The organism is Altererythrobacter chaiwopuensis, from assembly GCF_054957735.1.
This window is the reverse complement of the sequence record NZ_JBTXJF010000001.1, coordinates 282981-500513: the sequence shown is the minus strand read 5'-3', so window position 1 is coordinate 500513 and position 217533 is coordinate 282981. Positions and strand designations below refer to the sequence as shown.

General features: G+C 61.7%; 234 protein-coding genes, 6 tRNA genes and 1 other RNA gene (2 of these 241 running past the window's edge). 142 read left to right on the top strand and 99 right to left on the bottom strand.

The window, feature by feature from the left end:
- Window positions 1-736 carry the 3' portion of a DUF2332 domain-containing protein gene (locus ACX3VQ_RS02540; protein ID WP_462579375.1) on the top strand. Its footprint begins 362 nt before the window's first position, so 736 of the gene's 1098 nt are visible here — the last part of the coding sequence; the start codon falls outside the window, past its left edge; its stop codon occupies window positions 734-736.
- 10 nt (window positions 737-746) lie between these two features.
- Here ACX3VQ_RS02540 and ACX3VQ_RS02535 read toward each other — a convergent pair whose 3' ends face one another.
- The 4 genes from ACX3VQ_RS02535 to ACX3VQ_RS02520 are packed head-to-tail and all read right to left on the bottom strand — an operon-like array spanning window position 747 to window position 3644.
- A complete protein-coding gene (locus ACX3VQ_RS02535; RefSeq protein ID WP_462579374.1) occupies window positions 747-1643 on the bottom strand; it encodes an alpha/beta fold hydrolase in 897 nt (298 codons plus the stop codon).
- A complete protein-coding gene (locus tag ACX3VQ_RS02530; protein WP_462579373.1) occupies window positions 1643-2455 on the bottom strand; it encodes an SDR family NAD(P)-dependent oxidoreductase in 813 nt (270 codons plus the stop codon). Before ACX3VQ_RS02530 ends, ACX3VQ_RS02535 begins: the two co-directional genes overlap by 1 nt.
- A gap of 36 nt (window positions 2456-2491) precedes the next feature.
- Window positions 2492-3370, bottom strand: coding sequence for a pirin family protein (locus ACX3VQ_RS02525; protein ID WP_462579372.1), 879 nt, complete (start codon window positions 3368-3370; stop codon window positions 2492-2494).
- A 1-nt stretch (window position 3371) separates the two neighbouring features.
- Window positions 3372-3644, bottom strand: coding sequence for a BolA family protein (locus ACX3VQ_RS02520; RefSeq protein WP_462571713.1), 273 nt, complete (start codon window positions 3642-3644; stop codon window positions 3372-3374).
- Window positions 3645-3696: 52 nt separating this feature from the next.
- On the opposite strand from ACX3VQ_RS02520, the gene ACX3VQ_RS02515 reads away from it, so the two are divergent.
- Entirely contained in the window at window positions 3697-4302 is a 606-nt protein-coding gene (locus ACX3VQ_RS02515; protein ID WP_462579371.1) for a DnaJ domain-containing protein, read from the top strand.
- A 107-nt stretch (window positions 4303-4409) separates the two neighbouring features.
- On the opposite strand, the gene ACX3VQ_RS02510 is transcribed toward ACX3VQ_RS02515, so the two are convergent.
- Both ACX3VQ_RS02510 and ACX3VQ_RS02505 read right to left on the bottom strand, forming a co-directional pair.
- The gene (locus tag ACX3VQ_RS02510; protein ID WP_462579370.1) at window positions 4410-5255 is read right to left on the bottom strand and encodes an oxygenase MpaB family protein; all 846 of its coding nucleotides are present in this window, start codon (window positions 5253-5255) and stop codon (window positions 4410-4412) included.
- Window positions 5256-5309: 54 nt separating this feature from the next.
- Window positions 5310-5879, bottom strand: a complete 570-nt coding sequence (locus ACX3VQ_RS02505) for a TetR/AcrR family transcriptional regulator (protein ID WP_462571717.1) — start codon at window positions 5877-5879, stop codon at window positions 5310-5312.
- Window positions 5880-5974: 95 nt separating this feature from the next.
- Between ACX3VQ_RS02505 and ACX3VQ_RS02500 the strand changes: the two genes are divergently transcribed.
- The 4 genes from ACX3VQ_RS02500 to ACX3VQ_RS02485 all read left to right on the top strand — a co-directional run bounded on the left by ACX3VQ_RS02500 (window position 5975) and on the right by ACX3VQ_RS02485 (window position 10617).
- Window positions 5975-6592: a glutathione S-transferase N-terminal domain-containing protein gene (locus ACX3VQ_RS02500; protein WP_462579369.1), complete on the top strand. Its 618-nt coding sequence runs from the start codon at window positions 5975-5977 to the stop codon at window positions 6590-6592.
- Window positions 6593-6596: 4 nt separating this feature from the next.
- Window positions 6597-7274 (top strand): cupin domain-containing protein, encoded by a 678-nt coding sequence (locus tag ACX3VQ_RS02495; RefSeq protein WP_462579368.1) that lies wholly within the window; start codon window positions 6597-6599, stop codon window positions 7272-7274.
- Window positions 7275-7360: 86 nt separating this feature from the next.
- Entirely contained in the window at window positions 7361-8353 is a 993-nt protein-coding gene (cobS, locus tag ACX3VQ_RS02490; RefSeq protein ID WP_462579367.1) for a cobaltochelatase subunit CobS, read from the top strand.
- Window positions 8354-8424: 71 nt separating this feature from the next.
- Window positions 8425-10617 carry a transglycosylase domain-containing protein gene (locus tag ACX3VQ_RS02485; RefSeq protein ID WP_462579366.1) on the top strand — a complete coding sequence of 731 codons (2193 nt, stop codon included), beginning with the start codon at window positions 8425-8427 and terminating at the stop codon, window positions 10615-10617.
- Here ACX3VQ_RS02485 and ACX3VQ_RS02480 read toward each other — a convergent pair.
- From ACX3VQ_RS02480 to pyrE, 9 genes are all read right to left on the bottom strand, one after another.
- Entirely contained in the window at window positions 10614-11012 is a 399-nt protein-coding gene (locus ACX3VQ_RS02480) for a PaaI family thioesterase (RefSeq protein ID WP_462579365.1), read from the bottom strand. The genes ACX3VQ_RS02485 and ACX3VQ_RS02480 overlap by 4 nt on opposite strands.
- Window position 11013: 1 nt before the next feature.
- On the bottom strand, window positions 11014-11472 hold the full coding sequence (locus ACX3VQ_RS02475) for a PaaI family thioesterase (protein WP_462579364.1): 459 nt from the start codon (window positions 11470-11472) through the stop codon (window positions 11014-11016).
- Window positions 11473-11657: 185 nt separating this feature from the next.
- Window positions 11658-12143 (bottom strand): Holliday junction resolvase RuvX, encoded by a 486-nt coding sequence (gene ruvX, locus ACX3VQ_RS02470; RefSeq protein ID WP_462579363.1) that lies wholly within the window; start codon window positions 12141-12143, stop codon window positions 11658-11660.
- Window positions 12125-13261: a DUF3089 domain-containing protein gene (locus tag ACX3VQ_RS02465; protein ID WP_462579361.1), complete on the bottom strand. Its 1137-nt coding sequence runs from the start codon at window positions 13259-13261 to the stop codon at window positions 12125-12127. Before ACX3VQ_RS02465 ends, ruvX begins: the two co-directional genes overlap by 19 nt.
- Before the next feature lie 5 nt (window positions 13262-13266).
- On the bottom strand, window positions 13267-14145 hold the full coding sequence (lepB, locus tag ACX3VQ_RS02460) for a signal peptidase I (RefSeq protein WP_462571727.1): 879 nt from the start codon (window positions 14143-14145) through the stop codon (window positions 13267-13269).
- 23 nt (window positions 14146-14168) lie between these two features.
- Window positions 14169-14570 carry a holo-ACP synthase gene (acpS, locus tag ACX3VQ_RS02455; protein ID WP_462571728.1) on the bottom strand — a complete coding sequence of 134 codons (402 nt, stop codon included), beginning with the start codon at window positions 14568-14570 and terminating at the stop codon, window positions 14169-14171.
- Window positions 14567-14842 (bottom strand): pyridoxal phosphate biosynthetic protein, encoded by a 276-nt coding sequence (locus ACX3VQ_RS02450; RefSeq protein ID WP_462579359.1) that lies wholly within the window; start codon window positions 14840-14842, stop codon window positions 14567-14569. The genes acpS and ACX3VQ_RS02450 overlap by 4 nt, the downstream gene beginning before the upstream one ends.
- Window positions 14839-15594 carry a pyridoxine 5'-phosphate synthase gene (locus ACX3VQ_RS02445; protein ID WP_462579358.1) on the bottom strand — a complete coding sequence of 252 codons (756 nt, stop codon included), beginning with the start codon at window positions 15592-15594 and terminating at the stop codon, window positions 14839-14841. Before ACX3VQ_RS02445 ends, ACX3VQ_RS02450 begins: the two co-directional genes overlap by 4 nt.
- A gap of 2 nt (window positions 15595-15596) precedes the next feature.
- The gene (pyrE, locus tag ACX3VQ_RS02440) at window positions 15597-16175 is read right to left on the bottom strand and encodes an orotate phosphoribosyltransferase (RefSeq protein WP_462571731.1); all 579 of its coding nucleotides are present in this window, start codon (window positions 16173-16175) and stop codon (window positions 15597-15599) included.
- A 252-nt stretch (window positions 16176-16427) separates the two neighbouring features.
- On the opposite strand from pyrE, the gene coxB reads away from it, so the two are divergent.
- The 16 genes from coxB (at window position 16428) to ACX3VQ_RS02360 (ending at window position 28249) form a co-directional block, all read left to right on the top strand.
- Window positions 16428-17345: a cytochrome c oxidase subunit II gene (gene coxB, locus ACX3VQ_RS02435; RefSeq protein ID WP_462579357.1), complete on the top strand. Its 918-nt coding sequence runs from the start codon at window positions 16428-16430 to the stop codon at window positions 17343-17345.
- 32 nt (window positions 17346-17377) lie between these two features.
- Complete coding sequence (gene ctaD / locus ACX3VQ_RS02430; protein WP_462571733.1) at window positions 17378-19078, top strand: cytochrome c oxidase subunit I; 1701 nt, start codon at window positions 17378-17380, stop codon at window positions 19076-19078.
- Between the two features lie 120 nt (window positions 19079-19198).
- Window positions 19199-20116 carry a heme o synthase gene (locus tag ACX3VQ_RS02425; protein WP_462579356.1) on the top strand — a complete coding sequence of 306 codons (918 nt, stop codon included), beginning with the start codon at window positions 19199-19201 and terminating at the stop codon, window positions 20114-20116.
- A complete protein-coding gene (locus ACX3VQ_RS02420) occupies window positions 20113-20238 on the top strand; it encodes a hypothetical protein (protein WP_462571735.1) in 126 nt (41 codons plus the stop codon). Before ACX3VQ_RS02425 ends, ACX3VQ_RS02420 begins: the two co-directional genes overlap by 4 nt.
- 4 nt (window positions 20239-20242) lie before the next feature.
- Window positions 20243-20824, top strand: coding sequence for a cytochrome c oxidase assembly protein (locus ACX3VQ_RS02415; RefSeq protein WP_462579354.1), 582 nt, complete (start codon window positions 20243-20245; stop codon window positions 20822-20824).
- A gap of 78 nt (window positions 20825-20902) precedes the next feature.
- Entirely contained in the window at window positions 20903-21775 is an 873-nt protein-coding gene (locus tag ACX3VQ_RS02410) for a cytochrome c oxidase subunit 3 (protein ID WP_462571737.1), read from the top strand.
- Window positions 21775-22167, top strand: coding sequence for a DUF983 domain-containing protein (locus tag ACX3VQ_RS02405; protein ID WP_462579353.1), 393 nt, complete (start codon window positions 21775-21777; stop codon window positions 22165-22167). Before ACX3VQ_RS02410 ends, ACX3VQ_RS02405 begins: the two co-directional genes overlap by 1 nt.
- Before the next feature lie 38 nt (window positions 22168-22205).
- The gene (locus ACX3VQ_RS02400; protein ID WP_462579352.1) at window positions 22206-22739 is read left to right on the top strand and encodes an SURF1 family cytochrome oxidase biogenesis protein; all 534 of its coding nucleotides are present in this window, start codon (window positions 22206-22208) and stop codon (window positions 22737-22739) included.
- Between the two features lie 61 nt (window positions 22740-22800).
- Window positions 22801-24201 (top strand): threonine synthase, encoded by a 1401-nt coding sequence (thrC, locus tag ACX3VQ_RS02395; protein ID WP_462579351.1) that lies wholly within the window; start codon window positions 22801-22803, stop codon window positions 24199-24201.
- Window positions 24201-25184 carry a class I SAM-dependent methyltransferase gene (locus ACX3VQ_RS02390; protein ID WP_462579350.1) on the top strand — a complete coding sequence of 328 codons (984 nt, stop codon included), beginning with the start codon at window positions 24201-24203 and terminating at the stop codon, window positions 25182-25184. Before thrC ends, ACX3VQ_RS02390 begins: the two co-directional genes overlap by 1 nt.
- A 10-nt stretch (window positions 25185-25194) precedes the next feature.
- Entirely contained in the window at window positions 25195-25566 is a 372-nt protein-coding gene (locus ACX3VQ_RS02385; protein WP_462571743.1) for a dihydroneopterin aldolase, read from the top strand.
- Window positions 25526-25885: a Rossmann fold domain-containing protein gene (locus ACX3VQ_RS02380; RefSeq protein ID WP_462579349.1), complete on the top strand. Its 360-nt coding sequence runs from the start codon at window positions 25526-25528 to the stop codon at window positions 25883-25885. The genes ACX3VQ_RS02385 and ACX3VQ_RS02380 overlap by 41 nt, the downstream gene beginning before the upstream one ends.
- Window positions 25878-26912, top strand: a complete 1035-nt coding sequence (gene moaA, locus ACX3VQ_RS02375; protein WP_462579348.1) for a GTP 3',8-cyclase MoaA — start codon at window positions 25878-25880, stop codon at window positions 26910-26912. Before ACX3VQ_RS02380 ends, moaA begins: the two co-directional genes overlap by 8 nt.
- A gap of 110 nt (window positions 26913-27022) precedes the next feature.
- Window positions 27023-27286 carry a MoaD/ThiS family protein gene (locus ACX3VQ_RS02370; RefSeq protein ID WP_462571746.1) on the top strand — a complete coding sequence of 88 codons (264 nt, stop codon included), beginning with the start codon at window positions 27023-27025 and terminating at the stop codon, window positions 27284-27286.
- A gap of 6 nt (window positions 27287-27292) precedes the next feature.
- A complete protein-coding gene (locus ACX3VQ_RS02365; RefSeq protein ID WP_462579347.1) occupies window positions 27293-27739 on the top strand; it encodes a molybdenum cofactor biosynthesis protein MoaE in 447 nt (148 codons plus the stop codon).
- A gap of 78 nt (window positions 27740-27817) precedes the next feature.
- Window positions 27818-28249 (top strand): hypothetical protein, encoded by a 432-nt coding sequence (locus tag ACX3VQ_RS02360; protein ID WP_462579346.1) that lies wholly within the window; start codon window positions 27818-27820, stop codon window positions 28247-28249.
- A gap of 72 nt (window positions 28250-28321) precedes the next feature.
- On the opposite strand, the gene ACX3VQ_RS02355 is transcribed toward ACX3VQ_RS02360, so the two are convergent.
- A complete protein-coding gene (locus ACX3VQ_RS02355) occupies window positions 28322-28846 on the bottom strand; it encodes a hypothetical protein (RefSeq protein WP_462579345.1) in 525 nt (174 codons plus the stop codon).
- 230 nt (window positions 28847-29076) lie between these two features.
- Between ACX3VQ_RS02355 and rplU the strand changes: the two genes are divergently transcribed.
- From rplU to ACX3VQ_RS02340, 3 genes are all read left to right on the top strand, one after another.
- Complete coding sequence (rplU, locus tag ACX3VQ_RS02350; RefSeq protein ID WP_462571750.1) at window positions 29077-29601, top strand: 50S ribosomal protein L21; 525 nt, start codon at window positions 29077-29079, stop codon at window positions 29599-29601.
- Between the two features lie 12 nt (window positions 29602-29613).
- A complete protein-coding gene (gene rpmA, locus ACX3VQ_RS02345; RefSeq protein WP_462571751.1) occupies window positions 29614-29883 on the top strand; it encodes a bL27 family ribosomal protein in 270 nt (89 codons plus the stop codon).
- Window positions 29884-30099: 216 nt separating this feature from the next.
- Complete coding sequence (locus ACX3VQ_RS02340; RefSeq protein WP_462571752.1) at window positions 30100-30633, top strand: GNAT family N-acetyltransferase; 534 nt, start codon at window positions 30100-30102, stop codon at window positions 30631-30633.
- A 76-nt stretch (window positions 30634-30709) separates the two neighbouring features.
- Here ACX3VQ_RS02340 and ACX3VQ_RS02335 read toward each other — a convergent pair whose 3' ends face one another.
- Both ACX3VQ_RS02335 and ACX3VQ_RS02330 read right to left on the bottom strand, forming a co-directional pair.
- The gene (locus tag ACX3VQ_RS02335; protein ID WP_462579343.1) at window positions 30710-31594 is read right to left on the bottom strand and encodes a metal-dependent hydrolase; all 885 of its coding nucleotides are present in this window, start codon (window positions 31592-31594) and stop codon (window positions 30710-30712) included.
- Between the two features lie 121 nt (window positions 31595-31715).
- On the bottom strand, window positions 31716-32636 hold the full coding sequence (locus tag ACX3VQ_RS02330) for a metal-dependent hydrolase (protein ID WP_462579342.1): 921 nt from the start codon (window positions 32634-32636) through the stop codon (window positions 31716-31718).
- A gap of 30 nt (window positions 32637-32666) precedes the next feature.
- On the opposite strand from ACX3VQ_RS02330, the gene ACX3VQ_RS02325 reads away from it, so the two are divergent.
- Window positions 32667-33266: a TetR/AcrR family transcriptional regulator gene (locus tag ACX3VQ_RS02325; RefSeq protein ID WP_462571754.1), complete on the top strand. Its 600-nt coding sequence runs from the start codon at window positions 32667-32669 to the stop codon at window positions 33264-33266.
- Here the strand turns inward: ACX3VQ_RS02325 and ygfZ are convergent.
- Both ygfZ and ACX3VQ_RS02315 read right to left on the bottom strand, forming a co-directional pair.
- Window positions 33250-33987 carry a CAF17-like 4Fe-4S cluster assembly/insertion protein YgfZ gene (gene ygfZ, locus ACX3VQ_RS02320; RefSeq protein WP_462579341.1) on the bottom strand — a complete coding sequence of 246 codons (738 nt, stop codon included), beginning with the start codon at window positions 33985-33987 and terminating at the stop codon, window positions 33250-33252. The genes ACX3VQ_RS02325 and ygfZ overlap by 17 nt on opposite strands.
- The gene (locus ACX3VQ_RS02315; RefSeq protein ID WP_462579340.1) at window positions 33984-34871 is read right to left on the bottom strand and encodes an ATP-grasp domain-containing protein; all 888 of its coding nucleotides are present in this window, start codon (window positions 34869-34871) and stop codon (window positions 33984-33986) included. Before ACX3VQ_RS02315 ends, ygfZ begins: the two co-directional genes overlap by 4 nt.
- Before the next feature lie 67 nt (window positions 34872-34938).
- Here ACX3VQ_RS02315 and pyrC point away from each other — a divergent pair, with 67 nt between their 5' ends.
- On the top strand, window positions 34939-35976 hold the full coding sequence (gene pyrC / locus ACX3VQ_RS02310) for a dihydroorotase (protein ID WP_462579339.1): 1038 nt from the start codon (window positions 34939-34941) through the stop codon (window positions 35974-35976).
- Here the strand turns inward: pyrC and rarD are convergent.
- Window positions 35973-36878 (bottom strand): EamA family transporter RarD, encoded by a 906-nt coding sequence (gene rarD / locus ACX3VQ_RS02305; RefSeq protein WP_462579338.1) that lies wholly within the window; start codon window positions 36876-36878, stop codon window positions 35973-35975. The two genes, pyrC and rarD, sit on opposite strands and share 4 nt — an antisense overlap.
- Window positions 36879-37070: 192 nt before the next feature.
- Here rarD and ACX3VQ_RS02300 point away from each other — a divergent pair, with 192 nt between their 5' ends.
- Window positions 37071-37550 (top strand): glycine zipper 2TM domain-containing protein, encoded by a 480-nt coding sequence (locus ACX3VQ_RS02300; protein ID WP_462571759.1) that lies wholly within the window; start codon window positions 37071-37073, stop codon window positions 37548-37550.
- Between the two features lie 126 nt (window positions 37551-37676).
- Here the strand turns inward: ACX3VQ_RS02300 and astD are convergent, their stop codons facing one another.
- Both astD and ACX3VQ_RS02290 read right to left on the bottom strand, forming a co-directional pair.
- On the bottom strand, window positions 37677-39092 hold the full coding sequence (gene astD, locus ACX3VQ_RS02295; protein ID WP_462579337.1) for a succinylglutamate-semialdehyde dehydrogenase: 1416 nt from the start codon (window positions 39090-39092) through the stop codon (window positions 37677-37679).
- 107 nt (window positions 39093-39199) lie between these two features.
- Complete coding sequence (locus tag ACX3VQ_RS02290; RefSeq protein ID WP_462579336.1) at window positions 39200-40612, bottom strand: protein adenylyltransferase SelO family protein; 1413 nt, start codon at window positions 40610-40612, stop codon at window positions 39200-39202.
- Between the two features lie 97 nt (window positions 40613-40709).
- On the opposite strand from ACX3VQ_RS02290, the gene ACX3VQ_RS02285 reads away from it, so the two are divergent.
- From ACX3VQ_RS02285 to ACX3VQ_RS02270, 4 genes are all read left to right on the top strand, one after another.
- Complete coding sequence (locus ACX3VQ_RS02285) at window positions 40710-41570, top strand: alpha/beta fold hydrolase (RefSeq protein WP_462579335.1); 861 nt, start codon at window positions 40710-40712, stop codon at window positions 41568-41570.
- On the top strand, window positions 41567-42697 hold the full coding sequence (locus ACX3VQ_RS02280) for a glycosyltransferase (RefSeq protein WP_462579334.1): 1131 nt from the start codon (window positions 41567-41569) through the stop codon (window positions 42695-42697). The genes ACX3VQ_RS02285 and ACX3VQ_RS02280 overlap by 4 nt, the downstream gene beginning before the upstream one ends.
- 134 nt (window positions 42698-42831) lie before the next feature.
- A complete protein-coding gene (locus ACX3VQ_RS02275) occupies window positions 42832-43605 on the top strand; it encodes a tetratricopeptide repeat protein (protein ID WP_462579333.1) in 774 nt (257 codons plus the stop codon).
- 26 nt (window positions 43606-43631) lie between these two features.
- A complete protein-coding gene (locus ACX3VQ_RS02270; RefSeq protein ID WP_462571766.1) occupies window positions 43632-44960 on the top strand; it encodes a PQQ-binding-like beta-propeller repeat protein in 1329 nt (442 codons plus the stop codon).
- A 20-nt stretch (window positions 44961-44980) separates the two neighbouring features.
- Here the strand turns inward: ACX3VQ_RS02270 and ACX3VQ_RS02265 are convergent, their stop codons facing one another.
- Genes ACX3VQ_RS02265 through ACX3VQ_RS02255 form a run of 3 tightly spaced genes read right to left on the bottom strand, consistent with a single transcriptional unit; the run spans window position 44981 to window position 47509 of the window.
- Window positions 44981-45289: a putative quinol monooxygenase gene (locus ACX3VQ_RS02265; protein WP_462579332.1), complete on the bottom strand. Its 309-nt coding sequence runs from the start codon at window positions 45287-45289 to the stop codon at window positions 44981-44983.
- 22 nt (window positions 45290-45311) lie between these two features.
- A complete protein-coding gene (locus ACX3VQ_RS02260) occupies window positions 45312-46682 on the bottom strand; it encodes a glutamate--cysteine ligase (RefSeq protein WP_462579330.1) in 1371 nt (456 codons plus the stop codon).
- A 41-nt stretch (window positions 46683-46723) separates the two neighbouring features.
- The gene (locus ACX3VQ_RS02255; RefSeq protein WP_462579329.1) at window positions 46724-47509 is read right to left on the bottom strand and encodes a 16S rRNA (uracil(1498)-N(3))-methyltransferase; all 786 of its coding nucleotides are present in this window, start codon (window positions 47507-47509) and stop codon (window positions 46724-46726) included.
- Window positions 47510-47555: 46 nt separating this feature from the next.
- On the opposite strand from ACX3VQ_RS02255, the gene ACX3VQ_RS02250 reads away from it, so the two are divergent.
- The 3 genes from ACX3VQ_RS02250 to ACX3VQ_RS02240 are packed head-to-tail and all read left to right on the top strand — an operon-like array spanning window position 47556 to window position 49498.
- On the top strand, window positions 47556-47954 hold the full coding sequence (locus ACX3VQ_RS02250; RefSeq protein ID WP_462571770.1) for a hypothetical protein: 399 nt from the start codon (window positions 47556-47558) through the stop codon (window positions 47952-47954).
- A complete protein-coding gene (ubiA, locus tag ACX3VQ_RS02245; protein ID WP_462579327.1) occupies window positions 47939-48841 on the top strand; it encodes a 4-hydroxybenzoate octaprenyltransferase in 903 nt (300 codons plus the stop codon). The genes ACX3VQ_RS02250 and ubiA overlap by 16 nt, the downstream gene beginning before the upstream one ends.
- Window positions 48842-48853: 12 nt before the next feature.
- Entirely contained in the window at window positions 48854-49498 is a 645-nt protein-coding gene (locus ACX3VQ_RS02240; RefSeq protein ID WP_462579325.1) for an SOS response-associated peptidase, read from the top strand.
- On the opposite strand, the gene ACX3VQ_RS02235 is transcribed toward ACX3VQ_RS02240, so the two are convergent.
- Both ACX3VQ_RS02235 and ACX3VQ_RS02230 read right to left on the bottom strand, forming a co-directional pair.
- Complete coding sequence (locus ACX3VQ_RS02235) at window positions 49464-50741, bottom strand: Xaa-Pro dipeptidase (RefSeq protein ID WP_462579323.1); 1278 nt, start codon at window positions 50739-50741, stop codon at window positions 49464-49466. The genes ACX3VQ_RS02240 and ACX3VQ_RS02235 overlap by 35 nt on opposite strands.
- A 97-nt stretch (window positions 50742-50838) precedes the next feature.
- Complete coding sequence (locus ACX3VQ_RS02230; RefSeq protein WP_462579321.1) at window positions 50839-51225, bottom strand: VOC family protein; 387 nt, start codon at window positions 51223-51225, stop codon at window positions 50839-50841.
- A 147-nt stretch (window positions 51226-51372) separates the two neighbouring features.
- Between ACX3VQ_RS02230 and soxR the strand changes: the two genes are divergently transcribed.
- The gene (soxR, locus tag ACX3VQ_RS02225; RefSeq protein ID WP_462571775.1) at window positions 51373-51825 is read left to right on the top strand and encodes a redox-sensitive transcriptional activator SoxR; all 453 of its coding nucleotides are present in this window, start codon (window positions 51373-51375) and stop codon (window positions 51823-51825) included.
- Here soxR and ACX3VQ_RS02220 read toward each other — a convergent pair.
- From ACX3VQ_RS02220 to ACX3VQ_RS02205, 4 genes are read right to left on the bottom strand one after another with little or no spacing between them, the layout of a single operon-like run.
- Complete coding sequence (locus ACX3VQ_RS02220; RefSeq protein WP_462579319.1) at window positions 51822-52349, bottom strand: SixA phosphatase family protein; 528 nt, start codon at window positions 52347-52349, stop codon at window positions 51822-51824. The two genes, soxR and ACX3VQ_RS02220, sit on opposite strands and share 4 nt — an antisense overlap.
- A 15-nt stretch (window positions 52350-52364) precedes the next feature.
- Window positions 52365-55127 carry an ATP-dependent DNA helicase gene (locus tag ACX3VQ_RS02215; protein ID WP_462579317.1) on the bottom strand — a complete coding sequence of 921 codons (2763 nt, stop codon included), beginning with the start codon at window positions 55125-55127 and terminating at the stop codon, window positions 52365-52367.
- 48 nt (window positions 55128-55175) lie between these two features.
- Window positions 55176-55943 carry a MauE/DoxX family redox-associated membrane protein gene (locus ACX3VQ_RS02210; protein ID WP_462579315.1) on the bottom strand — a complete coding sequence of 256 codons (768 nt, stop codon included), beginning with the start codon at window positions 55941-55943 and terminating at the stop codon, window positions 55176-55178.
- 12 nt (window positions 55944-55955) lie between these two features.
- Window positions 55956-56228 carry a metal-sensitive transcriptional regulator gene (locus ACX3VQ_RS02205; RefSeq protein WP_462579313.1) on the bottom strand — a complete coding sequence of 91 codons (273 nt, stop codon included), beginning with the start codon at window positions 56226-56228 and terminating at the stop codon, window positions 55956-55958.
- A gap of 82 nt (window positions 56229-56310) precedes the next feature.
- Between ACX3VQ_RS02205 and ACX3VQ_RS02200 the strand changes: the two genes are divergently transcribed.
- From ACX3VQ_RS02200 to ACX3VQ_RS02185, 4 genes are all read left to right on the top strand, one after another.
- Window positions 56311-58023 carry a copper resistance system multicopper oxidase gene (locus ACX3VQ_RS02200; protein WP_462579311.1) on the top strand — a complete coding sequence of 571 codons (1713 nt, stop codon included), beginning with the start codon at window positions 56311-56313 and terminating at the stop codon, window positions 58021-58023.
- Window positions 58023-58943, top strand: a complete 921-nt coding sequence (locus ACX3VQ_RS02195; RefSeq protein ID WP_462579310.1) for a copper resistance protein B — start codon at window positions 58023-58025, stop codon at window positions 58941-58943. The genes ACX3VQ_RS02200 and ACX3VQ_RS02195 overlap by 1 nt, the downstream gene beginning before the upstream one ends.
- A 185-nt stretch (window positions 58944-59128) precedes the next feature.
- Complete coding sequence (locus ACX3VQ_RS02190) at window positions 59129-59572, top strand: hypothetical protein (RefSeq protein ID WP_462579308.1); 444 nt, start codon at window positions 59129-59131, stop codon at window positions 59570-59572.
- Between the two features lie 103 nt (window positions 59573-59675).
- A complete protein-coding gene (locus ACX3VQ_RS02185) occupies window positions 59676-61310 on the top strand; it encodes a lysine--tRNA ligase (protein WP_462579307.1) in 1635 nt (544 codons plus the stop codon).
- A gap of 4 nt (window positions 61311-61314) precedes the next feature.
- Here ACX3VQ_RS02185 and ACX3VQ_RS02180 read toward each other — a convergent pair whose 3' ends face one another.
- Complete coding sequence (locus ACX3VQ_RS02180; protein WP_462579306.1) at window positions 61315-61983, bottom strand: prolyl hydroxylase family protein; 669 nt, start codon at window positions 61981-61983, stop codon at window positions 61315-61317.
- 122 nt (window positions 61984-62105) lie between these two features.
- Here ACX3VQ_RS02180 and ACX3VQ_RS02175 point away from each other — a divergent pair, with 122 nt between their 5' ends.
- Window positions 62106-62663: a cytochrome b gene (locus ACX3VQ_RS02175; protein ID WP_462579304.1), complete on the top strand. Its 558-nt coding sequence runs from the start codon at window positions 62106-62108 to the stop codon at window positions 62661-62663.
- 104 nt (window positions 62664-62767) lie between these two features.
- Here ACX3VQ_RS02175 and ACX3VQ_RS02170 read toward each other — a convergent pair whose 3' ends face one another.
- Window positions 62768-63910, bottom strand: a complete 1143-nt coding sequence (locus ACX3VQ_RS02170; RefSeq protein WP_462579303.1) for an RcnB family protein — start codon at window positions 63908-63910, stop codon at window positions 62768-62770.
- A 539-nt stretch (window positions 63911-64449) separates the two neighbouring features.
- Here ACX3VQ_RS02170 and ACX3VQ_RS02165 point away from each other — a divergent pair.
- From ACX3VQ_RS02165 to ACX3VQ_RS02155, 3 genes are read left to right on the top strand one after another with little or no spacing between them, the layout of a single operon-like run.
- Entirely contained in the window at window positions 64450-64884 is a 435-nt protein-coding gene (locus tag ACX3VQ_RS02165; protein ID WP_462579302.1) for a CBS domain-containing protein, read from the top strand.
- Between the two features lie 9 nt (window positions 64885-64893).
- Window positions 64894-65319: a PRC-barrel domain-containing protein gene (locus tag ACX3VQ_RS02160; RefSeq protein ID WP_462571789.1), complete on the top strand. Its 426-nt coding sequence runs from the start codon at window positions 64894-64896 to the stop codon at window positions 65317-65319.
- A gap of 56 nt (window positions 65320-65375) precedes the next feature.
- Window positions 65376-65714, top strand: coding sequence for an antibiotic biosynthesis monooxygenase family protein (locus ACX3VQ_RS02155; protein WP_462579300.1), 339 nt, complete (start codon window positions 65376-65378; stop codon window positions 65712-65714).
- 214 nt (window positions 65715-65928) lie between these two features.
- Here ACX3VQ_RS02155 and ettA read toward each other — a convergent pair whose 3' ends face one another.
- Window positions 65929-67602 (bottom strand): energy-dependent translational throttle protein EttA, encoded by a 1674-nt coding sequence (gene ettA, locus ACX3VQ_RS02150; RefSeq protein ID WP_462579298.1) that lies wholly within the window; start codon window positions 67600-67602, stop codon window positions 65929-65931.
- Between the two features lie 275 nt (window positions 67603-67877).
- On the opposite strand from ettA, the gene ACX3VQ_RS02145 reads away from it, so the two are divergent.
- Entirely contained in the window at window positions 67878-70166 is a 2289-nt protein-coding gene (locus ACX3VQ_RS02145) for a TonB-dependent receptor (protein WP_462579296.1), read from the top strand.
- A gap of 55 nt (window positions 70167-70221) precedes the next feature.
- Here the strand turns inward: ACX3VQ_RS02145 and ACX3VQ_RS02140 are convergent, their stop codons facing one another.
- The 4 genes from ACX3VQ_RS02140 to ACX3VQ_RS02125 all read right to left on the bottom strand — a co-directional run bounded on the left by ACX3VQ_RS02140 (window position 70222) and on the right by ACX3VQ_RS02125 (window position 73731).
- The gene (locus tag ACX3VQ_RS02140) at window positions 70222-71571 is read right to left on the bottom strand and encodes an MATE family efflux transporter (protein ID WP_462579295.1); all 1350 of its coding nucleotides are present in this window, start codon (window positions 71569-71571) and stop codon (window positions 70222-70224) included.
- A gap of 30 nt (window positions 71572-71601) precedes the next feature.
- Window positions 71602-71678, bottom strand: a tRNA-Pro gene (locus ACX3VQ_RS02135).
- 42 nt (window positions 71679-71720) lie between these two features.
- Window positions 71721-71796: transfer RNA gene (locus ACX3VQ_RS02130), tRNA-Ile, on the bottom strand.
- Window positions 71797-71904: 108 nt separating this feature from the next.
- The gene (locus ACX3VQ_RS02125) at window positions 71905-73731 is read right to left on the bottom strand and encodes a histidine kinase dimerization/phospho-acceptor domain-containing protein (protein ID WP_462579293.1); all 1827 of its coding nucleotides are present in this window, start codon (window positions 73729-73731) and stop codon (window positions 71905-71907) included.
- 228 nt (window positions 73732-73959) lie between these two features.
- On the opposite strand from ACX3VQ_RS02125, the gene ACX3VQ_RS02120 reads away from it, so the two are divergent.
- Complete coding sequence (locus ACX3VQ_RS02120) at window positions 73960-74424, top strand: Lrp/AsnC family transcriptional regulator (protein WP_462579291.1); 465 nt, start codon at window positions 73960-73962, stop codon at window positions 74422-74424.
- Window positions 74425-74429: 5 nt separating this feature from the next.
- On the top strand, window positions 74430-74876 hold the full coding sequence (locus tag ACX3VQ_RS02115; RefSeq protein WP_462571798.1) for a GFA family protein: 447 nt from the start codon (window positions 74430-74432) through the stop codon (window positions 74874-74876).
- A 66-nt stretch (window positions 74877-74942) separates the two neighbouring features.
- Here ACX3VQ_RS02115 and ACX3VQ_RS02110 read toward each other — a convergent pair whose 3' ends face one another.
- From ACX3VQ_RS02110 to ACX3VQ_RS02080, 7 genes are all read right to left on the bottom strand, one after another.
- Window positions 74943-76058, bottom strand: coding sequence for a DUF5694 domain-containing protein (locus ACX3VQ_RS02110; RefSeq protein WP_462579289.1), 1116 nt, complete (start codon window positions 76056-76058; stop codon window positions 74943-74945).
- Between the two features lie 171 nt (window positions 76059-76229).
- Complete coding sequence (gene accC, locus ACX3VQ_RS02105) at window positions 76230-77579, bottom strand: acetyl-CoA carboxylase biotin carboxylase subunit (protein WP_462571800.1); 1350 nt, start codon at window positions 77577-77579, stop codon at window positions 76230-76232.
- A 3-nt stretch (window positions 77580-77582) separates the two neighbouring features.
- On the bottom strand, window positions 77583-78065 hold the full coding sequence (gene accB, locus ACX3VQ_RS02100; RefSeq protein WP_462579288.1) for an acetyl-CoA carboxylase biotin carboxyl carrier protein: 483 nt from the start codon (window positions 78063-78065) through the stop codon (window positions 77583-77585).
- 93 nt (window positions 78066-78158) lie between these two features.
- Window positions 78159-78608 carry a type II 3-dehydroquinate dehydratase gene (locus ACX3VQ_RS02095; protein WP_462579286.1) on the bottom strand — a complete coding sequence of 150 codons (450 nt, stop codon included), beginning with the start codon at window positions 78606-78608 and terminating at the stop codon, window positions 78159-78161.
- A gap of 25 nt (window positions 78609-78633) precedes the next feature.
- Window positions 78634-79047, bottom strand: coding sequence for a holin family protein (locus ACX3VQ_RS02090; RefSeq protein ID WP_462579284.1), 414 nt, complete (start codon window positions 79045-79047; stop codon window positions 78634-78636).
- A 61-nt stretch (window positions 79048-79108) separates the two neighbouring features.
- Entirely contained in the window at window positions 79109-79999 is an 891-nt protein-coding gene (locus tag ACX3VQ_RS02085; RefSeq protein ID WP_462579283.1) for an HpcH/HpaI aldolase/citrate lyase family protein, read from the bottom strand.
- 78 nt (window positions 80000-80077) lie between these two features.
- A tRNA-Pro gene (locus ACX3VQ_RS02080) sits at window positions 80078-80154 on the bottom strand.
- A 234-nt stretch (window positions 80155-80388) separates the two neighbouring features.
- Here ACX3VQ_RS02080 and yajC point away from each other — a divergent pair.
- From yajC to secF, 3 genes are read left to right on the top strand one after another with little or no spacing between them, the layout of a single operon-like run.
- Window positions 80389-80709 (top strand): preprotein translocase subunit YajC, encoded by a 321-nt coding sequence (yajC, locus tag ACX3VQ_RS02075; RefSeq protein WP_462571806.1) that lies wholly within the window; start codon window positions 80389-80391, stop codon window positions 80707-80709.
- 29 nt (window positions 80710-80738) lie between these two features.
- The gene (gene secD, locus ACX3VQ_RS02070) at window positions 80739-82343 is read left to right on the top strand and encodes a protein translocase subunit SecD (protein WP_462579281.1); all 1605 of its coding nucleotides are present in this window, start codon (window positions 80739-80741) and stop codon (window positions 82341-82343) included.
- 13 nt (window positions 82344-82356) lie between these two features.
- On the top strand, window positions 82357-83334 hold the full coding sequence (gene secF, locus ACX3VQ_RS02065) for a protein translocase subunit SecF (protein ID WP_462579279.1): 978 nt from the start codon (window positions 82357-82359) through the stop codon (window positions 83332-83334).
- 3 nt (window positions 83335-83337) lie between these two features.
- Here the strand turns inward: secF and ACX3VQ_RS02060 are convergent, their stop codons facing one another.
- A complete protein-coding gene (locus tag ACX3VQ_RS02060) occupies window positions 83338-83910 on the bottom strand; it encodes a helix-turn-helix domain-containing protein (protein WP_462571809.1) in 573 nt (190 codons plus the stop codon).
- Window positions 83911-84013: 103 nt separating this feature from the next.
- On the opposite strand from ACX3VQ_RS02060, the gene ACX3VQ_RS02055 reads away from it, so the two are divergent.
- Window positions 84014-84487, top strand: a complete 474-nt coding sequence (locus tag ACX3VQ_RS02055) for a DUF6456 domain-containing protein (RefSeq protein WP_462579278.1) — start codon at window positions 84014-84016, stop codon at window positions 84485-84487.
- Between the two features lie 48 nt (window positions 84488-84535).
- On the opposite strand, the gene ACX3VQ_RS02050 is transcribed toward ACX3VQ_RS02055, so the two are convergent.
- A complete protein-coding gene (locus ACX3VQ_RS02050; protein ID WP_462579276.1) occupies window positions 84536-86356 on the bottom strand; it encodes an ABC-F family ATP-binding cassette domain-containing protein in 1821 nt (606 codons plus the stop codon).
- 48 nt (window positions 86357-86404) lie between these two features.
- Window positions 86405-87985 (bottom strand): amidohydrolase family protein, encoded by a 1581-nt coding sequence (locus ACX3VQ_RS02045; protein WP_462579274.1) that lies wholly within the window; start codon window positions 87983-87985, stop codon window positions 86405-86407.
- Between the two features lie 380 nt (window positions 87986-88365).
- On the opposite strand from ACX3VQ_RS02045, the gene ACX3VQ_RS02040 reads away from it, so the two are divergent.
- The 4 genes from ACX3VQ_RS02040 (at window position 88366) to ACX3VQ_RS02025 (ending at window position 91703) form a co-directional block, all read left to right on the top strand.
- Entirely contained in the window at window positions 88366-89097 is a 732-nt protein-coding gene (locus ACX3VQ_RS02040) for an SIMPL domain-containing protein (protein ID WP_462579273.1), read from the top strand.
- Between the two features lie 69 nt (window positions 89098-89166).
- On the top strand, window positions 89167-89475 hold the full coding sequence (locus ACX3VQ_RS02035) for a PepSY domain-containing protein (protein WP_462579272.1): 309 nt from the start codon (window positions 89167-89169) through the stop codon (window positions 89473-89475).
- Window positions 89476-89578: 103 nt separating this feature from the next.
- Window positions 89579-90256 (top strand): response regulator transcription factor, encoded by a 678-nt coding sequence (locus ACX3VQ_RS02030; protein ID WP_462571815.1) that lies wholly within the window; start codon window positions 89579-89581, stop codon window positions 90254-90256.
- Window positions 90257-90377: 121 nt separating this feature from the next.
- Complete coding sequence (locus ACX3VQ_RS02025; protein ID WP_462580662.1) at window positions 90378-91703, top strand: sensor histidine kinase; 1326 nt, start codon at window positions 90378-90380, stop codon at window positions 91701-91703.
- A gap of 2 nt (window positions 91704-91705) precedes the next feature.
- Here ACX3VQ_RS02025 and ACX3VQ_RS02020 read toward each other — a convergent pair whose 3' ends face one another.
- Window positions 91706-92092 carry a PilZ domain-containing protein gene (locus tag ACX3VQ_RS02020; protein ID WP_462579270.1) on the bottom strand — a complete coding sequence of 129 codons (387 nt, stop codon included), beginning with the start codon at window positions 92090-92092 and terminating at the stop codon, window positions 91706-91708.
- A gap of 100 nt (window positions 92093-92192) precedes the next feature.
- Window positions 92193-92531, bottom strand: coding sequence for a chorismate mutase (locus ACX3VQ_RS02015; RefSeq protein ID WP_462579269.1), 339 nt, complete (start codon window positions 92529-92531; stop codon window positions 92193-92195).
- A 65-nt stretch (window positions 92532-92596) separates the two neighbouring features.
- On the opposite strand from ACX3VQ_RS02015, the gene ACX3VQ_RS02010 reads away from it, so the two are divergent.
- The 11 genes from ACX3VQ_RS02010 (at window position 92597) to ACX3VQ_RS01960 (ending at window position 104735) form a co-directional block, all read left to right on the top strand.
- A complete protein-coding gene (locus tag ACX3VQ_RS02010) occupies window positions 92597-93607 on the top strand; it encodes a polyprenyl synthetase family protein (RefSeq protein WP_462579268.1) in 1011 nt (336 codons plus the stop codon).
- Window positions 93608-93651: 44 nt separating this feature from the next.
- Complete coding sequence (locus ACX3VQ_RS02005; protein ID WP_462579267.1) at window positions 93652-94653, top strand: aldo/keto reductase; 1002 nt, start codon at window positions 93652-93654, stop codon at window positions 94651-94653.
- Window positions 94654-94672: 19 nt separating this feature from the next.
- On the top strand, window positions 94673-97102 hold the full coding sequence (hrpB, locus tag ACX3VQ_RS02000) for an ATP-dependent helicase HrpB (RefSeq protein ID WP_462579266.1): 2430 nt from the start codon (window positions 94673-94675) through the stop codon (window positions 97100-97102).
- A gap of 118 nt (window positions 97103-97220) precedes the next feature.
- On the top strand, window positions 97221-97499 hold the full coding sequence (locus ACX3VQ_RS01995) for an ETC complex I subunit (protein WP_462579265.1): 279 nt from the start codon (window positions 97221-97223) through the stop codon (window positions 97497-97499).
- A 144-nt stretch (window positions 97500-97643) separates the two neighbouring features.
- An RNA gene (gene ffs / locus ACX3VQ_RS01990) (signal recognition particle sRNA small type) lies at window positions 97644-97738 on the top strand.
- A gap of 106 nt (window positions 97739-97844) precedes the next feature.
- Window positions 97845-99656 (top strand): DNA polymerase III subunit gamma/tau, encoded by a 1812-nt coding sequence (locus ACX3VQ_RS01985; RefSeq protein WP_462579264.1) that lies wholly within the window; start codon window positions 97845-97847, stop codon window positions 99654-99656.
- 6 nt (window positions 99657-99662) lie between these two features.
- A complete protein-coding gene (locus ACX3VQ_RS01980; RefSeq protein WP_462579262.1) occupies window positions 99663-100004 on the top strand; it encodes a YbaB/EbfC family nucleoid-associated protein in 342 nt (113 codons plus the stop codon).
- A gap of 48 nt (window positions 100005-100052) precedes the next feature.
- Window positions 100053-100847, top strand: a complete 795-nt coding sequence (locus tag ACX3VQ_RS01975) for a class II aldolase/adducin family protein (RefSeq protein ID WP_462579261.1) — start codon at window positions 100053-100055, stop codon at window positions 100845-100847.
- Window positions 100848-100850: 3 nt separating this feature from the next.
- Window positions 100851-101663, top strand: coding sequence for a hypothetical protein (locus ACX3VQ_RS01970; RefSeq protein WP_462579260.1), 813 nt, complete (start codon window positions 100851-100853; stop codon window positions 101661-101663).
- Between the two features lie 129 nt (window positions 101664-101792).
- Complete coding sequence (lon, locus tag ACX3VQ_RS01965; protein ID WP_462579259.1) at window positions 101793-104189, top strand: endopeptidase La; 2397 nt, start codon at window positions 101793-101795, stop codon at window positions 104187-104189.
- A gap of 273 nt (window positions 104190-104462) precedes the next feature.
- Window positions 104463-104735 (top strand): HU family DNA-binding protein, encoded by a 273-nt coding sequence (locus tag ACX3VQ_RS01960; RefSeq protein ID WP_462571827.1) that lies wholly within the window; start codon window positions 104463-104465, stop codon window positions 104733-104735.
- Window positions 104736-104838: 103 nt separating this feature from the next.
- Here ACX3VQ_RS01960 and ACX3VQ_RS01955 read toward each other — a convergent pair whose 3' ends face one another.
- A complete protein-coding gene (locus tag ACX3VQ_RS01955; protein WP_462579258.1) occupies window positions 104839-105705 on the bottom strand; it encodes a hypothetical protein in 867 nt (288 codons plus the stop codon).
- 21 nt (window positions 105706-105726) lie between these two features.
- Window positions 105727-106521 (bottom strand): 23S rRNA (guanosine(2251)-2'-O)-methyltransferase RlmB, encoded by a 795-nt coding sequence (gene rlmB / locus ACX3VQ_RS01950; RefSeq protein WP_462579257.1) that lies wholly within the window; start codon window positions 106519-106521, stop codon window positions 105727-105729.
- 138 nt (window positions 106522-106659) lie between these two features.
- Between rlmB and ACX3VQ_RS01945 the strand changes: the two genes are divergently transcribed.
- The 4 genes from ACX3VQ_RS01945 (at window position 106660) to pssA (ending at window position 109606) form a co-directional block, all read left to right on the top strand.
- A tRNA-Tyr gene (locus ACX3VQ_RS01945) sits at window positions 106660-106745 on the top strand.
- A 95-nt stretch (window positions 106746-106840) separates the two neighbouring features.
- Complete coding sequence (locus ACX3VQ_RS01940; protein WP_462579256.1) at window positions 106841-107971, top strand: beta-ketoacyl-ACP synthase III; 1131 nt, start codon at window positions 106841-106843, stop codon at window positions 107969-107971.
- Between the two features lie 55 nt (window positions 107972-108026).
- Window positions 108027-108779, top strand: coding sequence for a phosphatidylserine decarboxylase (locus ACX3VQ_RS01935; protein WP_462579255.1), 753 nt, complete (start codon window positions 108027-108029; stop codon window positions 108777-108779).
- Window positions 108776-109606, top strand: coding sequence for a CDP-diacylglycerol--serine O-phosphatidyltransferase (gene pssA, locus ACX3VQ_RS01930; protein WP_462579254.1), 831 nt, complete (start codon window positions 108776-108778; stop codon window positions 109604-109606). Before ACX3VQ_RS01935 ends, pssA begins: the two co-directional genes overlap by 4 nt.
- On the opposite strand, the gene ACX3VQ_RS01925 is transcribed toward pssA, so the two are convergent.
- Complete coding sequence (locus ACX3VQ_RS01925; protein WP_462579253.1) at window positions 109581-109814, bottom strand: hypothetical protein; 234 nt, start codon at window positions 109812-109814, stop codon at window positions 109581-109583. The genes pssA and ACX3VQ_RS01925 overlap by 26 nt on opposite strands.
- Window positions 109815-110144: 330 nt before the next feature.
- On the opposite strand from ACX3VQ_RS01925, the gene rpsB reads away from it, so the two are divergent.
- Both rpsB and tsf read left to right on the top strand, forming a co-directional pair.
- Window positions 110145-110894: a small ribosomal subunit protein uS2 gene (rpsB, locus tag ACX3VQ_RS01920; protein ID WP_462571833.1), complete on the top strand. Its 750-nt coding sequence runs from the start codon at window positions 110145-110147 to the stop codon at window positions 110892-110894.
- 101 nt (window positions 110895-110995) lie between these two features.
- The gene (gene tsf, locus ACX3VQ_RS01915; RefSeq protein ID WP_462579252.1) at window positions 110996-111922 is read left to right on the top strand and encodes a translation elongation factor Ts; all 927 of its coding nucleotides are present in this window, start codon (window positions 110996-110998) and stop codon (window positions 111920-111922) included.
- A 126-nt stretch (window positions 111923-112048) separates the two neighbouring features.
- Here tsf and ACX3VQ_RS01910 read toward each other — a convergent pair whose 3' ends face one another.
- Window positions 112049-112696 (bottom strand): glutathione S-transferase family protein, encoded by a 648-nt coding sequence (locus ACX3VQ_RS01910; RefSeq protein WP_462579251.1) that lies wholly within the window; start codon window positions 112694-112696, stop codon window positions 112049-112051.
- Window positions 112697-112782: 86 nt separating this feature from the next.
- On the opposite strand from ACX3VQ_RS01910, the gene ACX3VQ_RS01905 reads away from it, so the two are divergent.
- The 12 genes from ACX3VQ_RS01905 (at window position 112783) to rpmE (ending at window position 123629) form a co-directional block, all read left to right on the top strand.
- Entirely contained in the window at window positions 112783-113211 is a 429-nt protein-coding gene (locus tag ACX3VQ_RS01905) for a MarR family winged helix-turn-helix transcriptional regulator (protein WP_462579250.1), read from the top strand.
- A 79-nt stretch (window positions 113212-113290) separates the two neighbouring features.
- Window positions 113291-114232, top strand: coding sequence for an alpha/beta hydrolase (locus ACX3VQ_RS01900; RefSeq protein ID WP_462579249.1), 942 nt, complete (start codon window positions 113291-113293; stop codon window positions 114230-114232).
- An 89-nt stretch (window positions 114233-114321) separates the two neighbouring features.
- A complete protein-coding gene (pyrH, locus tag ACX3VQ_RS01895; protein ID WP_462579248.1) occupies window positions 114322-115044 on the top strand; it encodes a uridine monophosphate kinase in 723 nt (240 codons plus the stop codon).
- A 3-nt stretch (window positions 115045-115047) separates the two neighbouring features.
- A complete protein-coding gene (frr, locus tag ACX3VQ_RS01890) occupies window positions 115048-115605 on the top strand; it encodes a ribosome recycling factor (RefSeq protein WP_462579247.1) in 558 nt (185 codons plus the stop codon).
- A 25-nt stretch (window positions 115606-115630) separates the two neighbouring features.
- Window positions 115631-116326 carry a polyprenyl diphosphate synthase gene (gene uppS / locus ACX3VQ_RS01885; protein ID WP_462579246.1) on the top strand — a complete coding sequence of 232 codons (696 nt, stop codon included), beginning with the start codon at window positions 115631-115633 and terminating at the stop codon, window positions 116324-116326.
- A 52-nt stretch (window positions 116327-116378) separates the two neighbouring features.
- Complete coding sequence (locus ACX3VQ_RS01880) at window positions 116379-116993, top strand: phosphatidate cytidylyltransferase (protein WP_462579245.1); 615 nt, start codon at window positions 116379-116381, stop codon at window positions 116991-116993.
- On the top strand, window positions 116990-118144 hold the full coding sequence (gene dxr, locus ACX3VQ_RS01875) for a 1-deoxy-D-xylulose-5-phosphate reductoisomerase (RefSeq protein WP_462579244.1): 1155 nt from the start codon (window positions 116990-116992) through the stop codon (window positions 118142-118144). The genes ACX3VQ_RS01880 and dxr overlap by 4 nt, the downstream gene beginning before the upstream one ends.
- A gap of 24 nt (window positions 118145-118168) precedes the next feature.
- Window positions 118169-119245 (top strand): RIP metalloprotease RseP, encoded by a 1077-nt coding sequence (rseP, locus tag ACX3VQ_RS01870; protein ID WP_462579243.1) that lies wholly within the window; start codon window positions 118169-118171, stop codon window positions 119243-119245.
- A 155-nt stretch (window positions 119246-119400) separates the two neighbouring features.
- Window positions 119401-122103: an outer membrane protein assembly factor BamA gene (gene bamA / locus ACX3VQ_RS01865; protein ID WP_462571844.1), complete on the top strand. Its 2703-nt coding sequence runs from the start codon at window positions 119401-119403 to the stop codon at window positions 122101-122103.
- Complete coding sequence (locus tag ACX3VQ_RS01860) at window positions 122103-122804, top strand: OmpH family outer membrane protein (protein WP_462571845.1); 702 nt, start codon at window positions 122103-122105, stop codon at window positions 122802-122804. Before bamA ends, ACX3VQ_RS01860 begins: the two co-directional genes overlap by 1 nt.
- A 30-nt stretch (window positions 122805-122834) precedes the next feature.
- Window positions 122835-123299: a 3-hydroxyacyl-ACP dehydratase FabZ gene (gene fabZ / locus ACX3VQ_RS01855; RefSeq protein ID WP_462579242.1), complete on the top strand. Its 465-nt coding sequence runs from the start codon at window positions 122835-122837 to the stop codon at window positions 123297-123299.
- A gap of 105 nt (window positions 123300-123404) precedes the next feature.
- On the top strand, window positions 123405-123629 hold the full coding sequence (gene rpmE / locus ACX3VQ_RS01850; protein WP_462571847.1) for a 50S ribosomal protein L31: 225 nt from the start codon (window positions 123405-123407) through the stop codon (window positions 123627-123629).
- A gap of 72 nt (window positions 123630-123701) precedes the next feature.
- Here the strand turns inward: rpmE and ACX3VQ_RS01845 are convergent, their stop codons facing one another.
- Both ACX3VQ_RS01845 and ACX3VQ_RS01840 read right to left on the bottom strand, forming a co-directional pair.
- Entirely contained in the window at window positions 123702-124016 is a 315-nt protein-coding gene (locus tag ACX3VQ_RS01845) for a TraR/DksA family transcriptional regulator (protein ID WP_462571848.1), read from the bottom strand.
- A gap of 2 nt (window positions 124017-124018) precedes the next feature.
- Window positions 124019-124651, bottom strand: coding sequence for a prolyl hydroxylase family protein (locus ACX3VQ_RS01840; RefSeq protein ID WP_462579241.1), 633 nt, complete (start codon window positions 124649-124651; stop codon window positions 124019-124021).
- Window positions 124652-124855: 204 nt separating this feature from the next.
- Between ACX3VQ_RS01840 and ACX3VQ_RS01835 the strand changes: the two genes are divergently transcribed.
- From ACX3VQ_RS01835 to ACX3VQ_RS01790, 10 genes are all read left to right on the top strand, one after another.
- A tRNA-His gene (locus ACX3VQ_RS01835) sits at window positions 124856-124932 on the top strand.
- A gap of 61 nt (window positions 124933-124993) precedes the next feature.
- Window positions 124994-126025, top strand: coding sequence for a Leu/Phe/Val dehydrogenase (locus tag ACX3VQ_RS01830; protein WP_462579240.1), 1032 nt, complete (start codon window positions 124994-124996; stop codon window positions 126023-126025).
- 96 nt (window positions 126026-126121) lie between these two features.
- Window positions 126122-126844, top strand: coding sequence for a heme ABC transporter permease CcmC (gene ccmC / locus ACX3VQ_RS01825; protein WP_462571852.1), 723 nt, complete (start codon window positions 126122-126124; stop codon window positions 126842-126844).
- Window positions 126844-126984: a heme exporter protein CcmD gene (gene ccmD, locus ACX3VQ_RS01820; protein WP_462571853.1), complete on the top strand. Its 141-nt coding sequence runs from the start codon at window positions 126844-126846 to the stop codon at window positions 126982-126984. Before ccmC ends, ccmD begins: the two co-directional genes overlap by 1 nt.
- The gene (gene ccmE, locus ACX3VQ_RS01815; protein WP_462579239.1) at window positions 126981-127451 is read left to right on the top strand and encodes a cytochrome c maturation protein CcmE; all 471 of its coding nucleotides are present in this window, start codon (window positions 126981-126983) and stop codon (window positions 127449-127451) included. The genes ccmD and ccmE overlap by 4 nt, the downstream gene beginning before the upstream one ends.
- Window positions 127448-129436: a heme lyase CcmF/NrfE family subunit gene (locus ACX3VQ_RS01810; RefSeq protein ID WP_462579238.1), complete on the top strand. Its 1989-nt coding sequence runs from the start codon at window positions 127448-127450 to the stop codon at window positions 129434-129436. Before ccmE ends, ACX3VQ_RS01810 begins: the two co-directional genes overlap by 4 nt.
- Window positions 129436-129963, top strand: coding sequence for a DsbE family thiol:disulfide interchange protein (locus ACX3VQ_RS01805; protein ID WP_462571856.1), 528 nt, complete (start codon window positions 129436-129438; stop codon window positions 129961-129963). The genes ACX3VQ_RS01810 and ACX3VQ_RS01805 overlap by 1 nt, the downstream gene beginning before the upstream one ends.
- 26 nt (window positions 129964-129989) lie before the next feature.
- Entirely contained in the window at window positions 129990-130403 is a 414-nt protein-coding gene (locus ACX3VQ_RS01800; protein WP_462580660.1) for a cytochrome c-type biogenesis protein, read from the top strand.
- Entirely contained in the window at window positions 130403-131095 is a 693-nt protein-coding gene (locus ACX3VQ_RS01795) for a tetratricopeptide repeat protein (protein WP_462579237.1), read from the top strand. Before ACX3VQ_RS01800 ends, ACX3VQ_RS01795 begins: the two co-directional genes overlap by 1 nt.
- 136 nt (window positions 131096-131231) lie before the next feature.
- On the top strand, window positions 131232-133157 hold the full coding sequence (locus ACX3VQ_RS01790) for a potassium transporter Kup (protein WP_462579236.1): 1926 nt from the start codon (window positions 131232-131234) through the stop codon (window positions 133155-133157).
- An 87-nt stretch (window positions 133158-133244) separates the two neighbouring features.
- Here ACX3VQ_RS01790 and ACX3VQ_RS01785 read toward each other — a convergent pair whose 3' ends face one another.
- Both ACX3VQ_RS01785 and ACX3VQ_RS01780 read right to left on the bottom strand, forming a co-directional pair.
- Window positions 133245-133877, bottom strand: coding sequence for a glutathione S-transferase family protein (locus ACX3VQ_RS01785; RefSeq protein WP_462579235.1), 633 nt, complete (start codon window positions 133875-133877; stop codon window positions 133245-133247).
- A gap of 52 nt (window positions 133878-133929) precedes the next feature.
- Window positions 133930-136095, bottom strand: coding sequence for a primosomal protein N' (locus tag ACX3VQ_RS01780; protein WP_462579234.1), 2166 nt, complete (start codon window positions 136093-136095; stop codon window positions 133930-133932).
- Between the two features lie 59 nt (window positions 136096-136154).
- Here ACX3VQ_RS01780 and ACX3VQ_RS01775 point away from each other — a divergent pair, with 59 nt between their 5' ends.
- The 6 genes from ACX3VQ_RS01775 to ACX3VQ_RS01750 all read left to right on the top strand — a co-directional run bounded on the left by ACX3VQ_RS01775 (window position 136155) and on the right by ACX3VQ_RS01750 (window position 142884).
- Window positions 136155-136850, top strand: a complete 696-nt coding sequence (locus tag ACX3VQ_RS01775) for a DUF4197 domain-containing protein (protein WP_462571861.1) — start codon at window positions 136155-136157, stop codon at window positions 136848-136850.
- 84 nt (window positions 136851-136934) lie between these two features.
- On the top strand, window positions 136935-137588 hold the full coding sequence (gene fsa, locus ACX3VQ_RS01770; protein WP_462571862.1) for a transaldolase family protein: 654 nt from the start codon (window positions 136935-136937) through the stop codon (window positions 137586-137588).
- Between the two features lie 103 nt (window positions 137589-137691).
- Complete coding sequence (gene cobT / locus ACX3VQ_RS01765) at window positions 137692-139521, top strand: cobaltochelatase subunit CobT (protein WP_462579233.1); 1830 nt, start codon at window positions 137692-137694, stop codon at window positions 139519-139521.
- Complete coding sequence (locus ACX3VQ_RS01760; RefSeq protein WP_462579232.1) at window positions 139518-140192, top strand: nitroreductase; 675 nt, start codon at window positions 139518-139520, stop codon at window positions 140190-140192. Before cobT ends, ACX3VQ_RS01760 begins: the two co-directional genes overlap by 4 nt.
- 155 nt (window positions 140193-140347) lie before the next feature.
- The gene (gene cysS, locus ACX3VQ_RS01755; protein WP_462579231.1) at window positions 140348-141802 is read left to right on the top strand and encodes a cysteine--tRNA ligase; all 1455 of its coding nucleotides are present in this window, start codon (window positions 140348-140350) and stop codon (window positions 141800-141802) included.
- Between the two features lie 143 nt (window positions 141803-141945).
- Window positions 141946-142884: a D-2-hydroxyacid dehydrogenase gene (locus ACX3VQ_RS01750; RefSeq protein ID WP_462579229.1), complete on the top strand. Its 939-nt coding sequence runs from the start codon at window positions 141946-141948 to the stop codon at window positions 142882-142884.
- Between the two features lie 4 nt (window positions 142885-142888).
- On the opposite strand, the gene ACX3VQ_RS01745 is transcribed toward ACX3VQ_RS01750, so the two are convergent.
- Both ACX3VQ_RS01745 and ACX3VQ_RS01740 read right to left on the bottom strand, forming a co-directional pair.
- Complete coding sequence (locus ACX3VQ_RS01745) at window positions 142889-143263, bottom strand: hypothetical protein (protein ID WP_462579227.1); 375 nt, start codon at window positions 143261-143263, stop codon at window positions 142889-142891.
- On the bottom strand, window positions 143253-143447 hold the full coding sequence (locus ACX3VQ_RS01740; protein WP_462579226.1) for a hypothetical protein: 195 nt from the start codon (window positions 143445-143447) through the stop codon (window positions 143253-143255). The genes ACX3VQ_RS01745 and ACX3VQ_RS01740 overlap by 11 nt, the downstream gene beginning before the upstream one ends.
- Window positions 143448-143603: 156 nt before the next feature.
- On the opposite strand from ACX3VQ_RS01740, the gene ACX3VQ_RS01735 reads away from it, so the two are divergent.
- Window positions 143604-144743, top strand: a complete 1140-nt coding sequence (locus tag ACX3VQ_RS01735) for a RelA/SpoT domain-containing protein (protein WP_462579225.1) — start codon at window positions 143604-143606, stop codon at window positions 144741-144743.
- A gap of 20 nt (window positions 144744-144763) precedes the next feature.
- On the opposite strand, the gene ACX3VQ_RS01730 is transcribed toward ACX3VQ_RS01735, so the two are convergent.
- From ACX3VQ_RS01730 to ACX3VQ_RS01720, 3 genes are all read right to left on the bottom strand, one after another.
- Entirely contained in the window at window positions 144764-144988 is a 225-nt protein-coding gene (locus ACX3VQ_RS01730) for a hypothetical protein (RefSeq protein ID WP_462579224.1), read from the bottom strand.
- Between the two features lie 235 nt (window positions 144989-145223).
- Entirely contained in the window at window positions 145224-145610 is a 387-nt protein-coding gene (locus ACX3VQ_RS01725; protein WP_462579223.1) for a hypothetical protein, read from the bottom strand.
- A gap of 114 nt (window positions 145611-145724) precedes the next feature.
- Window positions 145725-146642 (bottom strand): IS1595 family transposase, encoded by a 918-nt coding sequence (locus tag ACX3VQ_RS01720; RefSeq protein WP_462579222.1) that lies wholly within the window; start codon window positions 146640-146642, stop codon window positions 145725-145727.
- A gap of 128 nt (window positions 146643-146770) precedes the next feature.
- On the opposite strand from ACX3VQ_RS01720, the gene ACX3VQ_RS01715 reads away from it, so the two are divergent.
- Window positions 146771-147439: a S24 family peptidase gene (locus ACX3VQ_RS01715; RefSeq protein ID WP_462579221.1), complete on the top strand. Its 669-nt coding sequence runs from the start codon at window positions 146771-146773 to the stop codon at window positions 147437-147439.
- On the opposite strand, the gene ACX3VQ_RS01710 is transcribed toward ACX3VQ_RS01715, so the two are convergent.
- Window positions 147436-147939: an ester cyclase gene (locus ACX3VQ_RS01710; RefSeq protein ID WP_462579220.1), complete on the bottom strand. Its 504-nt coding sequence runs from the start codon at window positions 147937-147939 to the stop codon at window positions 147436-147438. The genes ACX3VQ_RS01715 and ACX3VQ_RS01710 overlap by 4 nt on opposite strands.
- Before the next feature lie 7 nt (window positions 147940-147946).
- Between ACX3VQ_RS01710 and ACX3VQ_RS01705 the strand changes: the two genes are divergently transcribed.
- Window positions 147947-148588, top strand: a complete 642-nt coding sequence (locus tag ACX3VQ_RS01705; protein ID WP_462580659.1) for an MBL fold metallo-hydrolase — start codon at window positions 147947-147949, stop codon at window positions 148586-148588.
- A 28-nt stretch (window positions 148589-148616) separates the two neighbouring features.
- On the opposite strand, the gene ACX3VQ_RS01700 is transcribed toward ACX3VQ_RS01705, so the two are convergent.
- The gene (locus ACX3VQ_RS01700) at window positions 148617-150614 is read right to left on the bottom strand and encodes a hypothetical protein (protein WP_462579219.1); all 1998 of its coding nucleotides are present in this window, start codon (window positions 150612-150614) and stop codon (window positions 148617-148619) included.
- A gap of 23 nt (window positions 150615-150637) precedes the next feature.
- The gene (locus ACX3VQ_RS01695) at window positions 150638-151036 is read right to left on the bottom strand and encodes an MAPEG family protein (protein WP_462579218.1); all 399 of its coding nucleotides are present in this window, start codon (window positions 151034-151036) and stop codon (window positions 150638-150640) included.
- Window positions 151037-151230: 194 nt separating this feature from the next.
- Between ACX3VQ_RS01695 and rpmF the strand changes: the two genes are divergently transcribed.
- From rpmF to ACX3VQ_RS01670, 5 genes are all read left to right on the top strand, one after another.
- Window positions 151231-151410, top strand: a complete 180-nt coding sequence (gene rpmF, locus ACX3VQ_RS01690; RefSeq protein ID WP_165197281.1) for a 50S ribosomal protein L32 — start codon at window positions 151231-151233, stop codon at window positions 151408-151410.
- 25 nt (window positions 151411-151435) lie between these two features.
- The gene (plsX, locus tag ACX3VQ_RS01685; RefSeq protein ID WP_462579217.1) at window positions 151436-152512 is read left to right on the top strand and encodes a phosphate acyltransferase PlsX; all 1077 of its coding nucleotides are present in this window, start codon (window positions 151436-151438) and stop codon (window positions 152510-152512) included.
- The gene (locus tag ACX3VQ_RS01680) at window positions 152509-153477 is read left to right on the top strand and encodes a beta-ketoacyl-ACP synthase III (RefSeq protein WP_462579215.1); all 969 of its coding nucleotides are present in this window, start codon (window positions 152509-152511) and stop codon (window positions 153475-153477) included. The genes plsX and ACX3VQ_RS01680 overlap by 4 nt, the downstream gene beginning before the upstream one ends.
- 98 nt (window positions 153478-153575) lie before the next feature.
- On the top strand, window positions 153576-153878 hold the full coding sequence (locus ACX3VQ_RS01675; RefSeq protein ID WP_462571875.1) for an integration host factor subunit alpha: 303 nt from the start codon (window positions 153576-153578) through the stop codon (window positions 153876-153878).
- Between the two features lie 4 nt (window positions 153879-153882).
- Window positions 153883-154260 carry a MerR family transcriptional regulator gene (locus ACX3VQ_RS01670; protein WP_462579213.1) on the top strand — a complete coding sequence of 126 codons (378 nt, stop codon included), beginning with the start codon at window positions 153883-153885 and terminating at the stop codon, window positions 154258-154260.
- Between the two features lie 15 nt (window positions 154261-154275).
- Here ACX3VQ_RS01670 and ACX3VQ_RS01665 read toward each other — a convergent pair whose 3' ends face one another.
- The 4 genes from ACX3VQ_RS01665 to ACX3VQ_RS01650 all read right to left on the bottom strand — a co-directional run bounded on the left by ACX3VQ_RS01665 (window position 154276) and on the right by ACX3VQ_RS01650 (window position 159811).
- Window positions 154276-157698 (bottom strand): chromosome segregation SMC family protein, encoded by a 3423-nt coding sequence (locus ACX3VQ_RS01665; protein WP_462579212.1) that lies wholly within the window; start codon window positions 157696-157698, stop codon window positions 154276-154278.
- A 30-nt stretch (window positions 157699-157728) separates the two neighbouring features.
- Window positions 157729-158484, bottom strand: a complete 756-nt coding sequence (locus ACX3VQ_RS01660; RefSeq protein ID WP_462579211.1) for a DsbA family protein — start codon at window positions 158482-158484, stop codon at window positions 157729-157731.
- An 86-nt stretch (window positions 158485-158570) separates the two neighbouring features.
- Entirely contained in the window at window positions 158571-159263 is a 693-nt protein-coding gene (locus ACX3VQ_RS01655) for a DsbA family protein (protein WP_462579210.1), read from the bottom strand.
- Window positions 159260-159811, bottom strand: coding sequence for a DUF721 domain-containing protein (locus ACX3VQ_RS01650; RefSeq protein WP_462571882.1), 552 nt, complete (start codon window positions 159809-159811; stop codon window positions 159260-159262). Before ACX3VQ_RS01650 ends, ACX3VQ_RS01655 begins: the two co-directional genes overlap by 4 nt.
- A gap of 44 nt (window positions 159812-159855) precedes the next feature.
- Between ACX3VQ_RS01650 and ACX3VQ_RS01645 the strand changes: the two genes are divergently transcribed.
- Window positions 159856-160881, top strand: coding sequence for an A/G-specific adenine glycosylase (locus ACX3VQ_RS01645; protein WP_462580658.1), 1026 nt, complete (start codon window positions 159856-159858; stop codon window positions 160879-160881).
- 12 nt (window positions 160882-160893) lie between these two features.
- Here the strand turns inward: ACX3VQ_RS01645 and ACX3VQ_RS01640 are convergent, their stop codons facing one another.
- Complete coding sequence (locus ACX3VQ_RS01640; protein WP_462579208.1) at window positions 160894-161115, bottom strand: hypothetical protein; 222 nt, start codon at window positions 161113-161115, stop codon at window positions 160894-160896.
- Window positions 161116-161219: 104 nt separating this feature from the next.
- Between ACX3VQ_RS01640 and ACX3VQ_RS01635 the strand changes: the two genes are divergently transcribed.
- The 4 genes from ACX3VQ_RS01635 (at window position 161220) to ACX3VQ_RS01620 (ending at window position 165040) form a co-directional block, all read left to right on the top strand.
- On the top strand, window positions 161220-162533 hold the full coding sequence (locus ACX3VQ_RS01635; RefSeq protein WP_462579207.1) for a serine hydrolase domain-containing protein: 1314 nt from the start codon (window positions 161220-161222) through the stop codon (window positions 162531-162533).
- A complete protein-coding gene (gene nudC / locus ACX3VQ_RS01630) occupies window positions 162533-163429 on the top strand; it encodes an NAD(+) diphosphatase (RefSeq protein ID WP_462579206.1) in 897 nt (298 codons plus the stop codon). The genes ACX3VQ_RS01635 and nudC overlap by 1 nt, the downstream gene beginning before the upstream one ends.
- Entirely contained in the window at window positions 163426-164133 is a 708-nt protein-coding gene (locus ACX3VQ_RS01625; protein ID WP_462579205.1) for a DsbA family oxidoreductase, read from the top strand. Before nudC ends, ACX3VQ_RS01625 begins: the two co-directional genes overlap by 4 nt.
- A 94-nt stretch (window positions 164134-164227) precedes the next feature.
- The gene (locus ACX3VQ_RS01620; RefSeq protein ID WP_462579204.1) at window positions 164228-165040 is read left to right on the top strand and encodes an SDR family NAD(P)-dependent oxidoreductase; all 813 of its coding nucleotides are present in this window, start codon (window positions 164228-164230) and stop codon (window positions 165038-165040) included.
- A 10-nt stretch (window positions 165041-165050) separates the two neighbouring features.
- Here ACX3VQ_RS01620 and ACX3VQ_RS01615 read toward each other — a convergent pair whose 3' ends face one another.
- The 3 genes from ACX3VQ_RS01615 to mgtE all read right to left on the bottom strand — a co-directional run bounded on the left by ACX3VQ_RS01615 (window position 165051) and on the right by mgtE (window position 167868).
- Window positions 165051-165860 (bottom strand): FkbM family methyltransferase, encoded by an 810-nt coding sequence (locus ACX3VQ_RS01615; protein ID WP_462579203.1) that lies wholly within the window; start codon window positions 165858-165860, stop codon window positions 165051-165053.
- A 6-nt stretch (window positions 165861-165866) separates the two neighbouring features.
- Window positions 165867-166259: a DUF1489 family protein gene (locus ACX3VQ_RS01610; RefSeq protein WP_462579202.1), complete on the bottom strand. Its 393-nt coding sequence runs from the start codon at window positions 166257-166259 to the stop codon at window positions 165867-165869.
- A 157-nt stretch (window positions 166260-166416) separates the two neighbouring features.
- Complete coding sequence (gene mgtE, locus ACX3VQ_RS01605; protein ID WP_462579201.1) at window positions 166417-167868, bottom strand: magnesium transporter; 1452 nt, start codon at window positions 167866-167868, stop codon at window positions 166417-166419.
- Window positions 167869-167980: 112 nt separating this feature from the next.
- Here mgtE and ACX3VQ_RS01600 point away from each other — a divergent pair, with 112 nt between their 5' ends.
- The 6 genes from ACX3VQ_RS01600 (at window position 167981) to ACX3VQ_RS01575 (ending at window position 174174) form a co-directional block, all read left to right on the top strand.
- Window positions 167981-168442: a peptidylprolyl isomerase gene (locus ACX3VQ_RS01600; RefSeq protein WP_462571892.1), complete on the top strand. Its 462-nt coding sequence runs from the start codon at window positions 167981-167983 to the stop codon at window positions 168440-168442.
- A 46-nt stretch (window positions 168443-168488) separates the two neighbouring features.
- Window positions 168489-169388: a hypothetical protein gene (locus ACX3VQ_RS01595; protein WP_462579200.1), complete on the top strand. Its 900-nt coding sequence runs from the start codon at window positions 168489-168491 to the stop codon at window positions 169386-169388.
- Entirely contained in the window at window positions 169372-169830 is a 459-nt protein-coding gene (locus tag ACX3VQ_RS01590; protein ID WP_462579199.1) for a hypothetical protein, read from the top strand. The genes ACX3VQ_RS01595 and ACX3VQ_RS01590 overlap by 17 nt, the downstream gene beginning before the upstream one ends.
- A gap of 111 nt (window positions 169831-169941) precedes the next feature.
- Window positions 169942-171288, top strand: coding sequence for a tRNA (N6-isopentenyl adenosine(37)-C2)-methylthiotransferase MiaB (gene miaB, locus ACX3VQ_RS01585; RefSeq protein ID WP_462579198.1), 1347 nt, complete (start codon window positions 169942-169944; stop codon window positions 171286-171288).
- Between the two features lie 121 nt (window positions 171289-171409).
- Window positions 171410-172447 carry a PhoH family protein gene (locus ACX3VQ_RS01580; protein ID WP_462571897.1) on the top strand — a complete coding sequence of 346 codons (1038 nt, stop codon included), beginning with the start codon at window positions 171410-171412 and terminating at the stop codon, window positions 172445-172447.
- Between the two features lie 122 nt (window positions 172448-172569).
- The gene (locus ACX3VQ_RS01575) at window positions 172570-174174 is read left to right on the top strand and encodes a class I adenylate-forming enzyme family protein (protein ID WP_462579197.1); all 1605 of its coding nucleotides are present in this window, start codon (window positions 172570-172572) and stop codon (window positions 174172-174174) included.
- Between the two features lie 163 nt (window positions 174175-174337).
- On the opposite strand, the gene ACX3VQ_RS01570 is transcribed toward ACX3VQ_RS01575, so the two are convergent.
- Window positions 174338-175951, bottom strand: coding sequence for a winged helix-turn-helix domain-containing tetratricopeptide repeat protein (locus ACX3VQ_RS01570; protein WP_462579195.1), 1614 nt, complete (start codon window positions 175949-175951; stop codon window positions 174338-174340).
- A gap of 137 nt (window positions 175952-176088) precedes the next feature.
- Between ACX3VQ_RS01570 and ACX3VQ_RS01565 the strand changes: the two genes are divergently transcribed.
- The 4 genes from ACX3VQ_RS01565 to ACX3VQ_RS01550 all read left to right on the top strand — a co-directional run bounded on the left by ACX3VQ_RS01565 (window position 176089) and on the right by ACX3VQ_RS01550 (window position 179155).
- Window positions 176089-176313 (top strand): tautomerase family protein, encoded by a 225-nt coding sequence (locus tag ACX3VQ_RS01565; RefSeq protein WP_462579194.1) that lies wholly within the window; start codon window positions 176089-176091, stop codon window positions 176311-176313.
- 451 nt (window positions 176314-176764) lie between these two features.
- Window positions 176765-177250: an rRNA maturation RNase YbeY gene (gene ybeY / locus ACX3VQ_RS01560; RefSeq protein ID WP_462579193.1), complete on the top strand. Its 486-nt coding sequence runs from the start codon at window positions 176765-176767 to the stop codon at window positions 177248-177250.
- A 74-nt stretch (window positions 177251-177324) separates the two neighbouring features.
- Window positions 177325-178197, top strand: coding sequence for a hemolysin family protein (locus ACX3VQ_RS01555; protein ID WP_462579192.1), 873 nt, complete (start codon window positions 177325-177327; stop codon window positions 178195-178197).
- 73 nt (window positions 178198-178270) lie between these two features.
- Entirely contained in the window at window positions 178271-179155 is an 885-nt protein-coding gene (locus tag ACX3VQ_RS01550) for a LysR substrate-binding domain-containing protein (protein ID WP_462579191.1), read from the top strand.
- Window positions 179156-179157: 2 nt separating this feature from the next.
- On the opposite strand, the gene ACX3VQ_RS01545 is transcribed toward ACX3VQ_RS01550, so the two are convergent.
- The 7 genes from ACX3VQ_RS01545 to ACX3VQ_RS01515 all read right to left on the bottom strand — a co-directional run bounded on the left by ACX3VQ_RS01545 (window position 179158) and on the right by ACX3VQ_RS01515 (window position 183472).
- Window positions 179158-180045, bottom strand: a complete 888-nt coding sequence (locus ACX3VQ_RS01545; protein WP_462571906.1) for a lysophospholipid acyltransferase family protein — start codon at window positions 180043-180045, stop codon at window positions 179158-179160.
- Window positions 180017-180439 (bottom strand): Fur family transcriptional regulator, encoded by a 423-nt coding sequence (locus ACX3VQ_RS01540; RefSeq protein ID WP_462571908.1) that lies wholly within the window; start codon window positions 180437-180439, stop codon window positions 180017-180019. Before ACX3VQ_RS01540 ends, ACX3VQ_RS01545 begins: the two co-directional genes overlap by 29 nt.
- Before the next feature lie 88 nt (window positions 180440-180527).
- Window positions 180528-180968 carry a Ros/MucR family transcriptional regulator gene (locus ACX3VQ_RS01535; protein ID WP_462571910.1) on the bottom strand — a complete coding sequence of 147 codons (441 nt, stop codon included), beginning with the start codon at window positions 180966-180968 and terminating at the stop codon, window positions 180528-180530.
- Between the two features lie 120 nt (window positions 180969-181088).
- Complete coding sequence (locus ACX3VQ_RS01530) at window positions 181089-181580, bottom strand: GNAT family N-acetyltransferase (protein WP_462579190.1); 492 nt, start codon at window positions 181578-181580, stop codon at window positions 181089-181091.
- Window positions 181577-182218, bottom strand: coding sequence for a tRNA (adenosine(37)-N6)-threonylcarbamoyltransferase complex dimerization subunit type 1 TsaB (tsaB, locus tag ACX3VQ_RS01525; protein WP_462579188.1), 642 nt, complete (start codon window positions 182216-182218; stop codon window positions 181577-181579). Before tsaB ends, ACX3VQ_RS01530 begins: the two co-directional genes overlap by 4 nt.
- Window positions 182219-182254: 36 nt before the next feature.
- Entirely contained in the window at window positions 182255-182863 is a 609-nt protein-coding gene (locus ACX3VQ_RS01520) for a malonic semialdehyde reductase (protein ID WP_462579187.1), read from the bottom strand.
- Window positions 182864-182887: 24 nt separating this feature from the next.
- A complete protein-coding gene (locus ACX3VQ_RS01515; RefSeq protein ID WP_462579186.1) occupies window positions 182888-183472 on the bottom strand; it encodes a NifU family protein in 585 nt (194 codons plus the stop codon).
- A gap of 97 nt (window positions 183473-183569) precedes the next feature.
- Here ACX3VQ_RS01515 and ACX3VQ_RS01510 point away from each other — a divergent pair, with 97 nt between their 5' ends.
- The 5 genes from ACX3VQ_RS01510 to ACX3VQ_RS01490 all read left to right on the top strand — a co-directional run bounded on the left by ACX3VQ_RS01510 (window position 183570) and on the right by ACX3VQ_RS01490 (window position 191175).
- Window positions 183570-186569: a M16 family metallopeptidase gene (locus ACX3VQ_RS01510; protein ID WP_462579185.1), complete on the top strand. Its 3000-nt coding sequence runs from the start codon at window positions 183570-183572 to the stop codon at window positions 186567-186569.
- A 143-nt stretch (window positions 186570-186712) separates the two neighbouring features.
- Complete coding sequence (locus ACX3VQ_RS01505; protein ID WP_462579184.1) at window positions 186713-188086, top strand: class II 3-deoxy-7-phosphoheptulonate synthase; 1374 nt, start codon at window positions 186713-186715, stop codon at window positions 188084-188086.
- A gap of 73 nt (window positions 188087-188159) precedes the next feature.
- A complete protein-coding gene (egtB, locus tag ACX3VQ_RS01500) occupies window positions 188160-189431 on the top strand; it encodes an ergothioneine biosynthesis protein EgtB (protein ID WP_462579183.1) in 1272 nt (423 codons plus the stop codon).
- 4 nt (window positions 189432-189435) lie between these two features.
- Window positions 189436-190422 (top strand): L-histidine N(alpha)-methyltransferase, encoded by a 987-nt coding sequence (egtD, locus tag ACX3VQ_RS01495; protein WP_462579182.1) that lies wholly within the window; start codon window positions 189436-189438, stop codon window positions 190420-190422.
- Between the two features lie 78 nt (window positions 190423-190500).
- Window positions 190501-191175, top strand: coding sequence for a retropepsin-like aspartic protease family protein (locus ACX3VQ_RS01490; RefSeq protein WP_462579181.1), 675 nt, complete (start codon window positions 190501-190503; stop codon window positions 191173-191175).
- Between the two features lie 133 nt (window positions 191176-191308).
- Here ACX3VQ_RS01490 and ACX3VQ_RS01485 read toward each other — a convergent pair.
- The 3 genes from ACX3VQ_RS01485 to yghU all read right to left on the bottom strand — a co-directional run bounded on the left by ACX3VQ_RS01485 (window position 191309) and on the right by yghU (window position 193749).
- Window positions 191309-191383 (bottom strand) — tRNA-Gln (locus ACX3VQ_RS01485).
- A gap of 62 nt (window positions 191384-191445) precedes the next feature.
- Window positions 191446-192825, bottom strand: coding sequence for an MFS transporter (locus ACX3VQ_RS01480; RefSeq protein ID WP_462571923.1), 1380 nt, complete (start codon window positions 192823-192825; stop codon window positions 191446-191448).
- A 72-nt stretch (window positions 192826-192897) separates the two neighbouring features.
- Window positions 192898-193749 (bottom strand): glutathione-dependent disulfide-bond oxidoreductase, encoded by an 852-nt coding sequence (gene yghU, locus ACX3VQ_RS01475; RefSeq protein ID WP_462579180.1) that lies wholly within the window; start codon window positions 193747-193749, stop codon window positions 192898-192900.
- 454 nt (window positions 193750-194203) lie between these two features.
- Between yghU and ACX3VQ_RS01470 the strand changes: the two genes are divergently transcribed.
- The 3 genes from ACX3VQ_RS01470 to ACX3VQ_RS01460 all read left to right on the top strand — a co-directional run bounded on the left by ACX3VQ_RS01470 (window position 194204) and on the right by ACX3VQ_RS01460 (window position 198591).
- A complete protein-coding gene (locus ACX3VQ_RS01470) occupies window positions 194204-196240 on the top strand; it encodes an NAD(+) synthase (RefSeq protein ID WP_462580657.1) in 2037 nt (678 codons plus the stop codon).
- Between the two features lie 14 nt (window positions 196241-196254).
- Window positions 196255-197142, top strand: coding sequence for a DMT family transporter (locus tag ACX3VQ_RS01465; protein ID WP_462579179.1), 888 nt, complete (start codon window positions 196255-196257; stop codon window positions 197140-197142).
- 96 nt (window positions 197143-197238) lie between these two features.
- Window positions 197239-198591 (top strand): MFS transporter, encoded by a 1353-nt coding sequence (locus ACX3VQ_RS01460; RefSeq protein ID WP_462579177.1) that lies wholly within the window; start codon window positions 197239-197241, stop codon window positions 198589-198591.
- 59 nt (window positions 198592-198650) lie between these two features.
- On the opposite strand, the gene ACX3VQ_RS01455 is transcribed toward ACX3VQ_RS01460, so the two are convergent.
- From ACX3VQ_RS01455 to ACX3VQ_RS01445, 3 genes are all read right to left on the bottom strand, one after another.
- A complete protein-coding gene (locus tag ACX3VQ_RS01455) occupies window positions 198651-199058 on the bottom strand; it encodes a DoxX family protein (RefSeq protein WP_462579175.1) in 408 nt (135 codons plus the stop codon).
- A 29-nt stretch (window positions 199059-199087) separates the two neighbouring features.
- Window positions 199088-199681: an FMN-dependent NADH-azoreductase gene (locus tag ACX3VQ_RS01450; RefSeq protein WP_462579174.1), complete on the bottom strand. Its 594-nt coding sequence runs from the start codon at window positions 199679-199681 to the stop codon at window positions 199088-199090.
- A gap of 78 nt (window positions 199682-199759) precedes the next feature.
- Complete coding sequence (locus tag ACX3VQ_RS01445) at window positions 199760-200473, bottom strand: pirin family protein (protein ID WP_462579173.1); 714 nt, start codon at window positions 200471-200473, stop codon at window positions 199760-199762.
- Between the two features lie 104 nt (window positions 200474-200577).
- On the opposite strand from ACX3VQ_RS01445, the gene ACX3VQ_RS01440 reads away from it, so the two are divergent.
- Window positions 200578-201483 carry a LysR family transcriptional regulator gene (locus ACX3VQ_RS01440; RefSeq protein WP_462579171.1) on the top strand — a complete coding sequence of 302 codons (906 nt, stop codon included), beginning with the start codon at window positions 200578-200580 and terminating at the stop codon, window positions 201481-201483.
- Here ACX3VQ_RS01440 and ACX3VQ_RS01435 read toward each other — a convergent pair.
- From ACX3VQ_RS01435 to ACX3VQ_RS01420, 4 genes are all read right to left on the bottom strand, one after another.
- Entirely contained in the window at window positions 201461-202111 is a 651-nt protein-coding gene (locus tag ACX3VQ_RS01435; RefSeq protein WP_462579170.1) for a glutathione S-transferase, read from the bottom strand. The genes ACX3VQ_RS01440 and ACX3VQ_RS01435 overlap by 23 nt on opposite strands.
- On the bottom strand, window positions 202108-203049 hold the full coding sequence (trhO, locus tag ACX3VQ_RS01430) for an oxygen-dependent tRNA uridine(34) hydroxylase TrhO (protein WP_462579168.1): 942 nt from the start codon (window positions 203047-203049) through the stop codon (window positions 202108-202110). The genes ACX3VQ_RS01435 and trhO overlap by 4 nt, the downstream gene beginning before the upstream one ends.
- Window positions 203050-203054: 5 nt before the next feature.
- The gene (locus ACX3VQ_RS01425) at window positions 203055-204134 is read right to left on the bottom strand and encodes a branched-chain amino acid aminotransferase (protein WP_462579167.1); all 1080 of its coding nucleotides are present in this window, start codon (window positions 204132-204134) and stop codon (window positions 203055-203057) included.
- 371 nt (window positions 204135-204505) lie between these two features.
- Window positions 204506-205048 carry a hypothetical protein gene (locus ACX3VQ_RS01420; protein WP_462579166.1) on the bottom strand — a complete coding sequence of 181 codons (543 nt, stop codon included), beginning with the start codon at window positions 205046-205048 and terminating at the stop codon, window positions 204506-204508.
- Window positions 205049-205117: 69 nt separating this feature from the next.
- On the opposite strand from ACX3VQ_RS01420, the gene ACX3VQ_RS01415 reads away from it, so the two are divergent.
- Window positions 205118-205855, top strand: coding sequence for a TlyA family RNA methyltransferase (locus ACX3VQ_RS01415; protein ID WP_462579165.1), 738 nt, complete (start codon window positions 205118-205120; stop codon window positions 205853-205855).
- Here the strand turns inward: ACX3VQ_RS01415 and ACX3VQ_RS01410 are convergent.
- Both ACX3VQ_RS01410 and ACX3VQ_RS01405 read right to left on the bottom strand, forming a co-directional pair.
- Entirely contained in the window at window positions 205852-206508 is a 657-nt protein-coding gene (locus tag ACX3VQ_RS01410; RefSeq protein ID WP_462579164.1) for a DUF6969 family protein, read from the bottom strand. The genes ACX3VQ_RS01415 and ACX3VQ_RS01410 overlap by 4 nt on opposite strands.
- Window positions 206474-206767 carry a hypothetical protein gene (locus tag ACX3VQ_RS01405; protein WP_462579163.1) on the bottom strand — a complete coding sequence of 98 codons (294 nt, stop codon included), beginning with the start codon at window positions 206765-206767 and terminating at the stop codon, window positions 206474-206476. The genes ACX3VQ_RS01410 and ACX3VQ_RS01405 overlap by 35 nt, the downstream gene beginning before the upstream one ends.
- A 446-nt stretch (window positions 206768-207213) precedes the next feature.
- Between ACX3VQ_RS01405 and ACX3VQ_RS01400 the strand changes: the two genes are divergently transcribed.
- The 5 genes from ACX3VQ_RS01400 to ACX3VQ_RS01380 are packed head-to-tail and all read left to right on the top strand — an operon-like array spanning window position 207214 to window position 210860.
- Window positions 207214-207771 carry a TspO/MBR family protein gene (locus tag ACX3VQ_RS01400; RefSeq protein WP_462571942.1) on the top strand — a complete coding sequence of 186 codons (558 nt, stop codon included), beginning with the start codon at window positions 207214-207216 and terminating at the stop codon, window positions 207769-207771.
- Between the two features lie 48 nt (window positions 207772-207819).
- On the top strand, window positions 207820-208071 hold the full coding sequence (locus ACX3VQ_RS01395; protein ID WP_462571943.1) for an accessory factor UbiK family protein: 252 nt from the start codon (window positions 207820-207822) through the stop codon (window positions 208069-208071).
- Between the two features lie 12 nt (window positions 208072-208083).
- Window positions 208084-208686 carry a DNA repair protein RecO gene (recO, locus tag ACX3VQ_RS01390; RefSeq protein ID WP_462579162.1) on the top strand — a complete coding sequence of 201 codons (603 nt, stop codon included), beginning with the start codon at window positions 208084-208086 and terminating at the stop codon, window positions 208684-208686.
- A 10-nt stretch (window positions 208687-208696) separates the two neighbouring features.
- On the top strand, window positions 208697-209755 hold the full coding sequence (gene leuB, locus ACX3VQ_RS01385; RefSeq protein ID WP_462579161.1) for a 3-isopropylmalate dehydrogenase: 1059 nt from the start codon (window positions 208697-208699) through the stop codon (window positions 209753-209755).
- Window position 209756: 1 nt separating this feature from the next.
- A complete protein-coding gene (locus tag ACX3VQ_RS01380; protein ID WP_462579160.1) occupies window positions 209757-210860 on the top strand; it encodes a glycosyltransferase in 1104 nt (367 codons plus the stop codon).
- 7 nt (window positions 210861-210867) lie between these two features.
- Here ACX3VQ_RS01380 and ACX3VQ_RS01375 read toward each other — a convergent pair whose 3' ends face one another.
- Entirely contained in the window at window positions 210868-212142 is a 1275-nt protein-coding gene (locus ACX3VQ_RS01375; RefSeq protein WP_462579158.1) for a phospholipid carrier-dependent glycosyltransferase, read from the bottom strand.
- 92 nt (window positions 212143-212234) lie between these two features.
- On the opposite strand from ACX3VQ_RS01375, the gene ACX3VQ_RS01370 reads away from it, so the two are divergent.
- A complete protein-coding gene (locus ACX3VQ_RS01370) occupies window positions 212235-213452 on the top strand; it encodes a trans-sulfuration enzyme family protein (RefSeq protein WP_462579157.1) in 1218 nt (405 codons plus the stop codon).
- A 31-nt stretch (window positions 213453-213483) separates the two neighbouring features.
- Here ACX3VQ_RS01370 and ACX3VQ_RS01365 read toward each other — a convergent pair whose 3' ends face one another.
- The 3 genes from ACX3VQ_RS01365 to ACX3VQ_RS01355 are packed head-to-tail and all read right to left on the bottom strand — an operon-like array spanning window position 213484 to window position 215657.
- Window positions 213484-213891 (bottom strand): TadE/TadG family type IV pilus assembly protein, encoded by a 408-nt coding sequence (locus ACX3VQ_RS01365; RefSeq protein ID WP_462571949.1) that lies wholly within the window; start codon window positions 213889-213891, stop codon window positions 213484-213486.
- On the bottom strand, window positions 213888-214373 hold the full coding sequence (locus ACX3VQ_RS01360; protein ID WP_462579156.1) for a TadE/TadG family type IV pilus assembly protein: 486 nt from the start codon (window positions 214371-214373) through the stop codon (window positions 213888-213890). The genes ACX3VQ_RS01365 and ACX3VQ_RS01360 overlap by 4 nt, the downstream gene beginning before the upstream one ends.
- A 3-nt stretch (window positions 214374-214376) precedes the next feature.
- Window positions 214377-215657, bottom strand: a complete 1281-nt coding sequence (locus ACX3VQ_RS01355) for a pilus assembly protein TadG-related protein (protein ID WP_462579155.1) — start codon at window positions 215655-215657, stop codon at window positions 214377-214379.
- Window positions 215658-215830: 173 nt separating this feature from the next.
- Between ACX3VQ_RS01355 and ACX3VQ_RS01350 the strand changes: the two genes are divergently transcribed.
- The 3 genes from ACX3VQ_RS01350 to ACX3VQ_RS01340 form a co-directional block, all read left to right on the top strand.
- Window positions 215831-216436: a DsbA family protein gene (locus tag ACX3VQ_RS01350; RefSeq protein WP_462579154.1), complete on the top strand. Its 606-nt coding sequence runs from the start codon at window positions 215831-215833 to the stop codon at window positions 216434-216436.
- Window positions 216437-216531: 95 nt separating this feature from the next.
- Window positions 216532-216930, top strand: coding sequence for a Co(2+)/Mg(2+) efflux protein ApaG (gene apaG, locus ACX3VQ_RS01345; protein WP_462571953.1), 399 nt, complete (start codon window positions 216532-216534; stop codon window positions 216928-216930).
- A 54-nt stretch (window positions 216931-216984) separates the two neighbouring features.
- On the top strand, window positions 216985-217533 hold the 5' portion of the coding sequence (locus ACX3VQ_RS01340; protein WP_462579153.1) for a LysR family transcriptional regulator. Its footprint extends 243 nt past the window's final position; the window shows 549 of its 792 coding nt (coding positions 1-549); the start codon lies at window positions 216985-216987; its stop codon lies beyond the right edge, outside the window.

Sequence of the window (217533 nt, the reverse complement as noted above, 5' to 3'; positions counted from 1 at the left end):
GCGGCTGTTGCCCTGGCTCGACAGCCCGCCGCAGACCAACGAGGCGGGGCGCTCAAGCAATTTCATTGCCGCCTTGCTATGGCTGGCAGGGCGGGGCTTGCCCGCACAGTTCGAATGTCTGGAGATCGGCTCAAGCGCGGGGATCAATTTGATGATCGACCGCTATGGCTATGACCTTGGCGGCGTGAAGGTGGGCCCTGACGCACCGGCGATGGCGTTCAAGCCCGGCTGGACAGGCAATCCGCCGCCCGATGTGCCGATCGGGCTATTGTCGCTCAAGGGATGCGACATAGCCCCGGTCGACCTGACGGACCCGGCGCAGGCGCTGCGGCTCAAGGCCTATATCTGGCCCGAACATACGATCCGCTTCGATCGGATGGAGGCGGCGATCGCGGCGGCAGAGCAGAGCAAACCTGATGTGCTCAAGATGGATGCAGCCGAGTTTGTCGAGGCGGAGTTGGCGAAGCCGCAGGCAGCGGGCACCACTCGCGTGCTGATGCATTCGATCGTGTGGCAATATGTACCCGAGGACCAACAGCAACGGGTGATTGCCGCGATGGAAGCGGCGGCAGGGCGAGCCACGCCCGATGCGCCGCTCGCCTGGATCGCTCTGGAAGCGAACCGCACGCTCCACCGGCATGAACTGCGCGTGCGCTATTGGCCGGGGGGCGAGGAGGAAACCCTGCTCGCCCGCGCGCATGCGCACGGCGCGGATATTGAATGGCTGGCGACCTAGGGTCCTGGCCCTAACTGGTTTTGCTCAGGAAATCTTCCATCGCCGCATTGACCTTGTCCGGCGCTTCCCACGGCACGAAATGCCCGCAATCGGGCACTTCGACCAAGGTCAACGAGTCAATCACATCCTCAAGGCCTTCGAGATTTTCGGGCGGCAGCGCCAAATCGTCCAACGCCCAGATCACCAGCGTCGGGATCGTCAGATTGGGCAGGGCAGGCGGGGTGTAGCCTTCGGGCACCGCGAACGGCACGTCCATCAACGGCACGTCAATCGGGCTGGCGCGGTAATAGTTGAGCATCCCGAATGCTGCCTCGGTATTCTTCCAGTCCTCCAGCAGCGCGGCGCGCTCTTCGGGTTCCATCGCGGAGGGGCGGTCCCATTTCACCGACTTCAACAACAGGCCGGTAAGCCCGTGTTCGCGCACCAGCTGGTCATTGGCAGTATCGCGGAAATCGCGGATATACTGGCTTGCTTCGCGCTGCTGGCGATTGGTGTAAAGCAATCGCTGGAACACCGCCGGATGCGGCGCATTGGCAATCACTGCGCGGGTTACGCGGCTGTGCTGGCCGCTCAGGGCAACGCCCCATGCAATCGCGCCGCCCCAATCGTGCCCGACGATGGTGAACTTCTCCACCCCCAGCGCATCGGCGAGCAGGAAAATGTCACCAATCAGCTTGTCGGGGGTGTAAGCCTCGACCTCCTGCGGCTTGGATGATCCGCGATAGCCGCGCTGGTCGGGCGCGATGCAGCGATAGACGCCTGAAAAGTGCTTGATCTGATGCCGCCATGTGCGGTGGCTTTCGGGAAAGCCGTGAAGGAAGATCAGCACCGGCGCGCTGCGCGGCCCCTCATCGACGACGTCGAGCTCGATACCGTTGGCGAGCGTGACCCGTTTCTGCTCCATCATCAGCTTTCTGCCTCCATTTTCTCGATATAGCCGGCGGCGACCATGCCCGCGACCTGGTCAAGCAATTGGTCTGGCGTGCGGCGCAGCTCGCCCATGGCTTCTTCCATGCCAGCCGCAACGATGATTTCGCGCTGATTGAGCACTACCGCATCGATCATGGCCTTGGCGGCATCGGCGGGCTGGATCCCCTCATCGATTACCTTGTCGCTGCGTCCGCGCCTGGTGCCATCGGCGGTCAGCGCATTGCGGCTGACATCGGTGGCGATCGACCCGGGATAGATCACGTGGACAGACACGCCTTTCTGGCTCAGCTCGGCGCGCAGTGCATCGGCATAGCCGGCAAGGCCAAACTTGGCCGCGCAATAGGCGGTCCGCATCGGCACGCCGACCTTGCCCGCGATCGAGGAAATGAACAGCAGATTGCCGCTGCCGCGCTCGGCCATATGCCCGATCAGCCCCTGCGCGAAGGCGATCTGTGCGGTGAGATCGATATCGATGATTTCGCGATAGACGCTCATATCGGTCTTCAGCGCTTGGCTGCGCTGCGACACACCGGCATTGGCGACCGCAATATCAACCCCGCCTTTCCATGCGATGGCATTGGCGGTTGCATCGGAAAGTGCGCTTTCATCGCGCACATCGAAGGGCAGCAGCAGCGCGTCACCGCAATCCGCAGCTACTTCGGCGAGGCGAGCCTCGTCGCGTCCGGACAGGATCAGGTGAGCGCCGCGGCTGGCCCATTCGCGCGCCAGCGCCGCTCCTATCCCTGACGATGCGCCCGTGATCCACACCACCTTGCCCGTGAAATCCATGCTTCTCTCTCCTCGGCGGCTTGCTCCGCGATTGTGTTAGTCAGTGCTGGTATTGGGCCGATCGGGCAGCGGTATCCACTCGTCTTCATCGCCCGGAACCTTGGGGAATCGCCCGGCATCCCAGTCTTCCCGGGCTTGCCGGATGCGATCCCGGCTTGAACTGACGAAGTTCCACCATGCGTGTCGCGGGCTGGAGAAGGCTTCGCCGCCGAGCAGCATGATCCGCCCGCCGTTTTCGCTCGACAGCACCATGTTGCGGCCCGGAGCCAGTACCGAAAGCTCGTATAGCCCCAGCGCCTGCCCATCGACGGAGGCTTCGCCGCCGACCAGCATCACCGCGCGCTCGTCGGCGCTGATCTCGATCGGCAGCGAGCCTCCCGGTGCCAGTACGATCTCGGCATAGATTGTGTCGGCATAGGTGGTGGTGGGTGCGCGCGTGCCCCATAGCTCGCCCATGATGACGATGGCCTTGGCGCAGCTGTCCTCGACTATCGGAAGGTCTTTCACCGCCTCGAAGGCAGGGTCGATCTCTTCGCGCCCATCAGGCAGCGCGAGCCAGGTCTGCATGCCGTAAAGCCTGGGGCCGGTGGCGCGTTCTTCCGCCGGTGAGCGCTCCGAATGGACGATACCTTTGCCCGCGGTCATCAGGTTCACCTGGCCCGGACGGATCGTGGAGAATGTGCCGAGGCTGTCGCGGTGATTGATCGCGCCTTCGAACAGCCATGTCACGGTAGCAAGGTTGATATGCGGATGCGGGCGCACATCCATACCAGTGCCGATGTCGAGCTGGCCCGGGCCGAACTCGTCGACGAAGATAAATGGGCCGACCATGGTCCGCTCGCGCTTTGGCAGCACGCGGCGCACCTCGAACTGGCCGAGATCGTGTGTGGTGGGGGAAATGGTTTGCTCGGTCATGTCACTCTCCCGGTGCCCGTGCCCTGATCGCCAGTGCGTGCACCCGCTGGCCGGGAATATCGCCCAGCGCGGCATTGACCATGCGCTGGCGCTGCAAGCGCGATACGCCCGCGAAGGCCGCGCTCTCAATCACAATGGTGAAATGTGATTCGCCGCTGCCGTCATCACCAGCATGGCCGCTGTGCCGCGCACTGTCATTGATCACTTCAAGGAAGGAAGGGGCGAGCGCTGCGCGCAGCAGGGTTTCGATTTCGTGGGCAACTGTTCCGTTCATATGGCTGAATTTGGGGCTTCCCATCCGGCTTGTCCATGCCCATCCTAAAAGAGTGAAGCAATCAAGGTTCCATGGACGATATGAGGATACGGGGCGCGTGTGCGAGTATCCGGCCTGCCAGGAGGCGGGCGAATTCCGCGCGCCTGGCTATCGTTCGAGCGGGTTTGACGGGCCGGGCCACTACCGCTGGTTCTGCCTTAAGCATGTGCGCGAATTCAATTCGGACTATGACTGGTTTGAGGGAATGAGCGCCGAGGAAATCCTCGAAGCCCAATCACCCGCAGCGGGCTGGAAGACCGAAAGCCCCAGTTTCCGCCCCACCGCCGGGGTCGACGGGATGCCGCGCTGGGCCGATTTCGACGATCCGCTTGATGCGATCAGTGCGCGGGTCAGCGGCATCAGGAGCCGCGCGGAGCGCGAAGCGCGCATGGCGCCGGGAAGTTTTGGGGACGGGCGCTTCAGCCGCGAAGAAGCTCATGCGCTGGGTACGATGGGGCTGGGGCTTGATACGGACCGGCGGCGGCTGCGCCAGCGTTATTCCGAACTCGTGCGCCGCTATCATCCTGATCGCAACGGTGGCGATCGCAAATACGAAAGCCGCCTTAACAGCGTTGTGGAGGCCTATCAGTTGTTACGCCGGAGCGCGGCCTTTTCCTGAGCCCCCGCTTCTATGAGAGCCCGAAGTGCGATCTGCCCGTGGCTCATCGCGACGGTGTAGAATGTGAACTTGGTCATGCTCTGCTCTTCTCGTCAGGCCTGCCCAACTCAATTCTGCTTGAACGCCCAGCGTAAGGTCTTGCCCATGCCCCAGGTCGCGGCGCGGGCGGGCAGGGCCGCGATTCCCGGGCGGGTCAAGCCCAGCATGGTCCGGGCGAATGGCGGGAGCATTTCAACCGCTTCGGCAGCCAGCATCGCCTGAAGGCCAGGCGGAGTGCCTGATGCACGCTGGGTCAACACCAGCCTCGCCACTTCGCGCGCTTCAGGTGAAGTGCGCAGGTCACTGCGCATATCGCGGAACAATTCCTCTGCCTCGTTGCGGTTGGTCGGCACCGGATCGGCACCCAGCGCGCGGGCGATCAGCGCGAACTGGCGGAAATATTCATCTTGCTCGTGGCCCGGCATGTCGGGGCGCACGTGGCGCTTGTAGGCAGCGAGGAAACTTGAGGCTTCGGTAACATGGACCCATGCCAGCGTGCGCGGAGTGGTGGCAGAATATGGCGTCCCGTCGGGCAAGGTGCCGGTGACCCTGGCGTGGATACGGTTAACCCGCTCTATGGCACTTTGTGCCTCGTCTCTGTGCCCGAAGGTGGTCACTGCGATGAAGCGCGCGGTGCGGCGCAGGCGGCCATGCATGTCCTCGCGAAAGTTCGAATGGTCGAGCACGCCCTGCAGCGCAGCTGGGTGGAGCATCTGTAGCAGCAGTGCCCTGATGCCGCCCACCATCATGCCTACAATATCGGCATGCACCATGCGGATCGGCGAGTTGCGCTTGAACAGCGCTTCGTCGGAAGGCGGCACAGGCTGCTGCCCGCCCGCCGTGTCATTGAACACGCCGCGCACCTGTTCGACCAGCTTGAGGCGAAATCGCTCGATCGGATCGGGTGACGACATGCGGCATGTCTACGCCACTGCCAGCTGCAACGCCAGCCAGGTTTGCAATAGGCGTTAGCGGCGTGAGACGCGGGCAGCGATCGTCGATACCGCGTGATCGAATTGATCCATGTCGCCTGCAGCGCGGGCAAGCAATTGTGCGCCTTGCAGTTGCGCCAGAATCGCCACGGCCTCGATCGCGGGGTCGCCGCTCACCGCGATACTCATGTCGCGGCGGCCCTTGAGCAAGGTCTGTTCGATCCACTGTGCAACCATCGAATTGGCGCGGGCGAGCATTTCGCGCATGTCGTCACAAACCAGTTCGCTGTCGCCCGCAAGGGCCGTGCACAGGCACAGGGCCTGCCCGGATCCAGTGGCTGCGCGATACATCTCGATCGCCCCCAACAAGGCTTGCCCGCCCAGCCGGCTCTGCTGATCGATCGCATCCAATTGTCGCGAGACCTGATCTGCATAACGGTCGAGAACTGCCAGCCCCAGATCTGCCTTGGTTGGAAAGTGGTGGTGGATACTCGCCTTCCGGATGCCAGCATCACGGGCGATATCGGCATAGCTGAAACCGCCATAGCCGCGGGTCCGCATGGCATTTTCGGCCAGATTTACGAGTGTTTCCCGAGTATCGCTCATACCTATCAACTAGTAGGTTGATTTCTGTCTTGCAAGAGCTATTACGCCGCAACCTACTAGTAGGTAGGATGATTCGGAATGACGAAGGACTGCTTATGCTGAAGATTTACGATGCCGAGAATTTCCCGAACCCCAAGCGGGTACGCCTGGCTCTGAGAGAGAAGGGCGCGCTCGACCAGGTCGAGTTCGTGCCTGTCGATGTCAAAGGCGGCGAACTGCGCACCCCAGTAATGCGGGCCAAGAACCCCGATGCCACGGTTCCATTCATGGAGCTGGAGGACGGTACCGTGATCGGGCGCTGCAATCCGATAATCGAATTCATCGATGCAACTTTCGACGGGCCCAGCCTGACAGGCGCAACCCCGCAGGAACGGGCACGCATCAGCGCAATCAATCTGCGTGTCGAGGAAGGCTTGCTCAATGCCGGGGCGGACTATTTCCACCACGCCACTGCCGGGCTTGGCCCCGATCTCGAAACCGACCAGGTTCCGGCCTGGGGCGAACGCCAGAAGCGCCGGGCCCAGGAGACTGCGCGCTACCTCAACGGAGTGCTGGCGGACCAGGAATACCTTGCAGGAGACAACTTCAGCGTGGCAGATATCACCGCATTCACCGGCGTCAGCCTGGCCGGCGCGCTGGGGCTGCTTCCTGACGAAGATCTGGCGCATCTTGACCGCTGGAAAGCCAAGGTCGCCGCCCGATACGAGAGTTGAGCAAGTGCGGATCAATGCGAATTTCGACATACCGGTTGGGGTGCAGGCAGGCTCGCTTGAGTGGCAGGCTTCGCCCATGGCCGGGGTCGATCGCCGCATGCTTGACCGGATCGGCGGGGAGGTGGCGCGAGCCACCTCCATTGTCCGATATGCGCCAGGCAGCCACTTCTCCGCTCACACACATGATGGCGGCGAGGAGTTCATCGTGCTGGAAGGGACTTTCCAGGACGAGCATGGCGACTATCCTGCCGGAACCTATGTCCGCAATCCTGTTGGCACGCAGCACGTCCCGCGTTCGGACCCTGGCTGCACCATCTTCGTGAAGCTGTGGCAATTCGATCCCGAAGACCGCGCGCAATTCGCGCTCGACCTGGGCGAACTTGCGCTCGCACCTGTTGCCGATGCGCCCGGGATAGCCCGGGCGATTCTGCACGAACGTGTTGATGAGCTGGTCTTGCTCGAACAGTGGGATGCAGGCACCACCCGCAGCTTCGATGCCCAGGGCGGTGCCGAGTTGCTGGTGCTGGAAGGTTCCGTCGAATGGCAGGGCCAGACTTATGGCAAGCATAGCTGGATTCGCCTGCCAGCCGATTGGCAGTGTAGAATTGTCGCAGGGCCCGAAGGCGCCCGGGTCTGGTTGAAGACCCGGCATCTCGCCCAATTGCGTATGCCCCCCGGCTGAAATTTGTCCCAATGCGGTGGACTATCGAAATAAGCGGGAAACACCTGCTTGCAGCCGCCATCGCTCCCGTCTAGGCGTCGCAAGTCATGGTAAGCTTGATGGAAACCGAATACGATGGGACGGGCAGGACGCTCATCCCGGAACCCGACACCACGATCGACGTGCGCGACACGTTTGGGATCGATGTCGACTGGCAAGTGCCTGCCTTCAGCCTGGCTGATGAGCGGGTGCCCGATATCGATCCGAACTATGTGTTCGATCCGGACACGACACTCGCGATCCTGGCGGGATTTGCGCACAATCGGCGCGTAATGGTGCAGGGCTATCACGGCACCGGAAAATCGACCCATATCGAACAGGTCGCTGCGCGGCTCAAATGGCCCAGCGTCCGCGTCAACCTTGATGCGCATATCAGCCGTATCGATCTTGTCGGACGCGATGCGATCGTGCTGCGCGACGGGCTGCAGGTGACCGAATTCAAGGAAGGCATCCTTCCCTGGGCGCTGCAGCATGCGGTGGCGTTGACCTTTGACGAATACGATGCCGGCCGGCCTGATGTCATGTTCGTGATCCAGCGCGTGCTCGAAACCGAAGGGCGCCTGACGCTGCTTGACCAGAACAAGGTCATCACACCAAACAAGTATTTCCGCCTGTTCGCCACCACCAACACGGTGGGCCTGGGCGACACCAGCGGGCTTTATCACGGTACGCAGGCGATCAACCAGGCTCAGATGGATCGTTGGAACATTGTGGTGGCGCTTAATTACCTTGCGCCCGAGGTCGAACAGCAGATCGTCAAGTCAAAGAGCCCGGACACTGATGACAAGACGATTGCCGACATGGTCAAAGTGGCCGATTTGACGCGCCAGGGCTTTATGAACGGAGATATATCGACCGTGATGAGCCCGCGCACGGTGATGACCTGGGCGCAGAATGCCGAGATATTCAAGTCGGTTGGCTTTGCGTTCCGCCTCAGCTTCCTCAATAAATGCGACGAAGCGGAGCGGACTCTGGTGAGCGAATATTACCAGCGTGTGTTCGACGAGGAACTGCCGGAAAGCGCCGCGAAAAAACCCTGACGCACAGGTTCCGCGCCGCCATAACCAGAAATTGCTCGCCATTACTGTGTTAATCGCTTAACACAGCCACCATGTTTGCCTGGCTTCGAACACCTCGTCGAACCAAGAGCGCGCGCGAGCGGTTCGATGAAAATCGGCCTGAAGCCGGTTTTTACGCGACGGAAGACCCCTATGGTAGCGCGCTTGATGAGTTTGACGAACAATTTGACTGGGAACCGGGCCGCAAGCGAGCGCGCATGCGGAGCTGGCGCTTCTGGAATCGCAAGCATGCACCAGGCACAATCCGTTTCGGCGAAAGCTGGGACGAGCCGCAGACCCGATGGTGGCAGCCGGCGCATTGGCGCGGGCGGCAGAGGCGCTGGTGGGCGGTGCGGATTGTTGCGGCACTGCTCGCGCTGTTCATCGCGCTGGTTGCATGGCTGGCGATAACCGCGCCGCTCAGCAAATCGCTCGAGCCGATCGCGCCGCCGCAGATCACCTTGCTCGCTTCTGACGGAACGCCGATCGCGCGCAGTGGAGCCTCGGTCGATGCACCGGTCGAAGTCAGCCAACTACCAGATCATGTCGTGGGCGCGTTCCTGGCGATCGAGGACCGCCGCTTCTACGACCATTGGGGCGTGGACCCACGCGGATTGGCCCGGGCGGCATGGTCGAATGCCACTGGCGGCCCGACCCAGGGCGGCAGCACCATCACCCAGCAGCTTGCCAAGTTCACATTCCTCACACCCAGGCAAACGCTGACCCGCAAGGCGCGCGAGATGCTGATCGCCTTCTGGCTGGAGGCATGGCTAAGCAAGGACGATATCCTCTCGCGCTATCTCTCCAATGCCTATTTCGGCGACAACCAATATGGACTGCGCGCGGCCAGCCTGCATTACTTCTATCGCCAGCCAGAGAATCTGCGGCCCGAGCAAGCCGCTATGCTGGCGGGCCTGCTCAAGGCACCATCGCGGCTCGCGCCGACCCGAAATTATGACCTGGCTGAAGATCGCATGCGGCTGGTGCTCGCGGCGATGGCCGAAGAGGGGTATATCACCGGCGCGCGCGCAGCTTCTTTGCGCGCGCCGCGGCTTGACGTCCGCAATCGCGACCGATTGCCAACGGGCACCTATTTCGCCGACTGGGCGCTGCCGATCGCCCGCGCGAATACGGAAACGAGCTATTCCAGGCAGACTATCACCACAACGCTTGACGCGCGCTTGCAAGGCTTGGCGGGTCGGGTGATCGCGCGCGCGCCTCTGGGCAAGGCACAGGTGGCGCTGGTGGCGATGCGGCCCAATGGCGAGGTTGTGGCGATGGTGGGCGGCAAGGATTACGCCAATTCCCCGTTCAATCGCGCCACCCAGGCGCGCCGCCAGCCCGGCTCGACCTTCAAGCTGTTCGTCTATCTCACCGCGCTCGAATCGGGCATGAAGCCGAACGACCGGATCGACAATTCTTCGATTGAGGAAGGTTCCTATCGGCCCAGGAATTCAAGCGAGCGTTATTCAGACACGATCACGCTTGAGGACGCGTTTGCCCGATCGAGCAATGTTGCGGCCGTGCGGCTGCTCAATCAGCTGGGCAGCGACCGGGTGATTGCAACTGCGCGAAGGCTTGGCGTGACATCCGACTTGCCCGAAGGTGATCCAAGCCTGGCGTTGGGCACTTCAACCATGACGCTGCTTGAATTGACTAGCGCCTATGCGGCGGTGGCAGGCAATGCCTATCCGGTCGAACCGCATGCGTTCCCGCGCGAGGAGCAGGGCTGGTTCGAATGGCTGTTTGACGGTCAATCGCGCTTTTCCGACCGCACACATCGCGGGATGGAACAGCTGCTGCGAAGCGCGATCAATCGCGGCACGGGCAAGGCGGCGATGCTGGCCGGGCCCAATTTCGGCAAGACCGGCACGACCCAGGATCATCGCGATGCGCTATTCGTTGGCTATGCCGGCGGGTTGGTGGTGGGCGTGTGGATCGGGAACGACGATAATTCGCCTCTCGGCGGGATTTCGGGCGGCGGATTGCCCGCGCGGATCTGGCGCGATTTCATGCGCGGCGCGATTGCCGGAAGCGAAACAGTTGCGCCGGTTGAACGACCCGATCCCGAGGGGCCGATACGCCCGCTGGATATTGACGAAATTCGCGAAATTCCGATCGACGGGAACGGCTCGACGCTTTCGGTCGAGCAGGACCAACTCAGGGTCGTGACAGAGATTGAAGGCAAGCCGATTGAGCTTCGCCTGACCGAAGATGGGCTGGCGGTCGAACCTGCGGAGCGTTAGCCCTCGCGATCAGCCATGAGGATATTCATCACGGCGGTGGCGATTGGGCGCTCTTGATCATCCTGCCACGCCTCTACCGAGACATTGGCATTGCGCCGCCCAAGCCGGGTGATGCGCCCTTTGGCATAACTCGGCTTCTGCTTGCCCGCGCTCAGGAACTGCACGGTGATGTTGATCGGCTTGAGCTGCGGGTCGCGGCTTTCAGTCTGGAGCCGAGCCCGCAACACGGCATAGCCAGCGGTTTCGAGCAGCCCGCTGATCGCGCCGCCATGCAATGCGCCGGGGCGCCCCTCCACGATATTGCTGAATTCCACCACCAGTACCGGCGCGCCGTCCACCTCGCCATGCACGGAAATGCCGAGCGAGCGCGCATATGCCGTGAGATACCGTTCCATGTCAGTTGTGGGCGGCAATGCGCGGATCCCTCGCGATGGTCATGAAAACGCCCGCCATGCTCGCCACTGGGTCATCCGGGTCGCCGTCATGCGCGATCCCGCGCACGAAGGCCGCCGAGCGAGTGCGGCGATAGCATTCGACCCTGCCCTTAACTGCGCTGCGTTCGCGCGCGGGGCGTTGATAATCGACCCTCAGATCGAGCGTAGCCACTGGAGTGAAAATTTTGCTGGCGGTCCAGATGCTCATGCCTGAGGCCATGTCGAGCAAGCTGATGATCGGCCCGGATGCAAGTACGTGACGATCCTCCTCGCCCAGCAAATCCTCGCGCCAGGGCAGCTCCAGCTCAACCCAGTCCTCGCCGTGATCGCTGTATCGCAAGCCAAGCCAGCCGGAATGGCCGTGGCGAAACAGGAACTTGGCGGATTCTGCCGGATCGAAGGGAGGGAGAGGGGCGGACATCAACATCGACCCTGCCTTTGGACCTTAGCGATTACAATACTCTAATTTCGGCGGTGAGATCGATGTATCCACTGTTCCAGCGGCGCGGCGGCGCGCGATGCATTTTGGCGCGAGGCCGGACTGCCGGTGTTCCTGATGCTGGAGAGGGTTGCGCAAACGAAACGCGCAGCGCTCGTCGAAAGCGGCTAAAACGAATTCCCTGCCAGCGCGTCGATCGCGCCTTGCAGGATCACAGCGGCGGCATGACTGTCGATCTTCGCGGCACGTTTGGCGCGGCTGATGTCCTGCCCGATCATTGCGGCTTCAGCACTCTGGGTTGACCAGCGTTCATCCCAAAGAAGTATCGGCAGGGAAAATGCCTCTGCCAGATTGCGGGCATAGGCGCGGCTCGCCTGCGCGCGCGGCCCCTCGCTGCCGTCCATATTGCGCGGCAGGCCGATCACGATTCCGGCAATGCCTCGCTCGCTTATCAAGGCGGCGAGCGCTTCGCGGTCGCGCCCGAACTTGCCGCGGGGCAGGGTTTTACCAGCGGTGGCAAAGCGCCACCCGGCGTCACAGGTTGCAATTCCGATTGTCTTGGTGCCGAGATCGATCCCGAGCAGCGCCCCGCCATCAGGCAAGGCCTCGCGCAGCCCGGCCGCGCTGTCAGCGATCAAGGCCTCGCCGCCCATGCCTGCACACGCTGCGCCACATCAGCCTGCACATTGGCCCAGAACAGCGGGATGTCATAGACGTGGTAATTGTTGCCGGGCAGGACATAGCGGCCCAATTCGGGCGGATCGCCGATCAGCAGCAAGCCGCGCTCGTCGCAGCGGGCAGGGACGGCGCGCGGCAGCAATTCGCCATCGCTAAAGTCGCCCTTTGGCTTGAGCGTGCCAAGATTGCGTTCCGCCGGTGCAGATTTCTGGGCACCTCCAGTCAGGGGATTGGTGCAAAGTATCGCGCTGTTTCCTCGCGCCGCGCCGTCAAACCCGGTGGATTTGGCATAGGTATCGAGCACAGCCGAGGGATCGGCGGGCTCCGCAAAGCTCGACCAGCTCATCACACAACCAGCCTGGTCGGGCGCGCTGCACGCGGGAAGGCCGAGCGATGGCAGGTCATGTGCCACTGAAATTGGCCAGCCGATGACATAGGCGGCGGCGACCCGATCAGCGAGTGGCTGGCCCGCCACCTGTTCGCGCAGTAGCCGCATCAGGTGCAGCGCGCCCTGGCTATGCCCGGTGAGGACTATCGGCTGTTCGGGATCAATCGACCCGATGAATTCGGCAAAAGCCGCCGCGACATCAGCATAGGCCAGATCGAGCGCCTGATGCGCCGCCGCTTCATCAGTCAGGAAGGCACCCATGGTCGCCTGGCGATAACGCGGTGCCCAGATCTCGTTCGCCCGGTTGAAGGGGCTGGCCATGCCGCGCACATAGATGCGCGCAACCCGCTCGGCTTCCTCGTCACCTAACGGAGCGTTCCAGTTCGAACGGTTGAGATAGCTGGTCGGATGGATGAAAAAGACCGCGAAATCGGGCAGGGCAGGATCAGCCGGAGACGGCAGGCTCATACGCTCGCCGGCATAGCCAGGTTGCCAGCGCGCCGCATTCTCTGCCAAGCCGGGATGCGCGAACCACATTGCCGCATCGGAATAGGCAGTCTTTGCCAGGGGTTGCTGTTCGACGAATTCGGTCGAAGGCACCAGCGCCAGCGTGGTCAATTCCTGCGCCCATATGCGCAGTACCAGTAGCGCAGCGATCAGCAGGACTATGATCGCGGCAATTACATAGAGGAATTTCTTTGCCACTCGACCTACTCGGTTGCGTCGTCGCGCTCCGCTATGGCCGGGCGCAGTGTTGTCCAGGCGCGATTTCCGCGCAGGCTTTCATACCAGCTGACCGGGTTCCAGCTTGTAGAACCGTCGAGCGAGAAAGTGATGAATTCAGCGCGGCCGCCGATGTTCTCGAGCGGGACCGGGCCCATCAGCCCGCGCGGGCTGTAGAGCTCGCGGCTGTCGGCGGAATGATCGCGATTGTCCCCCATCACGAAAACATGGCCTTCGGGGATCGTCATTTCCTCGAAATTGTCGAGCGGCTGGTTTTCGAGATTGTCGATCACCAGGTAGCTTGCGCCATTGGGGAGCGTCTCGCGATAGGCGGGCATCTCGTAATATTGTTTTCCGTCGGCTTCGCGCACCAGATAGTTGGTGAAGGCCGAAAGACAGGGCGAACCTTCGCATAGCAGTTCCGGCTCGAAGGGTATTTTGATCGCAGGCACGACCTCGCGTTCGACCGGGGTGCCGTTGAGGATGATCCGCCCGTCGCGCACGGCGATGCGGTCGCCCGGCAGCGCCACCACACGCTTGATATAGTCTTCATCGCGCACCGGGTGCACCGGGATCACGATGTCGCCATATTCAGGAGTATCTGCCCAGATGCGCCATTCGCTGCGCGGCATCAGGTGGAAGCTTACCGACGCCCAGCTCCAGCCATAGGGATATTTGCTCACCACAAGCCGGTCACCCACATAAAGCGCCGGCATCATCGAGGTGGAGGGGATGTAGAACGGCTTGGCAACCAGACTGTGAAAGGCAAGCACCGCCAGCAACATCAACGCAAGGCCGCGCAGCTCGGCGATCCAGTTGACCTTGGTTTCCTGGTCCTTGCTGTTTTCTTTGTCGTTTGTGTTCACTGTGTTGGTGCCGGTCTGCATAGTCAAAGGGGCCGCGCTTCGATGATGACATAGGCCTGAGCCCATGGATGATCGTCGGTGAGGGTGAGATGAATGAGCGCCTCATGGCCATGCGGCGTCAATTGCGCAAGCCGAATCGCGGCACCGCCAGCCAGCGCCAGCGTGGGCGCCCCCGAGGGGGCATTGATCACGCCGATATCCCTCATGAACACGCCGTGCCTGAAGCCCGTACCAACCGCCTTGCTGAAGGCCTCTTTCGCGGCGAAGCGCTTGGCATAGGTGCCCGCGATGGTGAAAGGGCGGCGGCGCGCCTTGGCGCGTTCGATTTCCGTAAACACGCGATTCTCGAAGCGTTCGCCATAGCGATCAAGCGAATTGGCGATCCGTTCGATATTGCAGAGATCCGATCCGAGCCCGATAATCATGCGATTTTCACCAGCATTGCGATAAACAGCGTCAGTGCGATCCAGTGCAGCAGCACCTGCGCCTTGACGAGATAGTGCGCCGAATCGCCCTTTGCCATCTTCAGCGTGCTGCCATAGCCAAACAGCTGAAGCAGCAGCCAGCCGGTGGCGAACAGCACCAGCACCTGCCGACTAATCGCAAAGCCAAGCAATGCGATGCTCAGAAGGAACGGGATCACGCCCGCAATTGCCCAGCCAAGCTGGGCGCTGCTCGGCTCCCCTGCGCTGCTCACCGCGCGTCATCCATCAGCTGTCGCATTCGGCGCACGGCATTTTCCATGCCCACGAACACTGCTTCGCCTATCAAGTAATGCCCGATGTTCAGTTCCGCGAGTTGGGGGATCGCAGCGATCGGCTGGACATTCTCATATGTGAGCCCGTGCCCGGCATGGGGCTCGATGCCGTTCTTGGCAGCCAGTGCGGCCATATCGGCGATGCGCTTGACTTCGCGAGCCATCTTCTCGCTGTCGCCATCAAGATGCGCATGTGCATATTCACCGGTGTGAAATTCGACCACGGGTGCGCTCAGCCGCAGCGCGGCGTCAAGCTGCCGCTCGTTCGCTTCGATGAACAGGCTGACGCGGATGCCCGCATCGGCGAGTCGCGTGACGATCGGGGCAAGCTGATTGTGCAGGCCGGCTGCATCAAGACCGCCCTCGGTGGTGCGTTCCTCGCGCTTTTCGGGCACGATGCAGGCGGCATGCGGCTTGTGCCGAAGCGCGATCTCCAGCATTTCCTCGGTCGCCGCCATCTCCAGATTGAGCGGCAGATCGGTCGCGGCCTGGATTCGAACAAGGTCTTCGTCGCGGATATGGCGCCGGTCCTCGCGCAGATGCGCCGTGATGCCGTCACCGCCCACTTGTGCCACGATTTCTGCCGCACGCACCGGATCGGGGTGATCGCCCCCGCGCGCGTTGCGGATCGTGGCGACATGATCGATGTTTACACCGAGCCGCAGCCGGCCGGGATTGAGCACGCTTGCCATGGCTAAGCGCGGCTTCCCGGCTTGCTTACGGGCATCGCAGCAAGTTCTTGCGGCAATTCGTCCTCCGCATAGGTGGGGAAGTTGAGTGCCACCAGCGGGATGAAGGGCACGCCCAGATCCACTTCGCCGCCCGAACGATCGACCAGCGCAACCTCGGCGATTACTTCGCCGCCTTCCTCACCCACTGCGGCGATCGCCTCGCGGCTGGAAAGGCCGGTAGTGACCACGTCTTCCACCATCAGAACTTTCGCGCCCGGCTCCAGCGCGAACCCCCGGCGTAGTTGGAATCTGCCATCCGGCCGTTCGAGGAACAGTGCGTCCTTGCCCAGTGCGCGGCCCATTTCATGTCCGATGATGATTCCGCCCATCGCGGGCGAAACAACCACATCCACCTTGCTGCGAATCTCGCGTGGCAATTTTTGCGCCAATGCCAGCGCCAGCCGGCCGCCGCGCTCCGGATTCATCAACACACGCGCGCATTGCAGGTAATGTGCACTGTGCCGCCCGGAAGAGAGCTTGAAATGCCCTTCCAGCAACGCGCCGCAGCTGCGGAATTCGGACAGCACCTCGTCTTCAGTCATGTGTGATTTATCCACCTATCTTGCGCTGATTGCGCCGGGATCACCCGGTCTTGCGTATTTTTCTCCCTAGAAGCGCTTGAGACAGGGGGCAAGCGCGCCTATAGGGCCGGTCAATCTCGGCGTTCATGCTGGGTGTTTGGGTTGGCTGGAGTGGTCTGGCATTTGCGGACTGCAGGGCAACAGGGCACGAGAGAAGCGGGAAACGTCAGACAAATGGTTTTGGGTCAAACAGGCCGCCACGCCTTTTCATTTATGGTTATGTTCGCGCTTGCCGTAATGCTGGCATTCGCGCCGCGCGCTGCGCTGGCACAGGACGAAGCGGCAGCTTCCGAGGTTGCTGCGGCTGAAACTGCGGCAGCGTATACGCCGATGGCACCGACTGAAGGCAAGGGCATGCCGGTCGACGGGCGGCTCGGCTTCCAGGACCAGTTTTCGCCCAATGGCGATTATGCATTGTGGATGCACGATTTGATCCTGCTGCCGATCATCACGGTGATCAGCCTGTTCGTGCTGGGGCTGCTGCTGTTCGTGATCGCGCGCTACAATCGCCGCACTAACCCCAGCCCTTCGAAGACGACCCATAACACCATGATCGAAGTGGTGTGGACCGTTGTTCCCGTGATGGTGCTGCTGGTGATCGCGATCCCGTCAATCCAGCTGCTCGCGCGCCAGTTCGAATCGCCGCCGGAAGATGCGGTGACGGTGAAGGTGACCGGATACCAGTGGTATTGGGGCTATTCCTACCCAGACAATGGCGATTTCGAAGTTATCTCGAACATGCTGACGGCGGAAGACGCCGTTGCCGCCGGTGAGCCTTACCAGCTCGCGGTCGACAAACGCATGGTGGTCCCGGCGAACACGCCGCTGCGTATCCAGACGACTGCGGCGGACGTGATCCACTCTTTCGCCGTGCCCAGCCTGTGGTTCAAGCTTGATGCCGTGCCAGGACGACTCAATGAAAAGCAGCTGCTGATCAAGGAACCGGGCGTCTATTACGGCCAGTGTTCCGAGCTGTGCGGTGCGCGCCACGGCTTCATGCCGATCGCGGTTGAAGCTTTGCCGCGCGATGAGTGGGAGGCATGGGTCCGCGAGCAGGGCGGCACCATTCCGGGCGAGGAAGCGGTCGAGGCACCTGCCGAAGACGCTGCTGACCCAGCGCCCGCCGCCTGAAGAAATTGAATTAGCCAGAGAGTATCAGAACGATGGCCACCACCGCAGAAGGTTTCACCGCTCCCCATGCAGATCATGGGCATGGTGCGGATCACAAGCCGGGCTTTTTCGCCCGCTGGTTCATGTCGACCAATCACAAGGATATCGGCACGCTATATCTCGTCTTTGCAATTTTTGCAGGGATCATAGGCGGCGCCATTTCGGGCGTGATGCGCATGGAGCTGGCCGAGCCGGGTATCCAGCACCTCGGGTTCTGGGTCGATCTGCTCGGCGGCGATGCCACTTCGATGGATGCGAACTACCACATGTGGAACGTGTTCATCACTGCGCACGGCCTGATCATGGTGTTCTTCATGGTCATGCCGGCGATGATCGGCGGCTTCGGCAACTGGTTTGTTCCGCTGATGATCGGCGCGCCGGACATGGCCTTCCCGCGCATGAACAATATTTCGTTCTGGCTGACCGTGGCTGGTTTCTGCAGCCTGCTTTTCTCCATGTTCGTGCCAGGCGGCACGGGTGTGGGGGCGGGTGTAGGCTGGACGGTCTATGCGCCGCTTTCCACCACCGGTTCGCAGGGCCCGGCAGTCGACTTCGCGATCTTCTCGCTCCACCTCGCGGGCGCTGGCTCGATCCTTGGGGCGACGAACTTCATCACCACCATCTTCAACATGCGCGCGCCGGGCATGACGCTGCACAAGATGCCGCTGTTCGTGTGGTCGGTGCTGGTCACTGCATTCCTGCTGCTGCTGGCGCTGCCGGTGTTGGCTGCGGCGATCACCATGCTGATCACCGATCGCAATTTCGGCACGACCTTCTTTGACCCGGCCGGCGGCGGCGATCCGATCCTTTACCAGCACTTGTTCTGGTTCTTCGGGCACCCTGAAGTCTATATCATGATCCTGCCGGGCTTCGGCATGGTCAGCCAGATCGTGGCAACGTTCAGCCGCAAGCCGGTGTTCGGCTATCTCGGCATGGCCTATGCCATGGTCGCGATCGGTGTGGTTGGCTTCATCGTGTGGGCGCACCACATGTATACGGTCGGCCTGGACGTGAACACCAAGATGTATTTCACCGCGGCCACGATGGTGATCGCAGTGCCGACAGGCGTGAAGATCTTCAGCTGGGTTGCGACCATGTGGGGCGGCAGCCTGGAGTTCAAATCGCCCATGGTCTGGGCGCTGGGCTTCATCTTCCTGTTCACCGTTGGCGGTGTGACCGGCGTTGTGCTGGCCAATGGCGGCATCGACGACAATCTGCATGACACCTATTATGTGGTTGCCCACTTCCACTATGTGCTGTCGATGGGCGCGGTGTTCTCGCTCTTCGCCGGCTTCTATTACTGGTTCCCGAAGATGAGCGGCCGGATGCATTCCGAACTGCTGGCTCACTTGCACTTCTGGGGCTTCTTCGTGGGCGTGAACGTGATCTTCTTCCCGCAGCACTTCCTGGGGATGCAGGGCATGCCGCGCCGTTATCCGGATTACACGGCGGCCTATAGCTATTGGAACGAGATCTCGTCCTATGGCTATTGGATCATGGCCGGCTCGATGGTGCTGTTCTTTGCCAACCTTGCCTATGCCTTCCTGGCCGGGCGCAAGGCGGAAGACAATTACTGGGGCGAAGGCGCGACCACGCTTGAGTGGACGCTCTCCAGCCCGCCGCCGTTCCACCAGTTCGAAACGCTGCCGGTGATCGAGGATCACCACGATTACCACGATCACCGCCCGGCGTAAGATTGAGATACCGCCAGGCGCAAACCCCCATCGGGGCACGCACAAAATAAAGGGGGCGTGCCGCAAGGTGCGCCCCCCAATGCAAGAGCCAGGCCCGGCTTTGAGTGAGACACGCAAGCAATGACTGCCATAACCGCAACAGTACTGCCGGCCGATTGGCGCGATTTCCTCGCGCTGACCAAGCCGGGCGTGATGCGGCTGGTGATCTTCACCGGCCTGTGCGGGTTGTTGGCGGCTCCCGGCAGCATTCATCCTGTGATCGGCTTTACCGCGATCCTGTGCATTGCGCTGGGCGCGGGTGGTTCTGCCGTGATCAACCAGTGGTGGGAAGCTGAGATTGATGCGGGGATGAAGCGGACTGCCAATCGCCCACTGCCCGCAGGCCGCATGCACCCCACTGACGCGCGTGATTTCGGCATCGCCATGTCGGCGGCATCGGTTGCGATCATGGGGCTGGCCGTGGGCTGGCTGGCTGCGAGTATCCTGGCGGTGGCGATCGTCTATTACGCCGTGCTTTACACCATGTGGCTGAAGCCGCGCACGCCGCAGAATATCGTGATCGGCGGCGGTGCCGGCGCCTTTCCGCCCATGATCGGCTGGGTTGCGGTAACCGGCGATATCACCGCGATGCCGCTGCTGCTGTTCGCGATCATCTTTTTCTGGACCCCGCCGCATTTCTGGGCGCTCGCGCTGTTCGTGAAGTCAGACTATGCCAAGGTCGGCATTCCGATGATGCCGGTGGTGGCCGGTGAGCGCACTACCCGCCGCCACATCCTGGCCTACTCGATACTGCTGGTGCCGATTGCTGCGGCACCATGGATGATCGGCGGAACGGGCGCGATCTATGGCGTTTGCGCGCTGGCGCTCTCGCTGGCGTTTCTGGCGCTTTGTGTGCCGGTTGCGTTCCGTTCGGCCACCGAAGGCGACACGATGAAGCCGGAAAAGCGCCTCTTCGCTTACAGCATTCTCTATCTCTTCGCACTTTTCGCGGCGCTAGTTGTCGATGCGCTGGTGCGCCAGCAGGGATGGTTCGCATGACACCCGAAGAAGAAGCCGAGATCCGCCGCCGCCAGAAGGCGCGCAATTACGCTCTCGGGGGCGTGCTGCTGTTTCTGGCTGTGCTGTTTTATGCGATCACCATTGTGAGAATGGGAGATTGATCCTGTGAGTGCCACATCCACTCCATCGCTTGATCAGAAGAACCTGCGTACCGGCATTTATGCCTTCATGGGCGCGCTGGCGATGCTGGGCATGGGCTATGCCGCAGTGCCCCTATATGATCTGTTCTGCCGGGTTACCGGATTTGGCGGAACCACGCAGCGAGCCAGCGATGCTGACGCCGCTGCGGCAGAGCGCCAGGCGCAGGCAATCGGCGGCAAGACGATTTCGATCCGCTTCGACGCCTCGGTGGCGCGCGACGTGCCGTGGACTTTCCACCCGTCGCAAAGCACTGACACTGTCCAGATCGGCGTGCGTGACATGGCAACCTATGTGGCCAGGAACAACAGCAGCGTCCCGATCACAGGAACCGCAACATTCAATGTCGAGCCTGAGCAGGCAGGTCGATATTTCAACAAGATCCAGTGCTTCTGCTTTACGGAGCAAACTTTGCAGCCGGGCGAAGAGGTGCATATGCCGGTGCTCTACTATGTCGATCCGGCAGCGCTGGAGGATGAGAACATGAAGGGTGTCGAACAGATTACCCTGAGCTATACTTTCCATCGGGCGATCAAGCCCCAAGAGTGATAACTGGAACCAAGCCTCTGGACCCGGTGGATCGGGCTGGGTAAGGGCCCAAGCAGAAAGTAACAGGACGCATTTGTCATGGCTGGTACGAAGAACCACGATTACCACATTCTCGAGCCCGATATCTGGCCGCTGATCGGCTCGATTTCGGCCCTCACGTTCACCACTGGCATGGTGCTGTTCATGCACCCCGAAACCTTTGGCACGGCAGGCAAGATCGTGCTGGGCCTGGGCGTTGCCGGGCTGATTGCGACGTTCTTCAGCTGGTTCAGCAATATCGTGAGGGAAGCCCAGGGCGGCGATCACACCCCGGTGGTTCAGCTGCACATGCGCTATGGCATGATCCTGTTCATTGCTTCGGAAGTGATGTTCTTCGTCGGCTGGTTCTGGGCGTTTTTCGACTTCGCACTGTTCCCTGCTCCGATCATGGTGGGCGAGGACGGGCTGGTGGCCAGCCTGTTCGGCCAGGACGGCGAAGCGGCAGCGCGCACCTTCCCCGCAGCGGGCATCGAGGTGCTCAACGCCTTCCAGCTTCCGCTGCTCAACACGCTCATCCTGCTGTGCTCGGGCACGACCGTAACATGGGCGCACCATGCGCTGATTCATGGCGATCGCGAGGGGTTGAAGCAGGGGCTGTGGGCCACGATACTGTTGGGCGTGCTGTTCACGTCGATCCAGGCTTATGAGTATGCGATCGCGCCGTTTGCCTTTGGCACCAACACCTATGGTTCGGCCTTCTACATGGCGACCGGCTTCCACGGCTTCCACGTGCTGATTGGTACGATTTTCCTCATCGTCTGCCTGGTGCGGGCCTATGCCGGCCACTTCACGCCGCGCCAGCATTTCGGCTTCGAAGCGGCCGCGTGGTACTGGCACTTCGTTGACGTGGTGTGGCTGTTCCTGTTCGTCGCAGTCTATATCTGGGGCGGCTGGGGCGCACCGGTCCACTGATGGAACAGGGCGCAAGCTCTGAAAAATCGAAGGGGCAGCCCGGTATTGGCCAGGCTGCCCTTTTCGGTTTGTGCCCGCGTTGCGGAGAGAAGACTCTGTTCGCCGGGCCAGTCAAATTTGCCGACAAGTGCGAGTCCTGCGGGCTGGACTACAATCGCTTCAATGTAGGCGATGGGCCGGCAGGATTCCTCACCCTTATCATTGGCGCGCTGATGGTGGGGCTGGCGATCTGGCTGGATATCGCCGTCAGCCCGCCTTTCTGGGTGCACGCCTTGATCTGGATACCGCTAACCATTGCAGCGGTAACCGGGGGGCTGCGCGTGTCCAAGGCTGCGCTCTTGGCGGCGGAGTTCCGCAATAATGCACGCGAAGCTGGGAGCCGCAAACTTTGAATCTGCGCCAGCTTCCCGTTCTTCCGACCATAATCGTGGTGGCTGCCGCGGCCATCATGGTGGCACTGGGCATTTGGCAGTTGGGCCGCGCTGAGGAAAAGGGCGCCTTGATCGCGCATTACGAGGCGGTCTCAACCGAAGCGGGCCGGGTCGATTGGCCGATGAATGACGAAGAAGCAGCCCAGCGCCTCTATCGTTTCGCCTTTGTCGATTGCACTCAGGTGCTCGCCCGCCGGACTGCGGCAGCCACTTCGTCCGAAGCCGTAAAGGGCCTTGCGCAGATTGCCACCTGCAGGCTCGCAAATGGCCGCGAAGCCGATATTGCCCTGGGCTTCACGAAGGAGCCAGTCGAGGGAGGCTGGCAAGGCGGCGAGATCCAGGGGATCATCGCGCCCGGCCCGCGGCTCGTCGCCATGCCGCCGGTTGCAGGGCTTGAGCCGCTGGCCGCACCCGATCCGCGCGATCTGCCCAACAATCATCTGGCTTATGCCGGACAGTGGTTCTTCTTCGCGCTCACTGCGCTGGTGATCTACGCCCTGGCGATCCGCAAACGGATCAGGTCAAAGGCTTGAGGGCGCCCAAGTTCCATTTGCTTGCCCTGTGCGCCCGGCGCGTCTAACCGCTCATCCCGCAATGCAATATATCTCGACCAGAGGAAGCGCTGCGGCGCTCGATTTCGAAGGTGTCACCCTGGCAGGCCTTGCCAGCGATGGCGGCCTGTATCTACCGGCTGAATGGCCGCGTTTCAGCGAGGCCGAGATCGCGGCGATGGCAGGCCTTCCCTATGCGGAACTGGCCACGCGGGTAATGCTGCCTTTCGTTGAGGGCAGCCTGACCGAAGACGAGCTGCGCAGCCTGTGCAAAGAGGCCTATGGCCGCTTCGCGCATGATGCTGTGACCCCGCTGGTCCAGCTCAATGAACGGCAATGGCTGCTGGAATTGTTCCATGGCCCCACGCTCGCGTTCAAGGACGTGGCGCTGCAATTGCTGGGCCTGCTGTTTGAAACCTTCCTCAGCCGCCGCAAGTCCAACCTTACCATCATCGGTGCGACCAGCGGCGATACGGGTTCAGCCGCGATCGATGCGGTGGCCGGGCGCGAAGGGGTGGACATCTTCATGCTTCACCCAAAGGGACGCGTAAGCGAGGTTCAGCGCCGCCAGATGACCACGGTGTGTGCACCCAACGTCCATAATATCGCGATTGAAGGCAGCTTTGACGATGCGCAGGCGATGGTGAAGCGCATGTTCGGCGATGCGGAGATGACTGCGCGCTTCAACATCGGTGCGGTTAATTCGATCAACTGGGCGCGGCTGATGGCGCAGGTGGTATATTACTTCGCTTCTGCTCTGCAGTTGGGCGCGCCGCACAGGCCGGTTGCCTACAGCGTGCCGACCGGCAATTTCGGCGACGTTTTCGCGGGCTATGTCGCCGCGCAGATGGGCCTGCCGGTGGCGCAGCTGATCGTCGCAACCAATGTCAACGATATCCTCCACCGTGCGCTGTCAGACGGCGATTATTCGACCGGTACAGTCACGCCCACGGCTACGCCCTCTATGGACATCCAGGTTTCTTCGAATTTCGAGCGGCTGCTGTTCGATTGCGGCGGGCGCGACGGAGCAGCGATGGCCGCGCAGATGCGCGCATTCGAAGCGGACAGGGCGATGCGGCTGACCAATGCCCAGCGCGAAGGCGTAGCCGGGCTGTTCACCAGTGCGCGGGTGGATCAGGATCAGGTGCTGCAGGCGCTGCGCTGGGCGCACGAGCACGCGGGCGAAGTGATCGATCCGCATACTGCGGTGGGCCTGCATGCCGCATTGGCGAGCGATCTCGATCCGGCCATCCCGCTGGTAACGCTGGCGACAGCACATCCGGCCAAATTCCCTGACGCGGTCGAGCGGGCGACGGGCCTGCGGCCATCGCTTCCCAGCAGGGTGGGTGATCTGTTTGCGCGCGAAGAGGAATTTGTCGAACTGCCCGGCGAATATGAGGCGGTGCGCGACTTCGTCAGCAAGCACGCATGTACCGCCGACTGATGGCTGAGCTCGTCCGCGATCCAGTGCTGATGGTGGGCAGGGGCTGGGAAGGCGGCTATCGCCTGCTTGACAGCGGGCACGGGCGCAAGCTCGAGCAATTCGGCCCGCACGACTTTATCCGCCCCGAGCCACAGGCGATGTGGACACCGCGATTGGCGCAATGGGAAGCGGCGGGCGAATTCATCCCCGGCTCGGACGAGGACGGCGGCGGTCGCTGGCAATTGTCAGCAGACCTGCCGGAGCAGGGTTGGCCGATTAGCTGGAACGAAGTCAGCTTTACCGCGCAGCCTACCCCGTTCCGCCATCTGCAATTCTTTCCGGACATGGCGCCGGTGTGGGAATGGATGCGTGAAATCCTCCCCTGCGAGGGGAGGGGGACCGGCGAAGCCGGTGGAGGGGACTCGCGGCTAGGCAAATCCCCTCCGTCATCGCAGGGCGATGACACCTCCCCGTCTCGGGGAGGATACGAAACGCTCAACCTGTTCGGTTATACCGGCGTTGGCTCGCTGGCTCTCAGCCGTCATGGCCGGGTAACCCATGTTGACGCCTCCAAGAAGTCGGTGGCGCAAGCGCGTGACAATGCTGTGCTGTCGCGCATGGACGACCGGCCAATCCGCTGGCTGGTGGATGACGCCGCGAAATTCGCCGCGCGCGAAGTGCGGCGCGGCAGCCGCTATGACGGGATTATCCTCGATCCGCCCAAATTCGGGCGCGGGCCGAAAAACGAAACCTGGCGGCTGGAGGAAGACCTTCCCGCGCTCCTCGCCGATTGCCGCAAGCTGCTCGATCAACGGAGCCGCTTTCTTTTCCTCACCGTTTATGCTGTTCGGATGAGTAGCCTGGCGCTGGCGGGGTTGGTCGATGAGCTGTTTTCCGACCTGCCGGGCACGGTCGAGCACGGCGATCTGGCGGTGCAGGAAGTTGGCGAGGGAGGGCGTCTGCTCCCCACGGCGATTTTCGCACGCTGGAGCAATTCGGAGTAAGGCGCGGGGCATGACCGATTCGCTCATTCTCGAAGTTGCCGATTTTGAACATGATGTCCTGACCGGCATCTATTCGGAAGAGACCGGCAAGCCGCAGCCGCTGCGGATAACAATCCAGGCACGTCTGGCAGTTGCCGATCGTTACGATCCCGATACGCCGCTTGAGGCGAGCAAGAACTACATGGACCTCAAATTTGCTGCTTCGGACGCCTTGCCGCAGGGTGTGCACTTCAAGCTGATCGAAGCAGTAGCGGATCACATTTGCGAGACGCTGTTCGTGCAGGATGCACGCGTGGAAGCAGTCACGGTAAAGATCGTCAAGCTGGCGATTGCCGAAGCGAATGAAAAGATCGGCATCACACTTCACCGCGAGCGGAAATAGCGCGATGCAGGCAGAGTTGCGGATCCACAGCCTGCCGGAAAGCCCGCTCGATGCGGGGGCGGCCTTTCACCGCGAATGTGTTGAGAAAGCGCACAGGGTGTTGGGCGGCGATGCGGAATCCCTGGTGATAGTCCTGCCTGCCGCGCCCAGCGATCATGACGATTGGCGCCGGGCGATGGCGCGCGATCTGGGCCGGAAATATGCCCCGAAGCGAGTCAATCTGCTTGGGGGCGGTGCCGCCGAAGCGATCGACGCGATGCTGGCATATTTGGGGGCTGCGCCGGGCATCACCGGCCAGTATCTTGCGCTGCATGACTAGAGTGCGTGACGTTCTTCTACCCGCCCCGGGGGCAAAGCCGCTGGTCGATAGCTTCCAGCGCCAGATCAACTATCTGCGCCTGTCGGTGACCGATCGCTGCGACCTGCGCTGTTCCTATTGCATGCCTGAGCGGATGACCTTCCTGCCGCGCAAGGATGTGCTGAGCCTGGAGGAGCTGTTCCAGCTCTCGCTCGGCTTTATCGCCCGCGGAGTAAGGAAGATCCGTGTTACCGGCGGCGAGCCGCTGGTGCGGCGCGATATCATCGACCTGTTCCGCGCACTCGGCCGCAAGCTGGGGGACGGGTTGGACGAGCTTACGCTCACTACAAACGCCACACGGCTGGCGCTGCACGCGGACGAGCTGGCGCGCGCAGGCGTGCGGCGGGTCAATATCTCGCTCGACACGCGTGACCGTGCGCGCTTTGCCGCGCTGTCGCGGCGCGACGCATTGCCGCAGGTGCTGGAGGGGATCGCGGCGGCGAAGGCGGCGGGCCTCAAGGTCAAGATCAACACCGTGGCGCTCAAGGGCAGCAATCAGGAAGAAATCCCCGATCTGGTCGCATGGGCGCATGGTGAAGGGTTTGACCTGACGCTGATCGAAGTGATGCCGCTGGGCGAGGTCGAGCAAGACCGGGTCGATCATTTCCTGCCGCTCAGCGAAGTACGGGCAAGGCTGGAGCAGCGTTGGACGCTCACTCCGCTGCGAGACACTACCGGCGGCCCGGCGCGATACGATCGGGTGATTGAAACCGGGGGGCGGCTAGGCATGATTACCCCGCTCACGAACAATTTCTGCACTGGCTGCAATCGGCTGCGGGTGACCGCCACCGGGCAGCTCTATCCCTGTCTTGGCGGCGGAGAGCGGGTCGATCTACGTGCGGCGCTGCGTTCCGAAGAGCCCGAAGCGAACCTTCAGGCCGCGCTCGATGAAGCCATGCGGATCAAGCCCGAACGGCATCATTTCGACATTTCGCGCCGCGGTGCTGCGCCGGCACAGCCGCGCCACATGTCGATGACAGGAGGTTAGGTATGGCTGGTGGACTTTCAGTCGTCATTCCCGCGAAAGCGGGAATCCAAATCGAAGCCAACACCTCTTCAATCTGGATTCCCGCTTTCGCGGGAATGACGAGGTAACTTATGTCTATAAGAGTACTCTACCTCGGCAAGTTGGCGGATGTGGCCGGACAGGCAGTAAGCGAGCTTTCTCCGAGCCGCGGCGATCTCGATTGGCCTGCCATTCTTGCCCTGCTCGACGCTCATGTGCGCGAAGGACTGGCCGATGCCATCCTCGATGAACGTGTAAAGGTTGCGCTGAATGGCGCTGTGCTTTCGAATCGCGAAGCGCTGGTCGCGCGAAATGGCGACGAAGTCGCCTTCCTGCCCCCCGTATCAGGCGGCTGAACCGCCATGCGTGATATTCGGCTTCTTACCGAACCGTTTTATCCTGGCGCGTTGATCGGGCCGTTCACCAATGCCAATCCCGGGCTGGGCGGTGTTTGCACCTTTGTTGGAGAAGTGCGCCTTGATGAAGGTGTCGAAGCGCTTGAGCTGACGCATTATGAACCGCTGACCTTGCAAGGCATGCAGGAACTGGCTGATCGTGCATTCGCACGCTTCAAGCTGATGGGTCTGTTGATGGTCCACAGGGTCGGGCAAATGCATCCGGGCGAGCCGATCGTGTGTGTTTCTGCGGCAGCGCGGCACCGGCGCGATGCGATCGACACGGTCGATTTCTGCATGGATCACCTCAAGAGCGCGGCCTGGTTCTGGAAGCGGGAGAAGCGTGCGGATGGCTGGCACTGGATCGAGCCGCGCGCCGATGACTATGCCGATCTCGCGCGTTGGAGCGAATAGTCTGGTGGTTTTGACCTAGGTCAAGGCGGTCGGATCTCAGCTGCGGCATGTTTTCCTTCAGCGGAAGGAGATGTCGTCATGTCGAAACTCATTGCCCCTGAACTGATTGGTGAAAAGGCGCGAATCGTCGCTGCTCCGGTGCAGGGACGGATTCCTACCTCTGTAGATCGCACATTCGAGCTGCCTGCGGCGCTTTATGGCGTGACTGTGGCCTGCTATCTCGGTTTCCTCGCCGTCACAGCGATGGCCTTCGGCAATCCCGGCTTGATCATTCCGATGGTGATCATCGGTTTCATCACAATTGCCGGTTTCGGCGTTCCGGCGATCTGGGCCTGGATGAAGCCCGAGCATAAGCAACGCGCGCTTGATCTCGATAATTTTGCAGGCCGCGGGATCATGACCCACACCGGGCGGCTCAAACCGCGTGATGCAGCGACACAAGTCTTGATTCTGCCAGTTCTGGTCTTCCTATGGGGACTTGCGGTGGTGACGATAGCCGCAACTATTTAGGGTCCTGACCCTAGTCCCTGTCCTTCCCGGGCGTGAACTGGCAGCGCGCGGGGTCGATCCGTCGGCCCCGCGCTAATCTTGCAGGGCAGGCGCCCGGGGTGGTGTACCGAGCTGAGCCGCCAATGCATGAATAATCTGATTCTCAGCCTCGACCAACGCAGCCGCTTCCGTTTGTGCCGCTGAAATCTGTTCACGTTCGTGGAATTCCAGCGAAGCTGCAGTGTAGAGCTTGTCGAGGTCGGCCAACAGGCCAGTGCTTGCCCCTGCTTGCGAATCGAGCTCTGCAATCGCGACCAGGGCAAGCGACCAGTTCTTGTCTTCCGGCCCCGTTCCTCTCGCGGCATGCACCAGGCCCCGGGCCGTCTCAGCCTGCGTCAGAAAGCGCGAGTGCCGCGTGCGGACCACTGCGATTGCCTCGCGCAATTGCGCTACCTCGCTCAGCGACATCGGCTCGGGCAGCAGAACCTGCCGCTCTGAACTGCTGGCTTCGAATTGGCCCTGGACACGATCGAAATCGCGCGCCGAAAGAGTTGGATAACGGCCCGAATTATCTGCACAGGCGGCTGAAAGGGCGCCGAAAACGGCAAGGGTCGCCAAGCTTGGGAAATACGCTATTGTCATAGGCAGCAAGCATAGCATGGCTTTCGGGCCATGCCACCTGCTGCGATGCCAACAGGCAGCACCAGAAAAAGCGGCGATCTCCCGTTGACTTGGCACAGCCTTTCCCTTAACGGCACGCATCTTTCCGGCGCCACCATCTGGTGGGTTGTCGGGTGCGCCTCTTTCATTGCGGAGAGGCACAGCTTTAGATTGAGAGTATTACCACCATGTTCGCAGTAGTGCGCACGGGCGGCAAACAATATCGGGTTGCCGCCGGAGACAAGATTGCAGTCGAAAAGCTCGCTGGCGAAGCCGGCGACACCGTGACGCTGGGCGATGTCCTGCTCGCGGGTGAAGGCGACAAGCTGGCTGACGCCTCGAAGGTGTCGGTCTCGGCGGAAATCATCGCCCAGGCGAAGAGCGAGAAGGTGCTCGTTTTCAAGAAGCGCCGCCGCCATAATTATCGCCGCAAGAACGGCCATCGCCAGCAGATGACCTTGCTGCGCATCACCGATGTGGGCGAAGGCAAGGCGGCAGCTCCGAAGAAGGAAGCTGCTCCCAAGAAGGAAGCTCCCGCCAAGGGCGCAACCAAGGGTGAAACCGAAGCCAAGCAGGACGCGCCGAAGAAAACCGGAGCGACTGCGGCCAAGGCGACTGCGCCCAAGAAGGAAGCTGCTCCCAAGAAGGAAGCTGCAGCCAAGAAGCCGGCTGCTAAGAAGGCGCCTGCCAAAAAGCCGGCGGCCAAGAAGTAAGGATTACGCACAATGGCACATAAGAAAGCAGGCGGTTCATCGCGTAACGGTCGCGACTCAGTCGGCCGTCGCCTTGGTGTAAAGAAGTTCGGCGGCCAGGAAGTGGTCGGCGGCAACATCATTGTGCGCCAACGCGGCACTAAATTCTATCCGGGCACCAACGTGGGCATGGGCAGGGACCATACCCTGTTTGCGCTCGAGAACGGCGTTGTCCGATTCCACCAGGGCAAGCTCGGTCGCAAATTCGTGTCGGTAGACATGATTGCCGAGGCAGCTGAATAAACGGACGGTTCGTTAAAGGGATCGTCCAAACGGGACGGTCCCAGCCGGTAATACGGCAACCAAAGAGGGAGATGGGGCTTTCCTGAAATTTCAGGGAGCCCGTCTCCCTCTCGTCGTTTCTCCCTCTGACAGGCTGGCGAAAACAGCTTTCGCCGCAACGCAGATGTCACGCGAGGCGCCTATCTGGGCGTTGGCGGGGCGATGAGGAGAAGGAAAATGTTCCATTGCACCGAGCGGCTGCTGTTGCGGCCCGCCTGGCCGGAAGATTGGCAGGCGATCCATTCGGGAATCGCCGATGAAGGCGTTGTGCGGAACCTGGCGCGCGCGCCCTGGCCCTATAGGCCCGATGATGCGCGTGACTTCGTCGAGCAGCCCATCGCTCCTTTTTACCCGCGGTTCCTCATCACCCGTGCGCGTGATGCCGCACTTGTGGGTTGCATCGGCATAGATGCGCATGCGGGCGAAGTGGAATTGGGTTACTGGATCGCGCGCCAGCATTGGGGGCAGGGCTATGCCACCGAGGCGGGGCGCGGCGTGTTGGAGATCGCCGGGATTCTCGGGCATTCACGCGTGGTCGCCAGCCATTTTCTGGACAATCCTGCGTCAGGCCGGGTGCTCGCAAAGCTGGGTTTCTTGCCAACCGGCATGGTTGTGAAGCGTTTCAGTTGCGGCCGAGGCGAAGAGGCGCTTGCTGCCGAGTATGCGATCGATCTGGCCGCGCGGGAGGCAGTTATCCAGCACGCCGCCTAATTCCTTATGGCGCGCAGCAAAACAAAACCCCGGTGCCTTGCGGTGCCGGGGTTTCGCTTTTGAGAAGAGGGAGAACCTATTCGGCGGGCTGCATCAGCGCGTCTTCGAATTCGCCTTCGTAAATGTTGATTAAATAGCGATCGTCGTGATCCCACGGGTGGAAGCCGGGCTTGAAATAGGCCAGCCACGCGGGGAATATCCGCCGCACCACACCCGGCGTAAAGGCAAGGTATTTGAACAGGCCCCAGCGCGCTTTCCAGCCGGTGATGCCATCCTGCGCCAGGAGGTTCATCGAATCTTCCCAGCGGTTCCTGAAAAAGCGGCCGGTTACCACCAGCATCATCAGGCTGCGCACCTTCCAGCGCCGATAAGGAGTCCAACTGCGAGTGGCATGGTTCCAGGTGTCATAGGCAACACCCTTGTGCTCGAGTTCCTCAGTCGCGTGCCAGCGCCACATCTTGCGCACTTCCGGATCGGCCTTGGCGAAATGTCTGGGATTCTTCAGGAACTCATGCGCCATCATGGCGGTATAGTGTTCCAGCGCCATGGTCGCGGCAAGGTTGAGAATCTCCGGCCGGCCCTTGGTCATGGCCAGCATTTCCTCCACGCGCTTGTCGATCTTCTTGATGTCATAGCCATGATCTTCAGCCAGGCGATTGAAGGCGATGTGCTCGCGCGTGTGGTTGATTTCCTGCTTCACGAACGCCCGGATTTCAGCCTCTAGCTTGGGCGATGCGCCTTCGCGATGTGCCTTTACCGCTTCGATGAAGAAGGCTTCACCGCGCGGGAATGTGGCCGAAAGGGCATTGTGCCAGGCGGTACCGAAGGGTTCGCCCGCCCACCAGCGGCGGGGCGTGGTGCCGCGGTTGAACCGTTCGTCACGAACGGTGATTTCAAGATCGGTGGGGGTCGGATTGGACTTTACAGAGGTATCGAGAGCGATCCTGGCGGGTGCGTTCATCGGGTGGCTCCATGAATGCGTTACTGACATCAGTGTCAATAGCCACTACTTACAGAAATGTCAATAAGGCGCCGCCACGGATTCCGCCTGGTTCAATCCCAGGCGTTGTGGGGCTGGCCGCCTATTCAGCCGGCATCACTGCGTCGGAATAGGGGCTTTCGGACTTGGCGATCAGCGCGCGATCGTCATGTTTCCAGGGATGGAAACGGGGCGTCAGGATCGTGGCCCACTGGAAGAACATCCGCCGCATCATGCCCGGTTTCCACCACAGGAAAGCATAAAGTTTCCACTTGGCCTTACGGCGTGAATAACCATCCTGCTCCAGCAATCCGATCGCATCGCGAATCCGGTTGCCGAAATACTTCCTTGTAATCAGCGCAGCGATCAGAGCGCGCGACTTGTAACGCTTCCATGCGCTCCAGTCACGGGTCGCGTGGAGCCAGATATCGTAGACCAGCCCCTTGTGCTCGATCTCTTCGGTTGCGTGCCAGCGCCAGATATCGGCTGCTACCGGATCTGCCCCGTCAAGGTATTCGGGATGCTGGAGCAGTTGGCGGCTGATGATCGCGGCGAAGTGTTCCAGCGCAATGGTGATGGCAAGATTGAATTCCTTGGGGCGCCCCTCGGTCAAGGCAAGCATCACCTGGATGCCCTGATCGATACTTTCGACATTATAGCCGTGATCGGAAACCAGCCGGTTGAACGCGACATGTTCGCGTGTGTGGTTGATTTCCTGGCTTATGAATGCCTTGACCTCGCGCGCCAGCTTGGGAGGTAATCCCTCGCGAAAATCGCGCAGAGTATCGATGAAGAAGGCCTCGCCCCGCGGCAGGCTGGCTGATACCGAATTATACCACGCCGTGGCGACCGGATCATTCGAATGCCACCAACGCGGGACCATCGCCTGGCGGTCAAACCGCCGATCACGCACGATCAGTTCGTGCTCTGCAGGGGTGGCGCTGGCGCGAGCGGTGATACCGCCCTCGGCGCTCTTGCCGCTCGCATCGGAGCGTTCTAGGTCAAAGGAAGTTTGCTCGGCCATCGGGTAAGAATCTATTAGGCTTAACAAATAATGACAAGTCGCAAACGTTTAACCCCACAGGAATCCAGAAGCTCGGCGCTTCAGGCGGCGCGCGCATTACTTATTGAGGCCGGCCCGCAATCGGTCACATTGAAAGCTGTGGCCGGGCGTATAGGGCGCACTCACGCGAATCTCTTGCACCATTTCGGATCAGCATCCGGACTGCAAAAGGAGCTGGCGCGACATCTGGCGGAAACCGTTTGCGAAACTATCAAGGAGGCTGTCCGCGCCAGCCGTGCTGGCTTGGGGTCGCCGCGCGAAGTGGTCGACCTCGCTTTCGACGCCTTTGACAAGGAAGGTGCGGGCGCACTTGCGAGCTGGATGATCCTGACCGGAAATGAGGACGCGCTGAGCCCGATTGTCGAGACCATCCACCAACTTGTCGATGACATCGCGCCAGATGAACCCGACGCAATCATCGAGGTCAGGCGGCTGCGCGAAGAGACGCTGGCCCTGGTGCTTATGGCGATGGGCGATGCGTTGATCGGCTCGGCTTTGGCGCGTTCGCTCGGCTTGCCCGAAACGGCAGCGCGCGACCGGGCACAGATCATGCTCGAGCGTTCCCTGGAGGCGATCAACCAGCCGGGCTGATCGCCGCCTTCATCCATTCCGGCGCCATATCGGGATCGATGCTTTCTACCCGCATATGATCGACGGCAAAGCCGATGTCAGGATAGGCGGCCTTACGCCGCTTTTCGTCTGATCGGCCAAGCGGCACGACGATCAGGCGGCGGTTGACCTTCTGCCGCCAGTTCATGCGCGCGGTATTCTCCTGCCCGATGTAACAGCCTTTACCGAAACTGACGCCGTGGAGTTCGACCGCGTTTGTTTCCAGCCACAGGATGTCGCCCAGTTCGGCACGTCCCTCTGGCACGCCCAGCGCCAGCCGATGCGCCAACCACCCTGCGTCAGCAGCCTTGTCGCCGTCGCTTGCGGGCGCAAGCCAGCGCCAACCCAACGCAGCCAGGCGTGGATCTGGTACTGATCCTGCGGTTTCTTGCGCGCTCCAGTGCACCGCCAGCGCCCCGTCTTTCGCGATCCCGATCTTGCGGCGCAGCCGGTAAAGGGAAAGGCGCTTGACCAGTTCGTCAGCCAGTTCAGCCTCGCAGTCGATCAGCGCATCCCCGCCATCGCGCCAGACGATGAAATCGAACATCGTCTTGCCTTGTGCGCTCAGCAGCGCGGCATAGGCGGGCAGATCGCCCGTCACGTCATTGGTGACGAGCCCCTGCAGGAAAGCGAATGCATCCTCACTCTCGTCCTCTGCGGAGAGGCGGATTACGGCACGCTTGGAAAGGTGTGTTGCGCTCACTTGTTCCCTATCCTTCTCGCAATGGCCTCGGCCAGCATTGGCCCCAGTTCGGGGCCTTGTCTGGGATAGAGATAGGGTTCGATCAACTCAGCTTCCATAAGCAGCAGCGCGCCATCCTCGCCGCGCACCATGTCGATGCGGGCATAGAGCGGGGTTTCGAATGGAATGGCATCGACCACGGCCTGCGCGGCATCAAGATCCGGCGAGGCTGGAATCACTGCCTCCTCAGTGCCGCCATAGAGCGATTGCACACGGTAATCGCCCACTGCCGGGCGCTTCACCAGCGCGTGCGAGAACTTCCCGTCGATGAACAGGAAGGACATCTCGCCCTCGCTCGCAATCTGCGGGAGATAGGGCTGGATCATCGCCGGTTGGTGCATCACCCAACCCGCATCCAGCGAATGGTGGTGGTGGATCGATTGCCCCTCTGCCCCGGCGCCAACCTGCCGCTTGGCGACAATCGCGTCGCAGCCGAATTCTTCCATGGCCCTGGCAATGTCGGCCGCGCTCGGCTGTTCGACCCACAGCGTGGGGATGGTCGCCACGCCGCGTTCGGCCAGGTCGCGCAGATAGGTCTTGCGAGCATTCCAGCGCACCGTTGCGGCGGAATTGCACAGCAGTATCCCGGCGCTCTCGAGAGCATCGAGCTTTGCCAGAAAGGCCCGCTCGTCATCCTGATAGTCCCACGGCGTGCCAATCAGGATCAGATTACATCCGGCAAATGCCTCGACCGGCGCACGCCAGTCTATCTCACTCAGCGTAACGCCTCGCGCTTCGAGCGCCGGACGAATCGCATTGATCTGAACATCATGTTCGAAGGCATCCGCTCGCCGGGTGGGCGAGCCGGGCATGGTGCCGGGGCAGGTAAGGAATCCGATTTGCATGGCGCGGCCTCTAGGGCCTGCGATCGGCACTGGAAAGAGGGCGCATGCGGGACTAGAGCGAGCCGTGATGACCGACAAGCTGACGATCCGCCGCCCTGATGACTGGCACCTGCATTTTCGCGATGGCGATATGATGCGCGACGTGGTGCCCTATACCGCGCGGCAGTTTGCCCGCGCGATCGTGATGCCTAACCTCACCCCGCCGATAACCGATACTGCCAGCGCCGCAGCCTACCGCGAGCGGATCATCAGCGCAGTGCCCGAAGGTGTGCAGTTCACGCCGCTGATGACCTGCTATCTCACCGACAATACCGATGCGGACGATCTGGCGCGCGGCGCAGCGCAGGGCGTATTCACTGCGGCAAAGCTCTATCCGGCTGGCGCCACAACCAATTCGGACAACGGCGTGACCGATGTCGGCAAGCTCGATCCGGTACTTGCGCGGATGGAAGCCGAGGGGATCGTGCTTTGCGTCCACGGTGAAGTGACCGATGGCGAAATCGACGTGTTCGACCGTGAGGCTGTGTTCATCGAGCGGCATTTGCGCCGGATCACGCGTGAATTTCCGGGGCTGAAACTGGTGTTCGAACACATCACCACCAGCGATGCGGTGGAATTCGTGCTCGCCGCCGGGGAAAATGTGGGCGCCACCATCACCCCGCAGCATTTGCACATTAACCGCAATGCCATGCTTGTCGGCGGAATCCAGCCGCACAATTACTGCCTGCCGGTGGCAAAGCGCGAAGTGCACAGGCTGGCGTTGCGAAAGGCGGCTACCAGCGGCAATCCGAAATTCTTCCTTGGCACGGACAGCGCCCCGCATGCCCGCCACGCCAAGGAAGCCGCCTGCGGATGCGCGGGAATATTCAACGCGCCCTATGCGCTTGAAAGCTATCTGGCCGTGTTTGATGAAGAGGGCGCGCTGGACCGGTTTGAAGGCTTCGCCTCCTTGCATGGCCCGGCATTTTACGGACTGCCGGTGAACGAGGATGCAATCACGCTCGAACGTGCCGAGGTGACCGTCCCTGAGACATTGCAGGCAGCCGGGCGCGAAATAGTGCCTTTCCACGCCGGGCAGACACTCGGCTGGCGGATCGCTGGCTAAATCGCGACCGGCTTTCGTCCGCGCCGCTGCACCATGTCCCACACGAAGATCGCAATCGCGCTCCAGATCAGCGCAAAGCTGGCCATTTGTGCGGGCAGCAATGGCTTGTCGAACACGGTCAAGCCCAGGATGAAGACGATCGACGGGGCGAGGAACTGGATGAACCCAAGCGTCGAATAATCCATCCGCCTTGCGGCCACTGCGAACAGCAGCAGGGGAACTGCCGTCACCACGCCGCCAAGCATGATCGCCAGGCTAAGCCACAATTCGCCGCCGAATGAGGAGCCTGAGGGGCCTTGCGCAAACCACAAGGCGATCCCGCCTGCCAGGGGCAGCAGGATCGCGCTTTCGATCGTCAAGCCCGGCAGCGATCCAACCTCCACCTGCTTGCGCAAGAGTCCGTAGGTGCCAAAACTGAGGGCCAGGGTCAGGCTGATCCACAGCGTTGTGAGTGCGCCCGCCAGCAGCACGGCTACACCCGCGCCTGCCAGGGAGACAGCAATCCATTGCCGCCGCGATAGCCGCTCTTTCAGCAGCAGCGTGCCCAACAGCACATTGACCAGCGGGTTGATGTAATACCCCAGGCTGGCGGCATAGATCTCGCCAGACTGGATGGCCCAGACATAGACGAACCAGTTCACCGCGATAAGGATCGAACTGGCCGCCAGTACCAGCATGGCACGCCGGTTGGCCAGTGCGGTCCTGAGATCGGGGATCTGCCTGCGCACCAGCACGATCACCAGGCAGATCGGCAAGGTCCAGATGATTCGCCAGCCGACAAATTCGGCCGGGGGCACTGTGCTCACCAAAACAAGATACAGCGGCAGGAAGCCCCAGATCGTATAAGCGGCAATAGCTGCAGGCAGCCCCGATGGCTGGCTTGGCTGGTCTGGATTGGTCATTCTCAAGCGCCCTAGGGGCCGCCTGTGTTCCGGGCAAGCCACCTTTCGTCCGTCAGATTGCAACGCTTCGTCGCATGAACGATTTCCTGCAGATCGAGTTGCGAGCCGTTCATGTTGAAGGCCTTAAACCTGAACAAGCCGAATCGAGCGGTGCCCGCAAAAGGGTTTAAGGATGAGCGAAGGAGCAGGAAGATGAGTGTCGCATTCACCAAACACACTGTAATTGCGGCCGCTGGCGCCGCGCTGTTTTTGTCCACGCCAGCGTCTGCGGCTGAACTGCCGCGCGAAGCAAGCATGCAGCATCACGAATTTGCTGCCGAGCTTCCGTTGGGCGACCTCACTGCGAAGCATGACCGCAAATACAAACGCCGCGATCGCCATGATTACGATGACGACCGCTATTACGGCGATCGCTATCGCGGTGACCAGAGCTACAGCCGTTATGGCGAGCCGGTCCATCGCAACACGCGTGTCTGGCGCGGAGGCGATGGGCGCTATTACTGCCGCAAGGAAAATGGCACCACCGGCCTGCTGATCGGTGCCGGAGTTGGCGGCCTGATCGGCAATGAAGTGGCTGGGCGCGGAGACAAGGGAGTTGGCATACTGCTGGGCGCGGTCGGCGGGGCAATCCTGGGCCGCGAGATTGACCGCAGCAATTCGCGTTGCCGCTGATTAACAACGATAATCAATGACTTAGACTGCTTTCAACGGCGGTCTGGGCACGGCTCCCACCAAGCCGTGGAAAGCGCTCCTGTGCCAGTTGGTGCGGGGGCGCTTTCTTCCGTGCGCCCTTGATCATCAGCGGTTTCTCAGCCCCACACCGATATTCGCGCGCGGTTGCTCCACCTCTGTGCTGGCGACGGGATAGGCGCAGTAATCCGCCGCATAATAGGCTGCCGGGCGATGGTTGCCCGACAGGCCGACACCGCCAAATGGCGCGGCTGATGAGGCGCCGTTTGTGGGGCGGTTCCAGTTGATGATTCCTGCGCGAACATTGGCCCAGAAGCGATCGAAATCATGCGGCGTGCCACCGATCAACGATGCCGAGAGTCCAAAACGCGTATTGTTCGCTTCGGCGATTGCGGCGTCGAAATCCTTCACCCGGATGACTTGCAGCAATGGCCCGAACAGTTCGACATCCGGCCGTTCGGGCATATCGGTGGTGTCAATGATACCGGGTGTGAGGAACGGCAGATTCTCATCGGTCCGGCGCATGTTGAGCAGCGTCTTGCCGCCATGACTGATCAGGTGAACAAAGCTGTTCAGCAATGCTTCGGCGGTGGGATTGTCGATCACCGGGCCCATGAATGGGGCAGGTTCGGCAAAGGGTTCGCCGATGATCAACCGCCGAGTGAGCATGAGCAATTCCTGCATCAGCGGTTCGAACAGGTGATCGAGCACGATCAGCCGCCGCGCAGCGGTGCAGCGCTGGCCAGCAGTGGTGAAGGCAGATTGGACGATCAATACCGCAGCATCGCTCAGCAGAGGCGTATCGATCACTACAATCGGGTTGTTTCCACCCATTTCAAGCGCCACGATCTTGGCTGGATTGGTCGCCAGCGTGCGATTGATCGCAACGCCGGCCTGCACCGACCCGGTGAACAGCACGCCGTCGATACCCTTATGCGCGACCAGCGCCTTGCCTTCTTCGATCCCGCCGATGGCCAGTTGCATTGCGCCTTCGGGGATACCCGCGCGGTGGAAACACTTGACCAGGAATTCGCCCACTGCCGGGGTTTTCTCGCTGGGCTTGAACACGATCGTATTGCCCGCGATCAAGGCTGGAACGATATGGCCGTTGGGCAGGTGGGCAGGGAAGTTATACGGCCCCAGAACCACCATCACGCCGTGCGGCTTGTGACGCACCGCAGCCGTGCCCTGCAGCGCACTGTCGAGCTTTTTCTTCCCGGTTCGTTCAGCATAGGCGTTGACGGAAATCTCCACCTTGTTGACGACTGCATCTACTTCGGTGCGCGCTTCCCACAAGGGCTTGCCGGCTTCGCGGGCGATCAACTCGGCAAACTCGTCACCCGCCTTGCGGACTTCGTTTGCAAATCGGCGCAGCAGTTCGATCCTGTTGGCAAGCGGGCGCGATGCCCATTCGGGCCAGGCGTGCCGTGCTGCCTGCACACAGGCGTCAATATCGCTCGCCTCGGCCCGCCACAATTCTTTGCCGGTTGCCGGTTCGCAGGAGATGTAGGTCTGCACCTTCACGATTGTACCTGATCGCCCCTTTCGCGCATGGCGGTTAGTCTGGTAAGCTCAAAATGGGAAGCAAATTGCGGCAATTGTTCACTGAACCTTGCGTGACTGCTGCGCATCTATCGCCCTCCCGAGCCGAGATGGCCTGTCGGCCGGGGCGCGGTGCCGTGCGCTTCGCCCATGCGGCGGATCGCGGCGATCTTGTCATTCAAGGGAGCCCAATCGTCGCGCTCGTCGATAGCTGACCACAGTGCTTCGACTTCGTCGATCAGCAGGGTTTGCGGGCCATCTTCATGCCAATAGCCATGCTCGCTTGCGACCGGCTGATAGGTTTGGAAAATCTCGCCCAGTTCGCCCTCTGCGCCGCGTCCACCGCGATGCGCGTGGAAGAACACATCGGGTTGCGCCTTGCTTTCGCGCAGTGCCTTTTCGCAAGCGGCCACCATGGCGGCATCGCGGTCTGCGCCGCGCGGCTCAATCCCCAGCCGCCAGCACCATCGCCGTGCGACGGCCTCCATATAGAGCGGCCCAAAGCGGTTGAGTGCCGCAATCAATGGCTCGCTTTCTGCCAGCAGCCGCAGTGCTACTGCCAATTGGCCGCAATTCCAGTGCAGCGCTTCGGGCTGCCGGCCAAAGGCATAGAGCCCCTGCTGGTCAAAATAGGCAGCGGTAAAGCCCGGATCCCAGCTGGGCAGCCAGCGCCACGGCCCATAGTCGAAGCTTTCGCCCGAAATGTTCATATTGTCAGTGTTGAGCACGCCGTGGACGAAGCCTGCCACCATCCAGCTGGCGGCAAGATCGGCCAGGCGCTCGACCACCTGATGCAGCAGTATCACTGCCGGTTCGCTGCGCCCCGGCGCATCTTCAGGCGGCTGCGGCCCGGGAAATTTCGCCAGACAATAGTCGATCAACGCTTCCATATGCGCACGCTCTTCCAATGCCAGCAGCCGCTGGAATGTCCCGATACGGATATGGCCGTGGCTGAGCCGCACCATGACTGCCGAACGGGTGGGCGAGGGCTCGTCATTGCGCCACAATTCCTCGCCAGTCTCGATGATCGAGAAGGTTTTCGACGTGTCTACGCCCAGCGCCTCCAGCATTTCCGTGGCAAGAATCTCGCGCATGCCGCCCTTGAGCGTCAGCCGCCCGTCTCCAGCGCGGCTATAGGGCGTCTGCCCTGAGCCCTTGGTGCCAAGGTCGAGCAGGCGGCCTGCACCATCAATGAGCTGCGCGAACAGGAAGCCGCGTCCATCGCCAATCTCCGGGTTGTACACGCGAAACTGGTGGCCATGATATTTGAGTGCGAGTGGCTGCTGCAGATTGCCGGGCAATGGCTCGAAACGAGCGAAATGCTGCACCCACTCTGCATCACTTAGAGTGCCAAGCCCCACGCCCTCGGCCCAGCGTTGATTGCGGAATCGCACCCGGCAATCCGGGAAATCAGCCGGTGTTACCGGCGCGCCAAGCCAGTCGGAAACTGCCTCGATTGCGGGTTCGGGGCGATAGGGGGCAGCAGATGGCGCACTGGGCATAGGGCCTTTGTGGAGGCTACGTGCGTCAGCCGCAAGTGTGGCTTCTGCGCGATGGCGCTTGATTTCCGGCGCAAATTGCCCAAGGCCTCGCACAATCATGACGGCATCTTTTTCTCACGAATACTGGACCAGCCCGGACGGGCTCAAACTGCATTATCGCGATTATGCAGGTACGGCTGACAAACCCCCGGTGCTGTGCCTGCACGGGCTGACCCGCAACGCGCGCGACTTTGCCCCGTTGGCCAACCACCTTGCCGGCAAATGGCGCTTGATCGTGCCTGAAATGCGCGGGCGCGGGATGAGCGAATATGCCAAGGACGTGTCGACCTATTCGCCGATCACCTATGTCGCCGATGTCGAAGCCTTGCTGAGCGGATTGGGCATCCGGCGTTTCGTGTCGATTGGTACATCGATGGGCGGGCTGATGACCATGCTGATGGCAGCAGGTGACGCGAGTCGTTTCGCAGGCGTGGTATTGAACGATATCGGGCCTGAGCTTGGCCCTGCAGGTTTGGAGCGGATCGCAGGCTATGTCGGCCATGGCCGCAGCTTTCCTACCTGGATGCATGCCGCGCGGGCATTGCAGGAAATGCAAGGCGAATGGTTTCCTGACTACGCGATTGAGACGTGGCTCGAAATGGCAAAGCGCACCATGGTGCTGGGCCAGAATGGCCGCATAGCCTTTGACTATGACATGGCGATCGCCGAGCCGTTCAACGAGCCCGGAGGTGCCGCGCCGCCTGATTTGTGGCCCGCGTTCGAAGCGCTTTCGGATGTGCCGGTGCTGGTCCTGCGAGGGGAATTGTCGGACCTGCTTTCAGACGATACGGTTGCGGCGATGAAGGCGCGCCACCCCTTGATGCGATCGGTTACCGTGCCGCGTGTCGGCCACGCGCCGATGCTGGACGAGCCTGTTTCGCTTGCGGCGATCGACGAGCTTCTGGCTCAGGTCGAATGAGTTCAGGAACGGGCGGCTTGCCGCGTATTCTGCATATCCATCCGGATTCTCCGAATGGTTCCTCGGCACGGATATGCCTGGAAACAGTGGCCGGTCTGGGCGGTGCGTTTGCACATGATTTTGCTGGAGGACGGATCGGTTCCGGTGCGCTCGAAACGCTAGGTGTCGGCGGAAACAGCCGCAGGTTGGGCGGGGTTTCTGCCATCAGCGGATATATCGGCCCGGGCGGCATGGTCCGCCTGGCGCGCGCTATGGCCGGATATGATTTGGTGCTCACCTATGGTTGGGGCGCAATCAATGCGGCGATGGCGCATAAACTGTTCGGACGAAGTTTTTCGCTGCCGCCATTGATCCATCACGAAACGGGATTGGGCGAAGCAGGCGATGACGAATTCTCGCCATGGAGAAACCTTTACCGGCGCGTTGCGCTGGGCAGCGCGCAAGGCGTGGTGGTCGAGACCAGCGTAGTGGCACGCCTTGCGGCACAGGCCTGGCAGGTGCCGCAGTCGCGGCTGCACATCATCCCGCGCGCGGTTGAAATATCCGCTGATGGCAGGAAACCCGCACCGGACGCCTTGCCCGGCCTGATCAAGCGCAAGGGCGAGTGCTGGGCAGGAACGATCATCGCAGACGACGACATTCGAGGGGCAATTCCCCTGATCGAACAAATCGTCGACCTGTCTGCCAATTGGCACCTGGTTGTTTTTGGCGAGCGATCCGCCCTCACTGGAATCAAGGAGAGTGCCGATCGGCTGGAGCTGAGCCACCGCGTGCATCTTCCCGGCATGGCAGGCGACCGCACCACAGCGCTGGCTTTGCTCGACATATATGTAGATTGCAGCGCCAACTATGCATTTCCCGCAGCAGCAATTGAAGCGATGGCAGCGGGATTGCCGGTGGTATCGCGCCTTGGGAGCCCTGCTGCGGGTATGGTCTCGCAACCGAATCGAAGCCTGATCGCAAGTTCGGACGATGCAGCTGCATTTCTCGTCCTGGCGGAAGAGGCACAGGTACGTCACGAGATCGGCAAGGCCAACCAGCTTGAAGTGGCGGCAAATTTTGGCGCCGCCAATGTATTGACGCAATATCACGCGCTCTATTCCGGCGCGCTCACAGGCGATAGTTGAGCCATGCAAGGCTGTGCATTGCTTCACCCGGGGTTCAACTGGCGAAGAACACAGACTATGCGGCATTGCGGATGGCGCGCCGCGTCCCTACAAGCGCGCCGAAACGAGCAAACAGTCGAGGAAAGAGCCAGCCAGTGGCGCTGATACCAAGTAGCAAAAAGAACCCTGAAGAGAAAAAGGCGGCTGAGGACGATGTCCTGCTGCGCGAGATCGATGATGCCGTGCGCGAGGACCAGTATCTTGAGTTCGCGCGCAAATACGGCCGTCCGCTACTTGGGGTGGTGATCGCGGCCCTGTTGGCCTTTGGCGGTTATCTGTTCTGGGATTCGCGCCAGGAAGCGGCACTGGAAGCGCAGTCGGAGCGGCTGGTCGCGGCGCTCGACCAGGCTGATGCAGGCAATTTTGACAGCGCCGATAAAACTGCGGCGACGCTTGCGGATGAAAGCACGGGCGGTGCGCGGGCGGCGGCGCTGCTGCTGCGCGCGGGGATCGCGATGGATCAGGGGCGCACCGACGATGCGGCTGCGCTCTATGCCCAGGTCGTTGCCAATAAAGACACTCCACCGGCGCTGCGCGATCTGGCCTCGATCCGCGAAATGGCGGCGAGTTTCGACACGCGCGATCCGGCAGAGGTGATAGGGCGGCTCGAACCCTTGGCTGTGCCCGGCAATCCCTGGTTCGGAAGCGCAGGCGAGCTGGTGGCCATGGCTTATCTCGAACAGGGCAAAAACGAACGCGCTGGACTGCTCTTTGGCGAAATTGCGCGATCCAAGGATGTGCCTGACACCTTGCGTTCGCGCGCACGGCAAATGGCGGGCCTGCTGGGGGTCGACGCGATCGAGGATGCCGACGCCTATATGGAAGAACAACGGCTGACCGATGGCGGCGCAAACGCCGCTGTCAGGTGAACCTTGTTACTGGGATCAATGGAATAATGATGACACGTAATTTGATACGCTCGATCTTCGCGGTGGCGCTGGCAGGCACGGCCGTGGCGGGATGTTCCGGCGGAGACAAGAAGACCACACCGACTCTGGGTGAGCGCATTCCGGTGCTGTCGCGGATCGAAAGCGGTGCCAGCGTTGATCCGTCTCTCGCCGGTGTCAGCGTGGTGCTGCCCCCGGAGCAGGTCAATCCCGACTGGGCGCAGGTTGGTGGATCGGCAAGCAAATCCTACGGGCATCTGTCTCTGGCTGAAAACCCTGCACGGGTGTGGACCGCATCAATCGCCGGATCCAGCACGAGTCGCCGGTTGGCAGCCGCTCCGGTGGTGGGCGGCGGCAAGCTGGTAGCGGTCGGCACCGATGGCATGGTGCATGCATTTGATGCCAAGACCGGCCGCCAGCTGTGGCGTTACCGGATGGAAGTGGCAAACAACCTTGCAGCCATGGCATTCGGCGGCGGTGCCAGCATCGACAGCGGACGCGTCTATGCCACTAATGGTGTGGGCGAAGTGGTTGCGCTGGATGCTGAAACCGGCAGCCAGATTTGGAAGGTCCAGCCTGCCGGTCCGCTACGCGGATCGCCCACGATCGCTTTTGGCCAGGTGTTCGTGATGACGCAGGATAACCAGATATTCTCGCTCGACGCGGCCAATGGTGATCTGGTGTGGCAGGAAGGCGGTTCAGCGACGCAGGCAGGTGTGTTTGGCGTGGCAGCACCGGCAGCCGGTCAGGGCTCGATTATTGCGGGCTATTCATCGGGCGAATTGAGCGCTTACCGTTATGAAAACGGCCGCACGCTGTGGGCAGATGCGCTGGCGCGCACTTCGATTTCTACCGAGGTTGGCGCATTGAGCGACATCGATGCCGACCCGATCATTGATGATGGCCGCGTTTATGCACTTGGGCAGGGTGGGCGAATGGCAGCCTATGAACTGCTTACCGGTCAGCGTATCTGGGAACTCAACCTGTCGGGCATTTCCACGCCTGCGATTGCCGGTGAGTGGATCTTCACGCTAACCGATGACGCACGCCTGCTGGCGATTGCGCGCTCAACAGGGCGGGTCCGCTGGATGACGCAGCTTCAACGCTATCGCAACGAAAAGAACCGCAAGGATCCGATCTACTGGACCGGCCCGGTTCTGGCTAGCAACCAGCTGTGGGTCGCGAGTTCGCGCGGTATGCTCTACAGGGTAAGCACCGCCGAAGGTTCGGCGTTTCAATATGCCGATCTCAAGCAGCCGGTCAGCCTGCCGCCGATTGTGGCAGACAACATGCTCTATATTCTGGATGATAGCGGCCGGATCACCGCTTATCGTTGATCAGGCGCGGGGCGGCACGTTCAAAGCGGCTGCCCTTCGTCGGTTTCATAACGCCGCAGGGCACGCGAAACCGGCGGGTTGGCGGCCATCACCTGCTGGAATGCCGCCATATGCGGCGAATCGAAGTGCGCCATCAACGCTTGCTGATCACGCCACCGCTCAAACACTATCAGTGTATCCGGATCGGCCAGATCCTGCGCAAAAGTGTAATCGAGGCAGCCATCCTCCGCGCGCGAAGCTTGCACCATCTGCACAATAGCAGCGATCACATCAGGTGAGCTGGCAACCGCGCCGGGTGCCAATTGGATTGTGCCGTTAATCTGGATCATGCCGCTTTTCCGCTCAACTTCCCTAGAAACTGTATTTGTAAACCTGCGAGATGTCCTCGCCCCATTCGCCATGATACATATCAAGCAGGCGTTGCGCCGGCACCTTCCCGCTGTCCACGATCTCATCAAGCGGCTCAAGAAAGCCGGTTTCATTGTCGCCGCTGGAATTGAGCCGCGCACGCGCGTTCAGCCCCTGGCGCGAAATGGCTAGCACCTCTTTGGCAAGATCACGCAGCTTGCCGCCGCCCGGAAGGTTTGCGTCAAGCGCCAGGCGCGGTACCTCACTGCGAAGTTGCTCGCGTTCTTCCATCGACCAGTGCTTGACCAGGTCCCACGCGGCATCGAGCGCGCCCTCATCGTAAAGCAGGCCAACCCAGAACGCGGGCAGCGCGCAAATCCGATTCCACGGACCGCCATCCGCCCCGCGCATCTCGAGGAAGCTTTTGAGGCGGACTTCCGGAAACGCAGTGGAAAGATGGTCGATCCAGTCGCTCTGGCGCGGCAACTCGCCCGGCAGCACCGACAGCTCCCCCTTCAGGAAATCACGGAAGCTCAGCCCTGCTGCGTCGATATATTTGCCGTCGCGGAACACGAAATACATCGGCACGTCGAGCATGTAGTCGACATATCTTTCATATCCGAAGCTGTCTTCGAACACGAAGGGCAGCATTCCGGTGCGATGCGGATCGGTGTCTGACCAGATATGGCTGCGATAAGACAAAAAGCCGTTGGGTTTGCCTTCGGTGAAGGGTGAATTGGCGAACAGCGCGGTCGCCAGGGGCTGCAGTGCCAGACCCGTGCGGAATTTCTTCACCATGTCGGTTTCGCTCGAATAGTCGAGATTGACCTGTATCGTGCAGGTGCGCAGCATCATGTCGAGGCCGAGATTGCCGACGCGCGGCATGTGCCGCAGCATGATTTCATAACGCCCCTTGGGCATTATGGGCAGTTCTTCCCGCGTCTTGTCGGGCCACATGCCCAGGCCCAGAAAGCCGACCCCGCAGGCTTCGCCGATCTCCTTGACCTGAGCCAGATGACGGCCGGTTTCGGCACAGGTCTGGTGCAGATTTTCCAGCGGCGCACCAGAAAGTTCGAGCTGGCCTGCAGGCTCGAGGCTGACGTTGCCATCATCGCCCTTCATCGCGATAACCTTACCGTTCTCTTCGATCGGCTCCCAACCGAAGCGCTCCAAATTCAGCAGCATGTCGCGGATGCCGCAGGGCTCATCATATGACGGGGCATGGAAATCGCTGCGCTTGTAGACCAGCTTTTCGTGCTCGGTGCCGATGCGCCAGGCAGATTTCGGCTTTTCGCCCAATTGCATTGGCTCGACCAACTGATCGCGCGACTCGATGATGGGCTCTTCTGCCCCGGATGCTTCCCGTGTGCTCATTTCGGTTGCTCTAGAAAACGGACTGGCACTGCGCCAGCAAATTATTCGCGACCAGTCATCGCATTTTCGCGCCAGTCCCCGACGGTCCCCATCCACAGCGCGGTGCCCGCGATAGCGGCGGTTTCGCCGCGCAGGATACGCGGGCCCAGCGTAATCGCGCGCGCCTGATGCAAGCTGCGGATCGCCTCGCGTTCTGCCTGATCAAAACCGCCTTCCGGGCCGATCAGCAGCGCTGCGGGGCCGGAATGTGCGGCGAAGCCTGCAATGGCCGGCTCGCCGCCAAGCTCGTCGGCGAAGAACAATGCGCGATCTTGGGGCCATGCTGCCAGCAGCGCGTCAAGTTTCACTGGTTCGAAAATCTCTGGCAGGGCCGTGCGCGCGCATTGCTCGGCAGCCTCGGTCACAATACTGCGCGCGCGGTCGAGGTTGAGCTTGTCCGCCACGCAGCGCCGTGTGATCACCGGCTGGATTCGCGCCACGCCCAGCTCTGTTGCCTTTTCCAGCACCATAGCGAAGCGATCTTTCTTCAGCAGTGCAGCGCAAAGCCAGAAATCCGGCACTTCCTCGCGCGGGTGGAGCCGCTCGATCACTTCCAGTGCAACGGAGCGTTTCGCTACTTCGTGTGCACGGGCGGCCCATTCGCCGGTCACATTGTCGCACAGGATTACCGTGTCGCCGGTCTCGATCCGCATGACCTTGCCAAGATAATGCGCCTGATTTCCCTCGATCGAAAGGTGCAGTCCTTGGCCAAGTTCCGTGTCGACGAACAGGCGCGGCGCGCTGCGCGGGGGCCATTCCGGTTTCCTTGGGCGAGGAGTTGCAGGCATATCTGCGCGTTAGACGAGCGCGCGCGAGGCCGCTAGAGCTAGCGTGATGTCGGCTCGAACTGCTCAATATCTGATTGCGTCCGTATTCCTCTTGCTGGGGGCATGGGCGCTTTTGTTTCCGCGTTCAGTAATCGAACTGGCGGTGACGCCAGAATATCGCGACACTTCCTTTCTCGCACTGTTTGCCCTGGCATGTTTCGGCGCGCAGGCTTGCATCTTCGGACTCATGTCGCTGGTGGTGCGCTATACCAGCCGCGGGTTCCTTACCTTCGCGATCATCCTCGTTCCGTTCTTCGTGTTCGACTGGTATTTTCACAGCGTTGTGCCGGTGCTCAATTCGATCGGCATGCTCGACCTCGTTGGCAATGTGGTGATGTTCGGACTAGCGATTTATGGCTGGAAACAGGCAAAGGCTGAAGAAGCAGGTGCATGGACGAACAGATAGTTCCGGATAGCGAACATCGCGGAATCATTGCGCGCCTGCCGCAATTGCCACGCGACCTGGCGCAACTGGCCCGGTTCGACCGGCCGATCGGCTGGTGGCTGCTGTTCTGGCCGTGCCTGTGGGGCGTGTGGCTGGCCGGTGCAGGGCTGCAATGGCAGCTCGCGGCTTGGCTATTGCTGGGCAGCATTGCCATGCGGGGGGCAGGCTGCGTCTACAACGACATCGTAGATGCCGATCTTGATCGCAAGGTGGCCCGCACCGCGCTGCGCCCGGTTGCGAGTGGGCGGGTCAGCCGGAAACTGGCGTGGGGCTGGTTGCTCGCGCTGTGCCTGATCGGTCTCCTCGTGCTCCTGCAATTGCGGCTCGAAGCGCAAGCAGTCGCGCTGGCCAGCCTGGCGCTGGTCGCGGCCTATCCGTTCATGAAGCGAATTACCTGGTGGCCGCAGGCGTGGCTGGGGCTGGTATTCAGCTGGGGGCTGCCAGTGGGTTGGGTGGCGCTGCGCGGTGACAATTGGGATGCGCTCGCGGCGGTTTATGCCGGAACAATACTGTGGATCATCGGCTATGACACGATCTATGCCCTGCAAGACCGCGAGGATGACGCGCTGGTCGGGATCCGCTCATCCGCCTTGCGCCTGGGCGACCGGGTACGTAGCGGGACAGCCCTGTTCTACGTGCTCGCCGTGGCGCTGTGGGGGCTGGGCTTCTGGCTCTACCGGCCTGACTGGATAGCGCTGCTGACCTTGCTGCCGGTGGCGGTCCATCTGGTTTGGCAGGTGGCGACGCTTGACAGCGGGGACGGCGGCAATGCGCTCGACCGTTTTCGTTCCAACCGGCTGGCGGGCGCGCTGATGGCGGCGGCGTGTTTCGTGGTCGGCAATGCCTGAGGGCTGGGCCAGATGTGCAATCTCTATCGTATGACCAAGGCTCCGAGCGAAGTGGCGCACTGGTTCGATGCGGCGGAAATGCCGAGCGGCGCAAATTTCGGCGCGGAAGTCTATCCCGGCTATCCTGGACTGGTCGTGGCCGATGGGCAGCTAAGGCAGATGAGCTGGGGCTTCCCGCTGCAGATGAAAGGCAAGAGCGGCCAGCCGCTGAAGCCCAAGCCGGTCAACAATACTCGCACCGACAAGCTCGACAGCTTCTTCTGGCGCCATTCGTTTGAGCAGCGCCGCTGCCTCATCCCGATCACCGCCTGGGCCGAGGCCGAAGGCCCCAAGGGGGGCAAGACGCGCAGCTGGCTCTCGCTGCCGGGCGATGAATTGTTCGCCTGTGCCGGCATCTGGCGGAATAGCGACGAATGGGGCGATTGCTACTCGATGGTGATGACCGACGCGGCTGGCATGGCGGCTGAAGTGCACACCCGCATGCCGGTGATCGTTTCGCGCGAGGATTATGGTGTGTGGGTGGGTAGCGATATTGAGGCGGCACGCGCGCTCTGCCGCCCGTGGCAGGGCGGCCTTGCGCTGGAACGTACCGCCCAGCCCTGGGCGGGCGGCGCGGCGGCGGTTAGTCCGCCTTCACCAACCGACCGCCCTTCATAACGACATCGATATCGGCCAGCTCGCCGACATCGGCCAGCGGATCTCCGTCAACCGCGATAAGATCGGCCCAGGCACCTGGCTTGACCACACCCACTTGGCCCACCTGGCCAAGCGCTTCGGCGGCATTCACAGTTGCAGCGCGGATCGCCTCGATTGGTGTCATCCCGTATTCCACCATCACGCGGAACTGCCCCCCGATCAGTTCATGCGGCATCACGCCTGCGTCACTGGCGAAGACCATCTTCACCCCGGCCTTGTGCGCCTTGCGGAAATTGTCACGCTGGATCTGCGCGATCTCGCGGTCCTTGCGCAGATTCTCCTCAAGCACGCCGTTCGCCTCACCGGCAGCCTGGGTGTAATCGGTATTGAAGATGTCCATACTGAAATAGGTGCCGCGCTGCGCCGCCAGCTTGATCCCTTCATCATCGACCAGGCTGGCATGTTCGATCGTGTCGATCCCGGCGCGTATCGCGTGCTTGATACCTTCAGCCCCATGCGCATGGGCGGCAGTCTTGAGACCCCAGAAATGCGCCTCTTCAGCGATGGCGCGAAGCTCTTCTTCATGCAGCTGTGCCTGCCCCGGCTCGGTATTGCGCGAGAATACGCCGCCGGTTGCGCAGACCTTGATCACTTCGGCGCCATATTTGCGTTGTTCGCGCACGCGCACACGAAATTCTTGCGGGCTGTCTGCCACGCCGGGGCTCCTGGCTCCGAAGCTGGGTGGGAGGAAAGTTTCGTCGCAATGCCCGCCGGTGGCGCCAAGCGCATAGTTCCCATTGACAATGCGCGGTCCGGGAATCCAGCCTTCCTCGATTGCCTGGTCAATGCCGGCGACATTGTAATCGTCGTCGCCAAGGTTGCGAACCGTGGTGAAGCCGGCATGAAGCATCCGGCGTGCATTCTCCACGCCCAGAACCGCGGCAAAGCGGTCAGTGAATTGCAGGCTCGAATAGCCGCCATATTCCGGCCTGCCGTCCAGATGCACATGCATGTCGATCAGGCCGGGCAGGATCGTGTGACCGGAAAGGTCGATCACCTCTGAGCCTTCTGGAGCAGTCCCGCCCGATTGGACACTCACGACCTTTCCATCTTCGACCGCGATCAATGGCGCTTCGATATAGCGCCCGCTTTCCACATCCAGCAGGCGATCGCCCGTGACATAGGTGGTTTCAGCTACGGCAGGTGTCGCGGCCAGGCTCAACAGCGAGACGGCGACGGCGGTCGAAAACTTGAATGCGTACAAGGCTTGGATACTCCCGTTGGTTCCTTTGCGCCCTGTTTGGCAGCAAGTTGGCGATTTGCAAATGGCCGGAACATCGGTTGGCGCAGGATCGGCTCGTTCATGGGGTTTGGTCTGCATAGCTGACCACTTCGAATTCAATACCGTCCCAGTCGAGGAAATAGAAAGTCGACGGGCCGGGATTGTAGGCCCCGTGATTGAACGGCTCGAGGCCAGCTTCCAAAACGGTCTTCTCTGCGGCGGCCAAGTCATCAACCTGTAGCCCGACATGGCTGAGCGGCTGGCCCTTGGCAAATTCGCCGGTGACCTGGTCATTGGTGTAAAGCGCCAGATAGGCGGTGTCGCTACCGACATGGATGGTGCGGCCATTGTTCATTGATGGCCCCTCCCACCGAATGTGCCAGCCGCACAGGTCCATCAGCAAAGCGGCCGTGCGGGCAGGGTTGGTGACGGTCACATTGACGTGTTCGAGTTTGGCTATGGACATTGAATTCTCCTGAATTTGCTAAGCTGGCAATGCCCGTTTCCACCAGGCGCGAAAGGAGCGCTGGCGGGTACGAATCATCGCATTTGCCGATCGTGCAATCTCAAGCTAAGTTGAGGTCAAGCTATTTTCTCACGAGGGGTTCAGGCCATGCCGCGCAAGCTGAGCAAGAATGATTTTCTTCCCATTGGCGATCTTGCGCGCCGCACCGGCCTGTCGGTTTCCGCAATTCGCTTCTATGAGGAAAAGGGCCTGGTTGAGCCGATCCGCACTAGCGGCAACCAGCGGCGCTTCCTGCGCAGCGACATCCGCCGGTTGAGCTTCATCCTGATTGCGCAGCAACTGGGGCTGGCGCTATCGGAGATCGAAACAGAGCTGGCAAAGCTGCCGCATGGCCGAACGCCAACCGCAGGCGACTGGCAAGCCATCAGCCATTCGATCCGCGGGCAACTCGACCGCAAGATTGCGCAGCTCGAGCGGACCCGCGCCAAGCTAGACGGTTGCATCGGCTGCGGGTGCCTAAGCCTCAGCCATTGCCAGCTCTACAACAAGGACGACCACCTGAGTGCTGAAGGGCCGGGCCCAAGGCATGTGCTGGATTAGACCTCAGGCCCGAGCTCCGGATCAAGATCGCGTGGCCGGGCGAAATAGACCAGCTTACCGCAGCCCGGCTTGAGCTGTGACCAGTCATCGATATCGAGTTCGAACACGGCATAGGATGCGGTCGGAAACTTGCGCGCAGCTTCGAAAAACAGCTCGTTTTCATTGGCGTGGGTGACGAGTTCGAACAGAACCTCCTGCAAGCCGGGATTGTGGCCGGAAACCAGCACTGTGCCCGCATCGCCAGCATGGTCGGCGATCGTTTCCAGGATCGTGTCGGAGCTCGCAAGATAAAGCCGCTGATCATATTCCACCTCAGCGCCCGGCATGGCGGATACAAGTGTCTCCCTGTTTCGTACTGCAGGGCTGGCGACGATTACGTCCCATTTGATGCCGTGCTTGCGAATGTGATCGCCCATCAGCGCGGCTCCCCTGCGCCCGCGATCATTGAGCCCGCGATCGAAATCGCGTTTCGCCATGTCATCCCAGTCGGATTTGGCGTGCCGGAAAAGACCAAGGATCTTCATGACAGCAATCTCACGTCAGGATGCGTCCTTTCCAGCCGGCTCGGCGATTCCGGCTTGTGCAGTGTGATAGCCCGAAACACCAGCTTCAACTCGTTGTAAAGCTTCCTCAAGCGTCAAGCGGATGACAGGCGTTCCTTCCGGGAAAGCGGTCAGCAGGCGGCTGGGAAAGGCGGGTGAGAGCACAATGAAATGCCCTGCATCTTCCTTGCTGCGGATCAGCCTGCCAAACGCCTGCGCCAGCCGCGCACGGATGATCCGGTCATCATAGGCGCTGCCGCCGCCCGCCAACCGCCGCGCCTTGTGCAATATGTCGGGGCGGGGCCAGGGCACTTGCTCCATTACCACGCAGCGCAGCGAATGGCCGGGCACATCCACCCCGTCACGCAAGGCATCGGTCCCCAGCAGCGAAGCGCGCGGATCATCGCGGAAAATATCCACCAGCGTGCCGGTGTCGATCGGGTCGACATGCTGCGCGTATAGGGGCAGCCCGCCGCGAGCGAGACGATCGGCAATGCGGCCATGCACCGCACGCATCCGGCGGATTGCAGTGAACAGGCCCAGCACGCCGCCCTGAGAGGCTTCGATCAATCGGGCATATGCACCGGCAAGCGCGGGCAGATCGCCCTTCTTGATGTCAGTAATGATAAGCACTTCGGACCGGCTGGCATAATCGAACGGGCTTTCGGCAGCCGTTGTGAGAGGCGGCGCATCGAGATAGGCCGCACCTGACCGTGCCATTGCGCTGTCCCACTCAGGCCCGGTCGCACCGCGGTCAGTCAACGTGGCGCTGGTCAGCATCACACCATGAGACGGTTCCAGCACAGCCTTGGCAAAGGGCTTCATCGGATCGAGCCAATGGCGGTGGATCCCGACATCGAATTCGCGCGCATCCGAGCGTTCAACTGCAAGCCAATCGACGTATTCAGGATCTGCTGGCCCGGCCAGGCGATCAAGCAGTGCCTCCCAAGCTGCCAGCGTATCGATCCGCCAGGCGAGCGAATGGCGCGCGCCTTCGATCCGTGCTCGCCCCTGGGTGTCGAGCCAATCGGGAGCATCCTCCAGCACTGCCTCAAGCCTGGTCGCGAGTTTAATCAGCGGGCCCCTGATTGCTGCGAGGGCTTCCTCTGCCTTGCCAGCGGCCTCGATAAGATCGCCGGGGAGCGAGGCGGCTTCCGTTTCGATGCCATAGCCTGCTTCCTGCCCGCCGGATTCGTCGCGCGCGTAGGTGGCAGCACGCACCGCCGCGAGCAGCGCCTCGATCGGTCCTGAGGGCGCGCCTTCATTGAGCCGCTGCAGCCAGCCATCGCCCGGCAGGGCATGTGCGGCCTCGACAGCGGCTTCCACCGCTCTGCCGCCTGCTTCGTCATAGCTGGCAACATCGGCGAGGCGGGCGGCCAGCCCCCGCCGCCGACCCCGGTTCTTGCGTTCAGGGCCGATGATCCATCGCCTCAGCTCGATCGTTTCCTGCCCGGTCAGCGCGGCGGCAAAAGTCGAATCCGCCGCTTCGAACACGTGGTGCCCCTCATCGAAGATAATGCGTGTCGGGCGCTGGGCGTGATCCCGACCCCCTCCGAATCCGGCGCGCGCAGCATTGACCATCACCAGTGCATGGTTGGCGATGACAAGATCTGCCTGCGCAGAGCTGCGCGCGGCGCGCTCAATGAAGCATTTGCGGTAATGCGGGCAGCCGGCATAGACGCACTCGCCGCGCTGGTCGGTCAGCGCAGCGATCCCGCGCTTGCGGAACAGTGTGCCAAGCCAGCCGGGCAGATCGCCGCCGACCATGTCCCCATCCTGGCTGAACGCGGCCCAGCGCGCGACCAATTGCGCCAGTTCGGCTTCGCGCCCGCTAAAGCCACCTTGCAGGGCATCTTCCAGATTGAGCAGGCACAGGTAATTCTCGCGCCCCTTGCGCACTACCACCGGCTTCGACCCGTCGGCACGCTGCGCGGGCCAGGCGCGGCGGCTTTCCTGCCGCAGCTGGCGTTGAAGGTTCTTGGTGTAGGTTGAAACCCACACCGTGCCGCCCGAACCCTCTGCCCACAGCGATGCCGGGGCAAGATAGCCGAGCGTCTTGCCGATTCCCGTGCCTGCCTGCGCCAGCAAAAGATGCGGACTGCCGCGCCTGTCACGCGGAGCAAAAACCTGTGCCACATCACGGGCGTAGGCTTGTTGGCCCGCGCGCTTCTCGGCCGCTTCGCCGGTCAGAGTATCAAGTCTTGCGCTCACGGCATCGCTGGCCAGTTCGATCTGGCGCGGGGCAGGGCGTTCGGGCGCGTCCTCCCATTCGGGGAGCTTGGAGAACAGCCATTTCTCGGCGCGCTCTGGCCGCGCGATATGCGCGGCCAATACCTGCGCCCATGGCCAGCGCAGTTTGACCAGGTTTTGCAGCGCGCTCCACGCCCCCTCGCGCTCAGGCCAGTGCTCGCTTGCGCAAGCTGCGATCAACGCGCCCGCCGCCAGCTGAAGGAAGGCCGGGACATGCTCGTCGCCATCCGGCTCGCCCAGATCCAGTGCCTCGGCCAGCCCGCGCGGGGTTGGCACACAGAACCGCGCTGGATGGACGAAGGCGAAAAGTTCAAGCAGGTCGAGCCCGGAAAGGTCGGGATAGCCCAGCCGATTGGCAACCAGCGGCGCATTGAGCAGCAGCAGCGGGGTATCCGCCGCCGCCATGATCGCATCGCCCTTGGATACGGTTTGCGTCGCACCGCCGGCCGTCTTCAGCCATGTGCCGGAATGGCTCGCGTGCAGCGCGGGTAGGGGGAGCGGAGAAGACACCGCGCCAACGATAGAACGCGGGGCGAATGGCTGGCAAGGTGGCTGAGGCTACATTGCCCCCATCGGCGCGCCTTCTATCCACTTTGTCAGCATCCACACCGCCATGCCGATCATGAACAGGTTCTCGGTCAGCGAGACGAAGCCCAGCGGCACGTTGGAATCCCCGCCGACACAGGCGCATTTCAGCTCGCGCTTGTCGATATAGACCGCCTTGAACACGCTCACCGCGCCAATCGTGCCGATGAACAGCGCCACCGGGATCGAAAGCCAATCGAGCGCCTGCGCGGTCATCAACACGCCCGCCAACCCTTCGGCGAACGGGTAAATATAGGCATAGGGCACCCAGCGCCGCGCGAGCAGATCGTAATTGAGGAACATGGTCGAAAAACTCTCGACATCGCGCAGCTTGAGATAGGCCAGCCCGCACATCGAGAAGCTGACGAACCATTCAGCCGACAGGATGGAGAGCGGGCGGCCCGTGGTGACATAGGATGCCGCCAGCGCCATCGCCGCCATCATCGCAAACAGCACGATCACCGGGCGATAGGTCGTCTCGCCCTTTTTGAGCACATGGCGACCAAAATGCTCGCGCAGGTCGGTATATCCGCCGATCCGCTCACCCGCGATCCACGCCTGCGGGGTGGTAGAAACACCGTGCTCGTCCTTGAACGCATCGGTTTCATGGCGCGTGGTCAGGTGGTGGTCGTCCACCTGATAGCCTTGGTTTTCGAGCAGCCACTTCGCCTTTAGCCCAGAGGGGCACAGGTGATCGGGCATCACCATGCGATAGAGTGTAGCGGTCTTGGCAGAGGTCATCGGTTTGTCGCCTTATTTGCGCGATCGGTTCATCAGGTCGACCAGCTCTTCGAACTTCTGGCGCTGCTCGGCTTCGTCGCCGGTGGCAATTGCCTCAGCGACGCAGCACGCGGCGTGATCCTTGAGGATCTGGCTTTCGACCTGCACCAGCGCAGACTTGATCGCCTGAATCTGATGCAGGATGTCGATGCAATATCGATCATTCTCGATCATGTTGGCGACGCCGCGCACCTGTCCGGCGATGCGGTTCAGCCGGTTGATCTTTGCACTGTTTGCATCGGCCATTGCACAAGCACCTATTGAAATACCCTATGGGGGTATATATATGGGCTGGAACTAAACGGTTCAAGGCAGCGTATAAGATTTTATGGCAATCCATCTAAACCGCCGGAATTTCATTGGATCAACCGCCGCGCTGGCCGCCGCGGCGGGTCTGCCCATGCCCGCCTGGGCAAAGGGCGTGTCGTTGTCGCACGCAAGGCGCGGCTTTGGCGAAGTTTCGGGCGAGGATATCCGCCTGACTATTGCCGAACATCACTTTACGACCGGTCGCCGCGCGGGGCATGCAATTGCCGTCAACGGCAGTGTGCCGGGGCCGCTGATCCGCCTTCGCGAAGGCCAGGACGTGCGGCTTCATGTGACCAATAGTCTTGAGGAAGACAGCTCGATCCACTGGCACGGGCTGCTCTTGCCATTCCAGTTTGACGGGGTGCCGGGCGTGAGCTTTCCGGGCATCGCGCCGGGTGAGACCTTCACCTATGAATTCCCGATCCGCCAGAACGGCACCTACTGGTGGCACAGCCATTCAGGGCTGCAGGAGCAAGCGGGGCATTACGGTCCGCTGGTGATCGAAAGCGGGGAGCCCGATCCGCGTTATGACCGCGATTATGTGGTGTTGCTGAGCGAGTTCACCCCGATCCATCCGCATGAAATCATGCGCAAACTGAAGGTTGGAGAGCACTATTTCAACCGCCAGATGCTGACCGCGACAGAAGGGAACCTAAGCGGAGCAGAACGCCGCATGTGGGGCCAGATGCGGATGAACCCGCGCGACATCGCCGATGTTTCGGGCAGCACCTACACTTATCTTATCAACGGGCATGGGCCAGCTGATAATCTGGCGCTTGAATTCAGGCCGGGCGAACGGGTGCGGCTGCGGATCATCAATGGCAGTGCGATGACCTTCTTCAATGTCCGCATTCCAGGCGTGCCGATGACGGTGATCGCGGCTGACGGGGTGGACGTGGCCGAAGTGGAGGTGGACGAATTCCAGGTCGGAACCGCTGAAACCTACGATGTCATTGTCAGCCCGCCCGATGGCAGCCATGCATTGGTGGCCGAAGCGATGGACCGCAGCGGCATGGGCGTTGCCAGCCTGACCTCGCGCGCTCCCGGTTCTGGGGCCAATATCGCCACCCCGCCGCCGCTGCGCGAGGTTCCCACCTTGACCATGGTTGATATGGGCATGGGTAGCATGGATCATTCCGCGCATGGCGGCGGCCACGCGATGGACCACTCCATGCGCGATACCTCGCTGCTGCCCGATGACGTAAAGGTCGGCCCCGGTATCGACATGGTTGCGCCGATGCCGGTCGACCGGATGGACTTTCCCGGCCTGGGCCTCGACACAGTAAAGCACCGCGTGCTGCGTTACACCGATCTCAAGGCCGCGCGGATGAACCCGCATCGCGAGATCGAGCGCGAGCTGGAAATCCACCTCACCGGCAATATGGAACGGTATATGTGGTCGTTCGACGGCAAGAGCTTTTCCGCCGTCACCGACGATCCGATCCGCTTCGGCTTTGACGAGCGGGTGCGGGTGAAGCTGGTCAACAACACGATGATGGCGCACCCGATCCATCTGCACGGGCATTTCTTTGAGCTCGTCAATGGCGCGGACCATATGCACCAGCCGCTCAAGCACACCGTGGTGGTGCAACCGGGCGGCAGTGCCACTTTTGACCTTACCGCCAACGAACCGGGCGACTGGGCCTTCCACTGCCATCTGCTCTATCACATGCATGCAGGCATGATGCAGGTGGTGACGGTGCGGCCCTTTCCGCACGGGGAGCACCATTGATGCGCGCGCTCCTGCTTGCCGGTGCGGCGCTGGTCGCCTCCCCTGCCGCCGCGCAGGACCATTCCGCGCATGATCACTCCGCCACCCCAGCGGTGCAGGAAGCCGCCCCGCCGGAAGACCATTCGCAGCACACCATGCCGATGGACGACAAGTCAGCCCCCGGGGCGTCGCCCGAAAGCGCCTTGCCGCCGCGCGCGCTCGAAGGACCGCTTCATGCCGCCGACTCGATCTGGGGTGAGGGTGCCATGGCCGCCCCACGCGAAGCCAACCGGCAGATGCACGGCGATATGAGCACCGGCACGCTGCTGATTGAGCGGCTCGAGGCGCGCATTCCTGTCGAAGGTGGCGAAGAAGGCTATCTGTGGGACGTGCAGGGCTGGTACGGCAACGATATCGACAAGTTCGTGCTCAAGTCAGAGGGAGAGGGAGCATTCGGTGGCTCGGTGGAAGATGCCGAAATACAGGCGTTGTGGGGCCATGCGATCGGCCCTTACTTCGACCTGCAGGCGGGTGTGCGGCTTGATCTGGAACCGGAAACCCGCAGCCATCTGGCGCTGGGAGTGCAGGGCCTTGCCCCCTACATGTTTCATGTCGATCTGGCGGCCTTCCTGTCCGATCGCGGCGATGTGACCGCGCGGCTGGAGGGCGAATATGACCAGAAAATCACGCAGCGGCTGATCCTGCAACCGCGCGTTGAGCTGGAACTGGCCGCACAGGATATCCCCGAGCGCGGGATCGGTGCGGGAATCACCAAGATCGAGCCGGGGCTGCGCCTGCGTTATGAGATCGTGCGCGAATTCGCCCCCTACGTTGGCATGGAATACGAGGCAAAGCTGGGTGAGACGGCGGACATTGCCCGCGCCGAAGGCGAGGATCCCAGCGGCTTCAAGTTCCTGATCGGGGTGCGCGCCTGGTTTTAGGGTTAGAACCCCGGGCGCTGGGCGCCGAGCAGCGCGCTTGACTCATTATTGTTAACGTGGAATCTCCCGCAGATTGTAACAGGGTTGCCAAGCATAAGCTTGTTCACACGCGTTCAAGGCGCGTGCGGGTGGGGGCAATATGCAATGTCTGCTTCGGGCCGCTTAACCGACAGGAGACAATGATAATGAGTAATATCCTACGTATCGGCGCGCTCGCAATCTGCCTTGCCATCCCGGGCATCGCCCATGCCGGCACCGCAACCTACACCACTAAAGGCGGTCCTGAAAAAACGGTCGGGACAGACCAGTACCAGGGCAGCTATCAGGACGGCACCTCAGTGGTGACCTTTTCGGATGGCTCCAGGGTCAGCGAGAATTGGACCTGCATCGGCGTGTCGCAGCCGCCCAACGCCAAGGTGTTCGACTTTCACTTCGCCTGCAATTCCAGCTCGGATGCAGGCAGCTATTCGATGATCTTTGGCTGCAACAATGTTCCCGGCGGAAATGGAATGCAGGGCTGCGTCGGTGGCCTCAACGGAAAGACCGGCCGTTATGCCGGAAAGAACGGCGCGACCACCTGGTCGGGTACCGGCGGCACCGGAACCGGCACAATGCAATGGGCCGATTGAGCTGAACAGCGCATGGAGGGGTCGGTCTGCCGACCGGCCCCTTCCTTCGCGCCTGCAACATGGCGCTTGCAACGCGGCGCGGCATGCGCAAGAGGCAGCGCGCATGAGCATGAACGATCTGATCGCCGCCGCACGCGTAAACAAGGCCTGGCCGTTTCAAGAGGCCCAGCGGCTGCTCAAACGCTATCCCGATGGCACCAGACCTGATGGCTCGCCGGTGCTGTTCGAAACCGGTTATGGCCCGTCAGGCTTGCCGCATATCGGCACCTTTCAGGAAGTGCTGCGCACCACGCTGGTGCGCCGCGCATTCGAAGCGATGATCGGTGCAAAGCCCGAGGACGGCAAGACGCGGCTGGTGGCCTTCAGCGACGACATGGATGGGCTGCGCAAAGTGCCCGACAATATCCCGCAACAGAAGATGGTGGCCGCGCATCTCGGCATGCCCTTGAGCCGCATCCCCGATCCGTTCGAGAAGGGGCACGAAAGCTTTGCCGCGCACAACAACGCCATGCTGCGCGCCTTCCTTGACCGGTTCGGCTTCGAATATGAATTCGTCGCATCGAACGACATGTATAATTCGGGCCGCTTCGATCCGGCGCTGAAGCAGGTGCTGCGCTGCAATCAGGCGATTCTCGACATCATGCTGCCAACCCTGCGTGAGGAACGGCGGCAAAGCTATTCGCCGGTGCTGCCAATTTCACCCAGCACGGGCCGTGTATTGCAGGTGCCGGTTGAAGTGGTCGATCCTGAAGCCGGGCTGATCCGTTTTGCCGATGAAGATGGCAGCATGGTCGAACAGAGCGCTCTGGGCGGCATGTCCAAGCTGCAATGGAAGGTCGACTGGGCGATGCGCTGGTATGCGCTGGGCGTCGATTATGAGATGTACGGCAAGGACCTGACCGATAGCGGCGTTCAATCGAGCCGCATCGTCAATGTGCTGGGCGGGCGCAAGCCCGAAGGCCTGATCTACGAGCTGTTTCTTGACGAAAAGGGCGAGAAGATATCCAAGTCGAAGGGCAATGGCCTGACGATCGAACAATGGCTGACCTATGGCAGCGAAGAAAGCCTGGGCTTCTACATCTTTCCCAATCCCAAGAGCGCGAAGCAGTTGCACCCCGGCGTGATCCCGCGCGCGGTTGACGATTACTGGCAATTCCGCGCTGCGCTGGGCGAGCAGGAGCTCGACAAGCAACTCGGCAACCCGGTGTGGCACCTGCTGCGCGCCAATGGCGGGTTTGAAGCAGAAGAAGCACCGGGGGCAGGCGATACCTTGCCGGTCACCTATGGTTTGCTGCTCAATCTGGTTGGTGTGCTGGGAGCCGAGGCCGATCGCGATTCCGTGTGGTCATATCTTGCCAATTACGTCGAGGATGCAGATCCGGCCAGGCACCCGGAGCTGGATGTTCTGGTGGGCACGGCGCTTGCCTATAATCGTGATCTCGTCGCGCCAACGCTTATCAAGCGTGCTCCGGCCGAGAATGAACGCGAGGCCCTGAAAGCGCTCGATTGCGCATTGCAGGTGATGGCGTCCGACATGCCCGCTGAAGAGATCCAGACCATCATTTATGAAATCGGCAAGCGTGAGGAGTTTGCCTTCGGGAACCTGCGCGAATGGTTCAAGTGCCTGTATGAGACCCTGCTCGGCAGCGAACAGGGCCCGCGCATGGGCAGCTTCATCGCGCTCTACGGGATCGAGAATTCGCGCAAGCTGATCGCTGAGGCGCTGGAGCGCAGCTAACGCCTCACGTCCATTTGCGCGTGCGATACCACTTGGTGATCACGTATTTGCTGCCTTTGATCACCGGCGTGCCGGCATGCATCGTATCTTCATTGGGCGTGCCGTCGGGCAGGGCGTTGTTCCATACCAGCAGCACACCCGGCTTGGGCTCGAACTTGATACCGACATGGGTGAAATGCGTCTCGCCGCCTTCCTCTACCTCGTTAAGGAATGCCATCGCGGTCCAGCAGCGCTGCCCGCCGCGCTTGCGCTCGTACTGCCAGTACTTCTCACTGGTGTAGAACCAGTCATTATGCGGCTGGAACTGTTGGCCAACCAGATAGCGCTGGCCCTGGATTGCCTCGCCGCATTCGGGGTTCATGCCCAGGAGATCGTCGATCCGGCGCGAGATACCCATCACGAAGGGATCATGCGGGTCGAGGTCGCCCGAATATGAGGTGCGAAAGCCGCTGGCATAGTCCTGCTCGTGCAGCGTGGAAGGCTTGGCGGTGAGATCGATCATCAGGCACAACCGCTCGCATTCTGCCGCGGTGAGGAAATCGCCGAATGCGAAAATCTCCGCCAGCTCGGTATCGATCCTGTAGGCGCGCGGATCGGCTTCGATACGTTTGCGCACCTGCTCGCCGACCCGCCGCAGTGCGTCTTTATCCGGTATGACCTCAGCTTTTGCCATGGTCAGCCTGTTAGCAAAGGCGGCTGGCGGTGCAAGCCATACAGGGCCACTCGCGACCGGCTTGTCGGTTATGGCGAACACGCTACTATGCGGCTTTTCCTTGGAACCGAGAGGTGCGCTCAATGACGGACATGACTTCAAGACGTTACAGCCCAATGGCGATGACGCTGCACTGGCTGGTGTTTCTCGCGGTGATTGCCAATTGGCGGATCGCGGAAGCAGCCGAACACGCCGCAACCGACGAAGCCAGAAGCGCGATCATGGGCAATCATTTTGCCATTGGCGTGCTCATCCTGCTGATGATCCTGCTGCGCTTTGCCTGGCGATTTGTACAAAAGCCGCCCGAACTTTCGAGCGCGCTGGCCGGATGGGAACGCATTCTCGCCAAGGTGACGCATGGGCTGTTCTATGTCCTGCTGATCGTGATGCCCCTGGCGGGCTGGCTGGCGATGTCGAAATATGGCGTGCCGATCAACGTCTTCGGCATCTTCTCGGTGCCGCCGCTGCCGGTTGCGCCCGATCCCGACGGTGCCAAGGCGATTTTCGAATTGCATGCCACTGCGGGTATTTCGCTGTTAATCCTGGTGGCGCTCCACATCATCGGAACGCTCAAGCACACGCTGGTGGACAAGGACGGGAACATCTTTCGCATGCTGCCGTTCGGCGAGCCCAAGGCCTGACTCATTCTGCTTTGTAGAATCAAAACCCCGCCAGTCGCGCTGACTGGCGGGGCTTTTGCTGGCCGGACCAATGAGGGGGAGATCCGGCCAGCGTGACGGTGGGTTTACCAGAAGAAATCGTGGATCACGTCGACCACTTCGCCGCTGTAGATATCGACCAGCAGGGCGTCATCGTAATAGCGCACCCAGCGATAGGGGCCGTAGGCTTCCGGCAGGCGATATTGCCAGGGATCATTGATCCAGTACCTTGAGCCGAAGAACAGGTGGTCGAGGTAGAAGCCGATGCTCACACGGCTGTAATAATGGCTGCGATAGGGCGCGTAATAGCGGCCCAGCCGGTATATGTTCCGGTGCGAGTGGCGATAATTGTACCAGTTGTAGCGGTGGTTGCTGCGCCAGCGCTTGCGATCCCAGCGGTGATAGTCGCCGCGGTATTTGCCGCGATCGTAATAACGCCGCTCGTGATAGACGTGGCGGCTTCCGACGCGATATCCGTCGCGGTCGCGATAGCGATCACGGTCACCGTCGCGATAGCGATCACGGTCACCGTCGCGATAGCTGGTGTTGCGGCTGCCATCGCGATCGCCGTCGCGGTAAATCCGGCGATCCTCCACCCGGTCGCCCGTCCGCTCGTCGCGGCTGCCGTCACGATAGCCTTCGCGGCGCACGTCACGATAGCTGCGGTTGCGGTTCGCGTCCGAATAGCTCTGGTTGCGGCGGGTATCGGCCCCGCGCTGCTCAGACCGGTCGCTGCGGTTCCATTCACGGGTCGAGCGAGTTTCGGCAACGTCCGCGCGGCGGTCGCTCCGGTTCCATTCGCGGGTTGAGCGAGTGTCGGCTATTTCCGCACGGCGGTCGCTCCGGTTCCATTCGCGGCCGCGGCGCTCGTCGCCGCGCTGCTCGGTCCGCTGTTCAACTCGTTGTTCGGGGCGCCGTTCGATCCGGCGATCCTGGCCCGGGTCGCGGGCGACCTGGCGAGTAACGGGCGGTTCGGCGCGATCGCTGCGGCTGATGCGGGCGTCACGCTGTTCGCTGCGCCGCTCGACGCGCTGCGGGCGCTGCTGCTGGCGTGTATCCTTGCGGGCTTCGCCGCGTGAATCGCGGCGGTTCTCGCGCGCTTGCACGCGTTCGGGCTTGTTTTCAACACCTCCGGCCTGCGCTTGGGCAGCGCCGGGCATGGCCGCAAAGGCAAGCACGGCTGCAAGGGCGGTGAAGGCGCTTCCCTTCAAAAGTCTGGCATTGGTCATGGTCGGTTCCTGTACACGCCGCTCCACCACTAACGGCCATGAGTAATGGGCTGGTGGTAGACCCCCGTCACTGACTTCAAACTGAACCGGTTGTGTAGCCTTCTGTTAATGTTTGTTAGCATTTTAATGAACAAGACCGCTCGGCTCATCGCGCGTGGGGCACGCTTGGAACGCATGGAACAGGGTTTAAAAGATAAATTCCGCATCGCAGTGAGCGTGGCTCCGCTGCGTTACAGCGCAGGTTTCCTGCGGGCTTGAAGGCGAAGTTTCGGCGGGCCATCCGTCAGTAATAGATCAGCGCCGCATGGTAGGAAATGCCGGCCTGTCTCGATCGCCCTCGCAGCGGGGGGGGAAGCCGGAAACTGCCGATCCGGCATCGCAACAAAGTTGCAGCCTCACGCATGAGAATCGGGGTTCACCCGCATGTTCCAACCCGCATGTTGGTGCGATCTGTCGAATCGAGGCCGCTGCGGCAAAAGCTGGAACAACCAGCCCCCTCCTGCCGTTCTCCCACTATGAAAGAACCAGAGGAGAGTAAGATGCAGATTCACACATGTATGAGTTCGGACGTGCAAACCGTTTCGACCGACACACCGCTGAGGGCCGTTGCTCAAAGCATGGCGACCCATGACCTTGGTTCAATTCCGGTGTCCGAGAATGACAGATTGATCGGCATGATTACTGACCGGGATATCGCCGTGCGAGGAATCGGCAGGGGCCTGGGCCCCGATGCAAATGCTTCGGAGGTTATGTCCAAGGAGGTTCTCTATTGCCGGGCGCAAGACGAAGTTGACGACGTTCTGCAGAACATGGGCGAGAACCAGGTTCGCCGTCTGCCGGTGGTAGATGACGACAAGCGATTGGTGGGCATCGTTTCCATTGGCGACCTTGTGAAGGCCCGCCCGGCACAAGGCGGTCAATCATTCGCCAAGGTCACGCAGCCGTCCGAACTTCATTCGCAGGTTTTGGCCTAGGAGCGGACAATGAACAGCATGTCGGAAAAATACGAGTTCGGTGAAGGATCGATTGCGGAAATTCCGCGTGAAAGTGAGCCTGTTGACGCCGGGCAGAGCGACCATGGGCTGATCGCTTCCAATCGGGTCGAAGGGACGAAAGTCTTTCGCCCGAATGGAGATCGCATTGGCGAGGTCGACCATTTCATGGTCAACAAGCGGAGTGGACGAGTAGAATACGCCGTGATGAGTTTTGGCGGCTTTCTGGGGCTGGGCGAAGAACTGCGCCCACTTCCCTGGAAAGCCCTTGAATACAATCAGGATTTCGGTGGGTATGTGGTATCTGCCGAAGATGACAAGTTCAAGAACAGTCCTTTCATCAAGGGCGGCACGGCCCCGGAATGGGATAGCGCCTATGCCAGCGCGCTCTACCGTTATTGGGGTGTGCCTTTTTGAGGGTGATGCAGGCCAATGCGCTGTAGCCTTGCCGGTTTTGTGCCACGAAGCCGCCGATGACTTTTGTCGCGGCATATTGGTGGAAAGTCCGGCCCGGATGCGAACAGCAATTTCGCGAGGCATGGCGGCGCGGAACCGAATTGATCCAGCAGAAATACGGATCAAAGGGTTCGCGATTGCACCTTGATGACCAAGGGCGCTTTATCGGCGTGGCTGACTGGCCTGACAGAGCCACCTGGCAAAAGGCTTATGATGCCAAGATGGTCTATGATGACGCCGAAGTGCGCGCTGCCTTCGTCGACGCCCTTGCGGATTGGGGCGAAGAACCCTTGCTGCTGATGGAGGTCACCGATGACCTGCTTGATTCCACCAGCCTTGCATCAAGGGGCTCCTGACAAGGGGAGCGCAGCGCGGAAAGTAGCTGGTCCCCCCGGATCAAGCGCGGGGTGACGATGAATTGGGTATGCTGTGCCGGGAATTCGTAGTTCCGACGTCATGCCGGACTTGATCCGGCATCCCGCTTTTCTTTTACCTGTCGCTATTCATCAAGAAGCGGGACCCCGGATCAAGTCCGGGGTGACGATTTCGTAGACTTCAACTCGCATCGGCTCACCTCGTCAGCTTCTTGTAGGCGAGGCGCGTCGGCCGGTCCGCCGCGTCACCCAGGCGCCGCCGTTTGTCTTCCTCGTAAGCCTCGAAGTTGCCTTCGAACCATTCGACGTGGCTGTTGCCCTCGAACGCCAGGATATGCGTGGCGAGGCGATCGAGGAAGAAGCGATCGTGCGAGATAACCACTGCACAGCCGGCGAAATTTTCGATCGCGTCTTCCAGCGCGGCGAGGGTTTCAACGTCAAGGTCGTTGGTCGGCTCGTCAAGCAGCAGCACATTGCCGCCCTGCTTCAGCATCTTGGCCATGTGCACGCGGTTGCGCTCACCGCCTGACAGCTTGCCGACGTTCTTCTGCTGGTCCGCGCCCTTGAAGTTGAACGCGCCGACATAGGCCCGCGTGCTCATATCCTGGCCGTTGACCTTCATGTAATCGAGCCCGTCGGAGATTTCCTGCCAGACATTATTGGTGGGGTTCAGGTGATCGCGGCTCTGGTCGACATAGCCCAGATGCACCGTCTGGCCGATCTCGACCGTGCCGCTATCGGGCTGTTCCTTGCCGGTGATGATCTTGAACAGGGTGGATTTACCCGCGCCGTTCGGCCCGATCACGCCCACGATGCCGCCCGGCGGCAGGGTGAAGCTGAGGTCTTCGAACAGCAGCTTGTCGCCATAGGCCTTGGAGATATTCTTCACCTCGATAACCTTGCCGCCAAGCCGCTCGGGCACCTGGATCACGATCTGGGCCTTGCCGAGTGCGCGGTTATCCTGCGCGTTCTGCAGTTCCTCGAACTTGCGGATACGTGCCTTGCTTTTGGTCTGGCGCGCGGCGGGGGTCTGCCGGATCCACTCAAGCTCGCGCTGCAGCGCCTTCTGCTTGCCCGATTCCTCGCGGCTTTCCTGCTCCAGCCGCTTGGCCTTCTTTTCCAGATAGGTCGAGTAATTGCCCTCGTAGGGATAGTAGCTGCCGCGGTCCAATTCGAGGATCCAGCCCACAACATTATCGAGGAAATAGCGGTCGTGGGTGATCATCAGCACGGCGCCGGCATATTCCTTCAGGTGGTTTTCGAGCCACTGGACGCTTTCGGCGTCGAGGTGGTTGGTCGGCTCGTCCAGCAGCAGGATCGAAGGCTTCTGGATCAGCAGGCGGGTGAGGGCCACGCGGCGCTTCTCGCCGCCGGAAAGGCTTTCCACGCCCATGTCGCCGGGCGGGCAGCGCAGCGCCTCCATCGCGATTTCTAGCTGGTTGTCGAGCGTCCAGCCATCGACCGCGTCAATCTTGGCCTGCAGCTCGCTCATTTCTTCGCCCAGCTTTTCGAAATCGGCATCGGGATCGGCCATTTCGGCGCTGATCGCATTGAAGCGTTCAACCAGATCGGCGGTTTCGCGCGCACCGTCCCTCACGTTTTCGAGCACGGTCTTGGCCGGATCGAGCTCCGGCTCCTGCTCGAGATAGCCCACGGTAATGTTCTCGCCCGGCCACGCTTCGCCGGTGAAATCCTTGTCGATCCCGGCCATGATCTTGATGAGCGTAGACTTGCCCGCGCCGTTAGGGCCGACGATGCCGATCTTCGCACCCTGATAGAACTGCAAGTTGATATTGCTGAGCACCGGTTTCGGGGCACCGGGGAAGGTTTTGGTCATGTTCTTCATGACATAGGCGTATTGCGCGGCCATCTGGGTCGTCCTTCAAGGAAATTCGCGTGAACGGGATTTGACCGCGCAGATAGGGATTGCGCGGAACAAGGGCAAGCTGGACTTGGCAGTGCCCATTATCGTAGCAATTTTGCCACGATTCCCGCCGCATTTGCGCCCGAGGCGGAGATCAAATTGACCTTGCGCATATATCACGCAAGAGGGCGTTCATCGTTAGATTGGGTCTCAACACCCGGATTGGTCGCGCGCTTTTTCCCAGGCAGCAGGCCGATCCAGCAAGACAGGGTACACACCATATGCGTTCTTCCCGCCTTCTCGGCACCGCCGCAAGCGCCGCGATTGCCACCACTCTGTTCACCGCCGCCCCCGTGGCCGCGCAGGATGCCGAAACCGCAAGCCAGGCCGACAATGGCGTTGGCGTGATTATCGTGACCGCGCAGCGGCGCGAGGAAAACCTGCAGGAAATTCCCGTTTCGGTTGGCACGCTGGGCGGTGAAGCGCTGCAGGTTGTCAGCAGCGCCGGCGCCGATATTCGCGCGCTGTCAGGCCGCGTGCCCAGCCTTAATATCGAAAGCTCGTTCGGGCGCACCTTCCCGCGTTTCTACATCCGCGGCCTGGGCAATACCGATTTTGACCTCAACGCCTCGCAGCCGGTCAGCCTGGTCTATGATGACGTGGTGCTGGAAAACCCGGTGCTGAAAGGCTTCCCGGTGTTCGATCTTGACCGGGTTGAGGTGCTGCGCGGCCCGCAGGGCACGCTGTTCGGCCGCAATACGCCGGCCGGGATCGTCAAGTTCGACACGGTCAAGCCGGGGCAGGGCGATAATTATCTGCGCGGCAGCTATGGCAGCTTGGACACGATCAACCTTGAAGGTGCGGCTGGCGGCCAGCTGAGCGACACCGTGGCGGTGCGCGTTTCGGGCCTCTACCAGGGCCGCAGCGACTGGGTCGACAATCTCGACGAGCCGGGCAAGAACAACCTTGAGGGCTTTGACGAGTTTGCCTTGCGTGCGCAGGTGCAGTTTGAGCCGACCGAAGATTTCTCGCTGCGCCTGATCGGCCAGTATCGCGATCTGGACGGCACCGCGCGCGTGTTCCGCGCCAATGCCTTTGCCCCCGGCAGCAACAAGCTGATCGGGCTTGATGGTCCGGGCAGCAAGTTTGATCGCAAGGAAGTGCGTGCCGATGGCCTCAACTTCCAGGATCTGAAGAGCTACAATCTGGGCGCCGTGCTGGATTATGATCTGGGCCCGGTCACGATCACTTCGGTCACCAGCTACTGGAATGCAGAACTGTTCAGCCGCGGCGATATCGACGGCGGCTTCGGTTGCAGCTTCTGTGGGGCGGGCTTCACCGACAACAGCAACCCGGGCTTCATCCCCTTTCCTGCGCAAAGCCAGGACAATGTGCCCAGCCTTGACCAGTTCACGCAGGAACTGCGCTTCGCCTCGAACGATGGCGGCCCGCTGGGCTACCAGGCAGGCGTGTTCTACTTCAACGAGAAGCTGGACATCGAAAGCTTCGATTTCGGCACGCCAACCGACACCACGCCCGCAGCAGTCGCGCTTCAGCGCCAGGTGAGCGAGGCCTGGGCGGTGTTCGGATCGGTATTCTACGAATTCGACAACGGCCTGCGCCTGCAGGGCGGCATCCGCTATAATGACGACCAGCGCGATTTCGCCGCCAGCCGCCCGATCGATACGCGGCCCGGCTTCCTGGGCTTTGGCGGTCCGGTGCCGGAGCAGACCGCGAATGTCGATGACGAAGTCCTTACCTGGGATATTGCCGCCAGCATGCCCGCATCCGAGGACGTCAACCTCTATGCCCGCGTCGCGCGTGGCTATCGCGCGCCTTCGGTGCAGGGTCGCCTCGTCTTCGGCCGGGAACTTTCGGTTGCCGATAGCGAAACGACGATGAGCTATGAAGCGGGCGTGAAGACCATCCTTGCCGGTGGCAAGATCCGCTTCAACCTGGGCGGCTATTACTTCAACACCGAAGATCTGCAGCTCACCGCCGTGGGCGGGGCCAACAATTTCACCACGCTGCTCAATGCCGATGAGGTGGAAGGATATGGCTTCGAGGCCGAGCTGCAGGCACGCCCGACCGATGGCATCGAATTCGCTGCGGGGCTTTCCTATAACGACACGCAGATCAACGATCCCGATGCCTTCGTTGCGGGCTGCGGTGCGCCTTGCACCGTGCTCGATCCGGAACGCACGCCGGGCAGCAACATTTTCTCGATCGATGGCAACCGGTTGCCGCAGGCTCCGCGCTGGACCGCGAACTGGTCGCTTGGCCTGACCGAGGAAATCCCCGGCACCAGCGGAGAGATTTACCTCTTCACTGACTGGGCATACCGCTCGAAGGTGCAGTTCTTCCTTTATGAATCGGTCGAGTTCAGCGACGATTCGATGCTCGAAGGGGGCTTGCGCATCGGCTATCGCACCGATCGCTATGATATTGCCCTGTTCGGCCGCAACATCACCAATGATGTTTCGGCGGTATCGGGGATCGACTTCAACAACCTCACTGCGATGGTCAATGAACCGCGCATCTGGGGTGTCGAGGCCGGTATCACCTTCTGATCCGGCTTTGATCGGAGATAAGGGGCCGCGCGCTTTCGAGTGTGCGGCCCTTTCTCTATCCAGTGAAGCTGTGGCGCATGAGCCCTGGCATCAGCGCCGCCTGCAGCCCGGCGCGCAGCAGCAGGAACAGCACGAAACTGCCCCATAGCGCGTGATTGCCGAGCGGCCAGCTGAACCACAGCGTCAGCGCGAATACCGCCGCCGCACCCGCCATCGATAGCAGCATGGCGCGGGTCCAGCTGGCGCCCACGAACACACCGTCGAACACGAAGCTGGCAACGCCTGCAAAGGGGATCACCGCCAGCCAGATTGCCTGCGACTGTGCAATGCGCTCCACCCCCGGCGTTGCCGCAAAACTGGCCAGAATCGGATCCGCGAAGAGTGCGAAGAAAATGGCGACCAGCGCCGCCGCGCCGAGCCCGCGCCATAATATCGCACGGACATAGCTCGCAAACCCCGCGCGATCATTCGCGCCCGCACGTTCGCCATTGAGCACCTGTGCGGCATTCTCGAACCCGTCGAGCAGCAGCGCGGTCAAGATGAACAGCTGGTAGATGATGCCGTTCGCGGCCAGCACTTCGGGGCCGCGCTCGGCGGAAAGGCGCGTGATTGCCGCCAGCGCCACGGTGAGCACCAAAGTGCGCAGGAACAGGTCGCGATTGACCGACAGGAACGGGCGCAGCGCCTGCCAGCGCAGCACCGCGCGGTCCGTCAGCGCGGCGAGCAGCGCGCCGCCTGCCGTGCCGCGCCACACCAGCACGGCAAGAATCGCCAGCTTGGCATATTCGGCGATAAAGCTTGACCACCCGATCCCCGCAATGCCCCAGTCGAGCCGCAGCGCAAGAAACAAGCCGAGCGCGACATTGAGCGCGTTGTAAATTACCTCGATCGCCAGCACCATGCCCATCTGGCGGCGCCCGACGAGGAAGCCGATCAGTGCAAGGTTGAGCATTACGCCGGGCGCGGTCCAGTAACGGATTTCCGCATAGACCTGCGCCGCTGCAAGCACGCGGCCATCGGCCCCCAGCGCGCCAAGCATCAAGGGCATCAGCAGCGGCTTGAGCAAGAGCAGTGCCAGCGCGATTGCCAGCCCGATCGCTATCCCGCGCGCCAGCAATTGCGCCTGCGCCGTCTCGCCGCCCTGTTCGCCAGCGCGGGTGCCGGCCTGCGCCACCATCCCGGTGGTTCCGGTCTTGAGAAAGTTCATCACCGTGAACAGCACGGCGAAAAGCCGGGCGCCAACATCGACCGCACCCTGCGTCGCGGCATCTTCCAGCCGCCCGACAATCCACATGTCACCGATCCCGATCAGCGCGGTGGCGACATTGGTGAGCATGGCAGGAATCGCGATCACCCAGATCGCACGAGTATCGAGAGGGAATGCTTTGGCGCGGGCTTGCGTCACGCGATTGCTGTTCCCCTCGCTAATCGAAACTGGTCGGGGAGACTGGATTCGAACCAGCGACCCCCTGTACCCAAAACAGGTGCGCTACCAGGCTGCGCCACTCCCCGACCGATTTCAACGCATCACTGCGGGCTTTACCCCGCCGCCGCTGGTGGGCCCGGCAGGATTCGAACCCGCGACCTAGCCGTTATGAGCGGCCAGCTCTAACCACTGAGCTACAGGCCCGTACAGCGGAGCGCGATGCGCGATGGCCCCTACAATGCAACATCGCACGAAACAAGCGCGCTTATGCGCTTGTGCGCAAATCGGCCTTGCGCAAGGCGAAAGGCGGCGTCAGCCCGCCTCGCTGTGCGGCGGGCAGGGCTCTTCTTCATCGCCGCTATTTTCACCGATATCTTCGCCGCCCAGCGTAACCGCTGCCAGCGGCAGCGACAGGCACACCCGGTCTTCCACCTGCACCAGATTGCCGCCCGCTCCGCGCGCCTCGGCCCGCGCCAGCCGCATGCTGAAACCGGCGCCGAACAGCCCCGCGCTGAGCCCGCTGGCGTTGGGGCGGATTTCAGCAGTGAAAATATCGTCTTCGGCGATCAATTGTGCCGGAATCTGGCACCACAGCCGGGCTTCGTCATCGTCGGTATCAAGCTCGGCGGCCAGCTCTTCGCCTGCGGTAACCGCGCCTGCCAGCGTGGCCAGTATACGCCAGGCCAGAGCTTCGGCTTCCTCAGGGTCGATTTCAACCCAGATGCCGCGCGCTCCGCCCTGGGCCAGATCGATCCCGGCCATGCGCGGGGCAAGCACCTGGGACAGCTGATCGCTCATGCGCCGCGCCAGGGCACTGAAATCGGTCTTGCCGCCGGCAATCGAAGTGATGCCGCTCTCGAGTTTGGCCAGCCGGTCGAGTTCGTCGAAACCCGCCAGGATATTTGCTGCATCGCCTGCGATCGTTGCCGCGAGCGCGCGATAGGCATTGGGCACCGGGCCATAAAGCTGCTGGTGAATCAATTCCGCGAAACCTTGCACGGCGTTCACTGGCGTGCGCAATTCGTGCAGCAGCTGGCGCAAGCGGTCTGCCTCGCTCGATCCGCCTGCACCGTGCCTGCCCGGTGAGAACGGGCGGCGGAAGCGCCCGACATAGCCGTGGAAGCGGCCGCCGGTGCGCGAGAAGCGCGGGTGCGCATCGACCACCCATTCGCCGCGGATCGCCTGCGCGCCTTCCAGCGTGCGCAGCTGCGCCTCGATCGGTTGTTGCTGGGCAAAAGCGCTGGCGATCGGGTTGCGCGCGCCGCCGTTTTCGTTGGCGCTGCGTTCGAACAGCCGCTGGCCGACCACCATTGGCGCCGCCACCGGATCGGCCCATTCGATCCGCCCCTCCGCATCGCAGGCAAAACCGAAGCCGCCGATCGCGTGCTCGGCCCGCGATGATTGCTCGCCCAGCGGCAGGCGCGGGGAAAGGTCGCTGGCGGGCGGTTCGGCGCTGCGGTCACGCCGGAACTGGGCAATGCGTTCGACCAGCGCGGCAATTTCGTTCTTCTCGCCCGCGCTGCCGGGGATTGGCGCTGCGGGGCGCATACGGCGGGCCGCCGGTTCATCGCGCTTGCCGGCAATTTGTACCGGCTCGGGCTCTTCGCGTTCGGGGATTGGCGGGGCTTCGAAGTCGTCCGCGATCTGCTGTGCATCCGTCAACTCAAGTGCATCGCCAACTGCGGGGACATCGCCTTGCGGCTGGGGCAGGCCGCGATCGTGGATGCCAAGTTGATCGAGCAACTGCTCGGCGCGCGGCGGCAGGTCGCGCCGCAGCCGCAGGAAGCCGCGTGCGCGGATTGGCAGGCGCGGGATCAGCGCGGTCCAGTCATCTTCGGTCAGCTCTGCCCGCGCCAATGCCGCGGAGATCACTTCGGGCTCATCCTCGGCCAGATGCGCGGCAAGCTGCGGATTGCGAAAGCGCCAGCCTGGTTCGCGGATCATCCGTGCGCGTTCACCCGCCGGGATCTGTTCGCCCAACGCGCCCAGCCGCAGCCACGCCGCCGCAATCAGGCTGTCGTCGCGGCCATATTTGCGATTGCCCAGCAGATCGAGCAGCTGCCTGAACTGTGTGCGCGCGCCCCGCTCGCTGGTGGCGCGATGGCGCAACACAGTGGCAAGGCGGTCATCGAAAAACATCACTTCTCCAGGCAGGCGCGAATCGCGCAGGCAAAGCAGGTGCGCACAATGCACGCCGAACTTGTCCTATCAGCAAGAACACTGGTTTGGGCAAAGCCATTCTCGATGCGTTGCAAAGCGGGACAATTGCTGGCAGGAACAATAATATTATCCCAGAACGCCCGAAAAGGGCGCAAGTGTTGCATTCCCGCCCAAATCAGGGCGGATTTCGAGTCAAGGACGCAAGAAATGGCCAATCTGGATGAGATCGATCGTCGATTGCTGTCGGAATTGCAGCGTGAAGGGCGCGTGACCAATGTCGAACTGGCGCAGCGCGTGGGGCTCACCGCGCCGCCTTGCCTGCGCCGCGTTCGCGGGCTTGAGGAAGATGGGGTGATCAAGGGCTATCACGCCGATCTCGATGCCTCGAAGCTGGGCTTTGCGATCACCGTTTTTGCCATGGTCAGCCTCAAGAGCCAGGCCGAAAGCGCGCTGCGCGAATTTGAAGAGCATATGAAACAGCTGCCCGAAGTGCGCGAATGCCATATGCTCAATGGCGAGATCGATTTCATCCTCAAGGTCGTGAGCAAGGACTTGCAGAGCTTTCAGGAGTTCCTCACCAGCAAGCTTACGCCTGCGCCCAATGTGGAAAGCGTGAAGACTTCGCTGACGATCCGCACCGCCAAGCATGAACCGGGCGTGCCGCTGGAGTAGGGGAGATGGCTGAAGCTGCGTCCGAGCCAGGCGAAATCAACGGGCATTGCCTGTGCGGGGCAGTGCAGATCACGCTCAGAAATCCGAAGCCGCAGGTTGAAGTTTGCCAATGCGCCATGTGTCGGCGCTGGGGCGGGGCGTTCTATTCGGCACTGAGCGGCGAGAGCTTTGCCATTACCGGCGATGACAGCATCGGCACCTACCGTTCGAGCGATTGGGCCGAGCGGGCCTTCTGCAAGCATTGCGGCAGCAGCCTGTGGTACAAGTTCCTGCCGACCGGCAACCGCAGCTTCCTGGCGGGGCTGTTCTCAGCGGCTGACAACTATCCCGTCGAGCGCGAGATCTTCGCCGACGAGGCCGCGGCATGGACCGAGCTGCCGGGCGAGCACGCCCGGTTGAGCAGTGCGGAGACCATCGCCGAAGCGAAGGATGCGGGCTACGATCTGGGATGAAGTCGTGAAGCGGATCTAGATTTCCGGCTTCGCGGGAATGACGGGCATTGGCCCGCTAGCTGACGCTCACCCTTCCCGCTTCGCCAGCACCTCCGCCGTGTCCACCACTTGCACGTCGGTCATCATCCGCAGGTAGGCGTCAAACCAGGGCTTGTGCGCCGATCCCACGATCACCAGCACGCGCCCGCCAGGGTGGCGGGCAGCGACTTCGCGGATGTTGGCAACCATGCGAAGGTTGCGCACTTCCCACAGAGCGACGCGATGGCGGCCAACCTGGTCGGGGCTGGGGCGGTTCAGCATGTTCAGCCATTGCCCATCTGCATCCAGCTGGCCAGAGGCCGGGCTGTTCAGTAAGCGATAAGTGGCCAGGGTTTCGGCGGGTGTGTTGAGGTGGTCGGAAGCTTCGGCCAACGCCTTGAAGCGCGGATCGGCCAGCAACTCCGCCAGCCAGGGTTCGGCCATGAAGGCTGCCATTGGCGTGTTCATCGCCGGATCCTGCTCATCGCTCTGATCATCGGTGGGGTTCACGCGTTCCAGGCCCAACCGCACTGCCAATCGGACGGCGATCAGATGATTTTCATTGCGGCGGGCGGCATAGGTGTCGAGCTCGCGGGCCAGAAGCGACGAGATACTGGCATCGGCAATGCGATCGGCCGGTGCCAGTCGCCACCATTGCACCAGCGCCGAATTCGGATCGCCGGCTGCAACGAACAGTGCTGCCAGCCGCCGCCGCTGTGCCGGTGTAGGCGCGTCCGGCCAGGCAGCTAACGTGCGCCGAACCTCGGCATCGGCCTGCGGCATGTCCATTGCCAGCGTGGTGCGGCTGATCCCGGCTAATATCATAGCTCTGCCACCATAGGTTCGCGCCACGTCGGGGTAAGATTCCCGATATGCCCACATGGAGTGGATGCCGACCCCGGTCAGCGCCTCGATGGCAATGGCATCAGGTTCGAAACCGGCCAGCCGATCGAGCAGCGGTTCCAGCACCGACGGGTCCCAGCCATCGGGCGTTCCGCTGAGATGCGGGGTGCCCAGCACCATGATCTGTGTTGGCTCACCCACATGGGCCTGCTGGTAGGTGCGCGGATCGAAAGGGGCCGCGGGGTCTTGCGAAGCGGCCAGCGGAGCCGCCGCCAGACCGGCAATGAGCAGGATCAAGGTCGAGATTGGAGCTTTTGACATGTTTCCCTTTCGCACCGGGCGCGGCGATTCACTGTATTACTGTTGTATAACAGCAACCTTCAGCTAGTCAATCGCGGGCGCGATGCCACCAGGGACCGTCGCCTTGAATGTCTGCTATGCGCAATGCCAAACGTGCTGGCGAGCTTCAGCAAGTGGGTCGTCAGCTGACGCTCACCCCTCCCGCTTCGCCAGCCATTCCTCCAGCCACTTGATGCTGTAATCGCCGTTAAGCACATCGTCTTGCCGGACCAGCTCCTGGTGCAGCGGGATATTGGTCTTGACCCCTTCGATCACCATTTCTTCCAGCGCGCGGCGTAGGCGCATGATGCAGCCTTCGCGGGTGCGGCCATAGACGATCAGCTTGGCGATCATGCTGTCGTAATAGGGCGGCACCGAATAGCCCGCATAGAGCCCCGAATCGACCCGCACATGCAGCCCGCCCGCGGCATGGTAGTAATTCACCCTGCCCGGCGAGGGGGCAAAGGTGAACGGGTCTTCCGCATTGATGCGGCATTCGATCGCATGGCCGCGAAACTCGAGATCTTCCTGCTTGACCGACAGCGGGCGCCCTTCGGCGATGCGGATCTGTTCGCGCACCAGATCCACTCCGGTGATCGCTTCGGTAACGGGATGTTCAACCTGCAGGCGGGTGTTCATCTCGATGAAGTAGAACTCGCCATTTTCCCACAGGAACTCGATCGTGCCCGCGCCGCGATAGCTCATATCGCGCATTGCCTGCGCGCAGATTTCGCCCATGCGGTGGCGATCCTCTGAAGTGATGACGGGCGAGGGCGCTTCCTCCAGCACCTTTTGATGGCGCCGCTGGAGCGAGCAGTCGCGCTCGCCCAGATGGATCGCATTGCCCTTGCCGTCGCCGAACACCTGGAATTCGATATGGCGCGGATTGCCGAGATATTTCTCGATATAGACGGTGGCATCGCCAAAGGCCGCCTTGGCCTCGCTCCCCGCCTGCTGCATCAGCGTTTCAAGCTGGTCTTCCGCCTGGCACACCTTCATCCCGCGCCCGCCGCCGCCCGAAGCGGCCTTGATGATGACGGGATAGCCGATGTCCCTGGCGATCTTGCGCGCCTCGTCATAGTCTGACACCGCGCCTTCCGATCCCGGCACCAGCGGCAGGCCGAGCGCGCCAGCGGTTTGCTTGGCGGCAACCTTGTCACCCATGGTGCGGATATGTTCGGGCTTGGGGCCGATCCAGGCGATATCGTGCGCCTCGACGATCTCGGCGAACTTGGCGTTTTCCGACAGAAAGCCATAGCCGGGATGGATCGCGTCGCAATGTGCGCATTCTGCCGCCGAAATGATGTTGGCGATGTTGAGATAGCTGTCGGCTGCCGCTGGCGGGCCGATGCACACCGCCTGATCCGCCAGCCGCACATGCATGGCATCGGCATCGGCGGTGGAATGCACCGCCACTGTCTCGATCCCCATTTCATGCGCCGCTCGATGGATCCGCAGCGCGATTTCGCCGCGATTGGCGATAAGAATGCGTGAAATACCCATGCGTCAGCCGATGATGACGAGCGGCTGGCCAAACTCGACCGGCTGCGCGTTCTCGATCAGGATGGCCTTGACCGTGCCCGATGCGTCAGCGGTGATCGGGTTCATCACCTTCATCGCCTCGACGATCAGCAAGGTGTCACCCTGCTTCACGCTGTCGCCAACTTTCACGAAATTGTCCGCGCCTGGTTCGGGCGAGAGATAGGCGGTGCCCACCATCGGTGACTTGACCGCGCCGGCATGATCGGCAGCCGGTGCCTCTTCGGCTGCGGGTGCTGCGCCAGAAGGAGCAGGGGCGAGGGCAGCAGCCGCTGCCGGAGCCGCTGTTACCACTGTACCGCCGCGTGCGACGCGGATCTTGCGGTCATTATCCTCGACCTCGATCTCGGTAAGTCCCGTTTCATTGAGCAGTTCCGCCAGTTCGCGAACCAGCTTGGTATCGACATTCATGCCGGAATTGCGCCCGGCATCGGTCTTGCGTTCGGCCATTGTTGCCCCTCAAACTTCAGTTGCTGGCGTGACTATTCGCGCGAATTGTGGCTGGCAAGAGGCGCCGTGGCAATTTTCGCATATGTCGGCGCCTCAGATTTCGCCGCTGGCGACCGCTTCAAGCGCGATCAGATAGCTTTTTGCCCCGTGGCCTTGCACGCATTTGGCGGCGGCCATGCCGACATAGGAGATGTGGCGAAACGGCTCGCGCGTCATCGGATCGGACAGGTGCACTTCCACCACCGGCGTGCGGATCGCCTTGATCGCATCCAGCAGGGCGATCGAAGTGTGGGTGTAGGCCGCCGCATTGAGCAGCACCGCGCGCGCGCCCTCCGCCTGCGCTTCGTGCAGCCAATCGACCAGCATGCCTTCGTGATTGGTCTGGCGCATGTCGATGGCAAGCCCGAGCTCGCGGGCGCGATCTTCCAGCATGCCGGCAATATCGTCGAGCGTGTCACTGCCGTAAATCTCCGGCTCGCGCGTACCGAGCAGGTTGAGATTGGGGCCGTTGAGGACGTAGATGAGGTTGGAGGCGTCGGTCATGCGGGCGGCATAGCCCGCGCCGCACTTATCTGTCGACGCCTTTCACCTTCCCCCATTGGCGCGCGGCGGTGTAGCCGAGGTAGCCAGTGCCGAACAGCGCGAACAGCGGCTCGGGCAGGCCGCTCAGATAGGCGTTCATCCCTGCGGCAATATCGCGCGCGGCAGCGGGATTGAAGGCCGCGAGCACGCCCATCGGCAGCGCCCACAATATCATCGCATACATCACGTAGAGGAAGCTGGGGCGGGCGCGGCTGGTCCATGGATCGGCGGAATTGGCCTCGGCCACGATCGCCTGCAGCCGCGCCTCGATCAGCTGCATTTCCTGCGTGCCTTCCAGCCGCAGCAGCTCAAGCTTGGCCTTGGCGCGGGCTTCCTTGTCGGGAATGATCTTGTCGATGATCGCGGCGAGCGGGCCGATCAGCGAATCGAGTAAGGCCATTTCATTTGCTCCTGTGATGAGATTTGCAGGAGAAATAACCAAATCGGTTCGTGTAGGAAAATCAGGCGCTTTCGCCTGCCTCCGCCAGCAGCTTTTGCGCCAGCGCCAGGTGCGGCCGATCGAGCATCTGCCCGTCCAGCCCCACGGTGCCCGCGCCAGGATTGGCCGCAAAGGCCTGCACTATGGCCCGGGCATGCGCGATCTCATCCGCACTGGGGGTGAAGGCCTCGTTGATCACATCGACCTGAGCGGGATGGATCGCCAGCATGCCGCGATAGCCCTGGCTTCGCACCATCAGCGCGCGCTCGCGCAAGGCCTCCAGATCGCGGAATTCGGGCATCACCGTTTCGATCGGCGCCACGCCTGCCGCCACCGCGCCGAGCAGGCACAGGCTGCGCGCCAGCTCGAAAACCGGCATATAGGAACCGTCGGGCCGGTGCTGGACCCGCGCGCCGAGCGCGGAGGAAAGGTCTTCCGCGCCCCAGCTCATCGCCACCAGCCGCGGTGCACCGCCGTAGCTGCCGCAATGGAACATTGCCCTGGGTGTTTCGGTGACCAGCGCCGCGACGTGCGTTGAACCGACGGCCACACCATGCGCATCCTCATGCTCGCTGAGGCGCATGTCGAGAATTTCGATATCGCTGCGCCCTTCGGCCTTGGGCAGGAACAGCCCGCCGGGTGCCGCGTCCATGATCGCTTCGAGATCATGCGTGGTTTCCCCGCTCGAAAGCGGATTGATCCGCACCCAGATGCGGTGCCTGTTATCGCGGCCCTTGAGGAATTCCGCCACTGCCTTGCGTGCGGCGGGCTTGTTCTCAGGCGTGACCGAATCCTCAAGGTCGAGCAGCACGATATCGGCGGCGCTGTCGCTTGCCTTGGCCATCTTGCGCTCGGAATCGCCTGGCGCGAACAGCCAGCTGCGCATGCGTGGAAGGGGTGGGCGCTCGCTCATGCACAAATCTCCTCGGCCACGCGGGTTAGGGCGCGGGCAAGCGAGGTGCAACAGCAAGTTGAAAGGGGGGTATTCCACTGGTCGGGATGACTGGATTCGAACCAGCGACCCCCACACCCCCAGTGTGGTGCGCTACCAGGCTGCGCTACATCCCGTAACCAGTGGAGGGCGGGCCTATAGGGCGGTGCATCATGGCTGGCAAGCCGGGAACGGCGGTGTAGACGCACTGACACAGTTTATTTCCTGAGATGGCCCAAAAAATTGCGGCGCGCTTGCAATGCTGCTAACCGCGCCCACTTAGCGAAGCGGAAAGGCATGGGGGCACCGGGAAACCAGTGCCGGATGCTGCCCCGCAATGGTTCAATTCTCAGTCTGACAGGCTTCACACAATGCTTGAACTCCTTGCCGCCGCAGCCGGCGCCGATGCACCGCCCGGATGGATCCAGTGGTTGCCGATCGTGGGCATGATCGCGATCTTCTGGTTCCTCATTATCCGCCCGCAAATGAAGCGGCAAAAGGAACACCAGCAGAAGATCTCACGACTCAAGAAGGGTGACCAGGTTGTCACCGCTGGCGGCCTGGTAGGCAAAGTGGCCAAGGTGGATGACACCTATGCCGAGATCGACCTGGCGCAGGGCGTGCGGGTGAAGGCGGTCAAGAGCACGATCGGCGATATCATCCCGCCCGGCGGCAGCGCCGCAAACGACTAACGCGAACAGACGGACGGATTCAAAAGCCGATGCTCGATTTCCCGACCTGGAAGAAGGCCTGGCTGTGGGGGCTGACACTGCTTGCCGCCGCCGCCGCATTGCCTTCGCTGGTTTCGACAGCCAATCTCGATTGGCCGGACTTCCTGCCCGATCCCGAGATCAACCTCGGCCTCGATCTTGCCGGGGGCAGCCACATCTTGCTGGAAGCCAAACCCGAGCAAGTCGCAGCGCAGCGGCTCGAAAACATGGAAGAATCGGTCCGCAGTCTTATGCGCGGAACGACTCCGGAGCAGCGCATTCGCATCGGCGATGTCTCGACCGCAGATGGCCGCCTCAGCTTTATCCTGGACGATCCCGCCGATCTTGATCGGGCGCGCGAGATCATGCTGCCGGTGATGAGCGGCAGCGGGCTGGTGCGCGAATGGAACCTGTCGGTGGTCGATGGCCAGCGCATGATTCTGACGCCGACCGAGGACGGGCTTGAAACCGCAGTAACCCAGGCGATGGACAGCGCCACCGAAGTTGTGCGCAAGCGTATCGATGCGCTGGGCACGCGCGAGCCGACTATCATCCGTCAGGGCGATACCCGCATCGTGGTGCAGGTGCCCGGCCTACAGGATCCTGACCAGCTCAAGGAGCTGCTGGGCCAGACTGCCAAGCTGGAGTTCAAGCTGGTCGACCAGAGCGCCTTGCCCAGCGATGTCGCGCAAGGGATTGCCCCGCTCGGTTCGGAAATCTTCCCTTATGCCGAAGGCACGCCGTTCGAGGGTACCTCGCTGGCTGTGCGCCGATTGGGCGGCATTCGCGGAGACAGCTTGACCAACGCGCAGCAGGGCTTCGATCCGCAAACTAACGAGGCGGTGGTCAACATCCAGTTCAACCAGCAGGGCGGTGCGCGATTTGCACGGCTGACAACCGAAAATGTCAATCGTCCCTTCGCCATCATTCTGGATGGCAAGGTCCTTTCGGCCCCCAATATCAACGAGCCGATTCTGGGTGGCAGCGCGCAGATTTCAGGCAGTTTCACGGTTGAAAGCGCGAACAATTTGGCGATCTCGCTGCGATCGGGTGCGCTGCCAGTTGACCTGACGGTTATTGAAGAGCGCACCGTTGGGCCTGACCTCGGGGCGGATTCGATCAAGCGCGGCCTGCTCGCGATGATGATCGGCTCGGCCGCAGTGATCGCGTTGATGATCCTGAGCTATGGCCGTTTCGGCATCTACGCCACGATCGCGCTGGTCTTCAACGTGCTGATGATCCTGGGCATCATGGCCGGGCTCAACACCACACTGACCTTGCCCGGCATCGCCGGCTTCGTGCTAACCATCGGTGCGGCGGTGGATGCCAACGTGCTGATCAACGAACGTATCCGCGAAGAGCGAAAGCGCGGGCGGCGCGTGGTGGCGGCAGTTGAAAACGGCTACAAGGAAGCGAGCCGCGCGATCTATGATGCCAATGTGACCAACTTCATCGCCGGTATATTGTTGTTCCTGTTCGGCTCTGGCCCGGTGCGCGGTTTTGCCGTGGTGCTGGTGATCGGGCTGTTCACCAGCGTGTTTACCGCCGTGACGCTGACCCGCATGTGGGTTGCCGGATGGCTGCGCAAGGCGCGGCCCAGCGATATCAATCTGTAAGGGGATCGGACCGATGCGACTTCTCAAGCTCGTCCCCGACGACACCAATATCAAGTTCCTCAAATGGCGCGTTCCGTTCTTTGTCGTTAGCCTGCTGCTGATCGCGGCAAGCTGGGCCCTGGTGGTGACCAAGGGCATCAATTACGGGGTTGATTTCGCTGGCGGCCAGGAGGTGCGGCTGACCTTCGTGGAGCGCGAAGAAGCGCCGATCCCGCAATTGCGCGTGCTTGTGGAGGAGCTTGGCTATGGCTCGCCAGTGGTGCAGGAATTCGGCGCGCCGAACCAGGTTTCGATCCGGGTGCGACTGCCCGCAGAGGCGGAGAACACGCCGGGGGCGGCTACCGAGATAGGCAACAGGGTAATCTCCACCATCGAGGCCGAATATCCCAATGTGCGGCGCGACGGGAACGATACCGTTTCGGGCAAGGTCGCAGGCGAATTCCGCAATGACGCCGTGCTTGCACTGGTGGCGGCGATGCTGGCGGTGGCGCTTTACATCTGGCTGAGGTTCGAATGGCAGTTTGGCGTAGGCGGATTGTTTGCGCTGTTCCACGATGTGTCGCTGGCGTTGGGCATGTTCGCGCTGTTCCAGCTCGAATTCAGCTTGCAGATCGTTGCCGCGATCCTGGCGATCATTGGCTACTCGCTCAATGACACGATCGTGGTTTACGACCGCATCCGCGAGAATCTGAAGAAGTATCGCAAGATGGAGCTGCCGGAACTGCTCGACCTATCGGTCAATGAAACGCTGGCGCGTACGGTGATGACCAGCCTGACCCTGCTGGTCGCACTGGTGCCGTTGTTGTTGTTTGGCCCGGCCAGCCTGTTCGGGCTGACCGCCGCGATCACATTGGGTATCTTCGTCGGCACCTACAGTTCGGTTTACATGGCCGCACCGCTGCTGGTGTGGCTGGGCGTGACTTCGGACAGCTTCGTGCCGCAGGAAAGCGCAGCTGACCGGCAGGAAAAGAAAGCTCGCGGCGAAGTCTAGCCGTTACAGTTTGCGCACCAGCATTTCTGCAACGGCGATCCAGGCCGGATTGTCGACCACTTGCTGTTTCTGGCCGCTTCCGGGCGGCAGAATGCCAACCAGTTCGCCCTGCCGGTCAATCAGACGCCCGAAGGCAAAGCGCCCGCCGGGGCGGGGCACCAGCACGTCGCGATTGATCGCGTGCGCCGCGTCCTGAGGCGCTAGCTGGCGCAACCATAGCAGGTCGCCCGGCCTGAACTCGCCGACACTTTCCGCCACGCTCAATACGGTGAGCGCACCTTCGCCGGCAATATCGCTGGGCAGCAAGGCTTCGCGCGGCTTGGTCAATGCTTCCGGGCCGGCCGCGCGCAAGCTGGCCACCACCATTGGTGCGGGTGTTTCTTCTGAGCGCACCAGCATTTCAGGATCGATGTCGAGCGCTGCCGCAATCCGGTCCATCCATTTGAGCGACAGGCTGCGCATGCCGGTCTCAAGCCGACCGATGGTTTGCGGCGTTGTTGGCGGGGTGCAGGCTTCGGCCAGCTCGGCCAGGGTAAGCCCCTTGCTCTTGCGGATGTCGCGGATGCGATTGATCACCGGAACTCTCTTTCGGTAGCTAACCTTATTGGTGATTTATCTTTCCTACATGAACCGCCGCGTTGCAAGCCCCGCGCCCGAAACATCAACAGGAGACAAGGCAATGCGGCGGCAATTGGTGGAACGCGAGCTGACTGAAGAAGGGCCTGTCCGTGGTTCGCGCGCGCGCGGAAAGCGCCGCACGGTTACGGTAAATTTGGCCGAGTCACCCTTGAGCTGGCTGCATGCGCGCGGGCATCTGGATGATCGGCTGTTCGACGCGGGCGAGCGGCTGCGCGCCGATTACGAGCGCGCCCAATTGGGTGCCAGCATCACTATGCGCTGGGACCCGGTGCGCGCCAGGTCGACCGGCGATCAGGGCCTCAATGCAAGCGAGCGGCAGATCGCGGCCAAGCAGCGTTTCGACGCGGCGCTCAGGGAAGCGGGCGCCGGCCTTCAGGACATTCTCTGGCGCGTGGTCTGCGCGGGTGAGGGCCTGCCCGACGCCGAAAGGCAGCTCGGCTGGCCCGCGCGCAGCGGCAAGCTGGTGCTAAAACTGGCGCTCGATCGGGTGGCGGATTTCTACCGGATCGGGTGAGGAGAAAATAATGTCAGGACGGTGTTCCATGTGTTCCATCCTGCGCGATCATCCCTCGACCATCTCCGCCAGTTCAAGCCAGCGTTCTTCCGCCGCGTCCTTCTCGGCGCGGGCATTCTCGATGCCCTGGCTGATGGTGGCGAATCTCTGCGGATCGGCGGCGTAAAGGTCTGGATCGGACAGGATCGCTTCGCCCTTGGCGATGGCGGCTTCCAGCTCTTCGATCCGTGCGGGCAGCAATTGGTAATCGCGCTGATCCTTATAGGAAAGCTTGCCCGATTTCGTTGGGGGTGGAGGTGTCGTAGGCGCAGGTTTGCTGCCGTTTGCAGCGGGCTTGGGGCTGGCGGCATTCGGTTCGCGCCGCTTTTTCTCCCAATCTTCATATCCGCCCGCGACCACATCGACCTTGCCCGAACCATCAAGGCCGAGCGTGATGGTGACGGTGCGATCAAGGAAATCGCGGTCATGGCTCACGATCAGCACCGTGCCGTCGAAATCGGCGATCACTTCCTGCAACAGGTCGAGCGTTTCGAGGTCGAGATCGTTGGTCGGCTCGTCAAGCACCAGCAAATTGGCCGTGCGGGCAAATTCGCGCGCCAGCAGCAGGCGCGATCGCTCGCCGCCAGACAATATGCCAACCTTGGTGTCGACGATCTTGGGATCGAACAGGAAGTCTTTGAGGTATGCCTGCACATGCTTGCGATTGCCGCGCACATCGATCCAGTCGCCGCCCTCGGCCAGCACCTGGCGCACGGTGCGGTCAGGCTCCATCAGGCTGCGCTGCTGGTCGATCATCACGCCGGACAACTTCTTCGATATCTCGATAGTGCCGCTGTCAGGCTGCATTTCGCCGGTAAGCAGTTTGAGCAGCGTGGTCTTGCCCGCGCCGTTCGCGCCGACGATGCCGATCCGGTCACCGCGCTGGATGCGCAGTGAAAAGTCGCGGATCACGCGGTTCTCGCCGAAGGACTTGCTGACCTTGTCGGCCACGATCACCGATTTGGACTTGAACTCCTCGTCGCTCGCCAGTTTGAGTTTTGCGGTGCCGGCGCTGCTGATCATTGCGGCACGGGCGGCGCGCATTTGCCACAGCTTTTCCAGTCGCCCCTGGTTGCGCTTGCGCCGTGCAGTTACGCCGCGCTCAAGCCAATGCGCCTCGATCTTCAGCTTTGCGTCGAGCTTTTCCGCCGCGCGCGCTTCTTCGGCATAGACCTGTTCTTCCCACGCCTCATAGCCGCCAAAGCCCACTTCCTTGCGCCGGATAATCCCGCGATCGAGCCACAGCGTGGCGCGGGTCAGCCGCTTGAGGAAGGTGCGATCATGGCTGATGACAACGAAAGCGCCCTTGTAGCGGGTGAGCCAGTCTTCCAGCCAGTCGATCGCGCTGAGATCGAGATGGTTGGTTGGCTCGTCCATCAGCAGCAGGTCAGGATCCTGCGCCAGCGCACGGGCAATCGCCGCGCGGCGCCGTTCGCCTCCGCTGGCAGTGGCGGCAGGGGTGGCCATATCGATGCCAAGCTGGCCGGCAATCGCCTCCACCTCATGTGTCTCGGGCGGATGCTCGCCGCCCAGCGCAAAGTCCATCAATGTAGCGTATTCGGAAAAGTCTGGCTCTTGCTCGAGGAATACGATCCGCAGGCCCGGCTTGACCTTGCGCTGCCCCCGGTCCGCTTCGATCCGGTTGTCGATCAGGCGGAACAGCGTGGTCTTGCCCACTCCGTTGCGGCCGATCAGCGCCAGCCGGTCGCGCGGGCCGATATGGAGATCGATCGGATCGCGCCCGGTTTCATTGGCCGGCCCGCCCAGCAGCCAGCGGCCGCCTTGCTGCAGGCCAAGGCCTTCCCAGGAAAGGATCGGTGGTTGCGCCATAGAGCGCGCCCGTTAGGCGAGGGCGCGCCGCGCGGCAAGCCGAACCCGCTACTTCGCAGCGATAGCGTTGTGCTTCAGCTTTTCCGCCTCAACCATTCTTGCCACGCTATCGAGCAGGGCCGGTGCATCGAACACGATGCCGTCCTTGATCGTCCAGCGCACTCCGCCCACGGTTTCAAGCCGGTTGGTCACGCGGTTGAGGCGGGTATGCCCGGTGCCGTAAAGCACTTTGAGGTTCGCCAGCGGGTTTTCCGGCACGATCACCAGGTCGGCCAGTTTGCCTTCCTTGATCGATCCGAAGGGTGGCTCGCTGCCCAGAGGATCGTAGATCTCGCGGGCGCCATTAATGGTAGCCGCCTGAATCACCTCAAGCGGGGTAAGGCCTGCTTCGCGCAGCATTTCCAGCTCACCGATATAGGCAAAGCCCCAGGTCTGGTAGATATAGCCGGGATCGGAACCCGCGGTGATCCGCCCGCCGCGATCCTTGAACTCGCGCGTCAGATCGAACCACTTGCGATAAAATTCCCGCCAGGCCGCTTCGTCTTCGCTGGTCCAGTCATGGTAATAGCTGCCGTGATTGGTGAGGCTGGGCGCATAGAACTGCATCAGCGAGGGAAGGGTATATTTTTCGTGCCATTCAAGGTTGCGTGCCCGCATCACGTCGCGGCTGGCGGAATATATGTTGAACGTGGGGCTCAGCGTTACGCCGCTGTCGATCATGAACTGGATGTAATCGTTCCATTCTTCGCTGCCCGGTTCGCCCGCCTGATCGGCCAGTTTCGCCACCCAGGCAAACCGCGATTGCTCGTCCAGGTAATTGTAATCGGCGGGGTATTGCGGGATCGCGCTGCCATCGAGCAGGCTTTCGAAATGACCGTAGAAATGGGTTACCCCGTCAAGCCCAAGTTCAATCGCCTTGCGTGCATTGACTTCGGCAACGCCCCGTTGGCCCAGGTGGGCAACCGTGCCCAGCTGCTGCTTTTCCGCCTCATCAAGGATCGCGCCCAGGATGTGCGGCGGTTCATTGTTGAAGAACTTGACCCCGTCATACCCGCGCGCCTTGATCCAGCGCACCCATTCACGCCCCTTTTGCGGGCTGTCGATCGCGCCATTGGGCCAGACATCACCCGGCACGGCATAGGCAAACAGCCGCGGCGCGGTGATGGTGTTGGCGGCACTGCGCCGTTTCTGCTCAATCGAGGGATCGTTCGCACCCCAGCCGAAGCCCACCCCGCGCACGCTGGTGACGCCGTGCGCCAGCCACAGCTTGAAACCATAGGAGGGCTGCGGAGCCTTGGAGGGATCGCCATTATGGCCGTGCACATCCACAAAACCAGGCATCACATACATGCCGCTGGCATCAATTACCCGGTCGGCTGCCACGCGCGCGCCGCCACCGCGCACGATTTGCGCGATGCGGTTGCCCGTGACCACGATGTCGACCGGCCCCTCAGGCGGCGCACCGGTGCCGTCAATCATGGTTGCGCCCTGGATCAGCAACGTCTGATACGGCCCTTCACCCTCGCTGGCCGGGCGATCGGGCACGCGTTCCATCTGCCCCTGCGCACTCAGCGGCTGGGCCGCGCCGAACAATATCGCGGCCAGCCCGATCGTGAAATTCTTCAGCATCTTGCGCTCTCCCTGTCAGATTGCGCCTAGGGTCAGGACCCATTAACCGCATAAGCCGTGGTGGCTCGTTTGCGGGATGAAATGCAAGGAAGGAGCTGAAAAAGGGAGCCATTCTCCCTTTGAAGTGCCAGACGCAGCAGTTCGCCCGCAAACGGCCACCTGAAAGGCTTGGCCAGAATTGCCCAGGGCTGTGTCGCTCGCTCGATCAATAGCACCACTATTCCCCTTCGCTCGCTCCGTGCCCTGAGCAATTCTGGCTGAAGCCACGGCCATGTGCTTAATGTGTCCTGACCCTAGCGCGCGCATTGTCGCTTGCAAACAGGGGTATTCAGCGCATGGTAACATCATTTCCTACAGCAGGGACTTCAGGAGGTATCCGAATGAAATATCCATTTATGGCCGCAGCCTTGGCGATCTCGGCCGTCGCAGTCCAACCGGTGGCCCATGCGGGCGAAGTGCAGATGACAGCCACCGGCCCGGTAATCGAGCTGAGCATCTATGAGTCGGTCGAGCTTGAACCCGATATCGCCACCATCAGCGCGGGCGTAACCAGCGAGGCTTTGACTGCTGTCGAGGCCTTGCGCGCCAATTCTGCCGAGATGCGGCGCGTGGTTGAGCGGATCAAGTCGCTCGGCATTGAGGCAAAGGACATCCAGACCAGCGGGATCAGTCTCAATCCGCGCTACGACTATGACCGGGAAGGCCAAAAGCAGATCTTTCGCGGCTATCAGGTTTCGAACCGCGTTTCAGTGAAATTGCGAAAGATCGAACAGACTGGTGAGGTGCTCGATGCGCTGGTGGTAGCCGGTGCCACCGACATCGGCGGGCCAAGCTTTTCGGTCGACGATGACAGCGCCGCGCAGGAAACTGCCCGCAAGCGGGCGATGGAGCGGGCGCGCCAGCGTGCTGAGGCCTATGCCGCCATGGCTGGTTATGACGGTCTTCGCTTGCTCGAGATAAACGAAGCGCTGATGGGCAGTGGGCCGGTACCCATGGCCGACAAGCGGGTGATGGTGGCCCAAGAGAGCGCGGCCCCGCCGGTCGAGCCGGGTATGATCACCACCGGAGTGTCGCTATTGGTGAAATACGAAATGGTCAGGAACGGCCAGTGATTTCTGAACGCCGGGCGCGCGGCATATTCACACCTTGTTCAATGCTGCGCGCCTAGGCACGGTGCCATTATGAAGCGGATTGCCCTCATTCTTGCGCCTCTCGCATTGGCACTCACCGGCACCACCGGTACGCTTGCGAACGAAGGGCAGGCTCGCAGCGATCAGGGCGAGGCGCGCAAGGAAATGCGGGCCGGCAATGTCCTGTCGCTGCGCGAGATCGAGCGCCGCGTGCTGCCCCAGATGCGCGGCAGCGAGTATCTCGGGCCATCCTATGATTCGACCGCGCTCGCCTATCGCCTCAAATTCATCAAGGACGGACGCGTGACCTTTGTTGATGTCGATGCGCGCACCGGGCGCATCATCAATCGATCGCGCTGATCGGCCAAATTTGCGCGGGAGGAGAACCCCCTCAGCCGCTTGACGCCATTGGCACAAAGGCCCAACAGATTGCGCCATTGGATACAGGAACAGCAGGGAATTTATGCGCATCCTCATCGTCGAAGACGAACCGACCCTGGGCCAGCAGCTCAAGTCGACGCTTGAGCAGACCGGCTATGCGGTGGACCTTTCCACCGATGGCGAGGACGGCCATTTTATGGGCAGCACCGAAGATTATGACGCTGTCATTCTTGACCTGGGCCTGCCTGAAATTGACGGGCTGACGGTGCTGGGCATGTGGCGCAAGGAAGGGCGCGGCTTTCCCGTTCTGGTGCTGACTGCGCGCGACAGCTGGTCAGACAAGGTGGCCGGGCTTGACGCAGGGGCGGATGATTATCTCGCCAAGCCGTTCCAGACGGAAGAGTTGATCGCGCGGCTGCGCGCGCTCATCCGCCGTGCTTCAGGCAATACCTCTGCCGAACTGACTGCGGGTGACGTGCGGCTCGACACGCGTTCGGGCCGCGTCACGTTAAATGGCGAACCGGTCAAGCTGACGGCGCAGGAATACAAGCTGCTGTCCTATCTCATGCATCACAAGGGCAAGGTGGTGAGCCGCACCGAACTGATCGAGCATATTTATGACCAGGATTTCGACCGCGATTCGAACACTATTGAAGTGTTCGTGACGCGCATCCGCAAGAAACTCGGCGCAGAAGTGATTACGACGATACGTGGCCTCGGATACAGCCTCGACGACCCCGCTGACCAGCCACGGGGCTGATCCGGATGTAGCGCAGGAGGGCACAGTGCCCCCCGCGCCGCAGCCGGTAATCCGGCCAGCTCCGGCTGACATTCAGCAAGCAGTGCCGCTTGTCGCGGGCCAGGGCAGCCTGGCCAGGCGCATGGCGCTGATCGCGGCGGGGTGGATTGCGGTTTTGTTGCTGCTCGGCGGGGTTGCGCTTGATCGCACGTTGACCAACCTAGTGTCGCGAAATTTTGACGAACAACTCGAATACATGCTGACCGCGATGATCGCCTCGGCGGAAATCGGGCCTGATGGCGAGGTGTTCTTCTACCGCACGCTGGGCGACCAGCGCTTCCTTGAACCCAACAGCGGGCTTTACTGGCAGATCACCGGCGACGGGTTCGAGCCATGGCCCTCGCGCAGCCTGTGGGATCGCACGCTCAGCCTGCGCGGCGACCACATCGACAACGAAGCGCACTTTTACGATTCAAACCAGTTTGCGGGTGAACCGCTGCGAATGGCTGAGCGTACTGTGATCCTGCCAGGCAGCGAAACACGCTGGTCCTTCGCGGTGGCTTCCGCGACGGAAGATCTGGACGATCAGATCGCCAGAATCCGTGCAATACTGGCATGGAGTTTCGCGGTGCTCGGGCTCGGCCTTTTCCTGATGGCACTGTTCCAGATACGCTATGGCCTGTCGCCCTTGCGGCGCGTGCGCGCGGCGATTCAGAAATTGCGAACCACCGGGGCGAACCGGATCTCCGAACCACTTCCCGAGGAGGTGCAGCCACTGGTGCAGGAATTGAACGAGTTGCTCGAACATTCCGAGCGCCAGGCCGAGGAAGCGCGCACCCATGCCGGCAATCTTGCGCATGCACTCAAGACCCCGCTGACCGTGGTCAACAATGCCGCGACCGCACATGCGCCCGACCTCGCCGAAACGGTGATCCGCGAAGCGCGCACCATGCGCCGCCATGTTGATCACCATCTGGCGCGGGCGAGGGCAGTGGGGCGACGCGCGATCGGGCGTGCGCGCACGCCGGTATGCGAAAGCGCCGAGGCGGTTCGCCGCGCGGTCGAGCGGCTCTACCCCGAAGTTCGCGTCGACATTGCCGGCAATCGCCAGGCGCTGGTGGCAATCGAGCGACAGGACCTTGACGAAATCCTAGGCAATCTGATCGAGAATGCGGCCAAGTATGGCGGCGGCAGCGTGTTCGTGACGGTCGATGAAGATCCTGACGCGCCTGTATGCTCGATCTGGGTGGAAGATGATGGCAAGGGCATTCCACCGGAAAAGCGCGAGGAAATTTTTGTGCGCGGTGCCCGGCTTGACACCGGCAAACCCGGCACAGGGCTGGGGCTTGCGATCGTGCGCGACGTGGCAGAGATCTATGGCGGCTCGGTTGAGCTCGACGATAGCGAGGATTTGGGCGGTTTGCTGGTGAAGCTGTCATTGCCGCGGGCAGCAGGCGCCGGGGGATGATGCTAACTCAAATCTCCGCGAACCCACGCGCGTGCCGTGCGCAACATTTCCTGTTGTGACATTGAATCGTAATTATCATGCAATTGGCGCAGTGCATGCAAGGTTTCAGCCGGGACGGGTTCTTCGAAAGTAACGCCGATCCTGACGCCATGGGCCCATACGCGATCGAAAAAGGCGTCAAGTGGCGGGCATTGCAGAATGCCGCTCTGGCTGATCGGTCGTGCTTTCTGAATGACTATCCTGGCGCCGGTCTGCGATATATTTTCCAGGATACAAGGAAGCGCCCCGTCGACAAGGACCAGGCGAGCCGGCATGTAAAGCCTTAGGCGCGCAGCAGCACGTCTTCCCGTATGCGTGTGCGCCGCCAAATCTGGCAGCTTCTTTTCCACGCTCAGCGCATTAAAGGAAAACGACCGTAAAAGACAGAAGGCAGTGCCCGGGCAAACCCTTATGCCCGATCCGCAACCGATTCAGTTCGGCCGGTTGGCATCAATTCTGCCGGGATTGCGCCTTTTCGTGGTGGCGGATCACCTCATCAATGATGAAACGCAGGAATTTCTCGCTGAACTCGGGATCGAGATCGGCCTCTTCGGATAGCTTGCGCAGCCGCGCGATCTGCCTTTCCTCGCGCGCCGGGTCTGCCGGGGGCAGGGTCACCTTCGCCTTGTATTCACCCACTGCCTGGGTGATGCGGAATCGTTCAGCCAGCATATGGATCAGCGCGGCATCGATATTGTCGATGCTCTTGCGGAAACTGGCAAGAACCGGATCGGGGGCGCTGCCGGAAGCGGCATCGCCATCACTGGAGTAGGGTGGCTGGCTCGACATAGGTCGCCATTGCTAGCAGCAAATCCACGCTTGCCAAGCAGGCTTGCGAGCGCCATGGCCGCAGCATGAGTGCCGAGGTCGTCCCTCTCCCCCGCAAGCAGCCTTCGCTGGAACCGATGCTGTCGCTGACGGCAGGCGGCATGAACGCGGTCAATTCCGTGATCCTTGAGAGGATGCAGAGCGAGATTCCATTGATACCGGCGCTGGCAGGACATCTGATTTCCGGCGGCGGCAAACGGTTGAGGCCGATGCTGACGCTCGCGGGTGCGGCGCTGGTTGGCTACGAGGGCGCACGCCACCACAAGCTGGCCGCCGCGGTCGAGTTCATCCATACAGCAACACTGCTGCATGACGATGTGGTGGACGGAAGCGAGCTCAGGCGCGGCAAGGCGGCGGCCAATATCATTTTCGGCAATCCGGCCACCGTGCTGGTGGGCGATTTCCTGTTCAGCCGCGCTTTCGAACTGATGACCGAGGACGGATCGCTGCGCGTGCTCAAGATTCTGAGCCATGCCAGCGCCGTGATCGCCGAGGGCGAAGTCTCGCAGCTTTCCGCCCAGCGCCAGATTGAAACCAGCGAAGAGCGCTATCTCCAGATCATCGGCGCCAAGACCGCCGCGCTGTTCGCGGCTGCCAGCCAGATCAGTGCGGTAGTGGCCGAATGCGGTCACGAGCAGGAGCGCGCGCTCGAGGATTATGGCCGCAACCTGGGCGTGGCATTCCAGCTGGTCGACGATGCACTCGATTATGATGCGGACGCGGCACAAATGGGCAAGGACCAGGGTGACGATTTCCGTGAAGGCAAGATGACGCTGCCGGTTATCCTGGCCTATGCTCGCGGGGGCGAGCAGGAGCGAAAGTTCTGGAAAGACGCGATCCTGGGCCACCGCTCATCTGAAGCTGACCTGGGCCATGCCATCGAGCTGATGGCACGGCACAATGCGGTTGCAGATACGCGCGAACGTGCCCGCCATTTTGCCCAGCGCGCCATAGACGCGATTTCGATTTTCCCGGACAGCAAGGCGCGTCAGGCGATGGCCGAAGCGGCACAGTTCGCGGTCGCGCGGGGTTATTAGGGTCCGCCACTTTTCCCTGGAGATTGAATATGCAGCGTCGCCGCTTGGGCACATCAGCAATCGTCGTGTCGGACATCTGCATGGGCACAATGACCTTTGGCAGTCAGACCGACGAGGCCGAGGCGCTGCGGATTCTCGATGCCTGTTTTGATGCCGGGATCGATTTCTACGATACAGCAGAAGGTTATCCGGTGCCGCCCGATCCCAAGTGGGTGGGGCGGACAGAAGACATCGTCGGCAAATGGCTCAAGACCAAGCCGCGAGATGCCATCATCCTGGCGACCAAGGTTTCCGGCCCCAGCCATGTGTGGTTTCGCAGCCCCAAGCGCGCGGGCATGACCGCGCTTGACCGGCGCAACATCATCGTCGCGGTGGAAGAAAGCCTGACGCGGCTCGGTACCGATTACATCGACCTCTACCAGACCCACTGGCCCGATCACGACACACCCTATGACGAGACGATGGAAGTGCTCGACGAGCTTGTGCGTGCGGGCAAGGTCCGCATCACCGGCTGCTCGAACGAGACAAGCTGGGGCCTGATGAAGTCCATTGCCGCGGCCGAGCGGCTGGGAACCGTGCGTTACCAGACGATCCAGAACAATTTCAGCCTCAACAACCGGCGGTTCGAAGACGAGCTGAAGCAGGTCTGCCGCAAGGAAGGGGTCAGCCTGATACCCTATTCGCCAATCGCCGGCGGGGTGCTCTCGGGCAAGTACAATGGCGGCGCGCGGCCCGAGGGTGCGCGGTTCAGCCGCTATCTTGGCATGGAAGGGCGGCAGGCGGAAATGGGCCGGCGCTACGTCAACGAACGTTCGCTCGAATCGACGGCGCGCTATGCGCAAATCGCCGAGGAGGCCGGGCTCGATCCGGTGACCATGGCGGTTGCATGGTCGAAGCAGCACGATTTCGTCGCCTCGACCATCGTCGGCGTGTCTAGTTTCGACCAGCTCGATCCGATCCTGGCCGCCGCCGATATCGTGCTGGGTGAGGATACGATCAAGGCGATCAACAAGGTCTCGCGAGAAATCCCTTACCCGATGGGATAGGATGCGGCATGGCAAAGCCATGAGCGAGCTTCCGATCAACGCCGTGATGCCGCAGGTGCTCGGCGCGCTGGCCGATGGCGGCGCAGCGGTGCTGGTTGCGCCGCCCGGTGCGGGCAAGACCACGGCGGTGGCCCCCGCATTGCTCGATCAGCCGTGGCGCAGCGGCCAGATCATCCTCACCAGCCCGCGCAGGGTTGCCGCGCGTGCCGCAGCCGAACGCATGGCAGAAATGCTGGGTGAAAAGCCCGGAGAGACCGTAGGCTACTTGACCCGGCTCGACAGCAAGACTTCTGCCAGAACCCGCATTCTCGTGGTGACCGAAGCGATCTTCGTTAATCGGATCGTCGAGGACCCGGAATTGTCCGGCATCAGCGCAGTGCTGTTCGACGAGGCGCATGAACGCCACCTCGACAGCGATCTGGGGCTTGCGCTTGCACTCGAGAGCCGGGCGGTTCTGCGTGAAGACTTGCGCGTGCTGGTGATGAGCGCAACGATTGACGGGGCGCGCTTCGCGCAGCTGCTGGGCGAGGACACGCAGGTGGTCGAAAGCGAGGGCCGGGCCTATCCGCTCGAAATTCGCTGGCTCGGCGCATCGCCCGATACGCGGATTGAAGATGCGATGGCCCGTGCGGTGATGCAGGCCTGGCGCGAGGAAGAAGGCGACATCCTGGCCTTCCTGCCCGGCGTGGGCGAGATCGAGCGCACTCGCGAGCGGTTGATTGAACGCCTGCCCGGTGTCCCGGTGCTGCCGCTGCACGGACAGGTCGAGCCCGCAGCGCAGCGTGCGGCGATCCGGCGCGATCCTGAAGGGCGCCGCCGGATCGTGCTGGCGACGGCGATTGCGGAAACCTCGCTCACGCTCGACGGTGTATCGGTGGTGGTTGATAGCGGACTCGCGCGCCACGCGGAATATGACAAGGCGGCGGGAACCACGCATCTGGTGACCTATCGCGCCAGCCAGGCGGCGGCGGCGCAAAGGGCTGGGCGCGCGGCGCGGCAGGGGCCGGGGGTCGCCTATCGCCTGTGGGATGAGCACGGCCACGCCGGGCGGCCTGCATTCGACCTTCCTGAAATCGAGACCGCTGATCTGGCTCCGCTGGTGCTGACGCTGGCGAAATGGGGCACCGCCGATCCTGCCTCGCTGCCCTGGATTGACCCGCCGCCCGAGGCTGCGGTGTCGGCGGGGCGCGCGCAGTTGAGGCAGCTTGGTGCGCTTGATAGCGATGGCCGGATAACGCCGCAGGGGGAGCGCATTGCGTCCTTGCCGATGGACCCTGTGTCTGCCGCTGCGGTGCTGTTGGGGGCGGAGGCTGGCCAGGCCGGGCAGGCGGCGAAACTGGTGCTGTTGCTCCAGGAGCGCGGGCTGGGTGGGCGCGAAGAGGACCTGCTGCGGCGGATGCAGCGCTGGAATGGCGAGCGTGGAAGCCGCGCCGAGGCATCGCGCAAGCTGGCGGCGCGATGGGCCAGTGCGGCGGAAAAACTAGTCCCTGCGGAGGATCGTACAGCCGCCAATCCCGCGACCTTCCTTGCGCTGGCCCGGCCCGACTTCGTGGCCAAACGCCGTGACGCATCGGGTGAGCAATGGCTTTCGGCAGGGGGCAGGGGGTTCCAGCTTGACGCGGCATCTCCGCTGGCACGCGCCGAATGGCTGGTGATTGGCGACGCGCAGGGCCAGGCCAAGGGCGCGCGGATCACCGCCGCTGCTGAATTGAGCGCGCAGGAGATCGAGCAACACCTTGCTGGCAGGATCGAGAAACGCTCGATAATCCGCTGGAACAAGGACGAAAATCGGATCGAGGCGCGGTTGGAACGCCGGCTTGGCGCGATCACGCTGGCAAGCGGCCCGGACCCCGATCCCGATCCGGAAGCGATTGTGGATAAGCTTGTGGACATAGCGGTGGAGAAGCTGGGGGAACTGCTCCCGGCTGGCCTGCTGGCGCGCGGTGAATTTGCAGGCATCCGGGCGCTTGATCTCGAAATTCTGCGACCCAATGCCCCGGTCTGGCTGCGCCCCTTGCTGGTTGGGCGGCGCGATCTCGACCTGCCGCGTGGCAGTATCATTGACGCCGTTCTGGGCCAGCTCGACTGGGACAGCCGCCAGGCGCTCGATCGTGCGGCGCCGCGCGAATTTACGTCGCCAGCCGGTACGCACCATCCGATCGACTATGCGGGCGAGGATGCGCCCAGTGCAGAGGTGCGAGTGCAGGCGCTGTTCGGGCTAGACCGGCACCCGATGGTGGGGGATGCGCCGCTGCTGCTCAAGCTGACCAGCCCGGCAGGCCGCCCGATCCAGTCGACCCGCGATCTGCCGGGTTTCTGGCGCGGCAGCTGGGCAGATGTGAAAAAGGACATGAAGGGTCGCTATCCCAAACATCGCTGGCCGGATGAGCCATGGGCGGAAAAACCCAGCCTCAAGACCAAAAACGCCTTCAATCGCAGCGAGAGTTGAATTAGGGGGGCTCGGGTACGACGTAGTCGGACCGCAAGCGCGACTGCGCGTCGGCCGGTTAGGCCGGAGCCAAGGCGGACGGATGTCCGCCGCCCGGCGATTGAGGGACACGACAGAAATGAGCGCGAGAATCTATCAGAGACCGAAGAACGCCATGCAGTCAGGCAAGGCGCGCACGCTGGAATGGGTGCTCGAATTCGAGCAATCCGAAGCGCGGCACCCCGATCCGCTGATGGGCTGGACCGGCAGCGGCGATACGCAGGCGCAGGTTTCGCTGACCTTTCCGAGCAAGGATGCGGCCAGGGCTTATGCTGAGAAATACGGCATCGCGGCGCGTGTCCATGCGACGCCGCCCAGGGCGCTGAAACTGCAAGCCTACGCTGATAATTTCCGGTAAAGGCCCGTCATTGCGAGGAGCCCAATAGGGCGACGCGGCAATCCATTACGGGCCATGGATTGGTTGGCCTTTGGCCGACTTCGTCTCGCTGCGCTCGCAATGACGAGTGACTTGAAATCCGCCTCACATCCGGCCATATGCGCCCCGGGAGTCGGTCGGACGTTCGCGTCCGCTCACCGGGTCAGGTCCGGAAGGAAGCAGCCCAGGTGGATGGCAGCGGGTCGGCCGGCTCCTTTAGCTTTTTGCGCCGGTGCCGTTCTTCAGCAAGAACGTCCGGCTCCTTTTCCATGCATTTATGCAGTCCGATGGCATGACAATGCTGCGCCAAGCGCGTAGCAAGCAGGCATGGGTGATTCACCGGATAATTCGGATACCCCGCCCTGGGATCAGGAGCAGGAGGACGAGAAGGCGAGCGCCGCCGAACTCGAGGCAGCTGGCCAGTCGGCCATGTTTGGCGATCCCGCTCCGGCTTCGGCGCCAGAGCCGGGTGTAGTAACTGCGGCAGAATCCAAGCCGGCCGCGCCTCCCATGAGCCAGCCCTATCGTGTGCTCGCGCGCAAATACCGCCCGCAGACTTTCAGCGAGCTGATCGGGCAGGATGCGATGGTGCGCACGCTGGCCAATGCGATCGAGCGTGACCGGCTGGCACATGCCTTCCTGATGACCGGCGTGCGCGGGGTGGGCAAGACCTCGACCGCGCGGCTGATTGCCAAGGCATTGAACTGCGTCGGGCCAGACGGCCAGGGCGGACCCACGATCGATCCTTGTGGCAAGTGCGAGCCGTGCATCGCCATTGCTGAAGGGCGCCATATCGATGTGATCGAGATGGATGCGGCTTCGCATACCGGTGTGGATGATGTGCGCGAGATCATCGAGGCGGTGCGCTATTCGGCGGTTTCGGCGCGCTACAAGATTTATATCATCGACGAAGTCCACATGCTCAGCCGCAATGCCTTCAACGCCTTGCTCAAGACGCTGGAAGAGCCGCCCGCGCATGTGAAATTCCTTTTTGCCACCACAGAGGTGGAGAAGCTGCCGGTCACGGTGCTGAGCCGCACCCAGCGTTTCGACCTGCGCCGGATCCCGTCCGAACTGCTGCAACAGCATTTCGCCATGATTTGCGACAAGGAAGGGGTCGAAGCAGAGGCAGAGGCGTTACACATCATCGCCAACGCTGCCGAAGGATCGGTGCGTGACGGCCTTTCGATCCTCGACCAGGCGATAGCCCATGCCGATATGGGGGATGGGGGCAAGGTTACTGCGGCGCGGGTGCGCGACATGCTTGGCCTGGCCGACAAGAGCGCTCAGCGGCGCTTGCTTGGGCACCTGCTCGGCGGCGATGCCAAGGCGCTGCTCGATGCGGTGGAGGAACAATATGCGCTGGGGGTTGAGCCCATCGCCCTCATGCGCGGTTTGATGGATCTGATCCACCGCATCACCTTGGCGCAGGTTTCAGGGGCAGAACCAGATGCCCCGTCATCCGAGGAGCGGGCGGCGCTGGGTGAATTTGCACAGCGCCTGTCAGCACCGCAGCTTCACCGCCTTTGGCAATTGCTGCTGAAGGGTCATGAAGAAGTGCGCCAGGCGCCCGATCCGCTGGTTTCGGCGCAAATGGCACTGCTGCGAGTTATGCATGCAGCCGACATGCCCGATCCGGGCAAATTGGCGAAGCAGATCGAAGCATTGGCCGAACGCGGCGTTGCCCCCGCTGCAAGCATTTCGGAATCGCAACCGGCCGGCTCTGCTCCCGGTGAGGGGGCGCATTCGGAGGCGGCGGATTGGGCCGGGCTTGTGCAGCAGGTTGAAGACAGCGGGCAATTGCGTTTGGCGCAGCTGATGCGTGATTGGGTGCGCGTGGTCGAGCTTGGGGCAGGGCGGCTTGTTTACCAGATCGCCGATGGCCTGGCCGAAGATCCCGGCCCCGAACTGCGCGATTGCCTGTTCCGGCTGACCGGCCAGCGCTGGCAGGTTGAGCGCGGCGAAGGCGAGGCATCCCCCACCTTGCGCGAGCAGGAGCAGGCCGCAAAACTTGCCCGTGAAGAACAAATTCGGGAACATCCGCTGGTCAAGGCCGCTTTTGAAGTGTTCCCCGATGCGGAACTGCTGAGTGAGGGCGAGAATATCGCCCGGGCCGGTGGAAGCAAATGGAGTAGGTAACCCCCAATGAAATCGATGGAAGAGATGATCCAGGCCGCGCAAAAGGCAGCCGAAACGATCCAGACCCAGATGAACGAAATGCAGGCCAAGCTCGATTCGATTGAGGTCGAGGGGCAGGCTGGCGGCGGACTGGTGAAAGTAAGGGCCAGCGCCAAGGGCCGTATTCTGGGCGTGACGATCGACGAAAGCCTGATGAAGCCGGAAGAGAAGCAAATGGTCGAGGATCTGGTCACCGCAGCCTTCAACGATGCGCGCGACAAGGCGGATCGCGTATCGAACGAGGAAATGCAGAAGATTCAGGGCGGGATGGGCCTGCCGCCGGGATTCAATTTGCCAGGCATGGGCTGAGCGCGACTGTGCTATAAACCTGGCGAACAGAGACGGGGAGTTGATACGATGGCAACTTTGATGAATGACAATGGTTCTGGTTCGGATGCGGATATCCGCGCGCAGGTCAGCGACGAGGAATGGCAGGTTCGGGTTGATCTTGCCGCTGCCTATCGCCTGGTTGCGCTGTATGGCTGGGATGATCTGATCTTCACCCATCTTTCGGCCCGTGTGCCGGGGCCGGAACACCACTTCCTGATCAATCCCTATGACATGATGTTTGAGGAAATCACCGCGTCCTCGCTAGTCAAGATCGATGTCGAGGGGCAGCCGGTTATCCCCACCTCGCATCCGGTCAATCCGGCCGGTTTTACGATCCATTCCGCCCTGCACATGAATTGTGAGGATGCGCATGCGGTGATGCATCTTCATACTCCCGCCGGGCAGGCAGTCAGCGCCATGGCCGACGGGCTGATGGAGCATACGCAGACCAGCATGATCGCGCGCTCCGACATCGCCTATCACGAGTATGAAGGCATCGCGACCGATCTTGAAGAACGCGCACGACTGGTTGAGGACATGGGGGACAAGCACGTCATGATCCTGCGTAACCATGGCACGCTGGCAATCGGCAAGACCGTGGGCGAATGTTTCTTGCGGCTCTATTTCCTTGAGCGCGCCTGTGATGCGCAGGTCAAGATGCTCGCTGCTGGGCGTGACGGGCTGCATAATCCGCCGCAAGGAACGCCGGAAAAGGTCAAGGCGCAGACGCCGCCTGCCGGAATTGGAATGGTTGCCAATGCGCTTGCCTGGCCGGCGCTGCTCCGCAAGCTGGATCGGGTGGATCCCGGCTTCCGCGACTAGGGCTTGGGCGGGCAAGCGAATCCTGGTCCGGCCTTTGTCATAAGGGCCGAAGAACTGACCGCCGTGAACTATATCGCGGCCAGCCACCCACGGCCGCAATCGGTGGAATGGATCAACCGCGGCACCAACCAGCTCCTGCGGCCGACCACCACCGACATGCTGCTGCGGACGCTGTTCCAGCCTACGGATTCGCCCAGTGTTCAGCGGCTGCATGAAACGGCGGGATTGCGGATCGTGTTCCGTTCCGAGAGCGACCGGGTGCGGTTCGCCAGCGAATTCGAGGCTGCGCTGCGACGCGAACAGGCGGCGCGCGAACATGTTGTCACCGCCATTTTCGACGACCGCGTACGGGCCGAGGCAGCGATTGCCGATTTGTGCGCGGGCGGGTTTCCGCGACAGTCGATCTCGCTGCTGTGCCGGGCGAGCCACTTCAGCGACCCTGAAGCCAAGTGGCCCGAAGGGCACCGCACACTGGACATTACCGGGGTTATCGCTGGCAGCGGTGTCGCAGGCGCGCTGCTGGGGCTGGCTGTCCTGCTCGTGCCAGGCGTGGGAGCAGTGGCGGCGGCCGGTGCGATCACGGGCTCTGCGATCAGCTCGATCGCTTCGATCAGCGGCATAATCGGTGCGACCGGAGGGGCAATCGCCAAGATGCTGACCGATCATGATGTCGACGGGGTGTCCGCCGCCTTCTATGACCGCCAGATCCAGCGCGGGAAAGTGTTCGTTTCGGTCGATGTCATGCACCCGGATGCCGACAGGGCGCGCGCGCGCGAAATCCTCGATGCACACGGTGGGCGCACTCCGCCCGGCTGACCGGGCAGCGGCAGGAATTGCGCCGGATACGCCCCATCCACAGTTGCAGCGCTGCGCCCCATTGCGAGCCGCGACCCGGCTACCCATATTCACGGCAAAGGCAGGCCCCAATGGCTGCCACGGACATATATGACTCAAGAATACCCTCTTCTTCCGCTGCGCGACATCGTCGTGTTTCCCGGCATGGTCGTGCCGCTGTTTGTCGGACGGGACAAATCGGTCGCCGCCCTCGAAGCCGCAATGGAGGCCAGCAAGGACATCTTCCTGCTTGCCCAGCTTGATCCGGGATGCGACGATCCCGAAACCGATGATCTGTATGACATTGGTGTCGTTGCGCAGGTGCTCCAGCTGCTGAAGCTGCCTGATGGAACGGTTCGTGTGCTGGTCGAAGGCACGGCCCGTGCCCGCGTCCACGCTCTGCGTGCCGGGCAGGACCATGTAGTGGCAGACGTCTCGATGCTTGAGAGCGAGACGGTTTCAGGCAGCGAAGTGACCGCGCTGATGCGCCAGGTGGCAGAACAATTCGGCGAATATGCCAAACTCAACAAGAATCTGGGTGACGATGTCGCAAGCGATATTGGCGATATCGACGATGCAGGTGAACTGGCCGATACCATTTCTGCCGGGATCAGTGCCAAGGTGTCAGACAAGCAGGCGCTGCTGACGGAAACGAACCCGCTCAAGCGGCTCGAAATGGTCATGTCCTTCATGGAGGGCGAACTTTCGGTGCTGCAGGTCGAACGCAAGATCCGCGGCCGGGTGAAGCGCCAGATGGAGAAAACCCAGCGCGAATATTACCTCAACGAACAGCTCAAGGCGATTCAGAACGAACTGGGCGGAGGTAATGGCGAGGACGTTGATGAGCTGAGCGAGCTCACCGAAAAGATCGAAAAGGCCAAGCTTTCAAAGGAAGCGCGGACGAAAGCCAAGGCCGAGCTCAAGAAGCTCAAAAGCATGCAGCCGATGAGCGCCGAAGCAACCGTGATCCGCAATTATCTCGATGTGCTGCTTGGCTTGCCGTGGGGCAAGAAAAGCCGCCTGAAAAAAGATATCGGCAAGGCGCAGGAAATTCTCGATGCCGATCACTATGGCCTGGAAAAGGTCAAGGAACGGATCATCGAATATCTTGCGGTGCAGGCGCGCACCAACAGGCTCAAAGGCCCCATCCTGTGCCTGGTGGGCCCACCGGGCGTAGGCAAAACCTCGCTTGGCCAGTCGATCGCCCGCGCAACGGGGCGCAAGTTCGTGCGCCAGTCATTGGGCGGGGTGCGCGACGAAGCCGAAATTCGCGGCCATCGCCGCACCTATATTGGATCGATGCCGGGCAAGATCGTGAGCAACCTCAAGAAGGTTGGCACTTCGAACCCGCTGTTTCTGCTTGATGAAATTGACAAGCTGGGCCAGGACTTCCGCGGCGATCCCGCTTCGGCATTGCTCGAAGTGCTCGATCCCGAACAGAACAGCGCGTTCCAGGACCATTATCTCGAGCTCGATCTTGACCTGTCCGACGTGATGTTCGTCACCACGGCGAACAGCCTCAACCTGCCGCAGCCGCTGCTTGACCGGATGGAGATCATCCGGCTTGAAGGCTATACCGAAGACGAGAAGGTCGAGATCGCCAAGCGTCACCTGATCGCCAAGCAGATCGAAGCCCACGGGCTCAAGAAGGGCGAATTCGAGCTCACCGATGAAGGCCTGCGGGATCTGATCCGCTATTACACGCGCGAGGCCGGGGTGCGCACGCTGGAACGCGAGATTGCGCGGCTGGCGCGCAAGAGCCTGCGAAAGATCCTGGAGAAGCAAGCGACCAGCGTCACCATCACACCGGAAAACCTTGGCGACTTTGCCGGGGTGCGCAAGTTCAAGCACGGCGTTTCCGAAGAGGAGGCGCAAGTTGGCGCGGTAACCGGGCTGGCCTGGACTTCGGTGGGCGGCGAGTTGCTGACCATCGAAAGCGTGACCACGCCGGGCAAGGGTGAGATCAAATCAACCGGCAAGCTGGGCGAAGTGATGAGCGAAAGCATCGCGGCTGCATTCAGCTTCGTAAAGGCGCGCGCTCCTGCCTATGGCATCAAGCCATCGCTGTTCCAGCGCCGAAACATCCACATCCACCTGCCTGAAGGCGCGGTGCCCAAGGATGGGCCGAGCGCGGGCATCGGCATGGTGACATCGATCGTGTCTGCTCTCACCGGCATCGCCGTGCGCCCCGACATTGCAATGACCGGCGAGGTAACATTGCGCGGAAGGGTGCTGGCGATTGGCGGGCTGAAGGAAAAGCTGCTCGCGGCATTGCGCGGCGGAATCAAGACGGTGCTCATTCCGGAAGAGAATGTGAAGGATCTGGCCGAGATTCCCGACAATGTGAAAGAAGGGCTGGAGATTATTCCGGTCAGCCATGTCGATGCAGTGCTGGAACTGGCGCTGACCGAGCCGCTCGAAGCGATCGAATGGAGCGAGGCTGACGATCTTGCCAGCCAGCCCGCGCCAAGCGGTATCAGCGGCGAAGGACACCCCACAGCGCATTGATCAGGGGCTGGATGCCAGAAGGCATTCGATGGTGCGGTGCAGCGACTCGGCGTCGCCTGCACTCGCATCGCCGCGATCTGACAAGGTTAATTTGCAAGTGTTCGCGAGCCGTTCCCAACGGTTCATCGAAATTGGCCGTGAATTCTCCAGAAACGACGCATTTCTGCGCGATTTGCCTTTGACAGCCCCGCCAAAAACGTCTCAATTTGTGCGCTTTCGAAGTGGCCTTGAGCCTGTCAAAAATCCACAATTGAGTTTCAGGGGATTTCCATAATGAATAAGAATGATCTGATCAGCGCGGTTGCCGATGCCAGCGGCCTGTCCAAGAGCGATGCTTCGAGCGCGATAGAGGGCGTGTTCGATACCATTACTTCGGCCCTGTCTGGCGGTGATGAAGTCCGGCTGGTCGGCTTTGGCACTTTTTCTGTCGCGAAGCGCAAGGCTTCGACCGGGCGCAACCCGCGCACCGGCGAGCCGATGACGATCAAGGCATCCAATCAGCCAAAGTTCAAGGCTGGCAAGGGCCTGAAGGACGCGGTCAATTGATCTGGCGGCGCAGCTTGCGGTAAAGGCCGCTGCGCCGATTTTTGAAGAATGCCCCGCAGGTTAGCCTGGCGGGGCTTTCTTTTGCCTGTCCGGCGCGCGGCGCTCAGTTGCCGAGCTTGATCAGCGCGGTTGGAGCGGCCGGGCTGCGCTGGTCGACTTTCCATACCAATCGCGAAGCGTCCACGCCGCGGGCTGGGCCCTCATCGGTATTATTGGCCAGGATCTGGCCGTTGGTGACGATGGTGAAGGTACCATCCATAGTCGGCAGATTGGGCAGCTCGTCGGTCTTTCCCTTCGATCCGCCCATGGCCGCCAGCCCGGCCATGCCGCCCATCATCGAACTCATCGGGTTGGTTTCACCCTGTGCCGAAAATGCCGGGGCGATCACTCGCACCACATTGTCATCGCGCAGGACCACCTCGACGAACAGATTGGCCGGGGGGAATCCCTCTATCACCGGGAACATCATGTCGTGAGTCAGCTGGCCCGATACCGAATAGCTGACGTCGAACACCCCGTCGCCCTTGTGCTCGACCCGGCTCCAGCCCCTGTGGCGTAACAGCAGCGTGCGCAGTTCCTCAGCCGCTTCGGGATCGGTCGGATCGATCCCGCCCATCAGCTGCGCCATCTGCTGCGCCTCCTTTTGTGCCTTGGCCGCACGCTCCCCGGCTTGCGCTTCCCATTCCGCGCGCTGTTCCTCGATTTCGCTGAGTGTGCATTCGCGCTGTTCGAATTCGTCATCGAAGCAAGCATCTGCTTCAAACTCTTTGTTGGCCGCATCCATCTGCGCCAGCTTGCTGAGGCCAAGGAAGAATATCTCGCCTTCATAGCTGAAACTGAACGAGCCATTCCGATCAAGCGCCAGTTCGGACGTGAACTTGCCGGGAGTGACGAAGCATCCCGTGAGCATCAGCGCAAACGCCGCCAGTATTGCGGCGGCAGCTGAGCACATTGGGCTGGGGACATTCATGGGCGGTTCCTTTCGGGCGTGTCAGCTTGATCGCGTTGCCACTGCATAAAGCGCAATTGCGGCGGCATTGGAAACATTGAGGCTTTCGACAGCGCGAGTGATCGGCAGCCTGGCGAGCGCATCGCAATGCGCCTCGATATTTTGCCTCATGCCGGCACCCTCCGCGCCCAGCACCAGCGCCACCGGGCCGGCAGGCAGCGCTTCTGCAAGTGTTGCCTCGGCATGCCCTGTCAGGCCGATGCGCCAGTATCCGGCTTCGGCAATTTCCTCCAGTGCGCGGGCCAGGTTCACCACGCGCACCCAGGGAACGACCTCCAGCGCACCCGAAGCCGATTTGGCAACCACGCCCGATTCGGGCGGGGCATGCCGGTCCTGCGTCACGATCGCCGCCGCGCCGAAGGCCGCGGCAGAACGCAGGATGGCGCCGACATTGTGCGGATCGGTAACCTGGTCAAGGATCACCAGAGGACGCGCGGCCTCGCGGTCCATTACTTCATCCAGGAAGACATCCTCCAGCGGCCCGCATTCGAGCACCAGCCCCTGATGTGGGGCGTCCTTCGCCACCAACCGGGCAAGGTCATGCACGTCGGCATATTCAATCGGGAAATCGGGCGGCAGCTCGCCGTCGAGAGTGTCGATCCCCTCGCGCGTTGCCCAGAGCTTGCGATGCTGGCGCTCAGGATTCTTGAGCGCGGCTTCGACCGCGTGGCGTCCCCACAGGCGTACATTGCCTGAGCTGGCGCGGCCCGAACCGCGCCCGCCCTTCATTCTTCCCGCCCGTCCTCTGAGCGCGCGTTTGCGCTCGCCCTTGGCCATTGCCGATCTCCATAAAGTGCTGCCTATCCGCTCCCCTGCCAGCAGCACCATTGACAGGCAAGCGCCGCTTCGCCAAAGGGGCGCCTCTCGGCAAGCGGGGCCACACATCTGGCCCCTATTTTTCCGCAAGAATGGTGTGGACAGGTGGCCGAGTGGTTAAAGGCAGCAGACTGTAAATCTGCCCGCGCAAGCGTACGCTGGTTCGAATCCAGCCCTGTCCACCACTCTTCGCGAATGTGAGATACACGCCGCTGCCATGGCGGTGGCTCGAGCATTCGCGGCTTGCCGATTGGACCGCGCAGGATTAACCATCCACGCCATGCAGATGTCGTACCGCCCCGTCATTTCCTCGACTGGCCTGTTCACGCCAGAGGATGTCATCACCAATGAAGAGCTGGTTGCCAGCTTCAATGCCTATGTCGATCGTTTTAACGCCAAACACGCAGATGCGATCGCGGCGGGCGAGATAGAGGCTCTGGCGCCCAGTTCGGTTGAATTCATCGAAAAGGCCAGCGGAATCAAGGCGCGCCATGTGGTCGCGAAAGAACCGGTGCTCGATCCGAAAATCATGGCGCCGCGCTGGAGAGAACGCGGCAATGATGAGCTATCGATCATGGCCGAGATCGGCGTGAATGCTGCACGGCAGGCGCTTGAACGGGCGGGGCGGGATGCGAAAGATGTCGATGCCGTGCTGTGCGCAGCCTCGAATATGCAGCGGCCATATCCGGCAATGGCGATCGAGATTCAGGACGCGCTGGGGATCGATGGCTTCGGTTTCGACATGAATGTGGCCTGCTCCTCGGCGACCTTCGGGATCCAGACAGCGGCGGACTATATTCGCGCAGGCAATGCGAAAAGCGTGCTGGTGGTGAGCCCGGAAATCACCTCTGGCCATCTCAACTGGCGTGATCGCGACAGCCATTTTATCTTCGGTGACGTGGCAACGGCTGTGCTGGTTGAAGATGCTGCGATCGCGCCGGCACAACATTGGGACATTCTTGGCACCAGGCTGAAAACCGTATTCTCCAACAACATCCGCAACAATTTCGGCTTCCTCAACCGGGCGCACCCTGAAAGCGAAGGCGCGCCAGACAAGCTCTTCGTTCAGGAAGGGCGCAAGGTGTTCAAGGAAGTGGTGCCGATGGTGGCGCAGATGATTGTCGAAGAGGCGCAGCGGCTCGAAATCGATCTGCATGCGCTGCGGAGGTTGTGGCTGCACCAGGCCAATGCCGGGATGAACCGGCTGATTTCACACCGGGTTCTGGGGCATGAAGCGAGCGAAGATGAAAGCCCCACCGTGCTTGATACCTATGGCAATACCTCCAGCGCTGGCTCGATCATCGCTTTCCACAAGCATAGCGATGACATGAAGCCGGGCGACACGGGGCTGATCTGCAGCTTTGGCGCAGGCTATTCTGCCGGGACGGTATTCGTGCGCAAGGCGGCCTGAGCGGGAGGCAAAGGCTTCGCTTGCAGCGTCAGGCAGCAGGCCCTAGATGCGGGGCATGGCTGGAGAAATTCTAGATAACAAGGGTCGCGGCGATGTCAGCTGGAGCTGGCCGGCGATCCACCCTGAAGGGCGCAAGTTCGGATTGATCGCGGTGGGGTTGAGCCTCATCCCGCTGATTCTGCTCGATTGGGAAATCATCGGTTGGCCAATGCTGCTGCTTTCGGCGGGGGTGTTCGCTTTCTTCCGCGATCCCGAACGGGTGGTGCCGCAGGGCGACAATGTGATTGTCGCGCCAGCGGACGGGCTCGTTTCGATGATCACTGAAGTCGAGCCGCCGGCAGAGCTGCGGGTAGAGGATGGCTCGGGCGCGCCGGGCCTGCCGGATGGGCCGGTGACGCGCATTTCCATCTTCATGAGCGTGTTTGATGTGCACATCAACCGCGCCCCGATTGGCGGAACGGTCGAGCGGCTTGTCTATATACCCGGCAAATTCATGAATGCCGATCTCGACAAGGCGAGCGAAGAGAACGAACGGCAGCACTTGCTTATCCAGCGGCAAGACGGATTGAAAATCGGCTTCACGCAGATCGCCGGGCTGGTGGCGCGGCGGATAGTGCCCTTCGTGAAGCCTGGCGACATCGTGGCGAGCGGCCAGCGCGTCGGGCTGATCCGTTTCGGTAGCCGGGTTGACGTCTATCTGCCGCTCGGCACCTCACCGAAGGTGTTGATGGGGCAGAAGGTAATTGCGGGCGAGACCATCCTGGCCGAACTCGGTACGCAGAAGCTGCTTGAAGGTATTTCGCAGTGATTGACGAGCCGCGCGAAGACAGCGTGGCTGCTGGATCGGCGCGGGTTGGGCCCAAGGCCACCGAAGATGAAGTTCCCGTCGGCACGACCAGAGGCGGACTTTCGCTGCGCGCGCTGCTGCCCAATGCGATCACTGCTGCCGCGCTGGCTGCAGGGCTTACCGGAATCCGCTTCGCAATGGCGGGCCAATGGAACATGGCGGTTTATGCCATAATCCTGGCAGGGTTGCTTGACGGGATCGACGGGCGCATTGCGCGGCTTCTCAAGGCGCAATCGCGTTTCGGGGCCGAACTCGACAGCCTGGCTGACTCGCTCTCTTTCGGTGTCGCGCCCGCGTTGATCCTTTATCTCTGGTCGATCCAGGATCTGCCGCGTCTTGGCTGGTTTGCTTCGCTCGCATTCGCGATTTGCGCGGCGCTGCGGCTGGCGCGTTTCAACGCCCAGATCGATACTGATGACCAGCCGCACAAATCTGCCGGTTTCCTTACCGGGGTGCCTGCCCCGGTGGGGGCCGGGCTGGCTTTCCTGCCGTTCTATCTCTGGAGCGCGACCGACATAGTCGAATTTCGCAACCCGGTGTTCGTATCGCTCTGGCTGGCGGCGGTCGGGGTGATGATGATTTCGAACGTTGCCACATTCAGCTGGAAATCGATCCGTCCGCGGCGCAGCATCCGGCTGGAAGTCATTGCCGTTTTTGCCCTGGCATTCGGTGCCTTGTTGCAAGAACCGTGGTGGACACTGGCGGGGATCTGCGTGATCTATCTTGCGCTGATGCCTTGGGCCCTGATCAAATACGCCAGAGTCAGGCGGCAACGGCAAGCGCGGTAGCGCGCGCCGGGCGGTTGGCGGCCCCGGACGCATGGTGCAACACCACCACGGCAGAATCGTTGAGCGGGGTGGGCGCCGTTTGCTCGCGGGCGAGTTCACGCCTGATTGCTGCCCAGGCATGGCGCAGCTTGACCGCGCTATCGGCGAGCGATGTCAGCGCGGCAATCCCGCATGTCGCAAAAAGGGCGGTTAACGCAAAGCTCAGCATGGTCGTGTCTCCTCGGTGTCCTGCCTTCACCTGACTTCAAAGTGGAGCTGTGACTGCAGCGGTGTACCATGTTTGTTCTCTACGTGAAGTTCTCTATTTGTTCCGACGTGTCAAGCCTGAAAATCGGGTGAAGTACGAATTTTGGCGAATCAGGCTGGATTTTTGGCGATAGGGCGGCTAGGGCGCGCGACGTTCGCTAGGAGAAAGGCAATGGGCCTTACTGCAGGCGGGCAAATCCACATGGTGAGCACACATACCGGTGCCTGACGCGGGAAACGCCGCAAAACAGGTTCCAGCTCTCCAGAGGCATAACCGGAAAGGAATTTGATTATGGCGGCTCCTACCGTCACCATGCAGCAATTGATCGAGGCCGGGGCACACTTCGGCCACCAGACCCACCGCTGGAACCCGCGGATGAAGCCGTATATCTTCGGCGCCCGTAACGGTGTTCACATCATCGACCTGTCGCAGACCGTGCCGCTGTTCGCGCGCGCGCTGGACTTCGTTGAGCAAACCGTCCGTGCGGGCGGCAAGGTGCTGTTCGTGGGCACCAAGCGCCAGGCGCAAGAGGCGATCGCGCAGGCTGCGCGTACTTCAGGCCAGCACTTCGTCAACCACCGCTGGCTGGGCGGCATGCTCACCAACTGGAAGACCATTTCCGGATCGATCAAGCGCTTGAAGACGCTGGAAGAGCAGCTTTCGGGCGACACCAGCGGCTTTACCAAGAAGGAAGTCCTCCAGCTTACCCGCGAACGTGACAAGCTTGAGCTGTCGCTCGGCGGCATCCGCGACATGGGCGGCATTCCCGACGTGATGTTCGTGATCGATGCCAACAAGGAAGATCTTGCGATCAAGGAAGCCGCTGTGCTCGGCATTCCGGTGATCGCAGTGCTCGATACCAATGTCGACCCCAACGGCATCGCATTCCCGATTCCCGGCAATGACGATGCTGCCCGCGCTGTGCGCCTCTATTGCGATGCCGTTGCCGGTGCCGCGATCGCGGGCCGTGGCGGTGCCGTGGCGGATTCGGGTGCCGATTTCGGCGCCATGGAACAGCCGCCGGTTGAAGCCGACGCCTGATTTGCGGCGATGGGCCGCAATCGGCCTGTCACAATCCAGACCTAGCGCACCGGTCCAACTCCCCCCGGGCCGGTGCCCAAACATTTGAGAAGGAAATCACCATGGCTGCATTCACTGCCGCTGATGTGAAGGCCCTGCGCGAGAAGACCGGCGCGGGCATGATGGACGCCAAGAAGGCGCTTGAGGAAGCAAACGGCGATATCGAAGCCGCGATTGATGGCCTGCGCGCCAAGGGCCTTGCCACCGCGCAGAAGAAATCGAGCCGCACCGCCGCCGAAGGGCTGGTTGGCGTGGCCGTTGCGGGCACCAGAGGCGTGGCTGTCGAAGTCAATTCTGAAACCGATTTCGTCGCCAAGAATGAACAGTTCCAGGATTTCGTGCGCAAGACCACTGCGGTTGCGCTTGCGCTTGATACGGACGATGCCGAAGCACTCAAGGCATCAGCCTATCCCGATGGCGGTACCGTTGGCGAGAAGCTGACCGGTAATATCGCCACCATCGGCGAGAACCAGCAGGTCCGGCGCATGAAGAGCGTGGCCGTGTCGCAGGGCGTAGTCGTGCCTTACATGCACAATGCCGCCGGCGAAGGCCTGGGCAAGATCGGCGTGCTGGTTGCGCTCGAAAGCGCGGCTTCGGCCGATGTGCTCGAACCGCTGGGCAAGCAGCTGGCTATGCACATCGCAGCCGCATTCCCTATGGCGCTTGATGCAGATAGCCTTGACGCGGAGGTGATCGAGCGTGAGCGCAAGATCGCGGCGGAAAAGGCAGCCGAAAGCGGCAAGCCTGCCGAAGTTCAGGAAAAGATGGTTGAAGGCGCGGTGAAGAAGTTTGCCAAGGAAAACGCGCTGCTCAGCCAGGTTTTCGTGATGGACAACAAGACCTTGATTGCGGATGTGGTTGCCAAGGCCGGCAAGGACGCTGGCACGGAGATCGTGCTCAAGGATTACGTCCGCTTCCAGCTTGGCGAAGGCATCGAGAAGGAAGAAAGCGATTTCGCCGCCGAAGTGGCTGCTGCCGTCGCGGGCTGATCGCCACTTTCCATTGCCGACAATTCAGCAGCCGCTTGCACCGTGGTGCAGGCGGCTGCTCTGTTTTTGCATCCTCAACGAATAGTCTGGTCCAAGTCACGGCCATGGGCTTGATGAGTCCTGACCCTAGGCAAAGAATTGTGAAATGTATGAGCCGCGGCGGTGCAAGAACGACCGTAACATTTCGGGATATTGATCTGAGACGGCAGAGCGCACAGACGGCCGCAGCATGATAAGCTTTCGCCACGCAGCGAAACGGGGAAGTCCGTCCGCAAGTTCAAGCGGCAGACTTTGTTCCATTACATCGAAATATCGTATCACTGTGGCCCACACGCCGTCGATGAGCCGGAAGCTTTCGCCTTCGAAATATGGTCCCGTGATTTCGACCTCAAGGCGCTCAAGTTTGGTGCTGATTTCCCGTCGCTTCGCCTCGAATGCGACTTCGTCTGCCGCATTGTAGAGACCTGCGATCGCATTCAATGTGTTTGATCCAAACTCGATCCAGCTGCGTTGGCGGGCCCTTTCCTGCGGATCGGTCGGGTGAATTTGATGCGCTCTGGTTTCATAGAGATATTCGGCAATCACCTGACTCTCGAACAGAACTGTTCCGCCCAAGTCGAGCACGGGTGTCTTGCCAAGCGGTGAGATTTCCAGAAACCATTCCGGCTTGTTGGATAAGTCGATGTCCACGCGTTCAAACGGCACACCTGCTTCCAGCATAACAATGACTGCACGCTGGACATAAGGACATAGATTGTGGCTGATCAGGCGCATGTTTAGACCTCATTGTATTTACATGCAGATGCATATAAATACAATCCTTGGGGGAACAAGGGGCCGGGCACTGGCAGAGGGCAGGCATGAACAATTTCAATGCTGTTTCAGTTTGGCCAGCAATCGTGCGGGCCTATCAGGGCATTCGCGCCGAAGCGGAGCGGGCACTGAAGCCGCACGGGATTGCCTCACTTGAGGAATATGACGTTCTGCTCGAACTCAGGCGTGCAGCGCGGCCATTGACCCACTGGGAAATCGAGGAGCGCACCTTGCTCAGGCAATACCAGCTTTCCCGGCTTGTCGATCGGCTCGTACGCAAGGGGTTGGCCGAGCGTACCGTGTCCAACGATGATGGCAGGGCCAGGCTGATTACGCTGACCGCCAAGGGCCGCAAGGTTCAGAAATCCGCCGGCGACGCTTACATGGCAGTCCTGGAGCGAAAGATTGTCCAGCGGATCGGGCAAGATCAAGCCAGCGCAGTCAAGTCACTGCTGGACAGGATTACTGCCGATTGAGCCCCTGTCATCAGTTGTTTGCCCTGCAACTGGCGGCTAAGCGGCGCCACAACAGTTCACATCCGGATCCGGAGAATTCATGCCTTTTTACAAAATGATATTGGTTGGGGCGGCGATGCTTGCGGCCTGTTCCGCGGCCCCGGCATCGCAGGCGGATGGCGGCTCTCTCGCCAGCGTGCCTAGCCAGCGCGGCGATGGGCAAGCCTACGAAATTCTCGGAACGCAGGTATTCGACGTTCCCGACCCGGCCAGCGGCATTCCTTACCAGGTATTCGTCAGCCTGCCGAGCAGCTACGGCGAGGATCCTTCGCGGACCTATCCCACAGTCTACGTTACCGATGCCGATTACGGCTTCCCCATGCTGCGCCTGATCGGGCGAAGGATGAACGGCGAAGGCCCGCGGGTGGAGGAATTCATCCTGGTCGGTCTGTCCTACGGCAAAGGTCAGGGCGGCATGGAGAGCCGCCGACGCGACTATACTCCAACGCCCAACGGACCGGTCGGTGCCCCGGCTGATGCCCGGCATGGCGAGTCGCTGCGCTATCGCGACTATCTGCGCGATACGGTGCTGCCCTTCATTGACGGGAAATTGCGGACGCGCCCGGATCGCAGGATCTATGTCGGACATTCCTATGGCGGTTTGCTGGGCGCACAGATCCTGATGACGGATCCTGCCATGTTCAGCGGATACGTTCTGGGAAGTCCTTCATTCTGGTATGACAAGCGACACCTGTTGCGGGAGACGCCGCAGCTTCTCGCGCAGCGCGACAATCTGTCCGCGGCAGTCTATCTTTACGTCGGAGAGTTTGAGGCGGTGCGCGCGGGCGACCGCCGCTATAATCGGGAGGCCGATATGGTGGCCGACAATCGCCGCTTCGCGGAACTGCTTGAGGCCAAGGCTTACCCCGGGCTCAAACTGAAGTCTGAAGTGCTGGCGGGCGAGGATCATCTTTCGGTGGCGCCGCGCGGCTTTACGCAGGGGCTGCTCCACTTGCTTCCGGCAGCTAATCCCGCAGACTAGCGCCGCCTTTCTCTTTGCGCCAGAGGGTGCTTGCCGCTAAGGAACCTCGCAGTTCCCAACCACAACCAGCCGACGGATTCTCATCGCTCATGCCGATACAGCAATACAAGCGCATCCTTCTTAAGCTTTCGGGCGAAGTGCTGATGGGCGAGCAAGAGTACGGCATCGATCCCGCCTATGTCACCCGGCTCGCCGAAGAGGTGAAGGCGGCGAAGGAAACAGGCCTTGAAGTTTGCCTGGTGATCGGCGGCGGTAATATCTTCCGCGGAATCAGTGCTGCAGCCAAGGGGCTCGATCGGACAACCGGCGATTACATGGGCATGCTGGCCACGGTCATGAACGCGCTGGCGATGCAGAATGCGCTTGAGCAGTTGGGCGTGCAGACGCGGGTTCAATCCGCGATCCCGATGTCGAGCGTGTGCGAGCCCTATATCCGCCGCCGCGCCGAACGTCATTTGGAGAAGGGCCGGATCGTGATTTTCGCTGCGGGCACCGGCAATCCCTTCTTCACCACAGATACCGGCGCTGCGCTGCGTGCGGCGGAAATGAACTGCGATGCCTTGCTCAAGGGCACCAGCGTTGACGGGGTTTATGACAGCGATCCCAAGCATAACCCCGGTGCGAAGCGGTTCGACACCATCAGCTATGATCAGGTGCTGTCCGACAATCTCAAGGTGATGGATGCCACCGCCGTTGCGCTGTGCCGCGAAAATTCCATTCCGATCGTCGTCTTCTCGATCCGCGAAAAGGGCAATGTCGCCCGCGTGCTGAGCGGAAGCGGCGTACAGACAATTGTGCAAGAGGAAGCCTAAGCCATGCCGCAATACGATAGGGCAGACATCGAACGCCGGATGAAAGGTGCCGTGGAATCGCTCAAGAGCGACCTTGGTGGCCTGCGCACCGGCCGCGCCAATACCACCCTGCTCGATCCGGTGGTGTGCGAAGTTTACGGCGCGATGATGCCGCTGAGCCAGGTGGCGACCGTTTCCGCCCCCGAACCGCGCATGCTCAGCGTGCAGGTGTGGGACAAGTCGAACGTGATCGCGGTGGAAAAGGGTATCGCGAAGGCCAATCTCGGCCTTAACCCGATGATCGACGGGCAGACGATCCGCCTCCCTATTCCCGATCTTACCGAGGAACGTCGCAAGGAACTGGCGAAACTGGCCGGTGAATATGGCGAGAAGGGCAAGATCGCGATCCGCAATGTGCGGCGCGATGCCAATGAAGCGCTGAAGACTGACGAGAAGAAGAAGGAAATCTCCGAGGATGAGCGTAAGCGCCACGAGGACGAGGTCCAGAAACTGACCGACAAATATGTCGCGGAAACCGATGAAGCGGTAGCGAAGAAGGTCCAGGAAATCCTGACCCAGTGAGCGGCAGGATGTTCGGAGGGGATTGATGGGCGAGAAGCCCTCACACGAAATCGGGCGTGCGCGTCACGTCGCCATCATCATGGACGGCAATGGCCGCTGGGCGAAAAGGCGCGGCCTGCCGCGTTCGATCGGGCACCAGCGCGGCGTAGAGGCCGTGCGCGAGCTGGTGCGCAGCCTGGCCAATACCGGGCTCGACTGCCTGACCCTTTATGCCTTCAGCAGCGAAAACTGGAAGCGGTCAGACGACGAGGTCGGCGATCTGATGAATTTGATGCGCAAGTTCATCAAATCTGACCTGCCCGAATTCATCGCCAATGATGTCCGCTTGAAGATTATCGGCGATTGGCAGGCACTTGCGCCGGATATTGTAGAAATGCTCGAGGATGCGCTGGACAAGACCAGCAATGGCTCGCGGGTGCTGGCGGTGGCGCTGAACTATGGCTCGCAACAGGAAATTGCGCGCGCTGCGGCCAAGGCGGCAGCGATCGGCGAGGTGAACGAACGGTCCATTGCCGCCCATCTCGATACCGCCGATTTGCCGCCGCTCGACCTGCTGATCCGCACCAGCGGCGAGATCCGCCTGTCGAATTTCCTGCTGTGGCAATCGGCCTATGCCGAGATGCTTTTTATCGATACGCTGTGGCCCGATTTCACGCCTGAAATGTTGAGCCACGCGCTTGATGATTTCGCGCAGCGGGAGCGACGTTTTGGCGGGCGCTGAGGCCACGAAAAAGAGCTCCGACCTCCCGGTGCGGGTTGCTTCTGCGGCCGTCATGCTTGCGGTGGCGGGCACGGCGCTGTGGCTGGGCGGGCTATGGTTCGATCTTTTTGCGCTGGTTGTGGCGCTGCTGTGCGTCAGCGAATTTGGCAGACTGGCCTTGCAGGCGTTCGCGGGGCGCATGGCAAAGATCGCCGCATTGCTGCTGGGCGGGGCCTATATTGCTGCTGCGGCCTACGCGCTTATCATCCTGCCGGCGGAAGTGGTTCTGGGTGTGATCGCGGTGGTGGTGGCAACCGACACCGGCGCCTATTTCAGCGGTCGCACAATCGGCGGCCCGAAGATCGCCTCGAAAATCAGCCCGTCCAAGACATGGGCGGGGCTGGGCGGCGGCATGCTGGCTGCAGGGCTGGTTTCGCTCGCCTTTTTCTATTCCAATGTGGGTGAGCGTGCTTTTTCGCCCATGGGTCTGGTTGCACTTGGCATCGGGGCGGGTTTGGCGGTTGTCGCGCAATCGGGCGACTTCTTCGAGAGTTGGCTAAAGCGCAAGGCAGGGGTGAAGGACTCCTCGAACCTCATTCCTGGCCACGGCGGCGTTTTTGACCGGGTTGATGGGCTGCTGCCGGTGGCCATCGTCACCTTGTTTCTGTGGTTTGGCGCGCACCCATGACCCGCACTCTCACCATCCTCGGCGCAACCGGCTCTGTGGGGGAGCAGACGCTTGATCTTGTCCGCCGCAATCGCGAGGCGTGGCGGGTGGAGGCACTGACCGCCAACGGAAATGTCACCGACCTTGCAAGGCTGGCCCGCGAATTCGGTGCGAAACTGGCCATTTGCGGCGATGAGGGCTGTTTGCCCGAACTGCGTGAGGCGCTTGCCGGAACCGGCATCGAAACCGCTGGCGGAGCGCAGGCTCTGTGCGAAGCGGCGGCTCGGCCTGTCGATATCACCGTGGCGGCGATCGTGGGATGTGCCGGCCTTGCACCGGTGATGGCCGCGATCGAGCAGGGCGGCACCTTGGCGCTCGCCAACAAGGAAGCGCTGGTTTCCGCTGGAGACGTCATGACGGCGGCGCTCGCGCGGCACGGGGCAACGCTGCTGCCGGTCGATAGCGAGCACAATGCGATATTCCAGTGCCTGGCGGGCAACCGGATCGAGGATGTTGCGCGCATCACGCTGACAGCGAGCGGTGGGCCATTTCGCACCTGGTCGTTCGAACAGCTCGAAGCGGCAACCCCGGCGCAAGCGGTGGCTCACCCCAATTGGGATATGGGCGCCAAGATCAGCGTCGATTCGGCAACGATGATGAACAAGGGGCTTGAGTTCATCGAGGCGCATCATCTGTTCCCTGTCGGGCTCGACCGTTTGCGGATCGTGGTTCACCCGCAGAGCGTTATCCATTCGATGGTAGAATATCGCGATGGCTCGACACTGGCGCAGCTCGGCCCGTCCGACATGCGCGTGCCGATCGCCTCATGCCTTGCCTGGCCGCAGCGGATGGACACGCCGCTGGCCCCGCTCGATTTGCCGACGATTGGCGAGCTGAGCTTTTTCGTACCCGATGAAGCGCGCTTTCCCGCCACGCGGCTGGCCCGCGAAGCGATCGAAGCGGGGGGAGGGGCGCCTGCAACGCTCAATGCAGCCAACGAAGTGGCGGTGGCGGCCTTCCTTGCCGGTCAGATTGGGTTCACCCGCATTACTGCAGTGGTGGAAGACACACTTCACCGCTATAGCGCTCCGGCGCCGCAATGCCTTGATGACGTTCTTGGTGTCGATCGCGAGGCAAGGGTGCGTGCGAGTGAACTGCTGGAGATAGCCTAATTGCTTGAATCACCACCTTTCTGGATGTGGGTCCTGGGCTTCCTGCTGGTGCTGGGCCCGCTGGTAACTGTTCATGAACTGGGGCATTACCTCGTCGGCCGCTGGTTCGGTGTGAAGGCCGATGCCTTTTCAATCGGCTTCGGCAGGGAATTGACGGGCTGGACCGACAGGCGCGGCACGCGCTGGCGATTGGCACTGATTCCGCTGGGCGGATATGTCCAGTTCAAAGGCGATATGAATCCGGCCAGCGTGCCCGATCCGCGTGCGCCCACAGATAGCGATACTTTTCAGTGCAAGCCGCTTTGGCAGCGTGCGCTGATCGTGTTTGCCGGCCCGGCAACCAATCTGCTGCTGGCGGTGGCAATCTTCGCTTCCTTCAATCTGGCGTATGGCAAGATTGAAACCCACAGCGAGATCGGCGGCTTTGCAGAGATGTCCGCTGCGCGTGACGCGGGGCTCCGCCAAGGCGATCTGATAACCCGGATCGATGGCAAGCCGATCAGCGATTTTTCCGATATCGGCGCGCTGGTGATGATGTATCCCGGGCGCGAAGTGCAACTCACCTATCGGCGCGACGGGGCGGAAAATACTGTGCCCGTGGTGATTGACGAAAGCGTGGAAAGCGATCGGTTCGGTAATGAATCGCGCATCGGGCGGCTGGGTGTCTATTCACAGCAGCCCGATATTATTCCGGTGGGGCCGGTGGAATCGGTTGCACTTGCTTTCGAGCAGAGCTTCGGACTGATGGAAATGATGGTCACCGGCGTCAAGCAGATCGTGCTTGGCGATCGTTCGATCAAGGAATTGGGCGGCCCGATCAAGATCGCCAAATATTCCGGCGAACAGATGAGCCTGGGGCCGCTGGCCATGGTCAGCTTTGCTGCGCTGATTTCGCTTAATTTGGCATTCATTAACCTGCTGCCAATCCCTGCGCTCGACGGTGGGCACCTGGCTTTCTATGCGGCAGAAGCTGTCCGCCGGAAGCCGGTGGGTCCACGCGGCCAGGAATGGGCATACCGTACCGGCATGGCCCTTGTGCTTGTGTTGATGGTGGTGGTTACGGTGAACGACATCGTCTCGCTCCCGTTTTTCGGGAGTTAGTCGGGGAAAGGGCACCGCACGTCGGCAATTGGCGGGACGCCCCGCTTGATTGCCAACCCCGCATCGGGCAGAGGCGGCGGGGATTGCGCCGTCCGTGTCTGTGGCCGGGTGGCGGGGTTTGGAAGAGTTGAGAATTTGACGGGAAACTTGCGAATATGAGTGGACGTATCAAGGCTGATGCCGGCGCAAGTATCCTCGCCGGGCGATGGGCCGCAGCACTGCTGGGCACGACAATGCTTGCAGGGCTGCCCTTGTCAGCGTTGGCGCAGGAAGCGCCGCAGGACGAGGCTGAGGAAACGCAGCCTGTCGAAGCGCCGGACCAGGCGCAAGCCGGCAACACGATCCGATCGATTACCGTAGTCGGGTCTGAGCGTCTCGAACCGCAGACGATCCTTAGCTATGTGCGTCTGCGCGTGGGGCAGGAATATACCTCCGTGGCTGCCGACGCTGCGCTGAAGGATCTTGGCGCGACCGAACTGTTTTCGAACTTCTCGATCCGCAATGATGGCGGCAATGTCGTGATTGAGGTGACGGAAAACCCGGTCATCAACCGCATCATCCTCGAAGGCAACAAGCGGATCAAGAACGACAAGATCCTGCCGGAGATCAAGCTTTCGCCGCGGCAGATCTTCACTCGTTCCAAAGTTCGCGCAGACGTGTCGCGTATTGTGGAGTTGTACAAGCGCCAGGGCCGGTTCGCCGCGACCGTTGAGCCGAAGATGGTGCAATTGCCGCAAAACCGCGTCGATATCGTTTTCGAGATCAGCGAAGGCCCCAAGTCCAAGGTTCGCCAGATCAACATTATCGGCAACGAGAAGTTTTCTGACGGTGCGTTGCGCAGCGAGATGGTGACCAAGCAGTCTCGCTGGCACCGCTTCTTCAGCTCGAATACCAGCTATGACCCGGATCGTTTGGCGTTCGACCAGCAGAAGCTGCGCCAGTTTTACCTTACCGAAGGCTATGCCGACTTCCGCGTGGTTTCGGCTGTGGCCGAGCTAACGCCGGACAAGGAAGATTTCATCATCACTTACGTGGTGGAAGAGGGTGACCGGTACAAATTCGGTGATGTCAAGGTGGAGAGCCAGCTGCGCGACTTCGATGGCGATCTGATGACCCAGCGGCTGCCAATGGCCAAAGGCGACTGGTACGACGCGAAGCTGGTTGAAGATACTGTCGAGCAGATCACCGAATTGGCGGGGACCTTCGGCTATGCCTTTGCCGATGCCCAACCGCGGTTTGATCGCAGCCGCGAAGACCTGACCATGGATGTCAACTTCGTGATCCGGGAGGCGCCGCGCGTTTATGTCGAGCGTGTGGACGTCAACGGCAACACGCTGACGCAGGACAAGGTCGTTCGGCGTGAATTCCGCATTGCAGAAGGCGATGCATTCAATTCGCTGCAGGTCAAGCGCACCACAGCCCGCATCAACTCGCTGGGATTTTTCCAGGAGAATTTCGAGGTCAGCCAGGTTCAGGGCAGCCAGCCTGACCGGATCGTGCTCGAAGCAAACGTTCAAGAGCAGCCGACCGGCGAATTGCAGCTTTCGGCAGGTTTCTCTTCGCTTGAACAGTTCATTCTTGCCGCGTCGATTCGCCAGCGCAATTTCCGTGGGCGCGGCCAGACTGTCGGTCTCAGCGTGAATTGGTCGCGTTTCAGCCGGTCAGCTTCGGTCAGCTTCACCGAACCCTATCTGTTCGATCGCAATATCTCGACCGGCGTGGATATTTTCCGGCAGGATTTCAACAGCTTCAACTTTGCCAGCCGGGATCGGAACCGGACCTTCGAGCAATCGACCACCGGCTTTACCGTGCGTGCAGGCGTTCCGATGACGGAATTCGTGTCTTTCATCGCAAGCTACACGCTCAAGGTTGACGACATCACCCTTGATCCGAACGTGTTCTTCGCCGATTTCGACGGGGATGGCATCCGCACCTGCGAGCCTTTGCTGGCGGGCCGTTTCCTGTGCGATGCGATCGGTAATCGGACCAGTTCGATCCTGGGCGCAACGGTTGTCCATAATTCGCTCGACAGCCGCCTGCGGCCAACCCGCGGGAGCAATGTTTCGTTCACTACCGAATTGGCTGGGCTTGGCGGCGATGTGAAATATGTCCGTGTGCGCGGCAAGGCATCCCAATTCTGGCCAGTCATGGGCGGTTTCATTTTTTCGCTTTCAGCCGAGGGCGGCGCGATCAACGCCCTGAGCGGTTCGCGCGGGCCAGGGGTCGACAAGGTCTTGCTGACCGATCGTTTCCAGCTTGGCGAACCGCAGATCCGCGGGTTCGATATTCGCGGCGTTGGGCCACGCGTGCTGCGCCAGCAGTATGTTGACGATGCTGACGGAAATCCGGTGCTGATCACTGACCGGGACCGGGTTGTGGACGATGCGCTGGGTGGCCGCGCCTATTATCTGGGCCGCGCCGAGCTTGAAATTCCGCTGGGATCGGGTGCACGCGAGCTTGGGCTGCGCCCATCGATCTTCCTTGATGCCGGCGCTCTGTTTGGGGTGACGCGGCCGATCCTGCAGGATAATCCCAACGGCGTTCAGTTTCGCGATGCAGATGGCAATTTGCTGTACCTCGAACTGACCACCGGGTCTGATGGAGTCCAGAGGGTCATCACCACCACCAACCCCATTGCGGCTGACGGCGTGACGGCCAATGCACCGTCGATCATCCAGGGCAGCCGCTTTCGCGAAATCTTTCTTGGCGATAGCGCCCAGCCGCGCATTTCGGTTGGCATAGGGGTCAACTGGAATTCACCCTTCGGTCCATTCCGGATCGATCTCGCCAGAGTGCTGAAGCAACAGCCGGGCGATGACACCAAAAGCTTCACATTTAACGTAGGAACTCAATTCTGATGAAATCTCTCAAAAACCTGCTCGCCACTGCGAGCATCGCCATCGCGGCTGTCGCCGCGACCCCTGCCGCCGCCCAGGTTCAGGGCAAAATTGCTACGGTTGATATCCCGGCAGTGGTTATCAGCACCAATGCTTTTGGCACGGCGTATCAGCAGGTCGGCACCACCTACAAGGCGCAGATTGATACGATTCAGGCGCGCCAGCAGGAAAGCCAGACCTTGCTCAAGCAGCTCGATACCAACAGTGACAACCAGCTCGATGAAGCGGAGCAGGAAGCTGCCCAGAACACCCCGCAGGCTAAGCGGCTGCAGGCGATAGAGCAGGAAGTCGGCCAGCTGAGCAACCAGGTTGAAGCCGCGCGCGTCTATGCCGTTGAGCAGATTCTCGCTCAGTATGGCCCGGCGCTGCAACAGGTAGTCCAGCAGCAGCAGCTGCAGCTCGTGCTTACACCCGAAGCGGTGATTTACGCGCCGCCGCAAGCCAGCATCACCCAGCAGGTGAGCACTGCACTCAACACCCTGGTGCCGTCGGTTGCAATCGTGCCGCCGCAGGGCTGGCAGCCCAACCGCAATGCCGTTGGCCTGTATCAGCAGATCCAGCAGCGATTGGTCGCTGCACAGGCGATGCAGGCGCAGCAGCAAGCCGCCCAGCAGCGGGCCGGACAGCAACCCCCGGCAACACAGGCGCCCAGCGGGCGCTAAGCGGTCAGCGATGAAGAGGCGGGCAGGGCAATGAGCGATGGCGACGGCGCAAGCGCGTATGACATTCACAGAATCCTCAAGGCCCTGCCACATCGCTACCCCTTGCTGCTGGTTGACCGGGTGCGCTCCCTCGAACTGGGTGAGCGTATCCATGCGGTGAAGGCGGTTTCCTTCAACGAGGAATTCTTCCAGGGGCATTTTCCCGGTGCCCCGATCATGCCGGGCGTTTTGCAGATCGAGGCGCTGGCGCAGGCCGCGGCGATTCTGGGCATTGAAACGCTCGAACTTGCGGGAACCGGCAAGCTGGTGTTCTTCATGGGGATCGAGGGGGCCAAATTCCGTTCGCCGGTGACGCCGGGCTGCCTGCTCGATCTGGAGGTGGAATTCATCCAGAAGCGCAGCCGGGTCTACAAGTTCAAAGGGCGGGCGAGCGTGGAAGGCAAGACCACTACGGAATGCGAATTCACCGCGATGATCGCCGATCCGCCAGCTTAGCGTTCAAAAAACTTGCAATCGCGCAGCCTGCCCGCTAACCGCGCGCCTTTCCGAGAACACAGCACCGCCGGTCGGAACCGGCGCAAGCTATAAAGGATATTCGAGATGAAAGCCGAAGGGCACCCCGATTACCACACGATCACGGTCAAGATGACCGATGGCACAGAGTTCCAGACCCGCTCCACCTGGGGCAGCGAAGGTGACACTTTGACGCTCGAGATCGATCCTACCAGCCATCCGGCATGGACCGGCGGGCGTCAGCAGCTGCAGGAAGGTGGCCGTGTGGCGGCGTTCAACAAGCGCTTTGGCGGGCTTTCGCTCAAGAAATAGACGTCACTTTCGACGTCGGCAGATGAAAGGGCGGTCCGATTGGGCCGCCTTTTTCGTGTCAGGATTGCCGGGTCACGCGCAGCTGATACAGCGCGTTGCAATAGGGCGTGCTTCGAGCCGCTCGCGGCTGATCTCCTCGCCGCAGATCGCGCAGGTTCCATAGGTTCCGTTCTCGATCCGCAGCAGCGCCAGGCGAATCTGGTGGATTTCATCACGCAACACCGTGTCCACGCCTTCGAGTGCCTCGTCATCGGCCAGATCGACCGCCTGCTCTTCCCAGTCGGCATCAAGCGGATGACGCAGATCGTCCTCGATCACTTCGGCGCGCTGAAGCAGATCGTCCAGCCGGGCGCGAAGCTTCTCGGCGATGTCCTTGTAGTCACTCATTATCAAGCCCACTCCTTTTCACGGTACCACTTGGTTATCACATATTTCAGGCCATGGCGCACTTTCATCCCGTGATGAAGCGTATTCGGATTGACGCTGCCGTCCAGGCGGCGGTTATTCCAGCACAACAGCTTGCCGGCTTCGGGCTGAATAGTTTTGCCAATGGCCTTGAACCTTGTCGCGCCGCCAGATTCCACGTCATTGAGATAGATCATGAAAGTCCAGGTGCGTTGGCCCGCGATCGCGCAGAATTTCCGGAAGTCGGCCCCGTCGGGGGCAAAATAATCGGTGTGCGGCTTGAATTCCTGCCCCACCGCATAGCGTTGCCCCTGGACCGGTTCGCCATAGGCCGGATCGATCCCTGACAGTTCGGCCAGGAGAACTTCAAGCTGCTGGACCACGGCCTCGCGTGCTTCGAGATCGCAGGTTTCGCTGGTGCGGAAATAATGGTCGCCATTGTCGTCCGCGATAGTGCTGGGGCGGCGGTTGGTTTCGATCAGATCGATCAGTTCGCGGCGCATATCTGCTGGCAGAAATTCGCGGCACTGGAACAGCTCAAGTTTGGCGCTGGGCACGCGCTGCATTTTTTCCCGCATCAGCAATCGCTCAGCGGAAGAATCGCCCGGGCTTGTCATTGCATAAGAATAGGCGGCCAGCGCGTGCGCGCAATGCACGAAATAATCTTGCGCGATCAGCCCCTGAGCGAAGTTTTCACTTCCCAAACCGGCCCGGCTATGCAACAGGCTCGCGCCCGTTGCAGCTGGCCTTGACCATGCTGTGGCAAAGCGTATCAGCCCCGCTTGCGCGGCTCGACTTGCAAAAGCGGGACGGGGCATGTGGCGATCGTAGCTCAGATGGTTAGAGCGCCGGTTTGTGGTACCGGAGGTCGGGGGTTCGAGACCCCTCGATCGCCCCATCATCCCCCGTCAGCACAGTCAGACGACCGCCGAATCAGGCATGGTCAAAGGACATGTGGCATGACGGTATTCTGGAACGAACCCGATTTTGACGATCACGAACAGGTGCTGTTCGTGCGCGACGCGGCATCCGGCCTTACCGCGATCATTGCTATCCACTCCTCACACCTCGGCCCGGCCGCGGGCGGCACACGCTTCTGGCACTATGCCGATCGGGCCGACGCGATTCGTGATGCCCTGCGCCTTAGCCGCGGGATGAGCTACAAGAACGCCATGGCGGGCCTGCCGGCCGGAGGCGGCAAGGCTGTGATCCTTGCTGACGAGAATCGCACCAAGACACCCGAAATGCTCGCTGCTTTTGCGCGTGCGGTCGAAGGGTTGGGCGGCCAGTATGTTACCGCGCAGGACGTCAATATCACCCAGGACGACATGCTCGAGATTGCGAAGCATACTTCGCATGTTGGCGGCATGCCGGACCAGGGGGGCGATCCCGGGCCCTATACTGCGCGGGGCATCTATCTGGGCGTCAAGGCGGCGGCCAGGCGGGCGCTGGGCGTTGGCGATCTCAAGGGAGTGCGCATTGCCGTGCAGGGTGTGGGCAGCGTGGGCGGCGGGTTGGCCCGTCATCTCGCCAAAGCAGGTGCAGACCTGATTCTGGGCGACATGAATGCCGATAAAGCAGCAGCCCTTGCCGACGAACTGGGCGCACAGGCTGTCAGCGCTGAAGAAATCCTGACCGTTGAAGCAGACATCGTCAGCCCCAATGCACTTGGTGCGGTTCTGACCGAGGAATCGATCGCCAGACTGAGAACCAAAGTGGTTGCCGGCGGCGCCAACAATCAGCTGGCGACCGGCAGTGAAGGCAAATTCCTGCGCGATCGCGGCATTCTTTACGCGCCGGACTATGTCATCAATGCCGGGGGCATCATTACTGTATTGCGGCATATTGACGGGGCAGACGAGGATACCATCAATGCGCGGATCGACCGCATTCCCGACCGGCTCAAAGCGATCTGGCAGGAAAGCGAAACCACCGGCGAAACTCCCGATGTGGTCGCAGACAAGATGGCGCAGCGCCTGATCGGACGCTAGGGTCCTGACCCTGGGCGCAAAGCGAGTTGCGTATAATGCAGTCTTGCGGGCGATGGAGAGCGCTGCGATAGGCCCCGCAAGAGGTTTTGATAATCTATGCATGGCTTTGCCAATCCCACGCGTTTCCTCAAGCTTGCTCGATGGCTGACCCCGCTGCTGCTGGTGTCGGGCCTTGTGCTGGTTGCCGGCAGTTTGTGGTGGGGGCTGTTCAAGGTCCCGCCAGACCGGCTGATGGGCGACACCGTGCGCATTCTGTTCATCCACGTGCCCACCGCATGGCTGGGGATGGGCGGTTGGAGCGCGATAGCAATTGCCAGTCTCGTTTACCTGGTCTGGAAGCATCCACTGGCGGCGATTGCCGCACGCGCGGCGGCGGTGCCGGGCATGGTCTTTACCGCCATCTGCCTGGCGACGGGCTCGATCTGGGGGCGCCCCACCTGGGGCACCTGGTGGGAATGGGACGGGCGGCTCACCAGCATGCTGGTGCTGCTGTTCCTCTATTTCGGCTATATCGCTTTGTCGCAGGCAGTTGAGCGGGAAGGTGTTTCGCCGCGTATCGCCGCAATCTTCGGGCTTGTCGGCGCGGTCAATATCCCGATCATCAACCGTTCTGTGGTGTGGTGGAACTCGCTCCACCAGCCGCCCAGCATCACCATGGGCAAGAGCGCAATCGACCCTGCTTTCCTCAATCCGCTGCTGGTCGCGGTGTTGGGCTTTTCGCTGCTGTTCGGCGGGGTAGTGCTGGCGCGGATGCGGGCCTTGCTCGCCGACGTGCAGGCCGAGGCGCGCCTGCGCCGCATGGCACTGGAGGCGGCGTGATGCGCGAAGGACTGGACCAGTGGGATTTCGTGGTGGCGGCATATGCCGTGGGCCTGATCGGCTTGGCCGTGCTGGTTGCATGGGCATGGTGGGATATGCGACGCGCCGAAGCGCGCCGTGATGAGGTGAAACGAAAATGAACGCGTTCAAGCCCAAGCATCAGCGACTGGTCCTGATCAGCCTGGCGCTGGTGGCCATCATCGCGGCGGGCCTGCTGGCGGCGTGGGCGCTGCGGACTCAGGCGGACTATTTTTACCTGCCAAACGAAATGATGGAGGAACCACCCGAAGTTGGCCGGGCGGTGCGGCTCGGCGGGATGGTGGCCAAAGGATCGGTTCAAACCATGGCCGATGGCGTGACCGTGGCTTTCATGGTGACCGACCAGACCGAGGTGCGCATGCCGGTGCGCTATAGCGGCATCTTGCCTGACTTGTTCGTAGAGGGTTCGGGCGTGGTTGCCGAAGGCAGTCTGGGCGCAGATGGGGTGTTTGTGGCGGACAATTTGCTCGCCAAACATGACGAAAATTACGTACCGCGCGAATTGCAGGAAATGGATCAGCATCGGGCCGCGAAGATGTCCGAGGAAACGACGGTTGGACTCGAATGAGCGCTGAACTCGGCCTTGCCGCGCTGTGGATGGCCGCTGCGCTTGCATTCCTGCAGCTGGCCGGAGGCGCGCTGGCGCAGCGTGACCCTGAAGCGCCGCTTGCCGCGCTGGTGCGCCCGGCTGCGATGCTGCAGGGCCTGCTCGCCCTGTTCAGTTTTGCGATGCTGCTGTGGGTGTTTGCGACAACGGATCTTTCGGTGAAGCTCGTGGCGTCGAATTCACATTCGATGAAGCCGATGATCTTCAAGCTTTCGGGTGCCTGGGGCAATCACGAAGGCTCGATGCTGCTGTGGGTCACGGTGATGGCGCTGGCCGGGGCGTTGATCGGCTGGCTTGAGAAACGCCTGCCGGAAAAAACCATGCAGGCAACACTCGCTGCACAAGGCTTTGTGGCAATCGGATTTTATGCCTTTCTGCTGCTCAGCTCCAACCCGTTTGAACGGCTACCCATGCCGGTGGCCGAAGGAAACGGACTCAACCCGCTGTTGCAGGACATCGGCTTGGCCTTCCACCCGCCCACGCTGTACATGGGCTATGTCGGCCTGTCGGTTGCCTTCAGTTTTGCTGTCGGCGCGCTGCTGACACGGCAGGTGACGCCTGAATTTGCGCGTGTCATGCGCCCCTGGGTGCTGGGGGCCTGGGTGTTCCTGACGCTTGGCATTACTGCCGGATCCTATTGGGCCTATTACGAGCTGGGCTGGGGCGGCTGGTGGTTCTGGGACCCAGTCGAAAATGCATCGCTGATGCCGTGGCTGGCGGCGACAGCCTTGCTTCATTCGGCCAGCGTGCTTGCAGCGCGCGACGCACTGCGCGCATGGACCATCATGCTTGGCGTAGTGGCCTTTTCGATGAGCATGGTCGGCACATTCCTTGTCCGCTCGGGCATCCTTACCAGCGTGCACGCCTTTGCGGTCGATCCCGAACGCGGCACATTTATTCTTGCGCTGCTGGCGGTGTATATCGGGGGCGCGCTGCTGCTGTTCGCCCTGCGCGCAGGCTCGGTCTCTGAAGGGCGGCGCTTTGCGGCAATGAGCCGTGAAGGCGCGCTGGTATTCAACAACGTCATGCTTTCGGCCATCCTTGGGATCGTGCTGCTGGGCACGCTCTATCCGCTGTTGACCGAGGCGTTTGGCGTGCGGGTTTCAGTTGGCCCGCCCTATTTCAACCCGGTGGGCGCGATCTTCACCATCCCGATGCTGCTGGTGATGACAGTCGGCCCCCTGTTGCGCTGGCGCGAAGACAATGCAGAGCGCGTGCGCGTACCCATTGCCATCACGACCGCGCTGATTGTGACGACCGCACTGTTCGTAATGCTTGCGGCGGGCAATATTTCGCTATTGCCACTGCTTGGCCTGGCGATTGCAGTGGGGCTGGCAGTGGCCAGTTTGATGCCGCTGCGCGGGCGCAACCTGCTGCGCACACCGCTTTCGACCTGGGGCATGGTTGTGGCCCATTTCGGTATCGCTGTGTCGCTGTTGGGCATGGCAAGCGAGAGCGCCTTTACCGAGGAAAAGCTGGTGGCTGTTGCGCCGGGAGACACCACTGAAGTTGCCGGTTGGCAAATCGAGCTGGAAGGCATTGACCCGGTTGCAGGCCCCAACTGGACTGCAATGGAGGCGCGCCTGCTGGCGCGGCGCGGCGCGGGTGAGCCGCACGAATTGCGCCCCGAGGCACGCAGTTTTTGGGCTCCCGTTCAGCAAACCACGGAAAGCGCGCTGCTAACCCGCTGGGACGGTCAGCTTTATGCCGTTATCGGTGACCAGGCGCCTGATGGCAGATGGCAATTGCGCCTGTGGTGGAAGCCACTGGTCACGCTGATCTGGCTGGGGGGCTTGCTGATCGCACTGGGCGGAGTGCTGTCGATCATCGGGCGGCTTGCAAGCGATATACGTCGCCGCTCGGCTGACCGGCGCGAGGCAGACGAACATGACGATCTGGCGCAGATCAGGGCCGGACAATCAGGCCTTGCCGGGGAGCCGGTGTAATGCGCTGGACATTATGGGCACCTTTGTTGCTGTTTGCCTTTTTCCTGGGCCTGGCCGGTTATCAGTTGAGCCAGCCGAAAGAGCAGTTCATTCATTCCACCATGATCGGCAAACCATTGCCCGGGTTTAATCTTGAGCCAGCGAGCAGCACCCGGCCCGGGGTGTCCCTGGCAGATTTCAAGGACGGCAAGCCCAAACTGCTCAACATCTGGGCGAGCTGGTGCCTGCCCTGCATCGCCGAAGCACCGCAGCTTGAGGCGTTGAAGGAAGCTGGAGTCGAAATCATCGGCGTCGCGATCCGTGACCGCCCCGAAGATGTCGACCGCTTCCTGGAAATGCACGGCAATCCTTACACCAGGATCGGTGCCGACGATATTTCGGCGATCCAGCTTGAAATCGGATCTTCGGGCGTGCCGGAGACTTTCGTAATCGACGGGCAAGGCATCATCCGCCACCAGCATATCGGGGATGTGCGCGCCGGGGACGTGCCCGAACTGCTGGCCAGGCTGCAAGAGGCCGCGCGGTGAGGCATTTCATCATCCTGCTAACGGCGATGTTCGCCGCCACTGCGGCGGCGCAGGATGCGCTCCCGCCCGCGCCCTATGCCTATCGCCAGCTCAATGATCCCGCGCAGGAAGCCAAGGCGCAGGAACTGATGGAAACGCTGCGCTGTCTCAAATGTCAAAGCCAGTCGATTGCCGATAGCGATGCACCGATGGCTGGTGACATGCGCCACCAGGTCCGCACCCGCATCGCGGCTGGCGAGGATCCCGAGGCGATCCGGCAATGGCTGGTCGAGCGGTATGGCGACTATGTCAGCTATGCGCCCCGTGTAACGGCATCGACCTGGCCGCTGTTCGTTATTCCGCTGCTGCTGTTGCTTGCCGCCGCGATAGTCCTGTGGCGGCGCATCGGCGGAAAAGTCGAACACCGCCCGGACGAATATTCCGACGGGGGCGAACTTTGATGATGTGGCTGCCGATCCTGCTGCTGGGCATATTTGCCATGCTCACCGCGATGCTCGTGTTGCGGGTGCCGCGGCAGAACTGGATGCTGCTCGGCGCTGTGCTGATGTTCGGCCTCGCCGGTTATGGCTTGCAAGGCTCACCGGGACTTCCCGCAGCGCCCAAGCAAGCTTTGACACAGGCTCCGCAATCGGGCGAAGCGCTGGTGGCGGCACGGCGTGCCTTGTTTGATACCGGGCAGCAGCCCCCGAATTACCTTGTGACCTCAGATGCCTTTGCGAGGCAGGGCCAATATAGTCACGCAGCGGGCCTGCTCCGCCGCGCAGTAAAGGATCATCCCGGCGATGCGGAGGCGTGGCTGGCGCTGGCCAATGCGCTGGTCGAACATGCTGAAGGACAGATCACGCCGCCCGCACTTTATGCTTTCGAGCGGGCGCAGAAAGCTTTCCCGGGGCATCCCGGCGCCGGCTATTTCCTGGGCATGGCGTATCTGCGTTCCGGCGATCCCGTGCGGGCGCGGCAGGTGTGGGCAGAATTGCTCGATCGGTCTCCGGACGATGCCCCCTGGCGCGAAGACCTGGAATTCCGCATTGCCAGCCTCGACCAGCTGATTGCGCAAATGGAGGGCTTGCGCCGGATAACGGATACTGGCCCCAGCGAGGTAACAACGCCAGAACAGGGGCGCGAGCCATAAGCCGCCGCTTGCAGCGGGCATATGGTGGTGCTAAGCGCGCCAGCGTTTTGCGGTCCGCAAACGAACAGCGACCGTTGGATTCGGCGCTGGCGAGGCACACGGGCAGTACCGGAGCCAATCGGGAAATCCTTTCATTATGAGCCAATCTTCAGCGCCATCAGATCAGGCCAAGAGCACCGCTGCAAACGGGCATGGTGCTTCAAAGGCGGCACTTGCATTTGGCGCGATCGGGGTGGTTTTCGGCGATATCGGCACCAGTCCGATTTACGCCTTTCGCGAAACCTTTGCCGGCCACAATCCGCTGGCGATCGATCAGTTGCACGTATTCGGCGTCGTCAGCCTGATTTTCTGGTCGATGACGCTGATCGTTTCGATCCAGTACGTCACCATCCTGATGCGCGCCGATAACAAGGGGCAGGGCGGCTCGCTCGCCCTGGTGGCACTGATTTCGCGAAGCATCGGCAAATCGAAACACAGTTGGATCGCGGTTTTGCTGGGCGTATTTGCCACATCGCTGTTTTATGGCGACAGCATGATCACGCCTGCGATTTCCGTTCTTTCGGCGGTTGAGGGCCTGACTGTGGTAAACGAAGATCTCGGGCGCTTCGTGATACCGATTGCCTTGGCCCTTCTGGTTGCCCTGTTCATCCTGCAGAAGCGCGGAACGGCCAAGGTCGCGGCCCTTTTTGCACCCGTAATGGTGGTCTATTTCAGCGTACTGGCCACGCTCGGTGTTTCGCACATAGTGCAAAATCCGGAAATCCTGTGGGCGCTTAATCCGTGGTATGCTGTCCAGTTTTTCCTGACCGACAAATGGATCGCCTTCCTCGCATTGGGCGCCGTGGTGCTTGCCGTGACCGGCTCCGAGGCACTTTATTCAGATATGGGGCATTTCGGACGCGGGCCGATGCGGCTTTCCTGGTTCGGTTTCGTGATGCCGTGCTTGCTGCTCAATTATTTCGGGCAGGGCGCGATGATCATAGGCCTTGATCCTGTTGCGGCCAAGGAGGCGATCAAGAACCCGTTCTTCATCATGGCTCCGGAGTACTTGCGCCTTCCGCTCGTATTCCTGGCCACCATCGCAACTTTCATCGCCAGTCAGGCCGTTATCACCGGCGCATTCTCGATCACGCGTCAGGCGATCCAACTTGGCTTTGTGCCACGGCTTTCGATTCGCCATACCAGTGAAACGGAGGCAGGCCAGATCTACATTCCTGCGATCAACTGGGCACTGATGGTTGCGGTGATCCTGTTGGTGCTCACCTTCCAGAATTCATCGAACCTCGCGGCTGCCTATGGCATTGCCGTTACGGGTGCCGTAACTATCGACACCTTGCTGATGGCAGTGCTCATGTTGAGCGTGTGGAAATGGAAATGGTGGTATGCCGTTCCGATCGTGGTGCTGTTCCTGGTCGTGGATGGTGCATACTTCCTCGCCAATATGACCAAGGTGACCGACGGAGGATGGTTCCCGCTTGCAGTGGGCCTGTTCGCTTTCACGTTGCTCACCACCTGGGCGCGGGGGCGCAAGCTGATGCGCGACCGCATGAGCGAGGTTGCGCTGCCGATAGAGATCTTTGCCAAGTCGGCGAAGAATTCGGCGCTGCGTGTGCCCGGAACAGCGATCTTCATGGCTTCGAGCACAGCGGGCGTACCCTCGGCATTGCTGCATAATATCAAACACAACAAGGTGCTGCACGAACGGGTGGTGATCCTCACCGTCAATATCGAGGAAGTGCCTTACGTCGATCCGGTCGACCGCTGCGAATATCATGAGCTGGGTGACGGTTTCTTTCGTGCAGTGCTGCATTACGGTTTCATGGAAGAGACGGACGTCCCCGCCGGGCTGAAGCAGATGCGGCAATGCGGCGGCGAGTTTGACATGATGCAGACCAGCTTCTTCCTCTCGCGGCAAACGCTGCTGCCTTCAAAGAAGCCCGGCATGCCGATCTGGCGCGAAAAGATATTCGCCTGGATGCTGCGCAACTCGGCAACCGCGATGGACTTCTTCAAGCTGCCGACCAACCGTGTGGTCGAACTGGGAAGCCAGGTGGAAATCTAGGGGCTCGGGCCAGGCACGAGCCGACGGTTTCCAACTGGTCATCAGAACCCGGACACACTGCATTTCGCCCGGTTGCGGCCGGCCAATTCAATCCAGCTTGGGCGGCATCCCAGGCTCGGCCTTGGCCATGGCGCGTTGATAGGCCTCGCGCTCGCCGATGCGTTTGAGATAGGCCTTGAGGTTGGGCATATGATCAATGCTCATACCGCTCATCGCGCGGCTGGTGGTGAGCTGGAAGCCCATCATGATATCCGCCGTGGTCAGCTGCCCGCCGCCGAAATAATCGGCTTCTCCGAGCCGCTTTTCAACGATCGCCCAGCCTTTCTGTACCCGGTCGGCAACAAAGGGCGGCAGTTCTTTCGCCCCCATGAACTGGGCAACCAGCGCCATCATGCCATTGGTCATGAAAGTGGCGTTGGCCCAGTGGTAGTAGAACAGGTGATCGGCGAAATCGGGATGATCCTTGGCCGGGACCATGCCGCGATCGCCATATTTGGCGATGATCCAGTCAATGATCGCACCGCTTTCACCCAGCACAAAGCCGTCATCGGTGATGACCGGGGCGATTCCCATCGGGTGGAGCGCCTTGTATTCGTCAGGTGCCAGCCGGTTATCTTCGCGCCGATTGTAGAGCTTCAGCTCGTAATCGATGCCCAGCTCCTCGGCCAGCCAGACGATGCGTTCGGATTGCGACAGGCGCAGATGGTGTACGGTTAGCATGGCAATTTCCTTATCCCCTTGGTTACACTCCTCGCAATGGCGTGCCCTTGTGTCAAACGAAGCTATACGGATCGATATCCACGCTCACGCGCACGCCGGGGGCGAATTCATGTGCGGCCAGCCAATCGCCCAGCACCTTTTGCAGATTGGCGGTGCGCCGCGCATTGACGAGAAAACGATAGCGATAGCGCCCGCGCAATAGCGCCAGCGGGGCAGGGGCTGGGCCAAGCACCATCAGACCGTCGATCTGCGGGCGCGTGTCACCCAGCCGGTTGGCGGCCTGGCGGGCCTCGGCATCGTCCTCGCTTGAGATGATGATTGCGGCCCAGCGGCCAAATGGCGGCGCGCCGGCATCTCTGCGCGCTTCGGTTTCCGCTTCGTAGAACGCATCACGGTTGCCGCCCGCGAGGGCTGCGATCACCGGGGTATCGGGGTGGCGAGTCTGGATCAGCACTTCGCCCGGTTTCGCCCCGCGCCCGGCGCGCCCGGCAACCTGCGCCACCTGCTGATAAGTGCGCTCAGCCGCGCGTAAATCCCCGCCTTCGAGGCCCAGATCGGCATCGATCACGCCCACCAGGGTCAGATCGGGGAAATGGAAACCCTTGGTGACGAGCTGCGTGCCGATGATAATGTCCACCGCGCCGCTTTCCGCTGCGGCGATGAATTCCGCGGCGCGTTCGGGCGAATTGAGCGTATCCGAGGTTGCGAGCGCCACTCGCGCTTCGGGGAACAGCTGGGCCACTTCGTCGGCGATCCGCTCCACCCCCGGCCCGCAGGCAACCAGGCAATCGGGCTCGCCGCATTCGGGGCAGGTGGCGGGCGGCGCTTCTTCGTGCCCGCAATGGTGGCAGGCGAGCCGGGCGGAGAGCCGGTGTTCGACCAGCCAGGCGCTGCAATTGGGGCATTTGAAGCGAAAGCCGCAATTGCGGCACAGCGTGAGCGGGGCATAGCCGCGGCGGTTGAGGAACAGCAGCGATTGTTCGTGCCTGGCGAGGCGGTCTTCGATCGCCGCGATCAGGCGCGGGGCGAGCCAGTGCCCGCGTTCGGGCGGTTCCTCGCCAAGGTCGATGGTGTCGATATGCGGCAGCTGCGCGCCGCCGAAACGGCCCGGCAATTCCAACCGTTTGTAAGTGCCGCTTTCCGCCATGTGCAGGCTTTCAAGCGCGGGGGTGGCGCTGGCGAGCACCACCGGGAAACCTTCGAACTGCGCGCGCATCACGGCCACGTCGCGGGCATTGTAGCGCACCCCGTCATCCTGCTTGAAGCTCACCTCATGTGCTTCATCGACCACGATCAGGCCCAGATTGCGATAGGGCAGGAACAGTGCCGAGCGCGCGCCCACGATCACCTGCGCGGAACCTTCGCTGATGGCGCGCCAGGCGCGGCGCCGCTCGGTCGATTTTAGCGATGAATGCCACAGCACCGGCTCGGCGCCGAAGCGGGCTTCGAAGCGCTTGAGGAAATTTTCCGTCAGCGCGATTTCGGGCAGCATCACCAGAACCTGGCGGCCCATTCGGATCGCCTCTGCAATCGGCTCGAAATAGGTTTCGGTCTTGCCCGAGCCGGTCACTCCGTCGAGCAGGAAGGGTGCAAAGGCGCGCGCGCGCACCGCAGTTACGAGTTCGTCCGCCACCTCGCGCTGGTCGGGCGATAGCTCGGGCTGGTCGAAATCGGGACTGGCGGGTGCGAAGGGGCGGTCGATCGCGACTGTTACCGGCTCGATCAAGTCGGCGCCCGCCATGCCGCGCAGAACGCCTTCGGATACGCCCGCAATGGAAGACAGCTCGCGGATCGTGCCCTGTTCGCCCTCCAACCGCTCTAGCGCCTGCTTGCGCTGCGGGGTCATCCGCCCCGGCAGCGCGCCGGTCAGCCGGTATTCGGTCATCGTCGCGGGGCCTTTGAGCGCGCCGCCCGATGAAATCACCATTCGCGCCACCGCGCTCATCGGTGCGCAGTAATAATCCGCGGTCCATTCGATCAGCCGCCGCAAAGGCGCGCTGAGCGGCGGGACCGGCAAAACTTCCAGGATCGGGCGCAGCTTTTCCGCCGGCACCTCCTGCGCCGGGAGGCGTTCGGGCTCCCACACGATGCCGGTAATCTGGCGTGGGCCGAGCGGTGCGAGCACGACCGCGCCCGGTTCGGCCACCACGCCGTCAGGCACGCGATAGTCGAGCACCTCAAGTGCACGGTTGAATACGAGGAGTCGGATACGGTTCATGTTACAAGCGGCAATATGGAACTTGCATCGCACCCGCCACAAGCATGAAGGATCAGGATATGAACGCTTCAATTGACCTTAGGTTGGGCCGACGTGGCTTTCTGGGCGGGGCCGCGGCAGGCGCGACCGTGCTGGTATTGCCAGGCTGCGCCACTACGCCCCGCTTCAGCCTGACCGAGGCGATCCGCCGAATGCTGCTGCTGTCGAGCGAACGCGCCTTCGCCCGGATGACGGAACCCGGTGGATACTGGGACGCACAGGTGGCACGGGTGGGTTTGGGCAATCTACTGGGCACACGCGGTGACGTGCTAAGCGACATTCTCACCTCGGCGCTGTTCAAGCGCCGGCTGGAACATGCCTTTGCCGATGTCGCGATCGAAGGCTCATACCGGGCTGCACCGCTGGTGGCGGATGCCGTGCGGGTGATCGGGATTGAAAATGCGGTGGCGCTGGTGCGCGGGGGGCCGCGCGCGGCCACGCAATATCTCCAGGGCGAGATGGGCGGTCGGCTGATCGAGGCAATGGTGCCTGAGCTCGGCCGCGCAATCGAGATCGCTTCCGACCCGCTGGTAGGCCGGTTGATCGACGCGCTTAGCGGCACGAATGCCAGCGGCGTGGCAAGTCGCCTTGCAGGCCGGGTCAATGATGCGATCTGGGACGAGATCGGCAATGAGGAGGCGGCGATCCGCGCTGATCCGCGTAGCACGAACGACCCGATGATTATCGGCGTGTTCGGGGCCGGGAACTTACCCTAGCGCCGGCATCCAAAGAGGAAGGGTGGCGGCAGCGGCACAGGCTCGCTAAAGCTTTTCGGGAATCGCACATCCCGGAGCCAACCCATGAAATTCTTTGCCGACACAGCCGAAATCGACGACATCAAGGAATTGGCCGCCACCGGCCTGCTCGATGGCGTTACCACCAATCCCAGCCTGATCGCCAAATCAGGGCGCGACTTCATGGAAGTCACCCGCGAGATCTGCGCAATTGTCGATGGCCCGGTGAGCGCCGAAGTGGTCGCGCTCGATCATGCGACGATGATGAAAGAGGCGGAAGTGCTGCGCAAGATCGCGGACAATGTCTGCATCAAGGTGCCGCTGACGATTGACGGGCTGAAGACCTGCAAGGCGCTGACCGGCGAGGGCACCATGGTCAACGTCACGCTATGCTTCAGCGCGAACCAGGCGCTGCTGGCGGCGAAGGCGGGGGCGACTTTCGTTTCGCCCTTCGTCGGGCGGCATGACGACAATGGCGTTGATGGGATGGAGCTGATCAGCGACATTCGCCTGATCTATGACAATTACGCATTTGAAACCGAAATCCTCGTCGCCAGTGTGCGCCACGTCACCCATGTGCTCGAGGCTGCAAAGATCGGCGCGGACGTGATGACCGCGCCGCCCGCGGTGATCAAGGCACTGTTCAAGCATGTCCTGACAGATAAGGGGATTGAAGGCTTCCTGAAGGACTGGCAGGCGACCGGGCAGAGCATAATCTGATGTCGTGTGATCTCCGTCGGAAGCCGGAGTCCAGTTGATTGGCGGACGCTTTCAATGGGTTCCTGTTTTCGCAGGAACTCACACAGGGTGAGCTTTGGATTGAATGGCGGAAGAAACACCTCTCGATAAGTTCAAGGCGGCGCTGACTGGTGCCGCCCGTGCGATTGCGCGCGAGGCGGAGGTCGAAGTTGCGTGGAGCGCGGATGCGCCCTCTTCGAGCGGGAAGAACTTCCGCGTGCCCTTGCCCGGGCGCAATCTGCCGCCTGAGCAAGTGGCCGAGGCGCGCGGTTTTGCTGACAGTTTCGCGCTCAGGCTGCGCCATCACAACGCAGACATGCATGGCCGCAAGGCCCCGCCAGAGGCAACGGCGCGCGCCTGCTACGATGCGATTGAACGGGTGCGTTACGAGGCGCTGGGCGCCAGCCGCTTCGGCGGGGTGAAGGCCAATCTCGATCATGCCACCGAGATGCGCGTTGCCTCTGACCCGATTTCGCGTGCGCAAAGTGCTGATGACGTGCCGCTGCAAACCGCGCTGTCGCTGATGCTGCGCGAACGGTTGACCGGCGAGCCGGTGCCCGAACGCGCACGCGCCGGGGTAGAGCTGGTGCGCGGTTTCATCGAGGAGCGCATCGGGGACGATTTCGATGCGCTGGCGCAGTCGCTCACCGATCAGAAGGCGTTTCAGGCGCTGAGCCTCGACATGCTCGAACATCTCGACCTCACGCATCCCTCCGATGTGCCCGACGCAGCCGATAATGACGAGGGTGACGACGAGGACGGCCAGGACGAAGACCAGGAAGACGGCGAACAGGACCAGGGCGAGGGCGATCCACAGGCCGCCGAAATGGCCGGTGAAATGAGCGAGGGCGATTCAGACGGCGAAGGCGAAACGGAAATGTCGTCCGAGCAGGAGATGCAGGACGGTGAGGCAGGCGAGGAGGGTGACGAAGGCATGATGCCGGTGCGCCCCAACCGGCCGCATGGCGAGATTCCCGATGGCTTCGATTACCACGCCTATACCACTCAGTTTGACGAAGAAGTGCCTGCCGCTGAACTGTGCGACAATGAAGAACTTGACCGGCTGCGCGCCTATCTCGACAGCCAGCTCACCGGCCTTCAGGGTGTCGTCACAAGGCTCGCCAACCGGCTCCAGCGGCGGTTGATGGCACAGCAGAACCGCAGCTGGGATTTCGATCAGGATGACGGGGTGATCGATGCTGCGCGCCTTTCTCGGGTTATCATCACTCCCGGCACCGCACTCGCCTACAAGGTCGAACGCGATGTGGAGTTCAAGGACACCATCGTCACGCTGCTGATCGACAATTCGGGCAGTATGCGCGGGCGCCCGATCAGCATTGCCGCGATCAGCGCCGATATCCTGGCACGCACGCTCGAACGCTGCGGGGTCAAGACCGAGATACTCGGCTTTACTACGCGTGCGTGGAAGGGCGGGCAAAGCCGCGAGAAATGGCTGGCCGATGGCAAGCCGCCGCAGCCTGGCCGCCTCAATGATCTGCGCCACATCATCTACAAGAAGGCTGACGAGCCATGGCGCCGCGCGCGCCGCAATCTCGGCCTGATGATGCGCGAGGGGTTGCTCAAGGAAAACATCGACGGCGAAGCGCTGTTGTGGGCGCATAACCGGCTGGTCGCGCGGCGCGAGGAACGCCGCATCCTGATGGTGATTTCGGACGGCGCCCCGGTGGATGACAGCACTCTGTCGGTCAATTCGGCCGGCTATCTCGAAAGCCATCTGCGCAAGGTGATCGAGTGGATCGAGAAGGCCTCGCCGGTGCAGCTGGTGGCGATCGGTATCGGCCACGATGTGACGCGCTATTATCGCCGTGCGGTGACGATCATGGATGTCGAGCAGCTCGGCGGCACGATCATCGAGCAACTGGCCGAATTGTTCGAGGATGAGAGACGCAGATGAACGTAACCGAAGCCGTCCAGTCCCGCCGATCCGTTCGCAAGTTTCTGGACAAGCCGGTCGATCGTGCCACGCTCTCCCGCGTGCTCGAACAGGCGCAGCGCGCCCCGTCGGGCGGCAATACCCAGCCGTGGAACGCCGCAGTGCTGACCGGCGAACCGATGCAGCGGCTCTTCGCCCGGATCGCGCAGGAATTCCCCAAGGGGCGTGAGGCGCACAGGCCCGAATACCATATCTACCCGCCCGAGCTTGACGGCGCCTATGAAAAGCGCCGCTTCGGCGTGGGCGAAGCGCTCTATGCCGCGCTCGATATCCCGCGCGAGGACAAGGGCAGACGGCTGATGTGGTTTGCCGAGAATTTCCGTGCCTTCGGCGCGCCGGTGCTGATGCTGGTGCACACGCCGAAATACATGGGCCCGCCGCAATGGAGCGACATTGGCATGTGGCTCCAGACCATTGGCCTGCTGTGCCGCGAAGAGGGACTCGACACCTGCTTCCAGGAGGCGTGGGCGGTTTATTCGCCGCAGATTCGCGAAGTCGTGACCATCCCTGAAGATCATACCTTTTTCTGCGGTGTGGCTATCGGCTATCGTGACCCCGATGCGCCAGTGAACACGTTCACCGTGCCGCGTGCTCCGCTGGAAGAAAGCATACGCTGGGCAGGTTGGGAGTAACTTCACCTGCGTCATCGCGAGGAGCCGCAGGCGACGTGGCGATCCATTTTCTAACGCCTGGATTTGTTGCGACAGCAGAATCTGGATTGCTTCGCCTTCGGCTCGCAATGACGAGGAATTGACCGCAAGGCATTGTCGCGCCAAAGCCCGCCAACATGTCTGAACTGAAGCTCTTCAACAGCCTGACCCGCAAGCTGGAAACTTTCCAGCCCGTCCATTCGGGTGAGGCGCGCGTCTATACCTGCGGGCCCACGGTCTATAACTATCCGCACATCGGCAATATGCGCGCCTATGTGTTCGCCGATGTGCTGGGGCGCACGCTCAGCTGGAAGGGCTACAAGCTCACCCATGTGATCAACATCACCGATGTCGGCCACCTGACCGACGATGCGGATAGCGGCGAGGACAAGCTGGAGAAGGCGGCGGCGGAGAAGGCGCAGTCAATCTGGGACATCGCCCGCCACTATACCGAGGCCTATTGGGCCGACGTAAAGGCGCTCAATATCCGCGAACCGGCCAAATGGTCAGTGGCGACCGATTACATTGACGAGATGCTCGAATTCGCGAAGCAGATTGCACCCAAGCACTGCTACGAACTTGATAGCGGGCTCTATTTCGACGTTTCGACCGTCGATGATTACGGGCGGCTGGCACGTGCGCATACCGAGGAGGGTGAAGGCCGGATCGACGCTGTCGAGGGCAAGCGCAACGCCGCTGACTTCGCCATCTGGCGCAAGACTCCGCCGGGCGAGAAGCGCCAGATGGAGTGGGACAGCCCGTGGGGCCGCGGCGCCCCCGGCTGGCATCTGGAATGCTCGGTGATGGGCGGCAAACTGCTCGGCTTTCCGTTCGATATCCACACCGGCGGGATCGACCACCGCGAAATCCACCATCCCAACGAGATCGCGCAGAATCAGGCGTTCTGCTGCACCAATGGTTTGGACGTTGCGGAAAACAGCGGCGCGCGGATATGGATGCACAACAATTTCCTGGTCGAGCGGTCCGGGAAAATGTCGAAATCCAGCGGCGAATTCCTGCGGCTGCAATTGCTGATCGACAAGGGCTATCACCCGCTCGCCTACCGGATGATGTGCCTGCAAGCGCATTACCGCAGCGAGCTGGAGTTTTCGTGGGAAGGGCTTGGCGCGGCGCTGACGCGATTGAAGCGGATGGTGATGGCGGTTGAGCGCCTGAATGAAAGCCTTGGTGCGGATTGGAGTCCGACTACGCTTGACTGGCTATTATCGGATCACTCGACCGCCTTTGACGGCTCAATGAGCGAAGATTTGAACACTCCGAGGGCACTTACTGCCTTCGAGGATCTCTTGTTTGATAAGAAGATCAAAGCTGAAGAGAAGTTTGAAACTTTGCGCCAGATGGACAGCGTGCTGGGTCTAAGCCTATTCACCCTCACCCGCGCCGACTTGCGCATCCGCCCCAAGGCCGCGACGATGACCGAGGACGAAATCGAAACCGCGCTCGCCAAGCGCAAGGAGGCCCGCGCCGCCAAGGATTTCGCCACCAGCGATGCTATCCGCGACGACCTTGCCGCCAAGGGCGTCGAGGTGATGGATGGCGATCCGCTCGGCTGGGAGTGGAAACTTGCATGAACCTCAATTTTCGTCATTGCGAGCCGCAGGCGAAGCAATCCATCGGCTGACGTTGCACTTGGGCGCTCGCTTGAGTCATGGATTGCCGCGTCGCCCTTTCACTGCGTTCATGGGCTCCTCGCAATGACGACGAAGGACAACAGATGACCACACTCGCGCTTTCCGGCCTGATCCGCCCACTGCTCGAACCGCGCCTGCCCGAAGGGCTCGACGTGCGCTGGTTCATGACCAAGGAAGAGGCGCTGGAGGCTGTGCCCGATGCCGAAATCGGCTGGTTCGACATGTATGAGCAGGAGGCGATGGCGGAAACGCTGCGCGCGGCGACCAAGCTCAAATGGCTCAATTCTATCTACGCCGGGCTCGATTTCCTGCCCATGGACGTGCTGATCGAACGCGGCATCACCGTGACCAACGGGGCGGGGATCAACGCGCTGACCATCGCCGAATACGTCGTGATGGGAATGCTCAACATCGCCAAGGGTTACCGCGATGTCGTGCGCGCACAGGACCGCCATGAATGGCTGCTCGACAGCCCCGGCAAACGCGAGCTGGCGGGCAGCAAGGCGCTGCTGCTGGGCTATGGCGCGATCGGCAAGCTGATCAAGCCGCGGCTCGAAGCCTTCGATGTCGAAGTGACGGTGGTGCGCCGCAGCGGCGGTGAAGGCGTGCTGACGCCGGATGAATGGCGCAGCAAACTGGGCGAATTCGACTGGGTCATCCTGGCGGTTCCCGCCACGCCGGAGACCGACGGCATGATCGGCGCGGATGAGCTTGCCGCAATGAAAAGCGATGCGGTGATCGTCAACATCGCACGCGGTGCGGTGATCGATCAGGCTGCACTGGTCGAGGCGCTGGAGCAAAAGCGCATCGGCGGCGCGTTCCTCGATGTCACCACACCCGAGCCGCTGCCGCCTGAGCATCAGCTGTGGGCGCTCGATAACGCGCATGTGACCATGCACCTTTCGGGCCGCGCGCAAGACAAGATGTTCCTGCGCTCCGCCGATCGCTTCCTCGTCAATCTCGAGCGATGGCTCAAGGGCGAGCCGGTGGAACCGCGCTTCGATCCCAAGCTGGGGTATTAGGCACCTAGGCCTCTTCCAGCAGCAGCAAGACCACCGTCACCACTATGCGCGGGCCGGGAATTAGCTGATGATCGACCTGGCTGACCGTGGCATCGGCAACCAATTGCCCGGGGATCGCGAATTCATGATCGGGCAGGGCGGCGATAAAGCGCTCGCCCGCCGCCACCGCTTCCGGCCCTTCGAAACTGAGCATGATCTCATGGCGCGAGCCGGAGAAGGTGATGCTGGCCCAGGGTGTCTCGGTATGGCTCAGCAGGCTCGCCTGCGCCTCGGCCAGCATCAACACAGCTTCGTGCAGCCGGTCACCCGTGGTGCGGCGCGGGTGATAGCGGCGGGCCTTGGTTTCGAACCCCGGAAAGTCGATGAATTCAGCGCGCATGGGCATAGCCTCCGAAGTTGCGGGCTTTCGTCTCGAAAGCGGCGGGAACCGCATCGGGCGTGTAGCGCTGCATCCAATTGCGCACGCGCGCCTCGGTGCCGGGGCGCGGGATGCGGCCCATGCGCAGGTCAAGCACAAAGCGCGGATCGTGCGCGGCAAGGCGGCCGAATTTGGTCGCGGCCATTTTGTGCTGGCGGAGAAAATTTTCGATCGTTCGGATCAGCATGGCGTCCCCTCATCTTCTGCGAGTCAATGGCGAATCAGTGATTGTGTTCACGCTTCGTTCCATCTGAAATCCTAGGCGTTATTATACGAGACATACCCATTGAGGAGATGCTAAGTGCTGACCGCACTTGAAATTGATTCTTCTCAGTGGTGGATGGCCGACACTCCTAAATGTCTTTATTCGAAGCGGCAGATCGTCGATGCTGGAAAGGTTCTTTCTGGCCGTATTTCGGATTCAGAGGCTAGGGCGGAGAATGTCTTGGAGGCATTCCGCATTGCTCGAAGTTGGCGGGAAGCCAACGCATACCCGATGCGGCGCGTAAGGGCCGAGTTGGCGGGAAAGATCCGATCTACTAACTCAAGAGCAATTAGTGCTGCGCGGTTGAAGAGGATGGTTTCAATTAGGAAGAAGCTGAGAAACACTCCACTTAGCCTTTACCAGATGCAGGACATTGGAGGATGTCGCGCAATTATTGACGACATCGAGCAGTTTGATTTGGTTCTTCGCCCGTATCTCGATGGGTTTTCTCGTTACGCAATTGTCGATGATGACGATCATGTGAGGCTCCCAAAGCCCACTGGATACCGCAGCCGCCACCTAATCTTGAAGTTCTCCGATCCCGACGTGCCGGGATTTGATCGGCACTTTGTGGAGGTGCAATTCCGCACCAGAAAACAGCACGCATGGGCAACCGCAGTTGAGGCTGTCGGCTTGGTTCGCGGAGAGGATTTAAAGGGCGGACAAGGAAACGAGGATTGGCTTAGGTTATTCGCCTTGATGGCGGGTGAAATGGCTGAGGATGAGGGGGGGCAGCCTGTGCCAAACGTGAGTCCTGAACGCTCTGATCGTCAAAAGGAATTGGTTGAGTTAAATCGGAAGTTGGGCGCACTTCAGGCATTGGACAGCTACAACCGCGCAATCAAGCACACTGAGAATATCTACAGCTTCAGCGCCCCATACTACCTTATCGAATATGATATAAAGAAGATGGACGTGCGGGTTCGCCCGTTCAATTTTGCAAGCGTTGGGTCGGAGCAATATGCCCGCGCCGAGGCCGACAAATCCATCAACAGCGTGCTGGTTGAGGTAGATAAGGTGGCCGACCTGCGCGAAGCCTACCCAAACTACTTTCTAGATGTTGGGGCTTTTGTGGGCAGGCTGAAGCGGGCGCTTCATAAAGAGCGCGCCCGAGGGCGGTTTGACTCAAATTGGCTTAGGGAGTGGATTGACGGGAGTAGAGGGAGGTTGAGATAGTGGAGCCTGAGGTCGCAGCCCTAGGCCGGTCGCTTCTTAAGTAAAACATGCGCAACAAAAGCCCGGCGATCTTTGGGAGTGACCCCGTTGAAGTCAGAAATGGCCTGCCGGACCATCGCAATATCGGCTTTTACCTCTGACTTTGTGAAGCGAGCCACTGGGTCATAGTCGGCCATATGTCGTTTTTCCTGCATGGTGACAAATGCGTTCCCAAAGTCTTCAATAGCCTTCGGGAATTGACTCATAATTTTTCCGTCTGTGCATGCTGATTTTGCGAATTTATGTTCTAGTGCACGATACGCTTGCCGCCACGCATGAGAACTGCGAGCGGAGCCCGCCCCGCCGACAAATAGATCCGCGCATTGTCGTGCAAGACAATGAAATAGAGCATAATATGCGGAGCTCGTAGCTCGCCGAAGATTTACCTGTGACGGCTTACCCCTTGAAGATGCAAGCAGAGCTTCGGCGGACCTGATAAGATCAAGCGGCAGCAAGTTTCTGTGCGTCCGCCTTGCTCATGAATCGAACGTGAGGGAAAATATACTGCTCCCGTTCCTGAAGTTTAGGGCGAATATGGCGGACAAACCCAGAGACTTTCTGGGAGTCTAGGCCCTCGCCTTCCCAAACTATAACCACTCGATAAATGGCGAGTCCCTCAGAATCTGTTGATTCCTCCACGCGCACAGACTCGATTGCGTCGGCGAACTGATTCCGCGCAACGTCGCTTATGATTTTTTCAACCTCAGCTAGAGAAAGGTGGGTTTTCATGGCTGGTTGTGCATTACTCCAATAAACTCGACCATACAACAATCGTGCGAATGGCTCATGAACGAGATAGTTTATCAGACTCCCGAACAAGGCGATCAAGAGCCTCTTCGGCATCTGTGGGGCTTAGTTCGCCAGCCTTTATCATTTTTTCGACTTCGGCCTCGAACCTGGCGCTTTGCTCCGCTTCGGTTTCCTTGCGCTTCTTTTTCGGCATTAGGCCCTCGCACGAGTTGTTTCATAAGTGAGGCGCTTGCCAATGATACCCCGCAGGATGAGATCGGCGCGTTCGCCGTCCTCAATGCCAGTGGCAGAGCGGTTTGAATAGCGGAAGTCAAACTCCGCTAAATAACGGTGCAGGTGCTTCTTGCTGCAATGCTGGTAGATGCCACGCATACCGCGCTTGAAGATACTGAAATAACCTTCGATGGTGTTGGTGTGAGCCTTACCACGCACATATTCGCCCGCACTGTGGTTCACTTTTTCGTGGGTGTAGAAACGGAACGGGAGGTAACGATAAACGTGGCTCTCGTCAGTCATCATGCGGGTTTCGCGCCGCACGTTGGCGACCACAATCGGTTCAATCTCTTCGGCGCTAACCTTGTCCACCACATAGGACTGCGCACGGCCCGAACCGCGTTCAACAAGCGAGACAACCTTCATCTTGTGGTGAAACGACTTGCCGACTTCCTTGCCCGGCTCACGGCCAATGAAAGTCTCGTCAACTTCAACGATTGAACCAAGGCCACCAAGAGGAAAGCCGCTATCATCACGCATCGCTTCGCGGATACGGTGAGACATGAACCACGCAGTCTTGAGGGTGACACCTAGAACGCGGTGAAGCTGGTTGCTCGAAATGCCCTTCTTGCTGCCAGCAACGAGATAAATGGCCTGAAGCCACTTGTGCATCGGAACCTTGCTGTCCTCAAAGATGGTGCCGATCTTCACGGTAAAGGGCTTGCGGCACTGGTAGCACTTCCAAAGGCCAGCGCGGGTAGTCTTGCCCTTCAGCTTACCAACTCGATCTACGCCGCCACAGTGGGGGCAAACAGCGCCGCTCGACCACAACCGAGCCTCGACATAATCGTATGCCTTTTGCTCGTCGTGGAAGTGCGGGGCGGAAATATTCGACATCTTTCTAACTCCTTGATTCCTGTATGAATCATTGGAGTGGGTATGTCAAGTATAATAACGCCAAATCCTACTTGTCTAGGAAAAATCCTATGCTATAGGAAATTTCACATAAGTTGAGGAATCGAGCGATGGGCACAGGCAAGGATGAGCGCGAAAACCTGCTCGCACTGGCGCAGGCGGGCGGGATCAGCCTGGCCTCACTGTCGGACATGATCGGGCGCAACCCCAGCTATTTGCAGCAATTTATCCGCAAGGGCAGCCCCCGCAAGCTGGAGGAGCAGGACCGGCGCGTGCTGGCGACATTCTTCGGCGTGGATGAGGCCGAACTGGGTGGCCGCGAGCCGGGCGTGCGGGAAAAATCCTACATGAAATCCCGTGCAGCACCGTTGCGCGCCGACTGGGTCGAGGTGCCGCGGCTCGATGTGGGCGCGTCCGCCGGGCCGGGGGCGCTGCCATATGCAGAAACGCCGTTCGACACCTTCCGCTTTTCGCGTCGCTGGCTCGCCGAGCAGGGTTTGGAGGGCGCGCAGCTTTCCGCGATCACGGTGGAGGGTGACAGCATGGAGCCGCTACTGCGCGATGGCGACGAGATTCTGGTCGACCGGGGCCCGCGCCCGTTCCGCGACGGGGTGCACGTGGTGCGGCTGGGCGATACGCTGATGGTGAAACGCGTGGCATCGCAAGGGCAGGGGCGGCTGGCATTACTATCGCAGAATCTCGCCTATCCGCCGGTCGAGGTGAGCGCCGAGGAAGTCGAGATCGTCGGCCGGGTTGTGTGGAAGGGCGGGCGGATCTAGGTCCAGCCAAGTTCGCGCAAGGCAAACCCGTCGTTCCAGATTTTCACCATGTTGCTGATCTTGTCGCCGGTGAATTCGATCACATAGCAATAGTGGGAAGCAGTCGATTTTCCTGTCGCCGGCACAGGGCCGCCTTCACCGGTATGGGTTGCCTTGAACGTCGCTGCGGCACAGACTGATCCGCGGTCCTCGTCCACCCCGAATGACAGCATCTCATACCTTGCATCGGGGAGAGGAGCGCCCATGCTGTGCATCCAATTGGTGTAGCCTTCGAGTGTCGTGACGCCAGCCAGCGCATCTGCCTGAGCGCTAAAGGTGGCGTCAGATGTGCACCATTGCTTGCACACGTCCCACCCTTTTCCGGTTTCACACGCATCAAAGAAATCCAAAGCTGCTTTCCTTATTGCCATGAGCAATTCCCTCCGAAAGCGACCCGGCATGCTTGCATTAACACCCGATGGCGGCCACATCCAGCGAATGAACGACACGCCCAAAACCATGCCCCCAATGCGCGCGGCAATCCTGCCTGTTACGCCGCTGCAGCAGAACTGCTCGCTGATCTGGTGCACCAAGACGATGCGCGGGGCGCTGGTCGATCCCGGCGGCGATCTGGACAAGCTCAAGGCCGCGATTGCCAAGGCGGGCGTGACGCTGGAAAAGATCCTGATCACGCATGGCCATCTCGATCATTGCGGGCAGGCGGGCATGCTGGCGGAGGAACTGGGCCTGCCAATCGAAGGTCCGCATGAGGATGACCGCTTCTGGATCGCGCAGCTTGACGATGACGGCAAGCGCTGGGGGATGGAGGCGAAAACGTTCGAGCCCAACCGCTGGCTCAAGCATGGCGACACGGTGACGGTAGGCGAACTCACGCTCGACGTGATCCACTGCCCCGGTCACACCCCCGGCCATGTGGTGTTCTTCCACAAGCCCAGCCGCTTTGCGATCGTGGGTGACGTGCTGTTCCAGGGCTCGATCGGGCGGACCGATTTTCCCAAGGGCAATCATCAGGACCTGATCGATTCGATTACCCAGCGGCTATGGCCACTGGGCGAGGACGTGATGTTCATCCCCGGCCACGGGCCGACCAGCACATTTGGCCAGGAACGCAAGACCAACGCGTTCGTGAGCGACTACGCGTTGGGATAAAGGGCTGCGTAGCCTGGCGCCGCCTTTGTCACGGCGCTGCAGGGCAAAGCGGCTCGCCGCCCAGCGCCACCGCGCTCCATAGCTGGGCGGCATTCGATTCGGTTTCGTGCCCGAGCGCCTGCCCAAATGGCAGCATCTCGAACTTGCCGTCACGATAGCGCCATGACCACAGCTCGCTCGCCTGCAATTCGGCGGTGTCATCAATTGCGCGCGCGATTTGGTGGCTCGCCTGCTCTAGCAGTGCCCGCGTTTCCTGCGTAAGGTCGCTGCGCTGCAACTGGCAGGCGATCCCCGATTTGAGCAGGCCGTGATGCCATGACCATACCACTGCGCCGTGATAGCGGCTGTTATCGAATTGTGCCGCGCGCTCGGGCTCTGCCAGCGCGGGGTTGGCCACCACCATGCCCGCCACTGTCATCAGCCCCGCGGGAAAGCGGCGCATGGCCTCACCCAGCGCCAGCTGGATCAGGGCGTCATCGGGCCGGTTGAACAGCAGCATGAATCCGATATCCGAATGCATCACGCTGAGCGGTTTGCCGGCTTCGTCGAGCGCCAGCGCGAGATATTCCACCGCTCCCGGACCTGATTGCACTGCTCCGATGCCGAGGTTTCGCGCATAGGCATCGCGCAGCGAGGCCGCCTCGCTGCCGGGCACATTGACCGCGAACAGCCGGGGCGCCGCCGTGGCCCAGATCCGCGCCAGATCCGCATCTTCCGCCGAATCTGCATTGCTCGGCCCAAAGGGTTCGAGCAGTCCGCTCTCTTCCAGCCGCACCACGGCGTCGAGCGCGGCGGGAACCAGCGCGGCATTGACGCTGAAGGAGTAGCGTCCGTCACCGCCCAGCCCGGTGGTGCTGTCGCGCCAGTCGCCTACTGTCATGCCAGGCTTGAGCGAAACCAGGTGCTCATAGCTTGGCTGCTGCGCAAAGGGGCGGGCGCTGGCGCGGACGAAACCGAGGTTCCGCTCCAGCAGTTCGCCATAACTTTGCCCCGAAGGCGCCTTGCGGGCAAGGAAGCTCGCGGCGCGCTCTCGCCCCTCGGGCGTGTCGAGCAGATAGGCCGCAACCACGGGAGCAAGCATGAAATCGTCATCGACCATGGCATAATCGAGCACCGGCACGCGCGCATCCTGCCCCGGCCGCCCGATCAGCGCGAATTCTCCCACGCCTTCTTCGTGGGCGACCTCGCCCTGCGGGTTGAGCCGTTCGATCACCGCGCCAAGCCCGGCTTCGATCGCAGCAGGCTTGAGCTGCGGCAGCATGAGGCTGAGCGTCATCAGCGTGTCGCGCCCGAAATAGGTGTTGAACCGCCAAGATCCGGCCAGCAGCTTCTCGCGGTAGGACAGGAATGTCACCGCATTGCGCAGCCGCGCATCGCCCGAAGCGCTTTTGAAGATTTCCGCCTCGGTCAGCGGCGTGAGCGGTTCATCGCCGGTCAGGCCCGTCACCACCATGCGCAGCTTCGGCCCACGCGAAGTCAGGGTGATCGTGCCTCCATCTTCCGTCACTGTGCCGCCGTGCAGGCTCAGTGTCATCGCATAGCCGGCAGCCCCGTCGAGCCTGCGCCGCTGCCATGTGACGCTTTGCCGCGAAATATGCGGCTCGGTTTCCACCTCCGGCGGTATCGGATTGCCATATCCGTGATCGCGCAGCACCCGCACGCTGCCAAGCAGGGCACGGTTGATGGTGACCGAGCGCGCGTCAATCTCCAGTTCGGCAGTGATCCCGCGCCGGATCGAGCCATCAGGCAGGGATTCCGCATGTGGCTTGAGCGGCGCGACCAGCCGCCATTGCACCGGCTCGCCAAGCCAAAGGCCGACCCCGCTATTGCCCGCAGGAAAGGCAATCACCAGCCTTGCATCTTCGCCCGACCGGGTCAGCAAGTGTGCGGCAATTGGACCTTCCCGGAAGAAGTGATTGTCGATCCGTCCTTCCTTGATCGAGAATCGCACGTCAGGCTGCGCCTGCGCCGCGGCTCCGCAAAGCAACAGCAGGCTGGTGACCAGCAATCTGAGAAATTTACCCATTGGATTTCACTGGCAGCGCGAGGCTACATCACTCCCATCAGGATCAGCACCGCGACCACCGCCAGGCCGAGAAGAGTGAGCATTGTTACAATGATGCCAACCGAGCGGCCCCAGCCGAGCTCCCCGCCTTCCATCCCGAATCCGTGCAGGATTCGGCCGATGAAATAGGCGCCCGCGACATAGGCAAGCCAGGCGTCGCCCTTTCCGGTCAGCTCGATCGCGCCAATCAGCAGCACTACAAACGGCGCACTCTCGACAAAATTGGCATGCGCGCGCATGCGGCGGATGACCTTTTCGTTGCCGCCATCGCCCACGCTGACCTTTTCCGACATGCGCACCTGACCCACCCGGATCATCAGCCACACAGCCAGAACGGCGGCCGCAGCGGCAGAAGACAACGTAACAGGCACTAGAATCGACATAATTTCCCCCCTCTTTCTCTGCCCCTTTGCTATGCGGTGCAGCCACGGGTTGCAACGGAAGAAATATACGCTATAGCGCGCGGCTTCCCGCCATGGTCGGGCACCACGCCGCACACGAGTGACTTGTGCGTCCGTGGTCCTTGCCTTAGAGCGGCCCACGATTTTGTTGATTTATTTGAGGAACAGGTGCCGCAATGGCTGTCCCCAAGAGAAAAGTATCGCCCCATCGCCGTGGCAACCGCCGCGCACATGATTCGCTGAAGGTTGAAGCATTCCATGAATGCTCGAACTGTGGTGAGCTCAAGCGGCCGCACAATCTGTGCCCGCACTGCGGCTATTACAATGGTCGCGAGGTTGTCGCGGTCGGCCTTTAAGCACCGCTGAGTTGGAGAATCGGGAATGAGTCTGCCGCGTATCGCGATTGATGCGATGGGCGGCGACGAAGGCGTTCGCGTGATGATCGAGGGCGCCGCCCTCGCGCGGCGTAGCCACGATTCGTTCAAGTTTCTGCTGGTGGGTGACGAGACGCGGATCAAGCGCGCGCTCGATGACCACCCCAACATGCGCGGTGCTTCCGAAATCCTGCATTGCGATGATGTGGTGGGCGGTGATGAGCTGCCCAGCCGTGCCTTGCGCCGCGCAAAGACCACATCGATGGGCCTGGCAATCAATGCTGTGAAACAGGGCGATGCCGGCGCGGCTGTGAGCGCGGGTAACACCGGGGCATTGATGGCGATGAGCAAGCTGGCGCTGCGCACCATGCCCGGTATTGACCGGCCTGCGCTTGCCGCGCTGCTGCCTACGCTGGAAGAACATGACGTGGTCATGCTCGATCTGGGCGCCAATACCGATGCGGATGCGCGCAATCTGGTGCAATTCGCGGTGATGGGCGCCGCCTATTCGCGGATCGTCAACGGCTTTGACAGCCCGCGCGTGCGGCTGCTCAATATCGGCACCGAAGAGATCAAGGGCACCGAGGCGCTGCGCGATGCCGCCGCCGTTCTGCAACAGGCAGCGGGCAGCCTGGCGCTGCGCTTTGAAGGCTTCGTTGAAAGCGACAAGATCAATCGGGGCGAAGTGGATGTCGTGGTGACCGACGGTTTCTCTGGCAATATCGCATTGAAGGCGATCGAGGGCGCCGCACGCTTCGTAACCGATCTTTTGCGCAATGCCTTCACCAGCTCGCTGCGCTCCAAGATCGGGTTTCTCGTTTCGCGCCCTGCCACCGAACTGCTCAAGCATCACCTTGATCCGAACAATCACAATGGGGCGGTATTCCTGGGCCTCAACGGCGTGGTGGTGAAGAGCCATGGCAGTGCCAATGCAGCCGGCGTTGCCAATGCCGTTGCGGTAACAGCGCGGCTGCTGGAAAACGATCTGACCGCCCGCATCGCGCAGGATCTGGCCGAACTGGGTGAAGGCCGGTTGCGCACACCGCCCGCAAATGGCGGCGATGCAATGGGGCAGGTAAAGTGATCCGCTCTGTCATTCGTGGCAGCGGTTCGGCGCTTCCGGCCAATGTTGTGACCAATGCCGATCTGGCCGAAAGAGTTGACACCAGCGACGAGTGGATCGTCGAGCGCACCGGAATCCGCCAGCGCTACATTGCGGGCGAAGGTGAAACCACGGCAACGCTGGCAACCGATGCAGCGCGTGCGGCGCTGGCCGATGCGGGAATTGATGCTTCAGACATCGATCTGATCGTGTTGGCAACCGCCACGCCCGATAATACCTTCCCGGCTACCGCCACCAAGGTGCAGAACGCGCTCGGCTGCAACGGCGGGATCGCCTTCGACGTTGCGGCGGTCTGTTCGGGGTTTCTCTATGCGCTCGCCACTGCCGACTCGATGTTGCGGACTGGCCTTGCGAATCGCGCGCTGGTGATCGGTGCAGAAACTTTCAGCCGGATACTCGACTGGGAAGATCGCACCACTTGCGTGCTGTTTGGCGACGGTGCCGGCGCAGTGGTGCTGGAAGCTGTGGAAAGCAGCGCGAAGGACGCACCAGGCATCATCGTCACGCGGCTGCATGCCGATGGCTCGTGCCATGATCTGCTCTATGTCGACGGCGGGCCGTCGACCACGCAGACGGTTGGCCATGTGCGCATGAAGGGGCGCGAGGTGTTCCGCCATGCGGTTGTCAACTTGGCAGAGGTTCTGCGTGAAGCCATTGAAGATGCAGGGCTTTCATCGGATCAAATCGACTGGGTCGTGCCGCATCAGGCAAACAAGCGCATCCTCGATGCAACCGCGAAGAAGCTGGGAATTGCAGCGGACAAGGTGATTGTCACGGTCGATCGCCACGCCAACACTTCGGCTGCATCGGTGCCGCTGGCGTTCGATGTCGCGCGCAAGGATGGGCGTATCAAGCCGGGCGATCTGGTGATGTTCGAGGCCATGGGCGGCGGGTTTACATGGGGCGCCAGCCTCGTCCGCATGTGAACAAGATTGCGCCATACAAGTGCGTGATTTGCAAAGCTTCCTCGAAAATAATACACACTGGCAATAAGGGTCGCCGAGCAAATTTTGGGAGATAGCGCATGATGCGTTCGGTAGGCACGCTTACACGCTCGGACCTGGCCGAGACAATCAATCGCAAGATGGGATTTTCTCGCGCCGAATCACTCGACATGGTCGAAGCGATTCTGGAGAAAATGTCCAAGGCGCTCGAAACGGGCGAGAACGTCAAGATATCCGGTTTCGGCACCTTTGTGCTGCGTGACAAGCGCGAGCGGATCGGCCGCAATCCCAAAACCGGGATCGAAGTTCCGATTACGCCGCGGCGGGTGCTGACGTTTCGCGCCAGCCAGCTCTTGAAAGAGCGGATAGCAAAGGGCAGCTGAACCGATGTCCGCCGCCTTCGAAGATGGCAAGGATCCGTCGGCGCTCAGGACTATCGGCGAAGTGAGCGATGCGCTTGGCATCAAGCAGCATGTTTTGCGCTATTGGGAGCAGCAATTCCCGATGCTCAAGCCATTGAAGCGCAGCGGCGGACGGCGTTATTACCGGCCTGAGGATGTGGCGCTGGTCGAGTTGATCGACCGGCTGGTCAACCGCCAGGGCTATACGCTCAAGGGTGCCAGGGCGGCCATCCTTGAAGACAAGGCGCCGCACGCGCCAATGAGGGAGCCAGCGCCTGCCATTTTACAAGCTGGCGGTACGGAAGAACTGCTGCCCCGGTTGAAGGCTATCCGCGCACGGCTGGAAGCGGCACTGGCTGCCTGAACCTGCGGTGCGCGGCTACTCCGCGGCCATCAGTTCGGCTTCGCCCAGATCCACGCTGACCAGGCGGCTGACGCCCTTTTCCGCCATCGTCACGCCGAACAGGCGGTGCATGCGGCTCATCGTCACGGCATTGTGGGTGACGATCAGATAGCGTGTCGCCGTATCCTGAACCATGGAATCGAGCAGGCTGCAGAAGCGCTCGATATTCGCGTCGTCCAATGGCGCATCAACCTCGTCGAGCACGCAAATCGGCGCCGGATTGGTCAGGAACAGCGCGAAAATCAGCGCGGTGGCGGTGAGCGCCTGCTCGCCGCCCGATAGCAGGCTGAGGCTTTGCAAGCGTTTGCCCGGCGGCTGGGCATAGATCTCCAGCCCTGCTTCCAGCGGATCGTCACTATCGACCAGCGCAAGATGTGCCTGACCGCCTTCGAACAGCCGGGTGAAGAGCTTGCGGAAGTGACCGTCGACCTCCTCGAACGCTGCGCGCAGCCGCTCGCGGCCTTCGCGGTTGAGATTGCCGATTGAGCCGCGCAGACGATTGACCGCTTCGGCCAGCTCGGCCTGTTCGGTGGCGCTGGCGCCGTGTTCTTGCTCGATCCGGTTCAGTTCCTCGGCCGCGACGAGGTTGACCGGGCCGATCCGCTCGCGGCTGGCGACAAGCTGATCCATCGCTTCGGATTCGGCAGCGGCATCCTTGATGTTCCCTGGCTCGAAATCGAACCTGTCGGCCAGCAGGGGGGGCGGGCACTGGAAACGTTCGCCCGAAATGCGCGCCATTTCGCCGCGGCGTGCCTCTTCGTTCTCGGCCCGCGCAGTAAGGCCTGCGCGCGCTTCGCGCTGGGTGGCGAGCGCTTCGTTGGCCTCGGCAAAGGTACGGTCGGCAGCGTCGAGCGCGGCTTGCGTCTCGGCCACCACGCCTTCGGCCTGAGCCAGTTCCTTGCCGAGTTTCTCGCGCATTGCATCACCCTGCTCGATCTCGGCCATCAAACCTGCAGGCTTGGCCGCGACCACCGCGCGTTCTTCGTCGATTTCCTCAAGCCGCCGAGCGACTTCTGCCATGCGCCGCGCCGCCTCGCCCGAGCGTGCCTCCCAATTGGACTTGTCGCTGCGCTGCGCCGCAAGCCTTTCGCGGGCCACCGCCAGCGACTGGTCATGCCCGGCAAGCTCGGCGGCGCTCGCCTGCACGCCGCTCCGGGCGGCCTCGTTGCGAGCTTGAGCGGCTTCCAGTGTTGCGCGACCGCGGTCTGGCGAGGGCAGTTCACCGCGTTTCGCCTCGGCAGCGACCACCTCGCGGCGGGCTGAGGCGATTTCCTCGGCTGACAATGCCAGCGCCTCGTCGAGTTCGCGGCTGCGCCCGGCATGGCGGTCGCGCGCCGCCTCGGCCTGGTCGAGAGCACGCAAGGCCTGGCGTTCGTCATCGGCAGCCTGCGCCAGCGCCCGTTCGCGGGCGACGAGATCGGTCTGCAGCTTGCCCAGTTCTTCGCGCACAGCGGCTTCGGCCTGCTCGGCGGCATCCAGCGTCTGTCTCAGCGCAGGAAGCTGCTGTTCGAGTTCGGCAAAGCGGTTGGCGGCTTCGAGGCGGGCCGCCTCAGCCGCGCCTTCGCCGCGGGCAATGAAGCCGTCCCAGCGCCGCAGGTGCCCGGCGCGGGTGACCAGCCATTCGCCGGGGCCAAGCGTGCGCCCATCGTCAGCCTCGGCGAAATGGACCAGCGCGAGGCGCGGCTTCAATTCATCCGGGCAGGAGGTGATATGCTGCAACAGGCTGCCTGCCAGCGGGGCCGGAGCCTTGCCGCCGGTCCAGTAGCGTCCTTCGCCGTCGCCGTCGGGGCGCCCAAGCGGCGATTTGCCGTCACGCCCAAGGACGGCAGCGAGCGCACGCTCATAGCCGGGCGCGACGGCGATCCTGTCGAGCGCAGCAGGCATTCCGGCGCGGCTTTGGGCCTGGCGTTCGCGCGCCTCGCGGTCGCGCACCAGAGCCTGGTGCTCGCGTTCCACCCCGGCCAGTTCTGCCCTGGCAGAGGACAGTGCGGCGCTTGTCTCGTCGCGCTGCGTTTGAAGTTCGGCCTTGCGTGCCTGGCCGGCCTCGAGCGTGCCGCGCAGTTCCGCCAGCACCTTGGCGGCATCATCGGCCTCGGCGCGAGCGGCCTCGACGGCAGCTACAGGATCGCCGCTGGCGGTGAGTTCTTCCAGCTGGCGCTGCTGGCGTGTGCGATCATCCTCGAGCCGCCGCAATCGTGCCTGCGCCTGGGCGATTTCGGCCTCCGCTACGCGCCATTCGGCCTCGACCCCGGCATGGTCGGCGGTGGCCTTGGCCAGTGCAAGTTCGGCGGCGCGCGCTGCCCGTTCAGCCTCTTCGGCGCGGCGGGCGATTTCGGGGCGGCGCTGTTCGTCCTCGGCCAGCGCCCTGGCACTCGCTTCGATCTCGCGCTCCAACTTGCCAAGCGCTTCGGCGGCGTCGCTCGTAACCCGCCCGGCATCGCCGCGATCTTCCTCCAGCCGTTGCTTCTGCCGGTCAAGATCCGCCAGCCGCTGTTCGGCGGCCTCGAGCTGGCTGGTCAGCGCGGCCATGCGGTGGCCATGCGCGCTGGCATCGTCGCGCCGGTCAGCCAGTTCGTCGCGCGCTTCGGCCACTGCCCTGGCGGCCTTTGCCTGTTCTTTCTGGGCCTCGTCGGCTGCCCGTTTGGCGATCTCGACGCCTTGATCGGCCTGTTGCGCGGCGGCGCGCGCCTCTTCCGCCATGCGCGCGGCATCGCGCCAGCGGGCAAAAAGCAGCCGCGCTTCGGCCACTTTGATTTCGGCTGATAGCTTGGTGTAACGCTCGGCCTGTTTGGCCTGCCGCCGCAGCGTGGCCATTTGCGCGTCCAGCCCTGCCATCAGATCTTCGAGCCGCGCCAAATTGGCCTCGGTCTGGCGCAGCTTGCCTTCGGCGTCCCGCCGCCGCACATGCAGGCCCGCGATCCCGGCGGCTTCTTCCAGCATCTGGCGCCGTTCCGTCGGCTTGGCAGCAATGACCTGGGCGATCTTGCCCTGGCTGACAAGTGCGGGTGAATGCGCGCCAGTTGCCGCATCGGCAAAGGTCAGCGCGACATCCTTGGCCCGCACGTCGCGCCCGTTGAGGCGATAGGCGCTGCCCGCACCGCGTTCGATCCGGCGGGTGACTTCAAGCTCTTCACCTTCGTCGTCGCGCCCTTGCAGCACCACTTCGGCAAAGTCGCGCGGCGGGCGCGCTTCCGTCCCGGCAAAGATGACATCCTCCATCCCGCCCGAACGCATCGACTTGGGCGAATTCTCGCCCATGACCCAGCGGATCGCTTCGAGCAGGTTGGACTTGCCGCAGCCATTGGGGCCGACCACGCCGGTCAGGCCGGGCTCCACGCGCAATTCCGCCGGCTCTACAAAGCTCTTGAAACCGCTGAGCTTGAGCCGGTGAATCTCCATCGCGCTAGATCGTCTCCCGTATTCGCGCGCTTAGCGAGCGCCGGCTTGTTGAAGAATGGGTTCAAGCGCGTCCCACTGGTTGACCTCGAGTTTCTGCCCATTGAGAATGAAAGTGGGCGTTCCGGTGATCTGCAACTCGCTGGCCTGCTGCGTCGAGCGTAGGGCCAGTGCCTCGATCGCCTTGCCATCCGCAAGGCAGGTGCGCGCCTGATCGCTGCTGAGTCCCCGAGCGGCGAAGAAATCGATCAGGCCACCAGCCTGCGCGACAGCGATAAAGCGCTGGTCGGGTGGCAAATTCGTGGCGGCTTGCAGCGCAGCACCGTTCTGGTTCAGGGTGGCGAAGATTTCATCCAGCGAAGCCCATGCCTGATCCGACAGCGGGATCATGTTTTCCGGCTGGCCGCAGCGCACCAGCGCGGCAATGGTAAGGTCCACCGGATCACGAATGAGGTTGCGCAGCTCGAGGCTGACCACCCCGGTCGAAACATAGTCCTTCTTGAGCTCTGGCCCGCCTTTTTCAGAGAAATCGGCGCAATGCCCGCATGTGTGGCTGGCATATTCAACCAGCTTCAACGGTGCGTCAGGATTGCCGATAAGATAGCCATCCTGATCGGTTACTGTCACCACATCGGTCCATTCCTGGCCATCCGGGGCGGGGATTGCTGCGATGGCGTCACCATCCAACGTGGCCGATTCACCCTCGGTGCCGTTGCAGGCGGCAAGGGCCAGTGTCAGGCCAGCGGCAATCGAAGTGGCAAGCAAAGCGCGTGATTTGATCATTTTCATGTGAGTCCTTTGGCTCGAGCAGGTGAGGCTATACCAAGCGGGTGTGGGGGTGAAGCGCGGGGGGGAGCTTTCCACAGCTCCTTGGATCAGGGCGAATCGCCGGCCTTGGTCGTGAGATGCGTATCGAGCGCCTCTTTCAGTTTCGGCCAGCCATGCACGCCTTCGAGCAAGCGGTCATTGATGGTGAAACTGGGCGTGCCCTGAAGTTGCAGCCGCACGGTGTCGGCGCGCGAAGCCTGCACCAGCTCGCTTTCCTTCTCCGTGTCGGCCAGGCAGCGGTCCAGATCGGTGATGCGATAGCCGCGCCCTTCCATCAGTTGATAGAAATCGAGATCGCCCGCAATTGCCCGGCGCGCCGCTGCGCGATCGGGGTCGGACCAGCGGCGCATCTGTTCCGGCGTCGCCTGCCGCGCCACCTGCATCCATTTGTCCTGACCGAGCATGATCGCCGCGTGGTTGAGCGGGAATTTCTGCGGGTCGCCGCAATGGGTCAGCATGGCGGCGGTAAGGTCGATCGGGTCGCGCAGCATGTGGCGCACCTCCACCGAAACCTTGCCAGTGTGGACATAGAGGATTTTCAGCGCCGGATCGCCGTCGCGGGCGAACTGGGCGCAGTGGGAACAGGTGTAGCTGACATATTCGGCCACCCTGGTTTCCGCATCGGGATTGCCGATCAGATGTCCCGCATCGGTTTCTGCAACGGTGATCGACCAGTCGGGGGCAAAGCCCCCAGTCATCAGAAATGCGCTAATCAACAATGCTGTCTTGATGGCCTTCACGTCTGTTTGTCCTCCTTGTCACCCATGCTTCGGGCAAGCGATTCAAGCACTGCGCGCAGTTCCGGATCGCCGATGTCACGCAAACTATCTCCCAGTTCCATCGGGATCGGCTTGAGCGATGGTGGCGGCCTGGCCGACTTTTCAGCACGGGGAGGCTTAACCTCTCCTTGCCGTAATTTGACCCTGGCCACCGCCTTGTAACCAAAAAAACGGTTCACCCGCTCCATGATTTCAGGAATCACCTGCTGAATTAGCGGGGCGTGGGCCGGGATTACCACCAGTTGCAAAATTCCATCAGACTTCTCGCCGGGCGGAAAGCGGATCGCTTCGGGCATACAGACCCGGGCATGCACCGGCCCGACGATCTCCGGCCAGCGGGTAACGATGGAGCTTTGCACGAAGCCGAAGCGGCGAAAGGCCGTTCTCCCGATCTGCGGCATCAGCTCACCGATCGGCTTGGGCGATCCTCCGCGCGGCCGCGAGAAAGGCTTTGCCCCTGTTCGCCTGGTGCCCTTGCTTGTGGGCTTACTGGGTTTGTCCCGTTCCATTGCAGCGCCGCCAATGCCATAGCCTGGGCGTGACTGCCAGCACCATGACCATCGCCGAGGCATTGCTCCACTGGTATGATCGCCATGCGCGCGAGCTGCCCTGGCGCATTCCGCCGGGTGCGGCCCGGCCCGGCGACGCGGCCTGGCCATATCGCGTGTGGCTGTCGGAAGTGATGCTGCAACAGACCACTGTGGCGGCGGTAAAGCCCTATTTCGCGAAATTCATCGCGACATGGCCCAGTATAGAGGCGCTGGCGGCTGCGGACGAAGCCGAGGTGATGGGCGCCTGGGCCGGTCTGGGCTATTACTCGCGGGCGCGCAATCTGGTGAAATGCGCGCGCGAGATTGCCGCGCAGGGCGGATTTCCGCAAACCGAGGCTGAATTGCGCCAATTGCCGGGGCTGGGGCCCTATACCGCCGCTGCCATCGCGGCGATTGCCTTTGATGAGCCAGCCGTGGTGGTCGATGCCAATGTCGAGCGGGTGGTGGCGCGGCTGTTCGCCATCGACACTCCGCTGCCGGCAGCCCGCGGGGCGATCGGCGAGCGGGCAGGGGAGATCACTCCGCCGCAGCGCGCAGGCGATTTCGCGCAGGCGATGATGGATCTGGGCGCGACGGTATGCACCTCGCGCGATCCCAGGTGCCTGCTCTGCCCGCTGGCGGTGCAATGCGCCGGGTGGGCAGCGGGCGATCCGGCGCGGCTGCCACGCAAGGCAGCTAAAAAGCCCAGGCCCGAGCGGCGCGGGCGCGCCTTCTGGATCGAGCGCGAAGGGGCGGTGTGGCTCGTCACCCGGCAGGGCAAGGGAATGCTGGGCGGGATGCGCGCCTTGCCGGATGACGGCTGGAGCGCGCAGGCAGACGGCTCAGGCGAGGCGCCATCGTCAGCCAAGGCAGAATCGCTTGGCGCAGTGCGGCATGTTTTTACCCATGCTTCGCTGACGCTGGAGCTAGTGCGGCTCGATAGTGAACCCATGGGCGAGGGCGAGTGGTGGCCGGTCGAGCGGATCGACGAGGCGGGGCTGCCCACACTATTCGCCAAGGCGGCGCGGCTCGCGCTTGCCCGGCGTTGAATGGCCGCTGGGTTAAATAATGCCGCCGCCGATCATCAGCCTGACGGCCGCGATCAGCAGCACCACCAGGCAGAAATTCCGCCCGCTATCCTTGGACGATAGCTGACCGATCACGATGCCGATCGCGACCAGGGGCAGTGCAAGCCAGTTGGCCCAGCCAAGCAGCGGGATTTGCGCCGGGATCACGATCACCAGCGAGACGATACCAATAAAGATAGAGATCAGATTGAACATGTGTCTTATATGAATAAAACACCTTACGTTCGCAAGGGGGTAATTGACCCGTTGGCGTCAATCGCTCAAACAGCGGCAAACAAGTTTCACTCGAGGACGCAATAATGGCATTCCGCAGCTTTGAATCTTCAGCACTTTCGCGCCGCGCAATGTTTCGCGGCTCTGCCTATCTTGCCGCCGGCGGTGCGCTGGCTTCGGTACCGTTCGGGCGCGATTTGCTGCGGGCGCATGATGTCAGCGCGATGTGGCCCCGCGTGGCGGAGCGGGTCGAATATTATGTCGGCAGCCTGAAGGTCGCCAATATGGTTGCCAGCTTCGGCATGGGCGGCGGCGATCCGCACAGCGTTGCGCGCGGCACGCTAAGCTTTGGTGGTACGACAGCGGCCAACCTCGACAGTCTCTATCGCATCTATTCCATGACCAAGCCGATTACCGGCATGGCCGCCATGATGCTGGTGGAGGATGGCAAGCTGGGGCTTGATCAGCCGATCGCCGATTTCCTGCCCGGTTTTGCCGAGATGCGCGTGCTCAGGCGTGCGGACGGCCCGCTTGACGATACCGTCCCGGCAGAGCGCCCGATCACCCCGCGCCAATTGATGACCCATACTGCGGGGCTCGGCTATGACATCGTTACCAAGGGGCCATTGCTTGTCGCCTATCGCGAGAATGGGATTTCGGGCGGACAAATCAGTCGCATGCCCATTCCCGGCATTCCCATTGCAAAGTCGGCGCCGGGTCTGGAGGTCTGGGCTGACCGGCTGGCAACGCTGCCGCTGATTACCCAGCCGGGCACATTCTGGAGCTACTCGGTCGGGCTCGACCTGCTGGGACGGGTGATCGAGGTTGCATCTGGCCAAAGCTTCGCGGACTTCCTGCAGCAGCGCCTGTTCGATCCTTGCGGGATGGAAAGCACCTGGTTTCAGGTGCCGCAGAGCGAGGCTGGGCGGCTGACCGACAATTACGGGGTGCTGGCAGGTATGCCGCTGCCGATCGACCCGGCACGCGGTTCGATTTTTCTCGACAGCCCGCCGGTGCATTGGGGCGGGTCGGGCCTCGTTTCCAGCCCGCGCGACTATGACCGCTTCCTCAAGATGCTGGCCGGTTACGGCAAGATTGACGACAAACGGGTGATGGGCGATCTGGCGGTGCGCGTGGGCACCTCGAATATCCTGCCCGATACCGCAACGACCGAAGGCACTTGGGTGGCTGGCCAGGGCTTTGGCGCAGGCGGCCGGGTGGTCGGGCAAACCTATGGCTGGGGAGGAGCGGCGGGGACGCTTTCCGCAGTCGACATGGGTTCGGGACTGCGCAGCGGCCTGTACACGCAATATATGCCAACCGAAGCCTATCCCATGCGCGACGAGTTCCTCGCTGCGCTGGAACAGGACCTGGCGGCGATGAAGGCTGGCGCTATCTGATGGCCGCAATAAGATCGATCGCTTTCTCAGGCTCGCCGATCGAGCGGGCAGACCAGATCCGGGTTGATGACGATGCGCTGGCCGCGCAGATGAACTGGCGCGCGCGGGTGCTCAAGCTCGACGGGCTCAATCCTGTGTTTGATGAAATGGGCGCGCTCGAATGGGGCACGCTGGCGGATGTGGCGGAGGATGCCGAGCTTTGCTTCCTCGGCTTGCTCGAAGGCAAGGCCTGCTTCGCTGCCGTGCCGGATCAGGGCGCGACCGGGCCGGCCTATGCCAATCCGCAGATATGGGCGGCGATGCAGGCGCTGCAGCCGGGCGAACTGGCGACCTATGGCGGTGCCCGCAGCCTGGTCGATTGGCACGCGCGGCACCGCTTCTGCGCGCGCTGCGGGGCGGTGACCAGTCCTGCCAAGGGCGGCTGGCAGCGCAATTGCCCCGAATGCCATGCGCAGCATTTCCCGCGCACCGATCCAGTCACGATCATGCTGGTCGAACACGATGATGGCACTGGGGGCCGCCTGTTGCTGGGCCGCCAGCCGCGCTTTCCCGCGCGGATGTTTTCTGCGCTGGCAGGCTTCGTGGAGCCGGGCGAGACGATCGAGGAAGCGGTGGCGCGCGAGGTGAAGGAAGAGGCGGGCGTGACGGTGCGCGACGTGCAATATATCGGCAGCCAGCCGTGGCCGTTCCCCAGCCAGCTGATGATCGGCTGCTATTCGGTGACTGACGACCCTGAGCTGACGATCGACAAGACCGAGCTTGACGATGCGCGCTGGTTCACCCGCGATGAGCTGGAGGCGGCGCGCGCCGCCGGGCCGGAAGGCACTGACGACCTGCTGTTTCCGCAGCGTTTCGCAATCGCGCATCAACTGATAGCATGGTGGCTAGACAAATGACCGACACAGCACCCCATCGCCTGACCATCGACATCTTCTCCGATGTCATGTGCCCCTGGTGCCTGATTGGTTATGGCCAGCTCACCAAGGCACTGACCCAACTTGAAGGCGAGATCGAGGCGCAATTGCGCTGGCGCCCCTTCGAGCTCAACCCCGACATGCCTGCCAGCGGTGAAGAGCAGGAGGCGCATTTGCAGCGCAAATACCGCCGTAGCGCGGCGGAAGGCGAGGCGGTCCGCGGGCAGATGAAGGCGATTGCCGATAGCGCCGGTGTATCGCTTGTTTACGAGGGGGAGGGCGAGGCACCGCCGGCGATGATGTGGAACACCCGCGCCGCGCACAAGTTGCTCACCTGGGCGCTGGAAGAGGCCGGGCCGCGCGTGCAGACACAGCTCAAGCTGGCGCTGTTCAAGGCCCATTTCAACCAGCGCCGGAACGTGTCGGACGAAACAGTGCTGCTCGATATCGCCGCCAGCGTAGGCCTGCACCGCGAAGCAGCCAAGGCGGCGCTGGCGGACGCTGATCTCGAAGCCCGGGTGGTGGCCGAGGAACGGCAGGCCTGGGATCTCAATATCTCGGGCGTTCCGGCAATGATCGTGTCTGGAGCAACGGGAGGCAAGTTCATGATCCCCGGCGCGCAATCGCCCGAAACCTATGTCAATGCGCTGCGCCGCGTGGCGGAGAAAAACGTTTCCGTTGCCTGATTCGTCATTGCGAGCCGACGCAGTCGGCGTGGCAATCCATGGCGGTCCATGGATCGCTTTGCTACGCTCGCGATGACGGTTGAGAGGTAAGTCGATGAGCGACATTTGGCATCCGAAGTCCGCAGTAATCACCGGTGGGGCGAGTGGGATCGGGCTGGCGATTGCGCGCGAACTTGCGGGGCAGGGCATCAAGGTGATGCTGGCCGACCTGCCGGGTGAGCGGCTGGAACGGGCTGCGGGAATGCTGCCTGGCGCGCTGACCCATCCCTGCGATGTGGGCGATCTGGCGCAGGTCGAGGCGCTGGCCGATGCGGCCTTCGAACAGATGGGCGAAGTGCACCTGCTGCTCAACAATGCCGGGGTTGGCGGGCCACGCGGCAAGCTGTGGGAGGTCGATCCCGAGGCGGCGCGGGCGCATTTCGATGTCAATTTCTGGGGCGTTTGGCATGGCTGCCGCGCCTTCGCGCCGCGCCTGATTGCTCAAGATGCACCCTCGGCGATCTACAACACCGGCAGCGAGAACAGCTTTTTCTGTGCCGTGCCGCAATCGGCCGCCTATATCGCCGCCAAGCATGGGGTGCTGGGTCTGACCGAGAGCCTGCGCGAGGATCTGCCCGCGCATGTCCATGCCGGCACAATCATTCCCGGCTGGGTCTATACCGCGATCGGCCCGGAGCAGTTCATGAAGCCGGGGATGCCGGCGGAAGATTTCGCCGCGATCGTGGTGCCGCAGATATTGGCGCTTCGGCGCTTTGTGGTCAGCCACGGCTACAATACCGTGCGCATTGCCGAACGGATGGACGAGCTGGCGCAAAGTTATGCCGAATATGCGCTGCCGCCAGAAGAAGACGCCAAATACGATGTGCGGCTGGTGATGGAGCAATTGCGCAAGGCGCAGCAAGGCTAGATCCCAGAACCTAAGCTTTCAGCAGCGCCAGATAGTCGTTCGTCCGGCAATCGGCCGCGCAGGTGATCGGCACAAGCTGTGTCCGCAGCAATCGCTTGCGGACGCCGAAGACGGTGTAGCCGATCTCGTTCAGTATCCGCCCGATTTTCCCATCAGGTGCAGCCTCAGTTCCATGATGCTCGAACAGGATCGCGCGGGGGCGGAGCCGCGCAAGTTCATCGGCCATCGACTCCAGGATGGGCAGTTCGTGGCCTTCCACATCGATCTTGATTAGTTCGAGGCGCTCAAGGCCGCGCAGAAAGTCGCCCGCATTGGCCGTTGGCACGCGGATTGCGCCCGCAGGATCGATGCGCGATGCGCCGCGGTTTGCCTGATCGATGCGGAAGCGCAGCTCGCCTGCGGCGTCTGACAGGGCAATCTGCCGTGCCAGCGCGCGCTCGCCAAACTGGGCGAGATTGCGCTCGAGCAGTTCGAACACTTCCGGCTGCGGTTCGATGCAGATCGCCGTTGCATCGGGCACTTGGGCAAGAAAACAGCCGCTGACGTAGCCGATATTGGCGCCGATATCGAGCAGGCAGTCACTCGGCAGGGCATGGTCAAGCAGGGCCTGGACCACGCTGCGGTCAAACTTGCCTGACAGGATCAGATGGCGGCCGATATGGTCGTCGGCAAGCACGCTCATGGAAAAGCCGTCGCTGGTGCGCACTTCGCGCTGGCCGTGGCCGAGATTGATCCCGCGCGCCCAGCGATCAATGAAGCGCCCCGAACCATTGGCGAAGGGCCAGCGGCGCGACAGCACGGCGAGAGGATGCATTGTCATGAGGCTCTAGATCAGTCCAAGTTTCTGCAACTGGCCAGCCAGCCTGCCGGGCATGGCATCGCCTGCATCCTCGCCCGCATCGAGATCGCGCGGGGCCTGTTCCTCGGTGAGATAGCGCCAGCCCTGATGCGCGCGTTTGGGCTGGGGGTGGACCCGGATCAGCCGCGGCTCAAGCTCGATATGCCAGCGCCCGTCCTTCGCCCTGGGAAAGCCCAGTATCGGTGAGCGGGCGACCAGTGTGTGGTCGAGTATCCAGTAAAGCGAGCCGCCCACCATCTCTTCGTGCCGCTTGGGCAGATAACGCGTGGTCATGAGGAATTGCTCGCGGTTTTCGAACCAGCTGGCGAGATCGTCCCAGCTCTTCGCCCCAAAGGCGATCTTGGTCATGTGCAGCGGCATGGGGGCTATCTAATGTCTCTTTCCGTCATTGCGAGCGAAGCGAGGCAATCCAGCTTCCGGCTTTACCGCTTGGCGCAACTGTGGACCATGGATTGCCGCGCCGCCGCCTGCGCGGCTCCCCGCAATGACCCCCGCATTGACCCTAGCATTGACAAGATCAAGCCAGATCCGCTGCCACCGCCAGCCCCAGGAAGGCGAAGAAGCCCATCGAATCCGTGATCATCGTCACAAACACGCTGGAGGCAACCGCCGGATCCTGGTTCAGTCGTTCGAACATCACCGGCACCAGCACGCCCGCCATGCCCGAAACGATGATATTGATGATCATCGCAGTGGCAATCACCGCGCCCAGCTGCGGCGTGAATATGGCCGCCGTGCCAAGGCCGATCAACACCGCGATGGTCGCGCCATTGAGCAGAGCGACGCGCAATTCGCGCCTGACGATGCGCCAGGTATTGGCGCGGGTCAGCTGGTTGGTGGCGATCGCGCGCACCGCCACCGCCATGGTCTGCGTGCCGGCATTGCCCCCGATGCTGGCAACGATCGGCATCAGTACCGCCAGCGCCACCAGCTTTTCGATCGCGGCGCCAAACATGGCGATGATGAAACTTGCGACCAGCGCCGTGCCGAGGTTGGCGATCAGCCAGCGCACGCGGCTGGCATAGGCTTCGCGGATCGGCTCGTTGATGTCGCCTTCGCCCGCGCCCGACAGCAGCAGCACGTCTTCGCCCGCCTCTTCGGAGATGATGTGGACCACGTCGTCAACGGTCATCTGGCCGACCAGCCGCCCGCTTTCATCTACCACCGCGGCCGAGATCAGCGCGTATTTCTGGAACATCAGGGCGAGCTCTTCCTGGTCGGTACTGACCGGGATCAGCGTCTGGTCGCGCTTCATCACGTCGGACAAGGCGATGTTGCGCGGCGTGGTCAATATCCAGCTCAATGCGCAGGTGCCGACGGGGTGATGCCGCTCGTCAACCACGAAGATCTCGAAGAAATCGGTCGCCAGATCATGCCGCCCGCGCAGGTAATCGATCACATCGCCCACACTCATGTGCTCGGGAACGGCCACGAAGTCGCGGCTCATCAGGCGCCCGGCGGTTTCTTCGGGATAGGCCAGCGCGCTTTCGATTGCGGCGCGGTCTTCCGCATCGAGTTCGGCCAGCACCGCCTGCTGGTCCTCTTCGTCGAGATCCTCGATCAGCTGGACGGCATCATCGGTTTCGAGCTGTTCGGCGATGAAAGCAACAGCCTCTGCCGGCAGCGCCTCCATCATGTCTTCGCGCACATAATCGTTGAGTTCGGCGATCACTTCCGAGCTCATCAGATCGGTGATCGCGCGCGCCAACGCGGTCCGGTCATCGCGGTCGAGCAGCTCGAACAAATCGGCGATGTCGGCCGGGTGGAGCGGCTCTACCAGGTCATAGACCGCGCCCTTGTCGCCTTCATCAAGTGCATCGCGCACACTGCGGACATATTCGGGCTTGAGCCGGTTTTCCTCGTCGTGGCGCTCGTCATCGATGCGGTCGTCCGGGTGCGGGCCTTCCTCTTCCGGCGCATCGGCCAGCAGAAGGTCCTCATCTTGGTCAAGGCGCACGTCTTCGGACATGCGCACGGTCTAGGCTCGGGCGCATGAAAAGCAAGGCTGCAAGCCGCCTTGGGGGTGACTCATGCCCACAAGTCTCTATATCGGCGCGCAGGAGCCCCAAGGAGATTCACGCATGGCTGATACACTGACCTTCACCCTCGACACCGGCAATGGAGAAGGCGGCGATGTCGTGATCAAGCTGCGCCCCGATCTTGCCCCCGGCCATGTCGAGCGGATCACCGAGCTGGCAAAGGAAGGCTTTTACGATGGCGTGGTGTTCCACCGCGTGATCCCCGGCTTCATGGCGCAAGGGGGCGATCCCACCGGCACCGGCATGGGTGGCAGCGATCGGCCTGACATCAAGGCCGAATTCAGCGCCGAACCGCATGTGCGCGGCACCTGCTCGATGGCGCGCACTGCCGTGCCTGACAGCGCCAACAGCCAGTTCTTCATCTGCTTCGATGACGCGCGCTTCCTGGATAACCAGTACACCGTGTGGGGCCAGGTCGAGAGCGGCATGGAACACATTGACGCGCTGCCCAAGGGTGAACCCCCGCGTGAACCAGGCAAGATTGTGAAGGCCGTGGTTGGGTAAGCTGACGCGAAACGCGTTGCGGGGAATAGCGCTCCCTTCGCTCGCCTTGCTGCTCAGCGGCTGTGTCACCTATGCTGACATCACCCAGTCGCGCAGTCCGTGCCGGATGGAGCCGGGCGGTTGGTGTGGATTTGTGCGTGAGGCGGCGGCAGAAAGCTATCCCTATGCACTCGCCTCGACCAATGCCTATCTGGGCGATAGCGACGCTTATGGAAGCCTCGAACCTCTGTTGAAACGGATCGAGCGGCTGCCGATCGATGAAGCGGACTCGAAAACGGGCTTCGACTATCAGGTTTTTGAGCAGTTCGCCCCGCCACGCGAGAGTGCAGAGCGCAGGTTGATCGCGCGCATCGTTGCATTCCGCGGAACCGATTTCGATGGTGCGCGAGACATCTGGTTTGGCTCGGTCAAGAACGACCAGAAAGACATCGCGTTCCGATACTTCGCAGCCGAGAAAGAGCGTTGGGGCGATGATGTACCGTGGATTGTGACCGGTCACTCGCTGGGCGGCGCGCTCGCGACCGAGGTCTCCATCGTTCATTCGGACGTGAGGGCCTATGCATTCAATGTCTCGCCCTTCTATCGCGGCGATTCGATGGTGAATGCCGCCAACCGCACGGTAATAAACGAACGCGGCGAGGCGCTGCGCTATTTTCGCAAGTTCCGCTCTGCCCCGGCGGCGGATTTGTTCGTGGTCAACTGTGCGCCAGAAGCGGATCGGTTCACCAAGCACAAGATCAGGCAGCTGGCTGACTGCATCACCTGGATCGCTGCGTATGACCGTTCGGACGCGCATGAAATCGTGAAACGCTACGCGATCGCAAAGCCCCCGGTCGAATGCGGCCCGCCCGGCAAACCGCATCCCGGCGCGGGCGCGCCTGTCACCGAACCTTGCGTGCATGTGGCACGGCGGGAGAAGCCGGGAAAGAATGGCGAAGCCGAGTGATCCTGCGCTAGCCGCCTCATTGGCGCAGCTCGCACAAGTCATGCGCGATACGCGCGACGACTGGTGGGTGATCGGCAGCGCGGCGGTTGCACTCCACGGAGGCGATCCGGGAGAAATCGCCGATATCGATGTCATCGTTTCGCGGCGAGATCTTGACGTGCTTTATGAACGCCTGTCGCTCGCCGACACGCCCGATGCGGGCAAGACGATGTTCCGCTCGCAACGCTTTGGCCTGTGGAGCGAGCCCGCCTTGCCGGTCGAATTCATGGCCGGGCTTCAGGTTTTGCGAGGCGGACAATGGCTGTCGGTGCAAGTGCAATCGCGCGCGATAGTCCGTTGCGGTGACGTCCATGTGTTCGTGCCCGAACGTGCGGAGCTGGTCGCCATCCTCGAACTATTCGGCCGCGATAAAGACCTTCGGCGCGCCGCCACACTTTCGTGAGTTCCTGCGCAGGCAGGAACCCAGGCTGATCCGCCGCAACTATGCTCGCGCTTGCGCAGGAGCGCAGGGGTGTTGGCATGAGGGGCGCTTCCCGCTAAAGCGCCGCCTCCAATGAAACCGTCCACCGCCCCCAAAACCTACCGCGTCAAGAGCTTCGGCTGCCAGATGAACGTCTATGATGGCGAGCGCATGGCTGAGCTGCTGGGCGATCGCGGCATTACGCCCGCGCCGGAAGGCGAAGAGGCGGACCTGGTGGTGCTCAACACCTGCCACATTCGCGAGAAGGCCGCCGAGAAGGTCTATTCCGACATCGGCCGGCTAGTAAAGGCGGGTGAGGCGGTCGGCAAAAAGCCCCTGATCGCGGTTGCGGGATGCGTCGCACAGGCCGAGGGCGAAGAGATCATGGCGCGCGCCCCGGCGGTGAGCATGGTGGTCGGCCCGCAGGCCTATCACCGTCTGCCCGAGATGCTCGACAAGGCGGTGAAGGGCGAACGCGCGGCCGATACCGACATGCCTGCGATCGCCAAGTTCGATTCGCTTCCGCAACGCCGCAAGATCGGCCCCACCGCTTTCCTCACCGTGCAGGAAGGGTGTGACAAGTTCTGCACCTATTGCGTGGTGCCCTATACGCGCGGGGCAGAAATCTCACGTCCGTTCAGTGATTTGATTATCGAAGCTCAGAAACTGGTGGAAGCCGGTGCGAGCGAGATCACGCTGCTGGGCCAGAACGTCAATGCCTGGTCCGGCGAGGATGATAAGGGCTGCGCGCAGGGGCTGGCGGGGCTTATCCGCGCGATTGCCAAAATCGATGGGCTCGAACGGATTCGCTACACCACCTCGCATCCGGCCGACATGGATGAGGCGCTGATCGCCGCGCATGGCGAGGTCGCCAAGCTGATGCCCTATCTCCATCTGCCGGTGCAGAGCGGGGCTGACCGGGTGCTGAAGGCGATGAACCGTAGCCACACGGCGGAAAGTTATTTGCGGCTGCTCGAAAGGTTCCGCGCGGCCCGGCCCGACATTGCGCTGTCCGGCGATTTCATCGTCGGATTCCCAGGCGAGACCGAGGCCGAATTCGCGGATACGCTGAGCCTGGTAGACGAGGTCAGATATGCGCAGGCCTACAGCTTCAAATATTCGCCCCGTCCCGGCACGCCCGCCGCGACCATGGATGGGCAGATCGCGCGTGACGTGATGGACGAACGGCTCCAGCGCCTTCAGGCCGCGCTAAATCGCGACCAGTTTGCGTTCAATCAGGCCAGCGTAGGCAAGATCTGCGAGGTGCTCGTCGAACGCAATGGCAAGCTCGACGGCCAGTGGCTCGGCAAATCGCCCTGGCTGCAAAGCGTGTGGTTCGAAGGCGACTGCGCGATTGGCGATATGGTCACGGTCGAACTCGCCGAAGCCGGGCCAAACTCGCTCAAGGGCCTGCTGCGTCAATCAGCCGCCGTAGCCTGAGGGTTTTGCGTGACAGGCGGGTGACTTTCCACTGCCATATTTGGACGGCTTGCTTGCTTCCCGCATAATCGCGCCTAGATTCCGACTCACCAACACATTTGGCGAAACGCCAAAGGAGCGCATGGCACGTAAACCCGCTAACAAGCATCCGGGCGAGACCGGTTCCACGGTTTCCGCCTTCCCTGCAACCAAGCCGCGCCGCGCGCGCATCGAAATGAGTTTCGAGGATCAGTCGCTGCTGGGCGCACTGTTCGGCCAGTTCGACGCCAATCTGGTTCAGGTCGAAAATCGGCTGGGCGTGTTCATCTCCGCACGCGGCGGCCAATTGCAGATCGAGGGGCCGGAAGACAGCGTGGCACGCGCACGCGACACCATTCAGACCATGTATGATCGGCTGGCGCGCGGCGAAGACCTTGATGCAGGCGCGATCGAATCGCTCATCGCCATGTCGAACGAGCCGACGCTGGAAGGGATCATATCGGGCGAAGATGAGGCCCCGCCAATCATGATCCGCACGCGCCGCAAAACGATCGTGCCGCGCAGCGCCAACCAGATCCCCTATATGCGCCAGCTGGCGAAGGATGACATCATCTTCGCGCTCGGCCCGGCGGGCACCGGCAAAACCTATCTTGCGGTGGCGCAGGCCGTCAGCCAGCTGATCAGCGGCAGCGTGCAGCGCCTGATCCTGTCACGCCCGGCGGTGGAGGCGGGCGAAAAGCTCGGCTTCCTGCCCGGCGACATGAAGGAGAAGGTCGATCCCTATCTTCGCCCGCTTTATGACGCGCTGTATGACTGCATGCCGCCCGAGCAGGTTGAGCGGCGGCTAGCCAGTGGCGAGATCGAGATCGCGCCGATCGCCTTCATGCGCGGGCGCACGCTGGCCGACAGCTTCATCATCCTTGACGAGGCGCAGAACACCACGCGCGAACAGATGAAGATGTTCCTCACCCGCTTCGGGCAGAACAGCCGCATGGTGGTATGCGGCGACCCCAGGCAGGTCGACATTCCCGGTGGGGGCGGGCAATCGGGGCTGGCCGATGCGGTTGGCCTGCTGGAAGGCGTCGAAGGCATTGCGATCACCCGCTTCACCGCCGCCGACGTGGTGCGCCACCCGATCGTGGGCCGGATCGTCGAGGCTTACGAGGGGAAGGCGGAGTAGGGGTAGGGCCTGTCCGCTCACGACCCAATTGCAGACATTTGGGTCGCAGCGTCTCTGACAGACTATTGTCAGATATACCTTTTCAGTTAGTCTTCCTCGGACGGGTCGCGAGAGAGGTGCAAATGTACAAGGTCTCGCTGACTGAGAGCTATTTTCCTGCCCAAGCTGATACGCCGTTTCGCGAAATGACTATCGCAGGTCTGATACGTGAACAGGCACAGACGCGCCCCGATGAAAAGGCGTTGCGCGAAGTGCTACCGGATGGCCAGATCGGCCGGGAGTGGACCTTTGCGGAAATGGAACGCGATTGCGCAAAGCTGGGACGCGTTCTCGCTGCTCGTCATGCACCCGGTGCCAGAATCGCGATCTATGCTACGAATTGCCCCGAATGGGTGCTCACGCAGTTTGCTGCCGCGCTTGCGGGATTAACGATTGTCACTGTCAACCCAGCCTATGTTTCGCGAGAGCTGCGCTACGTGGTCGAACAGTCTGGCGCAGAAGCGATCTACCACGGGCCGGATGCGCGTGGCACGCCGCTCCGTCCGATCATTGATGAGGCCTGTAGCGATCTCAACTCTGTCACAACTGTTATTGAATTCACCGACCTAGACGCCCTTCACGCTTGCGATGTGCCCGGCAGTCTGCGTGAGACAACGCCCGGCCATATTCTTCAGATCCAATACACCTCGGGCACCACTGGATTTCCGAAAGGCGTACTGCTCAAGCAAGGCGCGGTGCTACAGAACGCTGCTGACATGTTCGCCCGTTGGGGGTTTGAACCCGGCGAACAGGAAATCGTAACGACGCCCCTGTTTCATGCGGCCGCATCTGCGCAGATCTTTGGAGGTCTTGCCATTGGCGGAACTATGGGGATCTTCCCATTTTTTGACCCGGTAATGGTCGTTGAAGTTCTCGAACGAGAGCAACCCGAATTTGGCGGCGGTGTCCCCACGATGCTGGTGATGATGATTGAGGAAATTCGGCGTTCAGGCCGCAAAATGACCGGGGCCAAAGCACTGATGAGTGGCGCGGCGTTGGTCTCTCCCGAATTGGCCCGGAATGCAGAAGAAGTGTTCGGCGTACCAGTCCAGGTTGTTTACGGCCAAACAGAAGCATCACCCTTGATCACCATGGGCTGGCGCCATGATAATGAAATAGATCGCACCCAGACAATTGGCCAGCCATTGGCCCATATGGAAGTATCCATCCGCGATGTCGTCGACAATTCAATTTGCCCCTTGGACACCCAGGGCGAGATTTGCGTCCGTGGTTATAATGTCATGGCGGGTTATAACGACAATCCCGAAGCCACTGATTCAACCATTGATGCTGAAGGCTGGCTGCATTCGGGTGATCTGGGGACCATGGACTCGCGCGGATATCTGAGGATTACCGGACGGGTGAAGGAAATGATTATTCGCGGCGGGGAGAACCTTTTTCCTGCCGAAATCGAAAACACCATGATGGAGCACCCGGCTGTCGCCGAAGTCGCGGTTGTTGGCGTGCCTGACGAGAAATGGGGAGAGCAAGTCGCTTGCTTCATGCGTAAGGCCGAGGGCATTGACGCCCCTGATGCGGCCGAGCTTAGGGCCCATGTGCGCAAGCAACTATCGCCGCAAAAGACGCCTGCTTATTGGATATGGGTGAACGAGTTTCCCCTAACCGGCTCGGGCAAGATCAAGAAGTTCGCTATGGCCGAAGCATTCGCAAACGGGGAGTTCAGCTAAGCTACTTCCTCTAATCTCTGCCATGCTACGAGGTCGGGTTCACGCCCGATTAGTAGCGGCCCTTCATCAGCCCTTGAAACCATTCGGAGAGCGTGCTGGTCGCTTTTCCAAGCTACTGGCCCAAAGCGGCCTGTCCGCTCACAACCCAATTGCAGACATATCCTTATAGCCCCAAGTCCTTCAAACTCTTCTCTATAACTTCACGTGCGGCATTGTCGGCAAAGGGGAAGGCGCGAAAAAACGTTTCGGAATTCATATCTGGATCGGCGGACTTGGCTCTGCTCAACCAGCGCTGTGCATCGGCTCGGCTTTCGGCCAGATGCGCTGTGAAAGCTGCAATTAGCTCGATGTGCTTGTGTGCACCCGGCATTGTCGCGGCCTGCGCACCGAATTCGGCCGCCTTTGCATAATCGCCCATCTGCAGATTCGTAAGCGCGCGGCCAGACACCATCGCATACGCAAGCGGATCGAGCGGACTAAGCTCAAGAGCAAGCGCCAAATCAACATCGGCCTGCCTGGCCTTGCCCGCCATCGTGCTGATCAATCCGCGATTGTAGACGCCTTGGGCATAACTGGGGCTGATGCCGGTGGCACGATCGAACCAGCCGATCGATTCCTCTAGCCGTCCCTCAAGCCAAAGGCTTCGTCCAACGTTGAAATAGGCAAAGGGGTCAAGCCTGTCAGCTTCGACCGCCCGGTGTGCCAGCGTGCGGGCCGCTTCCATCTCGGCCTCTGGGTCATTGGCAAAACGCAAGAATGCGTTCTGGAAATGGGTAAAGGACAGGCCGCCCAGAGCACGCGAAAAATTCGGGTCCAGCGCCAGCGATTGCTCGAACAACTTTGCGGCGCACGCATTGTCCGCCCGATTAAAACGATACATATGATCGAGACCAAGGTGGAAACTCGCCCATGCATCAAGGTCTGCCGCAGGCCGGCTTCGCGCAAGCCTCACTTCATTGCGCGGGATATGCACTTCGAGTGCAGCCACGACATGGGACTCGATATCGGGGCGCATTTGCTGCAATTCCGCGAGTGCGCTGCGATAATGTTCGGCCCAGATAGAGCCACCGTCAGTGGTATCGACAAGGCTGACTGATACGACCACTTTCCCGTCGTTGAACTCGATCGAGCCTGTAAGGCAATAACGGACTGCAAGTTGGCGCCCCACGTCCATCGGATCGACATCCGGCCCGCGAAACCGAAAGCTCGATCCGCGCGCGATCACGAATAGCCAGTGCAGCCGCGACAGGTCTCTGATTATATCGGCTGGCAGGGCGTCAGCCACGATCGCATGCGAACCCGCTTCGCCAATCACAGCGAATGGCAGCGCAGCTATCGAGGGACGTCCTTCACGCGCTTTGCGCAAGGTCGCCGTAATCGCCTCCGCGGCAACAACTTCGTTGGCAAGATTTGCCGAAGGTGAAGCTGGGACCGCTTGAGACGTGCTCTCATTTACAGCCACATCGCCGACAAAGCGAAATCCCTTACCATGGATTGTGCGGATAAGGCGCTGCTGCTTGCCATCATCGCCGATTGCCTTGCGCGCCGCCTTGATCCGCGCAGCGACAGCGGTTTCAGAGACAATCCTGCCATCCCAAATCACATCGATGATCTCGTTCTTCGAAACCATGCGTCCGTGGTTTTCAGCGAGCAGGATCAGTAACGAAAGCACTTGGGGTTCGACATGGACATGCGAGCCGCCACGTCGCAACTCGAAACGCGCGCTGTCGAGCTCCATACCGTCAAAACGGTAGATGCCTGGACCGAATCCGGACAACCGGACCCCCTTTCCCTGAAATCTTCATGAAAAGGTCAGATATCTTCAAGCCCGCGTCAAGCATCCCGGCAAATCCCGATGCATTAACGTTCCATCGGAACACACCGATGCACTTGAAATGCACCAGGAGAATTGAAATGCCACTCGTAACAATCGACGTAATCAAGAATGTATTCACCGATGAGCAGAAGCACGCGCTGATCGACAACGTCACCGAAGCAATGATCGCTGTCGAAGGCGAAGCGATGCGCCCGGTAACCTGGGTCCGCATCATGGAAGTGGAGCAGGGCGATTGGGCCATCGGTGGCCAGCGTCTCGGCGCCTCGGATGTCCACGCAATGGCGGGCAAGAAAGCCGCCTAGTCCGGCGTCAGATAAAAGGCACGAATAACGAGGCCGCTTCACCCACAGTGGAGCGACCTCTTGGTTGCCGGGAACCGGACAATATGGGTCGGATTTCGAGCACTGCCCGCAAAAGTAACTGGAGGGCGGATTGTAACGTCCGCCTTCCACCCCCTTCAGGCATCGGGTAGGATTGAACGCGTTTCCTACGCCGGTTTGATCGCGCTATGGTGGGGTATGGCCGCACCAATAGTTCCCTTCCAGCACCCGCACCTGATTCCGCAGATCGGGCGGGGCCGCTTTTTATCCTTTAAACCCTGTTCCATGTGTTCCATATGGGCATCAAGCGTGCACTTGCTGCGATGAACGGAGCAATATCTCGGTCCGTCATTCCCTCGAACGCGGGGATCCACTGCGGAGGCACCCTTTCTATGAAATGGTTTCCCGCTTTTGCGGGAATGACGAAAAACTGATGAATCTCGATATCGACATCGAAAGCTGGCCTGCAGGCGAATGGGAAGCGCTGGCCTTGCGCGTGGCGGAGGCTTGCGCGGCAATCGCGCCCGAACTGGCCAACCCACGCCTTGAAACCTCGATCCTCTTCACCTCGGACGAGGGAGTCCACGCGCTCAACCGCGAATGGCGCGGGCGCGACAAACCCACCAATGTCCTCAGCTTCCCGATGCTCACCCGCGAGGATTTGCTTGAGCTCGCACCGGAAGGCCCGCCCGAGATGTTGGGCGATCTTGCACTCGCCCATGGCACCTGCGCGCGCGAAGCGGCGGAGAAGGGCGTGCCGCTGGAACACCATGCCGCACATCTGATCGTGCACGGATTGCTCCATCTTGCCGGCCATGACCACGAGACAAGTGAGGAAGATGCGGACAAGATGGAGGCTTTGGAGATTGCGATACTTGCAAACTTGGGTATCGCAGACCCATATGGCGATTGTGATTAACAGGAGCGACGAAGTTTAGGGCCATGCCCGATTCCCCATCCCCCGCGGGAGACGCGGACAGTAGCAGCGGGCTGATGTCCGCGATTCGCAGGATCTTGAGAATCGGTGAGGGCGACCGCAGCCTTCGCGCGCAGCTCGAAGAAGCGATCGACGAACACGAGGACGAGCAGGGCAGCGAAAGCCAGCCCCTGGCAGGCAATGGCGATCTTTCGCCGGTCGAACGCCAGATGCTGCGCAATCTGCTGCACTTCAGCGAGCACGATGCGGATGACGTGGCGGTGCCACGCAGCGAGATCATCGCGGTCGAAGCGACAACCAGCTGGGATGCACTGGTCGCTGCCTTCAGCGAAAACGGGCATTCGCGTATGCCGGTCTATCGCGACACGCTCGATGAAGTGATCGGCATGATTCACATCAAGGACGTGTTCCCCTATCTGGCGAAACGCGAACCTCCACCCAGTGACTGGACCACGCTGATGCGTCAGCCGCTTTACGTGCCGCAGGTGCGCGGCGCGCTGGACGTGCTGGCGGATATGCGCGCGCGGAGAGTGCACCTGGCCATCGTGCTTGATGAGTTCTCCGGCACGGACGGCCTGATCACGATCGAGGATCTGGTCGAGGAAATCGTTGGCGAAATCGAAGATGAGCATGATGACGCGCCCGAAGCGCTGATTGTGCCGATCGGCGATGGAATGTGGGACTGCGACGCCCGTGCCGAACTGGATGATGTCGCCGAGCTCGTCGATCCGCGCCTGGCCGAAGTCAACGAAGCGGTCGATACGCTGGGCGGGCTCGCCTATATCCTGGCCGAACAGGTGCCTGCGGTCGGTGCGGTGGTGGAGCATCCCAGCGGTTGGCGGATCGAAGTTACTGCAGGCGACGAAACCCACGTTACCCGGCTTCGGCTGCACGCTCCCGCAGATGCGGGAACAGCAAGCAATGAATAAAAATCAGCCCTGAGGTTCGATTTTCTGCATCTTTTCGGCGCGCAATGCGTATCAGTCGAAGGAGATTCGCCAGATGCCCAGCCGCCGCCTTCCCCCCCTTCGCGCCCTAGAGGCTTTCATGCGCACGGTGCGCCTGGGCTCGGCACGCGCGGCGGCCGAGGAAATCGGGCTGAGCCCTTCGGCGCTGTCGCGCCGGATCACGAATCTTGAAGAATTCGTCGGCAAGAAATTGTTCACCCGTGCGCGCCAGTCAATGCAGCTCACTGACGAGGGGCAGGCCTTCTACGAGGCGGTCAATCCGCACCTCGAGGCCCTGGCCCGTGCGGTCGAAAGCCAGTCTGACAATATTTCGCTGTTGCGCCTGAGGCTGGGGGTCTTGCCGCTGTTCGGCAGCCAGCGACTGTTCCCTCATCTGGGCGAATTGCGCAAGCGCCACCCCCTGCTCCATATCGACATCGACACCGGCCCGCATCTTGAGGACCGGGTGGGTGACACGCTTGACGCGGCGATCATTCTGTCGCGCGGGCCGAGGCAGGGATTGCACGCAGTGCGGCTCGATCACAACATGGTCCATGCGATCTGCAGCAAGGAATTGGCGCAGGTGTTGGGCGATACCCCTGATATCGAGAAACTCGCCAAGCAGACCTTCCTGATCCACAACGAGCTGCCTTCGAGTTTCGAGGCGTGGAAGCAAGCGCTGGGGCTGGAAGATCTCGAGCCGACAGCGATCGATCATTACGATTCGGGCCAATTGATGCTGGCCGCCGCGGCGCAAGGGCTGGGCATAGCGATCATGCATGATGATCACATGCGCCGTGCCGCCGACAGCCGCCTGACCGATCTCTACGGGGTCGAGGTCGAAAGCCCATACAGCTATTGGTTTGTGTGCAAGCCTGCCGCGCTCGAATTCCGTCCGGTGCGATTGTTCCACGATTGGCTGGTGGGCGCCGGGCTGTAATCCTATTCGATCGGGTACTGCTTCTCGGGTGCGCGGTAACGCACCGGATCGACCGAGTATTCGAATTCACGCAACGGCTTGCCCAGCGCATTTTCCAGCGCCTCCTCGATCCGGCCCCGCGCCTCTGCGGCGATGGCCTTGCGCCCGTGGTGGTCTTCGGGGCTGAACGGCTCGAGGAAATGCAGCTCAAGCTGGAATGAGCCCTTGCGGGCAAGCACCCGCTTGGCATTGTTCAGCCCGGTCTCTTCACCCACCCAGCCGATCCACTCGGCAATCTCGCCGTAATGGAGCATCACTGGCTGCACCAGCACCTCGGCGGGCGGTGGCTCCAGCACGCGCAGCATGCTGGTCTTGAAGGGCAGCAGCGAATGGCCGTCGGTCACCGTGCCTTCGGGAAAGACAGTGACTGACCAGTTGTCGCTCAGCGCTTCACGCAAGGCGTTGATTTGCGCTGCCACCCCCATGCGGTTCTCACGTTTGACGAATACGGTGCGGTTGAGGCTTGCCAGCCACCCGACCACCGGCACTTCCGCCAGTTCCGCCTTGGCAACGAAGGCCGTGCCGCTGGCCCCCGCGACTGCGAGGATGTCGAGCCACGAGACATGATTGGCGATGAAGAATACGTCGCGCTTGAGCGGCGTGCCCACCACTTTCGCGCGCGCGCCGCAAACCCGCGTGGCAAAGCGCAAGAAATACATCGGGAAGGGAGAGCCATAGGCAAGCAGCCGGTAAAGATAGTGCAGCGGCACCAGCACCACGAGGGCCAATACCAGCTGAAATGCGCGCCAATAAAGGCGCATCCATCCCATCGGGCTAATCTTGGTGGGTTCGCCGCGCGCAGCGGCCGCACGCAGTTCCGCGTCAGTCGTCGCGCGAGAGGCGGACGCCATAAAGTTCCATTCGATGATCGACCAGCCGATAGCCCAGCCGCTCCGCGATCACGCGCTGCAGCGCCTCCAGTTCCGGGTCGACGAATTCGACCACCTTGCCGGTTTCGACATCGATCAGATGATCATGATGCGCTTCGGGGGCAGCCTCGTAACGTGCCCGCCCATCTCCGAAATCGTGCCGGTCGAGTATGCCTGCCTCTTCAAACAGGCGGACCGTGCGATAGACCGTGGCGATCGAAATTTTCGGATCAATGGCAGAGGCACGTTCGTGCAGCAGTTCGACGTCAGGGTGGTCCGCGCTTTCGGACAGCACGCGCGCGATCACGCGGCGCTGTTCGGTGATCCGCAGCCCCTTGTCGGCACAAAGTTGTTCAAGATCGATCTTCTGCGGCAAAAGGCCCTCCGCCAGGTTAAGTAAGCGCCCTGTACCTCTATAACCAATATCGGCACAAGGCGCTCACCTCAAGCTGATGCCCGGATGATCAGGCAGTTTTCTTGCGCCGACCGCGCTTTTGGCCCGGAATTTTGCCAAGGCCGATCTCCTTGGCGAGCTTGCGCCGCGTTTCGGCATAGTTTGGCGCCACCAGCGGGTAATCCGGGCCAAGCTCCCACCGCGCACGGTATTCGTCGGGGGTCATGCCATGCTCAGTCGAAAGATGCCGCTTCAGCATCTTCATCTTCTTGCCGCAATCGAGGCAGACGACGTGATCCTTCTTTACGGACGCACGAATCGACACCGCCGGTTCGGGCCGCGCCTCTGCCACGGTTGCCCCACCGCCGAGCGATGAAAGCGCTGCGAATACATTGCTGATCAGCGACGGCACGTCGTCAACCGCTACGGAATTATTGCTGACATGCGCCGCTACGATGTCAGATGTAAGTGTAATCAGCGTCTCTTTCATATCTGCTTCAGTCGTATCCATGAGTTCCTCGCAATTTTTTTTGTGCTCGGAGTTTTCCCCCCGATCGTAAAACGATGAACCCAAATTCGTGAATTTGCAACCGGATAAGATGGATAAATTTACCTTATCCAGTAATTCTGGCTACTCAAGCGACAGGGCATAAGTAATTGCGTCCATACGCGTGCCATCTGCCAGCAAATAATAGGCGCGGCGTCGGCCAATTGGCTCGAACCCCACCTTTCGGTACAACTCTGCTGCCGGGTTGTTCTCGCGCATTTCCAGGAAGATTCGTTCTGCTCCGTGCCAGCGGGCATGATCGCGCAAAACGGCAATCAGGCGCTCACCCAAACCGCGCCCTCGCATTTCGGGACGCACTGCGATCAGAAGCAATTCGGCCTCGCCCGGTGCATAACGCGTCAGCAGGAAGCCAGTTGCGATGGCTTGAGGCGATGCTGCGAAATCCAGCAACTCACCGGCGTCATTAACCACGAAAGCATGGGTATTGGGCATGGACAGCGCATCGCTGACCTGTCGCCGGTTCCAGGCCTCGCCCCATGCGGGATCGAAGGCGGCTTCCATTATCGCCATGACATGATCAAGCTGGCTGCCAGCGGAAACGGCCGGGCCGCTCATTTGGCCGCCACCTTGGTGGGCAATTTGGCATCGGGGCCGCGGCCATAGATCGGCGCCACCTCGGCCCCGAGGTGCAAGGGATCGAGCAGAAGGGCTTGCCGGGCATCGGGCAGCAGATCGAGTGCCTGGGCGTGCGCCCCGGCAAGATCGGCCAGCTCCTTCGCACGGTTGCCGGCAATAAGCGTGTGTTTGCAGGCGGTAATTGCATCTGCGGGACCAAGCGAGCGGACCTGGCCCTCGGCAATCGAATCGGCTGTGAAATTCTGGATGAATAATTCGCCGTGCCCGCCATTCATGCAGATGGTGACGGCCTGCTGTGGCCGCTGCGCCTTGGCCATCGCGGCCACCAGTGCCAGCGTCGGATAGCCCAGCACCTCCGCCTGCCAGGCAAAGCCGAGCGCGCGGGCGGCCGCAATGCCGATCCGCACACCGGTGAAACTGCCGGGACCAAGCGAAACGAGGATCCGGTCGGCGCGGCCCCTGTCCGGCAAAGCCGCGATCATTGGCACGAGCAATTCCGCATGGCCGCGCCCGAGCAGGCGGTGGTCATGCGCAATCAATTCGGTGCCTTCGAACAGCGCGATCGAACAGGCTTCCGTGGCAGTCTCTATCACCAGAGTGCGTTTGGGCGTGCGCATGACGCTGCGATGCCTCAGCTTGGCGGTGCCTGCAAGCTAGACGATCGAGTTGAACTTGTCGAAATCGGGCCGGGGGCTGCGTTCGAAAATGCTTTGCGGGTCGCCATAACCGATCGAGCAGATGAAGTTCACCCTGTGGCGCGGTTCATCGGCGAAGAAGGCGGCATTGACCGCACTGGCGTCAAAACCGGACATCGGCCCGCAATCAAGCCCCAGCGCACGCGCGGCGAGAATAAGATAGGCACCTTGCAGCGAGGAATTGCGAAAAGCGCCTTCCTCGCGCGCGACTTCGTCGCCTTCGAACCAGCTCTTGGCATTGGTGTGCGGGAACAGCCAGGGCAGCTCCTCGTGAAAATCGATGTCATAGGCGAGAATCGCGGTGACCGGAGCAGCCAGGATCTTGGCCTTGTTGCCTTCACTCGCACAATCGGCCAGCTTCTGCTTCGCTTCGGGCGATTTTGCCCACACGATCCGTATCGGCTGCATATTTGCCGAGGTGGGGGCCATTTTCATCAGGTCATAAATGGCGCGCAGCTGGTCATCGCTCACCGGCTTGGCGAGCCAGCCATTATAGGTGCGCGCTTCGTTGAACAGTTGATCGAGCGCGCTGCTGCTGAGTGTGACGTCGTGAAATTGCTTGGTCATGGGAATGTTCCGGCGTCGGAGAGGTCAGGCGGCGCGAACTTCGGTGACTTCGGGCACATAATGCTTGAGCAGGCCTTCGATGCCGTGCTTGAGCGTGGCGGTGCTTGACGGGCAGCCCGAGCAAGCGCCCTGCAGCGTCAGGTAGACTACCCCGTCCTTGAACCCGCGATAGGCGATATCGCCGCCATCGCCCGCGACAGCGGGGCGCACGCGGGTTTCAAGCAGTTCGTGGATCTGTGCGACAATCTCTGCATTGGCGGGATCTTCCTCGACCAGCAGGGTTTCGCTGTCGTCAGCCGGCATGCTGATTCCGGAGGCGTCGCCACCGGCAAACAGCGGCGCTTCGGATACGAAATGGTCAAGCAGGATCGCGACTACCTGCGGCTTGAGCCCGCTCCAACTCGCGCCCGGAGCGGCGGTAACACTGATGAAATCGGCGCCAAAGAACACATTGGTCACTTCGCCCGTGTCAAAGATCGCTTGCGCCAGCGGGCTGGCTTCGGCGGCTTCGGGTGTGGCGAATTCGCGGGTGCCGCTGGCCATGACCTGCCGCCCGGGCAGGAATTTCAGGCTGGCGGGATTGGGCGTGGTTTCGGTCTCTATGAACATGCCAACCCATGTAGGCGCACCCCTTGGCATCGGCAAGGCAGCAAAGCTTGGCCACCATTCACTATCCCTTCACCTCTTGCTTCCTTATATGAGGGGCATGAATGCGTTTTTCCGTGCCATAGGCGCGCTCACCCTGCTGGTTACTCCCCTGGCCGCACCTCTCTCGCTTGCCGCGCAAGAGGTGCCTGCCGCTGCGCCCGCGCCGGCCCTGCCGCCCGCGTCGCTGCAAACCGGCGATGAAGTGCCCTGGCTCTATCGCGGCAGCAATATCCCGGTCGATCAGGAATGGCTGTTCGGAGAGATGGACAATGGCCTGCGCTATGCGGTGCGCAAGAACGGTGTCCCACCGGGGCAGGTTTCCATCCGGGTGCGGATCGATGCCGGTTCGCTGCACGAAGGCGATGACGAGCAGGGCTTTGCCCATCTGCTGGAGCACATGCTGTTCCGCGAGAGCAAATATCTGAGGCAGGGCGAAGCGATTCCGACCTGGCAGCGGCTCGGCGCAACCCTTGGGCATGATACCAATGCCGAAACCAGCCCCACGCATACGGTTTACAATATCGATCTTCCCGGAATCAGCCCCGCCGGGCTTGAGGAAAGCTTCAAGCTGCTTTCGGGCATGGTCCGTGAGCCGGTACTCAGTGACCGCAATATGGCCACTGAAGTGCCGATCGTGCTGGCCGAGATGCGCGAGCAAAGCGGGGCGGCCCAGCGCGTAACCGAACAGACGCTGGCCACATTGTTCGCCGGGCAGCGCCTTGCCAACCGGCGCCCGATTGGAACGGAACGAACCTTGCGGGCCGCGGACGGCGCAGCAGTGAAGGCGTTTCATGATCGCTGGTATCGCCCGGAAAACACCCTCATCGTGGTGGTTGGCGATGCCGATCCGCTGCAGTTTGCGCGCCTGATCGAAACTTATTTCGGTGATTGGCAGGGTACGGGCGAGCACGTGCCCGCCCCCGATTTTGGCGATCCCTTGCCGCCGCCGGGTGCGGATGGCGACAATCCACTGGGCGAGCTTTCAGTCATTGTCGAGCCGGATATGCCGCGCAGCCTGACCTATGCAGTTATGCGGCCCTGGCGCCAGGTGCAGGACACCGTCGTCTATAATGAAGGGCTGATGCTTGATGCAGTTGGGCAGGCGATCATCAACCGGCGGCTCGAAACGCGCGCGCGCAGTGGCGGACGCTTTCTGTATGCGCAGGTCGAACAGAACGATATTTCGCGTTCGAGCGATGCGACATTCGTCTCTTTCTCGCCGCTGGAAGGTGGCTGGGAAGAGGCCTTGGCGGAAGTGCGGGGGGTGATCTCCGATGCTCTGTCGCACCCACCCAGCCAGGAAGAGATCGATCGTGAGGTGGCGCAATTCGACACTGCCTTTGCCAGCGAAGTCGAGCAGCGCCGCGTGCTTGCCGGCGGCAATCTGGCTGACAATCTGGTGCGCGCGGTCGATATTCGCGAAACCGTGGCATCGCCCGAAGTGGCATTGGCCATATTCCGCGGGATGCGCACACGCTTCACCCCGGCCAATGTACTCGAACACACGCGCAAGCTGTTCGAAGGTGCGGTGACGCGCGCGGTCTATGTAACGCCGCAGGAGGGCGAGGCGGACCAGGCGCGCCTGAGGCTGGCGATGGCACGTAATGTTGCGCCCGACGGCTCGGCGCGGCTCGCCAGCAGGACGATTTCCTTCGACGAGTTGCCCCCGATCGGCAAGCCAGGCGAGATCGTGGATCGCCGCCCGATCGGCCTGCTCGACATCGAACAGATCGAATTCGCCAACGGGGTGCGGGCGATTTTGTGGTCGAACGATGACGAGCCCGGCCGCGTGTCGGTAAAGGCCCGCTTCGGTGCGGGCTATCGAGGTTTTTCCGAAGCCGATGCACCCTATGTCGCGCTGGGTGAGGCCGCACTGGTTTCCTCCGGTCTGGGCGAAATCGACGAGAACGATCTGGACCGGCTGGCGACGGGCCGCAAGATGGGTTTCGACTTCGCGATCGAGGATGCCGTGTTCACCTTTTCGGCACAGACCCGCTCGGCCGATGTGGCCGACCAGCTCTACCTCTTCGCCGCCAAGCTCGGCATGCCGCGCTGGGATCCCAACCCTGTGCTGCGAGCCAAGGCCGCGATGCAAATGGGCCATGCCTCCTATTCCGCGAGCCCGGCGGGGATTATCCAGCGCGATCTCGATTACCTGCTGCGCGATTCCGATCCACGCTTTGCCACGCCCGATCCGGCGATGATGGAAAAGGTCACGCCTGAGGGCTTCCGCTGGGCATGGGAACCGCGCCTGGCGGAAGGGCCAGTGGAAGTGCTGGTGTTCGGTGAGTTCGACCGCGAAGCGGTGATAGAGACCTTGCGCCGCACTTTTGGCGCCTTGCCCCCGCGCAAGCCGCTGAGCGCCGAGACCCTTGCCCGGCTGCCGGAGTTCCCCCAGGTGGAGGGCGAGGAAACCAAGGTGCTGACCCATCGCGGTGATGCCAACCAGGCTGCGGCAGTGATTGCCTGGCCTACTGGCGGCGGCATCGAGCGGCTGCGTGAATCCCGCCAGCTCGATATCCTGGTCGAGCTGTTCAACAACCGGTTGATGGATGCACTGCGCGAACGGCTGGGGGCGAGCTATTCGCCGCAAGCAGTGTCGCAATGGCCCACCGATCTGCCGCAGGGCGGAATGATCATGGCGTTGGCCCAATTGCGACCGAATGATGTGGCGGTCTTTTTCACTGAAGCAGAAAGGATTGCACGGGATCTTGCCGAGAATCCGCCAAGCGATGACGAGATCACCCGCGCCACCCAGCCGCTGGCACAGTTGTATAGCCGCGCGGCAACCAGCAACATGTTCTGGCTGATGCAGCTTGAGGGTGCGAGCACAGATCCGCGCCGGGTAGAGCTGGTGCGCAGCCTGCTGGGCGATTATTCGCACACCACTCCTGAAATCATGCAATTGCTGGCGCGGCGCTATTTTGCGGCGCGCCCAGGCTGGCAGCTTGCCGTGATCCCCGAAGGGCAGGAATTGAAGCTAAATGTGTCCCGACCGGAGGCAGACGTGGCCAGCGGCACCGTGGCCCCCAAACGCGCGGCAGCCGCAGGGCGCTGACAAGCCGGGCTTGGGTCGTACCACGAAATTTTATTATCCTGTACGGCCATTGCACTTTGCATTTCTGAAAGCGGGCGTGTAACCGCGCCTGCCGTGAAGGCACAATTGATTGAACTGACATTACACGAATTGAGAATTTGACCGTGGCGCAAAATTGGACACCCGACGGCTGGAAGGCACACGAGGCGCGGCATTTGCCGCATTATGAGGACGCGGCCGAACTCGCCGAAGCAGAGACGACGCTCAGCTCCTATCCGCCGCTGGTCTTTGCCGGTGAGGCCCGTGCACTCAAGGCAGAATTGGCCGACGTTGCCAATGGCCATGCATTCCTGCTTCAGGGCGGGGATTGCGCCGAAAGCTTTGCCGAGTTCCACCCGAACAATATCCGCGATACTTTCCGCGTCCTTCTGCAAATGGCGGTGGTGATGACCTTCGCCAGCAAGCGCCCGGTGGTGAAGGTTGGCCGCATGGCGGGCCAGTTCGCCAAGCCGCGCAGCTCGCCCACTGAGACGCAAGGTGACATTACGCTGCCGAGCTATCTGGGTGACAACATCAACGGGATCGAATTTGATCCGGTCGCGCGCCGCAACGATCCCGCGCGCATGGTGAAGGCCTATTCGCAGGCTGCGGCAACGCTCAACCTGCTGCGCGCCTTTGCCGGGGGCGGCTATGCCAATCTGCGCCAGGTGCACCAATGGACGCTCGATTTCATGGGCCGGACGCCGTGGGCCGAGAAGTTTGCCGAAACCGCCGACCGGATCGGCGAAGCGCTCGATTTCATGGAGGCCTGCGGGATAGATCCGGCGACTGTGCCGCAGCTCAAGGGAACCAGTTTCTTCACCAGTCACGAGGCGCTGCTGCTGCCTTACGAACAAGCGCTCACGCGGCAGGATTCGCTCACCGGGGATTGGTACGCCACCAGCGCGCATATGCTGTGGATCGGCGACCGCACCCGTTTCCCCGGCAGCTCGCATGTGGAATTTGCGCGCGGTATCGGCAATCCGCTGGGCATGAAATGCGGGCCGTCGCTTGAGCCGGATGCATTATTGGAACTGCTGGACGTTCTCAACCCCGCGCGCGAGCCGGGGCGGATCACGCTGATCAGTCGCTTCGGCCATGACAAGATCCAGCAAGGCTTGCCCAGACTGGTGCGAGCAGTGCAGCGCGAGGGCCATCCCGTGGTGTGGAGCTGCGACCCGATGCACGGGAATGTGATAAAGTCAGATAGCGGCTTCAAGACTCGCCCGTTTGATCGCATCCTTTCCGAGGTGAAAGGCTTCTTTGCGGTGCACCGTGCCGAAGGTACACATCCAGGCGGCATCCATATCGAAATGACCGGTCAGGATGTGACCGAATGCGTGGGCGGCGCGGTTGCCATTACCGACGATGCGCTGGGTGACCGCTATCACACTCATTGTGACCCGCGCCTCAACGCGGCACAGTCGCTTGAGCTGGCGTTCCTGCTGGCAGAGATGCTTAATCAGGAAGTAAACGAGCGCCAGACAAACGCCGCTTGAATGGTGCGCCTCACGGCCGTTGGTCGCGAAGCATGCCTTTCATTTGTCACGTCAATGAGGCATGGTCCATTGCATGGATCGGCAGACACAGGAACAATCCGTGCCCGAACCGCACGCTGACCTCTCCCAGAGCAGGGGTGGGACCCTGGCCGCCCGTTTTCGTTCGACACGCGGCTTGAGTGAGGCTCTCGTCGTGCCATTAAGCGACGCAGATGCGACGATTCAGTCGATGGAAGATGCTTCGCCGGCCAAGTGGCATCTGGCGCACACAACGTGGTTCTGGGAAACCTTCCTGCTGCGCGATCATGCGGCGGATTACACACTTTTCGATGCGGATTGGCCGTTCCTGTTCAATTCCTATTACGAGGCTGAGGGCGAGCGGATTGCCCGCTTCTCGCGCGGGATGCTGTCGCGCCCCTCGCTGGAACAGGTGCTGGCCTGGCGCGCGCATGTCGACAAGGCAATGGCGCCGTTGCTGGACGATCCAGCGCTCGCTGGCCTGATCGAACTTGGCCTGGCGCATGAGCAGCAGCATCAGGAATTGCTGATCACCGACATCAAGCACGCGCTGTTCCAAAACCCGCTCGGCCCGGCGATGTGGGATGGTGAGGCAGCCCCGGCACCCAGGCCGGAATCCGGCTGGCACACCCATCCCGGCGGCGTGGCGATGATCGGCCATCAAGGTGAGGGTTTCGCCTTCGACAACGAAGGCCCGCGCCACCGTGTGCTGCTTGAGCCTTTTGCGCTGGCACGGTCGCTTGTTACCAATCGCGAATGGCAGCAATTCATCGACGAAGGCGGCTATCGCGATCCGCGCCTGTGGCTGTCGGACGGCTGGGCCTGGGTCGGCGCACAGGGGATCAAGGCGCCGCTCTATTGGCCCAAAGAGACCGAACGCGGCGAGCACTTTACCCTGCAAGGCTGGCAGGTGCGCGATCCCGATGCGCCGGTAACGCATATCTCCTATTACGAGGCGGATGCTTTTGCCACCTGGGCGGGCGCAAGGCTGCCGACCGAATTCGAATGGGAAGCGATGGCGCAGGGCGCGGATGCCGCCGCTGGCAACCAACTTGATGGGGCAGGGCCGGTGCACCCGCGCGGTAGCGAGGGCCTGTTCGGCGATTGCTGGCAATTCACCCGCTCGGCCTATCTCCCCTATCCCCGCTTCCGGCCTGTCGCAGGCGCGGTGGGTGAATATAACGGCAAGTTCATGAGCGGGCAGTTCGTGCTGAGGGGCGCGAGCTGCGCCACGGTGCGCGGGCATTCGCGCAGCTCCTATCGCAACTTCTTCTACCCCCACCAGCGCTGGCAGTTCACCGGACTCAGGCTGGCAAAGGATATCTGAAACCATGGCAACAAAGCAGGGCATGGCGCTTGTCGAGCGTGACGATGACGGCGTTGACCGCGCCTTCCGCGAGGATGTGCTGGCGGGCCTGGCACAGGCGCCAAAGGCGGTGCCTGCGCGCTGGCTCTATGACGACGCGGGATCGCAGCTGTTTGAGGATATAACGCAGCTGCCCGAGTATTATCCCACCCGTGCCGAAACCGAGATATTGACCGAACGGGGTGCGGAATTCGCCAGGCTGATCGGCCCTGGCCGCGCGGTAGTTGAATTCGGCTCGGGCAGCTCGGTCAAGACCCCGCTGCTGCTCTCCGCCATCGATCCGGCGGCCTATGTGCCGCTCGATATTGCTGGCGATTTCCTGCGCGCCGCGGCGGCAGAACTCTCTGCCAAGTTTCCCGGCCTGCCGGTCTATCCGGTCGAGGCCGACTTCATGCGCCGGGTCGAATTGCCTGCCGCAGTTGCGGGCATGCCCAAGCTCGGATTCTTTCCCGGCTCGACCATTGGCAACATGGTTGCGCGCACCGCGGTCGACCTGCTGCGCACCATGCGTGCGACGCTGGGCGAGGGCTCGCAATTGCTGATCGGGATGGATTTGATCAAGGACCCCAAGATCCTTACCGCCGCCTATGACGATGCGGCTGGCGTAACAGCCGAATTCAACCTCAACCTGGCGCGCCGCATCAACCGCGAGCTTGATGGCGATATCCCGATCGATGCGCTCAACCACGAGACGCGCTGGGTCGACGACTACGCACGGATCGAGATGCACCTTGTCGCCCGGCGCGACATCACCTTCACCGTTTCGGGCAAGTACTTCGCGCTGAAGAAGGGTGAGAGCATCCACACCGAGAACAGCCACAAGTTCAACCGCCGCACCGGCAACATGCTGCTGCTTGCGGGCGGCTGGACACCGGCCAAGCGCTGGCTTGACAGTGAAGGGCGCTTCTCGCTGGTGCTGGCCGACGCAACCATCCCGCGCAGCGCGCCTTAGGTACCTCTCTGTCCCGATAGACCAGGCCGATAGACCGGGGCGATAGACCGGGGCGTGCGCCTTGCCTATAAACCGGCCATGTCGATCGAATCCACCTGGCAATATCTGGCGATGACCTTGGCTGCGGTACCGCGTTCGGGCCTGCTGGTGCTGGTGGTGATCGCGATTGGCGTCAGCGCGATTGGCTCTTTCATGGTCCGGCGCCAGTGGCCGCTTGGCCTGTGGGTACGCCGAGGCAGTACGCTGGTGCTCGGCGGCGTGCTGGTGCTGGTGGTGTTGCAACTGGCGCGCTTCGATTCGCGGTTCGAAATGGCGGTTCCGCAGATCGGATTGCCGCAGCAAGTGGTGGATGGTGGCGAAACGCGCATCCCCATGGCGCCTGACGGGCACTTCTGGCTGCGCGCGCAGATCAACGGGGTGCAGGCGAATTTCATGGTCGATACCGGGGCCACGATCACCGCCGTGTCGCAGGATGTGGCAGACCGCGCCGGGCTAAAGCCGCGCCGCGGCGGGCTGCCGGTCATGATCAGCACCGCCAACGGCGCGGTTTCGGCCCAGTTGGCTACTGCTGACGAAATCCGCTTCGGCAATGTTGCGGCGCGCGGCCTTGATGTCGTTACTTCGCCCAGTTTCGGCGACACAAACGTAATCGGGATGAACCTGCTGTCGCGGCTGGCCTCGTGGCGGGTTGAGGGCGGCACCACCATGATCATGGTGCCCAATAACCCGCAGGCAGAGGTGGAATTGCGGTAGCGCCCGTCGGGGCGAAAGCTGGCTGGGGTGGCAGGATTGCCCTTCGGTCGTCTCGGCGCATGGCGCCTCGACTCCGAACCTGCTGGCTGCTTCGCAGGCAGGTTCGATCCCCGGATATGTATGGGCAGAAAGCTGGCTGGGGTGGCAGGATTCGAACCTGCGCATGCCGGTACCAAAAACCGGTGCCTTACCGCTTGGCTACACCCCAACAGGCCCGCAGCACTGGCGGGGCGCCCCCTATAGCGGCTCTGTTCGCAATGTGAAGGGGCTTCACGCAGGCCCTATGCGGCGCTGCGCCAGTTCGCGTTCAACCGTCGCAATCATGCGCCTGTCCAGATGATAGAACAGCATCGCGATGCCGCCTGGAATCAGCAAAGCGGCAGGGATGATTGCAAAGGCAAGGTTGATCCCCAGCATGGCTTGCTCGCTCTGCTGCGCCCCGGCGACGAAGCCGGTCATGTCGAGCACGAAGCCGGGCAATGCCAGCCCGAAAGCCACCCCGGCCTTGACCGCAAAGATCGATGCCGAGACGACCAGCCCGGTCATCTGCTTGCTCGAACGCCAGTCGACATATTCGGCGATGTCGGTGAACATGGCATAGGCCAGCACCATCAGCATGCCGAAGCCGATGCCGACGAAATACTGCACGCCGGTTTGCGGCCATACCGCATCGAGCGGCAGGACATAGAACAGCAGTATCGCGCTGGCCTTGAGTGCGCCGGCGGCGATCACGAGATGCGCCTTTTCGAAGCGGCGCTGGAGGAAATTGGCCAGGATCACGCCAGTTACCTGGCCCAGCGCGAGCGCGGTGAGGAACAGCGCGGGACGATCGAGGAAGCCCAGCATCGTTTCTCCCTCATCGCCCACCACATATTCGAAATAGAACAACGCGCTCGCTTGCCGCGCCGCGATCGCGGTGACCCCCAGGATCGCGGCAATGGCCACGGCGATCCACGGGCCGGTGCGCAGCAATTCCCTGAGATCGCCCCCGATCGAGCCGTTCTCGGCAGTCGGTACGATCCGTTCCCTGGTGGTGGCAAAGGTGGCCAGCAGGCAGAAGGTCGAAAGCGCGGCAATGCAGCCCATGGTCAGCATGATGCCGCGCGCCTCGTCGCCGCCGCCCAGCTCGCGCGCCAGTGTGGTGCCGAGCGTGCCGATCAATATGCCTGCCAGCGCAGCGAAGAACATGCGGTAGGCGGTCACGCTGCCGCGCTGCGCCGCACTGGGCGAGATCACTCCCAGCAAGCCACCATAGGGCACATTGACCGCGGTATAGACCAGCATGGCCAGCGTATAGGTGACATAGGCCCACACGAGCTTGCCGGTGGGGCCGAAGTCCGGCACCGCAAACACCATCACTCCGAACAGGCCGAAGGGGACTGCGCCGAACAGCAGATAGGGACGATAGCGCCCCCAGCGGGTGCGGGTGCGATCGGCGATTATCCCCATCATCGGATCAGTCACGGCGTCGACCAGCTTGGTCAGCAGCAGCATCAGCCCGATGGCGGCGGGCGCCACGCCATTGAGGTTGACGAAGAAGTAGAACAGGAAGACGCCGAAGAAATTGAGATAGAGGCCAGAGGCGAGGTCGCCCACGCCATAGCCCAGCTTCTCCTTCAGTCCGATGCGCTCATGCGCCGTGTAAGCCAAGCACCGCTCTCCGCCAGGTCAGGAAAGCGAGCGGTATCACGCTCGCCCGCCAAGCCAAACGCTCAAATGCGGTTAAATATCCTTGCCTTCGAAATCCTTCGCTGAATGGCGTTCGCGCAGCTGCGTATTCTCATCGCCCCAGGTCTTGTTGACGATCCGCCCGCGGCGCACCGCAGGCCGGGCAAAGATCTCCTGCACCCAGCGCCCGACATGCTTGTATTCGTCGATCGAAAGGAAGGTTTTGGCATCCTCGTAGATGTGGCCGGTGGTGAAGGGCGCAAGCCAGGGGAAGTTCGCCATGTCGGCGATGGTATATTCGTCGCCGCCGAGGAAGCGGCTTTGTGCCAGGCGCTGGTCGGCGACGTCGAAAATGCGTTTCACTTCCATCGCATAGCGGTTGATCGGATATTCCCATTTCTCCGGCGCATAGGCGTAGAAATGGCCGAATCCCCCGCCGATGAAGGGGCCGGTTCCGACCTGCCAGAACACCCAGCTCATCGCTTCGGCACGCGCGGCCGGATCGGTGGGCAGGAATTCGCCGAATTTCTCGGCCAGGTGGAGGAGGATCGCACCTGATTCGAATACCCGGAACGGTTTGTCGCCGGTGCGATCTTCGAGCGCAGGGATCTTTGAATTGGGATTGAGCGAAACAAAGCCGCTGGTGAATTGTTCGCCTTCGCCGATATTGATCGTCCAGGCGTCATATTCCGCGCCGCTATGGCCCAGCTCGAGCAGTTCCTCGAGCAGGATGGTGACCTTCACCCCGTTAGGCGTAGCCAGCGAATAGAGCTGGAAGGGATTGTCGCCAACCGGCAGATCCTTGTCTTCGCGCGCGCCGGCGGTGGGCCGGTTGATATTGGCAAAGCGCCCGCCCGATTCCTTGTCATAGGTCCAGACTTTGGGCGGGGTGTAGGTATCGGCCATGCGTGCAGCTCCCTTGGCGTAGCGTTTTCTCGTTGCATATGAAAACTGGGGGATTGCGGTCACTTGTGCAAGCGGCACGAGTGCGACGGGCGGTTGCATTTGCTTTGGCAGGGGATAGGTGGGCTTGTCATATGTATCCTTATAGGATACTGATAAATACATGCATCTGGCAGGATACAAGATTCGCGAGTGGCGCGAGCGGCAGGACCCGCCGCTTTCAGCCGAGGAATTCGGCATCAAATTTGGCGATCCCTGGCCCAGCCGCACGGTCTATGGCTGGGAATCCAAAGGGAAGATTGCCAGGGGGCCGGTGCAGAAGCGGCTTGCGGAGCTGGGCATTTGCGCGCCCGAGGACTGGCTGGAGCCTGCTCCCGGTGAAGATACCGGTGCGTCAGGTAGTGTATCCTCAAAGGATAGCGGAGCAGAGCAAGGGCGCGCGCATCCCTTTTACGACATGCGGCGCCACGGCTTCGTGCGGGTCGCCACCAGCACGCCCAAAACGCGCACCGCCGATGTCAGCTACAATGTGGCTGGCATATTGGCCGAGGCGGAGCGCGCGCATGATGCCGGGGTCGACCTGGTGGTTTACCCGGAGCTGTGCATCTCTTCCTATGCGATCGACGATCTGCACCTGCAATCGGCCCTGCTCGACGCGGCCGAGGCAGGGCTTGCCGAGATCGTGACGGCAAGCGCGAAGTTCGATCCCGTGCTGCTGGTGGGCGCGCCGCTGCGGCACAACGGCCGGGTCTATAATTGCGCGGCGGTGGTGGCGCGCGGGCGCCTGCTGGGTGTGGTCCCGAAGAGTTTCCTGCCCAATTACCGCGAATATTATGAAAAGCGCTGGTTTGCCCATGGCCGCGAGATCAGGGGGCTGGAAATAGCGGTGGCAGGGCAAAAGGTGCCGTTTGGCACCGACCTGATCTTTACCGCCGGGAACCTGCCGGGTTTCAAGCTGTTCGTCGAAATCTGCGAGGATTACTGGGCGCCCACGCCGCCATCGACGCAGGGCGCCCTGGCGGGCGCGACCGTGCTGGCCAATCTATCTGCGAGCAATATCACCATCGGCAAGTCCGACGAGCGCCACTTGCTCGCACGGGCGCAAAGCTCGCGTGCCGTTGCCGCCTATATCTATTGTGCCAGCGGGCACGGCGAAAGCACCACCGATCTTGCCTGGGACGGGCAGGGCATGATCTACGAGCTGGGCGATCTGCTGGCCGAAAGCGAGCGCTTCAGCCTGAATGCCGAGCTGTGCATTGCCGACGTCGATTGCGAGCGCATCCTGGCCGAGCGCGCGCGGATGCAGACCTTCAACGACGCCGCCGAGGCAGCAGGGCGGCCCGAGGACAGTTTCCGCACCATCAGTTTCGAACTCGCGCCCACCGGCGGCGATCGCGGGCTGGTGCGGCCGATCCGCCGCTTCCCCTTTGTGCCCAACCGCCAGCACAAACTCGACGAGGATTGCTACGAAGCCTTCAACATCCAGGTGGACGGGTTGATGCGGCGGCTGGAGGCAACCCACGCCAGGAGCATGGTAATCGGAGTTTCGGGCGGGCTCGATTCGACCCATGCGCTGATCGTGGCGGCAAAATGCTGTGACCGTATGGGCCTGCCGCGCAGCACCATTCGCGGATACACCATGCCCGGCTTTGCGACTTCCGATCATACGAAGTCGAACGCCTGGAAGCTGATGAATGCGCTGGGCATTACCGCCGAGGAGATCGACATCAGGCCGGCGGCTACACGTATGCTCGAAGACATGAAGCACCCTTTTGCGGACGGTGAGCCGGTGCATGATGTGACCTTCGAGAACGTCCAGGCGGGGTTGCGCACCGATTACCTGTTCCGCCTTGCCGGCCACCATTCGGGCTTCGTGATCGGCACGGGCGACCTCAGCGAGCTCGCTCTGGGCTGGTGCACCTATGGCGTGGGTGACCAGATGAGCCATTATGCGGTCAATTCGGGCGTTCCCAAGACACTGATCCAGTATCTTATCCGCTGGGCGGTGACCACTGACCAGTTCGATCCCGCAACTGACGAAGTGCTGCTCTCGATTCTCGATACCGAGATTTCGCCCGAGCTTGTGCCACCGGGCGAAGGCGGCGCGATCCAGAGCACCGAAAGCATCATCGGGCCTTACGAGCTCAATGATTTCTTCATCCACCACACCATCCGCTGGGGCCAGCGGCCTAGCAAGATCGCGTTCATGGCGTGGCACGCGTGGCGGGATGTGCGCAGCGGCCAGTGGCCGGCCGATTTCCCTGAGGAGAAGAAGAACCAGTACGATCTCGCCACGATCGCCAGCTGGCTGGAGAAATTCATCCGCCGCTTCTTTGCTTTCAGCCAATTCAAGCGCAGCGCGATCCCCAACGGGCCCAAGGTGAGTGCGGGCGGGGCGCTCAGCCCGCGCGGCGACTGGCGCGCGCCGTCCGATGCGGTGGCCGACGTATGGCTCGATGAACTGCGCAAGGGATTGCCTGAGCGGCGCGATTGAAGGCACTAGGCGCCATGAGCCTGCGCACCATCCTGATTCTCATGCTGTGCAACCTCGTGTGGGCACTCAACGTGGTGGTGAGCAAGATCGTGGTCGACGATCTGGCCGTGCCGCCGCTGTTCTACGCTTGTGCGCGTGCCGGGCTGGTCGCGCTGGCGCTGGCCTATCTGCTCCGTCCGTTGCCGAAGGAACTGGGCAAGGTGCTGCTGATCGGGCTTGCCATCGGCGGTGGCTCCTTTGCACTGATGTTCATTGGCCTGGAAACCGCCTCGCCTTCGGTGGCGGGGGTGATCAGCCTGTCAGGGGCGCCAATGACGGTTGTCTTCGCAATGATCTTCTTGCGGGAGCGGGTGCGCTGGCGCCGCGGGCTCGGCATATTGATGACACTGGCAGGGGTGCTGATGGCAATGGGTTCGCCCTCTGCAATGAGCGGCAGTGCGGGCGTGCTGTTCCTGTTTGCTGCCGCAGTGATCGGCGCGCTCGGATCGGTCTTCTTCAAGCAGATCGATATTTCCGCGCGCGCAATGCAGGCATGGTCGGGCGTGGCCTCCGTCATCGTGCTGGCGCCGCTATCGGCAATGCTCGAGCATGGCCAGGTTAGCGCGGTCATGGCCGCGCCAGGCGAAATAGCCGCAGCCCTGGTATTCGCCAGTATCGTCGTCTCGGTGGGCGCGCATACCGCCTACTTCAAGGTGCTGCAGGACAATGACGCGAACCTGGTCGTTCCGCTTACGCTGCTCACCCCGCTGCTGACGATCGTGTTCGGGGCGATCATTACCAATGACCCGATCGGCTGGCGGCTGCTGGCGGGCGGCGCCCTGGCGCTGGTGGGTGTGGCGATCATCGTGCTGCGGCCCAGCCGGAACATCTTCAAGCCACTCCTGGTCAAAACCCGCTTTTAAGGCGAAAACACAACTGTCTTGCGCAATCGGGAGATATAGGTAGTTTTCCGGTCAAGCGGTCGCTCGCGTGCCCGATATGGGCGAGTTGGGGGGCTGATGGCGACAATTGCGGGGCAAAGCGGGTTGATCCTCGCCCACAGCAGGCGGCTGCGCCTGTTCACACTCTTCATTCTCTATGTCGGTCAAGGCCTGCCGATAGGCCTGTTCTGGTTCGCGATTCCTGCCTGGATGGCAGCCAATGGCGCACCGGCGCAAGACGTCGGCTCGGTCCTGGCGCTCACTGCGCTTCCCTGGTCGCTCAAATTCTTCAACGGTTTCCTGATGGACCGATATACCTTCCTGCCGATGGGCAGGCGGCGTATCTGGTTGCTAGGTTCGCAATCGGTGATGATCGCAGGCCTGTTGGTTGCCATGCTGCTCAATCCCGGCGTCGGGGAAGTGGCGGTGCTGGGGGCGATCGGCTTCGTGGTGAACATGGCGACCACCTTCCAGGACGTTGCCGTCGACGGGCTGGCGGTCGACATCATGGAAGAAGACGAACGCTCGCGGGGTAGCGGGATGATGTTCGGCGGGCAATCGATCGGGATTGCTGCCGCCACCGCAATCGCGGGCTCGGTGATCGGCCAATATGGAGCGCCCGCTGCCTACGGGCTGATTGCGGTCCTGGTTTTCGCCCTCTGCGCCTACATTGCCGCATTCAGGGAGCGCGAGGGCGAACGGCGCCTTCCTTGGGACGAGGGGCAGCCGCATGGACGCAATCTCGCGATTCAGGCCGGTGCCTGGTGGCCGATCCTCAAGAATACCTTCCTGGCGTTGGGCAAGCCTGCCAGCCTGCTGTGGCTGCCGGTGCTGTTCGGGCGCGGTATCCTTTATGGGGGGCTGACCGGCGCAACCCCGCTGATCGGTGCCAATTACCTCGGCTGGAACGAGAGCGAGATTTCCGCGCTCACCGCAACAAGTGGCATCCTGGCAGGACTGTTGGGATTATCGCTCGGCGGCTGGCTGGGTGACCGGTTCGGGGCCAAGAAAACGGTCATCGGATGGATGCTCGCCCAGATCGCGATGTGCGTAGCGATGTATTTTTCGGTGCCTTATTGGAGTGACCGGACCGTTTTCATGGGCTTTGTCTATGCCTGGATCTCGCTCGATATCCTGCTGACGGTGGCATTGCTGCCGATTTCGATGCGGCTGTGCGATGCGACTGTGGCCGCCACCCAGTTCACCATCTACATGGCGGTTTCCAATTTCGGGATCTCTTTCGGGGCCTTCATGCTGAGCCGGATCGATGGGCTGGGCGGCTTGCCCTCGATCTTCCTGGTCGTGGCCGCAGGCGTATTGCTGGGCCTGTTGTTGATGCTCAGCGTGAAATATCCGCGACGCCCGGAGTATTATGCCGCGCTGGAAGCGCGGCTGCCGCATGACGGCCGGCTTAGACCCCGTATCGACTGACATCGCGGCACCGGAAAGGCGGCGTGCCCTCCGGTGCCGTGAAGATCGGTAGCGGGTGCTTACTTGCGGTCGATCGAATAGCGGCCCGGCCCGAAAGCCGCGAGCAGCAGGAAGCCGCCGGCGATCGCGACATTCTTCATGAACATCACGAACTGTATCTGGTCGCCCAGCTGGTTGTGGAAAATACCCGCGGAGACCAGGCTGAAACCGGCGATTGCGAGGGCGGCAAGCCGCGTCTTGAAGCCGATCAGCACGGCCAGGCCGCCCAGCACTTCCAACGCTGCCGCGCCGCCATAGGCCACGCTCGGCAGCGGCAGGCCAACCGATGCGATGTAGCCGATCGTTCCTGCGGGATCGGCCAGCTTGCCCAGGCCGGCGATGATGAACAGCGCGGCGAGGAAAATGCGCGCCACCAGCGCCATCCAGTCTTGCTGCGGCGTGGTCGGGCTCTCGGTCAAACTTGTCATTCAAAATTCCCTTCGTTTGGCAGGCGCGGTCAGGCTGCGAGTTGAATGGCTTGCGATTTGGCTGCTGCGATTTTAGCCTCTCCATCCTGGCCCATGATCCCGTCAGCCGCGACATGGGCGATCACTTCGATGCCGAGGAAACCAAGGAAGAACTTGAGCCACGGGGTCATGAAATCGAAGTCGCTGCCGACTGGCGTACCTCCGGAAGCGATGGCAAGATAGGCCTTCTTGCCCTTGAGCAGCCCTTGCGGACCATTGGCCGTGTACTCGAATGTGGTTCCAGCGCGGGCGACGAGGTCGGCCCAGGCCTTGACCGTGGCCGGAACGCCGAAATTGTAGATCGGCACGCCCAGCACGATGATGTCGGCGGCCTGCAGTTCGGCGATCAACTCGTCGGCAATGGTTGCCAGCTCTTGTTGTTCGGCCGTCCGTTCGCTTGCCGGGGTGAGGTTGGCGCCGAAGCGCTCGGCCGAAACGAAGGGCAGGTCGTTCGCGCTGAGATCGCGGGTAGTCACCGCAGCACGGTGGCTTTCGGCAAGCGATCTTACCAGCCGCGCGCTGAGATCGCGCGAAACCGATTCATCAGAGCGAATGCTGGCAGTGATGTGGAGGATTTTGGTCATGGGAATGTCCTTTGTACTGTGGGGGTGCCGCTCCCCTGTGGGGGAGGGGGTTTCAGGGGAGCGGCGAGGGGGTCCGGATCAGGCGGCGTCGACCAATACGAGCTCGGAATCCTCGAGCGCGGTGATGGTGACCTGTTCCTGATTGGTGATGGCGATACCGTCGCGTGCGTTTGCTTCGACATCCTCGACCTTCACCTTGCCCGTGGCGGGCACGAGATAGAGGTGGCGCGAGGGATCTCGGGGGCGATAGGTCACGCTTTCACCTGCCTTCACCGTGGCACCCAGCACGCGGGCATCGGTGCGGATCGGCAGTGCCCCTGCGGCAGCGTCGCCATCATTAGCGGCGTTGCTCGCGAGCGGCACGAATGCGCCCGAGCGGTCTCCCTTGGGAAACTTGCGTGCGCCCCAGCCAGGATCGCCGCCGCGCTCGTCGGGGATGATCCAGATCTGGAACAGCGTGGTTTCCTCATCCTCGAGGTTGAATTCGGAATGCTGCACGCCGCGCCCGGCGCTCATCACCTGCACGTCGCCCGCTTCGGTGCGGCCTTCATTGCCCATGCTGTCGCGGTGGGTGATGGCGCCGCTGCGGACATAGGTGATGATTTCCATGTCGCTATGCGGGTGGGTGGGAAAGCCGCTTTTCGGCGCGATCCGGTCATCGTTCCACACGCGCAATGCGCCCCAGTTGACCCGCGCGGGATCGTGGTAGCCGGCAAAGGAAAAGTGGTGCCGCGCATCGAGCCAGCCGTGATTGGCCGCGCCAAGGGTTTCGAAGGGGCGTAGTTCGATCATGGTTTGTCTCCTGCTGGAGTAACGTTGTGACCGCCGAGATAGTTCTTGCGGGATATCCTGAAAACCGCGATAAAATCTCTCAAGATGTTCGAGTATTCTGAACAATGAAACTGGGCGAGCCGACCCTGGACCAGCTCCGCATCTTCCTCGCCGTCGAGGAAGAGGGCAGCTTTGGCGGCGCCGCGCGGCGCATGGGGCGCGCGATTTCCGCGATCAGCTACGGCGTGCAGCAGATGGAGGCGCAACTCGGCGTTACGCTGTTTTCGCGCGAGGGTTCGCGAAAGCCCGTGCTGACTGAGGCAGGCCGCGGATTGCTGGCCGAAGCGCGCGCCATTACCGAGGCTTCGGACGCCTTGCTCGCCAAAACGCGCAGCCTTCATGCAGGCCTCGAAAGCGATGTTGCGCTGGCGCTTGACGTGATGGTGCCGGGCGAGGCCGTGGCTGCAGTGCTACGCGATTTCCGCCGCATGTTTCCGACCGTGGCGCTGCGGCTCAATATCGAGGCGCTGGGGGCTGTCACCGCCTGCCTGCTCGATGGCGAGGCCGATCTGGCGGTAGCCGGGCCGGTGGTGAGTGAGGATCCGGCGCTCGAACGCCAGGCGATCGGCGAAATCGAACTGGTCCCGGTTGCTGCGCCGGATCACCCGCTGGCGGCGGGCAACATAGCGCCGGGGGCAAGCCGCGAGCATTTGCAACTTGTGCTGTCAGACCGTTCACCGCTGACCGAAGGGCGCGAATTCTCCGTGCTCAGCCCGCTGACCTGGCGGTTGGCCGACCTTGGCGCGAAACACGCGCTGCTCAAGCAGGGGATCGGCTGGGGCAATATGCCGCGCCACGCGGTGCGCGAGGATCTGACCGCGGGGCGACTGGTCGAACTTGACCTGCCGGAGAAGCCGGGCGCTTTCTACACGCTCAGCGCCACCTGGCGGCGCGATGCGCGCCCTGGCCCTGCGACCAGCTGGCTGATCGATGCGCTGCGCGATCAGCTCAAGCTGTGCCCAAAGGACTAGGGCCGAAGTTCACCGGCTCGTCGCCATCCTTCCACGGCGCGAATTTGGGCATCACGCTGGAAAAGAGTTCGGAGGCGAGGTGGGTTTCGAGCCAGCGCTGCAGATGCGGGATTGGCTGGGCGTCGAACCAGTTGCGGTCATGATTGGCGAACTGGCGGATAAACGGGAAGCTCGCAATATCGGCCAAAGCCCGCTCTGCCCCGCATAGTTGCGGCTGATCCGCCAGCCGCGCATCGAGCTGCAGGAGGATGTCATATCCCGCCGCGCGGTGGGGCAGGGGGTCGCAATCACCATGGCGCGTGGGGTATTTGTAGCGGTCGAGGTGATGCTTGAACGGCCCATCGATCATCGCCAGCAATTCACGGTTATAGCCAGCCAGCCAGGATTCGGGATCATCCTGCGCCAGCGCCCAGCGCATGATCTCGATGCTTTCATCGAGTACTGTCCCATCTGGTAGGACGAGCACCGGAACGGTCGCCTTTTCGGACGCCTCGATCAGCTCGGGCGGCTTGCTGGCAAGCTTCACTTCGCGCAAGCTCACAGTGATTCCCGCAATCCACAGCGCCATGCGCGAGCGCATGGCATAGGGGCAGCGGCGGAAGCTGTAGAGGACCGGGTGTACTGTCATTCCTCTGGAGGAAACTCGGCACCGACATGCGCGGTTCCGCGTTTCCGCGCGAGCTCTTCCTGCCGCTGGCGTTCGGCATAGCGGGCGCGCTGCGCCTCGTCGCGCTCGCCGATGCAATGCGGGCAGCTGATGCCTTCGACGAAATCTGGCGATGCCTGCTCCGCCGCGCTCAATGGGCGGCGGCAGGCGCGGCACAGCCCATAATCGCCCTGTTCGAGCCCGTGACGCACCGTCACGCGCTCGTCGAACACGAAGCATTCGCCGTCCCACAGGCTTTCATCCTGCGGTACTTCCTCGAGATATTTGAGGATGCCGCCCTTCAGGTGATAGACCTCGTCGATCCCTTCCTGGCGCAGGAAGCTGGTCGATTTCTCGCAGCGGATGCCGCCGGTGCAGAACATCGCGACCTTTGTCTTGCCGCTGAGCAATTCATCGCGGTGCGCGCGGAACCATTGGGGAAATTCGCGGAAACTGCTGGTGTGCGGATCGACCGCGCCCCGAAATGTGCCGGTCGCCACTTCATAGTCATTGCGGGTGTCGATCACCACCGTATCCGGATCGCTGATCAGTGCGTTCCAGTCTTGCGGCGCGACATAGCGCCCGACGCTTTGCGTGGGATCGATATCGGGCTCGCCCATGGTCACGATCTCGCGTTTCAGCCGCACCTTCATGCGGTGGAATGGCATTTCGCTGGCGTGCGAGAACTTCACGTCGAGATTGGCACAGCCGGGCAGGACACGGATGTGCGCCAGCACTTGCTGGAGCGAATTCTCGCCGCCCGCGATCGTGCCGTTGATGCCTTCCTGGGCGAGCAGCAGCGTGCCCTTGATCCCGACCTCTTCGCACAGCGCCAGCAACGGACCGCGCAATGCCGCCGGATCCTCAAACCGCGTGAACTGGTAAAGCGCGGCGACGGTGATTGACGGGGTATCCGTCATGTCGGTCAATCCAGCTTCATCACCCAGCCATGGGTGTCCGCAACTGCGCCTTTCTGGATGCCGACCAGTTTCTCGCGGATTCGTGCGGTGGTCTGGCCGATCCCGCCCGCGCCGATAGTGAATTCGCCATCCGGCCCCGCAACCGTGCTAACCGCGGTTACTACCGCAGCGGTGCCGCAGGCCATGCATTCGACGAGCTTGCCCGATGCGGCATCCTCGCGCCACTGGTCGATCGAATACATGCCTTCCTCGACTTCAAGCCCTTCCTCGCGCAGCAGGGTGATCAGGCTGTCGCGGGTGATGCCCGGCAGGATCGTGCCGGTCAGCTTCGGTGTTACCACGCGCCCGTCGTCAAACACGAAGAACAGGTTCATGCCGCCCAGTTCCTCGACCCATTTGCGCTCGACCGCGTCGAGGAACAGCACCTGGTCATGCCCCATGGCGAAGGCTTGCCCTGTAGGGACGAGGCTCGCGGCGTAATTGCCGCCGCATTTCGCCGCGCCGGTGCCGCCGGGGGCCGCGCGGGTGTAATCCGAAATCCAGATGCTGACCGCCTTGGCGCCGCCCTTGAAATAGCTGCCGGCCGGGCTCGCGATCACGATGAACTTGTATTGCTTGGCCGGACGGACACCAAGGAAAGCCTCAGTTGCGATCATGAAGGGGCGCAGATAGAGCGAGCCGCCTTCGACGCTTGGGAACCAGTCCCGGTCAGCCGCGACCAGCAGGCGGATCGATTCGAGGAACAGTTCTTCGGGCAGATGGGGCATGGCGAGCCGGTCAGCCGATGCGTTAAACCGGCGCGCATTGGCTTCAGGTCGGAACAGTGCAACCCCGCCATCGATCTGCTTGTAGGCCTTGAGCCCCTCGAAAATTTCCTGCGCGTAGTGCAGCACCGCCGCCGAGGGATCGAGAGTCAGCGCTTCGCGCGGCCCCACGCTGGCGCTGTGCCAGCCGCCTTTTGCCTCGTCATAGTCGATTGTGACCATGTGGTCGGAAAACAGCGTTCCGAAACCGGGGTTCTTGAGCGCTTCGTCGCGCTTGGCAGCGGGAGTAGGGGCGGGGTGCGGGATTGTCAGGAATTCCATTCCAATTCGCCTAAATGTCTGTTGCGCATTTTTCAAATGAGAAAGGCGACCCTGCCCGTCGGAGGATCGCCTTTCGCATGGTCAGCGGCGGGAAGTGCCGCTCACAAAGCCTCTATCGGTAGGGGTAATTACCGATAGTGCCTCGTGCGGAAACTTGCCGACCTCTCTGCTGAACCATGAGACATCGGATCACCTCCTTTCGCGCTTTTGAGCCAAGACCCGCATCGTTTCACCGGGGGCCGAGAACCGCGTTTTGCCGCTGGCCTCAGGCACTAATGTGATTCAAGAGAATCGTTAAAACAAGGCTTGAAAAAAAGTTTTCCCACGTCAGTATAGATCGCCGTTGCCTGCGAAAGTTCGCGGGCTTTTCCTTACCTGCAATCCTCGATGACGCGGGTCACTTCGGCCCACGCGGGAATGTAGAGCGGCTCAAAACCCTCGACTTCCACTGCAAAGCGCCCCTTGGTGATTGCCATGGCGTCGAGCAGCCGATCATGGGCGGCAAAGGTTGCGGCAAGAAAGGGCACTTCCATCTTGGATTGGCTCGCCGTAAGGATGCGCTGCTGCGTTTCTGTTCGCACGGTCATCAGCACGGGGCTCGCCACTTCTCCTGCTACCAACAGTGTTATCTGGTTCGTTCCGCGTTCGCAGATCAGCACCAGCAGGTTTTCCGTCCCGGGCGGGCCGAAACCTGCCATGCTCCTTGCCGCTTCTCTGCGATACGACCAATCGCCGAGCGTTTGCGGTGCGTCGAGCCAGCTGGCGTCGTAATCGGCAGGCAGAATTGGCACTGGAGCGGCCAATCCGGTAGATGTCGCCTGATCTGCCGTGTTCTGCTGCGCGCAGGCGGCACTTGTTCCCACGCCAAAGGTTGCCGCTAGCCCAATGAGGAACTGGAAATAGATTGGTTTCATGTCGCCTTAATGCGCGCTAACGGCTTGAAGGTCCATGAACAAGGGCGCGTCCATGACCAAGAGCACCCAATGAACAAGAAACGCCGGATCGATCAGATGCTTGTCGAGCGCGGGCTGGCAGAGAGCCGCGCGCGGGCGCAGGCGCTGGTCATGGCGGGGCTGGTGTTCAGCGGCGAGGCAAAGATCGCCAAGCCGGGGCAGCAATTGGTGGATGACGCTCCACTCGAAGTGCGCGGGCGCGACCATCCCTGGGTTAGCCGTGGCGGGATCAAGCTGGCACACGCTATTGAACATTTCGGTCTTGATCCGGCGGGCGCGGTGGCGATGGATATCGGCAGTTCCACCGGCGGCTTCACCGATGTGCTGCTACAAGCCGGGGCCGAACATGTCTTCGCGGTCGACAGCGGCACCAACCAGCTGGCCTGGAAGCTGCGGCAGGACCCGCGCGTGACCGTGCTTGAGCAGACCAGCGCACGAATCCTTACCCCCGAACTGATTGACCGGCCCTGCAACTGGGTGGTGTGTGATGCGAGCTTCATCAGCCTTGCGAAAGTGCTCGAGCGGCCGCTTGAGCTCGCCGCGCCCGAGTGCCGCCTTGTCGCGCTGATCAAACCGCAATTCGAGGTCGGGCGCGAGGAAGTGGGTAAGGGCGGGGTGGTGCGCGATCCTGCGCTGCACGAGCGCGTATGCAATGAAGTGCGCGATTGGCTTGAAGGTGCAGGCTGGATCGTTGACGGGATTGTCGAAAGCCCGATCACCGGCCCGCAAGGCAATGTCGAATTTCTGGTCAGCGCACAGCGCAGTTAGGCCAGATCGATCGTTTCGATCTTTGCATCCAGATCGATAGGCAGCGAAGCGAGCACCTCGACGCCCGACGCTTTCTCGTAAGCATCTGCGCCATACTCTGCGACCAGTTCGGCCTGGCGCTCATCGCGCTGGCGCAGGAGATCCGCAATTTCATCGCGGTAAAGCGCCACCATCGCGGTGACGAAGCGATTGACCAGGCTATCCTGTTTCGTTTGATCGACATTGTAGAGCGGAAGATGCTCGATCATCACCTCGGCGGGGTAGAGAAACTCGTTGGTGACGAAGCGATTGGTAGCGAACCAACTGCGCGGGATGCCCTGATAATCGATCGATAATCCAATCAGATGCGTGACATGCGCTTTCGCGTCTTCACCCTGGGGCGGCAGGGCAATCGGCTCAAGCCCGTCTTTCAACTGGGTCCGGTGGAGAAAAAGGTGGAAATGGCCATGCTCATCTTCATCGCGGCTACCGGGCGCATGGACATGGTAATACCAGCGTGATTTGGTTTGCGCATCGCGCGCATCCTTGTCTGGATAGTGTTTCCAGAACTTGCCTTTGCCCTCGGGCAAAACCCGCAGCATCAACGGGCGCTGTTCCTGCGCCATCTGCGTGATCGTTTCAATAACGGTGGCGGCGGCGGCAGCTGGCGTCATGCCAAATTACTCTAGAAAACAAATCGGCCGACGACAACAGGTGCCGTCGGCCGGACTTGTAAAGAATGCCGAAGCTATCAGGCAGCCGAGCAATCTGCGGCGGCGCAGCAGCCCTCAGCATGGCAGCCTTCAGCGGCAGCGCAGCAACCTTCAGCAGCAGCACAGCAGCCTTCAGCAGCCGCACAGCAGCTTTCAGCAGCAGCACAGCAGCCTTCTGCATATGCCGCAGTCTCGTCAGCTGCAGTTTCCGCCGCTTCATCGGCACCTTGCGAGCATGCGGCAGTAGCGACCGAAAGTCCGCCGACAACTGCCAGCATGGAAGCAAGATTCTTCTTATTCATAATTTGATCCCCTCTCTGGGCGAGGCACATTCAAGCTAAACACAACCTCGCCGAAACGCGCCCCGGAAGACGGCGAGGAAGAGAATCCCAGGCTAATTATCAGAAAAAACAGCATTGTCGATATTGCCAAAAAGCAATCGGACAGGCCTTTTCCCCTCCTCGAACAGGATTCACTCAAAGCATGTTTCGCGCGGATTGCAGATTAAGTTACAAATACGGACGCAGAAATTTCGTCCCATAGTGCGCCTGATATGTTTGCCAATCCCGCTATGGGACAAGGTTTGGCGTGCAATTGCGTAAGGTGTATCTCGTACTGCATCACGAGCTGGAATGATTCGCTCCTTCTGGGGCCTCGGGGGTATCAATGAACGTCATCGCGTCACGCAGCCAGTTACGCGCCAGCTTTATCCGCTGGGCACTGTTCACAGTGCCGCTGATCGTGCTGCTGGGATTTGTCGCCGGTCAATTCGGCAGCCCTGACACAATCTGGTTCCAGAGCTTGTACAAACCGGCGATTTACCCGCCGCCAGCCGCGTTCGGCATCGTCTGGACGCTGCTGTATATCTTGATCGGGATAGCTCTAGCGCTGGTATCCAGCTCTTGGGGGGCGCGTGGCCGCGGTGTTGCGATCGGCCTGTTCGCAGTGCATTTCGTCTGCAACCTCGCCTGGACGCCAGTGTTTTTCGGCAACCAGGACATTGTCGGCGGGCTGGTAGTGTTGGGCCTGGTCAATGTGACCTTGCTGGGCGTTATCTGGGCGTTCTGGCGTGTGCGGCGTCTCGCCGCACTGCTGTTATTGCCTTATTTTGCATGGACGATGTTTGCCGGTTTGCTCAATTACGAGTTCCACCGGCTCAATCCTGAAGGGCAACAGAATGTTTCTACCCCGGCGACCCAGCGTATCCAGCTGAACGAGGGCTGATCTCAGGAAGCGCTTGCCTTCGAACCAAGCCGGGGCCATTTAGCCAGCATGCAAAGTCAGAACCCGATGATCGCCGATTTCGTGAAACTTGCGAACAGTGCCGCAGGCACTTTTGCGGGAATGACGCGCGAGGCGCGCGACAGCGCGCGCGAACGTTTGAAAGAGGCGATGGGCGGGATGGATTTCGTTTCCCGCGAAGAATTCGAAACCGTCAAGCTGATGGCGCAGAAGGCGCGCGAAGAAAACGAGGCGCTCAAGGCGCGGCTGGAAGCGCTGGAAGCCAGGCTCGCGGCCAAGTAAACCTGCCGCGCAATGAACCTGCGCGCGCCCGCCATTCTTATTGCTTCTCGATACCACGGTGAAACCGCCAGCGTCGTTCGCCTGCTGACGGAGAAATTCGGACTCGTGGCCGCCTATGTCGCAGGCGGGCGCGGGCGGCAACTGCGCCCTGTGATGATTCCAGGCAACCGGGTGGAGGCCGAACTTCGCGCGAAGTCCGAAAGCCAGTTGCCCTTTGCGAAGATCGAATTGACGCAAAGCTGCGGACCCTGGCTAAGCGAGCCGTTGCCAGCTGCGGCCATATCGTGGGCCTGCGCGCTCACCGCAACGGCGCTGCCTGAGCGCAATCCCTATCCCGCGCTGTTCAGTGCGCTTGACGCGCTGCTGTCTGCCGTGTGCCAGGCGCCATCGGCGCGTGGCTGGTTGCCCGCGATGATCGCCTATGAAGCGCTGCTGCTGCGCGAGCTTGGCTATGGCGGCGTCCGCCCGGATACAGGAACCGAACTGGCAGGCCTGTTAGATGATTTTGACCGGCTGGAAGGACCTCTTGCCCGCTACCTGCTTGCTGACCGTCGCGGCGATGTTATGGCAGCGCGGCATTTGTTGCGGGAACGGCTTGCTCGCATGCAGACATGAAGGTTTGGAAATGAAGATCGCAGTTTTCGCCGGCGACGGTATCGGCCCCGAAGTGACCACGCAGGCGGTGCGGGTGCTGCAGGCCCTCGACCTGCCGGGCATGGAGCTGGCTTATGGCGATGTTGGCGGTATGGCTTATTATAAGCATGGCCATCCGCTGCCCGAGGCAACGCTTGAAACCGCGCGCGCGAGCGATGCGATCCTGTTCGGCGCGGTGGGCGATTTCTCCTGCGATCACCTCGAACGCCATTTGCGGCCCGAACAGGCGATCCTGGGCTTGCGCGCTGCGCTGGGCCTGTTCGCCAACCTGCGGCCCGCCACCACCTTTCCTGGCCTTGAGCACATGAGCGCGCTGCGGCCTGAAATCGCCCGCGAGATTGACCTCTTGATCGTGCGCGAGCTCAATGGTGATGTATATTTTGGCGAAAAGGGCATCCGCACACTCGATGACGGCCGCCGCCAAGGCTGGGACATGATGAGTTATGCCGAAGATGAGGTGCGCCGCATCGCGCATGTCGCGTTCCGTGCGGCGCAAGGGCGCAAGGGTCGTCTTTGCAGCGTCGACAAGGCCAATGTGCTCGAAACTTTCCAGCTGTGGCGCGACGTGGTGATCGAGGTGTCGGCCGAATATCCCGATGTCGCGCTCGAGCACATGTATGTCGACAATGCCGCGATGCAGCTGGTTCGGGCACCGGGCGCGTTTGACGTAGTAGTGACCGGCAACATGTTCGGCGACATCCTTTCCGACCAGGCGAGCATGTGTGTCGGCTCGATCGGCCTCCTCGCCAGCGCATCGCTGGGCGAGCGGCAGACCGAATTCGGCACATTCGGCCTTTACGAGCCAATCCATGGCAGCGCCCCCGATATCGCGGGGCAGGGCAAGGCCAATCCGATGGCGACGATCCTTTCCGCCGCGATGATGCTGCGCCACAGCTTTGGCCGCGAGGCGGAGGCGGCGCGGATCGAGGCGGCGGTGGCGGCCACGCTCAGGGACGGAATCCTTGGCGGCGACCTTGGCGGCACATACGGCTGCGAGGCGATCGGCCAGGCGGTGTGCGAGCGGCTGTGACGTGACCGGCGCGGGTGAACTCGAACTCGCGATAATCCTGCCGACGCTCAACGAGCGCGGCAATCTTGCCCCGCTGGTCGATCGAATTTCGGCAGCCCTGGGGAATACCGGCTGGGAAGTGCTGGTGGTCGATGACAATTCGGCCGATGGCACGGCAGATGAGGCGCGCGCCCTGGCGTTGGAGGATCGCCGGGTGCGGGTGATCCAGCGGATCGGGCGGAGGGGCCTTGCGAGCGCGGCGATCGAGGGTTTCTGCGCCACCGCCGCCCCGTTCGTGGCGGTGATGGATGCCGATCACCAGCATGATCCGGCGCTGCTGCCGAAGATGCTGGCTGCCTTGCGCGCGGGGGAGGCCGATATTGCTGTGGCCTCGCGCTTCGCCGAGGGTGCGAGCACCGCCAACTGGGACAATCCGGAGCGCGAAAAGCTTTCCGGCTTTGCAAATCTGCTGGCGCGCAGGCTCACCCGGGTCGAGCTTTCCGATCCGATGAGCGGTTATTTCATGCTACCGACCGCGCTTGCCCGCTCGCTTGCCCCGCGCCTTTCGGGCTTCGGGTTCAAGATCCTGCTCGACCTGTTGGCGAGTGCCGACCGGCGGCTGGAAATCAAGGAATTTCCGCTCGATTTCGCTGCGAGGCGCGCGGGCGAGAGCAAGCTCGACCGCGCGATCGCGTTCGATTTCCTCGCCGGGATCTATGACAAGACATTCGGCCGGTTGATCCCCACGCGTTTCGCCCTGTTCGGAACGGTCGGCGCGGCAGGTGTGCTGGTGCATATGGCCGTGCTGAGCATGGTGCTGTTCATCTTCGGCGAGGCTTTTGCCGTGGGGCAGATCGCTGCCGTGCTCAGCGCGATGAGCTTCAATTTTTTCCTCAACAACTGGCTGACCTATCGCGACCAGCGGCTGAAGGGCGCAGGCGCGCTGCTCAAGGGCTGGATCGGCTTCTGCCTCACCTGTGCGGTGGGCGCCTTTGCCAATGTTGCCGTGGCGACCCTTCTGGAGATGCAGGGTCTGGTCTGGTTCCTTGCCGCGCTGGCCGGGATACTGGTCGGTTCGGTATGGAATTATGCCCTCTCCAGCCGCTTCGTGTGGGGGCGGTATTGAGTGCGGGCTACCGCCAACCCTCGATCCAGGCATAGTCAAGGAAGCTCTGGGGGCCATCGAGCGCGGCAGCAGTCAGGATCGGATAGAACCACGCGAAAATCGCACAGCTTGCGCCCAGCACCAACCATGCCAGGCGCGGGTGCCCGGCATTCCGCATCGCATCGAGCGCCAGCGCCAGCGCACCCATGAGGAAGAAGTGCGGGACGAAATAGTGGTAGAAGAACTGCACCGATTTGGCTGCGAACAACCACAACCCAAGGCTGGCAAAATAGCCCGCAACCATTCCCAGCCTGGCCCAGTTCCTTTGTGAAATGCCGCTGACAAGGCACCAGAAAAGCGCGGGAATCCCGAGCAGAATGGTAAGAGGGTTGCCGATCAGCAGAACACCGCGCTGAACCCCCTCCTGCGCATCGTAATAATACCAGATCGCGCGGGCATTGAGCACCCAGTCGGGCCATGTCGACTGGTAGTTATGCGGCTTCAGTATCTGCGTCTGCAACGCCAGCATTTCCTGGTGCAAGGTGATGATCCCGCCGCTGGTTAGCGGATTCGGCTGGAGCAACAGAGCGGGCCAGAAGCTCAGCCCATAGACCGCCAATGGAACCACACCGAGCCACAAAGCGGCTTCGATCAGCGAGATGCCCGGCACCGGGATGCCGCGCTGGCTGGCAAACAGCCGCTGCCGCCCGGCCGACAGCCGCGCAAGGAGGAAGGCGATGCCCGGCAGCATGGCCAGCGGGACCGCGTTCCACTTGGCAGCCATGGCTGCGCCCAAGAATACACCGGTTGCGGCCAATCGCCAGCGGCCCTGTTCGGGCTTGCGGATTGCCGCGCTGAACTGCCAGGTGGCGAGCGCGAGGAAGCAGGCCATGAAGATGTCGAGCATGGCAATGCGCGATTGCACCGTCAGCATGAAGCCGCTCGCCAGCAGCGCGCCGAATGCCAGCGCGGCGAAGTGCGACAGGCTGGCGTGCCACATCGCGCGCATGGCGGCGATCAGTGCCAGCGTGCCCGCCAGAAGTGGGAAAATCCGCCAGCCCAGCGGCGCGTCGCCGAACAGCGCAATCCCGGCGGCGAAGATCGTCTTGCCCAGCAGCGGATGCTCGCGGTTGATATACTCGCCGCCTGCCAGCATTTCGCGTGCGGCCGGCAGGTAATGCACCTCATCGAAATAGGGCGCGGCGAGCGTGGTCAGCCGTATGGCGCTGAGCGAGGCAAACAGTACGGCAATGGCAATTGTCGGGCCAAGCGGGTCACGCGGGTGGACGGGGGCCTGACTCATCGCAGCTAGGCATAACCGGCGGCACCTGCACTCGCAAGAGGTGCCGAAGCCGCTTGCCGCACTTGCCGCACCGGCTTAAAGCCGCCCGCAATATGAAGAAAACCACCGGAATGGACCGCTCTGTCACGCGCCACTGGCGCCCCGCCACCCAAGCGGTGCGCGGCGGCACCTGGCGCAGCGAGCATGGCGAGACGAGCGAGGCGCTGTTCCTTACGTCAGGCTATACTTACGACGATGCGCAGACGGTGGCTGACCGTTTTGCCGGCGAGGCGCAGGGTATGACCTATTCGCGCCTGCAGAACCCCACTGTGGCAATGCTGGAAGAGCGGATCGCGCTGCTCGAAGGGGCCGAGGCCTGCCGCGCGCAGGCGAGCGGCATGGCGGCGATGACCGCAGCGCTGCTGTGCCAGCTTTCCGCGGGGGATCACGTGGTTGCCGCACGCGCCGCCTTCGGTTCGTGCCGCTGGCTGGTCGATCATTTGCTGCCGCGCTTCGGGATCGAGACATCGGTGATCGACAGCGCCGAGGACGCAGAATGGGAAGCTGCCATCCGGCCCAACACCAAGGTGTTCTTCTTTGAGACCCCGGCCAATCCGACGCTCGACATCGTCGATCTGAAATTCGTGTGCGATGTGGCCAGGGCCCATGGCATCACCACGGTGGTCGACAATGCCTTTGCCACCAGCGCGCTGCAGCGACCGATTGAATTCGGAGCCGATGTGGTGGCCTATAGCGCAACCAAGCTGATGGACGGGCAGGGCAGGGTGCTGGCGGGCGCCGTGTGCGGCAGCGAGGAATGGATCAACGAAGTGCTGTTGCCATTCCAGCGCAACACCGGGCCCAATCTATCGCCCTTCAATGCCTGGGTGGTGCTGAAGGGCCTGGAAACGCTCGACCTGCGCGCGCACCGGCAAAGTCAGAGCGCGCTTCGGCTGGGGCAGTTCCTCGAACCGCGCCTGCTTGAAGGCGGGGGGCGCATGCTGCATCCGGGTCTCCCAAGCCACCCGCGCCACGAACTGGCTATGCGCCAGATGGATGCAGTCGGCCCGATTTTCGCCTTCGATGTACAAAGCCGCGAACGTGCATTCGCCATTCTGGACGCGCTACAACTGATTGATATATCGAATAATATTGGGGATTCGCGCAGCCTGATGTGTCATCCGGCCTCGACCACGCATGCCAATATGGGCGAAGAGGCACGCGATGAAATGGGCGTGACCCAGGGCTTGCTGCGGATCAACGTGGGGCTTGAAGACCCTGAGGACCTGATCGAGGATCTTGACCAAGCGCTAAACACTGCGGGATTCTGACAGGGACCGGTGCGCCTGACCGGGCGCAGGCTCAGGCGCCGGCGGGAAGATAGGAAATGCTGGTCTCGGTAATCGTGATCGGGGGCACAGGTATCAGCGGGATCATCGGTTCAAGGCTGTACTGGATCCTGGCGGCTCCCCATCCGATTCCGTCACTGCTGGTGCCGCGCACAAACACAAGTGCCTTGATCTTGCTCTGGTCAACAGCGGGCAACTCATCCCTGATTTCGGCAAGCACCTCGCCTTGCGTGGCCGAGGGGTAAACCTTGGCGTAGCGAACCCCTTCGCCCAAAGCATGGCGCAGTGTGCCTGAAACCTGGAAATACTGGCCGAGCTGCAAGGTGCCGAGCATGATCGTCAACAAAACGGGCAGGGCGAAAGCGAAATCGACCGTGGTTGATGCGCTTATGTCGCGCCGGAGTGTGTGCCATAACATCATTGGATCCTCACCATGCTGTCGCCCGTCACGGTTATGCTTCTGGGAAAGCCCGTAAAACCGAATACACTGCTCAATGCGGCCCAATCGAACCGGGTCTGCTTTGCCTTGGAGATCAGCACGCTGACATAGCGTGCAGTTTGTTCCCCGGCGACACAGTTTCCTGTGAAGTCGGTTTGCCTGGTGCCATCGCATTCCAGGAATATCTCGATCGTAACATCGCTGTCAGTGATACCGGCGGCGGATTTGGCCACGGTCTTGAGGTAGGTTCCATCCGCCGTGTTAGGGCGCTTGGCCTGCGCAAAGTCGGTGGTGCGCTGCGCCGCCCGTTCATAATCGATCTTGGCTGCAACTAGGCCAAAGGCGTCGATCATGCCCAGCGACAGGAACAGCACGAAGGGCAATGACAGCGCCAGTTCCATGGCACCGAACCCCCTGTTGTCGGCCCTTAGCTGGCGAGCGTGACGATTGAGATGATCGATCATGGCTTATTCCACCACCCGGATGACTCTGGCGGTGCCAAGATTGGCATCGATATCGTCATTGCAGTTGTTCTTGATCGAATTGGTGCCGCCGAAGCGTACGCGTTCGGAGATCAAAAGCAGGCACTGCGCTGCCTGGGTGGCATCACCATTATAGGTGAGATCGCCCGTGGGCATGTAGATGATGCCATTGAGATTGATGTCTGCACCGCCATTGATGGTGTGAGCAGGTTCATCGCCCAGCGGATCCTGGAAGAACAGGATTCCGGCCCATTTGGGATCACTGAACGGGGAGATGGCAGCCTCTGCTGCAGTTGGAGCGCGCAGATCGAGCTCGGCCGAACCGTTGATGGCCAGCGTTGCGACATTGCTGGGGCTGCTGCCAGTCAGCACGATCGTGACGCCTTCACCAATAACCCTGGCTGACGAGTTCACTTTGAACGAACCCCGATCCATGATGTAGATGCCTGGCGACATGGTGACAGTGCCTTTGATATCCATACCGTTGCAATAACGGCCCGGCACCATGACAACCGACTGACTTGGAGAGACATTGAAATTGTTGGCGGTGCAGCCTGAGGGCGAACTTGGCGGCGTTAACCCCTTGCTGGCCAGTGGATCTTCCACCGGCAAACCATAGGAAACAACAGCGGTATCGCTGGGTATGTTGCTTGATGCGTAATCAATTCCGCCCACGCTCATGATCAGGTTCGTGTCGAGGAATGAAGAGCCACCAACGTCGATCGAAACGCCGTCAGGCGAATTTGCCGCAACCGGGCAATCAAGATCGACGTCTGCGGTACCGAATACGTCAACACCGATGCCCTCCGTTGCCGTGGCGATCACGCAGGGCTCACCGACGGCCACCGCCGTGGCAACTGCGCGGGTACGGATGACCGGAGTCGATGACAGGAAGATGCTGGAGAATGGGAGCTTGCGGTTGACGCTGATCAACACTTCGACCGCGCCGTTATCGCCTGCATAGGCACCGACCGCCGGTGGGTTGGCGATGCGTTCTTCATTGACTGTGTCTACAAAGTTGCGATCGATCGAATTGCTTACAGATGCGTTGATCGAAGCGCCTCTGTAAAGGCTCATCGCGCCCGCCAACGCACCCGAATCCGCCGCCTGTTGCAGCTGCCGCTTGGCCAGGAACCATTGGATGGTATCCACGCCCAGCCCGGCGGCACCTACAGTAGAAGCGGCCCCGATCGCGGTAACGATCAGCACATTGCCGCGTATGTTGCGGCGAAGCCTAGAAAACAGCTTGCTCAGCATTTTTCGCATGCATCACCTTTCCAGTGAGCCACCAAACTTGGGCGATATGCGCGTTCTGACGCTAAGAATTACGAAGCAAGCGTGCTTCACGCGAAATTAACCATAATGCGCGCAGCCCGGCGGGCTTGCTGCGTTCACCCGTAACATGCGAAACAGTGGCGCTGAATCGGGGAGATGATTGAATGACAAAACGTGTCGAGCTGGTTTTCGATTTCGTCAGCCCAAACGCCTATCTGGTCTGGTGGCCGCTGCGCGATCTGGTGCGGCGAACGGGGGCTGAATTTGACGTGATACCGGTTTTCCTGGGCGGGATGCACAGGATTACGGGCAACGCGCCACCGATGATCCGGGATGCAGAAGTGAAAGGAAAGAACGAATATGCGATGCTGGAAATGCAGCGCTTCATTGCCCGGCACAATCTCGACAAGTACCGGATGAACTCGAAATTCCCGTTTAATTCGATTCTGCTCCAGCGCATGCTTTATGCCGCCGACCAGGACGGGCGCGGGGTCCAGTTTGCCGAGGCCATGTTGCCCCCGATCTGGGAGCAGGACCTGGATGTGACCGATGCCGAAGCAGTGGCTGCGGCAGTCAGCGCTGCAGGCTTTGATGCGCGCGACCTGGCCAGCCGTGCGCAGAGTGACGAGGTGAAGCAAGGGCTCATCGAAAACACTCAAAAGACCGTTGAGCGCGGAGCGTTCGGCATTCCAACCATCTTCGTGGATGGCGAGTTGTTCTTCGGTAAGGAGCGGCTCGATCAGATCGAGGATGAACTGGGGAAGCGCTGATTTTGCGTTTTTGCCATCACGCTTGGGGATAGTCGGCGATTATGCTGCACCAGCCCACTTGCTGTGCGCGCTGCAATTGCTAACTTCTCCATGTCATGAAAGAGCTGTTCCAACATGCTGCCACAACCGATGGGGTTACCGTGCGGGTCGCGGTCAACTTCCTGCCTGAGCAGTCGCAACCCGACGCGGGCAAGTGGTTCTGGGTCTATCATATACGGCTTGAGAACGGCAGCCACGAGACAATCCAGCTTCGCACACGCCATTGGCGCATCACCGATGGGCGCGGCATGGTGAGCCATGTCGATGGCGAGGGCGTGGTGGGCGAGCAGCCGGTGCTAAGGCCTGGCGCAAGCCATGACTATGTTTCGGGCTGCCCGCTGGCAACTCCCCATGGTTCGATGGAGGGATTCTACACTTTCCACCGTGAGGACGGCACACCGCTGGAAGTGCGCATTCCATTCTTCCCGCTGGCGGCACCTGCAACTGCCGACTGACAGCATACCGCCGCGCTTGCGGGATAGAGCCTTGGGCTCTAAATCGCCCAAACTATGAAACGTACTCATCTGCCCCTCAACGCCTTGCGCGTATATGATGCTGCGGCCCGGCACCTGTCGTTCACGCGCGCGGCTGACGAGCTGGCAGTGACGCCTGCCGCCGTAGGGCAGCAGATTCGCGCACTCGAGGATCATTTGGGCGTGGTGCTGTTCCGGCGCACGAGCAAGGGTTTGGAGCTGACCGGCGAAGGCTGTGCCGGGCTTGACGCATTGCGTGAAGGCTTCCTCAAATTCGAGGAGAGCGTGCAGGCCATGCAGGCAGGCCAGGCGTCTGACCGCTATACCATTGCCGTGCCGCGCGAGTTTTATGCGCAGTGGCTCGGCACCCGTCTGGCAAGCTTCAAGGCCGCCAATCCGGGAATCCAGTTTCACATCGTAGCTGACGAGAATGCCGATTTCACCGAAGCCAATCTGGATGTAGCGGTGCGGCTGGTTGACGGGCCGGGCGACCTTGAAGGCGTGCTGCTAGCCCCCGCGAAGCGGGTTGTGGTGGCCGCTCCTGATGCGCAGGACAGCTGGATTGACTGGCCCGGGGCTAATTTG

Bases quoted from the DNA above. Each gene is read 5' to 3' on its own strand.
- ACX3VQ_RS02535 (WP_462579374.1), bottom strand. From the start codon at position 1,643: ATGATGGAGCAGAAACGGGTCACGCTCGCCAACGGTATCGAGCTCGAC.
- ACX3VQ_RS02530 (WP_462579373.1), bottom strand. From the start codon at position 2,455: ATGGATTTCACGGGCAAGGTGGTGTGGATCACGGGCGCATCGTCAGGG.
- ACX3VQ_RS02525 (WP_462579372.1), bottom strand. From the start codon at position 3,370: ATGACCGAGCAAACCATTTCCCCCACCACACACGATCTCGGCCAGTTC.
- ACX3VQ_RS02520 (WP_462571713.1), bottom strand. From the start codon at position 3,644: ATGAACGGAACAGTTGCCCACGAAATCGAAACCCTGCTGCGCGCAGCG.
- ACX3VQ_RS02510 (WP_462579370.1), bottom strand. From the start codon at position 5,255: ATGTCGTCACCCGATCCGATCGAGCGATTTCGCCTCAAGCTGGTCGAA.
- ACX3VQ_RS02505 (WP_462571717.1), bottom strand. From the start codon at position 5,879: ATGAGCGATACTCGGGAAACACTCGTAAATCTGGCCGAAAATGCCATG.
- ACX3VQ_RS02500 (WP_462579369.1), top strand. From the start codon at position 5,975: ATGCTGAAGATTTACGATGCCGAGAATTTCCCGAACCCCAAGCGGGTA.
- cobS (WP_462579367.1), top strand. From the start codon at position 7,361: ATGGTAAGCTTGATGGAAACCGAATACGATGGGACGGGCAGGACGCTC.
- ACX3VQ_RS02485 (WP_462579366.1), top strand. From the start codon at position 8,425: ATGTTTGCCTGGCTTCGAACACCTCGTCGAACCAAGAGCGCGCGCGAG.
- ACX3VQ_RS02480 (WP_462579365.1), bottom strand. From the start codon at position 11,012: ATGGAACGGTATCTCACGGCATATGCGCGCTCGCTCGGCATTTCCGTG.
- ACX3VQ_RS02475 (WP_462579364.1), bottom strand. From the start codon at position 11,472: ATGTCCGCCCCTCTCCCTCCCTTCGATCCGGCAGAATCCGCCAAGTTC.
- ruvX (WP_462579363.1), bottom strand. From the start codon at position 12,143: ATGGGCGGCGAGGCCTTGATCGCTGACAGCGCGGCCGGGCTGCGCGAG.
- acpS (WP_462571728.1), bottom strand. From the start codon at position 14,570: ATGATTATCGGGCTCGGATCGGATCTCTGCAATATCGAACGGATCGCC.
- ACX3VQ_RS02445 (WP_462579358.1), bottom strand. From the start codon at position 15,594: ATGGCAAGCGTGCTCAATCCCGGCCGGCTGCGGCTCGGTGTAAACATC.
- pyrE (WP_462571731.1), bottom strand. From the start codon at position 16,175: ATGACTGAAGACGAGGTGCTGTCCGAATTCCGCAGCTGCGGCGCGTTG.
- coxB (WP_462579357.1), top strand. From the start codon at position 16,428: ATGGTTATGTTCGCGCTTGCCGTAATGCTGGCATTCGCGCCGCGCGCT.
- ctaD (WP_462571733.1), top strand. From the start codon at position 17,378: ATGGCCACCACCGCAGAAGGTTTCACCGCTCCCCATGCAGATCATGGG.
- ACX3VQ_RS02425 (WP_462579356.1), top strand. From the start codon at position 19,199: ATGACTGCCATAACCGCAACAGTACTGCCGGCCGATTGGCGCGATTTC.
- ACX3VQ_RS02420 (WP_462571735.1), top strand. From the start codon at position 20,113: ATGACACCCGAAGAAGAAGCCGAGATCCGCCGCCGCCAGAAGGCGCGC.
- ACX3VQ_RS02410 (WP_462571737.1), top strand. From the start codon at position 20,903: ATGGCTGGTACGAAGAACCACGATTACCACATTCTCGAGCCCGATATC.
- ACX3VQ_RS02405 (WP_462579353.1), top strand. From the start codon at position 21,775: ATGGAACAGGGCGCAAGCTCTGAAAAATCGAAGGGGCAGCCCGGTATT.
- thrC (WP_462579351.1), top strand. From the start codon at position 22,801: ATGCAATATATCTCGACCAGAGGAAGCGCTGCGGCGCTCGATTTCGAA.
- ACX3VQ_RS02390 (WP_462579350.1), top strand. From the start codon at position 24,201: ATGGCTGAGCTCGTCCGCGATCCAGTGCTGATGGTGGGCAGGGGCTGG.
- ACX3VQ_RS02385 (WP_462571743.1), top strand. From the start codon at position 25,195: ATGACCGATTCGCTCATTCTCGAAGTTGCCGATTTTGAACATGATGTC.
- ACX3VQ_RS02380 (WP_462579349.1), top strand. From the start codon at position 25,526: ATGAAAAGATCGGCATCACACTTCACCGCGAGCGGAAATAGCGCGATG.
- moaA (WP_462579348.1), top strand. From the start codon at position 25,878: ATGACTAGAGTGCGTGACGTTCTTCTACCCGCCCCGGGGGCAAAGCCG.
- ACX3VQ_RS02370 (WP_462571746.1), top strand. From the start codon at position 27,023: ATGTCTATAAGAGTACTCTACCTCGGCAAGTTGGCGGATGTGGCCGGA.
- ACX3VQ_RS02365 (WP_462579347.1), top strand. From the start codon at position 27,293: ATGCGTGATATTCGGCTTCTTACCGAACCGTTTTATCCTGGCGCGTTG.
- ACX3VQ_RS02360 (WP_462579346.1), top strand. From the start codon at position 27,818: ATGTCGAAACTCATTGCCCCTGAACTGATTGGTGAAAAGGCGCGAATC.
- rplU (WP_462571750.1), top strand. From the start codon at position 29,077: ATGTTCGCAGTAGTGCGCACGGGCGGCAAACAATATCGGGTTGCCGCC.
- rpmA (WP_462571751.1), top strand. From the start codon at position 29,614: ATGGCACATAAGAAAGCAGGCGGTTCATCGCGTAACGGTCGCGACTCA.
- ACX3VQ_RS02340 (WP_462571752.1), top strand. From the start codon at position 30,100: ATGTTCCATTGCACCGAGCGGCTGCTGTTGCGGCCCGCCTGGCCGGAA.
- ACX3VQ_RS02335 (WP_462579343.1), bottom strand. From the start codon at position 31,594: ATGAACGCACCCGCCAGGATCGCTCTCGATACCTCTGTAAAGTCCAAT.
- ACX3VQ_RS02330 (WP_462579342.1), bottom strand. From the start codon at position 32,636: ATGGCCGAGCAAACTTCCTTTGACCTAGAACGCTCCGATGCGAGCGGC.
- ACX3VQ_RS02325 (WP_462571754.1), top strand. From the start codon at position 32,667: ATGACAAGTCGCAAACGTTTAACCCCACAGGAATCCAGAAGCTCGGCG.
- ACX3VQ_RS02315 (WP_462579340.1), bottom strand. From the start codon at position 34,871: ATGCAAATCGGATTCCTTACCTGCCCCGGCACCATGCCCGGCTCGCCC.
- pyrC (WP_462579339.1), top strand. From the start codon at position 34,939: ATGACCGACAAGCTGACGATCCGCCGCCCTGATGACTGGCACCTGCAT.
- rarD (WP_462579338.1), bottom strand. From the start codon at position 36,878: ATGACCAATCCAGACCAGCCAAGCCAGCCATCGGGGCTGCCTGCAGCT.
- ACX3VQ_RS02300 (WP_462571759.1), top strand. From the start codon at position 37,071: ATGAGTGTCGCATTCACCAAACACACTGTAATTGCGGCCGCTGGCGCC.
- ACX3VQ_RS02290 (WP_462579336.1), bottom strand. From the start codon at position 40,612: ATGCCCAGTGCGCCATCTGCTGCCCCCTATCGCCCCGAACCCGCAATC.
- ACX3VQ_RS02285 (WP_462579335.1), top strand. From the start codon at position 40,710: ATGACGGCATCTTTTTCTCACGAATACTGGACCAGCCCGGACGGGCTC.
- ACX3VQ_RS02280 (WP_462579334.1), top strand. From the start codon at position 41,567: ATGAGTTCAGGAACGGGCGGCTTGCCGCGTATTCTGCATATCCATCCG.
- ACX3VQ_RS02270 (WP_462571766.1), top strand. From the start codon at position 43,632: ATGATGACACGTAATTTGATACGCTCGATCTTCGCGGTGGCGCTGGCA.
- ACX3VQ_RS02265 (WP_462579332.1), bottom strand. From the start codon at position 45,289: ATGATCCAGATTAACGGCACAATCCAATTGGCACCCGGCGCGGTTGCC.
- ACX3VQ_RS02260 (WP_462579330.1), bottom strand. From the start codon at position 46,682: ATGAGCACACGGGAAGCATCCGGGGCAGAAGAGCCCATCATCGAGTCG.
- ACX3VQ_RS02255 (WP_462579329.1), bottom strand. From the start codon at position 47,509: ATGCCTGCAACTCCTCGCCCAAGGAAACCGGAATGGCCCCCGCGCAGC.
- ACX3VQ_RS02250 (WP_462571770.1), top strand. From the start codon at position 47,556: ATGTCGGCTCGAACTGCTCAATATCTGATTGCGTCCGTATTCCTCTTG.
- ubiA (WP_462579327.1), top strand. From the start codon at position 47,939: ATGGACGAACAGATAGTTCCGGATAGCGAACATCGCGGAATCATTGCG.
- ACX3VQ_RS02240 (WP_462579325.1), top strand. From the start codon at position 48,854: ATGTGCAATCTCTATCGTATGACCAAGGCTCCGAGCGAAGTGGCGCAC.
- ACX3VQ_RS02230 (WP_462579321.1), bottom strand. From the start codon at position 51,225: ATGTCCATAGCCAAACTCGAACACGTCAATGTGACCGTCACCAACCCT.
- soxR (WP_462571775.1), top strand. From the start codon at position 51,373: ATGCCGCGCAAGCTGAGCAAGAATGATTTTCTTCCCATTGGCGATCTT.
- ACX3VQ_RS02220 (WP_462579319.1), bottom strand. From the start codon at position 52,349: ATGAAGATCCTTGGTCTTTTCCGGCACGCCAAATCCGACTGGGATGAC.
- ACX3VQ_RS02210 (WP_462579315.1), bottom strand. From the start codon at position 55,943: ATGACCTCTGCCAAGACCGCTACACTCTATCGCATGGTGATGCCCGAT.
- ACX3VQ_RS02205 (WP_462579313.1), bottom strand. From the start codon at position 56,228: ATGGCCGATGCAAACAGTGCAAAGATCAACCGGCTGAACCGCATCGCC.
- ACX3VQ_RS02200 (WP_462579311.1), top strand. From the start codon at position 56,311: ATGGCAATCCATCTAAACCGCCGGAATTTCATTGGATCAACCGCCGCG.
- ACX3VQ_RS02195 (WP_462579310.1), top strand. From the start codon at position 58,023: ATGCGCGCGCTCCTGCTTGCCGGTGCGGCGCTGGTCGCCTCCCCTGCC.
- ACX3VQ_RS02190 (WP_462579308.1), top strand. From the start codon at position 59,129: ATGAGTAATATCCTACGTATCGGCGCGCTCGCAATCTGCCTTGCCATC.
- ACX3VQ_RS02185 (WP_462579307.1), top strand. From the start codon at position 59,676: ATGAGCATGAACGATCTGATCGCCGCCGCACGCGTAAACAAGGCCTGG.
- ACX3VQ_RS02180 (WP_462579306.1), bottom strand. From the start codon at position 61,983: ATGGCAAAAGCTGAGGTCATACCGGATAAAGACGCACTGCGGCGGGTC.
- ACX3VQ_RS02175 (WP_462579304.1), top strand. From the start codon at position 62,106: ATGACGGACATGACTTCAAGACGTTACAGCCCAATGGCGATGACGCTG.
- ACX3VQ_RS02170 (WP_462579303.1), bottom strand. From the start codon at position 63,910: ATGACCAATGCCAGACTTTTGAAGGGAAGCGCCTTCACCGCCCTTGCA.
- ACX3VQ_RS02165 (WP_462579302.1), top strand. From the start codon at position 64,450: ATGCAGATTCACACATGTATGAGTTCGGACGTGCAAACCGTTTCGACC.
- ACX3VQ_RS02160 (WP_462571789.1), top strand. From the start codon at position 64,894: ATGAACAGCATGTCGGAAAAATACGAGTTCGGTGAAGGATCGATTGCG.
- ACX3VQ_RS02155 (WP_462579300.1), top strand. From the start codon at position 65,376: ATGACTTTTGTCGCGGCATATTGGTGGAAAGTCCGGCCCGGATGCGAA.
- ettA (WP_462579298.1), bottom strand. From the start codon at position 67,602: ATGGCCGCGCAATACGCCTATGTCATGAAGAACATGACCAAAACCTTC.
- ACX3VQ_RS02145 (WP_462579296.1), top strand. From the start codon at position 67,878: ATGCGTTCTTCCCGCCTTCTCGGCACCGCCGCAAGCGCCGCGATTGCC.
- ACX3VQ_RS02125 (WP_462579293.1), bottom strand. From the start codon at position 73,731: ATGTTTTTCGATGACCGCCTTGCCACTGTGTTGCGCCATCGCGCCACC.
- ACX3VQ_RS02120 (WP_462579291.1), top strand. From the start codon at position 73,960: ATGGCCAATCTGGATGAGATCGATCGTCGATTGCTGTCGGAATTGCAG.
- ACX3VQ_RS02115 (WP_462571798.1), top strand. From the start codon at position 74,430: ATGGCTGAAGCTGCGTCCGAGCCAGGCGAAATCAACGGGCATTGCCTG.
- ACX3VQ_RS02110 (WP_462579289.1), bottom strand. From the start codon at position 76,058: ATGTCAAAAGCTCCAATCTCGACCTTGATCCTGCTCATTGCCGGTCTG.
- accC (WP_462571800.1), bottom strand. From the start codon at position 77,579: ATGGGTATTTCACGCATTCTTATCGCCAATCGCGGCGAAATCGCGCTG.
- accB (WP_462579288.1), bottom strand. From the start codon at position 78,065: ATGGCCGAACGCAAGACCGATGCCGGGCGCAATTCCGGCATGAATGTC.
- ACX3VQ_RS02095 (WP_462579286.1), bottom strand. From the start codon at position 78,608: ATGACCGACGCCTCCAACCTCATCTACGTCCTCAACGGCCCCAATCTC.
- ACX3VQ_RS02090 (WP_462579284.1), bottom strand. From the start codon at position 79,047: ATGGCCTTACTCGATTCGCTGATCGGCCCGCTCGCCGCGATCATCGAC.
- ACX3VQ_RS02085 (WP_462579283.1), bottom strand. From the start codon at position 79,999: ATGAGCGAGCGCCCACCCCTTCCACGCATGCGCAGCTGGCTGTTCGCG.
- yajC (WP_462571806.1), top strand. From the start codon at position 80,389: ATGCTTGAACTCCTTGCCGCCGCAGCCGGCGCCGATGCACCGCCCGGA.
- secD (WP_462579281.1), top strand. From the start codon at position 80,739: ATGCTCGATTTCCCGACCTGGAAGAAGGCCTGGCTGTGGGGGCTGACA.
- secF (WP_462579279.1), top strand. From the start codon at position 82,357: ATGCGACTTCTCAAGCTCGTCCCCGACGACACCAATATCAAGTTCCTC.
- ACX3VQ_RS02055 (WP_462579278.1), top strand. From the start codon at position 84,014: ATGCGGCGGCAATTGGTGGAACGCGAGCTGACTGAAGAAGGGCCTGTC.
- ACX3VQ_RS02050 (WP_462579276.1), bottom strand. From the start codon at position 86,356: ATGGCGCAACCACCGATCCTTTCCTGGGAAGGCCTTGGCCTGCAGCAA.
- ACX3VQ_RS02045 (WP_462579274.1), bottom strand. From the start codon at position 87,985: ATGCTGAAGAATTTCACGATCGGGCTGGCCGCGATATTGTTCGGCGCG.
- ACX3VQ_RS02040 (WP_462579273.1), top strand. From the start codon at position 88,366: ATGAAATATCCATTTATGGCCGCAGCCTTGGCGATCTCGGCCGTCGCA.
- ACX3VQ_RS02035 (WP_462579272.1), top strand. From the start codon at position 89,167: ATGAAGCGGATTGCCCTCATTCTTGCGCCTCTCGCATTGGCACTCACC.
- ACX3VQ_RS02030 (WP_462571815.1), top strand. From the start codon at position 89,579: ATGCGCATCCTCATCGTCGAAGACGAACCGACCCTGGGCCAGCAGCTC.
- ACX3VQ_RS02025 (WP_462580662.1), top strand. From the start codon at position 90,378: ATGGCGCTGATCGCGGCGGGGTGGATTGCGGTTTTGTTGCTGCTCGGC.
- ACX3VQ_RS02015 (WP_462579269.1), bottom strand. From the start codon at position 92,531: ATGTCGAGCCAGCCACCCTACTCCAGTGATGGCGATGCCGCTTCCGGC.
- ACX3VQ_RS02010 (WP_462579268.1), top strand. From the start codon at position 92,597: ATGAGTGCCGAGGTCGTCCCTCTCCCCCGCAAGCAGCCTTCGCTGGAA.
- hrpB (WP_462579266.1), top strand. From the start codon at position 94,673: ATGAGCGAGCTTCCGATCAACGCCGTGATGCCGCAGGTGCTCGGCGCG.
- ACX3VQ_RS01995 (WP_462579265.1), top strand. From the start codon at position 97,221: ATGAGCGCGAGAATCTATCAGAGACCGAAGAACGCCATGCAGTCAGGC.
- ACX3VQ_RS01985 (WP_462579264.1), top strand. From the start codon at position 97,845: ATGGGTGATTCACCGGATAATTCGGATACCCCGCCCTGGGATCAGGAG.
- ACX3VQ_RS01980 (WP_462579262.1), top strand. From the start codon at position 99,663: ATGAAATCGATGGAAGAGATGATCCAGGCCGCGCAAAAGGCAGCCGAA.
- ACX3VQ_RS01975 (WP_462579261.1), top strand. From the start codon at position 100,053: ATGGCAACTTTGATGAATGACAATGGTTCTGGTTCGGATGCGGATATC.
- lon (WP_462579259.1), top strand. From the start codon at position 101,793: ATGACTCAAGAATACCCTCTTCTTCCGCTGCGCGACATCGTCGTGTTT.
- ACX3VQ_RS01960 (WP_462571827.1), top strand. From the start codon at position 104,463: ATGAATAAGAATGATCTGATCAGCGCGGTTGCCGATGCCAGCGGCCTG.
- ACX3VQ_RS01955 (WP_462579258.1), bottom strand. From the start codon at position 105,705: ATGAATGTCCCCAGCCCAATGTGCTCAGCTGCCGCCGCAATACTGGCG.
- rlmB (WP_462579257.1), bottom strand. From the start codon at position 106,521: ATGGCCAAGGGCGAGCGCAAACGCGCGCTCAGAGGACGGGCGGGAAGA.
- ACX3VQ_RS01940 (WP_462579256.1), top strand. From the start codon at position 106,841: ATGCAGATGTCGTACCGCCCCGTCATTTCCTCGACTGGCCTGTTCACG.
- ACX3VQ_RS01935 (WP_462579255.1), top strand. From the start codon at position 108,027: ATGGCTGGAGAAATTCTAGATAACAAGGGTCGCGGCGATGTCAGCTGG.
- ACX3VQ_RS01925 (WP_462579253.1), bottom strand. From the start codon at position 109,814: ATGCTGAGCTTTGCGTTAACCGCCCTTTTTGCGACATGCGGGATTGCC.
- rpsB (WP_462571833.1), top strand. From the start codon at position 110,145: ATGGCGGCTCCTACCGTCACCATGCAGCAATTGATCGAGGCCGGGGCA.
- tsf (WP_462579252.1), top strand. From the start codon at position 110,996: ATGGCTGCATTCACTGCCGCTGATGTGAAGGCCCTGCGCGAGAAGACC.
- ACX3VQ_RS01910 (WP_462579251.1), bottom strand. From the start codon at position 112,696: ATGCGCCTGATCAGCCACAATCTATGTCCTTATGTCCAGCGTGCAGTC.
- ACX3VQ_RS01905 (WP_462579250.1), top strand. From the start codon at position 112,783: ATGAACAATTTCAATGCTGTTTCAGTTTGGCCAGCAATCGTGCGGGCC.
- ACX3VQ_RS01900 (WP_462579249.1), top strand. From the start codon at position 113,291: ATGCCTTTTTACAAAATGATATTGGTTGGGGCGGCGATGCTTGCGGCC.
- pyrH (WP_462579248.1), top strand. From the start codon at position 114,322: ATGCCGATACAGCAATACAAGCGCATCCTTCTTAAGCTTTCGGGCGAA.
- frr (WP_462579247.1), top strand. From the start codon at position 115,048: ATGCCGCAATACGATAGGGCAGACATCGAACGCCGGATGAAAGGTGCC.
- uppS (WP_462579246.1), top strand. From the start codon at position 115,631: ATGGGCGAGAAGCCCTCACACGAAATCGGGCGTGCGCGTCACGTCGCC.
- ACX3VQ_RS01880 (WP_462579245.1), top strand. From the start codon at position 116,379: ATGCTTGCGGTGGCGGGCACGGCGCTGTGGCTGGGCGGGCTATGGTTC.
- dxr (WP_462579244.1), top strand. From the start codon at position 116,990: ATGACCCGCACTCTCACCATCCTCGGCGCAACCGGCTCTGTGGGGGAG.
- rseP (WP_462579243.1), top strand. From the start codon at position 118,169: ATGTGGGTCCTGGGCTTCCTGCTGGTGCTGGGCCCGCTGGTAACTGTT.
- bamA (WP_462571844.1), top strand. From the start codon at position 119,401: ATGAGTGGACGTATCAAGGCTGATGCCGGCGCAAGTATCCTCGCCGGG.
- ACX3VQ_RS01860 (WP_462571845.1), top strand. From the start codon at position 122,103: ATGAAATCTCTCAAAAACCTGCTCGCCACTGCGAGCATCGCCATCGCG.
- fabZ (WP_462579242.1), top strand. From the start codon at position 122,835: ATGAGCGATGGCGACGGCGCAAGCGCGTATGACATTCACAGAATCCTC.
- rpmE (WP_462571847.1), top strand. From the start codon at position 123,405: ATGAAAGCCGAAGGGCACCCCGATTACCACACGATCACGGTCAAGATG.
- ACX3VQ_RS01845 (WP_462571848.1), bottom strand. From the start codon at position 124,016: ATGAGTGACTACAAGGACATCGCCGAGAAGCTTCGCGCCCGGCTGGAC.
- ACX3VQ_RS01840 (WP_462579241.1), bottom strand. From the start codon at position 124,651: ATGACAAGCCCGGGCGATTCTTCCGCTGAGCGATTGCTGATGCGGGAA.
- ACX3VQ_RS01830 (WP_462579240.1), top strand. From the start codon at position 124,994: ATGACGGTATTCTGGAACGAACCCGATTTTGACGATCACGAACAGGTG.
- ccmC (WP_462571852.1), top strand. From the start codon at position 126,122: ATGCATGGCTTTGCCAATCCCACGCGTTTCCTCAAGCTTGCTCGATGG.
- ccmD (WP_462571853.1), top strand. From the start codon at position 126,844: ATGCGCGAAGGACTGGACCAGTGGGATTTCGTGGTGGCGGCATATGCC.
- ccmE (WP_462579239.1), top strand. From the start codon at position 126,981: ATGAACGCGTTCAAGCCCAAGCATCAGCGACTGGTCCTGATCAGCCTG.
- ACX3VQ_RS01810 (WP_462579238.1), top strand. From the start codon at position 127,448: ATGAGCGCTGAACTCGGCCTTGCCGCGCTGTGGATGGCCGCTGCGCTT.
- ACX3VQ_RS01805 (WP_462571856.1), top strand. From the start codon at position 129,436: ATGCGCTGGACATTATGGGCACCTTTGTTGCTGTTTGCCTTTTTCCTG.
- ACX3VQ_RS01800 (WP_462580660.1), top strand. From the start codon at position 129,990: ATGTTCGCCGCCACTGCGGCGGCGCAGGATGCGCTCCCGCCCGCGCCC.
- ACX3VQ_RS01795 (WP_462579237.1), top strand. From the start codon at position 130,403: ATGATGTGGCTGCCGATCCTGCTGCTGGGCATATTTGCCATGCTCACC.
- ACX3VQ_RS01790 (WP_462579236.1), top strand. From the start codon at position 131,232: ATGAGCCAATCTTCAGCGCCATCAGATCAGGCCAAGAGCACCGCTGCA.
- ACX3VQ_RS01785 (WP_462579235.1), bottom strand. From the start codon at position 133,877: ATGCTAACCGTACACCATCTGCGCCTGTCGCAATCCGAACGCATCGTC.
- ACX3VQ_RS01780 (WP_462579234.1), bottom strand. From the start codon at position 136,095: ATGAACCGTATCCGACTCCTCGTATTCAACCGTGCACTTGAGGTGCTC.
- ACX3VQ_RS01775 (WP_462571861.1), top strand. From the start codon at position 136,155: ATGAACGCTTCAATTGACCTTAGGTTGGGCCGACGTGGCTTTCTGGGC.
- fsa (WP_462571862.1), top strand. From the start codon at position 136,935: ATGAAATTCTTTGCCGACACAGCCGAAATCGACGACATCAAGGAATTG.
- cobT (WP_462579233.1), top strand. From the start codon at position 137,692: ATGGCGGAAGAAACACCTCTCGATAAGTTCAAGGCGGCGCTGACTGGT.
- ACX3VQ_RS01760 (WP_462579232.1), top strand. From the start codon at position 139,518: ATGAACGTAACCGAAGCCGTCCAGTCCCGCCGATCCGTTCGCAAGTTT.
- cysS (WP_462579231.1), top strand. From the start codon at position 140,348: ATGTCTGAACTGAAGCTCTTCAACAGCCTGACCCGCAAGCTGGAAACT.
- ACX3VQ_RS01750 (WP_462579229.1), top strand. From the start codon at position 141,946: ATGACCACACTCGCGCTTTCCGGCCTGATCCGCCCACTGCTCGAACCG.
- ACX3VQ_RS01745 (WP_462579227.1), bottom strand. From the start codon at position 143,263: ATGCGCGCTGAATTCATCGACTTTCCGGGGTTCGAAACCAAGGCCCGC.
- ACX3VQ_RS01740 (WP_462579226.1), bottom strand. From the start codon at position 143,447: ATGGCCGCGACCAAATTCGGCCGCCTTGCCGCGCACGATCCGCGCTTT.
- ACX3VQ_RS01730 (WP_462579224.1), bottom strand. From the start codon at position 144,988: ATGAGTCAATTCCCGAAGGCTATTGAAGACTTTGGGAACGCATTTGTC.
- ACX3VQ_RS01720 (WP_462579222.1), bottom strand. From the start codon at position 146,642: ATGTCGAATATTTCCGCCCCGCACTTCCACGACGAGCAAAAGGCATAC.
- ACX3VQ_RS01715 (WP_462579221.1), top strand. From the start codon at position 146,771: ATGGGCACAGGCAAGGATGAGCGCGAAAACCTGCTCGCACTGGCGCAG.
- ACX3VQ_RS01710 (WP_462579220.1), bottom strand. From the start codon at position 147,939: ATGGTTTTGGGCGTGTCGTTCATTCGCTGGATGTGGCCGCCATCGGGT.
- ACX3VQ_RS01705 (WP_462580659.1), top strand. From the start codon at position 147,947: ATGCGCGCGGCAATCCTGCCTGTTACGCCGCTGCAGCAGAACTGCTCG.
- ACX3VQ_RS01700 (WP_462579219.1), bottom strand. From the start codon at position 150,614: ATGGGTAAATTTCTCAGATTGCTGGTCACCAGCCTGCTGTTGCTTTGC.
- ACX3VQ_RS01695 (WP_462579218.1), bottom strand. From the start codon at position 151,036: ATGTCGATTCTAGTGCCTGTTACGTTGTCTTCTGCCGCTGCGGCCGCC.
- rpmF (WP_165197281.1), top strand. From the start codon at position 151,231: ATGGCTGTCCCCAAGAGAAAAGTATCGCCCCATCGCCGTGGCAACCGC.
- plsX (WP_462579217.1), top strand. From the start codon at position 151,436: ATGAGTCTGCCGCGTATCGCGATTGATGCGATGGGCGGCGACGAAGGC.
- ACX3VQ_RS01675 (WP_462571875.1), top strand. From the start codon at position 153,576: ATGATGCGTTCGGTAGGCACGCTTACACGCTCGGACCTGGCCGAGACA.
- ACX3VQ_RS01670 (WP_462579213.1), top strand. From the start codon at position 153,883: ATGTCCGCCGCCTTCGAAGATGGCAAGGATCCGTCGGCGCTCAGGACT.
- ACX3VQ_RS01665 (WP_462579212.1), bottom strand. From the start codon at position 157,698: ATGGAGATTCACCGGCTCAAGCTCAGCGGTTTCAAGAGCTTTGTAGAG.
- ACX3VQ_RS01660 (WP_462579211.1), bottom strand. From the start codon at position 158,484: ATGAAAATGATCAAATCACGCGCTTTGCTTGCCACTTCGATTGCCGCT.
- ACX3VQ_RS01650 (WP_462571882.1), bottom strand. From the start codon at position 159,811: ATGGAACGGGACAAACCCAGTAAGCCCACAAGCAAGGGCACCAGGCGA.
- ACX3VQ_RS01645 (WP_462580658.1), top strand. From the start codon at position 159,856: ATGACCATCGCCGAGGCATTGCTCCACTGGTATGATCGCCATGCGCGC.
- ACX3VQ_RS01640 (WP_462579208.1), bottom strand. From the start codon at position 161,115: ATGTTCAATCTGATCTCTATCTTTATTGGTATCGTCTCGCTGGTGATC.
- ACX3VQ_RS01635 (WP_462579207.1), top strand. From the start codon at position 161,220: ATGGCATTCCGCAGCTTTGAATCTTCAGCACTTTCGCGCCGCGCAATG.
- nudC (WP_462579206.1), top strand. From the start codon at position 162,533: ATGGCCGCAATAAGATCGATCGCTTTCTCAGGCTCGCCGATCGAGCGG.
- ACX3VQ_RS01625 (WP_462579205.1), top strand. From the start codon at position 163,426: ATGACCGACACAGCACCCCATCGCCTGACCATCGACATCTTCTCCGAT.
- ACX3VQ_RS01620 (WP_462579204.1), top strand. From the start codon at position 164,228: ATGAGCGACATTTGGCATCCGAAGTCCGCAGTAATCACCGGTGGGGCG.
- ACX3VQ_RS01615 (WP_462579203.1), bottom strand. From the start codon at position 165,860: ATGACAATGCATCCTCTCGCCGTGCTGTCGCGCCGCTGGCCCTTCGCC.
- ACX3VQ_RS01610 (WP_462579202.1), bottom strand. From the start codon at position 166,259: ATGCCGCTGCACATGACCAAGATCGCCTTTGGGGCGAAGAGCTGGGAC.
- mgtE (WP_462579201.1), bottom strand. From the start codon at position 167,868: ATGTCCGAAGACGTGCGCCTTGACCAAGATGAGGACCTTCTGCTGGCC.
- ACX3VQ_RS01600 (WP_462571892.1), top strand. From the start codon at position 167,981: ATGGCTGATACACTGACCTTCACCCTCGACACCGGCAATGGAGAAGGC.
- ACX3VQ_RS01590 (WP_462579199.1), top strand. From the start codon at position 169,372: ATGGCGAAGCCGAGTGATCCTGCGCTAGCCGCCTCATTGGCGCAGCTC.
- miaB (WP_462579198.1), top strand. From the start codon at position 169,942: ATGAAACCGTCCACCGCCCCCAAAACCTACCGCGTCAAGAGCTTCGGC.
- ACX3VQ_RS01580 (WP_462571897.1), top strand. From the start codon at position 171,410: ATGGCACGTAAACCCGCTAACAAGCATCCGGGCGAGACCGGTTCCACG.
- ACX3VQ_RS01575 (WP_462579197.1), top strand. From the start codon at position 172,570: ATGTACAAGGTCTCGCTGACTGAGAGCTATTTTCCTGCCCAAGCTGAT.
- ACX3VQ_RS01565 (WP_462579194.1), top strand. From the start codon at position 176,089: ATGCCACTCGTAACAATCGACGTAATCAAGAATGTATTCACCGATGAG.
- ybeY (WP_462579193.1), top strand. From the start codon at position 176,765: ATGAATCTCGATATCGACATCGAAAGCTGGCCTGCAGGCGAATGGGAA.
- ACX3VQ_RS01555 (WP_462579192.1), top strand. From the start codon at position 177,325: ATGTCCGCGATTCGCAGGATCTTGAGAATCGGTGAGGGCGACCGCAGC.
- ACX3VQ_RS01550 (WP_462579191.1), top strand. From the start codon at position 178,271: ATGCCCAGCCGCCGCCTTCCCCCCCTTCGCGCCCTAGAGGCTTTCATG.
- ACX3VQ_RS01545 (WP_462571906.1), bottom strand. From the start codon at position 180,045: ATGGCGTCCGCCTCTCGCGCGACGACTGACGCGGAACTGCGTGCGGCC.
- ACX3VQ_RS01535 (WP_462571910.1), bottom strand. From the start codon at position 180,968: ATGGATACGACTGAAGCAGATATGAAAGAGACGCTGATTACACTTACA.
- ACX3VQ_RS01530 (WP_462579190.1), bottom strand. From the start codon at position 181,580: ATGAGCGGCCCGGCCGTTTCCGCTGGCAGCCAGCTTGATCATGTCATG.
- tsaB (WP_462579188.1), bottom strand. From the start codon at position 182,218: ATGCGCACGCCCAAACGCACTCTGGTGATAGAGACTGCCACGGAAGCC.
- ACX3VQ_RS01520 (WP_462579187.1), bottom strand. From the start codon at position 182,863: ATGACCAAGCAATTTCACGACGTCACACTCAGCAGCAGCGCGCTCGAT.
- ACX3VQ_RS01515 (WP_462579186.1), bottom strand. From the start codon at position 183,472: ATGTTCATAGAGACCGAAACCACGCCCAATCCCGCCAGCCTGAAATTC.
- ACX3VQ_RS01510 (WP_462579185.1), top strand. From the start codon at position 183,570: ATGAATGCGTTTTTCCGTGCCATAGGCGCGCTCACCCTGCTGGTTACT.
- egtB (WP_462579183.1), top strand. From the start codon at position 188,160: ATGGATCGGCAGACACAGGAACAATCCGTGCCCGAACCGCACGCTGAC.
- egtD (WP_462579182.1), top strand. From the start codon at position 189,436: ATGGCAACAAAGCAGGGCATGGCGCTTGTCGAGCGTGACGATGACGGC.
- ACX3VQ_RS01490 (WP_462579181.1), top strand. From the start codon at position 190,501: ATGTCGATCGAATCCACCTGGCAATATCTGGCGATGACCTTGGCTGCG.
- yghU (WP_462579180.1), bottom strand. From the start codon at position 193,749: ATGGCCGATACCTACACCCCGCCCAAAGTCTGGACCTATGACAAGGAA.
- ACX3VQ_RS01470 (WP_462580657.1), top strand. From the start codon at position 194,204: ATGCGGCGCCACGGCTTCGTGCGGGTCGCCACCAGCACGCCCAAAACG.
- ACX3VQ_RS01465 (WP_462579179.1), top strand. From the start codon at position 196,255: ATGAGCCTGCGCACCATCCTGATTCTCATGCTGTGCAACCTCGTGTGG.
- ACX3VQ_RS01460 (WP_462579177.1), top strand. From the start codon at position 197,239: ATGGCGACAATTGCGGGGCAAAGCGGGTTGATCCTCGCCCACAGCAGG.
- ACX3VQ_RS01455 (WP_462579175.1), bottom strand. From the start codon at position 199,058: ATGACAAGTTTGACCGAGAGCCCGACCACGCCGCAGCAAGACTGGATG.
- ACX3VQ_RS01450 (WP_462579174.1), bottom strand. From the start codon at position 199,681: ATGACCAAAATCCTCCACATCACTGCCAGCATTCGCTCTGATGAATCG.
- ACX3VQ_RS01445 (WP_462579173.1), bottom strand. From the start codon at position 200,473: ATGATCGAACTACGCCCCTTCGAAACCCTTGGCGCGGCCAATCACGGC.
- ACX3VQ_RS01440 (WP_462579171.1), top strand. From the start codon at position 200,578: ATGAAACTGGGCGAGCCGACCCTGGACCAGCTCCGCATCTTCCTCGCC.
- ACX3VQ_RS01435 (WP_462579170.1), bottom strand. From the start codon at position 202,111: ATGACAGTACACCCGGTCCTCTACAGCTTCCGCCGCTGCCCCTATGCC.
- trhO (WP_462579168.1), bottom strand. From the start codon at position 203,049: ATGACGGATACCCCGTCAATCACCGTCGCCGCGCTTTACCAGTTCACG.
- ACX3VQ_RS01425 (WP_462579167.1), bottom strand. From the start codon at position 204,134: ATGGAATTCCTGACAATCCCGCACCCCGCCCCTACTCCCGCTGCCAAG.
- ACX3VQ_RS01420 (WP_462579166.1), bottom strand. From the start codon at position 205,048: ATGAAACCAATCTATTTCCAGTTCCTCATTGGGCTAGCGGCAACCTTT.
- ACX3VQ_RS01415 (WP_462579165.1), top strand. From the start codon at position 205,118: ATGAACAAGAAACGCCGGATCGATCAGATGCTTGTCGAGCGCGGGCTG.
- ACX3VQ_RS01410 (WP_462579164.1), bottom strand. From the start codon at position 206,508: ATGACGCCAGCTGCCGCCGCCGCCACCGTTATTGAAACGATCACGCAG.
- ACX3VQ_RS01405 (WP_462579163.1), bottom strand. From the start codon at position 206,767: ATGAAGCGGCGGAAACTGCAGCTGACGAGACTGCGGCATATGCAGAAG.
- ACX3VQ_RS01400 (WP_462571942.1), top strand. From the start codon at position 207,214: ATGAACGTCATCGCGTCACGCAGCCAGTTACGCGCCAGCTTTATCCGC.
- ACX3VQ_RS01395 (WP_462571943.1), top strand. From the start codon at position 207,820: ATGCAAAGTCAGAACCCGATGATCGCCGATTTCGTGAAACTTGCGAAC.
- recO (WP_462579162.1), top strand. From the start codon at position 208,084: ATGAACCTGCGCGCGCCCGCCATTCTTATTGCTTCTCGATACCACGGT.
- leuB (WP_462579161.1), top strand. From the start codon at position 208,697: ATGAAGATCGCAGTTTTCGCCGGCGACGGTATCGGCCCCGAAGTGACC.
- ACX3VQ_RS01375 (WP_462579158.1), bottom strand. From the start codon at position 212,142: ATGAGTCAGGCCCCCGTCCACCCGCGTGACCCGCTTGGCCCGACAATT.
- ACX3VQ_RS01370 (WP_462579157.1), top strand. From the start codon at position 212,235: ATGAAGAAAACCACCGGAATGGACCGCTCTGTCACGCGCCACTGGCGC.
- ACX3VQ_RS01365 (WP_462571949.1), bottom strand. From the start codon at position 213,891: ATGATGTTATGGCACACACTCCGGCGCGACATAAGCGCATCAACCACG.
- ACX3VQ_RS01360 (WP_462579156.1), bottom strand. From the start codon at position 214,373: ATGATCGATCATCTCAATCGTCACGCTCGCCAGCTAAGGGCCGACAAC.
- ACX3VQ_RS01355 (WP_462579155.1), bottom strand. From the start codon at position 215,657: ATGCGAAAAATGCTGAGCAAGCTGTTTTCTAGGCTTCGCCGCAACATA.
- ACX3VQ_RS01350 (WP_462579154.1), top strand. From the start codon at position 215,831: ATGACAAAACGTGTCGAGCTGGTTTTCGATTTCGTCAGCCCAAACGCC.
- apaG (WP_462571953.1), top strand. From the start codon at position 216,532: ATGAAAGAGCTGTTCCAACATGCTGCCACAACCGATGGGGTTACCGTG.